Below are 225,088 nucleotides of genomic sequence, written 5' to 3' on the forward strand. Positions count from 1 at the left end.
CCGCCGCGGCCCTGGCCCGGCTGCTGCCCCGTCACCACACCCAGGTCGCCTTCCGCACGATCCCGCGGCGGGGCGGCCACGACGTCTTCCGGGTGTCCGGGGCGAGCGGCCGCATCACCGTCGAGGGCACCACCGCGGCCGTCCAGCTCGCCGGCTTCCACCGCTACCTGCGGCAGGTCGCCCGCGCCCACATCTCCTGGAACGGCGAGCAGACCGCCCTGCCCGGCCGCCTCCCCGCGGTCGGCGCACCGATCGGCGGCACGTCCAACGCCGTCCACCGCTTCGCCCTCAACGACACCAACGACGGCTACACCGGCCCGTACCACGACTGGGACTACTGGGAACGCGAGATCGACGTCCTGGCCCTGCACGGCTTCAACGAAGTGCTGGTCTACGCGGGCGCCGACGCCGTCTACCACCGCACCTTCCTCCAGCACGGCTACACCGACGCCGAGGTCCGCCGGTGGATTCCCGGCCCCGCCCACCAGCCGTGGTGGCTGATGCAGAACATGGCCTCCTTCGGCGGGCCCGTCTCCCGCGAGCTCCTCGAGCGCCGCACCGACCTCGCGAAGAAGATCGTGCGGCGGCTGCGCGAGCTCGGCATGACGCCCGTCCTGCCCGGCTACTACGGCACCGTGCCGCCCGGCTTCGCCGAGCGCAACAAGGGCGCCCGTATCGTCCCGCAGGGCGACTGGGGCGGCTTCCCACGCCCCGACTGGCTCGACCCCCGCACCCCCCACTTCGCCGCCGTCGCCCGCACCTTCTACCGCACGCAGCAGGAGCTGTACGGCGCCACGTCCCTGTACAAGATGGACCTGCTGCACGAGGGCGGCAGCCCCGGCGACGTACCGGTCGGCGACGCCGCCCGGGCCGTGGAGAAGGCGCTGCGCGCGGCGCACCCGGGCGCGATCTGGGCCATTCTCGGCTGGCAGCAGAACCCCCGGCGGGAGATCGTCGACGCCGTCGACCGCTCCAAGATGCTCATCCTCGACGGCCTGTCCGACCGCAAGGCGGCCGTCACCGACCGCGAGGCCGACTGGGGCGGCACGCCCTACACCTTCGGCACCATCTGGAACTTCGGCGGCCACACCGCGCTGGGCGCCAACGCCCCCGACTGGGCCGAGCTCTACCACCGCTGGCGGACGAAGCCCCACAGCGCCCTGCGGGGCATCGCCGCCATGCCCGAGGCCGCCGACAACAACCCCGCCGCCCTGGCCCTCTTCTCCGACCTGGCCTGGACGGACGGGCCCGTGGACCTCAAGGCCTGGTTCGAACGGTGGCCCGTCAGCCGCTACGGCGCACCCGACGCGGGCGCCGCCCGCGCCTGGGACGTCCTGCGCCGCACCGCCTACGGCACCACCCGCGCCGACGGCTGGAGCGAGCAGGCCGACGGCCTCTTCGGCGCCCGCCCGGACCTCGCCGTGAACCGGGGCGCCGCCTGGTCGCCCCGCGGACTGCGCTACGACGCCGCCGAGTTCGACAAGGCCCTGTCCGCGCTGCTGTCCGTCGCCCCGGCGCTGCGCGGCAGCTCCGCCTACCGCTACGACCTCCTCGACGTCACCCGCCAGTGCGTGGCCAACCGCAGCCGGCTGCTGCTGCCCCGCATCAAGAGGGCCTACGACGCCGGGGACCGCACCCGCTTCGGCGAGCTCACGCGGCAGTGGCTGGAGTGGACCGACCTGCTCGAGCAGATCGTCGCCACGGACGAACGCCACCTGCTGGGCCGCTGGATCGCCACCGCCCGCGCCTGGGGCTCCTCGGACACCGAACGCGACCGGCTGCAGGACGACGCCCTGTCCCTGCTGACGGTCTGGGGCCCCCGCGCCTCGGCCGACGCCGGCAAGCTCCACGACTACGCCAACCGCGAGTGGTCCGGCCTGGTCGGCGGCCTCTACCGGCTGCGCTGGAAGACCTACTTCGCCGAACTCGACGCGGCCCTGGAAGAGGGCCGGAAGCCCCGGCCGGTCGACTGGTACACCCTGGAGGACCGCTGGACCCGCCAGCCCCCGGCCGCCCGCACCCGCCCGACGGGCGACATCGTCCGCGTGGCGAGAACGGTGGCGTCACTGCTGTGAAAAAACACCGGCGCCGGACGGGCTGCGATGCATGCGCAGCCCGTCCGGCGCCGGAAGTTCAGCGGCCTGGTCTACCGCTTCTTGGCCGAGGCCGGCTTCGAGACGCTGCCCTCACCGCCGCCGAGCTTCCACTCCTTGTGGAAGATGTCGAGCGGGATGCGCCGCTCGAACAGCGGCGTACCGAAGATCTTCAGCTGCGCCTGCAGCGCACCCGTCAGATCCACGCCGCCGTACGCCGCCCATTTCCCGGAAGCGGACGCCGAGCCGTCGGTCGCGGCCGTGGCCGTGCCCTCGCCCTCGGCCCGCAGGTACGGCGAGAGGTTGGCGCTCACACCGACCGCACCGTACAGACCCACGGACGCCTCCGCGCCCAGCGCGGCCTTGACCTTGCCCGAGGCGGTCGCAGTGGCGCGCACCGGGCTGGCGTTCATCTCGGCCTTGCTGACGGAGCTCCAGCCCTTGCCCCAGGTGTAGGCGCCGCCGACCTTGAAGTCGCCCTTCATGTCCTGCTTGACGTCGACGCTGAGCTTGCCCTCGGCGTCGACCTGCAGGTAGCAGGTGAGGTCGAGGTTGACGACGACCGGCACCGGGCCGACCTGGATGACCGGGTCGGCGTGCAGCTTGGCAAACGGCAGCCGGTACGGCTTGTCCGCCGTGGTGGCCTCCGCCTGGCCCTTCAGCTCCCACGCGGAGGTCAGCTGGCCGGACAGCGCCAGCGCCGCCGTGCCGGGGCCGCGGCCCGAGCCGAAGCCCTTGCCGTCGTAGGAGAAGTCGACCTCGGGCGCCAGCTGGACGAAGCCCCGGGCGGAGGCCTCGGCCTGGACCGGGGAGCCCTTGGGGGTGGGAATGGAGGCCCCGACGTCGAGCCGCAGGTTGCCCAGCGGCACCTTGGCGCCCTGCGGGCCCACCTGGACACCCCCGGGCTTGGCCCAGGAGACCTTCACGCCCTGGACGAGCGGGTCCACCGTGATCGCGGACGGGTCGACGGCCACCTTGCCCTTGGCCTCGGAGTCCCCGAGCAGTGCGTCGAGGGTGGCCGGGGCGGTGTTGACCTCGGTGCCCTGCTCGGACTTGCCGAGCACCTGGGTGACCTTGGCCAGGACGCCATGGGGAGCGCCGGGCGCGGGCGCGCTGGCGATGACGTCGCCGACGGCCACGTTCGTCTGCCGGTCGGCGGGGGCCGACGGCGATCCGGACGGCCGGGGAGCGACCCCCTTCGGCTTCTTGGCGGGCGTGGCAGTGGATATGACGGCCCGTCCGCTGCGCTGGTCGAACGAGGCGACCTTCAGGGACGACTTGGCCGCCTTGGGGCCCGTGCCCTTGGCAGGGGAGGCCACGGCGCTCGGGGCCGCCCCTCCGGCCGGGGCGGCCGCCACGGCGAGCTGGGGCGAGGCCCCGTTGGGGGCGGTGGCGGCGACGGGCGCGGCGTCCTCACCCTTGCCGGCGGCCGACGGGCTCGCGCCCGAGCAGCCGGTGACGGCGAGCAGGGACGCGGCAGTTAGAGCAGGGAGAACGGCATACCTGGTGGCATTGCGCAAAGTTGATCCTCGGGAGCGTGAGGTGGGGGCGCCCCAGGGGGAGTTGACACCCTGGGGACGCATCACACGGCAACGGGAAGAGCGTTGATCGCCCCTCGCGGGATTACCGGAGGTAGGCGATCGGCATGATCGTGTCATGGCCCCACATATGCGCAGAACCGTTTCACCGGCTCGGGAATCATGATCTGGATCACAAAATGATCACTGGTCCGCACCAAGACGGCCGACCGCCCCGCCGGCACGGATGCCGACGGGGCGGGGACGGGCGGCGCGGCGGGGTCACCGCTTGCGGACGTACTTCCTGACCAGCACCCCGTTGTCGAAGGAGCGGACGGACTCCAGCGTGAAGTCGGTGACCGCGAAGTGGGAGCCGAACATCGGCATGCCCGAGCCGTACACCTGCGGATACGTCTTGATCACCAGCTCGTCGACCTCGTCGATCAGCTGGCCCGCGAGCTGCGAGCCACCGCAGAGCCAGATGCCGAGCTCGCTGTCCTCCGCCTTCAGCTCGCGGATCGCGCCGACCAGGTCGTCGGCGATGAGCGTGACGTTCGCGTCGGGCGACTCCTCCAGGCTCCGGGTCGCGACGTACTCGCGCAGATGCCCGTACGGGCTGGCGATGTTGGCGTCCAGGGCGAGCTGGTAGCTGCCCCGCCCCTGGATCACCGTGTCGAACTCCCGGCTGTCCAGGTCCTCCAGGCCGAGCATCTTCCGGCCCTCGGCGGAGATGGTCTCCGGGTACTCCGTCTTCAGGAACTCCAGGAACTCCAGGAACTCCTCGTTCACGAACTGGTACATGGACGACGCGTCACCACTCGGGTCGCCGATGAAGCCGTCGATCGAGCAGGCGACGAAGTAGGTGAGCTTGCGCAAGGTGGTCCTCGTTTCCCTTGGGTGGCATTGGCGGTCACCCCCTGCCGGGGGCGCAACCACTTCACGCATAGTGCTCTGCTTGTAGTGGTTATGCAAGACCATCACCCAAAGTGAGAGACGAGGTTCCGGATGGACGGAGGGGGAAGAAAGGAGGCGCCGACCTCGGCGACCTGAGGGGGCTTCAGCTCGAAGGGACGCCCCGACCCCGGAAAACACGAAGATCCCGCCCGATCTGATGATCGGACGGGATCTCGTCAACCATCCCTGAGCTGACTCAAGAACAGTTGTTGCGGTCGGGTGTTCACGAGTGGGTCTGACCTGCCGCGTTCCGAGCTCCTGTAGATCGTTTCCCAGGTGGCGAGTGATCGTTCCCCAGAGGTGCGGGAAGTGGCCGGGAGGCCGCCCCTCAGGGGGCAGGGCAGGCACAGGCAGGTCGGTTGGAACAGTTGTTGTGTCGGCTTCCGGAGGAGGCCGACACAACAACTGTTGTCACTCAGAGCAGGGAAGGGCTGTAGGCCGTCAGGGGCAGGAGATCGGTTTCCCGATCCACAGGCTGATGATGCGGACTGCGGCGCAGACCACAGGCTTCCAGCGATTGAAGATCTCCTGTGCGGAGGCTGGGCTGTGGGCGTTCACGACCTCGATGCGTGCGATCCGCTGGGCAAGCCTTGGATCGATGTCCAGGTGAGTGCTCTTCCAGCGGCTGCTCTGGCCGAACCAGATCGCTTCGACACTGGTGTTGACAGGCGGAGTGAGTGCGATGGCACGGCCACATGCATCGAAGCCGACCGAGAAGCTGCTGGCAGTAAAGCCTTTGGCTAGGAACAGGGAGCGCGCGTGGGTAGTGGTGTCGACCTGTCCGGTGTCTCGGTTGACGATCACCCAAGTCTCCATGCGGAGTCCGGCAACCGGGTCGTTGGCGAGGTGGCCATCCACAGTGCCGGTCATGGCCGGCAGCGTGGTGGAGCAGTTGGCGGGCCGCGGGTCGGCATGGGAGACGGACGTGGCGAGGCCGAAACCGAGTAGAGCGGCCGCGAGCGTCAGGGTTCTGGCGATGGGCAGGAAGAGGCGGTTCACACGCACTCCTGGAATGACGTGAGCGGATACGGACAGTTTTTGGCCCGGCCGGGGTCATTGCCGCTCCAGTCGTGATCGATCGCGAGCTAAGCGCGGCGGGAGCCATGGTCGTGTGCTGGGGTTGCCTCACGCCACATTCTCCGACGTACTCACTGGATAACTCGGAGAAAGGGCACCGCAGCCCGCCGCCCGACAAGATGGGTGCATATATGGGTAAACCGGGACGCCCCAGGAAAGATCCGGCAGGGAAGAACGCGAAGGTCGACGAGCTCGCTTCCTTGTTGTGCCGGTGGGTGAACGAAGCAGGGCTTACGAATGAGACGCTTCGTGCCAGAATCACTGGATTTGAGTGGCAAAGCAAGGAAGACCCTAACCGCCAGGTCCCCAGCTGCAGCACCATCTCGGATCGGCTCTGCGGGAAAGGGCTGGACAGGGACTGGGACTTTGTCGCGGCCGTGATCGACGCGACCAGCCCGCCAGAAGAGCAGGGAAGCCGGGTAAAGAAAGCCCGTGCACTGTGGGACGCCGGCCGAGGTGATCCTCACATCGGGTTCTGCAGGGCCGACAACTCGGTGCGCGCCCTGCAGAAGACGAGCGCGACACTCATCGACACGGTCGGCGGCCTGCATCAGGCGATCGAGGACCTGGCCCAGAAGCACGAGAAGCTGGCGTCGGACTTCGCGAGCCTAAGTGCGGCCCAGAGGTGCCGGGCAGCCGCAGCACAGGTGTTGGCAAGTACCACCTGCACGACGGCGGTCTTGGTCCCGATGACTGCCGTGCTGGCCGGGACATGCAGTCGGTTGCGGCGTGAGTACGACATGTTGTGCCGCCTGAGTGCACCCCCCGTAAATGTGTCGGAGGCGCGGGGCAAGCTGCAGGAAGCACTGGATCTTCTTGCCATGGCCAAAGACGAGCGGCTGACTGCGGATCGGCAGGGTGAGACCTCCCTGGATCAGATCGAAAACTCTGACAGGGTTGAGAGCGAGGTCCTCGACGATGTGGAACGCATCGGCCACCTGGGCCCAGCAGTGCGGATGATCGCAAAGGCATCAGCCCAGGCAGGGAACGCTGTTCTGCCTACTGAGGTGTGGCGGCTGACGCAGGACAATCAGAGTCTGCTAGCCGATGCCGCTTGCGCCCTTGCGCGCGTACACGAAGTGCACCAAGCCAATGAGGAGCTCGGTCAGGAGTACCGCACTCTATGGGATTCACCGGGCGAGGCGGACGGTCCAGCTGCAGATAATGAGCCGCTCGTGGAGTCCCAGCCGAAACAGAGGTGGGGGATGAAAACTGCGGCGGTAATCACTGCCGTTATCGGTCTAACAATTGTCTCGTACCGGACGGGACGCAATTGTCGACAGTGCGAGAATGATCGGGCAGTCCCTTGCACCCCTTGTCACGCCACAGGTGAAGCCAGGGTTGCGCTGCCATGCTGGGGCTGCGCTGGGCGAGGTTCTCCTGACAGCCGGAGTAGATGCCCGTCATGCAAGGGAACTGGTTCAGTGGCTGTGCAAGCCACCTGCCAAGCATGCGCTGGCGCCGGCGCAGTGAAATGCCCCGCTTGCGCTGCCTCACCCAACTGAGCCATTTCGGCGTTCATCAGCGAGCCGTGACCTGGGGGCACCAAGTTCGGAATCAGACTGGGAGAGGTTCATCAATGGAGTGAATGCACACCGAGCGCGACTGACTACTGAGGTTCCCGCTTCGGAGTGATGGCCCTTCGATGGCGGGAGTACGCGGTGAGGTGAGGAATTCAAATGGGGCCGACCTCCGACCTCCTGACCTCGGAGGGCCTGGACGCCGGGAACGAGTCGAACTGGAGCGAGAGATGAACGCGGGGAACGCTCGGTAGGCAGCCCATATGAGGTTATGAATTCCTATCGCATCAGAAGGCTTCCAGCGGTACACCCCCTGTCGCTGGGCACCTTCCCCCGACTGCCCCGAACGCCGTCGGCGCACGAGCCCCCGCCACTCATGCGAGCTCCCAGAGGACCGAGCTTGACAGGCTTAGAGTGGCGGACGGTTTGTGTATGTCGAGCCGGGTGGCACGTACGCAGATGGGTTCCCTTCACGAATGAAGTAGCCGCTGCGCTCAATCGAAGGCTTCCGATCAATGAAGTCTTCCGCTTGCTTTCGGGTAGGGAACCATTGGATCGGCGTGCTGGGCGCGTTCTCTGAGAAGACTATGTACGGAATAGGACTTTCCTCCTATCAATTACTGCGACTTCAGCCCGTCCACGCAGTGCGGGTAGCTCATTGGCCGGCCGAGCGCCAGGGGGTCTGTGATCCCCCAGGGCCACTTGCAGCCGCTGCAGCTCCGCCAGAAGGTGCATCCGGATCGGGCTCAGGGGGTACGGGGTTCGGGTGGAAGAACCCTTCCCACCAAGCTGGATCGACTGCTGGAAGGCCCTGTCTCAACCGGTCTTCCCGTTGCCTCGCTCTTGCACGTGCCCGTCTGGCAAGGCTTCTCCAAGCGACTTCCACCCCGCAGGCTATCCCCCCAGTGGAGATTGCGAGAATTCGAGGAATCGTGAAATGCGCATCCGCAGGAATGACAACAAAGGTCATCCCCAGCAGAACCATAAATACGCCATTGTCATACGCAACAACCGCGCGCCCGATCCACAGATCGAAACCCTTGGCGTGCGTCCGCTGCTCCGCCCGCAATCGTGGCCAGTCCGCCTCTTCGGGAGGGTTTTCGGGCCACCAGTCCCAGATCTGCTTAGCCGTCGTCAGGTACATGCGTGCCCATAGAGTGGCATGGACCGTCAGCAGGAAGAGGACGGCAGCGAAGAGGAACATAAAGCTGGCCCAGTCGTGCCAGGGAGAAACGGCTGGCTTCAAGGATAGCGTCGCCACGGTAGCGGTAAGGGAGAAGCCTGCAAGGAAGGGGGCTGCGACGCAGCCCATCATGCTCCGGGCTTCGGGGAGACCAAAGCGTACCGGCAACTCCCACCGACGGCTCCGACGCTCACGCCAGGCAAGCATTTCTTGATCGGCCATCTACTCCACCCCCAAATGAAGGCGGATACTTTTAGCTAAAGACCATCCATAAAGATTATCGGCTATCAGATGACAGCTTGCCACTCGGACTGGCCATCCACTGTCCATGAGCTTGGCAGTCCGGGTGCGCGCTTCCACCTTCGGGCACGCCGACAGAGTGTTCTGTTCCCCCTGGGGGCCTTCCCGCTGACTGGAGACACGGCGAGCGCCAGGTCCGATAGGGGGCAGGCTAGCGCGCGTTCACGAGGCGATCTGATCTGCGGCGCATCGGGCGTCTGAGGACGCTTCCCGTCTAGAGAGAGCCAGTGGCTGAACAAGGCGTCGTTCCAGAAACCGAAGGGCTCGTTGACCGCATGCACGCCCAGCGCGACCCGGTAGCCGATCAGCATTGCTTCGAGGTGGTGCAGGGAGCCACCTGGGCAGCCGCACAGCCTCAGACGTACTTGCTCCAGGAAGTCGCACACATCGATGCACTGCTCCCAGTGCTGGGGATTGCTCTGGGGCCCGTGTATGTGTGACATCCAGCCGGGCTACAGGGTGAGCGGTATCTGTCGGCTTGTGGTGAACATCGAGCTCAAGGCAGAAGTGAGTTGTCGTTTGGGAGCACCAGTGATCACCTTCTGTGATCTTCTGCCTGGCTCCCCTAGAGTGCGGGCGGGGTTCTGGCGGTTTTGAGGCTGGATCCCGTCTACATGATGCGGATACAGGGCCAAGGGCGGGCGATGACGTCGCTGTTCGATCGGCTGGACAATGAAGAGGCCATCGTCCGAGGGGAGTTGGCGGTTCTGCGTGAGAAGGTCGCGCAGGGCGAGGAGCGTCTGGCACATCTGGCGATCACCCGCGCCACTCTCGTCTCGCTGGGAGCCACGGGTACTGAGAGCAGTGCTGGTCAGCCGTTCTCCGGCGCGTCAGGCGGCCCCGCCGGCGCCGAGGTCGGGCCGGGCGCCGATGGGCCGGTGGACGATGAAACGCCCGGCCCTGCGGAGGAGCCTTCGGAGCCGGTGCTGGAGGAACTGCCACTGGAGGTGGCTCGTGAGCGGATTCTGGCTCTGCTCGCGCAGACGGGCCGGGCGGTGAAGCTGCAGGATCTGGTGCCCGCGATCGGTGAGAGCCGCTTGGAGACGACGCGCTCGCGGCTGAAGACCATGGTGAAGAAGGGCCTGATCGTCGAAGGCCCTGTGGCCTGGTTCGCGCTCAAGCCGACCGCTGCGGCAAACGAGGCTGCGGAGGAGGCCGGGGTGACCTGATGAGGTGTCCGCCGGGTGCGGCCTCGGCCCGCTGCGGCGGATGAAGGCTGGCACCGCCGAGATGTGAGCTCGGCGGTGCCGGTTGCTTGAGTCCCTACCAAGGTGGCTCTCGCGTGTCCTGACACTAGTGGAGATCATCCCGGTGTTGGGGGCGGAGCCGCGAAATCGTCATGCCCGGTCGCAGTCGTGCGATTCCGGGTGCGAATTGAGGCTCATTGTTTGCTTCGTCGAACACGAACGGGCCCGTCCGGCCACAGCCGGACGCCGGTGAAGTGGGTCAGCCGGGCGATGGTCGCGACGTCCGGCCAGGACCTCCCGGCCAGCAGGTCGGCGATGGCCTGCCGGTTGACCCCGGAGCCCGCCGCCGTCGCGCGCAGGCTCAGCCCCCGCTCCTGCATCGCTCGCACAAGGCGGCGGGCGATCTGTCGGACGGCCTCGGCCCCGGCATCCGGGCTGGGCGCCTCGGGCCAGGCTTCCGGATCGCCGGTCATCTCCCGCGGGGGGCGTGCGCGGGCGTGTCCGCCGACCATGCGCGCACCGTCCTCTCTGTCGAAGTGGATCAATCTCCGGACGGCTGCTTGTCCAGCCGCTATTCGTGGACCGTGATCCTTGATCCCGACACGTCCTCGAAGATCGCCCGTTACCGGCCGCGTGAGGCACCGCCTCTCTGGGAGGAGGTCGCGCCGCTGGTGAGATCGGTGGTGGCCGCCACCGTGAGCGCAGTTCCTTACGACGTGGAACGGCTGCTGCACGTCATGGCCTCTCTGGCTATCTGGGCCACAGAGGCCGGGTACTCCAGGGAACCGGACGCCTGGCTGCGGAACGAGGTCATCGACACCTACGTGCTCTCGCGCGCTGCAGCCCTTGAGCCGTCGTCGGTGAGGACCTACCGGACCTGGCTCCTGAGGGTCCGTGACGCGCTGGCATGGAGTGAACGCGGGGAGGCCGCCCCCGCCCGCCTGCACGCCGACCCCAGCCCTCACTCTCCCTACAGCCAGGCCGAATTGGCAGGATTGAAGCACTGGGCGGTGCATCTTCGTGGACAGCAGCGCTCGGATGCTCTGGTCCTGCTGGGACTCGGGGCAGGCTGTGGTCTGCAACCGAAAGAAGTCGCCTCCAGCCTCGGCTGCCATTTGCGCCGCCGCGGCGACAAGGACGGTCCCTTGGTGCACACCGGGGTCCTGCGCGAGCATCCGCTGGCCGTTCACGCCGGCTGGGAGGCGGTCGTGGAGGAACTGGCCTGTCAGGCCGGCAGCGGGTACCTGTTCCGGCCCCGCCGCACGACCGAGTACGCCAAGAACCTCATCGGCTCCTGGTCGCTCATACACCGTCCCCCGGACGGCCTGCCGAAGGTCTCTGTCGGGCGCCTGCGGGCGACGTGGATCGTGCGGCTGATGGCCACCGGGCTGGGCCATGACCTGATCGCCAAGGCCGCAGGGCTGGCCTCGGCGGCGTCTTTGGCCCGCTACCAGCATCATGTGCCGCCCCTTGATGACGACACTGCGGCCCGGCTTCTGCGAGGCCCCAGGCCGTGACCATCCCCCGCTCCTGGCGGGACAGCAAGAAGATCAGGCAATGCCGGCCCCGTCCGGTCACCGACGCACCTTTCGAGATACCCGATTCCAAGGTCGGCCAGCTCGATGCGCTCCTGCACGACAGTGAAGTGTTCGGCCTCATCGATGCCGAGCTGGCCGGCCGCCCAGGGCCGGACGGGCTGCCGGTGCGGACGGTGCTGGTCGGTCTGATGCTGTCGCTGCACTACCACTCCAGCGCCACCCTGGCCGACGCCTGCCGGGTCCTGCTCGACGAGCTCCGCCCCACCGCGCGGAGCTGGCTCGGCGTCGAGGGAGAACGGCACAACCCGCACTTCCGGATCGCGTTCTCCCGCCGCCTCTACCGCGCCTTCGACCGGCTGACCAGCGCCCTCGACCCGCACCGGTGCGACAGACGCCGCCGTCTGCCCACCGAGGAAGCCGCCGAGCACGCTGCGGCCTGGGAGGACGAGGACGCAGAACATCTCCGGCGCCGAAGGCTGCTGCAGGAGATCAGCGACCGCCTGGTCCTGGTCACCGTCCGCCTCGCCCACAAGCGCGGACTGTTCAAGGGCTGGAAAGGTGACATCGGCGTCGACACCACACCAGTTCCCGCCTGGCACCACGAGCCGAAGCCCCACAAGGGCCTGGCCTCCGTTGAGATCACGGCCGGATGGCACTACTGCGGGGGCGCCACCGAGGGCATCTTCGGACACAGCGCGACCCTGCTCGTTGCCGGCGGCCGCCGCCATCCAGCAGGCCACCCACGCGAGGGCGAGCGGGTCAGCAGGCACCCTCAACTTGCGCTTGGTTTCGTCCTCGACACCCCCGGCAAGCGCATCGGCCCCAACGCCATCCACGCCCTGAAGACCCTGGTGCCGCTCGGGCTGCCGACCGGGGTGCTGGCTGCCGACCGCGCCTACACCGACCAGACCACCGACCACTTCGCCCGGCCCGCCCGCCACATGGGCTACCAGCTCGTCCTCGACTACAAACAGGTCCACCGCGGCGTCCAGGGCACCCATCTCGGCGCGCTCCTCGTCGACGGCGTCCTCACCTGCCCCGCCATGCCCACCGCCTTCGCGCACGCGACAACCGGCCTGGACGACAAAGCGGTACGCGAGATGGACGACCAGCTCGCCCGGCTCATCGCCAGCCGCAGACCGTTCTTCCTCAAACTCAAGCAATCCGCCGACGCACACGGCACCGTCCGGCTGCAATGCCCTGCTGCCGGCCCCTCGCCCTCGGTCACCTGCGCGCGTTTCAACCAGACCCGCCGCACTCCCGCCGCGCGCCCGACGGCCGTGGACCTCACCAATCTGCGAGCCACCACCGCCCACACCGCGGCCAAAGCCATCGTCCCCATCGACCCGGCCGAACGTCTGCGGCCCCTGCCGCAGAGCGAGCTCCCGAGGATCTGCCAGAAGCCGACCATCACCGTCCGCCCCGGCGACCTGGGCCAGCGAGACAAATTCCGGCAGGACTTCCCCTACCTCGGCCCTGCCTGGCACGACACCTACAAGCCCATCCGGGCCAACAACGAGGGCCTCAACGGGCGAGCCAAGAGCCACCGCATCGACATCGCGGACCCCAAGAAGCGCCTCGCACACGGACGCGTCGCCCAGACGATCCTCGTCGCGCTGATGATCTGCACCCTCAACCTGCAGATCCTCCACGACTGGCATTTGGCCACAGGAACCCAGCCCCACCCCGAAGAGGGAAGTCACAGCCCCTACCGCGACCGGCCTGCGCCGGCCTCGCCGGACAACAGAGGCATTCCCCCACCCTGACGAAGGCCGCAACACCGGGTTCCTGAAGAGCAACCAGCACACCCACCGCCGACTGTTTGCCCAGCGGCGCCCTCGGCATGGCCTCCGCACCCGGAACCACCCCCGAACCCGCCATACAGCCAGCCGAGCAGCCACCCCCAGGGCCGCCGAGTTCGGAAACCACCTCGAACAGACCCCAGAAACACGAAGATCCCGTCCGATCAGAATGATCGGACGGGATCTCGTCAACTCTTCCTGAGCTAACTCAAGAACAGTCGTGCGGTGGACCTGAGGGGATTCGAACCCCTGACCCCCTCGATGCGAACGAGGTGCGCTACCGGACTGCGCCACAGGCCCTTGCAACGAGTGAAACTCTAGCATCCCCATCGGAGTGCTCGGAAATCCGCTCCCCCCGCCCAGCCGCTGGTCGGCGCGGTGCGGGCGGGGCGCCCCGGCCGGGGCGGGTCACTCGTTGGCGGCGCGGGGGCGGTCGTCGTCGGCGTACTGGTCGAACAGCGGGGTGCGGCCCCGCTCGCGGGGGCGGCGGCGGTAGCGGCCCGCGCGGCGTTCCTCGGGGGCGCCCCGGCCGTGGTCGGCGGTGGGCTCGGCGGTGCTCGAGCGGGCGGAGCTCCAGGCGTCCGGGCCGCCCAGGTCGACGCCGGCACCGGCGCGGGGGGCGACCGGCGCCGAGACGTACGTCGGCAGCGGTACGGGCACGGGCTCCCAGCCCTCCCCCGCACCGCGGTCGCGCTGCTGGTCGACCCACTCGGCGTGGTCCGTCTGCTCGACCAGGGCGCGGCGGCCCGCGCTGTGCGGGGAGGCGTCGGCGGGGCCGGGGCCCTGGCGGTGGATCACGGTGTCAGCGGCGGCGTCCGTCTCCGGGGCCGCCGCGTGAGGGCGGGGCCGGCCCTCGCGCAGCCGCTGCGCCGCCAGCTCGGCGCGGCGCTGGTCCATGGTGAAGGCGAACCGGCGCCGCTCCTGGATCCGCAGATAGCAGATGTAGGCGCTCAGGAGCGCCGCCGGGACGGCGGGCGCCCACAGGAACGCCAGGCCGCCGACGCCCGCGACGATCGCGCCGACGGTGAAGCCGAGGAAGAGCAGCACGGTGGTCCGGCGCCTGCGGGCGAGGACCTTGGAGCGGCGGGCGCGCTCGGCGGCCGTCTGCGCGGAGACCTGCCCGGAGGCGGAGGCGGGGCCGGCTGCCGCCGGACCCTGCGCCGCCCCGGAGGCGGGCGCGCCGAAGGACCGGGCGTCGACCGTTTCGGTCGCGACGTCCGGCTCGGGCGCGCGGGGCTCCGGCTCCGGCTCCGCGGGTTCCGCGGAGGCCGGCGCCTCGGCGGGGGCGCGCCCCTCGAGTTCCTTGGCGTAACGGCGCTCCATGCCCGCCCGTCCGGACAGCAACCGGATGGCCGTGCTGAAGCGTTCCGTCGGACGGGCTTCATTGAGCTCGTCCTGCCTACGGAGCCACATCGGCACCAAGTAGGCGGCCCAGGCCCCGACGATGACTGCGTAGATCAGGCCGCTGCTGCTCACCCGTCCAACGGTAGAGGGGTACGCGCGGCGGATTCCGCCAATTGGCGCGGTGTGTCGCACGATCCGGCTGATATCTCGAACTTTTTTTGTGATTACTGAGACCGGAAGTCAACGAATACCGTCAATTGACAGTCAAATTCGAACGTTTATTTTATTTCTGCGGGGCCGCCCGCACCGGCCCCCGTTCCATCGACCGGACGGGACCGCCGCCAGCGGGTCAGCAGCCCCTCGGGAACCTCCTCGGCGGTCAGCGCGTAGACCAGGTGGTCCCGCCACGCGCCGTCGATGTGCAGATAGCGCGGGCGCAGCCCCTCCTCGCGGAAACCGAGCTTTTCCACCACCCGGCGGCTGGGCAGGTTCTCGGGCCGGATGCAGACCTCGATGCGGTGCAGCCCCACGGTGCGGAAGCAGTGGTCCACCACCAGCGCGACGGCCGTCGGCATCACGCCCCGGCCCGCGACCGCCTCGTCCACCCAATAGCCGACGTGGGCCGAGCACATGGAGCCCCAGGTGATCCCGGCGACGGTCAGCTGGCCCACCAGCTGGCCCCGGTACTCGATCACGAACGGCAGCATCCGCCCGGCGTGCGCCTCGGCCCGCAGGTGGCGGACCATCTGCCGGTAGGTGGGGCGCTGGGCGGGCGGGACGCCGGGCGGGGGCGGGGGGACGGTCGCCTCCCAGGGGCGCAGCCAGTCGCGGTTGCGCCGGTTGACCTCGCGCCAGGCGCGCTGGTCGCGCAGCCTTATGGGGCGCAGGGCGATGTCGCCGTCCGCCAGCTCGACGGGCCAGATGTTCATGCGGGGCTTCGCGGGTGGTCGCCGCCGTGCAGCTGGTCCACGGCGTGGACGAGCAGCCGCTCCAGGACGGCCAGGCCGTCGCGTACCCCACCCGTGGAGCCGGGGAGGTTGACGATCAGCGTCCGGCCGGCCACTCCGGCCAGCCCTCGGGAGAGCGCCGCTGTGGGCACCTTGGCCATGCCCTCGGCGCGGATGGCCTCGGGGATGCCGGGGATGTCGTGGTCGAGGACGCGGCGGGTGGCGTCGGGGGTGCGGTCGGTGGGCGAGATGCCGGTGCCGCCGGTGGTGACGATGACGTCGTAGCCGGCCGCGACCGCCTCCCGCAGGGCGGCCTCCACGGGGTCGCCGTCGGGGACGACGCGCGGGCCGTCCACGGCGAAGCCCATGCGGCCCAGGCCCTCGGCGAGGAGGGGGCCGCCCTTGTCCTCGTAGACCCCGGCGGCGGCCCGGTTGGAGGCCGTCACCACGAGGGCGCGGTAGGCGGTGTCCGGGCGGGGGCTCACGCGGCGCCGCCGGCGGCCGCGGGGCGTACGTAGTCGCCGGACTTGCCGCCGGTCTTCTCCTCCACCCGGATGTCGGTGATGACGGCGCTCTTGTCGACGGCCTTGACCATGTCGACCACCGTCAGAGCGGCGACGGCGACGGCCGTCATGGCCTCCATCTCCACGCCCGTACGGTCCGTGGTGCGCACGGTGGCCAGGATCTCGACGGCGTCGTCGGCGACGGCGAGGTCGACCGTGACCCCGGACAGGGCGAGGGGGTGGCAGAGCGGGATCAGCTCGGGGGTGCGCTTGGCGCCCATGATCCCGGCGATGCGGGCGGTGGCGAGAGCGTCGCCCTTGGGGACGCCCTCGCCACGCAGGAGCTCCACGACGCGCGGCGCGACGAGCACCCGGCCGCTGGCCCGGGCGGTGCGGGCGGTGATCTCCTTGGCCGAGACGTCGACCATGCGGGCCGCGCCCGCGTCGTCGAGGTGGGTGAGATGCTCCTGCGCGCTGCTCATCGTTCTCCCGGTCCGGGCCCCTGTGGTGCTTGTGGGCAGCCACCGTACCCGGCGGGGCGGCCGGTCAGTCGAGAAGCACCACGTCCAGTTCGGTGCCCGGTGGGACGGAGGTGACGTCCTCGGGGACGACGATCAGGGCGTTGGCGTCGGCGAGTGCCTTGACCAGGTGTGATCCCGCGCCGCCGACCGTGGCGACGGCCCCGTCCGCGTAGTGGCCGCGCAGGTACTGGCGCCGGCCCTCGGGCGAGGATTCGACGCCCTCCGTGCACACCGCCCGCACGGTCCGGCGGTCGGCGAAGGGCTCGAGCCCCATCAGGGCGCGCAGGGCGGGCCGTACGAAGAGCTCGAAGGAGACGTAAGAGCTGACGGGGTTGCCCGGCAGGGCGAAGAGGGGTGTGCGGTCGGGGCCGATGCGGCCGAAGCCCTGGGGCTTGCCGGGCTGCATGGCCAGCCGGCGGAAAGCCACGCTGCCCTCCTCGCCGGTCAGCCCGGAGAGGGCCTCCTTGACCACGTCGTACGCCCCGACGCTGACGCCGCCGCTGGTGACGACCGCGTCGGCGCGGATGAGCTGGTCCTCGAGGGTGGCGCGCAGCGTGTGGGGGTCGTCCTCGACGGCGCCGACGCGGTAGGCGATGGCTCCGGCGTCGTGGGCGCAGGCGGTGAGCATGAAGCTGTTGGAGTCGTGGATCTGCCCGGAGGCGAGCTGCTCGCCGGGCGGGACGAGCTCGCTGCCGGTCGACAGGATCACCACGCGGGCTCGCGGGCGGACCTTCACGGTGGCGCGGCCGATGGCGGCCAGCAGGCCGATCCGGGCCGGGCTGAGGACCGTGCCGGCCTTCAGGGCGATCTCGCCGGCGCCGACGTCGCTGCCGCGGGCGCGGATGTGGGCGCGGGGGGCGGCGGGGCGGTGGACGCGGACCTCGCCGCCGGCGCCGTTCGCGCCGGGCCCGGCGGCCATGGCGGTGACGGGGCCGCCGCCCGTGCCGCCGTCGGTCCACTCGACGGGGACGACGGCCTCGGCGCCGGGCGGCACCGGGGCGCCGGTCATGATGCGGACGGCCTCGCCCGGGCCGACGGCGGTCCGCTCGCCGCTGCCCGCCGCGATGTCGCCGACCACGGTGAGCACCGCCGGGAACTGCTCGCTGGCGCCCTCGACGTCGGCGGCCCGGACGGCGTAGCCGTCCATGGAGCTGTTGTCGAAGGGGGGCAGGGCGGCGGGGACGGTGATGTCCTCCACCAGCACACAGCCCTGGGCGTCCAGGAGTTGCAGCTCGATCGGCTCCAGCGGGCGGATCTTCCCGAGGATGTCGTCGAGGTGCTCGTCCACCGACCAGAGGCGGTCCCCCCTGGCGGCCTTGTCGGCGGTCCTGCTCAAAGCGCTACATCTCCTCGGTGACGTAACTTCGAAGCCAGGCCCGGAAGTCGGGGCCCAGGTCTTCACGTTCGCATGCCAGTCTGACAATGGCACGCAGATAGTCACCGCGGTCACCGGTGTCATAGCGGCGGCCCTTGAAGACCACGCCGTGCACGGGCCCGCCGAGGCCCGGCTCGGCGGCCAGCGCCTGGAGGGCGTCGGTGAGCTGGATCTCGCCGCCGCGGCCGGGCTCGGTCTCGCGCAGCACGTCGAAGATCGCCGGGTCGAGGACGTACCGGCCGATCACGGCGTAGTTGCTGGGCGCCTCGTCGGGGTCGGGCTTCTCGACCAGGCCGGTGACCTCGACGACGCCGTCGGTGTCGGTGGGCTTGACCGCCGCGCAGCCGTAGAGGCCGATCTGGGCGTGCTCGACCTCCATGAGCGCGATCACGCTGCCGCCGTGCTTGCGCTGGATCTCGACCATGTGGGAGAGCAGCGGGTCACGGGCGTCGATGAGGTCGTCGCCGAGCAGCACCGCGAAGGGTTCGTCGCCGACGTGCGGGGCCGCGCACAGCACCGCGTGGCCCAGGCCCCGGGGGTCGCCCTGGCGGACGTAGTGCATGGTGGCCAGGTCGCTGGACTCCTGGACCTTGGCGAGCCGGGAGTCGTCGCCCTTGCGGCGCAGGGCCTCCTCGAGCTCGTAATTGCGGTCGAAGTGATCCTCCAGCGGACGCTTGTTCCGTCCGGTGATCATGAGGACGTCCGACAGCCCCGCGTGGGCGGCCTCCTCGACCACGTACTGGATCGCCGGCTTGTCGACGACCGGCAGCATCTCCTTGGGCGTGGCCTTGGTGGCGGGGAGAAAACGCGTTCCGAGCCCGGCGGCTGGGATGACAGCCTTGCTGATCCGAGGGCGGGATTGAGTCATGGGCCGAACACTATCCGTTGAGATTGAGCGGAAGATGTGACTCCGCCGAGTATGACCCGAGACAAGGAGTTTGTACGAACAATGATCGAGTCCGCCGGAACACCCGCCCCCGTCGACCGTAGCAAAGCCGCCTTGCGGCGGTCCCTCCTGGCGGTGAGGTCGGGGTTGACCAAGGATGACATCCAGGCGGCGGAGGCCGCGCTGGGGCGGCGGGCGCTGGAGCTGCCGGAGCTCGCGGGGGCGGGGACGGTGGCCGCGTACGTCTCGGTCGGCGGCGAGCCGGGCACGCGCGCGCTGCTGGACGCGCTGCGCGCGCGGGGCGTGCGGGTCCTGCTGCCGGTCCTGCTCCCCGACAACGACCTCGACTGGGGGCTCTACCGCGGCGCGGACCACCTCGTGCGCGCCGCCAAGGGGCTGCTGGAGCCCGACGGCGAGCGGCTGGGCCCCGACGCCGTGACGCGGGCGGACGCCGTCCTGCTGCCGGGGCTGGCCGTGGACGGGCGCGGGCTGCGGCTGGGGCGCGGCGGCGGCTCGTACGACCGGGTGCTGGCCCGACTGGACCGGGCGGGGGCCGACCCCGCGCGCGTGGTGCTCCTCTACGACGACGAGGTGGTCGCGCGGGTCCCGGAGGAACCGCACGACCACCCCGTGCACGCGGTGGTCACCCCTGGCGGGGTGCGCCGCTTCCGGCCGTGAGACGGCCGGCTACGGCTTGAGCGTCAGCGTCGCGTCCGCCGCCTTCTTGACCGCGTCCGCGCTGTAGGCCCAGGGGAGCAGCTCGCCCTTGGCCCACTTGTCGGTCTGGTCGTAGTAGTGGGCGTTGTAGGCGTGGCCCGAGGCGCCGGTGAGGTTGATCCAGCGGGACTTGTCGAGGTCGCCGAGGTTGACGACCATCCGCATGGACGGCACCCAGATCACGTCGTAGCCGCCCGCGGCGTTCCAGCCGGCGGCGTTGACTGCCGCCTCGCCGCCGGCGAGGTTCCAGGGCCCGCGGTTGAGCATCCACTTGACGATGGACGGGCCCTCCTTGCCGAGGGTCTGGTTCTTCAGCGTCAGCTGGTGCAGACGGCCCCAGCTCCACTGCGTGACGTCCTTGCCGAGCTTGGAGGTCAGCTCCCAGCGGGCGTCCTTCATCGCGCGGGCCAGCAGCTCGTCGCGGTTACGGGTGCGCTCGTCGGGGTTCGCGCGGGTGCCGTTGGTCCTCCACCACGCGTTGTCGGGCTTGTCGAGGATGTTGCGGACGACCTCGAACCAGCGGTCGCCGCCGTCGGGCTGGGCGTTGTCGGGCTCGCGCTCGCCGCACTCCACGACCAGGCGGGTGCTGCCGTCCAGGTCCTCCTGGGGGCGGGGGCCCTCGGCCGGGCGCACCCGCAGGCACTGGTCCTTGGCCCGCAGCTCCTTGGGGAGCTTGTTGCCGAAGGCCAGCTTGAGGGTGTTGCGCCAGACCGCGTTGAAGTACGCGGCGGCCGCCGAGTCGGCCTCCTGGTTGTAGTCCCAGTCCTTCAGCAGCTTCTGCGCCTCGCGGACGTACTTCGTCTCGCGCTCGTTGGCGCCCTTGAGGTCGATCTTGAGCAGGTAGGGCGTGAGCAGCTTGGCGATCTCGCTGCTGTTGTCCAGCTGCATCTTCTGCATGTCGTCGGTCGAGATCTTCCCGCCGTCCTTGATCTTCGACTCGATGAGGTCGTTGATCCGCTGGCTGCGGGCGCCGTAGCCCCAGTCCTGCGTCAGGAGGTAGGGGTACTTCTTGTCGGCGACGGCCTGGTTGGCGGTGACGATGTAGCCGCGCTTGGGGTTGTAGTCGTACGGCAGCGCGGACTGCGGCACCCAGCCGGTCCACTGGTAGGCCGGGTCCCAGCCGGGGGCCGGGTAGCGGCCGTCGACGACGGGGGCCTCGGTCTTGCCGTCCGCCTTGGCCGCCTCGTCCCGGGCGTCGATCTTGCCGTCGCCGTTGAGGTCGGCCTTCGGGGTGTTGCCGGTGCCGGTCTGGCCGGTGTTCGCGCCGGTCTGGCCGGCCGGCTCCTCGCCCTTGCCGGCCTTGCCGCGGACCGGGATGCGGCCGGGGGCCTGGTAGCCGATGTTGCCCTTGGTGTCGGCGTAGATCAGGTTCTGCGAGGGGACCTCGAAGTCGGCCGCGGCCTTGCGGAAGGAGGTGAAGTCGTTCGCCTGGTTCAGCGCGAAGAGGCCGTCCATGGTCTTGCCGGCGTCCAGCGCCGTCCAGCGCAGCGCGACCGCGTAGCCCTCGCCGCGGTCGGGCGCCGGGTCCTTCACGGGCGCCTTCTCGCCGACCTTGACGAGCTCGTCGTTGCGGTCGGAGACGATCGGGCCGTTGTTGGTCTCGCGGACGGTGATCTCACGGCTCTTCTCGCCCGCGACCTTGATGGTCTCCTTGCGGGTGGTGAAGGCCTGCTGCTTGCCGTCGTAGAGGTAGGAGTCGGCGGTGACCTTCTCCAGGTACAGGTCGGAGACGTCGGCGCCCAGGTTGGTCATGCCCCAGGCGATGTCCTGGTTGTGGCCGATGACCACGCCCGGCATGCCGGAGAAGGTGTAGCCGGCCACGTCGTACGGGCACTGCGCGCTGGTCTTGTTGCAGTGCAGGCCCATCTGGTACCAGAGCGAGGGCATCTGCGGCGCGAGGTGCGGGTCGTTGGCCAGCAGCGGCTTGCCGGTGGTCGTGTACTGACCGGAGACGACCCAGGAGTTGGATCCGATGCCGTTGCCGCTGGGGCCGAGCAGTGCCGGGACCTTCTCCAGGGTGCTCGACAGCGAGGCCAGGCTGGAGCGCAGGCCCCCGGCGGCGCCCGCGCCGCCCGTCGCCGCGCCCGCGGCGGTGCCCGGCTGGGCGGCGCCCGCGGCGGCGCCCTTGGGGTCGTAGGTCTTGCCGGTGGGGTCGACGGAGCCGCCCTCGACGATCGGCTTGTTCCGGTCGTACGGGTACGCCGGGTACAGCTCCTCGATCTGCTGCGGGCTCAGGCGGGAGGCGGAGAGCGAACGGTCGATCTCGTCCTGCAGATTGCCGCGCAGGTCCCAGGCCATGGCCTTGAGCCAGGCGACGGAGTCGACCGGGCTCCAGGGCTCGGGCGCGTAGTCGTTCTCGAACTCCAGGGCCGCGTACTCGACGGACAGCTTCTTGCCCTTGCGGTCCTTCAGGTAGGCGTTGACTCCGTCGGAGTAGGCCTGCAGGTACTTCTTGGTGGCCGGCGACAGCTTGGAGTCGTACTCCTGCTGTGCGACCTTGCGCCAGCCCATGGTCCGCAGGAACGCGTCGGTCTCCACCTGGCCGGAACCGAACATCTCGGAGAGCCGTCCGGACGTCAGGTGCCTGCGGACGTCCATCTCCCAGAACCGGTCCTGCGCCTGCACGAAGCCCTGGGCGCGGAAGAGGTCCTCGGCACTGTCCGCGTACACCTGCGGAATGCCGTTCTTGTCGCGCGCGACCTTCACCTCTCCGGAGAGACCCTTGAGCTGCAGAGTGCCTTCCGTCTCCGGGAAGGAGGCGCGAACGGTGCTGACGCTCCAGTACGAGCCGTAGGCGACGCCCGCCACGAGCAGCAGCACGAGGGTGATCACGAGCAGGCGGGCGCGTCGCCCCTTCTTCTTCTTGGCGGGGCCGGTCTTGTTGGCGGGCATCGCTGTCCTTAGAGGGGCAGTGTGGTCCTGGAATGCTGGAAGCAACCATAGGCGCAGGGCGGACAGCGCCCGGACTCGGTGCCGATCAGAGCCACCGGCGCGACGATGCGGCGTCAAGAACCCGTAAAATATTAGATGAGGAAATTAACTTCCCGTCAGCTGAACGCTTGTTCGAATCGCCGAACCACCGTCAAAGATCAGGAGGAACGTTTCGGTCATACCGTGAAGACACCGACGCACGACGCCCGTGGAAGACCTCGTGAAGGGACCGGCCCCTGACTGTCCACCACCTCAACGAACTCCTGCTGATCTGCTCGCTCGTTCTGCTCGTCGCGGTGGCGGCGGTACGGGTCTCCTCGCGCAGCGGGCTCCCCAGCCTGCTCATCTATCTGGGCATCGGCGTCGCCATCGGCCAGGACGGCATCGGCGTCTCCTTCAATGACGTCGGTCTCACCCAGGTCATCGGTTACGCCGCACTGGTCGTCATCCTCGCCGAGGGCGGTCTCGGCACGAAGTGGCACGAGATCAAGCCGGCCCTGCCGGCCGCCGCCGTGCTCTCCACCTTCGGTGTCGCCGTCAGCGTGGGCGTCACCGCGGCCGCCGCGCACTATCTGGCCGGCGTCGAGTGGCGCCACGCCCTGATCATCGGCGCCGTGGTGTCCTCCACGGACGCGGCCGCCGTCTTCTCCGTGCTGCGCAACGTTCCGCTGCCCAGCCGGCTCACCGGTGTCCTGGAGGCCGAGTCCGGCTTCAACGACGCCCCCGTCGTCATCCTCGTCGTCGCCTTCTCGGCCGCGGGCCCCGTCGACGACTGGTACACGCTCCTGGGCAGGATCGCGCTGGAGCTGGCCATCGGTGCGGCCGCCGGCCTCGCGATCGGCTGGCTGGGCGCCTACGGGCTGCGGCACGTGGCCCTGCCCGCCTCCGGCCTCTACCCGATCGCCGTGATGGCCATCGCCGTCACCGCCTACGCGGCCGGCGCGCTGGCCCACGGCTCCGGCTTCCTGGCCGTCTACCTCGCCTCGCTGATCCTCGGCAACGCCAAGCTGCCGCACTGGCCGGCCACCCGCGGCTTCGCGGAGGGGCTGGGCTGGATCGCGCAGATCGGCATGTTCGTCCTGCTCGGCCTGCTGGTCACCCCGCACGAGCTGGGCGACGACATCATGCCGGCGCTGGTGGTGGGGCTGGTGCTCACCATGGTCGCCCGGCCGGTGTCGGTGTTCCTGAGCCTGGCGCCCTTCCGGACGTCCTGGCAGGAGAAGACGCTGCTGTCCTGGGCCGGGCTGCGCGGCGCGGTGCCCATCGTGCTCGCCACCATCCCCATGGTGGCCGGTGTCTCCGACAGCCGCCGGATCTTCAACGTCGTCTTCATCCTGGTGATCGTCTACACCCTGGTGCAGGGCCCGACCCTGCCGTGGCTGGCCCGGCACCTGCGGCTGGGCGACAACGAACCGGAGGACCTGGGCATCGAGTCGGCCCCCCTGGAGCGGCTGCGCGGGCACCTGCTGTCCGTCGCGATCCCCGAGGGCTCGAAGATGCACGGCGTGGAGGTCTCGGAGCTGCGGCTGCCCGCGGGGGCCGGCGTCACCCTGGTCGTCCGGGACGGCTCCAGCTTCGTGCCGGGGCCCACGACCGTCCTGCGCCACGGCGACGAGCTGCTGGTGGTCGCCACCGATCCGGTGCGCGACGCCGCCGAGCGGCGGCTGCGCGCGGTGGGCGAGGGCGGCAAGCTCGCGGGCTGGCTGGGCACGGCCACCCTGGCGGCCGAAGGTCCCGCGGATGCTTCCGCAAAGCGGAAGGCAAAGAGGGGTCTGGTAAAGAGGAAGTAGGTTAAGTAAGCTATTCGCTCATGTAGCGAGGATTTCCGCTACGTAGCGTTCGTTTACGAACTCTTCCGAACAAACCGAACCAACTCTGCCTGATGCAGGGCTGGCGCGACCGCACGGCGGCCGCGGTCGCGCGACACAAGGCGGCCGGATAGGCATCTACCACGGTCCTGCGCGAGAGGACAGCTCTCGGCGCGCACCGTGCGGCGACCCCGTTCGGGGCGTGCTACCAGGCGGCGGAAAGGCCCGGCCGTGGCATCCACGGTCAACGACACCGCCGGGGCACGCCCCGGGTACGGCAGCCTGCTGCGCACGCGCGGCGCGCTGTCGTTCCTGCTCCCCGGCTTCCTGGCCCGGCAGCCCTTCGCGATGCTGACCATCGGCATCCTGCTGCTGGTCAACCACACCACCGGCTCGTACGGCACCGCCGGCACCGTCTCCGCGACGGCGGGCGTGGCCATGGCCCTGTTCGCCCCGCAGAGCGGCAAGCTCGCGGACCGCTTCGGACAGGCCGCGGTGCTGATCCCCGGCGTCATCGTGCACGCCGCCGCGATCTCGCTGCTGACGGTGCTCGCACTGTCGGACGCGCCCCTGTGGGCGCTGCTCGCGGCGGCCGTGCCGGCCGGTGCGTCGACCCCGCAGATCGGGCCGATGGTGCGGGCGCGGTGGGCGGCGAAGCTGGACGGCTCGCCGCTCATGTCGACGGCGGCGGCCTTCGAGTCGGTCACCGACGAGTTCACCTTCGTGATCGGCCCGGTGCTGGCCACGGCGCTGTGCACGGGCGTCCACCCGGCCGCCGGTCTGGTCGCGGAGGCCGTGCTGACCCTGGCCGGCGGTCTGCTGTTCGCCGCGCAGCGGCGCACGCAGCCGCAGCCGAGCGGCGCGGCGGCCGACGCCGCCGAGGCCGGCAAGCGCGTCTCCGCGCTGTCCGTGCCGGGCGTGCGGGTGCTGGCGATCGTCATGCTGGGCATCGGCACCGTCTTCGGCGGCATGCAGGTGTCGATGACCGCCTTCACCAAGGAAATGGGCGACCCGGGCCTGAACGGTCTGATGTACGGCGCCTTCGCGGCCGGAAACATGATCGCGGGCATCGCCTGCGGCGTCATCGCCTGGAAGACGAGCCCGCAGCGCCGTCTGCTGCTGGCCTACCCGCTGCTGGTGCTGGCCACGACCCCGCTGTGGGCCGCGCACCACATGGTCCTGCTGGGCGCCCTCGGCATGCTGGTGGGTCTGTGCATCGCCCCCTCGCTGATCACCGGCTACACGCTGGTGGAGAAGCTGGTCCCGGCGGGCGCCCGCACCGAGGCGTTCACCTGGCTCACCGGCGCGGTCGGCCTGGGCCAGGCGGCCGGCGCCACCGTGGGCGGCCGGCTGATCGACGCCCACAGCGCGAGCACCGGTTTCCTGGTGCCGCTGGGCGGTACGGCCCTGGCCCTGGTGGTCCTGCTGGCGCTGCGCAAGGCGCTCACCCCGAAGGGCGAGTCGGTCGTCGCGGCACGTGGGGTCGGTCACCGTGAGCCGGTTTCAGTGGACTGACGGACCGGAATACTGCACTATTGAGCGTCGTTAGCACTCAACGAGTGAGAGTGCCAGGAGGAGCAAGTGCCGACTTACCAGTACCAGTGCACCGAGTGCGGCGAGGGCCTCGAGGCGGTGCAGAAGTTCACTGATGACGCCCTGACCGTATGCCCGCAGTGCGACGGACGCCTCAAGAAGGTGTTCTCTGCGGTCGGCATCGTCTTCAAGGGCTCCGGCTTCTACCGGAACGACAGCCGCGGCTCGTCGTCCAGCAGCAGCCCGGCGGCGAAGTCGACGACTTCCACGTCGTCCACCGCGAGCAGCTCGAGCAGCTCCTCCACGTCCACGAGCTCCACGAGCACGTCGTCGTCGAGCACGAGCAGCAGCTCGGCCGCCTGACGCACCGCGTACGCACCGAAGCCCGCCGCCTCCCCGTGAGGCGGCGGGCTTCGTCGTTTTGTGCCCTCCGCACGGCGCGGAGCGGCGGTTAGGGTGACCGCATGGCCGACACGATCAGCGCAGCAACGCCCGCGGAAACGGCGGGAACGGCGGAGATAGGCGTCATCGGCGGGTCGGGGTTCTACTCCTTCCTCGACGATGTGACCGAGATCTCCGTGAAGACTCCCTACGGTGCGCCGAGCGACTCGCTCTTCCTCGGCGAACTGGCCGGCCGCAAGGTCGCCTTCCTGCCGCGCCACGGCCGCGACCACCGGCTGCCGCCGCACCGCATCAACTACCGGGCCAACCTCTGGGCGCTGCGCTCGGTCGGCGTGCGGCAGGTGCTGGGCCCGTGCGCGGTGGGCGGCCTGCGGGAGGAGTACGGGCCGGGGACGCTGCTCGTACCGGACCAGCTGGTGGACCGTACGAAGTCCCGCACGCAGACCTTCTTCGACGGTGAGCCCCTGGCGGACGGCACCGTGCCGAAGGTCGTGCACATGACCTTCGCCGACCCCTACTGCCCCGCCGGGCGCGCGGTGGCGGTGGCGGCGGCGCGCGGGCGCGGCTGGGAGCCGGTGGACGGCGGCACGATGGTCGTCATCGAGGGGCCCCGCTTCTCGACCCGGGCCGAGTCGCGGTGGCACGCGGCGCAGGGCTGGTCGGTGGTCGGCATGACCGGGCACCCCGAGGCCGTGCTGGCCCGTGAGCTGGGCCTCTGCTACACCTCGATGTCGCTGGTCACGGACCTCGACGCGGGCGCCGAGACGGGCGAGGGCGTCTCGCACGAGGACGTGCTGAGGGTCTTCGGGGAGAACGTGGACCGGCTGCGCGAGGTGCTCTTCGACGCCGTGGGCGCACTGCCGAAGACGGCGGACCGGTCCTGTCTGTGCACGCGTGCCCACGACGGCTGGGACCTGGGGATCACGCTGCCGTAGCGGGCGCGTCACCCGGGCGGGCGGCGGGGTTTTCCACAAGCCGTGGGTCGTCCACAGGGCTCAGCGGGTCGGGGCGGAAGCGGGGATCGTGAGGGGCGTCCGGTTCGGGGTTCCTCACGACAGGCGGTGGTTCCGGTGCCCTTTTCTTCCATGTCCCCCTCCCCTTCGGCAGCTCGCCCGCCCTCCTGGGCTCCCCCTGGGCGCCGAGTGCCGATGTTCGCGCCGGTGCGGGTGGGGCGGCGCGGGCACTACGGTCGAAGGCGGCGGGAGATCGTCGCGGCCGGGGTGATCGCGGTCGCCGGCGTGGTGGCGCTGTGCTCGTCCGTGCCGGCCCACTGGCGCGTGGGCTGATCGTGTTGCGCGAGTGGACAGAGCGGCTGTTTTCTCTCGTATCTTATGGAATCGACCATTCCGTCACAGGTGCGCACAGAGAGAGGCTGTTCGGTGAGCGAGAAGAAGACAGGGGTCCTTGGAGGCTTCAAGGCATTCCTGATGCGGGGCAACGTGGTAGACCTCGCGGTCGCCGTCGTCATCGGGGCGGCGTTCACCAACATCGTGAACTCTGTGGTCAAGGGTGTCATCAACCCCGTGGTCGGCGCCTTCGGCACGAAGGACCTCGACCACTACGCGGCCTGCCTCAAGGGCCCGTGCGCCCGCGCCGCGACGGGCGAGGTCACCAAGGGCGTCTACATCCAGTGGGGCGCGGTGCTCAGCGCCACGCTGACCTTCGTGATCACGGCGGCGGTCGTGTACTTCCTGATGCTGCTGCCCATGAAGCGCTGGCAGGACCGCCAGGCCGCCAAGGCCCCGGCGGAGAGCAAGCCCGCCGAGCCGACCGAGATCGAGCTGCTGGCCCAGATCCGGGACACCCTGATCGAGCAGCGCCGCGGCCCCGGCTCGGACTCCGTGCCGGCGCCGCGCTAGCGCGCCTCAGAGGTGGTGGGGCGGCTTCTCGTCCAGGAACCGGGCCAGGTCGGCGGCGCTGCTCTCGCCGTCGCTCCGGCCCGGGCGGTCGCCCCAGCCGCGGTCCGTGTCGTCAGAGGACTGCTGCGACAGCGGATCGTCGAAGATCAGTGCGGCGGCCGGGGTGGGCCGGGGCGCGCGGGGTTCGGGGGCGGTGGTCATGCCTCCAGGGTACGGGCGCCCCGGGCCCCTCGGCCCTCACCTCAGTCCCCGTAGAGCTCCCGGTACGAGGGGAAGACGCCACCGGGGCCGTCGACGCCCTCCGCGGCCAGCAGCGCCTTGACCACCGCGCGGGTCAGCACGTCCGCGCCGGCGGCCAGGATCTCGTTGACGGCCCCCGCCGCGAAGTCGGCGCTGCCGGGGAGGTGGTCCTCCTCGGGCAGCGGGTGCTCGCCCGTGGCCAGCGCGAAGACGGTGTCGCCGTCGGTCAGCAGGTGGACGGGCCGCACGGCGCGGGCCAGGCCGTCGTGGGCGGTGCCGGCGAGCTTCTGCGCCTGGGCGCGGGTGAGGGCGGCGTCGGTGGCGACGACGGCGATGGTGGTGTTCAGCGGGGGCCGCACGGATCCGGCCCAGCGCTCGGCCGACTCCCGGCGGGCGGCGTCCAGGGCCTGCCGGGCGGCGTGGTGGCGCTCCGGCTCCGGGTAGGCGACCCGGCCGCCCTCGTACAGGCGCCCGTAGAGCACGCCCGTCGCCGGGTCGGCCACGGCGCCGGCCGCGTTGACGGCGGCGAGGGCGGCGACGGTCACGCCCGAGGGCAGGACGGCGCTGGCGGTGCCGATGCCTCCCTTGAGGCCGCCGGCCACCGCTCCCGTGCCGGCGCCGACGTTGCCCTGGTCCACGGGGGCGCCGGAGGGGGTACGGGCCGCTGCCTCGGCCGCCTCCCGGCCGAGCGCGGCGTCCGGGCGGGCCCGCCAGTCGCCGCCGCGGCCCAGGTCGAACAGCGCGGCGGCCGGCACGACGGGCACCACCTGGGCGGGGTCCGGTCCCACCCGGAAGCCGCGGCCCGCGTCCTCCAGCCAGGCCATCACCCCGGACGCGGCGTCCAGCCCGTAGGCGCTGCCGCCGGTGAGCACGATCGCCTCGACGCGCTGCACGAGATTGCGCGGGTCCAGGGCGTCCGTCTCCCGCGTCCCGGGGCCGCCGCCCCGTACGTCCACGGCCGCGACCGCCCCGCCCGGCTCGGTGAGCACCACGGTGGTCCCGGTCAGCGCCCCTCCCCCGGTCCGCTGCGCGTGCCCCACCCGCAGTCCGGCCACGTCCGTCAGCGCATCCATCGGCTTACGAGCATCAGTCATCCGTCATGCGTATCACGCACCGCCGCCCGCCTGTTGAGACCTTTCGGACGGCTCGCTGCCGCCCGTGTCGTCCTGGTCGTCCGTGCCGCTCTCCGGGCGCCTCGCCGCGAGCGTGACTCCCAGGGCCACGGTCAGCGCTCCGACCAGCCCGGCCAGCAGCACCGCAGCGGCACCGCCCGCGCAGGTGCAGGCCAGGACGGCCAGGGCCGCGAGCGGAAGGACCAACTGCTGGGCGGGGCCGCGCTTGTGGTGGCGGGAGTGGATGAGCCATACGGAGAACATGAACAGCGCGGCGGGGACGGTGACGCAGGCCGCCGCGGCGACGTCGGAGATGTGGGCCTTGCCGATGACCTGCTCGACCGCCACCTCGATGCCCGCGCCGATGGCGGCCGCCGAGCCGAAGACCGGATAGTGGCCGTAACCCCACAGGAACGCCTGACGGTTGGAGGCGAGGTGGAGATGGATGGGCACGGCGAAGTAGATCCAGTAGGCGGCGAAGATGAGCAGCAGCCCGCCCGCGGCGATCGGCAGCAGGGCGTCCAGCGCCTCCTGCTCGTCGACCGCCGACTGCACGGCCACCGTGGCGGCCGCGACCGTCTCACCGAGCACGATGATGGTGAACAGGCCGTAGCGCTCGGCGATGTGGTGCGGGTGCCAGGCGGTGGGCCGGCCCCGCTCGGCGAGCGCGGGCACGGCCATCTCCACGAGCGCCATCACGAGGAAGACCCACGGCTTGGCGTGATCGGGCAGCAGGAGCACGCCCAGCCAGCCGACCTGGCAGAGGGAGACGCCGATGGCGTACCGCAGCGCGGTTCCGCGTTCCGCGCCGGTGGAGGCGCGTGCGGCGCGCAGCCACTGGGAGACCAGCGCCAGCCGCATCACCAGATAGCCGAACCAGACCAGGGAGAAGTCGCTGTCGTTGAACGCCCGGGGGATACCCGCCGCCAGGATCAGCACCCCGGCGATCTGCACCAGCGTCACCACGCGGTACAGCGCGTCGTCGGTGTCGTAGGCGGAGGAGAACCACGTGAAGTTGACCCAGGCCCACCAGATGGCGAAGAACATCATCAGATAGCCGGGGATGCCGTGGCCCGGGTGTCCCTCGGCCAGCGAGTGCACCAGCTGCCGGCCCGCCTGCGCCACCGCGACCACGAAACACAGGTCGAAGAAGAGCTCCAGCGGTGTCGCGGTGCGGTGCTCCTCGTCGCGGCCGCGCTCGGTCATCCGGCGCAGCAGGCCGGAGGGCGGCCGGGCGGGCGGCGAGTCCTCGCTCATAGGGCGATTGTCACCGCTGCCCCCGCACGCCGCGCGTTGTGCGCCGGAAGGCCGTGCCGTACAAAGCCGTCGGCCCCCGCCCGGGGTGCGGGCGGGGGCCGACGGGAGGGCCGTGCGGACCGGGGTGCGTCAGTGCGCGGCCAGGGGCTCCTTGGCCGGCTCCGCGGGCTCGCCCTCGGCGGCCGGGGCGGGGGCGGCGGACTTGCGCGGCAGGACGAACATCAGCGCCAGCACCACGGCGAGCACTCCGGCGACCCACCACATGCCGTGGCGGAACGCCTCCCCGAAGGCCTGTCCGGCGCGGCCCTGGGCGACCGCGCGCTCGTCCAGCGCGTTGAAGAAGGCGACCGACACCAGGCCGAGGCCCACGGCGTTGCCGAGCTGCTGCGTGGTGTTTATCAGCCCGGACGCGGAACCGGAGTGCTCCTGGGGCACCTTGGCGATGACCGTCTCGGTCAGCGGCGCGACGATCAGGCCCATGCCGAGGCCCATGACGATCAGCGGCAGCGCCATCTGCCAGGGCTGGATGTCCGTGCCGAAGTGGTGGGACTCCCAGATGTAGAGCATGACGCCGGCCATCATCGCCACCGCGCCCGCCTGCAGCACCTTGCGCCCGAAGCGCGGTACGAGCTTCTGCACGGAGATGCCGGCGGCCACCGACACGCCGATGGAGAACGGGATGCCGGTCAGGCCGGCGCGCAGCGGGCTCCAGCCCAGCCCGATCTGCATGTACAGGGTCCAGATCAGGAAGAAGATGCCGCAGGCGATGCCGAAGGCGAGCTCCACGCCGATGCCGGCGGCGAAGCTCTTGACCTTGAACAGCGACAGCTCGACCAGCGGCGACCCGTCCTTGCAGGTCTTGTGGCGCTCGTAGAGGACGAAGGCGGCGAAGACGAGCACGCTGCCGGCCATGCAGAGGTTGCCCCACAGCGGCCAGCCGTGCTCGCGGCCCTGGGTCAGCGGGTAGAGCAGCATCAGCACGCCGCCGGTCGCCAGCACGACGCCCACCAGGTCCAGCTTCAGGGCCTGGGGCGCCTTGGACTCGGAGATGAAGGTGCGGCCGAGGATCAGGCCCGCGATGCCGACCGGCAGGTTGACCAGGAAGATGGGCCGCCACTCCAGCCCGAAGAGGTTCCACTGCGTGAGCAGGGCGCCCAGGATCGGCCCCGAGACGGCCCCGAGGCCCACGATCGCGCCGAACATGCCGAAGACCTTGCCGCGCTCGTGCGCGGGGAAGGTGGCGTGGACGATGGCCAGCACCTGCGGCACCATCAGGGCCGCGGTCGCGCCCTGCAGGACGCGGGCGGCGACGAGCAGCTGCGGGTCGCCGGCGATACCGCAGAGCATCGAGGCGAGCGTGAAGCCGCCCATGCCCAGCAGGAAGACCCGTCTGCGCCCGTATATGTCACCGAGCCGCCCACCCGTGATCAGTCCGGCCGCGAACGCGAGCGCATAGCCCTCGGTGATCCACTGCAGGATGCTGAAGGAGGCGCCGATGTCCTGCTGGATGCTCGGCATGGCGATGTTGACGATGGTGACGTCGACGAGGTCCATGAACGACGCGGTCATCACCACGGCGAGCGCCAGCCAGCGGCGGCGGTCGGCGGCGCCCTCAAGGGGCGGATCGGTGGTCGCTGTGGTGGTCACAGGGGTACTGCCTTCCTGATGGTTCGCCGGGGTCGTCCCAAAAGCTAACCCGCGTATAGGTCAGTACGTGTCCTAGATCGCTGGCAACCTGGACGGCATGACCGACACCCCGGCACGGCTGCTGAATCTGCTGTCGCTCCTCCAGACACCTCGCGAATGGCCCGGCAGCGAGCTCGCCGAGCGGCTCGGTGTCAGTCCGCGCACGATCCGGCGGGACATCGAGCGGCTCCGCGACCTCGGCTACCCCGTACAGGCAACGATGGGAGCGGACGGTGGGTACCGGCTGGCGGCCGGAGCCGCCCTGCCCCCGCTCGTGCTGGACGACGAGGAGGCGGTCGCCATCGCGGTCGGCCTGCGGGCGGGCGCGGGCCACGCCGTGGAGGGCATCGAGGAGGCGTCCGTGCGGGCCCTGGCCAAGCTGGAGCAGGTGCTCCCGTCCCGGCTGCGGCACCGCGTCTCCGCGCTGCAGGCGGCGATGGTGCCCCTGACCGGCGGGGACGGCGCGACCGTCGACCCCCACACCCTGACCGCCATGGCCTCGGCCGCCACCGGCAACGAACGGCTGCGCTTCGCCTACCGCAAGGGCGACGGCACGTCGATGAAGCGCCTGGTGGAGCCGCACCGGCTGATCAGCACCGGGCGCCGCTGGTACCTGGTCGCCTACGACATCGACCGCGACGACTGGCGCACCTTCCGGGTCGACCGGGTGAGCGAGCCGTTCGCCACGGGCGCGCGCTTCACCCCGCGCGAGCTGCCGGTGGCGGACGCGTCGGAGTTCCTGAAGCGGTCCATGGCCCGGCTCCAGCCCACGTACCGCGTCGTGGCGACGTTCCGGGCTCCGGTGGAGTTCGTGGCGGCCCGGCTGCCGCAGTGGCTGGGCACGCCGGTACGGACCGATGACGACACCTGCCGGCTGGACGTCACCACGTCCGACTCGCTGGAGTGGGTGGCCTTCCGGCTCGCTCTCGTGGACTGCGAGTTCGAGGCGCACGAACCCCGGGAGCTGGTCGAGCATCTGGGTGAGCTGGGCGCCCGCATCAGCCGCGCCGCCGGCCCGACCGCCGTGGCCTGACCCGCCGGGGCCCGCCCCACCGGGAAGGCAGGAGAAGAAAAAGGGCCCCGGCGCAAGGGGGGGAGTGCGCCGGGGCCCGCTCTAGGGGGTTATGACTAGGTTATGCCCAATTACGCCGCCGCGTCGAAACCAGTGTCATGGGCCATCTTCTTCAGCTCCAGCAGCGCGTGCTTCTCGATCTGCCGGATGCGCTCGCGCGTGAGGCCGTGCTGCTTGCCGACCTCGGTGAGCGTCCGCTCGCGGCCGTCCTCGATGCCGTAGCGCGCCTTGATGATCGAAGCGGTGCGGTGGTCGAGGCGCCCGATGAGCCCCTCCAGCTCCTCGCTGCGCAGCAGTGCGATGACCGACTGCTCCGGTGAGACGGCGGAGGTGTCCTCCAGCAGGTCGCCGAACTGGGTCTCGCCCTCGTCGTCCACGTGCATGTTCAGGCTCACCGGGTCGCGGGCCCAGTCGAGCACGTCACCGACGCGCTCGGGCGTGGTGCCCAGCTCGGCGGCGATCTCCGCGTGCTCGGGCTCGCGGCCGTTCTCGCGGTTGAACTCGCGCTGCACCCGGCGGATGCGGCCCAGCTCCTCCACCAGGTGGACGGGGAGCCGGATCGTCCGGGACTGGTCGGCGATCGAGCGGGTGATGGCCTGGCGGATCCACCACGTGGCGTACGTGGAGAACTTGAATCCCTTGGTGTAGTCGAACTTCTCCACCGCGCGCACCAGGCCGGCGTTGCCCTCCTGGATCAGGTCCAGGAGCGGCAGGCCGCTGCGCGGGTAGCGGCGGGCGACGGCGACGACCAGGCGCAGGTTGGACTTGATGAAGACGTCCTTGGCCCGGGCGCCCTCGGCGGCCAGCGCCTCGAGCTCCTCGCGGGAGGCCTCGCCGGCCTTGGCGCCGCCGTCCTCGAGGCCGTCGAGTATCTGCTGGGCGTACACGCCCGCCTCGATGGTCTGCGACAGCTCGACCTCCTTGGCGGCGTCGAGCAGGGGCGTACGCGCGATCTCGTCGAGGTACATGCCGACCAGGTCGCGATCGGCGATCTCCCCGCCTGTGGCGCGAACACTGCTTGCCTCGTCAGCGCCCTTGGTGGTGGTCTGACGACGGGCGACGGCACGGGTTGCCATGCGTGCTCCCTTGCGATGAGACGGTCGCGGGACGGACCGGACACCCGGGCGGGCGCCCCATCCGAAGTAAAGAACGGCCGGAATCCGGACAGAATTCCCCTGATGCGTCTTCTTTTTTGTGATCATGCAGTACCCTGTCCGGCCACAGAGGGGGGTCGCATGCCGTCGCAGCCAGGGGAAGTGCAGGTCAGGCCGGGTACCCAAGCCGACCTCGGGGCCCTCACGGAGCTCTACAACCACTACGTCCGTGAGACGGCCATCACATTCGACGTCACCCCGTTCACCCCGCAGGAGCGCCGGCGGTGGCTGCTCTCCTACTCCGAAGACGGCCCGTACCGGCTTCTGGTTGCCACGGAAGGCCCGGAAAGCCGGATTCTGGGATACGCGACCAGCAGTCCCTTTCACGCCAAGGCCGCCTACAGCACCTCCGTCGAGGTCAGCGTGTACTGCGCGCCCGGGGCGGCGGGGCGGGGCATCGGCACGCTGCTGTACGAGGCGCTCTTCGAGGCGCTGGCCGCCGAGGACGTCCACCGCGCGTACGCGGGCGTGACCGAGCCGAACCCGGCCTCGGACCGGCTGCACCGGCGCTTCGGCTTCTCGGTCGTGGGGACGTACCGCGAGGTGGGGCGGAAGTTCGGGCGGTACTGGGACGTGACGCACTACGAGCGGACGCTCGGCGGGGCCTGAACCGGGCCACCCGGTCAGGTGATCGAGTTGCCCGGGGTGTGGGGCGGGTGTGCCCTGGTGGGGCGGGGGTGAGTGAGAGGAGCCCTCATGTCCACGCACTCGATCATGCCCGGGCGGCACCACGCCCACGAGGGCCCCGGCCCCGTCCCCCGTACGGGTCACGTCCACTACGGCGAGCGCACCGAGCGCTGGACGTGGGCCGTCCCCGTCGTCGGCGGCGTCGTCTTCGGCCTCTACACCGTCTTCCTGGCCCACGACAACGGCTTCTCCGAGCTCTCCGGCTGGCTGCTGGGGCTGGTGGCCGCCCTGGTCACCATGGGCCTGGGCCTCGCGCTGATCCGCGGGCGCGACAGGATGATCACGGAGGTGCGGGCGGCCGCGTTCGGCGCGCTCTTCGGCGCGAGCATCGGCTTCCTGCGCAGCCTGACGGAGGTCTCGGTGCTGCGCTCGGCCGGGATGGGGCTCGTCTTCGGCCTGTGCATGGGCCTGGTGGCGTACTACGTCTTCTACGAGCACGAGCACTGACGGGCATGCACCGGTCCCGATCCGCCCCCGACCGGTCGCATACCGGCCGGGAACGTCGCGGACCGGTCGTAGGACCATGGACGGTTCCGCATGCGCGCCCACCCGCCTAGCGTGAACTGCATGGCACCTACAGGCACTTGTACGGCAGGCCGCACGGTCCAGGAGACCCCGGAGCCCTATCCGAACTGCACCGAGCGCTTCGCCAGACCGCCCCAGAAGCCGTCGATGACGGAACGCTGGCCGCCCAACTCCCCCTCGGCGGCGCCCAGGGCGACGAAGAGCGGCGCGAAGTGCTCGGTGCGCGGATGAGCCAGCCGTGCCGCCGGGGCCTTGTTCCCGAAGTCCAGCAGCGCGTCGACGTCCTGCCGCCCGAGCGCCTCGCGCCCCCAGGCGTCGAACTCGGCCGACCAGGCGGGCGGGGCGGTGCCCGCGTGCCGCAGCGCGGCCAGGTTGTGGGTGAAGAAGCCGCTGCCGACGATCAGCACGCCCTCGTCGCGCAGCGGGGCGAGCCTGCGCCCGACCTCCAGCAGCCGCCGCGGGTCGAGCGTGGGCAGCGACATCTGCAGCACGGGTATGTCCGCGTCGGGGTACATCTCCACGAGGGGGACGTACGCGCCGTGGTCGAGCCCCCGCTCGGGCAGATCCTGGACGGGCATGCCGGCGCCGCGCAGCGTCTTGCGCACCCGTTCGGCGAGGGCGGGGGCGCCCGGAGCCGCGTACCGCACGCGGTAGTAGCGCTCCGGGAAGCCCCAGAAGTCGTACACGAGCGGCACGGCCTCGGTGGCGCCCAGGGCGAGCGGGGCCTCCTCCCAGTGGGCGGAGACCATCAGGATCGCGGAGGGGCGGGGCAGGTCCGCGGCCCAGGCGGCGAGCTGGCCGGGCCACAGCGGATCGTCCGCGAGGGGCGGCGCGCCGTGCGAGAGGTAGAGGGCGGGCATGCGCCCGCCGGCCTGGGCGCCGGTGACCTGCATCGGGAAGCCTCCTCGGGGTGCTGGTGGGGGTCCTGCGAGCGTTGCTTGAACTCTCAAGCTCTAAGCTCGACCCCGACCTTAACTCCACCTTATTGAAACTTCAAGCATCAGCCTGCGGAAGCACGAGAACCGGCGAGTGGAACAGTGGATGTCATGACGAACCGACCCGCGGAGAGCGCGGCAGCCGCGGAGGCCCCGGGGGCCGAGGCCGGACCCCGCTGGCTCACCGAAGCAGAGCAGGACACCTGGCGGGCGTACATGCACGCCTACACGCTCCTGGAGGACCACCTCGACCGGCAGCTGCAACGCGACGCCGGCATGCCGCACATCTACTACGGGCTGCTGGTCCAGCTCTCCGAGGCACCGCGCCGCCGGATGCGCATGACCGAGCTCGCCCAGCACGCCAAGATCACCCGCTCCCGGCTCTCGCACGCCATCGCCCGGCTGGAGAAGAACGGCTGGGTGCGGCGCGAGGAGTGCCCCTCCGACAAGCGGGGGCAGCTGGCCGTCCTCACGGACGAGGGCTTCGAGATGCTGCGCAGGTCCGCGCCGGGCCATGTGACGGCCGTCCGCGCGGCGGTCTTCGACCGCCTCACGCCGGAGCAGGCGGCCCAGTTCGGCGAGGCCTGCCGCATCATCGCGACGGGCCTGCAGCCGGCCGGCGCGGACCTGCCCTGGCTGCGCTGAGCGGGAGTACGCGCGTGGGCCCCCGCCGGTGACGGCGGGGGCCCACAAGGATCACGGGTGGCGCGGCGAGGGCCTCAGTGGGCCATCACCGGGACGAGGTCCTCGACGTTCTCGCCGTCGCCGGAGGCGGCGGCCGGGCCGCCCTGGTGACCGGCGTTGACGAAGACGACCGCGATCAGCGCGGCCAGCGCCAGGATGCCGACCGCCCACCACACCGCGGTGGAGTAGCCGTGCACCATCGACTGGAAGGTGAGCACCTTCTGGTTCGCGCCGGGCTCCATGTGGGACTTGAAGTAGTCCGTGGTGGCGCTGGCGGCGATGGTGTTGAGCAGCGCGGTGCCGATGGCGCCGCCGACCTGCTGCGAGGTGTTGACCATCGCCGAGGCGACACCGGCGTCACGGGCCTGGACGCCGTAGGTGGACAGGCTCATGGCCGGCATGAAGGCCGTACCCATGCCGAGGCCCATCAGCAGCAGACCGGGCAGCACCACGAAGGTGTACGAGGTGTCCAGGTCGATCTGGGTGAGCAGCACCATGCCGACGGCGGCCAGCAGGAAGCCCGGGCCCATCAGCCAGCGCGCCGGGACGCGGGTCATCAGCCGGGTGCCGATCTGCGTGGAACCGGCGATCATCGTGGCGATCATCGGCAGGAACGCGAGACCGGTCTTGACCGGCGAGTAGCCGCGGACGACCTGCAGGTAGAAGGTCAGGAAGAGGAACAGGCCGAACATCGCGATGGCGGCCAGGCCCAGGGAGACGTAGACGCCGCCGCGGTTGCGGTCGGTGAGCACGCGCAGCGGCAGCAGCGGGGCCTTGACCTTCTTCTCGACGACCACGAACGCGAACAGCAGCACGGCCGAGGCGACGAACAGGCCGATGGTGGCACCGGACGTCCAGCCGTCGGACTCGGCGCGGGTGAAGCCGTAGACCAGCGAGACCAGGCCGAGGGTGGCCAGGATGACGCCGGGGACGTCCAGCTTCGAGGGGTTGCGGCTGCCGGCCGGCTCGTGGATCACGGCGATCGCGCCGATCGCGGCGACGACGGCGAAGGGGATGTTCACGAAGAACGTCCAGCGCCAGTTGAGGTACTCGGTGAACAGGCCGCCGAGGATGAGGCCGACGCCGCCACCGGCACCGGCGATGGCACCGAAGATGCCGAACGCCTTGGCGCGCTCCTTGGCCTCGGTGAACAGCACGGCGAGCAGCGAGAGCGCGGCCGGCGCGAGCAGCGCGCCGAAGACGCCCTGCAGGGCGCGGGCGCCCAGCAGCATGCCGGTGTTGACCGCGGCGCCGCCGAGGGCGGAGGCGGCCGCGAAGCCGATCAGGCCGACGACGAACGCACGCTTGCGGCCCCACAGGTCGGAGACGCGGCCGCCGAAGAGCAGCAGGCCACCGAAGGCGAGGGCGTAGGCCGTGATGACCCACTGCCGGTTGCCGTCCGAGATGCCGAGGTCGGTCTGGGCCGAGGGCAGCGCGATGTTCACGATGGTCGCGTCGAGCACGACCATGAGCTGGGCCAGGGCGATGAATATGAGCGCTTTCCAGCGCCTGGGGTCGGGTTGCGTGGTCAGATCGGGCATGCGTGGCCTACCTAGCGAAGTGCGGTGTGTACTACCGGTGGGACAAGTCGTGGGCGGAGGACGGGAACTTGCGGCGCAGGTCCTCCAGCGTGGCGGGCGATCCGGGGAGTTGGGACCGGGCGGGCGTCATCAGGCCGTCCAGGAACAGCTGGAGGTGCCGGTGCACGAACTGGTCGAAGTCCATGCAGCCGGTGTCCGGCAGCGGCCTGGTGAGCTGGGTGATGGCCACCATCAGGTCACCGATGGCGATGTCGGAGCGCAGTTGCCCGGAATCACGGGCGGCGGCCATCAACGCCTCGATCGCGCTTTCCAGCCGGTCGCGTGCCTCGACATGGTCGGGGTGGTCCTTGTCGACGCCCTCGGCGAGCAGGGGGCAGAGCGCCCCGATCCGCTCGTCCGCCGCGGCGTGGACAAAGCGCCTCAGCGCCAGGAAAGCATCGTGCTCCTCGGCTCGTGCGCTCTCGGCCCGGTCCGCGATGCGGGCCATGACGGAGAGGGTGACGTGATGGATCAGCTCGCGGCGGTCCGCGAAGTGCCGGTACAGCGTGGCATTTCCGACCCCGGCGCGTCGAGCGATTTCATCGAGCGAGGATTCGGCCCCGTGTTCGACCAGCGCCTCACGGGCGGCCGCGATGATCCGTTCGCGGTTGCGCAGGGCGTCGGCGCGGAGGCGGGGCTGCGGCGCGTCTGGCACGGCCGGCGCTCCTTTCCGTGAGACAAGTGATAAACGGGGATCCGCTCCCCGTTTGACAGGAACGCTCAGTTAAACGGGGAGAACCTCCCCGGATATTTCGCCACTCGCTGTGAGCCGGCTCACACCGCCGGACGTGGGAGTCGACGCCTCCATCTGCCGCAGTCCAGGACGCGCACCGGTGCCGGCCGGGAACAGGGTGAACACGATGCGCGGCCCGGGGCAGGCGGCCGCCCGCCCTGGAGGTGACCGGCATGAAACCCCTGGCCATCGCGGCCGTGGCGGCCACGGCACTCGCCCTCACCTCGCCCGCGCCGCCCTCGCGGGCCGGGGAGGCGGAGCCCGTCCGCGCCGCCAAGGCGCCCCCCGGACTCTCCCTCGCCGGCCGGGCCCCCTCCGGCCCCTGCGCCCTGCGCACCCTGACCCCGGGCGTCTCGGAGGGCGCGCGCACCCCGCGCGGCTACGCCCGCTCCAGCGGCACGGTGCGGGCCGTCACCCTCTTCATCGACTTCCCCGACGCCCCGGCCCGCATCTCCACCCGGCAGCGGTACGCCGAGTTCTTCCCCGCCGTCCCGAACTACTACCGCGCGAGCTCCTACGGGCGCCTGGACTACCGCTCCACGCCGGTGCACGGCTGGATCCGCATGGCGCGCCCGTACCGCTCGTACGGCATCCGGCGCGGCTCCTCCTTCGACCCGCGCAGCGACGCCGGCTACCACGCCATCACCAGGGAGATCCTCGACGCCGCCGACCACATGGTCGACTTCCGCCGCTTCGACCTCATCAACGTCCTGGCCACCCCCAACGCGGGCCCGCCGGCGACCCAGGACGTCCGCTCGGTCACCTTCGCCGGCGCGTCCACGGGCCTGGACACCGACGACGGCGTCCCCGTGAAGAACGTGTCCTTCATCTGGAGCCGGCAGACCGGCGACAGCCCCTACCGCGTCCTCAGCCACGAGAACGCCCACAGCTTCGGCCTGCCCGACCTCTACTACACGGGCCGCGGCCGTGCGGTGAAGACCCCCGTGGGCCACTGGGACCCGATGGACGAGGACTGGGGCCCCTCCAACGACTTCCTCGCCTGGCACAAGTGGAAGCTGGGCTGGCTGGCCCCCTCCCAGGTCCGCTGTCTGCCGGGCCTGGGCGTGCGCACCTTCACCCTGACCCCCACCTCGGTCGCGGGCGGCGTGAAGCTGGTCGTCGTCCCGCTCTCCCCCACCCGCGCCATCACCCTCGAGGCCCGTGCCCCGGGCCGCCTCGACCACGCCGTCTGCCGCCCCGGCGTCCTGGTCTCCTCCGTCGCCGCCGACCTCCCCTCCGGCTCCGCCCCCATCCGCGCCTCCGACGCCACCCCCGCCAGCGCCGGCTGCTACACCAAGGACCCCAACGTCACCGCCGCCCTCACCGACGCCCCCTACCGCACCGGCCAGCGCTGCACCGCCGCCGGCGTCACCATCGACGTCCTGGGCCGCACCCCGGCCGGCGCCTGGCGCGTCACCGTGACCCGCCGCCCTGCCCCCGCGGGCAGGGCACCCGCTACACTGACGGCTGCCCCGCCTCCGTAGCTCAGGGGATAGAGCACCGCTCTCCTAAAGCGGGTGTCGGCAGTTCGAATCTGCCCGGGGGCACCGCCGAAGAGCCCCTCCGCGAAGCCCGCGGAGGGGCTCTTCCGCATGGGGGGACATTTGCGATGCGGTGATCGTTTTGTCGTACGGGCGACTAAAGTCGGCAGGGCACCGAACGTCGTCGGGGGAGGAACGCAGCCATGAGTCGCCGCTCCAGTGGGCTGATGGGGATCTGGGCCGAGGCGCAGCGGCAGCAGCAGCGTCAGCACGAGACCCGGCAGCGGGCGGCGGCGGCCGAGCAGCGCGAGCTGGAGCGGCAACAGCGGGCGTACGAGCGGGACTTGGCCCGGCAGGACCGGGAGCGTCAGCGCGCGTACCGGCAGGCCCGCGAGGCCGAGGCGCGGCAGCGGACCGATGAACTCCAGGCGCGCGTCGAGGCGCTGGAGGGGCTGCTGGCGGCCGGCTGCCGGGCGCCCGCGTTCAGCGCGGGCGCGCTGGCGCGCTCCGAGCGGCTGGAGCCGTTCGCTCCGGGGCATCTGGGGCAGCCCGTGGCCATGCCGGATCCCTATGACTTCCGCTACCGCGGCAACCGGCCGCAGTTCGAGAGCGACTGGCACGCGGCGCAGGCCGCCGAGGCGCAGCGGCTGCGGCAGTTGGCCGCCTACCGGCAGCAGTACGACCAGTGGGCCGCGGCCACGCTCGCGCAGACGCGGGAGTACAACGCCGGCATCACGGAGATGGTGGCGGCGCTGCGGGAGGCGGACCCGGAGGCGGTGGTGGAGTACTTCTCCGCCGCCCTGTACGCCTCCGGCGCCTGGCCCGACGACTTCCCGCACCAGATATCGGCCGCGTACGACCCGGCGCCCCGGCAGCTGGTGCTGAACTGGGAGCTGCCGGGCTTCGGCATCGTCCCGGAGACGAAGTCGGTGCGGTACATGGTCAACGCCGACGAGCACAAGGAGATCGCCCGGCCGGTCACCCAGCGGCGGGCCGTCTACCGCGACGTGCTGGCGCAGTGCGTGCTGCTGGCGCTGCGCGAGCTGTTCGCGGCGGACGAGTTCGGAACGCTGGAGTCCGTGGTCCTCAACGGCTTCACCGACGACCACGATCCGGCGACGGGACGGCCCGCCCGGATCGTCCTGGCCTCCGCCACCGTCTCCCGCGCCGTCTTCGCGACTCTGCACCTGGAGCAGGTCAGCGCCGTGGAGTGCCTCACCGAGGGGCTCGGCGGGCTGCTGTCCGCCCGCCCGGACCAGCTGGCCGCCGTGCGGCCGGGACGGCAGCCCGACGACGTGGGCCGGGGGGTCGTCTCGCACGGCGGGGGCGACGACCCGGACCTCTTCGAGATGGACCCGGTGGCCTTCGAGGCGCTGGTCGCCGAGCTGTTCCGGGCCCGCGGGATGCAGGCGGTGATGACGCAGCGCTCCAACGACGGCGGCGTGGACGTCGAGACCCTGGACCCGGACCCGATCAGCGGCGGCCGGATCATCGTGCAGGTCAAGCGGTACCGCAAGACGGTGCCGCCGACGGCCGTGCGCGATCTGTACGGGACGGTGCAGGGCGCCGGGGCCAACAAGGGCGTCCTGGTGACGACTTCGGGGTTCGGGCCGGGTTCGTACGCCTTCGCCAACGGCAAGCCGCTGACGCTGGTGTCCGGCGAGGAGCTGGTGGAGCTGCTGGCGCGGCACGGGCTGCGGGGGCGGCTCGGCGGAGGCGCCCGTACGGCTCCCGCCGCCCGGCAGGAGCCCGGGCCGGCCGGTGATCACAACGTGCTGGGCATGTCCTGGGCCGGCGGCGTCGCGCTGGACGTGTGCGCGCTCGTCTGCGAGGGCTCGCGCGTCCTCAGCGACGATCACTTCGTCTTCTACAACAACCGGCAGACCCCGGACGGAGCCGTGCGCTCCGTCGACCCCTCCCCCGCCGACAAGGCCGCCCTCCACGTCGCCTTCGAGGCGCTGCCCTCCCCCGCCGACCGGCTCGTGCTCGTCGCGGCCATAGACCCGGCGGTCGATCCGGACGCCGATCTCTCGGGGTTCACCGGCGCCCGCATCCGGCTCGCGGACGCCTCGGGCGCCGAGCTCGGGCAGCTGGAGGTCTCCGACGGGCGGCCGGGCGAGACCGCGCTGGTGCTGGGGTCGTTCCGCCGGAGGGCCGGCGGCGACTGGGACTTCGTGATCGGCGGCAAGGGCTACGCGGGCGGCCTGGAGGCGCTGGTGCGGGAGTACGGGATCGACGTGGCCTGACCCACCGGGCGCCGCGGCGCCCGGTACCGGTGGCCTTTCTTGATCCACCCGGCTTTGTCGGTGGCGGCTCGTAGACTTCTGAAATGGCCGACCCCACACAGCCCCCAGCAGAGATCGGCAGCGATGCCCTGCGCTGCCTGCGCCGCGTCTTCGGGTACGACGCGTTCCGCGGCGAGCAGGAAGAGATCATCGAGCATGTCGTGGCCGGCGGTGACGCGCTCGTCCTGATGCCCACCGGTGGCGGCAAGTCGCTGTGCTACCAGATTCCGGCGCTGGTCCGGCCGGGCGTCGGGATCGTGGTGTCGCCGCTGATCGCGCTCATGCAGGACCAGGTCGACGCGCTGCGCGCGCTCGGGGTGCGGGCCGGCTTCCTGAACTCCACGCAGGACGTGGACGAACGCCGCATGGTGGAGGCCGAGTTCCTCGCGGGCGAGCTGGACCTGCTCTACCTGGCGCCGGAGCGGCTGCGCGTGGAGGCCACGCTGCGGCTGCTCGACCGGGGCAAGATCTCCCTCTTCGCCATCGACGAGGCGCACTGCGTGGCCCAGTGGGGGCACGACTTCCGCCCGGACTACCTGGCGCTGTCCGCGCTGCACGAGCGCTGGCCGGACGTGCCGCGCATCGCGCTGACCGCGACAGCCACCGACGCGACGCGCACCGAGATCGCGGCCCGGCTGAACCTGCGCGAGGCCCGGCACTTCGTCGCCAGCTTCGACCGCCCCAACATCCAGTACCGCATCGCGCCGAAGAACGAGGCGAAGAAGCAGCTGCTGGAGCTGGTGCGCACCGAGCACGCGGGCGACGCGGGCGTCGTCTACTGCCTGTCGCGCAGGGGCGTGGAGGAGACCGCCGCGTTCCTGGCGCAGAACGGCGTCGAGGCGCTTCCGTACCACGCGGGCCTCGACGCCCGCACGCGCGCCGCCAACCAGGCCCGCTTCCTGCGCGAGGACGGCGTCGTCATGGTCGCCACGATCGCCTTCGGCATGGGCATCGACAAGCCGGACGTGCGCTTCGTGGCCCACCTGGACCTGCCGAAGTCCGTCGAGGGCTACTACCAGGAGACCGGCCGCGCGGGGCGTGACGGGCTGCCGTCGACGGCCTGGCTGGCGTACGGCCTGCAGGACGTGGTCCAGCAGCGCAAGATGATCGACGGCTCGGAGGGCGACGAGGCGCACCGCCGCCGGCTCGCCACCCACCTCGACGCGATGCTGGCCCTGTGCGAGACGGTGGAGTGCCGCCGGGGACAGCTGCTCGCCTACTTCGGGCAGCGGCAGCAGGACGCCTCGTGCGGCAACTGCGACACGTGCCTGACGCCGCCCGTCACCTGGGACGGCACGATCGCCGCGCAGAAGTTCCTGTCCACGGTGTTCCGGCTGGCCCGGGAGCGGCGGCAGAAGTTCGGCGCGGGCCAGATCATCGACATCCTGCTGGGCAAGAAGACCGCGAAGGTCATCCAGCACGACCACGACGGCCTCTCCGTCTTCGGCATCGGCACGGAGCTGAGCGTCGCGGAATGGCGGGGCGTGGTGCGGCAGTTGCTGGCGCAGGGGCTGCTGGCGGTGGAGGGCGAGTACGGCACGCTGGTGCTCACCGATGCCAGCGCCGAGGTGCTGGGCTCGCGGCGCCAGGTGCCGCTGCGGCGCGAGCCGGAGAAGCCGGCCCGTGCCGCGCGGGCGGCCAAGTCGGCCGGTGCGGGTACGGGCAAGCGCGCGGCCCCCGCCGATCTGTCCCCGGCCGCGGCGGCGGTCTTCGAGGAGCTGCGCGCCTGGCGGGCGGCGACCGCGAAGGAGCAGGGCGTGCCCGCGTACGTCATCTTCCACGACGCGACGCTGCGCGAGATCGCCACGGCCCTGCCGGGCTCGCTCGACCAGCTGTCCTCGGTCAGCGGTGTCGGCGAGAGCAAGCTGGCCAAGTACGGGCAGCCCATCCTCGACGTGCTGGCGAAGCTGCCCGCTCCCCGGCAGGAGGAGCAGCCCGCGCCGGCCGATGCGCCCGTCCCTCCCGCGGCGGCATCCGTTCCGGCGCCCAGGGCGGCGGCGCCCGCCGCCCGGCAGCCCGCCGCCCGCCCCGCCGCGGCGCCCCGCGCCGGGGACGAGGCACCGTGGCCCGAGGAGGAGCCCTCCTGGGACGAGGAGCCGCCCTGGGAGGAGCACTGAAAGCAGGGCCGGGGGCCTAGCCGCGCATCAGCTGCGGCGTCTGCCGTACGGACGTCAGGTGCGCGTAGACCACGACGTTGCCGAGGTAGGCGTCCTCCTCCTGGGAGAAGCCGCCGCCACAGGTGATCAGCCGTAGCTCGGCCCGCCCGGTGGCGCCGTAGACCTTCGCGGAGGGGAAGCGGTCGCGGTCGTAGACCTCGATGGCGTCGATCGTGAAGACGGCGGTGCGGCCGTCCGCGCGGGCCATCTCCACGGTGTCGCCCTTCTTCAGGGCGCCGAGGTTGTAGAAGACCGCGGGCCCGTTCTCCGTGTCGACGTGCCCGGCCACGACGGCGGTGCCGGCGGCGCCGGGAGCGGGGCCGCCCGCGTACCAGCCGGCGAGGTTCTTCTCCGCGTCCGGCGGGGTGGCCAGACTGTGGTCCGGCAGCAGCCCCAGGGGCGTCAGCGGCGCGTCGACGCGGATGGCGGGGATGCTCACGCGCGTGGGCACGGCCGACGGCAGGGGCGGAACGGACCGTTCGCGCCGTGGCGGGGCCAGCAGGGGCTCGCCGGGCGTGGGGAAGGCCTCGGCCTTGGAGGGCTGCGGGGGCGGCGCCTGGTCCTTCGCGCCGTGCTCGATGAGCCAGCTGGCCGCCAGCACCGCGACCGCGAGGACTGCGGCGAGCACGCTCTTGCGGCGCGATTCGCGCGCCTGCCGCGCCATGTGCGCCGGACCCGCCGGGTGCGTCCACCGCGCCGGGGCGGCGCCCCCCAGGTAGGCGCTGCGCAGCCGGACGCCCGCGGGCTGCGGCCCGCCCGGCCTCCGCCACCGCTCGGGCCCCCGGCCGTCCCCGGCCCCCGGGCGCAGTGCGCGCGTCCGGGGACCGAGGGGCGGACCGGCCGGCACGGGGACGGCCCTCGGTCAGACCCGGTTGCTGCCGCCGCCGCGGCGGCGCAGGAACACGGTGCCGGCGACCGCGACGGTGGCCAGGACGGCCGCGCCGGCCACGATCTCGATCGTGCCCGAGCTCGCGCTCGTACCGCCGACGCCCGTCTTCACGCCGCCCATGGGGGGCGAGGCCGGGGTGCTCGGCATGACGGAGGCCGGGGCGGACGCCGGGGCGGAGGACGCGCTGGTGGAGACGGTGAGGTCGCCGGTGGCCTCCTTGCCGTTGTCGCACTTGGCGCCGATGCCGTAGGTGCCGGGCTTGGCCGAGTCGGGCACCTTGAACTGGCCGACGACGACCTCGGCGCCCGTGCCGGGCCGCAGCTCGAACGACGACGGGCCGCCCACGGCGCTGGCGTCACCCGTGCCGCGGCCGTCGGCTCCGCAGGCGCTGGTGCTCACCGTGACCGTGGCGCCCGGCCGGACGGTACTCGGGCTGATCTCCAGCTTCCCGAAGGAGTCGGCGAGCGCGGGGACGTACGGCAGCCCCAGCGCGGCTATGGTCAGGGCGGCCCCGGTGAGCACTCGTGCTGTACGCATGCTTCCTCCGTGAGCGCGGACGCGGCACGCCGATGTGCCGCAGCAGGAGTCGGAATTCCGCGCTCCTCTCCTGCCGAGCGAAACCGCGTTCCGCGGGCTCCGCACCCCGACGGCCCTGGGCCACCGACGCCCGCCACGGCCTGGCAGAGGGCCGAACGAGCAGGTCATCCGGGGTGGGGCGAGATCATCCGGACGGACCCGCCGGAAGACGGCGAACGGGTGACCGGGAGGCTACTCCCGGTCACCCGTTCGACCACGGCCTCGGCGTCTAGCGCGCCAGGTCGTCCGGACAGCCCGTGCCGCGCGGCAGCTTGTACGGGGCCGCGATCCGGTACGTACCGGCGTGCGGGGCGCGCAGCAGCGTCCAGTCGTCCTCCGGCGCGCCGTCCTTCGGAGGCTGGACCTGCTTGGTCAGGCATCCGTTGACGTTGACGGGGGGCTCCCCGCCGGGCCCGGCCTTCGGCGGCTGTACGGCCTTGCCGGACTTGTCGATCAGGCCCAGCCACGGCGAGTAGGGGATGCGGATCAGCACCGGGCCCGCCTGGTTCACGGTGATCGTCAGCTCGCCGGCGTCCGCGCGCTCCACGATCGCCGGGGGCTCGGCCAGCGGGGTGGGGTCCTTGACCTCGTACAGCCGCCAGTTGGCGTCCGACCAGATCTCCCGCAGGTACGGCAGGCCCTGGCCGACCAGCTTGGCCTCCTCGACGGCGGCGTTGTCCGGCTCACCGGTGGGCAGCACCACGTGGTGCACCGCCCAGCGGCTGAGCCAGGCGCGGTAGCTGGCCGGGGTGAGCATGCCCTCCTCGTAGAAGAGCGGGTTGCGCTTGAGGTCCGCCTGCCGGTTCCAGCCGCGCGCGAGGTTGACGTACGGGGCCAGGGCGGACGCCTCGCGGTGGCTGCGCGCGGGGACGACCTCGACCCGGCCGCGCGCGGCGTCGACCTTCTGCAGCCGGTCCACCAGGGGCGCCAGCGCACGGGCCCAGGAGGCGGCCGGGGTGGTGTGCACGATGTCGCTGATGGAGTTGGCCATCTGCCAGACCGTGCAGGTCAGCACGGCGAGCACGGTCGCGGTCCAGACCCGGCCGCGCCTCAGCAGCTCGGCGCGGGGCGGCACCTGCACCTCGGTCAGCGCGGCGACCAGCACCACACCGCCGAAGATCATGCCGAGCCGGGAGATGTTCGTACCGATCTGCGAGGGGATCAGCCAGACCAGCAGCACCCCCAGCACGTAGAGGGCGGACCCGATCCGCACCGTGCGCCAGGAGGAGGGCGTCATCGTCATCCCGAAGACGCCCGCGAGGAGGGGCAGGATGGCGGACGCGAAGGCCATCGGCTGCTGCCCGGAGAACGGAAACAGCCACGCCGACAGCGCCACGACCAGCACCGGGGTCACCCCCAGCGCGTACGCCGCCGGGCGCCGCTTGCCCAGCCACAGCGCCGCGGCCACGACGCCCACGTACAGGCCCGCCACCGGGCTCGACGCCGTCGCCAGCGCCGCCATGAGCCCCGCCAGCGCGGCCCGCGCCCAGCGGTAGCGGCCGTCCGAGCGCCAGCGCACCGGCCACGCGAAGATCGTGGCCACCGCCGCCAGCCCGAACATCATGCCGAGCCCGAACGTCACCCGCCCCGAGATGGCGTTGCAGGTGAGCGCGAACGCGCCGTACAGGGCCGGCCACAGCGGCCGCCGCACGGCGCGGCTGCGCACCAGCAGCAGGGCGATCAGCCCGGCCGACAGCGTGCCCGCGATCATCATCGTGGTGCGCACGCCGAGCAGGGCCATCAGATACGGGGAGATCACGCTGTACGAGACGGGGTGCATCCCGCCGTACCAGGCGAGGTTGTAGGCCGACGCCGGGTGCTGGAGCGCGAACTCCGCCCAGGCGTCCTGAGCGGCCAGGTCGCCGCCGCTGTTCGCGAACAGGCACACCCACACCACGTGCAGCACGGCCGCGGCGAACAGGGTGACCGGCACGGTCCCGCTGAGCGCCTGGAGCCGACCACCGCCACGGTGTCCCGGCACGACCGCCCAGGAGGGCCGCCGCCACGCGGGCTTCACGGCACCGGTCGCCGCGGAGACGGCGGATGCGCCGGCCGGCCCGGACGCATGCGAGGGGACGGAGGCATCCGGTGTACCGGCGGCGTCGCCCTCACTACCGGGTTCTCCCGGCTTTCCGGCCCGCGCCGGCCCCACGGTGGTCACTGCGGCTCTCCCCGTCCCTGGTCTTTCCCCCTCATTTTCACGCATGCTCGGGCTGAGCCGAGCAAACCCCGCGACGCTAACACGCCGCCCACGCGCCGCCGCGGCCGCGAAGCGGCTCCCGGCCCGTACCCACTCGTACGGGCCGGGAGCCGTCGACGACGGCCGGCCGACGGCCGTGGATCAGCCCAGGCGGCCCAGCTTCGCGCCGAACGAGGGCTCCGCGAGAGCCGTCTTCAGCGCCACGGGCACCTTGACCGCGTCCACGCCGGTGCCCACGGTCAGCTCGCCGACCTCGGTGCCGGCCTTCGCCGTGTGCGGGATCTTGTGGCCGCCTGCCGAGAGCGTGAACTTGGTGGCGAAGCCCGCCCAGCCGACCGCCTTGACGTCCTTGGTCGCGACGACCGGCGTCTTCCCGCCCAGGCCGTCGTCGACGGAGCCGACGACGTCGCCCTTCTTCACCACGAGGGCCGAGACGAGGGCCTCCTGGATGGCACGGGTCTGCTTGTAGCTGTTGTCCAGCACCATCTTCAGGCTGTTCTCGGCGTTGATGTCCGGGCCGCCCTTGAAGTGCTGGTCCATGGTCGCGCCGACGATCAGCCGCTCCTTGCCGTCGATCGTCCGCTTCGCCGCCCACATCAGCGAACCGCCGGCCGGACCGCTGGAGCCGGTCTTCACGCCCAGGACGCCGGTGCCCTTGGTCAGCAGCTTGTCGTTGTTGTTGTAGATCGGCTCGGCGAGGCCGGGGATCTTGGCGTTGGGCTTGCCGACGATCTCGCGCAGCACGTCGTTCTTGATGACGACCTCGGCCAGCTTCACCTGGTCACTGGCGGTGCTCTTGGTCGTCTCCTTCAGACCGCTGGGGTCGGTGTACGTGGTGTTCGTCATGCCGAGGTCCTTGGCGACCGCGTTCATCTTCCTGACGAACTCGTCCTCGGACTTGGCGTCCCAGCGCGCCAGCTGGCGGGCGATGTTGTTGCCGGAGGGGATGAGCAGCATCTGCAGCATGTCGTACTGCGAGAAGGTCTGACCCTCGGTCACGGACAGCCGCGACTCGTCCTTCGACTGCGACTCCTTCGCCGCCTGCGCGTCGATGACGAGGTCCGCGCCCTTTTCCCCCTTCTTGAGGGGGTGGTCCTTGAGGATCACGTAGGCGGTCATCACCTTGGCGACGCTCGCCGTGGGCACGGGCTTCTGCGCGCCGGACGTCCCCACGTCCCCCGCGCCCAGCACCTTGGCCGCGGACTGGCCCTCGGCGGGCCAGGCGAAGTTCGGCTGGCCGCCCTCGAAGGTGAACGCCTTCTTCGCGCCGAGCGCCAGCTTCGGGTCGGGCAGCGGCCGGAAGGACTGGACGACCACGAAGATGATCCCGAGCAGCAGGACGAGCGGCGTCCAGATCTTCACGCGGCGCATCGCCGTGCGCACCGGGGTCTCCGGCGGCGGCGGGGTGTTCGTCAGCTGCGCGAGCAGGTCGAGCGGGGCCGCGGGACGCCCGGCCTCCGCGGCCGGGGCCGCGCCCGCCGGCCGGCCGGGGAAGGGCGTCTGCTTGGTGCGCTCCGCCTCGGCCGGGGCCGCGGGCGCCTTGGGCGGCGTGACCGAGACCGGAATGCCGGGCTTGGCGGGAGCGGCGGCCGGCTTGTCGCCCGGCTTGGCGGGGGCGGCCTTGGCCGGGGCGTCGTCCTTCAGCGGGACGAACTGGCTCTTGCGCTCCTGGCCCGCGCCCGCCTTCGGCGCGGGGGCCGGGGCCGGGGCCTTGAGCAGCTCGGTCGGCTGGTCACCGGCGTCGGCCTTGGGCTCGGGCTTGGCGCCGGCCTTGGGCTCGGGCTTGGCGCCGGCCTTGGGCTCGGCCTTGGCTTCCTTGGGCCGTACGGCGCCGAAGACGGCGGTCGGCTGGTCGCCGCCGGCCTTGGGCTCGGGCTTCGACTCGGCCTTGGGCTGGTCCTTCGACTCGCCCTTGGGCTCGTCCTTGGACTTGTCCTCGGACTTGTCCTTGGGACGTACGGTCCCGAAGGCGGCCGTCGGCCGGTCGCCGGCGGACTTCGCGGCGCCGGAATCCTTGGCGCCGGTCTCATCGGCGGCGTCGTCCGCCTTGGGGCGCATCGTCTTGAACACGGCCGTCGGCTGGTCGGCGGCGGGCTTCTCGGCCGCAGCGGGCTTCCGGTCCGTCTCGTCGGGCTTCCGGGCGGAGGTGTCGCCGGAGGCATCCGCGTCGTCGGCCTTGGGGCGCACGGTCTTGAACACGGCCGTCGCCTGGTCGGCGGCGGGCTTCTCGGGCTCGTCGTCGGTCTGACCGGCCGTCTGATCGGTGGCCTCACCGGCCGGCTGACCCGGCGTCCGGGCAGCGGGCTTCTTGCCGCCCGCGTCGGCGGCCTTCGCGTCCGCAACCTTCGGCTCGTCGTCGGTCGAGGGCGCCTCGTCCGCGTCCCCGTCCTCGTCGGCGCTCGCCACCCAGGCCGCCACGGCCGCCTTCAGCCGAGCGTCGCCCTTGACCGCGCCGGCGCCGTTGACGGGCTTGGCCTTTACATCCGCATCGGCATCGGCATCGGCATCCGAGTCGGCGGCAGGGCTGTCGCCCTCGCCGTCACCGTCGGCGGCGGCCTTCGCCGCCGGCTCGGCCTTCGCCTCGCCGTCCCTCGGACGTACGGTCCGGAAGACGGCCGTCGCCCGGTCGCCCTCGCGACCCGCGGCCGCCTCGGCGCCGTCCTCGGACTCCGGGGCGGACGGGGACGTCGTCACCGTCGCCTCGGCCGGCGCCGCCGGTTTCCGGATGACCCCAAGTCGCGGGTCGCGTTCACTGCCAGTCGTGCCGGTCGTCTCCCCCGACGACTTCAGCTGCTCCGACTTGTCGGGGGACTCGCCCGCCACCGATGCCTCCTCGAATTACCGCGCCATACGCCGAGGCGGGGCGACAAGCCGCCCCGCTGCCCGATTCTCTCAACGTCTTACCAGTGTCCTCTGCCGCCGCCGCGCCGGGGCACGACCGGACGGCCGGAGGGCATTGTGTGCCTTCACCCACGTGCAAGACGAGACGACATACCTACCGGTTCCCACCCGAAGCCACCACGCACTCTCGACAGACCAATGTGAGAGGGGTCACCCTGTCACTCATCCACGCGGGGAGGCATGGATGGGCAGGAGCCGCAGAACAATTCCGGAGGAGCTTCTGCTGCTCGCCCTGGACCCGGCCACGGGTACCACGGCGCAGCCGCAGTCGCTCGACCTCGGTCTTGCCGGAGCACAGCTAGTGGAGCTGGCTCTGGCCGGACGGATAGCCCCAGACGGGGATCGTATCGCCGTGGTGCACCCACGGCCCACAGGAGATCCGACCCTGGACTCCGCGCTCGAACTGCTGCGTCGCCGCGGCAGCCCGGTGCGCGCCGTCCACTGGATCGGCGGGCCCCGGCTGGGGCTGCGCCAGACGTATCTCACGCACCTGGAGCGGTGCGGCATGGTGCATGCCGTGGCGGGCCAGATGTGCGGGGTGCTGCCGACGACGCGCTACCAGGCGACGGAGACCGCCATCAGCCGGGAGATCAGAGCCCGGCTGGACAGCGCGATCCGCACCGGCGTGCCGCCGGACCCGCGGACCGCGGCGCTCGCCGCCCTGGCGCACGCCGTCGGGCTGGGAAAGCACCTGTACCCGGGTAATGAGGGGCGCTCTTCGCGGTCCCGGCTCCGGGACTTGATCAGGCACGACCCGATGGGCGGGCTCGTGGCGCACGCGGTGATGGACGTGCAGAACGGCGTCGGCGCACAGCCGCGCCGGGCACCGGCCACGGCCGGCTCCGCGGGCGGCGGCAGCGGTGGCGGACCTGGACGCAGGACGGCGGCACGGCCTCCGGCCGAGGCGGCCGCGGTCGCCGCGGCGCAGCCGACGGCGCACCACAGCGGCGTGATGGCCCGCGCGGGCGCTTCGTGAAACGGTTCGGCACGCAAGGCGCCGACCACGCCCGTTAGCCGCGGACGGCTCCCCGGAAGCACGTAGGACGCCGGGAGCATCCGCACCCTCGAGCACCACTCGCATCACCTTCCGCTCCACAGACCGCACCGCAGTCCCCATGAACCGGTTCGGGAGCCGCAGCAGCGCGCGGGGTGGTGGGCCGGCCCGTCCCGGACGGCGGTACGGCCCACCGCCCCGCGCGTGCGTGTGCGCGGGCGCCCGCCGCGATGCGTCCCGCGCGCGGACGTACGTACAAGGGCTACGCCAGTCGTGCCCAAGTGCCGGGCGCCGGAAGCCGACTTGGTGTAAGCATTTTCCAGCGCCGCCCCGGCCAGTGGTGGCAGGCTGCGGAGCAGGAGAGAAGCAGCATGACGGAGCCGGAGGTGCGTCCCGTGGCGTCCAGTGTCAACCCCACCGTAAGGCGGCGCCGATTGGGGCAGGAGCTGCGCAAGCTCCGTGAACTCAAGGGCATGACCGCCGAGGAGGTAGCCGAGCGGCTACTGGTCTCGCAATCGAAGATCAGCCGCTTGGAGAACGGCCGCCGCAGCATCAGCCAACGTGATGTCCGTGACCTGTGCGGGGTGTACGGCGTCGAGGACCATCGCATCGTCGATTCGCTGATGCAGATGGCCAAGGAGTCACGACAACAAGGCTGGTGGCATGCCTTCGGCGACATCCCCTACAGCGTCTACATCGGCCTGGAGACCGATGCCGCGTCCCTGCGCGTGTACGAGGCCTCGCTCGTGCCCGGGCTGCTGCAGACGCCGAACTACGCCAGCGCCGTGACGGAGGGGTCGTGGCCGGAGGCCACGGCGGCGGACGTGGAGCGGCGCGTCCAGGTGCGCATGCGGCGCCAGGAGCGGATCACGGACCCGGAGAACCCACTGCGTCTGTGGGCGGTCATCGACGAGTCCGCGCTGCGCAGGATCGTGGGCAACAACGCCATCATGCGCGAGCAGATGGAGCACTTGGTGGAGTTCAGCCTGCAGCCGCACATCACCGTTCAGGTGCTGCCCTATGCCGTGGGCGCGCATCCGGGCATGTACGGAAAGTTCTCCATCCTCGAATTCCACGACCCGCAGGACGCGAGCACGGTCTATCTGGAGGGAATCACCAGCGACCTCTATCTGGAGAAGCCGAACGACGTCCAGGCGTACAGCGTGATGTACGAGCATTTGCGGATGCAGGCGCTCAACGCGGAGGACTCGCGGCGGTTCGTCCTTCAGGTGGCCGAGGACTGGGCGAAGGCGGCCGAAGGGGACTGACGTACCGGACGCCGGTGCTGTGGGGGCGGAAAAGTACACCCCTCCCACCCTGCGGGGAAGGGGTAATCGGAATACGCCATCCGGTCGAGTGAATGGCCAATTCATCAGCTGATGTTGGCGCGTAACGTCGATCGCACCTCGAGGAACCGACGTTCAGTACTCACATGCATCGGAGAAATCATGGCGATTCAGCAGGGTAAGACCACGTGGCGGAAGTCCTCCTACTCGCTGGCCAACGGCGACTGCGTGGAGGTCGCCTCCCCGGCCCAGCAGTCCATCGCGGTCCGTGACTCGAAGGACGTCCGGCGCCCGGCCCTCGCCTTCACCCCGCAGTCGTGGTCCGCGTTCGTGGCGATCGTCGACAACGGCACCCACGCCGTCTGACCTCTGGACTGACCGCGGATCGCCCGGCAATGGCGATAGCAGCGCCGCCGCATCGATACTCCCGCACAGAGCCCTCTCGCCTGGTACGCCGTCCCGGCCGAGAGGGCTCGGTCATGTCCGAAGCCGGTTCGGGGTGTCAACGCACCCCGTCGGCCGTGGATAGCCCGTTCGGTCGACCTATGCGCGCGGGTAGCGCGCCAGCCAGGCGGCCGACCGGTCGCCCGGGCCGTGCGTGAGCTCCATCGCGAAGTCGTCGGCGAGTTCGAGGATCGTCGCCCGGCCCTCCAGTTCGGCCAGCCACCCCGGCGGCAGCACGGTCTCGCCGTGCACCGCGCCGAGGAGGTTGCCGCAGATGGACCCGGTGGAGTCGGAGTCGCCGCCGTGATTGACCGCGAGCAGCAGGCCGTGGCGTACGTCCTGGGCGACGAGCGCGCAGTACAGGCCCATCGACAGGGCCTCCTCGGCCACCCAGCCCTCGCCCAGCGACTGGACGCGCTCGGCCGTCGGCACACCCTGGCGCACGGCGACCAGGGCCTTCCGCAGCCCCTCGCTGGTCTCCTCGTGGCCGGGGCGGACCGCCAGCATGCCCAGGGTCCGGTGGACGGAGACCTCGAGCGCCTCACCGCGCACGACGCCGTGCACGATGGCCGCGAAGGCGCCCGCCGCGAGATGGCCGGAGGGGTGGCCGTGGGTCTGGGCTGCGCACTCGGCGGCCAGCTGGAAGACGGCCTCGGCGTCCCAGTCCGCCAGCAGCCCGAAGGGCGCGGAGCGCATGACCGCGCCGCAGCCCTTGGAGCCGGGGTTCTTGGGGTCCTGCATGGTGCCCATCCGGTCGTCCGCGAGCCCGCCGAGGCAGGCGTTGCCGGGCGCCCGGCGGGCATAGAGCCACTCCTCGCGGGCGAGCCAGCCGGCGTCCCGGACGCGCTCGTCGGGCCCCCAGCCGCGCTGGGTGGCGGCCCAGCGCAGATGGGCGCGGTGCACATCGGCCTGCGGCTGCCAGGCGCCGGTGTCGCGGCGCACGTGCGCCCGTATCAGGCCCTCGGCCGTGAAGAGCGTCATCTGGGTGTCGTCGGTGACGGCACCGCGCCGCCCGTAGGCCGGGACGTAGTCGGTGACGCCCCGGGGCCCGTGGGCGGCGCGGATCGCGTCGAGGGAGTCGAACTCGATTCCCGCGCCGAGGGCGTCCCCGATGGCCCCGCCGAGCAGGCAGCCGCGCACGCGGCTGCGGAAGTCCTGCTGTTGGGCGCGGCCCCGGAGGACGGACCCCGTGCCTCCCGTTCCGGCGGTCGTGGTCACGTCGTCCGGCCTCCCGGCATCAAAGTGGGTGCGGCCCGGGGCCTTCGCCCCGCGTCCGCGGTCGGCACAGCACTGTAATCGGCTACCGCCGGTCGGGCACCGGGCCGTCGGCGGGCCGTTCGGTCAGTCAGACTTCTTCGCCGGCCGCACCGTGTTCATGATCTTGTCGATCTGCTCGGTGGACAGCGCGTCCGGCACGCCCTGGTCGGCGTAGATGACCCAGCCGTGGAAGGTGCCGTCGGGCAACTTCTGGGCGATGCTCTTCACGATCGCGGTGGGCGGCACGCAGGGGCTCGGGCGGTTGTTGACCGTCACCTTGGCGGTGGCGGTCCAGCCGTCGATGCCGTTCTTGTTCCAGGCCTTCTCGTCCGTGATCTCGATCTTGGGCTTGTTGCTCTTGCCGCCGTAGGCCATGAAGCCCCAGTTGCCCGCCCAGTTGCGGGCGTTCTCCTTGAGGTCGCCGTCCTTGCCGCCGCCGGTGGTGCCGACCGTGGCCAGCTGGCCCGAGCCCGCCTCGCCGATCGAGTCGGGGTTGGCCTTCGAGGAGCAGCCGCCCTCACGGAAGTTGGCCGTGCCCGTCATCACGACGACCGGCTTGCCGTCCTCGGTGTACGAGACGGCCGTGGTGTTCGGGAAGACCCGCCACTTGTCGTCCTTGCCCGGCACGTCGTACTGGAAGGCGTGCTCCTCGCGCACCTGCGTCTGCCAGCCGGCGACCATCGGCTGCGCGGCGCCGGGGCTCGCCTGGCCGCTGCCCTGCGGGGCCGGCTGGTCGGGCTTCTGGTCCTGGCCGGGGGCGGCCGGGGCCTGGGAGGCGCCCTTGGCGTCGTCGGCCTTCTTGTCGTCGTCACCGCCCTTGAGGAAGAACACGGCGCCACCGCCGATGACGGCCAGCGCCACGACGCCGCCGATGACGGCGAGGAGCGTGGTGTTCTTCTTCGGCTGCTGCGGGGCCGGTGCGGGGGCCGGGGCCATGCCGTACTGCGGCGCCATGCCGGGCGGGTTCATGCCGGGCGGGGTCGCCCCCGGCGGCGGCACCATGCCGGGCGCGGGCACGGACGGCGGTACGGGGCCGGCCACGGGGCCCGGCGCGGGCGGCGGGGGCGGCGGCATGCCGGGGCCGGGCGCGCCCGGAGCGGGCACCGCCGGCTGGGAGAGAACGGTGGGCTGGGCGTGCCCGGGTGCGGGTGCGGGCGGCGGCGAGGGCACCGCCGGCTGCGAGACGACGGTGGGCTGCGCATGGCCGGAACCGTCCGGGCCCCATGTGGGCGCCGGCCCGAAGCCGCCCTGCGGGGGCGTCGGAGGGTTCTGCGGCTGCTCGGGCTGCTGAGGCTGGTGAGGGTTCTGGGGCCAAGACATGCGGGACACCCTATGCGCCGTCCGTCGCCGCCGGATCGGGGGCAGGCGACAGATCGGCAACACTTGTGCGATAAGCGGTCAGTCGTTCTCCAGCACCGGCAGAAGGTCCGGCAGATGGCCGTCCGAGGCCATCGCCGCCTCCTGCCGCTCCCGCGGCACCTCACCGTACGTCGTCGTCCTCGGCCGTGCGGGCCGGCCCGCCGACTCCGCTATGGCGATCAGGTCCTGGACCGAGCGGTACGAACCGTAGGAGGAGCCCGCCATGCGGGAGATGGTCTCCTCCATCAGCGTGCCGCCCAGGTCGTTCGCGCCCGAGCGCAGCATCTCCGCCGCGCCCTGCGCGCCCAGCTTGACCCAGCTGGTCTGGATGTTGGGGATGTAGGGGTGGAGCAGCAGCCGGGCCATGGCGGTGACCGCGCAGTTGTCCCGCATCGTCGGGCCGGGGCGCGCGATGCCCGCGAGGTAGACGGGTGCGTTGGTGTGGATGAAGGGCAGGGTGACGAACTCCGTGAATCCCTCGACCCCATGGGCCAGGGCCGACTTCTGGACCTCCACCAGCTGCCGGAAGTGGCCCAGCCAGTGCCGGGGCTGGTCCACGTGGCCGTACATCATCGTGGAGGACGAGCGGATGCCGAGCTCGTGGGCGGCCTTGACGACCTCGATCCACGTCGCCGTGGGCAACTTGCCCTTGGTGAGGACCCAGCGGACCTCGTCGTCCAGGATCTCGGCGGCCGTCCCCGGGATGGAGTCCAGCCCGGCCTCCTTGGCGGCGGCCAGCCACTCGCGGATGCTCATGCCGGTGCGGGTGGCGCCGTTGACGACCTCCATCGGCGAGAAGGCGTGCACGTGCATGCCCGGCACGCGCTCCTTCACCGCGCGGGCGATGTCGAAGTAGGCCGTGCCCGGCAGGTCGGGGTGGATGCCGCCCTGCATGCACACCTCCACCGCGCCGACGTCCCACGCCTGCGCGGCGCGGTCGGCGACCTGGGAGAGGGAGAGGGTGTAGGCGTCGGCGTCCGTGCGCCGCTGCGCGAAGGCGCAGAAGCGGCAGCCGGTGTAGCAGACGTTGGTGAAGTTGATGTTCCGCGTGACGATGTAGGTGACGTCGTCGCCCACCACGTCGCGCCGCAGGTCGTCGGCGATGCGGCACAGGGCGTCCAGCGCGGGCCCGTCGGCGTGCAGGAGGGCGAGGGCCTGGGCGTCGGTGAGAGCGGTGGGGTCCTCGGCGGCCTGCTTCAGCGCCTGGCGCACGTCGGCGTCGATGCGCTCGGGGACCATGCCGGGGGCGGCCGCCTCGCGCAGCGCCTCCCAGTCGCCGTAGACCTCGTCGAAGTCCTCGCGCCGGTCGCCGGTGCGGCCCTCGGTGTCGATGGTGCGGTGCAGTTCGGTGCGGCCCGAGGGGACGAACACCTCCTCGGGCTCCTGCCAGGGGTGGCCCTCGACCACGGCGTCCTCGCGGGCCAGACCCGTCTCCGGGTCGGCCAGCGCCCGCACGTGCGGCAGCAGGCGGGGGTCCAGCCAGGGCTCGCCGCGCTGGATGAATTCCGGGTAGACGCACAGGCGTTCCCGCAGGCTGAAGCCGGCCGCGGCGGACCGCTCGGCCAGCTCCTCGATCTGCGGCCAGGGGCGCTCGGGGTTGACGTGGTCGGGGGTGATCGGGGAGACCCCGCCCCAGTCGTCGATGCCGGCGCCGATGAGCCGCGCGTACTCGTCGTCGACGAGGTTGGGCGGGGCCTGGAGACAGGCGGAGGGGCCCATGATGTGCCGGGCGACGGCGACGGTGGCGACCAGCTCGTCGAGCTCGGCGTCCGGCATGCCGCGCATCGCCGTGTCCGGCTTGGCGCGGAAGTTCTGCATGATCAGCTCTTGGATGCCGTGGTAGGCCCGGGAGACGCGGCGCAGGGCGAACAGCGACTCGGCGCGCTCCTCGTACGTCTCACCGATGCCGAGCAGCAGCCCGCTGGTCAGCGGTACGGAGCTGCGGCCCGCGTCCTCCAGGTGCCGCAGCCGGACCGCGGGCTCCTTGTCGGGCGAGCCGTAGTGCGGGCCTCCGGGCTCGCTCCACAGCCGCTCCGCCGTGGTCTCCAGCATCAGGCCCATGGACGGGGACACCGGCTTGAGGCGCTGGAAGTCGGTCCAGGTCATGATGCCGGGGTTGAGGTGGGGCAGCAGCCCGGTCTCCTCCAGGATGCGGATGGAGATGGCCCGTACGTACGCGATGGTGTCGTCGTACCCCTCGGCCTCCAGCCACTCGCGGGCCTCGGGCCAGCGCTCCTCGGGCTTGTCGCCGAGCGTGATCAGGGCTTCCTTGCAGCCCAGTTCGGCGCCGCGGCGGGCGATGTCGAGGACCTCGTCGGGGGACATGAACATCCCGTGGCCGGCGCGGCGCAGCTTGCCGGGGACGGTGGCGAAGGTGCAGTAGTGGCACTTGTCGCGGCACAGGCGGGTGAGCGGGATGAAGACGCTCTTCGAGTACGTGATGACGCCGGGGCGGCCCGCCGCCTCCAGGCCGGCGTCGCGCACCCGGGCCGCCGAGGCGCACAGGTCCGTCAGGTCGTCACCGCGGGCCTGGAGCAGCACGGTGGCCTCGGCGACGTCCAACGCGACGCCGTCACGGGCCCGCTTGAGCGCGCGCCGCATGGCGTTGGCGGTCGGTGCAGCCTGCTCGGGTCGCTGTGCGCTCGAAGTCATTGTCCGAGCATACGAGCGCGGACTGACACCGCCACGTACTGGAAGCACCGGTTCGATGTGCCTCTCATCACGTCATACGGAGGCACCCTCCGGACCTCTTTCCGGCGGCGGCCTAGAGGAACTCGGCGTGCGCGTCCAGGGCTCGCAGCACCTCGGCCTCGGGTGCGGACGGCAGCCCCACCACGACCTCCTCGATGCCCAGCTCGGCGTAGTGCGCGAGCTTGCCCGCCGAGGGGTGCACGGCGTACGGCACGACGTCCGGCTCTCCCGGACGCCCCGCCTCCGTCCACACCCGGCGCAGCTCGGGCAGTGTCTCCCGCAGTCCGCTGCCACCCACCGGAATCCAGCCATCCGCGTACTCCGCGACGTGCGCGAAGAGCTTGGGCCCGGCCGCCCCGCCGATCAGCGTGCGCGGCCCCACCAGCGGCTCCGCCCCCTTGCGCTCCCTCGGCGGGTGCACGGGCTTGGGATGCGCCCAGCTGGCGCTGACGTCGCCGAACTCACCCTCGTACGCCGTCGGTTCCCCGGCCCACAGGGCGCGCATCAAGGACATCCGGTCCCGCACCAGTTCGCGGCGCGTGTGCCAGTCGACGCCGTGGTCGGCGGCCTCCTCCACGTTCCAGCCGTACCCGATGCCGAAGGTGAACCGGCCGCCGCTGAGGAAGTCGAGCGTGGCCGCCTGCTTGGCCAGCACGATCGGGTCGTTCTGGGCGACCAGCACGACGCCCGTTCCGACCACGATGCGGTGCGTGACCGCGGCGGCCTGCGCGAGCGCGACAAGCGGGTCGAGGGCCCGCCCGTACTCGGGTGGCAGCGGGTCGCCCGTGGGCGCCGGCGTCTCGCGGCTGACCGGGATGTGGGTGTGCTGGGGCAGGAAGAGCCCGGCGAAACCGCGCTGCTCCAGCTCGCGGGCGAGCCGGACCGGGCTGATCGTCTCATCGGTGAGGAAGATCGTGGTGGCGATGCGCATGCGGGGGCACCTCCGTCGTCGCGTGGGACCAAAGGTATGCCCTGAAGTTCCACTTTGGCCCCCACGACAACCGGCCGACACACGACAGATGGACAGAACGGCGACCGCACACGTTCCGCTGCCCGCCACCCGGGCGTACAACGGTGTCTCCAGCGGCACGGGCGAGGGGGCGACGATGCACCGGCGCGACGTACTGAGACTGACGGCTATCGCCGCGGCGACGGGTGTGCTTACGTTGGAAGGCGTGAGCTTCGCCCGTGCCGGCGGCCCGGAGGGGGCCGACGGCGAAGAGACCCGCAAGGTCACCGGCCGGCTGCCGGCCGGCGCTCCGGACTACGTCCACCTCCCCGTGGAAGTACCGCGCGGCGTCCGCGAGATCGCCGTCTCCTACACCTACGACCGGCCCGCCGTCCCGCCGGGCACCCAGGGCAACGCCTGCGACATCGGCATCTTCGACGAGCGCGGCACCGAGCCGGGCGGCTCCGGCTTCCGGGGCTGGTCGGGCGGTGCGCGCTCGGAGTTCGCCATCAGCGCCGAGCGGGCCACGCCCGGCTATCTCGCCGGCCCCGTCCGGCCCGGCACCTGGCACGTCATCCTCGGCCCGTACACCGTGGCACCGCAGGGCATGGCCTACGAGGTCACGGTCACCCTGCGGTACGGGCGCCAGGGGGCGACCCCGGCGCCCGCGTACCCCCCGCAGCGCGCCAAGGGGCGGGGCCGGGCCTGGTACCGGGGCGACAACCACCTGCACAGCGTCCACTCCGACGGCAGACGCACCCCCGCGGAGATCGCCGCCGCGGCACGGGCGGCCGGCCTGGACTGGATCACGACGACAGAGCACAACACCACCTCCTCGCACGGTGCGTGGCAGGGCCTGTGGGGTGACGATCTGCTGATCCTCACCGGCGAGGAGGTCACCACCCGCAACGGTCACGTCCTGGCCCTCGGCACGGACCCCGGCGTCTTCGTCGACTGGCGCTACCGCGCCCGGGACGACGCCTTCGGACGTTTCGCGCGCAGAATCCGGCAAACAGGCGGACTGGTCGTCCCGGCCCATCCGTACGGCACCTGTGTCGGCTGCAACTGGAAGTACGGCTTCGCCGAGGCGGACGCGGTGGAGGTCTGGAACGGCCCGTACACCGCCGACGACGAGATGGCCGTCGCCGCATGGGACGCCATGCTGGTGGCGTCGGTGCGTGAGGGCCACCGCTGGCTGCCCGCCATGGGCAACAGCGACGCCCACCGCGAACCCCAGGTCGTGGGCCTCCCCCAGACGGTCGTCCAGGCCGACGCCCTCTCCCGCGACGCCCTCCTGTCCGGCATCCGGGCCGGCCGCAGCTGGATCGCCGAGTCCTCGGCGATCGGCCTCTCGTTCACGGCCACGACCGGGCGGGGCGAGCACGCGGGCATCGGCGAACGCCTGCGCACCGGCCACGACACGGAGGTCACGGTGCGCCTGGCGGTGACGGGCGCCCCGGACTGCTCGGCGACCTTCGTCACGGACCAGGGGCGGCTGTTCACCACCCCGCTGCCGCCGGACGGCCGCGTGGAATGGCGCACGACGGCCGCCCGTTCGGCGTACGTACGGGCGGAGGTCCGGCACCCGCCCGCCGCCGGCTCCCCGGCCGAGCTGCCGGGGGCGATGGCGGCGATGACGAACCCGGTGTTCCTGGGGGCCTAGGGCCAGGGGCCCGTCGGGCGGGCCGAGCCGGACAGATTGTGCGTGGCTGGCCGGCGGCTACCGCACGTGCACGGAATCCCGGTGCTCGCCCAGCCGGTCGTTCGCCCTTCTCATGCCGGCCCAGTCGTGGCGCCGCTCCGACGCGTGCCGCTGGGCGGTGAGCCCGAGGCACACGGGGCAGGTCTCGGCGGGGCCGAGGACGAGGGCGCCGAACCCTGACACGCCTGCGGTGGCTACGGGCGCGGGTGCCCCTCCTTTCGGTTGCAGCTCCTTCTGGTGCCGCAGGAGGTCTTCGGCGGTGCGACCGAGACCTCTGGCGAAGCTGATCGCCGAGACGTACCCGTTGCCGGGCCCGCCCCGGAGGCGGTGCCGGGCCTCGCGGACCGCCGCGAGGGCGGCGGTGCGAATGGGGTCCCCCATGGGCCACCGGGCGGCGGCCGCCTCCACGTCGAACGCGGTCGCGTTGACGAAGGCGCACAGCCGGGTGGTGAGCGCCCGCACCCGTCCGGGGGCGGGGAGCCAGCGTTCTTTGGCGGTGGTCTCGTGGATGACCGCCTCGATCGACGCGGAGGGCGGTGCCTGCGGGGGCTTGAGGGTGAGACCTCCGCCGGTGTTTCCGGTGTAAGGGCAGGGAGGCATGGCGGCTCCTTGGAGAGCGACGTGGGGGTTCGCTGACTGAACCCACGTTCCCGCAGCGGAAACTTCGGCCGCAAGCCATCCGAAAAATCGAGGGAAATTGGAATATGCCAAAACCTCGACAAGGCGTCCTCGCACGCCCACACGAGCTGCAAGACTGCCAACTAGGTCACCGTCAACGGCAACAGGGGCCCACGGTGCACCAACAGGGCCGTACCCACTGGGTACTGGCGCGCGGCAACGGGTACAGCACAGAAGGGGTCAGGCGTGGCAGCACGACGCGGTCCGACGTTTCGCCGGAGGGAGCTGGGTAAAGAGCTCCGTCGCCTGCGGGAGAGGAGGGGGATCACCACGAAAGCAGCGGCTGAAGCCATCGAAAGTTCGGAATCGAAACTCAACAGAGTCGAATCCGGTCACAACCAGCTTCCGCGCGTCCGCGATCTGGACGACCTGCTCGCCCTTTACGGCATCACGGACCCGACGGAACGCGAGCAGCTGCTGATGCTGCACCGGGACTCACTCAGCGCCGACTGGTACAGGCCGTACCAGAACTTCATGCCTTCGGGCCAACTGTTGTACGTGGGCCTTGAGTCGGACGCGTCGGCAATGCGGGCCTGGCATTCGCAGGTCGTCTTCGGGCTCTTGCAGACGGAGAACTACGCCCGTGCGCTGTACACGACAGCGAAACCGGTCGACGAAAGAACGACCGAGTACGTTGACGAGAATGTGGCCCTCCGCATGAAGCGCAAGGCGATCATCCACACCGACGACCCGGTCGAGCTCCGCGTGATCCTCGATGAGGCAGCGCTCCGTCGCGTGGTCGGCAGCCCAGACGTCATGCGTGAGCAGTACGAGGCAATCGAGAAGGCAGCCGCCTTGGACCACGTGACCGTGCAGATCCTCCCGCTGAGTCTCGCCACTTATCGCGCCTTCGAGAACTTCGTCATCCTGGATTTCGAAGCGGGCCTCGAGCCGGTCGTGATGCAGGAGAGCCCAGCTGTGATGACGGTGTCCGACAAGCCACGCGAGGTCTGGAAACACGCCCGGAAGTTCGACGCCATGCGGGAAGGCGCTCTGGCCCCGGCCAAGACGCCTGAATTCCTGCACCGACTAGCAAGAGAGATCGATGAAAACTAGCGCCTGCACAACCGCCCTGGAAGTGGCCGACGAGAGCCGCTGGTTCAAGTCCTCCTACAGCACAGACAACGGGGGCGGCGGCTGCGTCTCGATCGCCGCCCTACCCGGAGGGGTCGGCATCCGCGACTCGAAGCACAAGAACGGCCCCGCCCTCGTCACACCAGCGTCGGCTTGGGCCTCGTTCATCGCCGAGGTCCAGGCCGGCCGACTCGGCTGACCCACGGCCCCCTCCGCACCCCGGAGGGGGCCGTCACCGTCCACGACCAAACGTCAGCGCTGGACCTCCGCCACCCACGCCGTGAGCCCGGCCACGAACCCGGCACGTTCGCCCGGCGACAACCCGTCCAGCGCGCGCAGCAACGGCTCGCCGCGGGCGGCGACGAAGACCTCGAGCAGCGGTCGGTACGCGTCGGCGATCGAAACCAGGATCCGGCGCCGGTTCGCCGGATCCTCGGCCCGCACCACGATCCCGGCCCTACTCAGGGCACCGACCAGTTCGCTGGCGGTCGGCAGGGAAACGTGCAGCCGCCGGGCGATCTCCCCAACCGTCAGCGGTGGCCCGGCAAGCAGCTGCGGCAGCACCGCACCGTGGCGCGGCGTCAGGCCGTGGGCGTCCATCGCGTCGCGCAGGGGGGCCGGCATGAGGTCCCGTACCACCGCCCCGCGGAAGAACGGCTCCAGCAGCGGCACGAGGCCGACGACCCCGAGCTCGTCAGGGGTCGGCTTCCGGGGCGGCGCCTTCCCGGGCTCGTCGATGTGCGGCATACTGCGCAGTGTAGATGGTTTGGATATCCAAACTGTTGGGACATCCGAAAGGTGGTCTCCTCATGCCGTCGGTCAGCTACAGCGATGCGGTCAACGACGCTCTGGAACGGATGGACGATCTCGGGTACGAACGCGGGCAGGGCGTCGACCTCGCCAACCACGGGCCCATGGCCGCCGAGGCGCTCGCGCTCCTCGGGCAGGAGGACGAGGTCGCGCGGTGGGTGGGGCGGTACCGGAGGGCGATGGAGCACCACGAGCCGCCGGCCGCGCGCTTCGCGCTGGACGCCGCGGACGAGTCGTCCTGGCGGCCCGCGCTGGGGTCGATCGGGCGGGCCGTGGACTGGGAGCGGCTGTTCGTGCGCGAACTGGAAGAGGCGCACTGGCGGGACGTTCTGGCGCGCTGGTGGCCGCGGCTGCTGCCGGGCCTGTTCGCCGGCCTGACGCACGGCCTCATCCGTACCGCCCACGCGGTGCGCGGCCTGTACGCGGCCGGGGAGAAGCCGACGCCGCTCCAGCTGAACGAGCTGGCCCGGGGCCTGGCCTACTGGGCCGCCCGCTACACGGAGCTGCCCGGCACGCCGGCGCTGCGCGGCAGCCACGAGCTGCCGAAAGCAGTGGCAACGCTGCCCCGTACGGCTCCGGACGGCCCGATGGGGCCGGACACCGTGCGTCGGCGCCTTGAGGCACTGGGCGAAACCCCGGTGTACGGCGAAGCGTTGGGGTGGCTCGCCCCCCAGCAGGCGCCGCGGCTGCTGAGCGAGATGACGCTGCAGTTCGCCGACGTCTATCTCGGCCACCCGGAGGTCTACCCGGTGCCGCTGGTCCACGGCGTCACCGCGCCCGCCGCCGTACGCATCGTGCTGCCGCACCTGCCGCAGGCGCTGCACGAGCCGACGCTGGCCCGGATCTGGCAGGTGCAGACGGCGTTCCTGCTGGCCTTCACCGTCGACCGGCGAGGCGAGGGCACGACGGCCTGGCGGTCGGAGGTGCCGGACCTGCCGCCCGTGGACGAACTCGGCGCACGGGCCGCCGAACACGGCGACGAGCACGTCATCAAGTTCACCGAGGCGTGCCTGCGCGAGTACGCCCTGCGGCCCGACCCCCGCTACCCCGCCGCCGCGTTCGCCGCGCAGCGACGCATCGTCCCTCTGGACGCCGGCGGGGGCGTGGGGGGCGTCGGCGCCGTAGCCGCCCCCCGTCGCCCCTAGTCCTCGGCCACCAGCACCGGCGTCGACCGCGTCAGCACCTCGCCCCGGAAGAACGCCGGGCTGCGGCGCCGCATCAGCTCCATGAGCACCGCGCCCGCGACCAGCAGGCCCACGCCGATGACGAAGACCGAGCCGACCCCGAACACCGCGCTGCCGCTGCCGTACTCCGGGTCCCACATGTCGTAGAGGGTCTTGCAGAAGACGGCCGCCAGCAGCAGGCCGCCTATCAGCGGGAAGACGCCCTTGAAACATGCGTCGCGCAGGGACGTACGCAGCTCGCCGCGGAAGAACCACGCGCACGCGAACGCCGTGATCGAGTAGTAGAAGCAGATCATCAGGCCGAGCGCGTAGACCGTGTCGATGAGCACGTTCTCGCTGAGGAAGCTCATCACGGCGTAGAAGACGCCGGTGGCCGCTCCGGCCGCGATCGTCGCCCGGCCGGGGGACTTGAAGCGCGGGTGGATGCGGGCGAACGACGGTGGCAGGGCCTGGTACGCGCTCATCGCCAGGACCGTGCGCGCCACCGGCAGGAAGGTGGTCTGCAGGCTCGCGGCGGCCGAGGCGAGCACCGCCACGAACAGCAGGACGCCCAGGGCCGTGCCCATGACGGGGTCGGCGAGAGCGGCGAAGACGTTGCCGGAGGTGTCTGGGTTGCCCAGGCCGGTGCCCTTGTCGCCGACGCCGGAGTACATCTGCGCGGCGACGGCGGTCAGCAGGTAGGAGCCGACGAGCACGACCATGGCGAGGAGGGCGGCGCGGCCGGGGGTCTTCGCGCTGCCCTCGGTCTCCTCGTTGACGGTCAGACAGGCGTCCCAGCCCCAGTACATGAAGATCGACAGGCTCAGCCCGGCGGTGAAGGCGCTGAAGGACTCCACGCCGAAGGGGTTCAGCCAGGTCCAGGAGAAGCCGATGGAACCGGACAGCTCGCCGGAGCGGGCCTTGCCGATGGCCATCGCGACGAACACCGCCAGCACGGCCAGCTGCAGGCCGACGAGCGCGTACTGCACGCCCTTGGTCGCGGTCATGCCGCGGTAGCTGACGGCGGTGGCGACGGCGATGAAGGCCAGGCAGGTCCCGACGTGGGCGAGCCGGTTGTCGTCGAGGGCCGCCACCGCGTCGCTGCCGGTGATCTCGCCCAGCAATAGGTAGAAGAAGGAGGTCGCCACGCCCGCGAGATTGGACAGCACGATGATGGTGGCGATGACGAGGCCCCAGCCGCACATCCAGCCGATCCGGGGCCCGAAGGCCCGTACGGTCCAGGTGAAGGACGTGCCGCAGTCGGGCAGCGCGCTGTTCAGCTCGCGGTAGGCGAAGGCGACCAGCAGCATCGGGAGGAAGCCCGCGAGGAAGACGGCGGGCATCTGCACCCCGACCTGGCCGACGGTCGGGCCGAGGGTGGAGGTCAGGCAATAGACGGGCGCGACGGTGGAGATCCCGATGACGGCGCTGCCCAGCAGGCCGACGGAATTGCCGCTGAGGCCCTTGGCGCGCACTTCTCCGCCGTCGCCGCCCGCGACGCTCATTACCGTGTCTCCGGCCTGTGGCCGCGGCTGTACCTGAACCATGGCGAGGACGTTAAGCGCTGCTGTTTCCGCATCCGGAGGTTCAGCCTCCGAGCACCCCACCTTGAACATGCCCACCGATGCCACCAGTTGACCTTGCAAAGAAAGCCACCCAAGGGGTTACGACCGGTAACACCAAGGAGTAATCGACCCTGCCGCCCCTGCGGCATCCGCAGGGGCATCCCTTTTGTCCCGGTTCAAAAATTTCCCGTCGCCACCGTCTCCGTGTCCCGGCCCGACCTGAGCACCCGGCCCGGCACCGCCCCGGTGACCACGTCGTGCCGGACCGTCTCCACGCCGTTCACGCGCACGCTCACCACCCCCACCGCCCGGGAATCCAGCCGCGCCCCGTCCCCCGGCAGGTCGTGCACCAAGGTCGCCGGAGCCGCCTCGATCCGCTCCGGGTCGAAGAGCACCAGGTCCGCGCACCAGCCCTCGGCGATGCGCCCCCTGCCGCGCAGTCCGAACAGCCGCGCCGGTTCGTCGCTCAGCATCCGCACCGCCCGCTCCAGCGGCACCAGCTTGCGGCCCCGCAGGCAGTCGCCGATGAAGCGCGTCGTGTACGGCGCCCCGCACATCCGGTCCAGGTGGGCGCCGGCGTCCGAGCCGCCGAGCAGGATGTCCTCGTGGTCCCAGGCGCGGCGGCGCAGCTCCCAGCTGGCGGGGTCGTTGTCCGTGGGCATCGGCCACAGGACCGTGCGCAGCTCGTCGGCGGCGCAGATGTCGACGAGCGTGGCGAAGGGATCGGTGCCGCGCTCGGCGGCGATGTCGTTCACGACGCGGCCGGTGAGGCCGTCGTTCTCCTTGGCGTAGGTGTCGCCGATGACGTACCGGCCGAAGTCGGTGAGCCGGCGGAAGCCGGCGGCCGCCGGGCTCGCGGCGCCGCGCAGCAGGGCCGCCCGGACGGCCGGCTCGCGCAGCCGGCCGATGCGCTCGGGCACCGGCAGGGAGAGGACCTCGCCCCAGCCGGGGAGGAGGTTCAGGGCGCAGAAGGTGCCCAGCGACATGTTCATGGGCGTGAGGATCGGCATGGTCAGCGCGACGATGCGGCCGCCCGCCGCGCGGGCGCGCTCGCTCGCGGCCAGCTGGTGCGGGACCCGCTCCGGGGCGGCGGATTCGATGGTCAGGACGTTCCAGTTCAGCGGGCGCCCGGCGGCGGCCGTCAGCTCCACCAGGAGGTCGGCCTCCTCCTGGGTGAAGCGGTCCAGGCAGCCGGCCACGATGGCCTCGAGCTGGGTGCCCTCGTGCTCGCCGACCGCGCGCGCGAGGGCGAGGAGTTCGCCGGGGAGGGCGTGGCGGGAGGGGACGGGGTTGCCGTCCCCGTCGGAGTGGGTGGTGGAGCGGGTGGTGGACAGCCCCCAGGCGCCGGCGTCCATGGCTTCGTGGAGCAGGGTGAGCATCTGCCGCAGCCGGCCGTCGTCGGGAGTGCCGCCGACGGCGTCCGGCCCCATCGCGTACCGCCGCAGGGCGCAGTGCCCCACCATGAATCCGGCGTTGACGGCGATGCGGCCGTCCAGCGCGTCGAGGTAGTCGCCGAAGGACGACCAGGTCCAGGGCGCGCCTTCCTCCAGGGCGGTCAGCGACATGCCCTCGACCTTGCTCATCATCCGGCGCGTGTAGTCGGCGTCGGCCGGCCGCGCGGGGTTCAGCGGGGCGAGGGTGAAGCCGCAGTTGCCGCCGACGACGGTGGTGACGCCGTGGCTCATCGAGGGGGCGGCGTAGGGGTCCCAGAAGAGCTGGGCGTCGTAATGGGTGTGCGGGTCGACGAAGCCGGGGGCGAGGACGAGCCCGGCGCCGTCCTCCTCGGTGCGGGCCCGCTCCCCCAGCCGGCCGCCCGCCTTGACCGTGGCCCTGCCGCGGTCGATCAGGGCGATCCGCCCGTCCCGTATGCCGACGTCGGCGACGTAGGAGGGTGCTCCGGTGCCGTCGACGACGGTGGCGCGGCGGATGAGATGGTCCAGCACGGTCGCTTCCTCTCACTCGACGTTCCGGCGGTACGGGCCTGGGGACGTGCGGCGAGCGGGGCCGGGGCGGCGGCCCGGGAGGCGCCGCCCCGGTGTGCGGGGGCGCCGGCTCAGGCCCTGGCGGCGGCCTGGCGGTAGCGCGTGGTGCGGTGGACCGGGTCCGTGTCTATCTTCGGGATGACGTGCTCGCCGATCAGCCGGATCGTCCTCAGGGTGTCCTCGCGGGGCATGCCGATCGGCAGCCCGAAGGAGAGCTGGTCGGCGCCCGCCTGCTCCCAGCGCTTGCACTGCCGGAAAACCTCGTCCGGGTCGCCGCAGATCATCAGTTCCTCGGCGATGAGCAGCTCGATGATCTCCTCGGTGTACTCGGGCAGCAGCTCCGGCCACTCCGGGATGCCGTCGGGGCGCGGGAAGGTGTCGTGGTAGCGGAAGAGCAGCGACTGCAGGTAGTTCAGCCCGCCGTTCACGGCGACCTCGACGGCCTTCTGGTGCGTCTCCGCGCAGATGGCGGTGGAGGTGACCATCACGTTGTCGTTGACGAAGTCGCCGACGGCCCGCGCCTGCCTGACGGCCGTCTTGTACGAGTCGACGACCCACTCCATGTCGGCGACCTTCTGCACGCTGAAGCCGAGGACGCCCAGCCCCTTGCGGGCCGCCATCGCGTACGAGGAGGGCGACCCGGCCGCGTACCACATGGCGGGGTGGGAGGGGCCGTACGGCTTGGGCAGGACGGTGCGCGGGGGCAGCGACCAGTGCTTGCCCGTGAAGCCCGGGTACTCGCCCTGCCGCCACATCCTGGGGAACTCGGCGATCGTCTCTTCCCAGATCTCCTTGGTGGCGTCCATGTCGGTGACGCCCGGCAGGAAGCCGAGGATCTCGTGGCTGCCCGCGCCCCTTCCGGTGCCGAACTCGAAGCGGCCGCCGGAGAGGTGGTCGAGCATGGCGGCCTTCTCGGCGACCTTGACGGGGTGGTTGACCTGGGGCAGTGGGTTGAAGATGCCGGAGCCGAGGTGGATGCGCTCGGTGGCGTGGGCGAGGTAGCCGAGGAAGACGTCGTTGGCGGACAGGTGCGAGTACTCGTCCAGGAAGTGGTGCTCGGAGGCCCAGGCGTACTTGAAGCCCGACCGGTCGGCCTGGATGACGTATTCGGTCTCCTCCATCAGCGCGTGGTGTTCGGCCTCGGGGTCGGTGCGCGAGCGACTCGCCGGCACATAGCCCTGCACGAAGATCCCGAATTCCACGGAGGTCACCGCCCGTCTTCGAGTTTTTCTGACGATGCGTCAGATGATGAGGCGACTCTGGCACCGGCCCCCGGGGCCGTCAAGGGTCCCGAAGGGCCGTCAAGGGTCCCGAAGGGCCGTCACGTGCGCACCTGGCCCACCGCGAGCCAGCCGCCGTCCACGACGACCGGCTGTCCGGTGATGTAGGAGGAGTCGTCGCAGGACAGGAACAGCGCCACCCGCGCCATCTCCTCCGGCCGTCCGACCCTGCCCAGGGGCACGAGCGTGCCGAAGTAGGCGTCCATCTCCTCCCGGGACGCCCGCCCGCCGGGGTTGATCATGGCGGTGTCCACGCCGCCGGGGCACAGGGCGTTGACCCGGATGCCCTGCCCGGCCAGTTCCAGCGCCGCCACCCGGGTCATCGCCACGATCGCGCCCTTGGTCGCCGCGTACGCGGCGCACAGGGGCAGGCCCGACAGGGCGACGTACGAGGCGGTGTTGACGATCGTGCCGCCGCCGGCCGCCGCCAGCTCGGGCGCCGCCGCGCGCATGCCCAGGAAGGCGCCGGTCTGGTTGACCCGCACCACCTCTTCGTACTGGGCCAGCGAGGTGTTCACGAGGTCGCTGCGGGGCGCGATCCCGGCATTGTTGACGAGCCCGTCGAGTTTGCCGAAGACCCTCTTGGTGAAGGCGACAGCCTCGTCCCAGCCGTCTTCCTCGCCCACGTCCAGAGGGAAGTAGCGCGCCGTGGCCTCCCCGAGCTCCTTGGCGAGAGCCTCCCCCTCATCGTCCAGCACGTCGGTCAGGACGACCTTCGCGCCCTCGGCGGCGAAGAGCCGCGCCTCCTGTTCGCCCTGTCCGCGGGCCGCACCCGTGATGAGCACGACCCGGCCGTCCAGCTTGCCCATGCCCCTCCTCCTCGCCTGCCGATCTCTCCCGTGCGTTTCCTACGCGCCCAGCCCCGGCGCCACGTCGGCGGCGAACGCGGCCATCTGGTCGAGCAGCTCGTCCACTCCCCGGCAGCGGAAGCGCACCTGTATCTGGTCCACTCCCATGTCCCGGTACGCGCGCAGCGAAGCGGCGAGCGCGTCCGGATCGCCGGTCAGCGTGCGGGGGCCCGTGTCCCAGGAGGGTGTGCCGACGTACAGCGCCTCGGTGATGGCGCCGACCGCGAACGGGCCGTGGCGCCCGGCCTCCTCGCGCAGCTGTCTGAGGTCCGCGATCCGCCGCGGCAGCCTCTCGCGCGCGTCACCCTGCGACAGCCAGCCGTCCCCGCGCAGCGCCGCCCGGCGCAGCGCTGCGGGCGAGGAGCCGCCTACCCACAGGGGCGGGCGGGGCGTACGGACGGGACGCGGCGCCTGGCCCAGGTCGCGGAAGGCGAACCGCTCCCCCTGGAACGCGGGGAACTCCTCCGGCCCGAGGGCCGCCTTCAGGGCGTCGACCGTCTCGTCCAGGATCGCCCCGCGCCGCCCGAAGTCCACGCCCAGCGCCTCGAACTCCTCCCGTACGTGCCCAGCGCCGACGCCCAGGACGAGCCGTCCGCCCGCGAGCCGGTCCACCGTCGCGTACTGCTTCGCCGTGAGCAGCGGGTGGCGCAGCGCGGCCACGGCCACATGGCTGAGCAGCAGGACGCGTTCGGTGACGGCCGCGAGGTGGGCGAGCGTGGCCACCGGGTCGTACCAGACGGTGCCCATCGCGGCCGCCAGCCGGCCCGGGACGGCCACGTGGTCGCAGGTGGCGACGTAGGCGAAGCCGAGCCGGTCGGCGGCCCGGGCCGTCCGGCGCAGCTCGGCGGGGCCGGCCGCGGCCTCCCAGGGCTCGGCGTAGAGGGTGCTCTGCGACTGGACGGGCAACTGGAGCCCGTAGGACAGCCGCCCCTCCGGCAGGACCCTCAGACCCTGCGGCGGCGCGCTCTCACGCACCGGGCCAGAGCCCTTCCGGAGTCAGGCCGAGCAGCTCGATGGCGTTGCCGCGCACGACGCGCTCGACGGTCGCCGGCTCCAGATGGGCCATCTGCTCCTCGGCGACCTGCCGGGATCTCGGCCAGGTGGAGTCGGAGTGCGGGTAGTCGGTCTCGTACAGGACGTTGCCCGCGCCGATCGCGTCGAGGTTGCGCAGGCCGGTGGCGTCGTCGAAGAAGCAGCCGTGGACGTGCCGGGCGAAGAGCTCGGAGGGCGGGGTGCGCACCTTGTCCGCGATGCCGCCCCAGCCGCGGTTCTCCTCCCACACCACGTCCGCCCGCTCCAGGACGTACGGGATCCAGCCGATCTGTCCCTCCGCGTACATGATGCGCAGCCCGGGGAAGCGGTCGAACTTGCCCGACATCAGCCAGTCGGCCAGGGAGAAGCAGCAGTTGGCGAAGGTGAGCACGGAGCCGACGGCGGGCGGCGCGTCGGCGGAGGTCGACGGCATCCGGGACGAGGAGCCGATGTGCATGGCGATCACGGTCCCGGTCTCCTCGCAGGCGGCCAGGAAGGGGTCCCAGTCGTCGCTGTGGACCGACGGCAGGCCCAGGTGCGGCGGTATCTCGGAGAAGCACACCGCCCGTACGCCCCGCGCCGCGTTGCGCCGCACCTCGTCGGCGGCCAGGCGGGCGTCCCACAGCGGGACGATGACGAGCGGGATCAGCCGGCCCCGCGCGCTGGGCCCGCACCATTCCTCGACCATCCAGTCGTTGTAGGCGCGCACGCACAGCAGGGCCAGTTCGCGGTCGGCGGCCTCGGTGAAGGTCTGGCCGCAGAAGCGCGGGAACGTGGGGAAGCAGAGCGCGGACTGGACGTGGTTGAGGTCCATGTCGGCCAATCGCTCGGGAACGCTGTACGAACCCGGCCGCATCCGTTCGTAGGTGATTCCTTCGAGCCGGATCTCGTCCCTGGAGCATCCGACGGCGGTATCAAGCCGCGTGAGAGGGCGGAACAAATCCTCATAGACCCACCAGTCCGCCACCGGACCGTCGTCCCCGGGGGCGCCCATGACGGGCGCGAAGCGTCCGCCGGCGAACGTCATGTCCTTCACGGGAGCCCTGACGATCCGCGGTCCGACATCGTGGAATTTCGCCGGAAGCCGGTTCCGCCAGACGTCGGAGGGCTCGACCGTATGGTCGTCCACCGAGATTATCTTGGGGAAGCTCACCATGGCCGACACGGTAGCGCCGATCTGACGAGTCGTCAGCAAACTGGTCGAGCGGCCCCCGAAAGGCCCTTGCAAGAGGCCGGACCCCTGCTGACGCAGAGGCCCTGAACAAGGCAGACTGGCCGGTGCGACCGAGCAGGACAGGCAGGGGGTCACGATGGCCGGCGACACAGGGCACGGGCAGCAGCTGCGCTTCACCGTGCTCGGCCCCGTCCGCGCCTGGCGCGGAGACGAACCGCTCCACACCGGATCGCCCCAGCAGCGGGCACTGCTCGCCGCCCTGCTGCTGCGCGGCGGACGCACCGCCACCGCGCCCGAACTGGTCGACGCCCTCTGGGGCGAGGAACCCCCGCACGCGGCGCTGGCCGCGCTGCGCACCTACGCCAGCCGGCTGCGCAAGGCCTTCGGCCCCGACGCCGACGCCCTGGTCAGCGAGTCGGGCGGCTATGCGATACGGGTCGGGCTCGACGGACTCGACATCGACACCGCCGAGCGGCTGGCCGCCGAGGCCGACAAGGCCCGCGGCGCGGGCGACCGCGGCCGCGCCCGCGACCTGACCAACCAGGCGCTGGGCCTGTGGGACGGCGAGCCGCTGGCGGGCCTGTCCGGTCCGTACGCCGACACCCAGCGCGCCCGCCTGGAGGAGTGGCGCCTGAGCCTGCTGGAGACCCGTCTCGACCTCGACCTCGAGGTCGGCTGCCACGCCGAGGCCGTCTCCGAGCTCACCGCGCTGACCGCCGCCCACCCGCTGCGCGAGCGGCTGCGCGAGCTGCTGATGCTCGCCCTGTACCGCAGCGGCCGCCAGGCCGAGGCCCTGGCCGTCTACGCCGATACGCGCCGGCTGCTCGCCGAGGAGCTGGGGGTGGACCCCTGCCCCGAGCTCTCCGAGCTCCAGCAGCGCATCCTCAACGCCGACACCGACCTCAACGTCCACTTCTCCGCCGACCGCCCCACCGCCGGGCCCACCTTCATCCGGCCCGCCCAGCTCCCGGCGACGGTCTCCGACTTCACCGGCCGGACCGCCTTCGTGGACGAGCTCAGCGACCAGCTCGCCACGTCCGAGGGCCGCGTCATGGCGGTCTCCGCCGTCGCCGGCATCGGCGGCGTCGGCAAAACCACCCTTGCCGTGCACGTCGCCCACGCCGCCCGGCACCACTTCCCCGACGGCCAGCTCTACGTCGATCTGCAGGGCACCGGGCCCGTGGTCGCCGAGCCCGAGGCCGTCCTGGGCTCCTTCCTGCGCGCCCTGGGCATACCGGACTCCGGCATCCCGGACGGGGTGGAGGAGCGCGCCGCCCTCTTCCGCTCCACGCTCGACGGCCGCCGCGTCCTGGCCCTGCTGGACAACGCCCGCGACGCCGCCCAGGTCCGCCCCCTGCTGCCCGGCAACGAAGGCTGCGCCGCCCTCGTCACCAGCCGCTCCCGCATGGTCGACCTCGCCGGCGCGCACCTGGTCGACCTGGACGTGATGAGCCCGGAAGAGGCGCTCGTCCTGTTCACCCGCATCGTCGGCACCGAGCGGGTCGGCGCCGAGCGCGACGCCGCCATGGACGTCGTCGCCGCCTGCGGCTTCCTGCCGCTCGCCATCCGCATCGCCGCCTCCCGGCTGGCCGCCCGGCGCACCTGGACCGTCTCCGTCCTGGCCCGCAAGCTCGGCGACGAACGCCGCCGTCTGGACGAGCTGCGCGCCGGCGACCTCGCCGTGAAGGCCACCTTCGAGCTCGGCTACGGCCAGCTGGAGCCCGGCCAGGCCCGCGCCTTCCGCCTCCTGGGCCTGGCCGACGGCCCCGACATCTCGCTGGCCGCCGCGGCCGCCGTCCTCGAGCTGGACCTGGACGCCACCGAGGAGCTGCTGGAGTCCCTGGTCGACACCTCGCTCCTGGAGTCCGCCGCACCGGGCCGGTACCGCTATCACGACCTCGTACGCCTCTACGCGCGTTCCTGCGCCGAGCGCGACGAGCAGCCGCCCGCCGAGCGGACGGCCGCGATGTCGCGCCTGCTCGACTTCTACCTCGCCACGGCCGCGGGCGTGTACGTCCTCGAACGCCCCGGCGACCAGCTCCTGGCCCACCTGACGCCCACCACCCACCCGGGCCTGACCTTCACCGACCGCAGCGCGGCCGGCGACTGGCTGTTCGCGGAGGCCGGCTGCCTGCTGGCGTGCGTGCGCCAGCACTCCGGCGCCGCGGGCGAGACGCTGCGCCGCGCCGTGGACCTGCTGCTCGCGGCGAAGGACCTGGCCGAGTCGGGCGCCGACTCCCGGCAGTACGAGCAGGCCGCCACCGCCCTGCTGCACGCCACCCAGGCCGCCGGGGACACCCGCGCCGAGGGGCGTGCGCGAACGGTCCTCACGCACGTGCACAGCCTTGCCGGCCGCTTCGCCCAGGCCGACGAGCAGGCGCGGCACGCGGTGCTGCTGGGGCGGGCCTGCGAGGACCCGATCCCCTGCTGCTACGCCGCCAACAACCGCGGCATCATCTCCATCTACCAGCACCGCCACGAGGACGCGGAGGCCTACATCGGCCAGGCGCTCGCCGCCTTCCGCGCCGACGGCAACCGCCCGGGCGAGGCCAGCGCGCTGAGCAACCTCTCCCGCACACACCTGGCCACCGGACGGGTCCAGTCGGCGGTGCACCTCGCCGAGCAGGCGATCGACCTCTACCGCGAGTCCAACGTCTCCTGGCGGCTCGCCAACGCCCTGTACGCCTACGCGGTGGCCCTCACCCACGCCGGGCGCCACGAGGAGGCCATGGCGCGGCTCATGGAGGCCCTGCCGGTCTTCCGGGACAACAGGCAGCGGCTGTGGGAGGGCATGACGCTCTTCCGCATGGCCGAGCTGTACCTCGCCACGCGCAAGCCCGCCAAGGCCGCGGCCGCCGCCGAGCAGGCGCTGGCACAGCTGCGGGGCATCGGCGGCGAATGGCGCCGGGCCAACATCCTGACGGTCCTGGGCCGTTCCCTGGACGCCTTCGGGCAGTCGGGGCGCGCCCATGCCTGCTGGACCGAGGCGCTGGCCATCTTCGAGCAGCTGGGCTCGTCCGAGGCGGCCGAGGTGCGCGGGCTGCTGGCGCCGGTGGCGGCCGCGTAGCGTCCCGCGAATCCGCGGCGGCGGCTTCCCGTGGAACCCGCGTGAAGGTCCGTACAGTGGTCCGCACGGGCACGCCGCGCCCGCACGCGGAGCCCGTGAAACCGCGGCCCGTTCCCGTGCGAAGGCCCGTAAAAACCCTTTCACGTGCCCGTTCATCGATCGTTTATCGCGATCCTTCACTCTTAGGGATGTCGATCCGTCGCGTCGGGGGGCAGGCGGGTCGTGGGTGAGGCCTCACCTCTAGGGTGAACAGCCCTAATGTGCCCGTCCGGCGGTCCTCGGGGGAGTCGCCGGGCGGGTTCTGCAGTCCCCACTAGCCCGAACGACTCGCACTGCATCGGAGTTGAACACCATGAGCGATGACAAGCTCACGTCGCCCGTAGTGGCCACGCCACAGGACGACCACGCCACCGGCACTCCGCTCACCGCGGCACAGTCCGCGGCCGCCGCCGGCGAAGCGCCGCTCACGCCGCAGGACGACCACGCGACGGGCGCCCCGGCGTTCGCCCTGAAGGACGACCACGCCACCGGCACTCCGGCGTTCGTCATGAAGGACGACCACGCCACCGGCGCACCGGCGTTCGTCATGAAGGACGACCACGCCACGACGGAGAAGCCGTTCTGATCGATCCGGTCTGAGTGTCGGGGAGCTTCCGCCAGACATCGGCCGGAAGCTCCCGGACCCACCGGATCCCCGGGGGCCATGGGGGAACGGGGGAACGGCCCCAGCGGGAAAGCCGACGGGTAGTGCTACGGGGGTAGCAACGGGGGCCCGTCGGGAAACGGGGGACACGGTCCAACGGGGGAGCACGAACTGCCCGGGGGGACGGACACGGTCCAACGGGGGTGCCCGCAACGGGGGATCGACAGGGGCCGGCGACGACGGCGCGGAGGGGGAGCCGTCGACGCCGGCCCTTGCGGCTGCCCGGAAGTTTTCGGCCAAAACCCCGTACGCCCGCCCCATCAACCGGTACTTTCACTGACAAAGCACCACGACCAACCCATGCACCATCCCCCCGAGCAGAGGAGCCGCAATGAACCAGACGATGACGCACCGCACCAAGGGCCGGGGCGCCAAGGCCCTCGCCGTACTCGGCGTCGCGGCGGCCGCGGCCATCCTCGGCGCGCTCCCCGCGGCGGCCGACGACCACTCGACCTCCGTACCGTCCCTGCAGGCGCCCACGTCGGCCGTGGAGATATTCGACGACCACTCCACGGACATGGACCGGCTGAACGGCGGCGCCGACGACCACATCACGGGCGCCACCGCGCTGCAGCGCCTGCGCTGACCGGCGGCCGTACGGCGGAGGCGTGCCGCACGGCACCCCCGCCCGCGAGGCCGCGGCCCCGCCGGGAGCGGCGGGTCGCGGCCTCGCACCGGGCCCTACCGGGAGGTCCGCCCCCGCAGCAGCGTCTTGCGCACCTTGCCCGAGGCGTTGCGCGGCAGTTCCCGGACGAACTCCACCTCGCGCGGCACCTTGTAGTTGGCCATCTCCCGGCGGGCCCAGGCGATCAGCTCCTTTGCCGTCACCCCGGCCTCCCCTGCCGCCCCCGCGCTCCGCACCGCGAACGCCTTGCCGACCTCGCCGAGCCGGGCGTCCGGCACGCCCACGACGGCGACCTCCGCGATACCGGGATGCCGCAGCAGGACCTGCTCTATCTCGGCGGGGTAGGCGTTGAAACCCCCCACGATGAACATGTCCGTGACGCGGTCGGTGATGCGCAGATTTCCCCCGGCGTCCAGGACGCCGATGTCGCCCGTGCGCAGCCACCCGTCGGCATCCAGCACCTGTGCCGTGGCCCGCGGGTCCTCGAAGTAGCCGGACATCACCTGAAAGCCGCGCACCAGGATCTCTCCGGGCTCGCCGGGCGGCAGCGCGGCCCCGCCGGGGTCGGCCACCTTGACCTCGGTGTCCGGCAGGGCCCGGCCCGAGGTGCCCGCGACCGTCTCCGCCGCATCGCCCCGCCGGCACATCGTGACCACCCCCGTGGCCTCGCTCATGCCGTACGCGGTCAGCACGGTGGGGATGCCCAGCTCGCCCCGCAGCCGGTCGATCAGCCGCCGGTCCACCACCGCGGCCCCCGTCACGACCACCCGCAGCGACGAGAGGTCGTGCGCCGCCCGGGCCGGGTGGTCCAGCAGGGACTGCAGGAGCGTGGGCGGACCGGGCAGGACGGAGATGCGCTCGCCGGCGATCGTGAGCAGCGCGGCCCGGGGGTCGAAGACGGACTGCGGCACCATCGTCGCGCCCCGCATCAGGCACGCGATGATCCCCGCCTTGTAGCCGAAGGTGTGGAAGAACGGGTTCACGATCAGATAGCGGTCTCCTTCCCGCAGCCCGGCCAGCTCGCTCCAGACGCCGAACGCGCGCAGCGTCTGGGCGTGTGTGATCACGGCCCCCTTGGGCTCGCCCGTGGTGCCCGAGGTGAAGAGGATGTCCGAGGCCGCCCCCGGCCCGACGGCGTCGGCGCGGGCCCGTACGGTCCGCGCGGGCACGGCGTCCCCGACGCCGAGGAACTCCTTCCACGTACGGAAGTCGGCGGGCGCGTCGTCCGCCAGGACGACCACGTCGCGCAGGTGCGGCAGTCCGGGCAGCGGTCCGGCTTCCCCGGCCGCTGCCGCGCCCCCCGTGGGTGGCCGCACCGCGGCGCTGCGCAGAGCGGCCACGTAGGAGGTGCCGAGGAAGGTGCCGGTGACGAAGAGCAGCCGGGCCCGCGTGCGCTCCAGCACCCGGACCGCCTCGGCGCCCTTGAAGCGGGTGTTGACCGGCACGAGCACGGCTCCTGCCGTGACGGCGCCCAGGGCGCAGACGATCCAGTCCGCGGTGTTCGGGGCCCAGACGGCGACCCGGTCACCGGCCTCGACGCCGGTGGCGAGGCACGCGGCGGCGGCCCGCTCGACCCGCTCGCCGAGCTGCCGGTAGGTGATCCGGACCCGGCCGTCGACCACGGCCTCGCGGTCCGCGTGCCGCTCGGCGGCCGCACGGGCGAGGCCCGGCAGGGAGCCGAACTCCAGATCACCGCGCATGGCACGCCCTCCCCCACCCGCGGCCGGCGCCGCATCGCGCCCACTAGCTGACGTAGCGTCAGATTAGCGATAGCCTTCCGCGCTGTCAGCACCGACAGCACGGAGGTGGCGATGACGGCAACGCTCAAGGACACCACTGCGATCGTCGGCATCGGTCAGACCCCCTTCGCCCGCCAACTCCCCGAATCCGAGAAAACCCTGGCCTGCCGCGCCGTCCTGGCCGCCCTGGACGACGCGGGCCTTTCCCCCTCCCAAGTGGACGCGTTCGCCTCCTACACCATGGAGACCACCGACGAGGTGGAGATCGCCAAGGCCATCGGCGCGGGCGACGTGACCTTCTTCTCCCGGGTCGGCTACGGCGGAGGCGGCTCCTGCGCGACCGTCGCTCACCTCGCCGCCGCGCTCACCACCGGCCAGGCGACCGTCGGCGTCGCCTGGCGCTCGCGCAAGCGCGGCTCGGGCCCGCGCCCCTGGCGCGACACCCACACGCAGCTGCCCATCCCCGGCCAGTGGACCCGCCCCTACGGGTTACTGCGTCCGGCCGACGAGATAGCCCTGCTCGCACGGCGCTATATGCGCGAGTACGGCGCGAGCCGCGACCACTTCTTCAACGTCGCCCGGGCCTGCCGCAACCGCGCCAACCAGAACCCCGCCGCGATGATGTACGAGCGCCCGCTGACCCGCGAGACGTATATGGCCTCGCGCTGGATCAGCGAGCCGCTCTGCCTCTTCGACAACTGCCTGGAGACCGACGGCGCGCTGGCGTGCGTCCTCGTCGCGGCCGAACGCGCCGCCGACTGCCGACGCCGCCCGGTCTATGTGCACTCCGCGGCCCAGGGGCTGCCGTCCCAGCACCACGGCATGGTCAACTACTGGACGGACGACCCGCTGTCCGGCCCCTCCTGGACCGCCGCCCGGCAGCTGTGGAAGAGGGCCGACTTCGGCCCCGACGACGTCGACGTCGCGCAGATCTACGACGCCTTCACGCCGCTCATCCCGCTGTCCCTCGAGGGCTATGGCTTCTGCGGACGCGGCGAGGGCGCGGCCTTTTCCGAGGGTGGCGCGCTCGAACTCGGCGGCCGGCTCCCGATCAACACGGCCGGCGGCGGACTCAGCGAGGCTTACGTCCATGGCTTCAACCTCATCAACGAGGGGGTCAGACAACTGCGCGGCACCTCCACGGCGCAGGTGCCCGGCGCCTCGACCTGCCTGGTCACGGCGGGCGAGGGCGTCCCCACGTCGGCACTGCTGCTGAGGAGTTGACCGCTCATGTCCCCCATGATGAGGGGCACCACTGACAATGGCCTCCTGCTGCCCGTCGCGGACGAGGACGGGCAGCCCTTCTGGGACTTCGCCGCCCGCGGTGAGCTGCGCGTTCAGGCCTGCGCGGACTGCCACCGGCTCCGCTTCCCGCCCCGGCCCTGCTGCCCGCACTGCCAGTCCTTCGCCGACGAGTGGCGCCGGATGTCCGGGCGCGGCCGCATCTGGTCGTACGTCGTGCCCCACCCGCCCCTGCTGCCCGGCTACGCCGAACAGGCCCCGTACAACGTCATCGTCGTCGAGCTCACGGACGCCCCCGGCATCCGCCTCGTCGGCAATCTCGTGGCCCACGCCGACGCCGCGCTCGACTCCGTCGACCCGGCCGCACTGCGGATCGGCGCTTCCGTCGAGGTCGCGTTCACCGAGATCGCGCCGGGTGTCACCGTGCCCCGCTGGCTCCTGGAGCGCCCATGACCCTGCACACGGAGCGACGCCCGGACGGCGTCGCGCTCGTCACCCTGAACCGGCCCGAGCGGCACAACGCCATCGACCTGGCCACCGCACGGCAACTGCAGTACGCCTGGCGGGACTTCCGCAGCGACGACACCGTACGGGCCGTCGTGCTCACCGGCGCCGGGGACCGCGCCTTCTGCACCGGCATCGACCGCTCCGCAGACGTCCCGCAGCCGCGCTCCCCGTACTCCGTGGACGACCCGCTGCGCACGGTCGGGCCGAAGGCCGCCGATCTGTGGAAGCCCGTCGTGGCAGCGGTCGGGGGCATGGCGTGCGGTGGGGCGTTCTATCTGCTGGGCGAGGCCGAGTTCATCGTCGCCTCCGAGAACGCCGCCTTCTTCGACCCGCACACCTCCTATGGCATGGTCAGCGCGTACGAGTCCGTGCTCATGGCGCAGCGCATGCCGTCGGGCGAGGCGGCGCGGATGGCCCTGATGGGCACCGCGGAACGCCTCTCGGCGCGCCGGGCCCACGAGATCGGCCTGGTCTGCGAGCTGACGCCGCCCGGCGGGGCCACGGCCGCCGCCCTGCGCGCGGCCGCCGTCATCGCCTCCTACCCCACGGAAGCGGTCCAGGGCACGGTCCGCGCCCTGTGGGCGGCCAAGGAGGCCGCCCGCGCGCACGCCCTGGCCCTGGCGCCGCACCTGGTCTCGCTGGGGAACCTGCCCCCCGCCGACCAGGCGGCGCTCTTCGCCGCCCGCGACCGCTCCCCCGACCCCCGGCTGCGCTGACCGCCGGCCAGGGCCGGGGGCAGGAGGCGTGTGACGGCCGGACGTCAGCGCCGCGAGTGCCCCGTGCCCTTGGCCGCGTCCAGGGCGTAGACGCACCGGTCCTTGCTGCAGGCGTAGACCACACCGGCCACGGCCACGGGCGAGCCCGTGATCTCGCCACCGGTGGCGAGCTTCCAGCGGAGCTGCCCGCCCGCCGCGTCCACCGTGTAGAGGCAATGGTCCGCGGAGCCGAAGTGGACCCGGCCGTCGGCGACGACGGGGGCGCCGACGATGTCGCCGCCCGCCGCGAAGCGCCACTTGGGCGTGCCGGTGACCGCGTCCAGCGTGTAGAGCGCCCCGCCGCTGCCCAGATGCACGGCGCCCGACGAGACGAGCACGGGCTCGGTCGACTGGCGGGCCTCCGTCGCGATGCGCCAGCGGTCGCGGCCGGTGGTCGCGTCCAGGGCGTACACCGTGCCCAGGTAGTCGGCGATGTAGACGCCGCCGCCCGTCACCGCGGGCCCGGGGGCGAACGCGGGCGGGCTCAGGAAGACCGCCGGCGCCTCGAACCGCCAGCGCACGTCGCCGCGCGCCACGTCGATGGCGAGCACCCGCGTCCCGGCCGCGACGTAGACCATCCCGTCCGGCGCGGACAGCAGCCGTACCGGCACTCCTCCGCAGGACGCCGCGTCGCCGACCGGGTAGGACCAGCGCTCCACGCCCGTACGGGCCTCGAGCGCGCGCAGCCGGGCGTCGGCCCAGACGTAGACCGTGCCGTCATGGACGGCCGGACCGCAGTCGGGGGTCTCGAAGTCGGTCTGGGCGCCGGTCATCTCCCACAGCAGTTCGCCGTTGGCGGCCTCCCACGCCTGGACGCCGCCGCCGCGCGTACCCGTGACGATCGTTCCCCGGTCGGCCTTGAGCGAGTAGACCCAGCCGTCCGTGGCCAGGCGCCACCGCTCGGCGCCGTCGGCGGCGTCGAGCGCGTACAGCGTGGGGCCGTCGGAGGCGTGTATGCGGCCGTCGGCGACGGCCATCGCCCAGGCCACGTCCCGGGTCTTGAACTGCCGCCGCCCGCTCGCCACGTCGAGCGCGTGCACCTCGAAGGACGTGACGTACAGCAGGTCCTCGGAGACGACGGGCGTGCCCCAGACGTCGTTGGACATGCGGAACCGCCACGGCCGCCAGCGGCCCGGGTCGCTGTGGGCTCCCGTGCCGCCGTCGGGCGCCGGCGCCGGAGCGGGCGCCTGCCCGGGCACCACGGCCGCCGAGGCCCCGGCCGGGGGCCGTACCCAGCCGGTGGTGGGGCCGGCTCCGGTCTGGGCGTGCGGCTCCCGCGCGTCGGCGACCCGCGGCCCGGGCCCGATCGGCACCTGCGACCCGGCCAGCCGTACGGTGCCCTCGGGCGCGGCGGCGGGAGCCCCGGCGTGCCGCCCCTGGGCAGCGGCGGCGCCCGCGGGCCGTACGCCGTGCGGGCCGCTCAGGCCGCCCCGCGGATCGGGCGCCACGACGCCGGAGCGCCCGGCGCCCGAGCCCACGTGGCCGTCGCCCCAGCCGGTGCCGCTGCGGGCCCCCGAGGGCGGTTCGTAGCCCGCCGCCGGCTCCGGGGCGGGCGGCTGGACGGGACGGGGCGGAGGGGCCGAACGACCGCGCCCGCCGCCCCGGGGGCCCCCGGCCGCGGCCGGGGGACGGTGTCCGGCGCGGCGCTGTTCGATCAGGGTGACCGCGTTGTCGGGCAGCCACGCCGAGGCCGTACCGCTGTCGTCGCCCCCGCCGGAGGCGAACAGGTGCGGTGCCAGCTGCGACTGCAGGTCGGCCGGGCTCGGCCGGTTCTCCGCCGCCATCTGCATGCAGGAGTCGATCAGGGGCCGCAGCTCGTCGGGCAGGCCGCTCAGATCGGGGCCCTCCCGCAGCAGCATGAAGACGGTCTCGACCGGATTCGCGCCGTGGAAGGGCGCGTGCCCGGTCGCGGCGAAGACCAGCGTGGAGCCGAGGGAGAAGATGTCGCTGGCCCCGGTCACACTGCGGGAGTCGCGCGCCTGTTCGGGTGACATGTAGGCGGGCGTGCCGACCGCGACGTTGGTCATGGTCAGCCGGGTGTTGGAGACGCCGGAGGCGATGCCGAAGTCGATGACCCGGGGGCCGTCCTCCACCACGAGCACGTTGGACGGCTTCAGGTCGCGGTGGACGAGCCCCGCGCCGTGGATGGACTGCAGCGCCTCCGCGATGCCCGCGGCCAGCCAGCGCACGGCCTGGGCCGGCAGCGGCCCGCACTCGTTCACGATCTCCTCGAGCGAGGGCGCGGGAACGTAGGCGGTGGCGAGCCACGGCACGGCGGCCCTCGGGTCGGCGTCCACGACCGCGGCCGTGTAGAAGCCGCTGACCGCCCGGGCCGCTTCCACCTCACGGGTGAACCGGACCCGGAAGAGCTGGTCTTCCGCGAGCTCCGTGCGCACCGTCTTGATCGCGACCCGTCGGCCGGACGCCGAGCGGGCGAGATAGACCAGCCCCATGCCGCCCGCACCGAGCCGGCCGAGCACCTCGAACGGGCCGATCCGTCTCGGGTCGTGCTGCGTAAGCTGCTCCACCACTGACCTGCCACCTCCCCGTGGGGGCTTGAAGGGTTTCAGCCCCGTGCAGCGCGTCACCGCGAATTATCCCGGGGTACGCACCCTGATTCTTCCTGGCGAAGCCCGCGGTTGCGAACCCGGGGGCGCTTCGCCGTGTCTCCGCCAAATAGGTGCATATCCCGCTATACGCGGACTCACCCGCCTCACGCCCTCCTCCTACCCCCTCCCGCCCCCGCCCGGCCGGCTACGCCTGCACCGGCTGCGAGACATCGATGACGGCGAAGTCGGCGCCCTGGTCGTCGGCGAGCACCGCGAAGCGCCCGTACGGGGTGTCCTGGGGCTCCCAGCGGAGCCGGCCGTGCAGCCGCAGCGTCGCCTGCACGACGGCGTCGCAGTCGTCGACCACGAAATAGGCCAGGAAGTGGGCGGGCATCTCCCGGGGGAACCGGTCGTCCATGACGGCCCGGCCCGCGACCGCGTGCTCGGGCGTGGCCGGCGTCCCGGCGGGCGTCCAGATGGCGAACTCGATACCCGCTTCCTCGCTCAGGTCATGGACGTTGAGCCCGAAGACCTCCGCGTAGAACGGGTCGATCGCCGCGGCGTCCCACGTGTACACCTCGGCCCAGCCGTAAGCGCCCGGCTCGCCCCGCTTCTCGAACCCCTTGTGGGTGCCCGCCTCCCATACGCCGAAGACGGCGCCTCCGGGGTCGGCCGCCATCAGCATCGTGCCGAACGGCCCGATGGCCATCGGGCCCATGACGATCTGCCCGTGCGCGGCCCGGATGCGGTCGGCCGTGGCCGCCGCGTCCGGCGAGGCGAAGTAGACGGACCAGGCCGTCGGCATCCGGCCGTCCGGCTTGGGCGCCAGCGCGGCGACGTTCTTCCCCTCGTGGAACGCATGGGTGTAGTGCCCGTACTCCCCTCCGCTGTCCTCGAACGTCCAGCCGAGGATCTCGCCGTAGAAGCGCTTGCCCGCCGCGACGTCCGGCAGCATGACGTCCACCCAGCACGGGGCGCCTTCCGGGAACGTGTCCGTGGCTGTGCTCATGGTCCGCCCTCCTTCCGCGGGTCGGGCACGGCGCCCTGTCCGCTCGGAGTGTTCTCGCTGCCACGGTAGAGGCGGAACGCGGATCCCGCGCGGCCTGTGGATAACCGCCGGGCGGCCTCGCGGACGACCCCCCGGACGCCTCGGCAGGACCGCCGTCCACAGCTCGTTGATAGGACAATTCACCGGTACGGGCCAATCCGCTCCTACCGTCTACGAACCCCTTCACACCCCCTCTGACCTGCGCTTACACCCCATCGAACACCCCCGCCCCCATTTGCATGCGGCCGAATCGCGCTCCGATCACCCCTCGGTAAGCTGACGGCATGACAGGACAAGTACGCACCGTCGACGGCCGCGTGGCCGGTCGACGCGGTCAGGCGACGCGGCAGAAGCTGCTCGACTGCCTCAGCGAAATGCTCAGCTCATCCCCGTACCGCGATGTCAAGGTCATCGATGTCGCCCGCAGGGCCGGCACCTCCCCCGCGACCTTCTACCAGTACTTCCCCGACGTCGAGGGCGCCGTCCTCGAGATCGCCGAGGAGATGGCGAAGGAGGGCGCGAGCCTGACCGACCTGGTCGCCGGGCGCTCCTGGGTCGGCAAGTCCGGCGCACAGGCGGCCGAAGAACTGGTCGACGGCTTCCTCGGGTTCTGGCGCAAGCACGACGCGATCCTGCGCGTCGTCGACCTGGGAGCGGCCGAGGGCGACAAGCGGTTCTACAAGATCCGCATGAAGATCCTCAACGCCGTCACCAACTCCCTGACGGAGTCGGTCAAGGAACTGCAGTCCAAGGGCAAGGTGGACAAGGACGTCAGCCCGGCCGCGGTGGCCGGTTCGCTCGTCGCGATGCTCGCGGCCGTGGCCTCGCACCAGAAGGGCTTCCAGAGCTGGGGCGTCAAGCAGGCCGAGCTCAAGCCCAACCTCGCGCTGCTCGTGCATCTGGGCATCACCGGCAAGAAGCCGACGAGGTAACCCACAGCGCGACCGCGCACCACATCGCACCACTCGCACGTCCTGTCATCGCAGCGGCGGGCCGCTCGGGCTCGGCCCCGGGCGGCCCGCCGCGGCGCACCGCGACGCGTCCGCCGGCCCTACCGCCTCTCGAGCCGGAACAGCCGGATCTCACGCTCCACACGCGCCTGATAGCGCGCGTACGGCGGCCAGAAGGTGAGCACCGCCGCCCATGTCTCCTCCCGCTCGGCTCCGCGCAACAGCCGCGCCCGTACGGGGATGTCCCGCCCCTTCCAGCTGATCTCCGCATCCGGGTGCGCCATCAGGTTCGCCGTCCAGGCGGGGTGTCCGGGGCGTCCGAAGTTGCTGCCGATCAGGGTCCAGGCGTTGCCGGTGCGGTCGTCCGGCATGCAGGCGAGCGGTGTCCGCCGCGGCAGGCCGCTCTTGGCTCCCGTCGAGGTCAGCAGCACCGAGGGGAGCATGTACCCGCTCAGCAGCACCTTGCCGTGCGTCATCCGGTGAATCGCCCGGTCGGCCGCGGGCACGAAGTGCGGTGCGATCCGCGCGAACGTACGGGTCGAGGAGACGGAACGCACCAGGCGTTCGACGGCTGCCATCACAGCACCACCGCTTCCCGGGCCCCGGTGGCCTCAAACAGCCCGGACACGCCTGCCGACCGCTCCCGGAGCCGGTGTACGGGCCCGAACAGCAGCTCGTCCGACGCCGCCCGTTTGAAGTACCTCTGCACATCGTGTTCCCACGTCACTCCGATGCCTCCATGCAGTTGGATCGCCTCCCCGGCGACCGTCCGGGCCGTTTCCAGGGCCTGTGCGAGCGCGAGCCCTCCCACGGCGGCCCGAGCGGACCATGCCGCGTAGTACGCCGCCGAACGGGCCGCCTGCACGGACACGTACAGGTCCGCCAGGCGGTGCTTGACGGCCTGGAAGGAGCCGATCGGCCTGTCGAACTGTTCCCGCACGCGCGCGTACTCGACGGTTTGCTCCAGCACCCGTTCCGCCGCACCCACCGCTTCGGCCGCGAGAACGGCGGCCACCCGGCCGCCGAGCGCGGCCATCGCGGCCCGTACGTCGGCCTCCGGCGACCCGAGCGGTTCCGCCTCGGTGTTGCGCAGCTCGACGCGCGCCTGGGGCCGTGTCTCGTCCAGTGCGGTCAGCCGCGTACGGGTCACCCCGCGCGACGTCTCCGGGTGCAGGGCGAACACCATGGTGCGGCCGCGCGCGTAGCCGCCGGTGTGCGCGGCGACCAGCAGCAGACCGGCACTGTGCCCGTCGAGCACCTGCCCGGCCTCTCCGTAGAGCCGCCAGCCGTCGCTCGTCCGGCGGGCCTGCACACCACCGGCCCGGCCACCACCGGACCAGTGGGCGCTGTCGGGGCCGGTCAGGGCGAACGCCTCCGGCAGCGTGCCGTCCGGCACCACGAACGTTCCGGTGAGCCGGCCCGAGGCAAGGCGGGGCAGCAGCCTCGCACGCTGCTGCGGCGTGCCCAGGGCGGCGACGAGGGGCACGGCCACCGCCGCGGTGGCCGTCAGGGGCGACGGGAGCAGCGCCCGCCCTGCCTCCTCGGCGGCCAGGGCCAGCTCGATGAGACCGCAGCCGACCCCGCCGTACCGCCGCTCCACCGCCAGGCCCGGCAGCCCCAGCTGATCGGCGAGGCGGAGCCACAGTCTCCCGTCGTAACCGGCGGGGGTCAGTACGGCCGCCCTGCTCTCGCCTGGACCGGCCTCCTTGAGCAGGACTTCGCGCAGGGTGCGCCGGATCTCCCCCTGCTCCACGCTGAACGCGGCGTCCATCGACAGCCTCTCCCTCAGCATTACTGACGGTCCGTCATATTAGGTTCAGGGGATCGGGTTTCCCAGAGGCGAGCGCAAGTTGGGCACGGCCGGTGCCGCATTGATCTGATGTACCGTCAGCTCTATGACTCCAGGCAAGCGCAAGGTCGCTGTCGTCGGTGTCGCCCTCTCCGACTGCGGCCGGCTCGACACGGTCACGCCGTACGCCCTGCACGCACTGGCCGCCCGCCGCGCCGTCGCCGACTCGGGGCTCGACAGATCCCTGGTGGACGGCTTCGCCTCGGCCGGGCTCGGCACGCTCGCCCCCATAGACGTCGCGGAGTACCTGGGGCTGCGGCCCACCTGGGTGGACTCGACGTCCGTCGGCGGCTCGACCTGGGAGGTGATGGCCGCCCACGCGGCCGACGCCATCGCGGCGGGCCACGCCAACGCCGTCCTTCTCGCATACGGCTCCACCGCCCGCGCCGACATCAAGGCCGGCCGCCGCACCGCCGGCCTGCCCTTCGGCGCCCGCGGCCCGGCCCAGTTCGAGGCCCCGTACGGGCACACCCTCATCGCCAAGTACGCGATGGCGGCCCGGCGCCACATGCACCAGTACGGCACCACGCTTGAACAGTTGGCCGACATCGCCGTTCAAACCCGCGCCAACGCCGCCCACAATCCCTACGCCATGTACCGCACCCCCCTCACGGTCGACGAGGTGCTCGGCGGCCCGGTGATCGCCGACCCGTTCACCCGGCTCCAGTGCTGCATACGCTCCGACGGTGGCTGCGCCGTGCTGCTGGCCGCCGAGGAGTACGTCCCGGACACGGCCAAGCCGCCGGTGTGGATCGCCGGCACCGGTACCGCCGTCTCGCACACCACGATGTCCGAGTGGGAGGACTTCACCACCACCCCGGCGACCGTCTCCGGGCGCCTGGCCTTCGGGCGCGCCGGAGTCACGCCGCAGGAGATCGAGGTGGCGCAGCTGTACGACGCGTTCACCTATATGACCCTGGTGACGCTGGAGGACCTCGGCTTCTGCGCCAAGGGCGAGGGCGGCGCCTTCGCCGCCCGGGGCAGACTGACCATCGGAGGCGATCTGCCCGTCAATACGGACGGTGGCGGCCTCTCCGCCTGCCACCCCGGGATGCGGGGCCTGTTCCTCCTCGTCGAGGCCGTGCGTCAGCTCCGCGGCGAGGCGGAGGAGGGCCGCCAGGTCCGCACGGCAGGCGGACGGCCGCCCCGGCTGGCCGTCGCCTCGGGCACGGGAGGCTGGTTCTGCTCGTCGGGAACGGTGATCCTGGCCCGCGACTGACACGTGCGGGCCCGCGCCGACAAGCGGCTATCCGGCTTCCGCCACCGGCCGGAAGACCGGCACCGCAGGCAGGACACCCTCAGGGTCACCGCGGTAGGCGACCCGCAACCGCATGCCGATCCGCAGCTCGCTCCCGGAACAGTCGATCACCTCGGTCATCATGCGCGGCCCCTCCTCAAGGTCGACCACCGCCGCGACGTAGGGGGCGCGGGCACCGAAGGGCGGGAGGTCGTTCACATGGACGACGGACCAGGTGTAGAGCGTGGCGCGGCCGCTCGCCTCCTCCCAGACGACGTCCTCGCCCCAGCAGCGCGGACAGAACTCCCGCGGATAGTGATGCGCCTTCCCGCACCCGTCGGCACGGCACCGGCGTATGAGCAGCCTCCCCTGGGTCGCGGCGTCCCAGTAGGGCCGCGTGAAGTCGTCGACCTCCGGAACGTCGAAACGCGACACCCCTCGCATCGATCCCACCTCCCGACAGCGGCGTGGTTCCGGCGCACAACCATTCCTGACGGCTTGTCAGATCGGTAATCTGACTCCACGTCAGCTTATCGGCCATTGAGCAGGAGTGGGCGAGAACGATGCTCGGATCGACTCACGGCACCCTCACCACCACCTCCCGTCCGGCCCGCGTAGTGGCCTGTGGCCGACGACCAGGCCCCATGGTCCACGGCACGGCCTCTCCCGCCGGCGACGACCTGGACGTCAGCGGGCGCCCCCTGCGCTCCGACGTCCCCGACCTGGACCGCTTCTTCCGCCCCGAGACCGTGGCCGTCATCGGCGCCTCGGAGACCGAGGGCCGGCCCAACACCCGGATCACCCGGCAGCTCATCGCCTGGGCCGAGCGCGTCGGCGCCCGCGTCCATCCCGTGCACCCCACCCGTGCCACCGTTTTCGGTCTCCCCTGTCATGCGTCGGCCCGCGACGTGCCGGGGCGGATCGACGTCGCCGTCGTCCTCGTCGGCGACCCGGTCCCGGTCGTCGAGGAGCTGGCCCACTGCGACGTGGCGTTCGCCGTCGTCTTCGCTTCCGGCTTCGCCGAGACGGGCAGCGAGGGGGCCGCCGCACAGGCCCGGCTCGCCGCCGCCCTCCAGGGCACCGGCACCCGTCTGCTCGGGCCCAACACCAACCTCAACGCCTTCGAGCCCGTCCGCGACGACCTCAACGGGCCGGCCATCGCGCTGATCACCCAGTCAGGCCACCAGGGCCGGCCGGTCTTCAGCCTGCAGGAGCTGGGCATCCGGCTCTCGCACTGGGCCCCCACCGGCAACGAGGCGGATCTGGAGTGCGCCGACTTCATCTCCTACTTCGCCACCCGGCCCGAGGTCGGGGCCATCGCCGCCTATGTGGAAGGGCTCAAGGACGGCCGCGCCTTCCTGCTCGCCGCCGACCGGGCCGCCCGCCACCACGTGCCGGTCGTCGCCGTCAAGGTGGGCAGGACCGAGGTCGGGGCCCGCACCGCCGCGACCCACACCGGCAAGCTGACCGGCGCCGACGACGTGGTGGACGCCGCCATGCGGCAGTTCGGCGTGATCCGCGTGAACGGCCTGGACGAGCTCCAGGACACCTCCGCCCTGCTCGCCCGCGCCCGCCCGCCCCGGGCCGAGGGCATCGCCGTGTATTCGATCTCCGGCGGCACGGGGGCGCACTTCGCGGATCTCGCCACGGCGGCCGGGCTCGATCTCCCCGTCCTGCCGGCCGCCAAACAGGCCGAACTCCACCAGTGGATTCCCGACTATCTGAGCACCGCCAACCCCATCGACAACGGCGGTCACCCTGTGGGCGACTGGCGCGGCCGCAAGATCATCGATGCCGTCCTGGCCGACCCCTCCGTCGGCATCCTCGTCTGCCCGATCACCGGCCCCTTTCCCCCGCTGAGCGACAAGCTCGCCCAGGACCTGGTGGACGCGGCGGAGAAGACGGACAAGCTGGTCTGCGTGGTCTGGGGCTCCCCGGTCGGCACCGAGGACGCCTATCGCAGCACCCTCCTCGGCTCTTCCCGCGTGGCCACCTTCCGCACCTTCGCCAACTGCGTCACCGCCATCCGCGCCTACCTCGGCCACCACCGCTTCATCGCCGGCTACCGCTCTCCCTTCGACGAGGCGCCCCGCGCCCTGTCCCCCTCGGCCCGCAAGGCCCAGGCATTGCTGCGCCCAGGTGAGCAGCTCAGCGAGCATGCGGCGAAGCAGCTCCTGCGCGCGTACGGCATACGCGTGCCCCGCGAACACCTGGTGACCAGTGCCGCCGCGGCCGTGCGCGCGGCCGCCCAGATCGGCTACCCGGTCGTCATGAAGGCCTCGGGCCCCCACCTGGCCCACAAGTCGGAACTGGGCCTGGTCAAGATCGGGCTGACCTCCGCCAGCCAGGTCCGCGACGCCTATCGCGAGCTCACCGACATCGCCCGTTACGAAGGGCTCCCCCTGGACGGCATCCTCGTCTGCCAGCGGGTCGGGCGCGGTGTGGAGATGGCCGTCGGCATCACCCACGACCCTCTCTTCGGTCCCACGGTGACGGTGGGCCTGGGCGGCGTTCTCGTGGAGGTCCTGGACGACACGTCCGCGCGCGTACCGCCGTTCGGCGAGGACCACGCGCGGGCGATGCTCGGCGAACTGCGCGGGCGGGCCCTGCTCGACGGGGTCCGGGGGGCTCCCCCGGCCGACGTGGACGCCCTCGTCGAGACCGTCCTGCGCGTCCAGCGCATGGCTCTGGAACTGGGCGACGACCTCGTCGAGGTGGATCTCAACCCGCTGGTGGTCCTCGAGCGCGGCCAAGGGGCCGTGGCGCTCGACGCGCTGGCCTTCTGCCGCTGACGCGGCAGCCGTGCCCCGACCCCTCCCCCGGCCGGCCGACCGCGCGCGAGGCGCCCGTAGGAAAAGGAGCTCCCCCATGAATCTCTCCCCCCGTGAGACATCCCCCGAGCCCGCTGGGCACGGCGAACCGGACGGCTCCGTCGTGCCCGGCGGCTCCGATGACTCATTGGTACGGCACGCCACTGACAACGGCGTCGTCCTGATCACCCTCAACCGGCCCCAGGCGCTCAACGCCATCACCCCTGACCTGCGCGAACGTCTTGTTTCGGAATTCATCGGGATCTCCGCCGACCCGGCCGTGCGGGCCGTGGTCCTCACCGGCGCGGGCAGGGGATTCTGCTCGGGCGCCGACCTGCGGGCGGCCCCCGCGGCGGCCGCCGCCGCGCGCGTTCCGGGCGATGTGGCCCGTACGATCCGCGTCGGCGCGCAGCGGCTGATCAGCGCGGTGCTGGACTGCGAGAAGCCCGTGATCGCCGCCGTGAACGGCGCCGCGGCGGGGCTCGGCGCGCATCTCGCACTGGCCTGCGACCTGGTCCTGGCCGCCGAATCCGCGCGGTTCATCGAGGTGTTCGCCCGCCGCGGTCTGGTGCCCGACGGCGGCGGCGCGTATCTGCTGGCCCGGCTGGCCGGGCCGCAGCGGGCGAAGGAGCTGATGTTCTTCGGCGACGCGCTCTCGGCGACCGAGGCGGAACGGTTCGGCCTGGTCAATCGCGTGGTGGCGGACGCGGAGCTGAGCGGGACGGCACGGGCGTGGGCCGAGCGGCTGGCGGCGGGGCCCACGCGCGCGCTCGCCCTCACGAAACAGCTGGTCAACGCCTCGCTCGAGGCCGATCGGGCGGCCGCCTTCGCCGCCGAGGCGGCCGCGCAAGAGATCAACGCGATGACGGCGGACGCGGCCGAGGGCGTGCTCGCCTTCGTCGAGCGCCGGAGCCCCGCCTTCCGGGGGCGGTGACGGCTTCGGCGCCGGCGGTGTACGTGCGAACCCTTCCGATCTGACGGTGCATCAGATTCAATGGGGTTCATGATGGGACACGCCGGGATGGCGGCCATCGCCGTGCGCCGCCTGCGCTCGACGGGCGCGCCGGCCACCGCTCCGCCTTTCGACCCACACCCTCGCCCGCGACTGCGCGCCGTCAGGGCGGACGAGCGGCCGCCGCCCGCTCCGGAGGAGTTCCGGAACGTACTCGGCCACTTCGCCAGCGGGGTCACCGTCATCACCGCTCCGGGCATGGAAGGACAGCCGCCCGCGGGCTTCGCCTGCCAGTCCTTCTCCTCGCTGTCCCTCGACCCGCCGCTGGTCGTCTTCATGGTGGCCCGTACGTCCACCACCTGGCCGCGCATCGCCCGTGCGGGAGTGTTCTGCGCCAACATCCTCGGCTCCGGGCAAGGGCCGCTCTGCCGGGGTTTCGCGGTCAGAAGCTCGCAAACAGCCGACAAGTTCACCGACGTGCCCTACGAAGGGGCTCCGGTGACCGGTTCGCCGAGGATCGCAAACGTACCGGCCTGGGTCGACTGCACCATCCACGCGGTCCACACGGCCGGAGACCATCTCATCGTCGTCGGACGTGTGGAGGCGCTCGGAGTGGACGACAGCGCGGCGGGCGCCGGGCCGTTGCTCTTCCACCGGGGGGCCTTCGGAACGTTCGACGGGTTCGGCCCGTACGGCGACTGAGGGGCGAGCTCTGAGGGCGGTCTCACCGCTTGTGCTTGACCACCTTGGTCAAGGTGTAGCGCTTGCCGGAGCCGGGCTTGCCGATCTCGTGGTAGATCCGCGGTTCCTTCTCCGTACCGATGACATTCCAGTCCCGGGAGAGCTCGCAGACGCTGATCCGCAAGGAGACGCCCTGCACCCGCCCGTCCTCCTTGACCGCCTTCCACGTGCCGGAGCCGTCGCAGTCCTTGGGCTTGTCCTTGCCGGTGCCGTCCCAGATGAAGTTGTCGAGCCCGTCGGCGACCGCGTTGCCGTCGGTGGCGAGCCGGACGGTGCCCCCGCGGCCGTCGGTCCAGGTGCCGGCGAGGTCCGACTTGGTCAGCCGCGGCGGCTCGTACACCTTCACCAGACCGGTGGCGTACGCGCCGCCGCCCAGTGTCGCGACGGCCAGCCAGGCGATCGCCCCGACGCGCGCCACTCTCCGGGCCACGCTCCCCCGGCGGGCCTCGCGGACCCGGCGCGCCGCCGCCTGACCCGCCAGGGTGGCGGGCAGCAGGCCGACCGTGAGGAACACCCACCACAGCAGGTAGCTGAGAGCGGGCGCGAAAGAGAGGCTGCCCAGCGCCGCCACGGCGCCGAAGACGACCACCGCCCCCGCCGCGACCACCGGAACGGCGGCGAGGACCCACAGCCGGCTCTCGCCGCGCCACCTGGCCGCAGCGGCCCGGCGGGCCAGCGTCAGGCCCGGCATCACGGCGGCAGCGGTCACGAAACCACTGACCAGAACCGTCAGGAGAAGGACACCGCATACGAGCGCGGCGATCAGGAGGGGGCTGCTGGGGATGCCTTCGTGCTCGCGCGAGAGCAGGACGAGCACGCCGGCCGTGCCGGCGATGAAGACCTCCGCACAGAGCGTGGCCATCGACGCGCAGAACGCGGCGCCGAAGCCGTCGCCGTTCGTCGGCCGCTTCAGCGCCGTGGCGGACCTCTCGGGTACGGCGTCGGTCGCCTCGTCCGGTATTGCGTGCGGCTCAGCCTTCTGTGTCATTTGCGCCCCTCTCTCCAAGAATGAGTTCCCCGGAGGCCGAGAGGTTCCGTCGTGAGAGGCCCAAGACCGCACTCACCCCACCGGTCCACCGAATCCATCGGCAACGAGGTCCGGACATGCCGCCACGCCAACCCCACACTCAGGCAGCGGCCGGCGCAAGACCTACGGCAGGGATCACATAAGGGGCGGACCGGGTCACCGATCGAACGAAAGGACGCCGCGAGCCACCGTACGGTTGTTCACGTCGCTCGCCGCGCGCTCGAAATCCTCGACCGGATAGACCTTGGTGACCAACTCGTCGAGCAGGAGCCGTCCTTCGCGGTAGAGCCGCGCGTAGAGCGGGATGTCGCGCTGCGGACGGGAGGAGCCGTAGCGGCAGCCGAGTATCGACTTGTCGAGGTAGAGGGACGAGACGAGGAAGGACGCCTCCGCGTCGGCGGGCGGGACGCCGAGCAGCACCGCCTGACCGTGCCGGTCGAGGAGATCGACCGCCGTCCGGATGAGGCGGGTGTCGCCGACGCACTCGAAGGCGTGGTCGACGCCCGTCGGCAGGATCTCCCGCACGGCGGCGCGGATGTCGGGGACGACGGAGGCGTCGACGAAGTGGGTCGCGCCGAAGTGCCGCGCTGTCGCGCCCTTCGCCGGATTGGCGTCCACGGCGACCACGGTGGAAGCGCCGGCGAGCCGGGCCCCCTGCAGGACGTTGAGCCCGATGCCTCCCGCGCCGATGACGAGGACGGATTCGCCATGGCCCACCCGGGCACGGTTGAGGACGGCGCCGACGCCGGTCAGGACGCCGCAGCCGATGAGTGCCGCCGAGACCAGCGGAACGTCGTCGGGGATCTTCACCGCCTGGACGGCCTTGACGACCGTGCGCTCCGCGAAGGCGGAGTTGGAGGCGAAGTGGAAGAGTTTCTCCCCACGGCGGGAGAAGGGCCGGCCCGGCCTGCCGATCGACTGGCGGCACATGGTCGGCCGGCCGCGGTCGCAGTCCGCGCAGACTCCACAGGCCGCCAGAGTGGACAGTGCGACATGATCTCCGGGAGTGAGGTGGGTGACGCCTGAGCCGATCGCCTCGACAATCCCGGCGCCCTCGTGGCCGAGGACCACGGGGACGGGGTAGGGGATGGTGCCGTAGATGACCGACAGGTCGCTGTGGCACAGTCCCGCGGCGACGACGGCGACGAGCACCTCGCCGGGGCCGGGAGCGCGGACGTCCAGGTCGTCGACGACCTGCGGCCGCTTCCCGTCGAAGATGACGCCTCTCATGATGTGGTCCTCTCCGGCAGCGGGGATGGGGCGGTCAGGACGGCCACACGACCGACTGGAGCTCGCTGTACGCCTCCAGGGCGAAGGAACCTCCGTCGCGGCCGACCCCGCTGTCCTTGAAACCGCCGAAGGGCGTCTCGGGGTGGCGCTGGGCGGTGTTGATGCCGACGTTCCCGCTGCGCAGGCGCGCTGCGAGCGCCCAGGCCCGCGCGGTATCGGCGCTGAAGACGTAGTCGTAGAGGCCGTAGGACGTGCTGTTGGCGATACGGACCGCCTCGTCCTCGTCGTCGAAGGCCATGGCGGCCACCACGGGGCCGAAGAGCTCCTCACCGGCGACGGTCATGCCGGGCGCGACATCGGCGATGAGGGTGGGAGCGACGTAGAACCCGGTCCGGGTGCGGGGGCGGGCACCGCCGACGACGATGCGGGCCCCTTCCTCGCGGGCTCCGGCGATGTACGCCTCGACGCGGTCGCGCTGCGCGGCGGAGATCAACGGGCCGACGATCGTGGAGTTATCCACAGGGTCCCCGACTGTCAGTGACTCCGCGTACTGTTTGAGACCGGCGACGACCCGCTCGTACAGCGATCGGTGGACGAGCACCCGGGTCGGCGCCGTGCAGATCTGCCCGCTGTGGAACGACCAGACCGATCCAACAGCTGTGATCGCCGACTTGAGCACCGCGTCGTCGGCGTCCCCCAGGACGATGGCCGCGCCCTTGCCGCCCAGCTCCATCAGGGTGCGCTTCATCGACCTCCCCGCGGCTTCGGCGATCTTCTTTCCCACGGCGGTGGAGCCGGTGAAGCTGATCATGTCGACGGCCGGGTGCGCCACGAGCGCCTCGCCGGTCGCCGGTCCCGAGCCGGTGACCACGTTGAACACCCCGTCCGGGAGGCCGGCTTCCCGGAACAGCGGGCCCAGCTCCAGGCAGCACAGGGGGTCCTGGGGCGCCGGTTTGGCGACGACCGCGTTGCCCATGGCCAGGGCGGGGGCCACCTTGCCCGCGAGATTGACGATCGGGAAGTTGTAGGAGGTGATGCAGCACACGACGCCCACGGGGCGACGGACCGCGGCGGCCCCGATCAGGCCGCCGGGCGCGAGCGGGCCGGAGGCGACGGCCCGCGGCGCGAGGGGAATGACCTGCGGCTCCATCGCACCGCGCGCGTAGCGCCGGAAGCGGTCGGCCGCCGGGAGCACCTGCAGGGACGAGGCGACGCGCAGGGTCGCGCCCGTCTCGGCCTGGAGGAGGGGGACGAGGTCTCCCTTGCGTTCGGTGAGCAGATCGGCGATCCGGTCCAGCACGGCCGCGCGTTCGCGCGGATCGGTACGGGACCAGCCGCCCTGTGCGGCCTGTGCGGCGGTCACGGCGTCGGCGACTTCGGCGGGAGTCGACTCCGGGGCCTCCCCGACGACCTCTTCGGTCGCCGGATTGACAATTGGATAGTGCCCCTTTTCCGGCGCGCGCCAGGCGCCGGCGATCCAGTGCCCATACGCCGTCATGGTCGTGGCTCCTTCGGCAGGCCGAGGACGCGCTCGGCGATGATGTTGCGCTGGATCTCGTCCGAGCCGCCGTAGATCGTGTCGGCCCGGCTGAAGAGGAACAGGCGTTGCAGGGCGTCCAGTCGGTACGGCCTGTCGGCGCGCCAGTCGTCCGGTCCCAGGGCGGCGGACGCGCCCCGCACCTGCATCGCCAGTTCGCCGAGCCGTCGGTGCCAGCCGCCCCACAGCAGCTTGGCGACGCTGGGCACCCCGGGGTCGTCGGCCGCTCCCAGGGTCCGCAGGGCGTTCCAGCGCATGGTCTGCAGGTCGGCCCATTGCCGTACGAGCCGGTCCCGTACCGCCGTCTCCGCTGCGGCTCCGCCCTCCACGGCGAGACGGATCACGCGGGCCAGCTCGGCGGCGAAGCCGATCTGCTGGGCCAGGGTGGACACCCCGCGCTCCCGCGCCAGAAGTCCCATGGCCACCCGCCAGCCGTTGCCCTCGCCGCCGACGAGGTGCTCGGCCCGGGCCTCGGCGCCGTCGAAGAACACCTGGTTGAAGTCGGCGGCCCCGGACATCTGCCGGATGGGACGGACCTCGATCCGGCCGGGCTGGTCCATCGGCACAAGGAGAAAGGAGAGTCCGTGGTGGCGCCGGGACCCCTCGGTGGAGCGGGCCAGCACGAAGCACCAGTCGGCCTCATGGGCGAGGGAAGTCCAGATCTTCTGTCCGCTGATGCGGTACGTGCGGCCGCCGTCGGCACGAACGGCCGCGGTGCGCACGGCTGCCAGGTCGGATCCCGCTCCGGGTTCGCTGTAGCCCTGGCACCAGAGCTCCTCGCCCCGGGCGATGGCGGGGAGGAAGCGGGCGCACTGGGCGTCGTCGCCGTGGGCGAGGAGGGTGGGGCCCAGGAGGTTCTCGCCGAAGTGGCCGAGGCGGGCGGGCGCCTGGGCGCGGGCGTATTCCTCGGCCCAGACGACCTGCCCGGTCAGGGTGGTGGTGCGGTTGCCGTAAGTGCCGCGGGCGGGGTTCCAGCCGAGGCCGATCCAGCCGGCGTCGCCAAGCTCGCGTTCCCAGGCGCGGCCGGCGGCACGGGCCGGCTCACCGGCGGTGTGCTCGGCCAGCCAGGCCCGCGCCTCCTGGCGGAACGCCTCGTCCTCCGGTCCGAATGCGAAGTCCATGCCCTCTCCCGTCGGCGCTCGGTGCGTTACGCGTTGGGGCGTTGTCCGGCGGCGGCCGCGTCGGCCATCGCCTGGAGCCGGTCCAGCATCGGCATCGGGTCGGTGCCCACCGTTCCCGGGAGGATGTCGGCGATCCGCTCGGGGGTCCAGGGCCCTTCCGCGTAGGCGGCACGCAGTTCGCGCGGCTGCGCCCAGACCGCGATCTTGGGGCCGGCGACCGTGTAGACCTGTCCGGTGATCCGCTCTTCGCGGGCGCGCTCGCTGAGCAGGTAGACCACCAGCGCGGCCACGTCTTCCGGCTCGCCGATCTCCTTGAGCTCCATCGGCACGTTGGCGGACATGCGGGTACGGGCCACGGGCGCGACGCAGTTGGCGGTGACGCCGTACTGGTGCAGGCCCAGTGCGGCACTGCGGACGAGGGAGATGACACCTCCCTTGGCGGAGGCGTAGTTGGCCTGCGCCACGCTGCCCTGGTGGTTTCCGCTGGTGAAGCCGATGAGGGTGCCGCTCCGCTGCCGGCGCATGACGGCGGAGGCGGCGCGGAAGACGGTGAAGGTGCCCTTCAGATGGGTGGCGATGACCGGGTCCCACTCCTCTTCGGTCATGTTGAAGAGCATGCGTTCGCGGAGGATTCCGGCGACGCAGACGACGCCGTCCAGGCGCCCGTACCGCGCCAGTGCCGTATCCACGATCCGCTGGCCGCCGGCCATGGTCGACACGTCGTCCGCGAGGGCGGTCGCCTCGCCGCCCGCGGCTTCGATCTCCTTGGCGACGACGGTCGCGACCTCACTGGTGGGCTTGTCTCCCGCGAGGGACACGCCGTGATCGTTCACGACGACCTTGGCGCCCTCGGCGGCGGCGGCCAGGGCGACGGCTCTGCCGATGCCGCGCCCCGCACCGGTGACGGCGACCACCTTGCCGGCCAAGAAGTTCCCCACGGTGTGCCCCTTCCCGCAGTTTCTGACGGCCCGTTAGATTTTTGGGCAGCGAGGGCGCGAGCACAAGACCTGTAGGCAAGCAAAGGCGAACGACGAAAGATCGCGATCCGGGAGGATTCCATGCCGTTGCCGGGCGAGTTCCACGAGCTGGCCAAGCGAGTCAACAACTGGGGGCGCTGGGGGGCGGACGACGAGATCGGCACCCTCAACCTCATCACCGACACGGTCGTCCGCACGGCGGCCGCGACCGTCACCAGCGGACGACGCGTCCCACTGGCCCTTCCGCTGCGGCAGGACGGAGTGCAGACGGGGGTGATACCCGGCAGGGTCAATCCACTGCACACCATGGTCGCGATCAATGTGGAGCTGTTCGGGCCCGGGACGGTTGCCACCAGCGATGACACCGTGACCATGGGCCTCCAGGCGGGCACCCACTGGGACGGACTCTGCCACGTCTCGCACGGCGGGAAGCTCTACAACGGACGCCCCGCGGACTCGGTCACCGCACACGGGCGCGCCGCCTTCAGCGGCGTCGAGAAGGCGGGGCACATCGCCTCACGCGGAGTGCTGCTCGACGTAGCGCGCGCCAGGGGCGTGGACCGGCTCCAGGACGGCCATGCCGTCACGCCCGAGGATCTCGAGGCAGCAGAGGAACTGGCCGGGGTCACGGTCGGGTCCGGCGACATCGTGCTCGTGCGAACTGGCCAGATCCAGCGGTATCTGACGGGTGACAAACAGGCGTACGCCTACCCTTCGCCCGGCCTGTCGATCCGCACTCCCGAGTGGTTCCACGCCCGCGATGTCGCGGCCGTCGCCAACGACACCCTGACCTTCGAGATCTTCCCGCCGGAGATCGAGGACCTCTGGCTGCCCGTGCACGCGCTGGACCTCGTCGAAATGGGCATGCCGCAAGGCCAGAACTGGAACCTGGAAGTGCTCTCGGAAGCCTGCGCGGAGGAGCGACGCTACGTGTTCTTGCTGGTGGCCATGCCCGAGCCGTTCGTCGGCGGGGTCGGGACACCGGTCTCGCCCGTGGCGATTTTCTGAAGGGAGGCCACCGCGCGTCACACCCCTCCGACAGGCGGGCGCTTGGACCCCGTTCAACGGTTCGGGCGGGCGGCGGCGTACAGATGCGCACCCCGAGCACGGCACCGTACGCCGCCACCCAGCTCCGGCGCCTGAGCCCTGCTGTCGCGCCGGGCCGCGACCCGCACTCGCCAAGGCAGCCCTGGGCACATGGGCCTCTCGACGTCCCCTCGCAACGAATCGCTGCATCCAAGGGTGATCACGTGAACACTTCACGTCAACACCTGGTCTGGACTTTGTCGACTAAGCCCGATTTGTCGCGGCGTGTTGTGGCTCAAAAGTGCCGCTCCAGAGGGGAGCCCCGCGATCGACCTCGCACCAGATGCGCTTGCCGGCGCCCTCCCGGTGCCACCCCCAGCGGTCGGCCAGGCCGTCCACGAGCTCCAGACCCCTACCGCCGGTGTCGTCACCCTCGGCGCACCGCCGCCGCGGCGGGCGGGCGCTGATGTCGGCGACCTCGACCCGGACGGTGTCGATGCGCGGCCCCGCGGCCGCGCCGACGGTGGCACCCGCGCCGGGGAAGAGCATGCGCAGGACGGCCGGACAGCCGGTGTGGACGACGGCGTTGGTGACCAACTCCGAGATCAGCAGGACCAGCGTCTCGGCGAGGGGCTCATCGGCCCCTATGCCCGATCCGGCGAGCCGCGACCGCGCCCACCTGCGAGCCCGCCCCACCTCCGCGGGGTCGGCCCGAACCTCCATCTGCATCTGAAGCACCTGCACCGCTCACACCATCCGAACCGGCGGACACAACGCCTCGCGTCTCAGGGGGATCACGGAACGTGAGCCCCGTCCGAGACAGCATGGTTGACGTACAGTTACCCCAACAAGCGCTTCAGGCATATTCCGGCGCAAAGGAGTATGCGTGCTGCATACTGTGCGACGCGCGCTGTTGGGACTCGAACAGCAGGGTCTTTCGAACCCCGCACGGACATGAGCGAAGGGCATTCCCGCGCCCGGCACGATCGCTTCCGCGACGCCGGTTTTGCTGAGCCCCTGAACCACTCGCATCCCACGGAGAGTACCCGAGGCTCGGCCCGACTCCACACTGTGACGAGTAACGCGAAGAACACAACTCGATATCGACGCAGCGTGATCAGTTATCGGCCGTAAGGCGTATATTTCACCCGCGCCGATTACGCAGCGCCATTCGGGTGATTCGCGATTTCCATCGAGCAATTTTCCGGACGGACGAGGAGCGCGGCCGCCAGCTCCTCCTCGGCCTCCGCCCTCTGCTGCCACTGTTCGACCCTCAGCCATGCCCGCTTCAGGTGGGGATGAACGTCACCGTCCCATGTGAATCCCATACCTCCATGCAGTTGCAAACAGTCACGGGCATTACGGACGGCAGCCTCATCAGCGAGCAGTTTGGCCTCGGATATGTCACGGAGCGTCATGAGAAAGGACGCGGCGTACACGCTAGTGCGTGCGAGTTCCGTACGGACGAGCATTTGTGCACACAGGTGCTGCACCGCTTGGAAAGCCCCGATAGGGCGGCCGAACTGGGTACGGCTTTTCGCATAGGAGACCGCCATTTCCAGGGTGCGGGCGGCACTGCCGAGTTGCTGGGCGGCGGTCAGCAGCATGGCCACCTGGCGCAGGCCGGCGGAGCAGCCGGCTCCGGCGACCGGCTCCGTCTCCTGGGGAGCGGGCAGCCGCTGTACGAGATGCAGCGGCGTCGTCGGGTCGACCGACCGTATGCTCCGCGCCGCGAACCGGCGCGGGCCCCTGCCACCGCTCGTCTCCAGCACCCGGGGCGCGGGGCCGTCGAGAAGCAGCACGGCGTCGGCCGCAGCGAGGTGTTCGACCATGCCGGGCCGGTCCAGCGCCGTCACCACGGCCGCGCCTTCGGCGGCGCCGGGCACGAGGCCGGCCGCCAGATGCGTGCCGACCAGCGGGCCGGTCAGCTGGGCGCGCCCCGCCTCCTCGAAGACGAGCACCGCCTCCGCCGGCCCGAGACCGACGCCGCCGGCCTCCTCGGGCAGCCTCAAGGCGAAGAGACCGGCATGGCCCAACTCCCGCCAGAGCGCGCGGTCGACGCCGGTTCCCGGCTCCTCGGCATCCACCGCCGCGCGATGCCTCTCCCGCGGAAAGCATGCCGCGAGGAGTTCCCGCATTCCTTCCCGCAGGGCGCGTTGATCGTCGCTGAGCCGGAAATCCATGGTCCCTTTCACCGCCCCCGGGGCAGGCCGAGGATGCGCTCGGCGATGATGTTGTGCTGGATCTGGGAGGTGCCCGCGGCGATGGTGTACGCGAGGGACGACAGGCGCTCGGCGGTCCACTCGTGATCGGCGTCCAGGCCCAGAGGGCCGAGGATCTCGGCGGCGGCGGCGTACAGCTCCTGCCGTGCCTGGGAATAGCGCAATTTGAAGACCGACCCGCCGACGCCCGGCACCCCGTCGCCTCCCGAGCGGAGTGAGGCCTCGGCTTCGCTCGCATTCCACTGGACGAGGCGCCACAGGGCCCCGAACACGGCGTTCAGGTGCCCGAGGCGGCGGCGCAGGACGGCGTCGTCCCACCGGCCGTTCTCCCGTGCGGCCCGGGCCAGCCGGGCCAGGGTGCGGCGGCAGGCGGCGACCTCTCCGGCGAACGCGGTGCCGCGCTCGTAGGAGAGGGTGACCATGGTGACGCGCCAGCCGTCGTTCTCGGCGCCCACACGGTTGCCGACCGGCACCAGCACGCCGTCGAGGAACACCTCGGCGAACTCCGTGGATCCCGCGAGGGTCCGCAGGGGGCGGACGCTCACTCCGGGCGCGTCCATCGGCATGGCCAGCCAGGAGATCCCGCGGTGGCCGGGGGCCGAGGGGTCGGTACGCACGAGCAGCTCGCACCAGTCGGCGACCTCGGCGTGCGACGTCCAGATCTTGCTGCCGGTGACGACGTACACGTCGCCGTCACGGACCGCGCGGGTGCGCAAGGAAGCGAGGTCGGAGCCCGCCTCGGGTTCGGAGAAGCCCTGGCACCACACCTCCTCGCCGCGCAGGATCGGCGGCAGCCAGCGGGCGCGCTGGGCGGCCGTGCCCTCCGCCGCGATGGTGGGGCCGGCGTGCAGCAGGCCGACGAAGTTGGCGCCCACGTACGGCGCGCCCGCCAGCTCGGTCTCCTCCAGGAAGATCAGGTGCTGGGTGGGCGTGGCGCCCCGCCCGCCGGCATCGGCGGGCCAGTGCAGGCCGGCGTATCCGGCGTCGTACAGCGCCCGTTGCCAGGCGCAGTCGTAGGCGCGGCGGGCGGGCCAGTTAGTCGCGGCCGGCTTGTCGGGCAGGCGGGGCAGCGTCTCGTGCAGCCATGAGCGCAACCGGTGCCGGAAGTCGTCCTCTTCCGCGGTGTTGCTGAGGTCCATGGGGTCACGCGGCCGGGTCGTCGAGGTCCAGGCCGAGCATCCGGATGGCGTTGCCGCGCATGAGCTTGTAGGTGGTCTCGTCGTCCAGGCCCCGCACATGCTCGAGGGCGACGCGCTTGGTGTGGGGGAAGGTGGAGTCCACGTGCGGGTAGTCGGTCTCGAAGGTGGCGTTGTCGCGGCCCACCGCATCGAGTGAGGCGATGCCGTGTTTGTCGCGGAAGAAGCAACAGAAGATCTGCCGGTAGTAGTAGGTGGAGGGAGGTTCGGGGATGACATCGCGCACGCCGCCCCAGGCACGGTGCTCCCGCCAGACGTCGTCCGCGCGTTCCAGGGCGTAGGGGATCCAGCCCATCTGCCCCTCGCTGTAGGCGAGGGTGAGGCGGGGGAAGCGTACGAGGACGCCGCTGAAGAGGAAGTCCGACATCGAGGCCATGGCGTTGTTGAAGGACAGGGTCGCCTGGACGGCGGGTGGGGCGTCGGGAGAGGCGGCGGGCATCTGCGAGGAGGAGCCGATGTGCATGTTGACGACCGTCCGCGTGTCCTGGCAGACGGCGAAGAGGGGGTCCCAGTAGCCGGTGTGGATGCTGGGGAGGCCCAGGTGGGTGGGCAGCTCGCTGAAGGTCATGGCCCGTACCCCGCGCGCGGCGTTGCGTTCGATCTCCGCGACGGCGAGGTCGATGTCCCAGAGCGGGATGATGCACAGCGGGATCAGCCTGCCGCCGCTGTCGCCGCACCACTCCTCGACCATCCAGTCGTTGTAGGCCCGCACACAGGCGAGGGCGACCTCCTTGTCGTGCGCCTCCGCGAAGGTCTGTCCGCAGAACCGGGGGAACGTCGGGAAGCACAGGGAGGCCTCGACGTGATTGAGGTCCATGTCCTTCAGGCGCGCGGCCGGGTCCCAGCAGCCGCGGCGCATCTCGGCCCGGGTGATGCCCTCCAGGGTCATGTCGTCCCGGTGGAAGCCGACCGCCGCGATGTTGCGCTTGTACGGGAACCGCAGGTCCTCGTAGATCCACCAGTCGGCGGGCGGGCCGTCCGGGTCCATGGTGATGCGGTACTTCCCTCCGACGTACTCCAGCTCGCCGATGCCGGCGGTCAGCGGGCGGGGGCCGCGGTCGCGGTACTTGGCGGGCAGCCAGGTCTCGAAGAGGTGGGCGGGCTCGATCACGTGGTCGTCGACACTGACGATGCGCGGCAGGTCCATGGGGCTCCCTCGCTATTCTGACGACCCGTCAGTTCATTGAGGAGGCTAGCCCCGACCCCCTGGACCGACAAGCGCGCCGGGCCTACGCTCCCGCAGCACGTGACACGTCGTCAGCTTGCAGGGGGACCGCCATGCAGCCCGCCACTCGCTCCGGGGAACTGTCCCGCTCGCGCACCCTGTGGGAGCTCCTCGAACGCCGGGCGGCCCTCACACCGGACTCCCCCGCGCTCATCCAGGCCGACGAACCCGCCGGGCCGGGCGGCGCCGACCGCCGGGTGACCTTCGCCGAGCTGCACGGACGGGCCGAGCGGGTGGCCGCCTGGCTGCACACCCTCGGCGTCCGGCCCGGCAGCCGGGTCGCCTGGCAGCTGCCCACCCGCATCGAGACCGTCGTCCTGACCCTCGCCCTGGCCCGCCTGGGGGCCGTCCAGACGCCCCTGATCCCCCACTACCGCGACCGCGAAGTCGGCCACGTGCTGCGGGCCACCGAGGCCGGGTTCTTCGCCGTACCGGGCGTCTGGCGGGGATTCGACCACACCGCCATGGCCCATCGCCTCGCCCGGGCCCTGCCCCACCCGCCCCTGGTGTTCCCGGCGTACGACGCCCTTCCGGAGGGGGATCCCGCCGGACTTCCGCCCGCACCGGCCGACGGCACGGCCGTGCGCTGGGTCTACTGGACGTCCGGCACGACGTCCGACCCCAAGGGCGCCCTGCACACCGACCGCAGCCTCATCGCCGCCGGTGCGTGCCTGGCCGAGGCGCTCGGGCTGACGCCCGGCGACGTCGGCTCCATGGCCTTCCCGTACGCGCACGTGGCCGGGCCCGACTACACCGTGATGGCCCTGCTGTGCGGCTTCCCGGCGGTGCTCCTGGAGCACTTCACGCTGCCGGGTTCGCTCGGGGCCTACCGACGGCACGGCGTGACCGTCGCGGGCGGGTCCACCGCCTTCTACGCCATGTTCCTCGCCGAGCAGCGCAAGGACCCCGCCCGCAGGCTCCTGCCGGCGCTCCGGCTCATGGCGGGCGGCGGAGCGCCCAGGCCGCCGGAGCTCCACTACGAGGTCGTCCGGGAACTGGGGTGCCGGCTCACCCACGGCTACGGCATGACCGAGGCGCCAATGATCACCATGGGGTCTCCGGAGGATCCGGAGGAGAAGCTGGCCGGCACCGAGGGCAGACCTGCGGCGGGCATGGAGATACGCGTCGTGGGTGCGGACGGCCGGCCCGTCCCGGCCGGCACGGACGGGGAGATACGGCTGCGCGGCGAAGCGGTGTGCCGGGGCTACCTCGACCCGGCCCAGACCGCCGAGGCGTTCGACACGGACGGCTTCCTCATCACCGGCGACCTCGGCCACCTCACCGAGGACGGCTATCTGGTGCTCACCGGGCGCATGAAGGACGTCATCATCCGCAAGGGAGAGAACATCTCCGCGCAGGAGATCGAACAGCTCCTCTACGGGCACCCCGGCGTCGAGGACGCGGCCGTCATCGGCCTCCCCGACGCCGCCCGCGGGGAGCGGGTGTGCGCGGTGGTCCAGCAGCCCACCGGAGCCGTGGCACTGACCCTTGACGCCGTGACGGCCCATCTGCGGAACGCGGGGCTGGCCGTGCACAAACTGCCCGAGCAGCTGGAGCTGGTCGACGCGCTGCCGCGCAATGACACGCTCCGCAAGGTACTGAAGTACAAGCTGCGCGAACGCTTCTCCGACTGATCAGCCGGCTCAGCCGTGCGTCCGGTAGGTGGCCGTGGCCTGCTCGAAGAAGCGGTCCACCGAGCGCTGTTCGTTCATCGGACCGCGCACCTGGATGAGGTGGTAGCGACCGCCGAGGATCATCGCCGCGTTGCGGACATACAGCTGGCGGCCGCTGCTGTCCTTCCAGTGGAACGTGCCCTCCGCCGTCGCCGTACCGCCGACGTCGGTCCGGCGCAGGCCGGAGGCGCCCGACCAGGAGGAGGTGCGGTACGAGGCCAGTTCGGGCTCCTTGTCCTGCTGGTAGGCCATCGGGTCGCTGCCGAACTCCGCGGTCTTGTCGCGGCCCGGGACCACGATCAGTTCGTAGTCTCCGCCGACGTAGACGACCTGGCCGCGGTCGTTCTCGCCGCGGCGCTGCCAGTCCTCGGCGACGGCGACAGTGAAACCCTTGGCGTCCTTGCGGGAGACGAACCCCTTCGCGTCGCCCTTGCCGTCCCCCTTGGCATCGCCGCGCTCCTCGACCCGGTCGGTCTGCGCGCCGGTGGCGGCGGTCTGGCCCACCCTGCCGTTGGAGCCCGGGTTGTTGGGTGCCGCGCTCAGCGCCCCCGCGGAGCCCGTACGGTCCGACGGCGTCCGGCCGGCGCTCTCCTCCGCGCCCGGCATGAACAGCAGGGCGTACAGCACGGCCCCGATCAGGGCGAGCAGGATCAGGCCGAGGAGCAGTCGGCCCAGGCGCTGCGGGGCGGGCGCCGTGGCGACGCGCTGCTCCTGCAGGTGTCCCGTGCTGTGGAAGCCGGTCTGCTCATGGGCCTGGGACGCCCGGCCGCGTTCCCTGACCGGCTTCTTGTGCCGCCCATGGCCGACTGCCGCCGCCGGTTCGGCGAACGAGGCGGAGGAGGCGGAGGCCCGGGCGCGCCGGCGGCGGACCAGTTCGCCGCGCCGGCGGATGACGGGCAGCCGACGCGGGTCGGCAGGGGTGGGGGCCCCGATCGAGGGCACGGTGACCGTACGGCTGCCGATGTCCGGCTCCGGCGCGGAACGGATCAGTGAGCGCAGCCAGCCGCGGAGCTCCTCGAATTCCGGGCGCTCGATCGGGTCCTTGCGCATCAGCGATTCGACGACGGGCCGCAGCGCGCCGCATTCCTCGGCGTAGGCGGGCGGTTCGGCGCAGACGACCTGGACCAGCTCGGCCGTGCTGTCCTCCGGGTAGGGGGCATGCCCCTGCACCACGCGGAAGAGCAGCGCACCCAGCGCCCACAGGTCGGCCGCGGGTCCCACGGGGGGTGCGAGCTGCCAGTTCTCCTGCACGGGCCAGGCCTGCTCGGGGGCCCAGCGCTCGGTGACGGCGCCCACCACGACCATGCGGGCCTGCCGGGCGCGTTCGGCGGCGACAGCGCTGCCGGGGCCGCCCGTCTGCGCCCAGCCGCCCGAGGGGCCGCCGGCCGCGGGCGCCGTGCCGGCGTCGGCCTTCCGCTCGCCCTGGGCGGGGGGAGCGCTCTGCGGTGCGGCAGCGCCCTGGCCCGCCGCACGGCCCGGGGCGGCGCCGGTCATCAGGGCGTCCGCGCTCCACGGCGGAGTGGAGCCGGGCGCCGGTGCGGTGCCGCTGGCGGCGCTGCCGCCGCCCCAGGTGGACGCCCCTGCCGGGGGGCGGGGTTTGGCGTCGGCCGCCACGCGCGCGGCGGCGGCACGGGCGGCCGCGTGGTAGGCGGCGATCGCCCCGGACCGCACCGCTCGCGGGTTCCGCGTTCCGCTCTGCTCGGTCGCGCCGGCGGTGTCCGGGCGTACGAACCCGCCCGCAGGGCCCTGGTCGCGGTACGCGGGACCGCCCTGTGCCGGCACGCCGGCCGCCCGCGCCGCAGGGCCGCCGGCGGCACCGGCGGCGCCGCCCGCAGCCCGCGGCCCGGGAACATGCCCCGCACCCGAAGCCCCAGGAGCTCCCGAAGCCCCAGCGCCTCCCGAAGCCCCCGGAGCCGCGGGCACCGGGTCGTATCCGCACAGCGCCTCCTCCGCCGCACCGGCGGCCAGGCCCGTGAGGATGGCGCGGCCGTCGTCGCAGATGAGGACCGTGCGGGCGGTGATGTTGCGGTGGGTCCAGCCCTGGGAGTGGAGGGCGCGCAGGGCGGTGAGGACGTCCGCGGCCACCTCGGCGGCACGGTGGGGGGAGAGGGTGCGCTCGGCGAGGAGCGCGGCGAGCGGGCGGGCGGAGACGAGTTCGCTGACGATCCAGAGGCTGCCCGCCTCGGCGAAGACGTGGAAGACCTGGTCGAGCCGGGGGTGGTCGGGCACCTGCGCGGCGGCGGTCGCGGCCACCAGCGCACGCCGCACGGCCGGGTCGCCGGCGCCCTGGCCCGTACGCCCCGCGCCACCGCCCATGGCTCTGCCACCCGCGGCTGCCCCGCCCGCCGCCTCGTCGCCCAGGACTTCGGCGTCCACGACCTCAGGCAGCGGAATCTGACGGACCAGGACCTCCTGGCCGCTGTACGTGTCGAAGGCCCGGGTCTCCACGAGCTCGAAGGCGTCCGACGGGGGCAACGGCAGGCGGTAACGGTCGGCGAGCACCCGGCCCGCGTAGTCGTCCACGACGCCTCCCCAATCGTGCGATCCGACCCATCGTGCGATGCAGCACCATTGCCCCGAACAACCATCAAAGCCGGTCGTTCGACTGCTTATTGCGGTTGCTTACCGTCCACGACGACTCACGATACGTGCCGAACCCGCCCCTTCGGGCGCGTACGGCTCAGTACGTCCCCAGCACGCCGCCCGTTATGCACCTGAAGTGGAGCGCGGGCCGGTCCGGCGCGCGCCGTTCGCGTCAGTGTGCGCGGGGAAAGCCGTCCGGGGCGTCGAAGACGGACGTGCTCACGACCTCGGCCTTCTTGTGCGAAGGGGACGAACCGCTCTTGCCGTCCTTGTCGTCGCCGCCCAGGGACAGGGCGAGCACGGTGCCGATGACGGCCAGGACGACAACGACCGCCGCGATGAGCAGCACGCGGCGCGGCACGACGTCCGTGAGGGACGCCCGGCCGTAGGTGCCGGTCCGCGAACCGACGCGGCCCCGGGCGTTGGCGGCGACACTGCCCACCCGCAGCTTCACCTGCTGCGCGGAGACGTCCGACTGAGCGGTGGCCGACCCCGCGGTGTCGTCCCGCAGGGGCCTGAAGGCACCCGGCGTCCGCTGCGTGGCCGCACGGCCGTCGCCCGGACGCGAGCCCCTGGCCGAAGCCGCCGAAGCGGAGGAGCGCGAGGAGGACGAGGACGCCGGGGAGGAGGCGGCGTCCGAGGACGACGACCGGCCGCCATAGCCGTAGCCGCCCCTCTTCGCCTTGGACGAAGAGGATGAAGAGGACGAAGAAGACGGGGAAGAGGCGGCCGACGGCGCCGGGCGGGTCGGCTTCTCGGGTATCGACGGGATGGCGAGCGCCTGGGTCGCGTCCAGGTCCGGGGTGGGCGCGGGCGGCTGGGGCAGCCGCTCGTCCGGGGCGTTGACGGCATTCGTCAGCAGGGCCCGCGCACCGGCCTCGTCGAGCCGCTTCTGCGGGTCCTTGGCGAGCAGCCCGTACATGACGCCCTCCAGCGGACCGGCGTTCCGCGGCGGCCCGAGGGGCTCGGTCATGACGGCCGTGAGGGTCGCTATGGCCGACCCCTTGTCGTACGGAGGGGCGCCCTCGACGGCGGCGTAGAGCAGGCCGCCCAGGGACCACAGGTCCGCAGGGGGGCCGGGCTTCTGGCCCCGTGCCCGCTCGGGGGATATGTACGAGGGGGCGCCGACGAGCATGCCCGTCGAGGTGACCGACGGGTCGCCCTCGACCTGGGCGATGCCGAAGTCGGTCAGGACGACGCGGCCGTCGTCCGCGATGAGCACGTTGGACGGCTTCACGTCGCGGTGCAGGATGCCCTCGCGGTGGGCGGCGCTCAGGACGTCGAGGACGGCCACGCCGACCTCGGCGGCTCTGCGCCACTTCAGCGGCCCGTCCTCGCGGATGACGTCGGCCAGCGAGCGGCCCTCGATGAGCTCCATGACGATCCACGGACGGTCGTCCTCGTGCACGACGTCGTAGACCGTGACCGCACCGGCGCTGCGGATGCGGGCGATGGCCTTCGCCTCACGCAGCGTCCGCGTGATCAGGCGGCGCTTCTCGTCCTCGTCGATGTTGGCCGGGAAGCGCAGCTCCTTCACCGCGACCACACGGCCCAGCGTCTCGTCCGTCGCCCGGTGGACCGTGCCCATGCCACCGCGCCCGAGGACATCCCCGAGGCGGTAGCGCCCGGCGAGGAGGCGCCCTGTCGTGCCCTGCGTCTGCTCCGCCTCCGACATGCGTCCCCTCATGGCAATCAGCTCTGCGACCAACCGACCCTGGCAGAGCGACCATTGTCTCTCATCCGCAGACCAGCGGAAGGCCAGGGTCCGAGAGGCCATGGATGATGGGCGCATGCCGACGTGCGCCGCCTTCCCGCGCCTCACCGCGACCATAGCCGCGCTGAGCTGCGCCGTAGCGGCGTCGGTGACCTCGGGATGCGGCGGCGTCGCCACCCGCTCCCCTCTACAGGACCTGGTTTCGCAACGGACGGTTCCCGGTGCCGCCGAGCTGTCACAAGATGCTCATGGGGTGGTCCGGTTCGCCGCGACGGGCGTGTCGGACCTGCGGACCGGGCGCGGCATCGGGCTCACGGATCGTTTCCGGGCCGGGAGTGTCACCAAGACGGTCATCGCCACGGTCGCCCTCCAGCTGGCGGCCGAACACCGGCTGAACGTGGACGATCCGGTCACCGAGCACCTGCCGCCGGGCACCGCGGCCACCCTGGCACGGGCCCGGTACGGCCGTTCCGTCACGGTCCGCCAACTCCTCACCCACACCAGCGGCCTGTTCTCCTACACCGACGACGGGGCCTTCCGCCGCGACTTCTTCGGCCGGGGCTTCGCCGCCCACCGCTTCGTGTCCCACTCCCCGGAGGCGCTGGTACGGACCGCCCTCGCGCACCCGCCGTACGCGCCACCCGGGGCGCGCTACCGCTACTCCAACACCGACTACCTCCTGCTCGGCATGGTCATCCGTCAGGTCACGGGCCGCTCCTACGCCGTCGAGGCCCTCCGCCGCGTCATCGCCCCGTTGCACCTGTCCGGCACCAGCTTCCCCGGCACCCGCACCACGCTGCCCTCCCCGCACGGCCGGGCCTACAGCGCGTCAGGGCCGGGCCCCGCCGGCGACGTCACCGAGCTCAACCCGTCCGCCGCCGGCGCGGCCGGCGAGATGGTCTCCACCCTCCCCGACCTCAACCGCTTCTTCCAGGCCCTGCTCTCGGGAGCGCTGCTGCCCCCGTCCCAGCTGCGCGCCATGCTGGACACCCGGGCCACCGGAGGCCGCTACGGCATGGGCGTGTTCCCCGTACGGCTGCCCTGCCGCCGCACGGTGTGGGGCCACAACGGCGAGATCAACGGCTCGTACGTCCAGACGCTCGCCACCGCCGACGGCCGGCACCTGGTCAGCTACCGCGTCAACAGCGACTCCCGCCTCCCGCCGCGGACGGAAGCCAGACTCCTGCGGGAGGAGTTCTGCGACTGACCCGGCGATACCGACGCGGCGATCCGGCCGTCGTACCAGTCCCGTCGTACCGGTCGTCGTCCCGGTCAGATCGGCTGGATCTCCGGCGCCCCCAGCCGCGCCGCGTCCGCTGTCAGGTCGTCGGGCTGCCGCTGGGACTCGCGCTCCGCCTCCACGCGCTTCTCGTAGTGCTCGACCTCCTTGTCGACCTGCGCCGGGTCCCAGCCCAGTACGGGCGCGATCAGCCCCGCGACCTCACGGGCGCTGCGCGTGCCCCGGTCGAAGGTCTCGATCGAGATCCGGGTGCGCCGCGTGAGCACGTCGTCCAGATGGCGCGCGCCCTCGTGCGAGGCGGCGTAGACGACCTCCGCCCGCAGATAGTCCTCCGCGCCGGCCAGCGGCTCACCCATCGCCGGATCGGCGGTGACGTAGGAGAGCACCTCGTCCACCAGCGAGCCGTACCGGTTGAGCAGGTGTTCGACACGCGCCACGTGCAGTCCCGTGCGCAGGGCGATCTGCGCCCGCCCGTTCCACAGCGCGCGGTAGCCCTCCGCGCCCACCAGCGGCACGTCCTCCGTCACGCACTCGGCCACCCGCTGGGAGAGGCCGTGCACCGCCTCGTCCACCGCGTCCTTCGCCATCACCCGGTACGTGGTGTACTTGCCGCCCGCCACGACCACCAGCCCCGGCACCGGGTGCGCCACGGTGTGCTCGCGGGAGAGCTTGCTGGTGGCGTCCGACTCGCCGGCCAGCAGCGGGCGCAGCCCGGCGTACACGCCCTGGACGTCGTCGCGGGTGAGCGGCACCGCGAGCACGGAGTTGACGTGCTCCAGCAGATAGTCGATGTCCGCGCTGGACGCGGCCGGGTGGGCCTTGTCCAGGTCCCAGTCCGTGTCCGTGGTGCCGATGATCCAGTGCCTGCCCCAGGGGATCACGAAGAGCACGCTCTTCTCGGTGCGCAGGATCAGCCCCGTCGTGGAGTGGATGCGGTCCTTCGGCACGACCAGATGGATGCCCTTCGAGGCCCGTACGTGGAACTGGCCGCGCTCGGCGATGAGCTGCTGGGTGTCGTCCGTCCACACCCCCGTGGCGTTGACGACCTGCCGGGCCCGGACCTCGAACTCACCGTCCTGTTCGAGGTCGCGCACCCGGGCGCCGACCACGCGCTCGCCCTCGCGCAGGAAGCCCACGACGCGGGCCCGGTTGGCGACGTCCGCGCCGTAGGCGGCGGCGGTGCGCACGAGGGTGGTGACGTAGCGGGCGTCGTCCATCTGGGCGTCGTAGTACTGCAGGGCGCCGATCAGCGCGTCCTTGCGCAGGCAGGGCGCGACGCGCAGCGCCTTCTTGCGGGTGAGGTGACGGTGCGTGGGCAGGCCGCGGCCGTGGCCGGAGGAGACGGACATGGCGTCGTAGAGGGCCACGCCGGAGCCGGCGTAGAGGCGCTCCCAGCCTCTGTGCTGCAGCGGATAGAGGAAGGGCACCGGCTTCACCAGGTGCGGGGCGAGCCGTTCCAGCAGCAGCCCGCGCTCCTTGAGGGCCTCGCGTACCAGGGCGAAGTCGAGCATCTCCAGATAGCGCAGCCCGCCGTGGATGAGCTTGCTGGAGCGGCTGGACGTGCCGGCCGCCCAGTCCCGCGCCTCGACGAGCCCGGTCGCCAGGCCGCGCGTGGCCGCGTCCAGCGCGGTGCCCGCGCCGACCACTCCGCCGCCGACCACCAGGATGTCCAGTTCCCGCTCCGCCATCCGGGCGAGCGCCGCTCCGCGCTCGGCCGGCCCGAGTGTCGCTGTCCTCACCACTGCCTCCCGCCTGGCCGCTCTCGCCGCCGTTGCCGGTGAACCACTGCCGCCGGTGTGCCGCCGGTCCCGCCCCGCCCGGCCGTGCCCGCACCGCACCGGCGTCGCGCCCTACGCCGTACCGGTGCCGCGCCGGGCGGGCACCCGTTCCCCTTCGATGCTGCCCCAGATCCGCCGCTTCGGCCGCGCCGGAGCCCACCGGGGCCCCGCCGGAAGGCAGGCCACGCCGAGGCAATACCGGATAACAGTCATATATCCGCCTAACCTGATGTAACGGCCGATCCCCGCCGGAATCCCCTCCGGGAAGGACCGCATCCCGTCATGCCCGCAGATCTCGCCGTCATCGGCCTCGGCCACCTCGGGCTCCCCCTCGCCCAGGCCGCCACCACCGCCGCCATCCCCACCGTCGGCTACGACCCCGACCCGCGCACCATCGCCGACCTGCGCGCCGGACGGCTGCCCTCCGAGGGCGCCGACGGCTGCCTCACCGCCGCCGGGATCCGCCGCATGCTCTCCGCCGGCTTCCGCGCCACGACCGAGGACGCCGAGCTCGGCCGGGTCCGTACGGCCGTGATCTGCGCCCCCACCCGGCTGGGCGAGGACCGGGCCCTGGACCTGAGTGCCATCGCCGAGGCGGCCCGCACCCTCGCGCCCCGGCTCCGCCCGCACACCACGGTGCTGCTGGAGTCCACCGTCTACCCCGGCACCACCGAGGACTTCCTGCGCCCCCTCCTCGAATCGGGCTCCGGACTGCGCGCCGGCCAGGACTTCCACCTCGCCTACTCCCCCAGCCGCTTCGACCCCGGCAACCGCCAGTACGCCTACGCGAACACCCCGAAGGTCATCGGCGGCCTCACCCCCGCCTGCACCGAGGCCGCAGCCGCGTTCTACGGGCGTGTCTGCGAACGGGTCGTCCGCGCCCGGGGCCCGCGCGAGGCGGAGGCGGTCAAGGTCCTGGAGACCAACTACCGGCACGTCAACATCGCGCTCGCCAACGAGATGGCGGTCTTCTGCCACGACATCGGCGTCGACCTCTGGGACGTCGTGCGCTGTGCCGAGACCAAGCCGTTCGGCTTCCAGGCCTTCCGCCCGGGACCGGGCGTGGGCGGCCACGGGGTGCCCATCGACCCCAACTACCTCTCCTACAAGGGCCGCAGCCTCGGCTATCCGCTGCGCATGGTGGAACTGGCGCAGGAGGTCAACGGACGGATGCCGCGCTACGTCATCCAGCGCTGCGCCGCGCTCCTCAACGAACACGGCAAGTCGGCACGCGGCGCCCGCGTGCTGCTGCTGGGCGTCAGCTACAAGCCCGACGTGGGCGACCAGGAGGGCTCACCCGCCCGCGAGATCGCCTCCCGGCTGATGGAGATGGGCGCCCAGCTCACGTACCACGACCCCTACGTCCCCCAGTGGCGCGTCCTGGGCCACCCCGTGCCCCGCGCCGACTGCCCCCACGAGGCCGCGGCCGCCGCGGATCTGACGGTGCTTCTCCAGCAGCACCGCAAATACGACCTGCAGGGGCTCTCGGTCAAGGCCCAGCTGCTGCTGGACACCCGCGGCGCGAGCCCGGCGGGAGCGGCGCACCGTCTCTAGCGCACCGCTTCCCGCACCCACCCCACGGCCCCTAGAGCCGCCCGGTCGACAGCAGCCGCGGCTGCGCGTCCAGCACGGTGCGCAAGGAGGCGAAGTTCTCCACGCAGCGCCCGGTGCCGACGGCCACACAGTCCAGCGGGTCGTCCGCGATGAGCACCGGAATGTCGAGCTCCGAGCTCAGCCGTACGTCCAGCCCGCGCAGCAGCGCGCCGCCGCCGGTCAGCACGATGCCGCGGTCCATGATGTCGCCCGACAGCTCCGGCGGGGTCTCGTCCAGGGTCTGCCGCACGGCCATGACGATCGCGTCCACCGGCTCCGACAGCGCGTGCCGGATCTCGTCGGCCGTCAGCTCCAGCGTCTTGGGCAGACCGCTGACCTGGTCCCGGCCGCGGATGGTGCAGCGGTCGCCGGGCCGCAGCCCCTGGGTCTCCTCCGGATCGCCGTCCGCCTCGTCCTGCTCGGCCACCCGGCGGGCGAGGGCCGCGAGCCCCGCCTCCGACCAGTAGCCCCCAGGCGAGGCGGAGCCGATGCTCATCTTGATCTCCTCGGCGGTGCGCTCACCGATCGCGAGGGCGTACTTCTTCTTGATGTACGACATGATCGCCGCGTCCATCGCGTCGCCCGCCGTACGCACCGAGCGGGCGGTGACGATGCCGCCCAGCGAGATCACCGCGACCTCGGTGGTGCCGCCGCCGATGTCGACGACCATGCAGCCGGTGGGCTCGCTGACCGGCAGGCCCGCGCCGATCGCCGCCGCCATGGGCTCCTCGACCAGGTGCACCTGCCGGGCACCGGCGGAGGAGGCGGCCTCGATGACGGCCCGTCGCTCGACGCCCGTGATGCCGGACGGCACGCACACCACGACGCGCGGCCGGGAGAAGAGACGGTTGCCCATCACCTTCTTGATGAAGTGCCGCAGCATCCGCTCGGCTATCTCGAAGTCGGCTATGACGCCATCGCGCAAGGGGCGGATGGCGACGATGGTCGAGGGGGTGCGCCCAATGGTCTCCTTGGCCTCGAAGCCGACCGACAGCACGCTGCCGTCCTCGGCGTTGACGGCGACGACCGAAGGCTCGTTGAGCACCACTCCCTTCCCCCGTACGTACACCAGCGTGTTCGCGGTGCCGAGGTCGATACCCATGTCCCTGCCGCTGAACGACTTGCTTTGCGCCATAAGTCGCCAGTATTCCCTACGATCGAATGTTTATACGGCGCTAACAGGGCTGACAGAACCCACAGGCACATGCGAAAGGCCCGGACCGCCGTGGCGGTCCGGGCCTTCGAGCCGACGAGGGTCAGCGGTTGTCGTGCTGCGACGGCGCGACCGTCACCTCGACCCGCTGGAACTCCTTCAGGTCGCTGTAGCCCGTGGTGGCCATCGCACGGCGCAGGGCGCCGAACATGTTCATCGAGCCGTCCGGGGTGTGCGAAGGACCGGTGAGGATCTCCTCGGTGGAGCCGACCGTGCCCAGGTTCATGCGCTTGCCGCGCGGCACGTCCTCGTGGACGGCCTCCATGCCCCAGTGGAAGCCACGGCCCGGCGCGTCGGTGGCGCGGGCGAGCGGGGAGCCCATCATCACGGCGTCGGCACCGCAGGCGATGGCCTTCGGCAGGTCGCCGGACCAGCCCACGCCGCCGTCGGCGATGACGTGGACGTAGCGGCCGCCGGACTCGTCCATGTAGTCGCGGCGGGCGGCGGCGACGTCGGCGACGGCGGTGGCCATCGGGACCTGGATGCCCAGGACGTTACGGGTGGTGTGCGCGGCGCCGCCGCCGAAGCCGACGAGGACACCCGCGGCACCCGTGCGCATCAGGTGCAGGGCGGCCGTGTAGGTGGCGCAGCCGCCGACGATGACCGGCACGTCGAGCTCGTAGATGAACTGCTTGAGGTTCAGCGGCTCGGCGGCGCCCGAGACGTGCTCGGCGGAGACGGTCGTGCCGCGGATCACGAAGATGTCCACGCCGGCGTCGACGACGGCCTTGGAGAACTGCGCGGTGCGCTGCGGGGAGAGCGCGGCGGCGGTCACGACACCGGAGTCGCGGACCTCCTTGATGCGCTGCCCGATCAGCTCTTCCTTGATCGGCTCGGCGTAGACCTCCTGCAGACGCTTGGTCGCGGCGGTCTCGTCCAGCTCGGCGATCTCGGCGAGCAGCGGCTCCGGGTCCTCGTAGCGGGTCCACAGGCCCTCGAGGTTGAGCACGCCGAGGCCGCCCAGCTCGCCGATGCGGATGGCGGTCTCGGGCGAGACGACCGAGTCCATCGGGGCGGCCAGGAACGGCAGCTCGAAGCGGTAGGCGTCGATCTGCCAGGCGATCGAGACCTCCTTCGGGTCGCGGGTACGGCGACTCGGGACGACGGCGATGTCGTCGAAGGCGTACGCCCGGCGGCCGCGCTTGCCGCGCCCGATCTCGATCTCAGTCACGTGTGTGGCCTTTCACTTTCCTTGGCGCTCCGTCTGCCGCATCCAGTATCCCCGACGCGGCGGAGCCCGCGGCCTTTCGGTCGCGGGCTCGGGTGGCGCTGTGCGAAGCTCCGACTACTACCGGCGGGAGTAGTTCGGCGCTTCGACCGTCATCTGAATGTCGTGCGGGTGGCTCTCCTTGAGGCCCGCCGACGTGATCCGCACGAAGCGGCCCTTGTCCTTGAGCTCCTGGACGTCCGCCGAGCCGACGTAGCCCATGGAGGCCCGCAGACCGCCGATGAGCTGGTGGGCGACCGAGGCCAGCGGGCCGCGGTAGGGCACCTGGCCCTCGATGCCCTCGGGCACGAGCTTGTCCTCGGAGAGGACGTTGTCCTGGAAGTAGCGGTCCTTGGAGAAGGAGCGGGCCTGTCCGCGCGACTGCATCGCGCCGAGCGAGCCCATGCCGCGGTACGACTTGAACTGCTTGCCGTTGATGAAGACCATCTCGCCCGGCGACTCCTCGCAGCCCGCGAGCAGCGAGCCGAGCATCACCGTGTCGGCACCGGCGGCGATCGCCTTGGCGATGTCGCCGGAGTACTGCAGACCGCCGTCGCCGATCAGCGGCACGCCGGCGGCGTGGCAGGCCTGGGCGGCCTCGTAGATCGCGGTGACCTGCGGGACGCCGATGCCGGCGACGACGCGGGTGGTGCAGATCGAGCCGGGGCCGACGCCGACCTTGACGCCGTCCACGCCGGCGTCGATCAGGGCCTGGGCGCCCTCGCGGGTGGCGACGTTGCCGCCGACGACGTCGACGCTGATGTTGGACTTGATCTTGGCGATCATGTCGAGGATGCCGCGGCTGTGGCCATGGGCGCTGTCCACGACGAGGAAGTCGGCACCGGCCTCGACCAGCGCCTGGGCCCGCTCGAAGGCCTCGCCGCCGACGCCGACCGCGGCACCGACGACCAGGCGGCCCTCGGAGTCCTTGGCGGCGTTCGGGTACTTCTCGGCCTTGACGAAGTCCTTGACCGTGATGAGGCCCTTGAGGACGCCGGCGTCGTCCACCAGCGGCAGCTTCTCGATCTTGTGGCGGCGCAGCAGCTCGATGGCGTCCTCGCCGGAGATGCCGACCTTGCCCGTCACCAGCGGCATCGGGGTCATGATCTCGCGCACCTGGCGGCTGCGGTCCAGCTCGAAGGCCATGTCACGGTTGGTGACGATGCCGAGCAGCTTGCCCGCGGGGTCGGTGACCGGCACACCGCTGATGCGGAACTTGGCGCACAGGGCGTCGGCCTCGGCCAGCGTGGCGTCCGGGCGGACCGTGATCGGGTCCGAGACCATGCCGGACTCGGAGCGCTTGACCAGGTCGACCTGGTTGGCCTGGTCCTCGATGGACAGGTTGCGGTGCAGCACGCCCGCGCCACCCTGGCGGGCCATGGCGATGGCCATGCGCGCCTCGGTGACCTTGTCCATGGCGGCGGACAGCAGCGGGATGTTGACCCGTACGTTCCGCGAAACGCGGGAGGAGGTGTCCACGGCGTTCGGCAGGACCTCGGAGGCGCCCGGCAGCAGCAGGACGTCGTCGTATGTCAGACCGAGCATCGCGAATTTCCCGGGCATTCCGTCGACGTTGTCAGTCATGACACCTTCCCAAATGGTCTTGCACCGGCGAGGACTCCCATGCTAACGGCCCTCACGGGTGTCCCATTCCACGAGCACTGAGGCTCGCGTCACTTGGAGGTTCGTATGAATACGTCCGAGGATCGCCGCCCGGTCCGCCCCGCGCCGCCCGCTCACTGCTCCGCGAGGGCACGGAGCCGGCTGAGCGCACGGTGCTGGGCGACGCGCACGGCGCCCGGCGACATGCCGAGCATCTGCCCCGTCTCCTCGGCCGTCAGCCCCACGGCGACCCGCAGCAGAACCAGCTCGCGCTGGTTCTCCGGAAGGTTGGCGAGCAGCTTCTTGGCCCACTCCGCGTCGCTGCTGAGCAGCGCCCGCTCCTCCGGTCCGAGGGAGTCGTCCGGCTGCTCGGGCATCTCGTCGGAGGGCACGGCCGTGCTGCCCGGGTGCCGCATGGCGGCCCGCTGGAGATCGGCGACCTTGTGCGCGGCGATGGCCACGACGAAGGCCTCGAAGGGGCGCCCGGTGTCGCGGTAGCGCGGCAGGGCGCACAGCACCGCGAGACAGACCTCCTGCGCGAGGTCGTCCACGAAGTGCCGGGCGTCGCCCGGCAGCCGCGACAGGCGCGTGCGGCAGTAGCGCAGCGCGAGCGGGTGCACCAGGGCGAGCAGGTCGTGGGTGGCCTGCCGGTCACCCTCCACCGCGCGGGCGACGAGCGCGCCAATAGCTGTGGTGTCGTCGTCGCGCATCGGTCCATGGTGCCTTGACGCCGGATTGTCCGTGGCACCGCATCCGTAGTTGTGCACCGAAGCGTTATGAGCGGGTGCGCCGGCGGTCATCTCCCGCACCTTCCCATCACGCCTGCCCGAGCCGTCCCCGAGGAACTCCATACTCCAAGGATGCGGCAGCGCGCGGGAAACGTGCAGCGGGCCGGGAAACGGCGGCTCCCGGGCGGGCGGCCACAGCGGCCCGCCCCGCCCGCTCCCCGGCGGGCGGGGTACGTCAGTCCCCCGCGTCGACGCACGGCAACAACCGTCCGGAACTGCCCGCCGCCGCCCTAACGGACCAGGCCCCAGCGGAACCCGAGCGCCACCGCGTGCGCCCGGTCCGAGGCGCCCAGCTTCTTGAAGAGCCGGCGGGCGTGGGTCTTGACCGTGTCCTCCGAGAGGAACAGCTCACGGCCGATCTCGGCGTTGGAGCGGCCGTGGCTCATGCCCTCGAGCACCTGGATCTCGCGCGCGGTGAGCGTGGGCGCCGCGCCCATCTCCGCCGAGCGCAGCCGCCGCGGGGCGAGCCGCCAGGTCGGGTCGGCGAGCGCCTGGGTCACGGTGGCGCGCAGCTCGGCCCGCGAGGCGTCCTTGTGGAGATAGCCGCGCGCCCCGGCGGCGACCGCGAGCGCGACACCGTCGAGGTCCTCGGCCACCGTGAGCATGATGATGCGGGCGCCGGGGTCCGCGGAGAGCAGCCGGCGGACCGTCTCCACGCCGCCCAGTCCGGGCATGCGTACGTCCATCAGAATGAGGTCCGAACGATCGGCGCCCCAGCGGCGGAGGACTTCCTCGCCGTTGGCCGCCGTGGTCACGCGCTCGACGCCGGGCACGGTCGCCACCGCGCGACGGAGCGCTTCTCGGGCAAGCGGGGAGTCGTCGCAGACGAGGACGGATGTCATGGCCGCCCTCCGCAGCTGATGCGCGTCACCTTGAGCCTCCAGAGGCTGGTACTGATCGTCACCTGTGCGATTGACGACGCCCGGGCACCTGCCACCCGCCCGACTGCTTCATGCGTCAACCGCCTCCGCACTCTCAACGACGGTCACCCGAAAGAGTTACGGGCTCGGTCGGCCGTGTTCGGCACTCTACGTGAGGGCGCGGACACGGAGCAGGGCGCACAGGGGGCGCCCTGCCCACCAGCCAAGCTATGCCCCATTTGCCCAGTCGGGCCTGTTTTTCTTCCCATTTGCTGGTGTCTGTGGCTAGATTCGCAATGAGTCATATTTTCATCTGCTCACACGACAGATGCATGGCAGAGGTATGGACGGGTACTGCAACGGATCACTCCGGATCGGATCGATCCGGAGCGCTCCGGCAGATTGCTTCGACAGGTCACATCGACACATCGCTTCGACAGATCGCCTCGAGGGGATAAGCAATGGCAGATTTCTCCCGCCTTCCCGGTCCCAACGCCGACCTGTGGGACTGGCAGCTCCTGGCGGCGTGCCGAGGGGTCGACAGTTCGCTGTTCTTCCATCCCGAGGGCGAGCGGGGCGCGGCCCGCAGCGCCCGTGAGACCTCCGCGAAGGAGGTGTGCATGCGTTGCCCGGTGCGCGCCGAGTGCGCCGCGCACGCGCTGGCGGTACGGGAGCCCTACGGCGTGTGGGGCGGCCTGACCGAGGACGAGCGCGAGGAGCTCATGGGGCGCGCGCGGCATCGGTCCATCACGGCGAGCAGCGCGGGCGCCGGCGCGATGACCGCCTGAACGCCCGGGGCGCACCACGGGAGTGGCGAAACGTTTCAGCTGAGCGGGGCCCGCTCAGCCGGCGGCGCTCAGCGGCGCCCCGCCTCCACCAGCCGGTCCAGCATGGCCGCGACCGCCGGGACCCGGGCCAGATCCGGCAGCGTGAGGGCCACGATCTCGCGCTGCACGACCGGCTCGACGGGCACCGTACGCGCGCCCTTCGGACGCACCGACTCCAGCGCCAGCTCGGGCATCACGGCCACCCCGAGCCCGGCCCCGACCAGCCCGAAGACGGCCGGGTAGTCGTCCGTGGCGAAGTCGATGCGCGGGGTGAAGCCCGCGCTCTCGCAGACCTCCACCAGGTGCCGCCTGCAGCGCGGACAGCCCGCGATCCAGGGCTCGCGCTCCAGCTCGGCGATCCCGATCCGCTCCGCGCCGGCGAGCCGGTGCCCCTCGGGCACCACGCCGATGAGGCGGTCGGTCAGCAGCGGTCGTACGACGAGGTCGTCCCACTCGGCGCCCGCGGCGGGGTCGGCGCCGCGCACATCGGGGTAGCGGAAGGCCAGCGCGATCTCGCAGTCGCCCGCGCGGAGCATCTCCACCGAGCGCGGCGGCTCCGCCTCGACAAGGGAGACGCGGGTGCCCGGGTGCGCGGCCCGCATCTCGGCGAGCGCGGAGGGCACCAGGGTGGAGCTGCCGCTGGGGAAGGACACCAGCCGCACCCGCCCGGCCCGCAGGCCCGCGATCGCCGCGATCTCCTCCTCGGCGGCGGTCAGGCCGGCCAGGATGCCCGTCGCGTGCCGTACGAGGGCCTCGCCCGCCTCGGTCAGGCGCATCTCACGGCCCGTACGGATCAGCAGGGGGGTGCCCGTCGACTGCTCCAGTGCCTTCATCTGCTGGCTGACGGCGGGCTGGGTGCAGCCCAGGTCGCGCGCCGCGGCCGAGAACGAACCGGTGGCGGCCACCGCACGCAGCACCCTCAGATGACGAGCCTCGATCATAGAACCGAGCATAAGCCCAGCTTGGGGCGGATGATAAATATTGGCTGGCTCCTTTGAGCCACGCCCACTTACTCTTGGTGCCCATGTACCTGATCTCCGTGAATGTGGGCCGACCCCGTACCGCCGACGACCGTCCCGGCTTCTCCGGCGTCTTCGCGGAGGGCCTGGCGAGCGGCATCGACAAGCGCCCGGTGGAGGGGCCCGTCGAGGTGGCGGCCCCGGGCCCGAAGGGCACGGCGGGCAGCGGCCTCGCCGGGGACGCGGTGGTCTCCCTGCGTCACCACGGCGGGGACGACCAGGCGGTGTACGCGTTCGCCCGCGAGGACCTCGACGGCTGGGAACGGGAGCTGGGCCGCCGGCTGCCCGACGGCGCGTTCGGGGAGAACCTCACCACGAGCGGCATCGACGTCAACGGCGCGCGCATCGGCGAGCGTTGGCGCATAGGTACGGATCTGCTGCTGGAGGTCACCGCGCCCCGCATCCCCTGCCGTACGTTCGCCGACTGGCTGGGCGAGAGCGGCTGGATACGCCGGTTCACCCAGGAGGCGGCGCCCGGTGCGTACCTGCGCGTCATCGAGCCCGGGCGGATCCGCGCGGGAGATGCCGTCACCGTCGTCCACCGCCCGGCCCACGACGTGAGCGTCTCCCAGGTCTTCCGCGCCCTGACGACCGAACGGGCCCTGCTGCCCGGCGTGCTGGCCGCCGGGGACGCGCTGCACCCGGAGACGCGGGCGAAGGCCCTCGCGTACAGGGAGCGTCAGGAAGCGTCCGAGGGGCGCCCGCAGGGGCGACGAGAGGCCGGGGGCGGCAGCCAGGACGGGGTGCGGAGCACTAACGTTCCTGTATGACGACTGCACTGATCACGGGAGCCACGGCCGGCATCGGCGCGGCCTTCGCACGGCGGCTGGCGGCCGATGGGCACAATCTGGTCATCGTGGCCCGCGACGAGAAGCGGCTGAGCGAGCAGGCGACCGAACTCCACGACCGCCACCGGGTGGAGGTGGAGGTGCTCCGCGCGGACCTCTCCGAGGAGAGCGGCATCGCCACGGTCGAGGCCCGGCTCTCGGACCGCAAGAACCCGGTGGACCTGCTGGTCAACAACGCGGGCTTCGGCAACAAGGGCCGTTACCTCGAGGTTCCGATGGCCGACGAGCTGATGATGCTGAAGGTGCACTGCGAGGCGGTGCTGCGGCTGACCTCGGCCGCGACGGCGAGCATGCGCGAGCGCAGGCGCGGCGGGGTGGTCAACGTCGCGTCGGTGGCGGCGTTCGTCCCCCGTGGGACGTACGGGGCGAGCAAGGCGTGGGTGGTGCAGTTCACCCAGGGTGCCGCGCGGGACCTGGCGGGGAGCGGGGTGCGGCTGATGGCGCTGTGCCCCGGCTTCGTACGGACGGAGTTCCACCAGCGGGCCGGCATGGGCGTGGACAACGTGCCCGGCTGGATGTGGCTGGACGCGGACAAGCTGGTGGAGGCCGCCCTGAAGGACCTGGCGCGCGGCAAGTCGCTGTCGATCCCGGATCCCCGGTACAAGGCGCTGACGGGCCTGATGAAGCTGGCCCCGCGCCGGGCGGTCTCGCGCGCGAGCGCGACGACGGGCCGCCGGTACGGGCCGAACTGAGCCTTGGCCGACGCCGTAGCGCACCTCTCGGGTGGGCTGATTCAGGACTAGCCTGGACATATCACCCGGGAGGCGCCATGACATTCGTACAAGTGATCGACTGCAAGACGCGCCGGTACGACGACATGAACCGGCTCATGGACGACTGGGTCGCCGCCACCGAAGGCAAGCGCACCGCCACCCACTCGATCGTCGGCCGCGACCACACGGACGACGAGCACTATGTGGAGATCATCGAGTTCCCCTCCTACGCCAAGGCGATGGAGAACTCGAACCTCCCGGAGACCAACAGGATCTTCGAGGAGATGGTCGCGCTCTGCGACGGGATGCCGTCCTTCACCGACCTGGACGTGGTCCGCGACGAGCAGCTGAACAAGGCGACGGTCCGCCGCTTCTACGAAGAGGTGGCGGTGGGCGGCGATCTGGACCTCGTCGACGAGCTCTTCACCGCCGACTACCGCGATCACGACGTCGCCAAGGCGGAGGAGACCACGGTCGGTTCCGACGTCATCAAGCAGGACGTCACCGGCTGGCGCGCCGCCTTCGACTTCACGTTCACCCTCGAGAGCGTCCTGGCCGAGGGCGACCAGGTCTGCGTCCTGTGGACCTGGCGGGGCGTCCATCAGGGCGACTTCATGGGCCTGCAGCCGACGGGCCAGGAGGTCTCGATGAAGGGCACGACGGTCTGGCGCTTCGAGGACGGGAAGATCTGCGAGGGCTGGTGGAACGAGGACCTGCTGGGGCTGCTGCGCCAGCTGGGCGCGGTGGACGCGTAGCGGAATCCGCGGCGGGTCCGTCCGTGGCCGGAGCCCTGAACGGCCGCGGCCCGGCCTCCCCTCGCGGGGAGACCGGGCCGGGTCGTCGTACGGGGTGCGTCAGTGCGCGTGGCCGTGACCGTGGCCGTGACCGGCCTCGGCGGACTCCTCTTCCTTCTTCTCGACGACCAGGGTCTCGGTCGTGAGCAGCAGGGAGGCGATGGACGCGGCGTTCTCCAGGGCGGAGCGGGTGACCTTGACCGGGTCGATGACGCCGGCCTTCACCAGGTCGCCGTACTCGCCGGTCGCGGCGTTGAAGCCCTGGCCCTTGTCGAGCTCGGCGACCTTCGAGGTGATGACGTAGCCCTCGAGGCCCGCGTTCTCGGCGATCCAGCGCAGCGGCTCGACGACGGCGCGGCGGACGACCGCGACACCGGTGGCCTCGTCGCCGGACTTGCCCAGGCCGCCCTCCAGCACCTTGGCGGCGTGGACGAGAGCGGAGCCACCACCGGAGACGATGCCCTCCTCGACCGCGGCGCGGGTCGCGGAGATGGCGTCCTCCAGACGGTGCTTCTTCTCCTTGAGCTCGACCTCGGTGGCCGCACCCACGCGGATGACGCAGACGCCACCGGCGAGCTTGGCGAGGCGCTCCTGGAGCTTCTCGCGGTCCCAGTCCGAGTCCGTGGTCTCGATCTCGGCCTTGATCTGGGCGACGCGGCCCTGGACGTCCTCGGAGTTGCCGCCACCGTCGACGATGGTGGTGTCGTCCTTGGTGATCGTCACGCGGCGGGCGGAGCCCAGCACGTCCAGACCGGCCTGGTCGAGCTTGAGGCCGACCTCCTCGGCGATGACGGTGGCACCGGTGAGGGTGGCCATGTCGCCGAGCATCGCCTTGCGGCGGTCGCCGAAGCCGGGGGCCTTGACGGCCACGGCGTTGAACGTGCCGCGGATCTTGTTGACGACGAGGGTGGAGAGCGCCTCGCCCTCGACGTCCTCGGCGATGATCAGCAGCGGCTTGGAGCCACCGCCCTGGATGATCTTCTCCAGCAGGGGCAGCAGGTCCTGGATCGAGGAGATCTTGCCCTGGTGGATCAGGATGTACGGGTCGTCGAGGACGGCCTCCATACGCTCCTGGTCGGTGACCATGTACGGCGAGAGGTAACCCTTGTCGAAGGCCATGCCCTCGGTGAAGTCGAGCTCCAGGCCGAAGGTGTTGGACTCCTCGACGGTGATGACACCGTCCTTGCCGACCTTGTCCATCGCCTCGGCGATGAGCTCGCCGACCTGCTTGTCCTGCGCGGAGAGCGCGGCGACGGCGGCGATGTCGGCCTTGTCGGCGATCGGGCGGGCGGTCGCCAGCAGATCGTCGGAGATGGCCTTGACCGCGGCGTCGATGCCCTTCTTCAGGGAGGCCGGGGAGGCACCGGCGGCGACGTTGCGCAGACCCTCGCGGACCAGCGCCTGGGCCAGCACGGTCGCGGTGGTGGTGCCGTCACCCGCGATGTCGTTGGTCTTGGTCGCCACCTCCTTGACGAGCTGGGCGCCGAGGTTCTCGTACGCGTCGTCGAGCTCGACCTCGCGCGCGATGGTCACACCGTCGTTGGTGATGGTGGGGGCGCCGAACTTCTTGTCGATGACGACGTTGCGGCCCTTGGGACCGATCGTCACCTTCACGGTGTCGGCGAGCTTGTTGACGCCGCGCTCAAGGGCGCGACGGGCGTCCTCGTCGAACTTCAGGGTCTTGGCCATGGGTTACGTATCCTTCGCCGTATCTCTCAAACGAACTGCGCCCCGGGCGCCCGGCTAGCAGGCACGGGAACCAGGGGCGCAGATCAAAAGCTTCGAAAGCTCGAAAGCCTCGGGCTCGAAAGCCTGGGGTGAATTACTTCTCGACGATCGCGAGGACGTCGCGAGCCGAGAGGACGAGGTACTCCTCGCCGTTGTACTTCACCTCGGTGCCGCCGTACTTGCTGTAGAGCACGACGTCACCGACCTGCACGTCGAGCTCGACGCGCTTGCCGTCCTCGAAACGGCCCGGGCCCACGGCCAGGACGACGCCCTCCTGGGGCTTCTCCTTGGCGGTGTCCGGGATGACCAGGCCGGAGGCCGTGGTCTGCTCGGCGTCGAGCGGCTGGACCACGATGCGGTCCTCGAGCGGCTTGATGGCAACCTTGGAGCTGGCGGTCGTCACGATCCGACCTCCCCCTTCGGAGATCTCACGGGGTTAACTGTCTGAGGTGGCGACCTGGTAGATCCGTCGTCGCGGGTGCCGGATCTGCCCGTCGCTGTGTTTGGCACTCACCGGTGGAGAGTGCCAACGGAGCCGAGACTATGACGCGGTTAGCACTCGGTCAAGCGGAGTGCCAATTCATCGCGCGGCGCACCGTGCCTACCCCCGCCGGGTCAGAGGTAGTCCTCGAGTCGCGCGACCGTGTACCCCTGGGCCTGGATGCTGCGCAGCATGTTGGTGACCATCCTGGTCATCGAGGTGCCCTTGAGCTCCTGCGGCCCGCGGAAGTGGGCGAGGACGATGTCGCCGGGGCGCAGCTTGTCGCTCTGGGCGTAGCGCATGTCGTTGATCTGCATCGTCACCTCCCACAGCACGAGGGCCCGCACCCCGCAGGACCCCGCCGCGGCGAGGGTGGCGTCGTTGTAGTTGCCGTAGGGCGGCCGGAAGAGCGCGGGCCGGCTGCCGAAACGCTTCTCCAGGGCGTCCTGCTGTCCGCATATCTCGCGCCGCTGGGCGTCGGCGGACAAGGTGCGCAGATTGGGGTGGGTCAGGGTGTGGTTGTCGACGCCGTTGCCGAGGGCGCGCAGCCGGTCGAAGTAGCCGTAGCCGCTGCCCGCGCGGGAGATGCTGTCCGTCAGGAACATCGTGAACGGCAGCTTCAGCTCCTCGGCCATCTTCAGGAACTGGGGGTCCTTCTCGGCCCCGTCGTCGATGGTCACGAAGACGACCTTGTCCTGGGTCGGTATCCGCCGTACGACCTTGGGCGGCGCGCCTGTCCCGGCGTCCTGGAGCAGCTTCGCGGCGGGGGGCGCGGGCGGTGCGGCGAGCGGCTTGTCCAGTCCCCAGCGGCGGTACGCGTCGTCGGGCGCGGCGGAGGCGGCGGGCGCCGCCGTGCCGGACCGGCCGGGCTTCTGCGAGGACTTCGGGGCGTCGGAGGACGAGCCGGAGCACCCGGCGAGAACACCGGTCAGCAGCACGGCGGCGGAGGCGAGGGCGGCGGCGCGGAGGCGGCCGGAAACAGACGGGCTCACGCGGACGATTGTTGTGCATGCGTTCGATGAGCGCGCGGGCGCGGGGTGCGCCCCGTACGGGCCTCAGGGCGCGGGCAGCGCCGCCACCGCCGCGGCCCACGGATACGACTCCACGCTGTCCCCCCGCGCGGGGTCGTAGCCGTCCTTTCCCAGCAGGACGGTCACGCCCGCCGCGCGCAGGAACGCCACGCTCCGGGGGAAGGCGGGGTGCGCGGCCTGCGCGGCGCCCAGGTGCGGCAGGGCGACCTGGGGCAGCCCGAGGCCGATCGCCTCGGTGATCAGGCCGAGCGCCAGGGTGTCGGAGATGCCGGCGGCCCATTTGCCGATCGTGTTGAAGGTGGCGGGCGCGACCAGGATCGCGTCCGGCGGGGGCAGCACGTCGGGCTCCCCGGGCAGCTTGTACTCGTGCCGTACAGGGTGGCCCGTCAGCGCGGCCAGGGCGGGGACGTCCGCTTCCAGCCAGCGGTGGGCGTACGGGGTAAGGATCAGGCACACGTCCCACCCGGCGGCCTGGGCGGCACGGACTCCGTCGGCGGCCCGGACGGCCGGCGCGGCGGCGCAGCAGACCAGATACAGGGTGCGCTTCGCGGTCGTCGTCACCAGGGCAGTCCACCGCGTGGGGCACCGGCCCGCAAGAGAGAATGAGACACGTGCCCGCACCGATCACCCCCCTCGACGCCTTCGCCGCCCTCCTCACCGACGAGGGCCGCGCCCTCCTCGACGGGCTGCGCGACTACGACCCCTCCCAGGAGCTCGCCACGGCGACCCGGCTGCGCCGCGAGCACCCCGCGGAGCTGGTCTCGGCGGCGCTCGGGCAGGCGCGGCTGCGCCAGCGCGCCGTGGCGAAGTTCGGCGCGGAGGACGCCTACCGCATGTTCTTCACGCCGAACGGCGTGGAGCAGGCCACGCGCGCCGCTGTCGCACTCCACCGCGCCCGGCGCTTCGAGGCGCTCGGCGTACGCAGCCTCGCCGACCTCTGCTGCGGCAACGGCGGCGACGCCATCGCGCTGGCCCGGGCCGGCATCTCGGTACTGGCCGTCGACCGCGACCCGCTGACCTGCGAGGTCGCCCGTGCCAACGCCGAGGCGCTGGGCCTGGCCGACCTCATCGAGGTGCGCTGCGCCGATGTCGCGGACGTCGACACTTCCCCGTACGACGCCGTCTTCGTCGACCCGGCCCGGCGCGGCGGCCGGGGCCGCATCTTCGACCCGGAGGCGTACTCGCCGCCGCTGTCCTGGGCGATCGAGGCGGCCCGCTCGGCCCCCCGCGCCGCCCTCAAGATCGCCCCGGGCGTGCCCCACGAGGCGGTCCCCGAGGACGCCGAGGCGGAGTGGATCTCGGACGGGGGCGACGTGAAGGAGGCCGTGCTGTGGTTCGGCACGGAAGCGGGCACCCGGCGGGCGACGCTGCTGCCGGGCGGTGCGTCACTGGTGGGGCGGGGCCTGCCGGACCCGGCGGTGCGGCCCGTGGGGCGCTATCTGTACGAGCCGGACGGCGCGGTGATCCGGGCGCACCTGGTGGCGGAGGTCGCCGAGGAGCTCGACGGCGGGCTGATCGACGAGACGATCGCGTATGTGACGAGCGACGAGCTGCGGGATTCCGCTTACGCGGCGGCGTACGAGATCACTGACGTGCTGCCGTTCAATCTGAAGCGGCTGAAGGCGATCGTGCGCGAACGCCGGATCGGCGTGGCCGTCATCAAGAAGCGCGGCTCGGCCGTCGAGCCGGAGGAACTGCGCAGGAAGCTCAAGCTCGACGGTCCGAACTCCTGCGTCATCGTGCTGACGCGGGTCGCGGGCGCGCCGACGATGCTGCTGGGGCAGCCGGTGGCGAAGGGCTAGGGCTCAGTCATGACGGTGATCAGCAAATCCCGCGGTGTGGTCATGGAACGCTCCCGGTTGCCTATTGGGCGAACTTCTTGAGTTTCTCCGTCTCCAGGGTGAACCCGACCGGGGCAGGGAGCTCGACCAGCGTGCCGTACGGACGTGTCGTCAGGCTGCGGTAGGTGCCGTCCTTGGGCTCGGAGTGAACGGTGACCGTGCAGTTTTCGCGGTCGATGAGGAGGTAGACGGGGATGTCCGCTGCCGCGTAGCCGTCGCGCTTCTCAACGCGGACGCGGCGGTTCGTGTCGGTGTCGCGCGTAGTGACCTCCACGACCATGAGGACACCGTCGGGGTCGGACCACTCGCCGTGGCCGCGGAAGAGCCCCTCGGGGGCCAGAACTCCATCGGGAACGGCGCGGCCCGCCCGGCTGTTCTCGACCTTCAGACCTCTCCCCGGGTACAGGTGCGTGCCGGGGAGGAGCTTCCAGACGGTGTCCTGCAGACACGCGACGCTTTCGGCGCGATTCCCGTCCTGCGGCGGCCTGACCTCGATCCGTCCGTTGATGAACTCCAGACGCACGGTCTCGGGCGCCGCAAGGGCCAGTTCTTCAAACTCGTCGATGAGGAGCAAGGGGCAGTCGGCAGTCATGCGTGATTCCTTTCCGGTTCGCGGTTGATGGCCCGGAGGATGGCGGCCTTTGCGTGGACCTCCTCCGGGGTGAGGGCCGCTGGGGTGTCCGGGAGGGGTTCGCCCCGGCAGTCGCGGCAGAGGCCGCCGGGGAGGGCTTCAGGGCGGCCGGGGGTGGCACAGACTGTGCATTCGACGAGCCGGAGGGTTGCGCTTGCTTCCGGCCGCCGCTGTTCCGGCGGCAGCTTGTCGACAAGGCGACGGCGGGCCAGGGCCGCGGCGCGATGCACCACGGTTGGCAGGCCGGCCGTCAGCTCCCGTACGACATGGGCCTCCCCTGCGCCCCGTTCCAGCCATGCCGCCGCCAGCGGTTCCAGGTCGACGCAATCGGCGTGCGACAGCGTCATGCGGGGGTCCGTGCGGCCCACGGTGGCCAGCACCGCGTACGCGCGTGAACGGCGCGCGGGCGCCGCCGCCTGTTCGGGGACCTCGCCCGTGAGGACGGACGTCCACCAGGCGTCGTCCCGCGCGGTGCGCGAGAAGTACGTGCGCGTCACCCAGTGATAGGCCCCGTCGTCACCCTTGAGGTGCTCCTTCACCCGGCGCAGGTGACCGGCCTCCGACAGCCGTCGCAGGGCGGTACGGCAAGCGGCCTGACCGTAGGCGGGGAGCTGGGCTGCCAGCGATTTCGCGTCCATGGCCGCGCCTTCGGGCAGGCGGTCGATGAACGCGGCGATCTGTGCCTCGCGAGGCGGGAGGTGCGCGAAGTCCGTACCGGTACGCCGGGCTTGGCCCGGTGCGCTCTTCTTGCCGTAGCCGGGCTTGGCCATCGGGAAGGCGTGCGGGGTGCGCGCGGCGGCGCTAGGGTTGGCGTCAGCCATGAGATCGACTGCTTTCGATCTTGGTGGTGAGACCCCGGCCTGGTGCGCTAACACCGACCGGGGTCGTTTGTTGTTCCGGACGCTAGAGGATCGCGACGTTGCGTCGCAACCGGATCACACAAAGTGAACTGCGCGTGGTATACGCGCCATTGGGGTGGGTGGGTGGGTTGAGCCCACCGCCCATTCCTTACAAAGAGGGCTCGGAGCCCGGAGCTCAAGCCCCGGCCCCGCCGAGCGCCGCGACGAATGTCGCCCAGGAGGGCGCTGGGAAGGCCAGTTCCGGCCCGGGTATTCGCTTCGAGTCCCGGACCCGTACTTCCCGGGGCCCGGAGCTCACCTCGATGCAAGCGTTTCCTTCTGACGTGCTGTAGCTGGACTTGAACCACATTGGCCTGACGCTCACAACTCCTCCGAGAGTTCTCGGATGAAACGTGCGGACTCCGCCGGATTGAGGGCCACCCGGCCGTTCACGGCGTGCTTCTGCGCATACACACTGACCCTGGCTGGATCGCCGTAGAGCGCACCTGTAGCGTGCGCCTCCTCATAGGCGATCCGGTCGTGCCCCGGCAGTTCCAGCACCATGATGGCTCGGTCGAGCCCTTCCCTGTACCTGTCGAGCGGCATCACCTGAGTGGTGACGTTCCGCTGCTGCCCCACCTCCAAGATGTGCAGCAGTTGCCGCTTCTGTGCCTCCTTCTCGACGACCGGATACCGCAGAGGAAGTTCACCGATCACAAAGGAGAACGCCACAGTCTGCTTGTTGAGCAGCATCTGCCGATCCAGTCGGACCGCGACCCTCTCCTCGACCGTCGCATCGTCCACCGGCGGCCACGCCGAGTTGAACAGCGCCCGCATGGTTTCCTCCGTCTGCAACAGCCCCGGAATGAACATGGGCTCGCAGGAGCTGTAGACGATCGCCTCCTTCTCGTACCGGAAGAAGTCCTGCACCACCGACCTCGGCCCCTCCGGCTTCAGATACGGGTGCGCCGCCTCCAGCAACCCACCCGCCCCGCACATCTGGTCCGCGATCTGCAGCACCCGCAAATTCGCCCGCCGCCGCCCCTGTTCCATCGACTTGATGGCCTCGTAGCCGTACCCGGCCTCCTTGGCCAACTCCTCCCGCGAGACACCAGCCCGCTCCCGCCACCGCTTCAGCTGATCCCCGCAGTACCGCCACCCGATCGGCGGCTGAGAGTCCACTTCTCCCATGGGCCACCCCTTCCCATCGCTACTACTCAAAGTAGCCACCTGGGAACATTCAGGTGCCGCACATCACACACAGAGCCCACGCCCCGAACGGGTGAACCATCGCGTGATCGCACTTATCCGTACCGCCAGTCCGCCGACGATGCCGGTGGGGCACCCAGCCCAGGCGTAGCCTGGCATGAGCGACAAGGGAGGACAGCGATGGCCGCCGATCCCATCACCGAGCCGGTGAACAAGCCGCACGAGCAGGACCCCATCGATCTACTGATCGCGATCGAGGAGGCGTCAGAGGCGCCGATTCGACCCGAGTACTTCGAGGGGATGGTGGTTGTGCCACCGCAGCCTGACTTCGAGCACGGTGACGTAATCTTCGACCTCGCGTTCCAGCTGCGCTCCGCCGGACTCCGGCTGGCCGGCATGGGAATGGGGTTCCGCACCGGTGTGGACACGAACGGCAAGGACGAGACCCGCTCCCTCGCCATCCCCGACTTCTACGTGCTGCGCCGTAAGCCCACGGAACTGGACGAGGCCTACCGCAAGGTTCACAAGGGCTGGTACCCGATGGACCTGCTCGCCCTCGTCGGGGAGGTGACGTCCAGCAATCACGAGACGGACACCGGACCCAAGTACCGCAGTTACGCCGCTGCGGGGGTCCCGGTCTATGTGCTCGTCAATCGTGAGGAGAACCGGGTGTACGTCCACACGAACCCGGTCGCCGACCAGGACGAGCCCAGGAAGAGCTTCTACCGCACGACGTCGACCGCCACGCCGGGCGAGAAGCTGCCCCTTCCCGATCCCTATCCCCCGCTGGACACCTCGGCGCTGCTCGGCTGACCTGCTGCGCCCCGATGTGCCGCGACCGCCCGCCCGGCATATCGTTCAGATATGTCCGGTCGCGGCAGGCAGCCGGACGCAGCCGGTCTTCTGGATGAGGCCCTGGTCAGGGCCGTGCACCGCACAGGCGCCTCGGGCGGCAGCGTCTATCTGCTGGACCAGGAGGAGCAGACGCTGGTCACGGCGGTGATGTGCGGTGGGCCGGCCGAGGTCACCGAGCCGTGGTGGCGTCTGGCGGTCAACCGCCAGAGCCCGGCGCCGCAGGCCGTGCGCGAGGACCGGCTGGTGTGGGTGGGCTCGCAGGAGGACATGGCGCGCAAGTATCCGCGCGGCGCGGCAACCTTTCCCCATCGGACGACGATGGCGTGCGTTCCGCTCAGGGGCGTACGCCACTGCTGGGGGGCCCTCTCGCTGTCGTGGCACGTCGGCCGGTCGCCTCAGGTCACCCGGCGGGAACGCGGCCAGATCCTCTTCAGCGCCCGGCGCATCGCCCGCGTTCTGGACGAGGCCGGCCACCGTCCGGAGATCCCGGACCGTCCCCGTGTCGTCCCCGTGCACCTGGCCGCCGCGGAGCCGGTGCAGCCCGCCCTCGCGGCGGCCGACCTGGTCGAGCGGCTGCCGGAGGGGGTCCTGGCCATGGACCTCACGGGGCGCGTGACCTTCGTCAGCAACACGGCCGTCGACCTGCTGGGCTCCACGCACGAGCAGTTGCTGGGCCGGGCGCTGTGGGAGGTGGTGCCGTGGCTGGGTACCGATGCGTGCGTGGAGACGTACCGCGCCGCCTGGTTCAGCGGTGAGCCGGTGGCCTGCACCGCCGAGCGCCCCCCGGGCCGGTGGCTCGACCTCCGCCTCTACCCGGACGGCAGCGGCGTCAGCGTTCTCATCACCCCCAGCCGGAACACCGGCGCCCAGCAGCGCCGTCCCGTCGGGGCGGCGGTGGAATCCGCCGCCGCCGCGGGCCGGATCCACCAGCTGATGCACCTCGCGGCGGCGCTGACGGAGACCGTGAGCGTGCAGGACGTCGTCGACCTGATCGAGGAGCTGGTCCTGCCCACCTTCGACGCCGACGGCCTGATCATGGCAACGGCCGAAGCCGGCCGGCTGGTGGCCATCGGCTCCCTGGGCTACGACCCGGAGGTGCTCGACCGGCTGGAGGGGCTGCCGGTGGACGCCGACATCACCCCTGTCGGGCACGCCCTGGCCACCGGCGCCCCGTCCTTCTTCGCCAACCGCGCCGAACTGTCCCGCGGCTACCCCGATACTCCGCAGCTCAGCGACAAGCAGGCGTGGGCGTTCCTGCCGCTGATCACCTCGGGTCGCCCCATCGGCTGCTGCGTGCTCGCCTACAGCCGGCCGCACGACTTCTCCGTCGACGAACGCGCCACCCTCACCCCCCTGGCGAGCCTCATCGCCCAGGCCCTGGACCGGGCCCGGCTCTACGACGCCAAGCACAACCTCGCCCATGCCCTGCAAAAGCGCCTGCTGCCCCACACCCTGCCCACCGTGGCCGGGCTGAACGTCGCCGCCCGCTACCTGCCGACCAGCCACGGCCTCGACATCGGCGGCGACTTCTACGACCTCGTCCGTCTGACGGACACCACGGTCGCCGCCGTCATCGGCGACGTGCAGGGCCACGACGTGACCGCCGCCGCGCTGATGGGGCAGGTCCGTACGGCGATCCACTCCCACGCCAGGTCCGGTGCCGGGGCGAGCCCCGACACAGTCCTCGACCGGACGAACCGCGACCTCACGGACTTGGACCCCGGCCGGTTCATCACCTGCCTCTACGCCCACCTCGACCTCGCCAGCCGGCAGATCACGCTCTCCAGTGCCGGGCACCCGCCCCCGCTCCTGCACCGGCCGGGACACCTCGCCGCCACCGTGGACGTCGACCCCGGGCCCCCGCTGGGCATCGGCTTCGACGCCCCCTACGCCGTAACCACCCTGTCCGTGCCGGCCGGGGCCGTCCTCGCCCTCTACACCGACGGGCTCGTGGAGACTCCCGGCACCGACATCGACGAGACCACCGCGGACATCGCTCGCGCCCTCGCCGACGCGAGCGGTCTCCCCCTGCACCACGTCATCGACAGCCTGGTCCAGCGCGCATGCCCCACCGGCCAGCACGCCGACGACATCGCGCTGCTGCTCCTGCAGCCGACGGCAGCCGACGGCTGACCGGCTGACCGGCTACGAGTAGAGGTTGTCCTTGCTCAGCTCGTGGAAGTGGTCGTGGTCATGGGAGTGGCCGTGCCCGTGGTCATGGTCGTGGTCATGGCCCGGCACATGCGTCTCCGTCACCGGAAGCGAGGAGTCCGCCGACAGGTCCCACGACGAGGCCGCGCGGCCGCGGGCCACCATCTCGGCGCCCAGCGCCGCCACCATCGCGCCGTTGTCCGTGCACAGCTTCGGGCGCGGCACGCGCAGCGTGATGCCCGCGTCCTCGCAGCGGCGCTCGGCCATGGCCCGCAGGCGGGTGTTGGCCGCGACCCCGCCGCCGATCATGAGGTGATCGACGCCGTGGTCCTTGCACGCGCGGACGGCCTTGCGGGTCAGCACGTCCACCACCGCCTCCTGGAAGGAGGCGGCCACGTCCGCCACCGGGACGTTCTCGCCGGCCGCGCGCCTGGCCTCGATCCAGCGGGCCACGGCCGTCTTCAGGCCGGAGAAGGAGAAGTCGTACACCGGGTCGCGGGGGCCGGTCAGGCCGCGCGGGAAGCGGATGGCCTCCGGGTCGCCCTCGCGGGCGTAGCGGTCGATGACCGGGCCGCCGGGGAAGCCGAGCTGGAGCACGCGGGCGATCTTGTCGAAGGCCTCGCCGGCCGCGTCGTCGATGGTGGAGCCGAGCGGGCGGACGTCCGCGGTGATGTCGGGGGCCAACAGCAGCGAGGAGTGGCCGCCGCTGACCAGCAGGGCCATCGTGGGCTCCGGCAGGGCGCCGTGCTCCAGCTGGTCGACGCAGATGTGCGAGGCCAGGTGGTTGACGCCGTAGAGCGGCTTGCCCAGGGCGTAGGCGTAGGCCTTGGCCGCCGAGACGCCGACGAGCAGGGCGCCCGCCAGGCCGGGGCCGGCCGTGACCGCGATGCCGTCGAGGTCCTTCGCGCTCACCCCGGCCTCCTTCAGGGCGCGCTGGATCGTCGGGACCATGGCCTCCAGGTGCGCCCGGCTGGCGACCTCGGGGACCACGCCGCCGAAGCGGGCGTGCTCGTCGACGCTGGAGGCGACCGCGTCGGCGAGGAGCGTGTGGCCGCGGACGATGCCGACGCCCGTCTCGTCGCACGAGGTTTCGATGCCGAGGACGAGGGGTTCGTCAGCCTTGCGAGCCATGGGTCATTCCTTGCACTGCGGAGGTCGGATCGGTCAGGCGCATCACGAGCGCGTCGACGTTGCCGGGCTGGTAGTAGCCGCGGCGGACGCCTACGGGCTCGAAGCCGAAGCGCTCGTACAGGCGCTGGGCGCGGGTGTTGTCGACGCGCACCTCGAGCAGCACCTCGTGGCACTCGAAGGCGGTCGCGGTCGTCAGCAGTTCGGACAGCAGGCGGGCGCCCAGGCCCGTGCTCCAGTGGTCCCGGTCCACGGCGATGGTCTGGACGTCGCCGGTGCCGTCGATGGCCGCGAGCCCGGCGTAGCCGATGATGCGCGGCGCTCCGCCGGCGGCCGGCAGGTCCTCCGCCACCACGTAGCGCCGGTTGGCGTTGGCGCCCCGGGCGTGGGCCAGCTCGGACCAGAAGAGCCCCTTGGACCACGCGTCGTGCGGGAAGAGCTCGCGCTCCAGCTCCAGCACCGGTGCGATGTCCCACCAGCGCATCTCGCGGATGCGCACGGTCGCGGTCGACTCGCTCACTGCGGTGTGACCACCTTGTAGTTGGCCGGCACCTGTGCGTCCGGGCGGCGCAGGTACAGCGGCTGGCCCGGCAGGAACTCCCCGCCGGTGCGCAGCTTCTCGGCGGCCAGGGCCGCCAGCGCGCCCGCCGACTGGTGCTGCGGCAGATCGGCCCGTACGTCCGTGAAGGCGTCCGGGTAGAGGACGGCGCCCGCCCCGACGGCCGTGAGGCCGGCGACGTGCCCGGCGAGCTCGGCCGGGCGGTCCACGGCGGGTTCGGTGAGGCGGGTGCGGGCGTCGGCGTACCGCGCCCAGTAGACCTCCTTGCGGCGGGCGTCCGTCGCCACGACGAACTCGCCCTCCAGGCCCGCCTGCCCGGCCGCGTAGGCGATGCCGTCGAGCGTGCACAGGCTGTGGACGGGGACGTCCAGCGCGGCGGCGAAGGTGGCGGCCGTGACGATGCCGACGCGCAGGCCGGTGTAGGGGCCGGGGCCGACGCCCACGACGATGCCGGTCACGGCGTCCAGTTTGCGGCCCGCCTCGCCGAGCACCCGGTCCACGGCGGGCAGCAGGAGCTCGCCGTGCCGGCGGGCGTCCACCTGACTCGACTCGGCGACGACGGACTCGCCGTCGTAGAGGGCGACGGTGACAGCGGGGGTGGCGGTATCCAGAGCGAGCAGCAGCACACGACAAGCCTACGGCGCGTCGTGGGGCGTCCGGTGCGCGGATCGGCCGCCGCCGGGGGCGCGGCGGGGTCACGGGCCGGGTGCTACGGTCAGCCGCAAAGCCGTACGAGCCCTCCGCGCCGTATGAGTGGTGCCTGTGACCGGCGAGAACCCGGCGGGTACCGCCGGGAGCGGAACGAGGCCGTACGCCGGAACGACGTCGTACGCGGGACAAGCCGTACGGCAGGACGAAAGGGTGCGCAGCGTGGCACGCAGCAGCTCGGGGGTCATCGTGGCCGCGCTCACCGCGGCGGCACTGGCCGGAGTCGGCTTCCTGGCCGTCCAGGCGGAGGCCGCGCCCGACCGCCCCGCGAGCGCGCACGCGGCGGGCAAGGACTCCTCCGGCAAGACGAAGGACCAGGGCCAGGACGCCTCGGACAAGGGCAAGGCGGACGCCGGCCAGGACCAGGCCGCCGCGAACCCCGTCCCGGCGAACTCGGGCTCGGGCCTGCGGGTCGTCTACGCGCTCGCGCAGAAGCGGGTGTGGCTGGTCGGCTCGGACGACAAGGCCACCCGGACCTTCGAGGTGGCGCCCAGCGCCGTGAACCCGCCGCCGGGGACGTACGCGGTGACCTCGCGGGACGCGAACGTGACCGGTTCCGACGGGATCCCGATCGAGCACGTGGTGCGCTTCCACCGGAACACGGCGGGCGTCGTCTTCGGCTTCAGCGCGGCCGTCGACGGCTCCTCGCCGAAGCCGGCGCCGGGGGCGAAGACCGGCGGCATCCGCGAGACCCCGGCGGACGGCCAGGCGATGTGGGAGTTCGCGGTGAACCACACGAAGGTCGTCGTCGTTCCGTAGCCCGTCGGCTCGTCGCTCGTCGTCGTTCCGTGACGCCGCCCTGCCCGCGACCGTGCCGCGTCACCCGTCCGGGTTAACGCCGGGACGCGTCAGCTCAGGCCGCTTCCCGCTGGTGGCTCCGCTCCCCGGTCTCCGGGCCACCTTCCGGCGCCGCGGCGGCGGGGCCCGGCGCCGCGGGCGCCTTGGGCGGTGTGGAGACGGCGTCGGCCGCGGCGCAGGCCGCGAGGAGGTCGCGCATCGACGGGGACCGCTCCTCGGAGCGGTTCGCCACGGGGGCAGCGGGCTCTCGGGCCGACATGAATGCCTCCTGGGGCAGCTCGGACCATACGGAGAAGTTAGGCAGCCCTAACCGACTCTCCGCTCTCCATGTGACCACGCCCGGAGCCGCGCGCGCAACATCTTGCCGACGGCTTGTCGGAATACACGGCTCGCCGGAATACACAGCGGGCCGGCCGGGCCCCGACGCCCGGCCGTCCCCGCGCGGCTCAGCCCAGTGCGGTGAGGTCGACGTCCGCCCAGCGCTGGCCCACGCCCGTCACCGTGACGCTGCGGACGTCGTCGGCGTCGTCGGCCGGGGCGTCCAGACCGACGGCCCGCTCGATGACGACCCGCAGCCGGTCGTCCGACAGCTCCTCGACCTTGCCGTCGCCCCACTCCACGACGATCACGGACTCCGGCAGCGAGACGTCGAGGTCCAGGTCCTCCATCTCGTCCAGCCCGCCGGAGAGGCGGTAGGCGTCGACGTGGACCAGGGCCGGGCCGTCGCCCAGCGGCGGGTGCACCCGGGCGATGACGAAGGTCGGGGAGGTCACGGCGCCACGGACGCCGAGGCCCTCGCCCAGCCCCCGGGTCATCGTCGTCTTGCCGGCGCCCAGCTCGCCCGAGAGCAGGACCAGGTCGCCGGGGCGCAGCAGCCCGGCCAGCCTGCGGCCCAACTCGCGCATGTCCTCGGCGGACTTGACGGTGAGCTGCGCGGCCGGGGCCGCCGGGGTGGCGGAGGTGTCGTGCGGGACGTTCATATCCGCCGATGGTACGGGGCCACGGGGCCCGGACGGCGGTGCGGGGCTCAGCCGCCCGGTTGCGCTCCGGCCGCACGCCCCTGCCGGACCCCGGCCGCGCCGGCCGCCGCCAGCAGGGCGGCCAGGTGCGTGCCGACCGTCGCCGGCTGCTCCAGCATCACCATGTGGCCCGCGCCGGGGACGACGACCAGCTCGGCGTCCGGCAGGGCCGCCGCGATGACCTCGCTGTGCCCGCTCGGCGTGACCATGTCCTTCTCGCCCGCGAGGACCAGCACGGGAAGATGGTCGAAGGCGGCCAGCGCCGCCACCTTGTCGTGCTCGTCGAACGCCGGGTAGAAGGCGGCGACCACGTCCACCGGCGTCGCCTCCAGCAGCCGCTCGGCGAACCGGGCGACGGCCGGGTCGACGTCCTTCGACCCGAACGAATAGCGCCGGATGATCCCCGCGAAGAGGTCCGCGGTCGCCCGCCGCCCCTTCTCCACGAGCTCGGTCTGCGCCGCCATCAGCTTGAACGCACCCGGCAGGATCGCCCGGCGCACCACGTTCATCCCGGCGGCCGGGAGCCCGTAGGTGACCTCGGAGAGCTTGCCCGAGGACGTGCCCACGAAGGCCGCGCCGACGACGCGCCCGGCGATCAGCTCCGGGTACTGGGCGGCCAGGGCCATGGTCGTCATGCCGCCCATCGAGTGCCCCACCAGCACCAGCGGCCCCTCGGGGGCGGCGGCGTCTATGACGGCCTTCAGATCGCGGCCCAGGAGGTCGATGCTGACCGCCTCCGAGCCGCTCTTCGCCCGCCCGGAGCGGCCGTGGCTGCGCTGGTCCCAGAAGACGGTGCGCACGGTGCCGCGCAGGGCGGCGCGCTGGAAGTGCCAGGAGTCCTGGCTGAGGCAGTAGCCGTGGCTGAAGACGACGGTGACGGCGGGCGCGGGCCGCCGCCCGGGGAGCCGGGAGCGGCCGCCCTCGGGCCGCTCGACCTCGTCCACTTCGTAGTAGAGCTCGGTGCCGTCCTCGGCGACCGCGACGCCGGGCGTGCCGCGCAGCGTCCCGTACGGGCCGGAGGCGTCCAGGGCGAGGCGGGCCTTGCGGCGCATGCCGCGCCCGACCGTCAGCCGCTCCACGGCCACCCCGACCGCGGCTCCGGCGGCGACGATCCCCACGGCGGCGCCCGCCACGCCGGCCACGCCCGCTCCGCGCCGCCAGGCGCTCGCCGCGGCCGTGGCTCCGGCGACCGCCGTGGCTCCCGCGACGGTGGTCGCACCCGCGGACGTCGTGGTCCCGGCTGCCGCCGCGGCCACGGTGGCTGCCGTGGCCGCCGTGGCCCTCGCTCCCGTACTGTCGCCGCCCTCGCTCATCTCACGCCCCCGTGTCGTCGCTCTCGGTGTCCTCTTCCCTGATCTCTCCGAGATAGACGCGGGGCACGCGTGCGGAGATGCGGGTGACGACTTCGTAGGCGATGGTTCCGGTCGCCCGCGCCCAGTCCTCCGCGGTCGGTTCGCCCCGGTCGCCCGGGCCGAAGAGCACCGCTTCGTCGCCGACCTCGGCGGTGTCCCCGCCCAGGTCCACCACGAACTGGTCCATGGCGACGCGGCCCGCCACCGTGCGCCACTTGCCGCCGACCAGCACGGGGCCGGTGCCGGAGCCGGCGCGCGGGATGCCGTCCGCGTAGCCGACGGGCACCAGCGCGAGGGTGGTCTCGCCGGGGGTCGTGTAGAGATGGCCGTAAGAGACCCCATGGCCGCCCGGCACGCGCTTGACCGAGGCCAGCGACGCGGACAGCGTCATGACCGGCCGGAGGCCGAAGTCCTCGGGGGTGCCGACCTCGGGGCTGGGCGATATGCCGTACATCGCGACGCCCGTGCGCACCAGGTCGAAGTGGGTCCCGGGCAGGGTGAGGGTGGCCGGGGAGTTGGCGATGTGCCGGACCTCCGGGGTCAGGCCCTGGCGCTCGGCGTAGGAGACCGCGTCCTCGAAGACCTCGATCTGGGCCCGGATGGACGGGTGGCCCGGTTCGTCGGCGCAGGCGAAGTGCGACCACACGCCCGTGACCTTGATCAGGCCGGCCCGCTCGGCGTCGCGGGCGGCCGAGACCAGCTTCTCCCAGTCGCCGGGCTGGCAGCCGTTGCGGCCGAGGCCTGTGTCGATCTTCAGCTGGACGCGGGCCGGGCGGCCGGCGGCCCGTACGGCCCCGGTCAGCTCCTCCAGCGCCCACAGGCCGCTGACGGAGACGTCGATGTCGGCCTCGACGGCCTCGCGCCACGGGTCGCCGGGCGTCCACAGCCAGCACATCAGCCGGCCCGTGTCGCCTGCCGCGCGCAGCGCCAGCGCCTCTTGCGGAGTGGCCGTACCGACCCACTCCGCTCCGGCCTGCCGGGCCGCTTTCGCGCAGGGCACCGCCCCGTGCCCGTACGCGTTGGCCTTCACTACGGCCATCAGCTGCGCCCGGGGGGCGCGGGCCCGCAGAGCACGTACGTTGGCCCGCAGGGCGGCCAGGTCGACCACGGCTCGGGCGCGCATCGGTGTCTCACTCATCCCCGCCAGTGTCTCAGGCCGCGGGGGTCCTGGGCTCGTGTGGGGCCGTGGGGCGGGGCCGGGCTGGGGACGGGCCCTTCTGGGGCTGCATTATTTACGTCCCCTTGCCCGGCAATGCCATGGGCGCTCCCTCATTGGGCCGCAAATAACGCTTTACGCCCCTGCCAGGGCCCGTCCCCAGCCCGGCCCCTCCGGTCCGACTTCGGCTGCCGGAGGTCTCCAGTGCGGGTGTCGATGCTGTGGTTGTTGGGGGAGGCTGGGGGCCATGAGGACTGGGTACAGCGTTTCCACCGTCCGGGCCGCCGAGCGGGCGCTCATGGACGTCTTGCCCGAGGGTGCGCTGATGCAGCGCGCCGCTGCCGGGCTGGCCGCGGCCTGCGCGGACCTGCTGGGGCGCGTTTACGGCGCGCGCGTGGTGCTGCTCGTCGGCAGCGGCGACAACGGGGGCGACGCGCTGTACGCCGGCGCCCGCCTCGCCCGGCGCGGCGCCGGGGTGACCGCCGTCCTGCTGGCGCCCGGGCGCGCCCACGCCGGCGGGCTGTCCGCCCTGCGCGGTGCCGGCGGGCGCGTCGTCGACGCCCCGGACGGGGAGCACGCGGTGCGGCGGGCCCATCTCGTGGTCGACGGCATCGTCGGCATCGGCGGCAAGGGCGGGCTGCGGCCCGGAGCGGAGGAGCTGGTCCGGGCCGTCGCCGGGGCCGGGGTGCCGGTCGTCGCCGTCGACCTGCCCAGCGGGGTCGACGCCGACTCCGGCGAGGTGCGGGGCGCGGCGGTGCGCGCCGATGCGACGGTCACCTTCGGCGCGTACAAGCCCGGGCTGCTCATCGACCCCGCGCGCGAGCACGCCGGGGCGCTGCGCCTGGTCGACATCGGGCTGGGGCCCCGGCTGCCGGACGAGCCCGACGTGGAGGCCCTCCAGCACGTGGACGTGGCCGCCGTGCTGCCCCGCCCGGGCACCGAGAGCGACAAGTACCGCCGGGGCGTCGTGGGCGTCGTCGCCGGTTCGGCCCGCTATCCGGGCGCGGCGGTGCTCGCTGTGGCGGGCGCCCTGAGCGGGGGCGCGGGCGCGGTGCGGTACGCCGGGCCGGCGGCGGAGGCGGTGATCGCCCGCTTCCCGGAGACCCTGGTCTCCTCCGGGCCGCCCTCGAAGGCGGGCCGGGTGCAGTCCTGGGTGGTCGGCCCGGGCCTGGGCGACGGAGCGGAGGCGCGGCGGGCGCTGGAGGACGTCCTGGCCTCCGACGTGCCGGTGCTCGTCGACGCGGACGGCCTGCGGCTGCTCGATGCGCAGGCGGTGCGCGCCCGGAGGGCCCCCACGCTCCTGACTCCGCACGCGGGTGAGGCCGCCGCCCTGCTGGGCCGGACGCGCGAGGAGGTCGAGTCGGCCCGTCTGGCGGCCGTACGGGACCTGGCCGGGCGGTTCGGGGTCACGGCCCTGCTGAAGGGCTCGACGACGCTGGTGGCGTGCGGCGGCCGTGCGGTGCGGATCAACCCGACGGGCACGTCGTGGCTGGCCACGGCCGGCAGCGGCGACGTGCTGTCGGGGCTCACCGGTTCCCTGCTGGCGGCGGGCCTCACGGCGCGGGACGCGGCCTCCGCGGGGGCCTATCTGCACGGCCTGGCGGCCCGGCGGCTGGGGGCCGCGCCGATCACCGCCCTGGGCGTCGCCGACGAAATCCGGGGGGTATGGCAGGACGTCTGCGAAGGGTGACTCAGTCCCCTTCTTTCCGCTCTCCCCTCAGCCATACCTCCGGCCTGCCGCCCAGCCGCTCCAGGGCCCTCTCGTGGGCGCTGCTCTTGGCCACGAACGCCAGCCCGTCCTCGTACGCGAGCTTGCCGATCACCGCGTCCGCGTAGTGCTCGGTGTCGAAGCGGTCCCACGCCCACGCCAGCTGGGCCCGCACCTGGCGCGAGGGATGCGTGGCGTACCGGGCCAGCAAGGGGATGGCCCGGTCGTCGGCCACGGCCGTGGCGGCCACGACGACGGCGTGGGCCACCTCGTCCGTCAGCCCCTCGGGGCCGGGGAGCAGGTCCAGCACGATCTGGCCCGCCCCGGCCAGCGCCTTGGCCGACTCCGTGTCCCGCGGGGGCACCAGCTCCGCCGCCGCCTTCTCGACCCGTGTGCGCACCTCCGGGTCGACCTCGGTCGCCTGCTCCAGGCAGGCCGCCGCCAGCAGGTGCAGCCGGTGGCGGTTGCCGTCCTCGCGCTCGCCGCGCTCCAGCAGCATCCGCAGCAGTTCGGCGCGCGCCCGCGGCGGCGCGTGGCCCACCGCCATGCGCAGCACGTCCTCCCACTGGTCGTCGTGGGCGTGGTTGACCAGCAGGTCGAAGTCCCAGTCGTCGACCGCCGCCTGGGCGCCCAGGTAGTCCTGGAACGTGCGGTGGATGAAGTCCAGCGTCCCGCTCGTCGGCTGCCGCAGCAGTCCGCTGCGCACCACGAGGTGGCGCAGGATCTGCTCGGCGGTACCCCTGGCGGCCACGGCCGGCATGGCGGGCAGGGCCCGGTCGAGGATCTCCACGGCCTTGTGCCACTCGATCTCGGAGCGGCCGTTGCGGATCAGCCAGTAGGCGATCTTCTGTAAGAGGGCCGTCTGGGCCTGTTCGAGCTCCGGGCCCTCCAGGCCGACCACGATCTCGCGCTCGCGGTCGCGCCGGATCAGCAGCAGCTCCAGCGCCGCGCGGTAGAGCTCCATGCGGCCGTGCGGCAGATAGCCGCGCCGGGAGCGGTTCAGCGCGCAGATCAGGGCGCACATCAGGGGATTGGTGGCCAGCCGGCCGAGGTCGCGCTTGGCGACGACGGCCGCGCTCAGGGACTCGCTGAAGGCCCGTAGTCGCTCGCTGTCCGCCCGGCCGGCGGCCGTGTGCCAGCGGTCGATGAAGGACAGGACGTCGCCGCGGCTCATGGGGAGGAGTTCGAGTTCGGTGAAGCCGGCGTCGGCGAGCCAGCCCTCGCGGACGGCGGAGGGGCGGGTGGTGATGACGTAGCGGGCGTCGGGGTAGGCGGCCAGCAGGTCCTTGACCCACGTCAGGGTGCGCCGGCGGTCGGCCTCGGGGACCTCGTCGACGCCGTCGATCAGCAGCAGCGCCGTGCCCTCGTTGAGCCGGCCCGTCACCCATCCGCGGGCGGCGGGCACCCCGGCCAGCGGTCCGGCGGCCGCGGCGAGGAACTCCTCCGGCTGGGGGAGCTCGCCCCGGCGGATGAGGGTCCGCAGCGGCAGGGTCAGCGGCATGCAGCCGCTCAAGTGGCCCAGCTCCGGGGGCAGGTCGCCGCGGGCGGTCATCGTGGCCAGCCACTGCAGCAGCGTGGTCTTGCCCGAGCCGGCGGCGCCCCGCAGCAGCACCCGCCGGTGTCCGGCCAGGGCCTCCTCGGCCCGGCGGGCCGAGGGTCCCTGGCGGGTGGCGTCCGCGAAGCCCCCGGCGGCGCGGGCCGCGCCGGTCAGCTCGAGGCTGAGGTAGGCGGCGTCGAGCGGCCACGTCTCGCCCTCGCCGTCGGAGAGGGTCAGGCCGATGATGGTCAGCTCGCCGGACTTCTCGACGATGTAGTCGCGCAACCGGCGTTCGAAGGCCTCGATCTCGAGCTGCCGCGGCGAGGCCAGCGAACGCGACTCGGGCTTGTGCCCGGCCATCAGGCATTCGCTGAGGAAGCTGAACTCCGACCACAGGGTCGCCGACGGGGTCACGGTCAGCCGGCCGTGCCGCCAGCCGCCCGGGTCCGCGCAGACCACCCCGGCGAGCAGCCCGTCCACGAACACGGCGGCCCCGGACATCCCGGCCCACGGCGAGCCCCCACCGAGGGCCGGTTCGGGGGCGACGGACCCGCAGTCGAGCACGTGCCGACCGCTGAGGAGGTTGCTGCCCGGCTTGAGGGTGCCGGCGACCTGCTCGGTGTCGAGCTCGCCGTCCGCGTCCCGCTGGGCGTGCGGATAGCCGACGGCCTGGGCGTTCGGCCACACCCGCAGGTCGTAGGCGCGCCCCCACACGACCGGCTCGAACGCCTCGGCCGTCCCGGCGGTGACCACGTCGCGCTCGGCGACGAGCAGCGCGGCGTCGCAGCGCCGGTTGTCGTCCCGCGCCCACACCACCTTGCAGCGGACCCTGCCGGTGCCGCCCGGCACGATCACCGAGGGGGCGTCGCAGTCCCCCACCACATGGGCGGCGGTCAGCACCACGTTCGGCGCCAGCAGATAGCCGCTCCCCTGGCGCCGTCCGAACACCGCCGCAATGCGTTCCCTCGCCGGGTGCACAGACCTCTCCCTCGTCGCCTCCAAGGGAACTTGACGATACGCCAGCGAAGTGGCGAGGTCAGGGGGTTCCGACATTGGAGTCTCCCGTCGCTGGAGAGCCAACGTCACTGCCCGCGAGGAGGCGAGGGAGGCGTTCTCACGCCCCTACGCCCGCGGCCCGCAGCCGGCGGTACGCCTCGTCCCAGGTCGGCTCCATGGTCTCGGAGGTCTTCGTGCCGACGGCCCGGTCCTTGAAGCCGCTGGAGGTGGAGACGCACACCACGGGCCCGTCGAAGGCGTCGGTCTGCCCGCCCGGGCGGGCGCGCAGACCCGCGAGGCCCGCCGCGCCGGACAGCTCGGCCCAGATGCCCTGCCGGGCCAGCTCCGCCTGGGCCCCGCGCATCTCCTCGTCGCTCACGAGCAGGGCCCGGCCGCCGCTCTCCCGGACGGCCAGCACGCCGCGGTAGCCGCCGACCGCGCAGCTGATCGCGTACGCGTCGGTCGGTCCGACGGCCACCCGGGCCGCCGGCAGCCCCCCGTTCACGGCGGTGGCGAGCGGCCCGCCGGCCGCGGGCTCGCAGCCGAACATCCGCGGGACGCGGTCGGTGAGTCCCAGCCGCCGCAGCTCGGCGAAGCCCTTCCAGATGCCGAAGAGGCACTCGCCGTAGCCGGAGGGCACGAACACGGCGGCCGGCACGCCGAGTTCGGTGAAGATCTCGTACGCGATGGTCTTGTAGCCCTCCGGCCCGAAGGCGTGGCCGGTGTGGGTGACGGCGAGGTTGCTGACGGGGTGCAGGCCGATGCGGTCGACGAGCTGGCGCATCAGCGGCCAGCGGGCCTCCTCCGGCACGGGCAGCACGACCGCTCCGTAGGCGTTGAGGAACGCGTCCACGGCCGCGGGCATGCCGGCCGAGGCGAGGACGACGCAGTTCAGCCCGGCCCGGGCGGCGAAGGCCGCGGCGGACGCCCCGTGGTTGCCGGAGGACGCCACCACGATGCCGGGCGCCCCCATCCTGACGGCGGCGCTGACCGTGCAGCGGTTGAGCCGGTCCTTGTGGCTCCAGGTGGGGTTGCGGGACTCGTCCTTCACATAGACCCCGCCGCCGAGGTCCACCAGCGGGGTGTGGCCCTCCCCCAGGCCCGGCGCGGTCAGCGGCGGCAGCAGCGGCGCCCAGCGCTCCAGCCCGGCGCTCCGGTTCCCGGCCGAGGGGGCGAACAGGTCGGGGCTCACCCGGTCGTAGGCGTAGTCCACCTCGACCGGGTACGCCAGCTCGTCCGTCGCGGTGCGCGGACATCCCCGCACGAGCGGCGGCCACAGCGGATAGCCGATGGACGGGTCACCCAATGATCGCTGGCCGATGGCCAGGGAGTCTCCTGCCGTCATGATCGGGAGTTTAGGCGCGACGGTCGCACAAATAGCGAACGACCCCGATTCCCGGGGCCGTTCACCCTCCGGTCGCGCTACTTCTCCGCGATCACCACCGCCGACGCCACGCCCGCGTCGTGGCTCAGCGAGATGTGCCAGGAGTTCACGCCCAGCGCCTCGGCACGCGCCGCCACCGTCCCGGTGACCACGAGCCGCGGCTGGCCGCTGCCCTCCGTGACGACCTCGGCGTCCGTCCACAGCAGCCCGGGGGGCGCCCCCAGCGCCTTGGCCAGGGCCTCCTTGGCGGCGAAGCGGGCGGCGAGGGAGGCGATGCCGCGCCGCTCCCCGCTGGGCAGATGGAGCTCGCGCTCCACGAACAGCCGCTCCGCCATGCCCGGCGTGCGGCGCAGCGCGGCGTCGAAGCGGTCGATCTCCGCGACGTCGATCCCGACTCCTACGATCATTCGACCGTCACCGACTTCGCCAGGTTGCGCGGCTGGTCGACCTCGTTGCCGCGGGCCGTGGCGAGCTCGCACGCGAAGACCTGCAGCGGCACGGTGGCGACCAGGGGCTGGAGCAGCACCGGGGTGGGCGGGATCTCGATGAGGTGGTCCGCGTAGGGCCGTACGGCCTCGTCGCCCCGTTCGGCGATGACGATCGTGCGGGCTCCTCGCGCCCGGATCTCCTGGATGTTGGAGACGATCTTGTCGTGCAGGACCGAGCGGCCACGCGGCGAGGGGACGACCACGACGACGGGCAGGTCCTCCTCGACGAGGGCGATCGGGCCGTGCTTGAGCTCGCCGGCCGCGAAGCCCTCGGCGTGCATGTAGGCCAGTTCCTTGAGCTTCAGGGCGCCCTCCAGGGCCACCGGGTAGCCGACGTGCCGGCCGAGGAAGAGGACGGTGTTCTTGTCGGCGAGGGAGCGGGCGAGCTCCCGGACGGGCTCCATGGTCTCGAGCACCTCCTCCACCTCGCCGGCGATCTCCGACAGCTGGCGCACGACGCCGCTGACCTCGTCGCCCCACTTGGTGCCCCGCACCTGGCCCAGGTAGAGCGCCACCAGGTAGCAGGCCACGAGCTGGGTCAGGAAGGCCTTGGTGGAGGCGACCGCGACCTCGGGTCCGGCGTGGGTGTAGAGCACGGCGTCCGATTCGCGCGGGATCGTCGAGCCGTTGGTGTTGCAGATGGCCAGCACCTTCGCGCCCTGCTCGCGGGCGTGCCGCAGGGCCATGAGGGTGTCCATCGTCTCGCCGGACTGGCTGATGGCGATGACGAGGGTGCGCTGGTCGAGGATCGGGTCGCGGTAGCGGAACTCGCTGGCCAGCTCGGTCTCGCAGGGGATGCGGGTCCAGTGCTCGATGGCGTACTTGGCGATCATCCCGGCGTGGAAGGCGGTGCCGCACGCCACGATGACGACCTTGTCGACCTCGCGCAGCACGGACGCGGGGATCCGCACCTCGTCCAGGGTCAGCGAGCCCGCGCCGTCGATGCGGCCCAGCAGCGTGTCGGCGACCGCCTTGGGCTGCTCGGCGATCTCCTTGAGCATGAAGTAGTCGTAGCCGCCCTTCTCGGCGGCCGAGGCGTCCCAGTCGACGTGGTACGCGCGCACGTCGCCGTCGGCCGGTGCGCCGTCGAAGCCGGTCACGGTGACGCCGTCGCGCCGCAGCTCCACGACCTGGTCCTGGCCGAGCTCGATGGCGTCCCTGGTGTGGGCGATGAACGCGGCGACGTCCGAGGCGAGGAAGTACTCCCCGTCGCCGACGCCCACCACGAGCGGGGAGTTGCGGCGGGCGCCGACGACGACGTCGGGCTCGTCCGCGTGGACGGCCACGAGCGTGAAGGCGCCCTCCAGGCGGCGGCAGACCTGCCGCATGGACTCGGCGAGGTCGCCGCAGGAGGAGAAGGACTCCGACAGCAGGTGGGCGACGACCTCCGTGTCGGTCTCCGAGCCCAGGACGTGGCCGCGGTCGGCGAGCTCGGCCCGCAGCTCGGCGAAGTTCTCGATGATGCCGTTGTGGACGACGGCGACGCGGCCGGGGTTGTCCAGGTGGGGGTGGGCGTTGGCGTCGGTGGGACCGCCGTGGGTGGCCCAGCGGGTGTGGCCGATGCCGGTGGGGCCGGACGGCAGCGGGCGGTCGGCCAGCTCCTTCTCCAGGTTGGCGAGCTTGCCCGCCTTCTTCGCGGCGGCGAGCCCGCCGTCGGCCAGGACCGCCACTCCGGCCGAGTCATAGCCGCGGTACTCCAGCCGCCGCAGCCCTGCCAATACGACGTCGAGGGCGCACTGCCCTCCCACATAGCCAACGATTCCGCACATGGGGTGCAGCGTACGGCCCCGGGGTCAACGCCCGCGCTCGATCCGGTCGATGGCCTCCTGGACCAGCTCCAGGTACTCGACCTCCTCGCAGCGCGGTTTGCTGCCGAGAACGTAGCGGTCGAGGCAGTCGTCGAGGTCCTGCCCCAGGTCCTCGTCGGGCAGCTCGGCGGCGAGGTCGCCGCAGACCTGCCCGGCGAAGTCGACGCGGGCGGCGCGGGAGGCCCGGCAGGCCGCGGGCGGGCCGCCACGGCGTACGAGGCGGCGTACGCGCCGTTTGGCGAGTCGGAGCACCAGAAGGAAGACGAACATGGATCAGGCCCCTCGCGTCGTGCGGACCGGGGGCAGGAACGTAGTACTGACTCGTGAGTAGGTACAGACCCCGGGAGAGAACTTCACCCACTGGGACCTCCCGGCTCCCTTGCGTCACTGCCCAAACGGCACCCCGAAGTCATCCCCCGGTCCCGCACGCGCGCACAATGGGCCCGTGCCGACCACCATGGAGCAGCCGCAGCAGCGTCGCCGCGCAGACTCGTCCCCGTTCGTGGACCTCACTCGCGCGGAGTGGAGCCCGCTGCGCGAGAACACCCCCCTGCCGCTGACCGCCGAGGAGGTCGAGCGGCTGCGCGGGCTCGGCGACGTCATCGACCTCGACGAGGTCCGCGACATCTATCTGCCGCTGTCCCGGCTGCTCAACCTCTACGTGGGCGCGACCGGCAGCCTGCGCGGCACGCTGAACACCTTCCTCGGGGAGAAGCTCGGCGAGAAGGGCGCCCAGCGCGGCACGCCCTTCGTCATAGGGGTCGCCGGCAGCGTCGCGGTCGGCAAGTCCACCACGGCCCGCCTGCTGCAGGCCCTGCTGGCCCGCTGGCCCGAGCACCCGCGCGTCGAGCTGGTCACCACGGACGGCTTCCTGCTGCCCAACGCCGAGCTGCAGCGGCGCGGCCTGATGTCGCGGAAGGGTTTCCCCGAGTCGTACGACCGGCGGGCCCTCACCCGCTTCGTCGCGGATGTGAAGGCCGGCAAGGACGAGGTCTCCGCGCCCGTCTACTCCCACCTCATCTACGACATCGTGCCCGGCGAGCGGCTGACCGTGCACCGCCCGGACATCCTGATCATCGAGGGCCTCAACGTCCTGCAGCCCGCCCTCCCGGGCAAGGACGGCCGAACCCGCGTCGGGCTCGTCGACTTCTTCGACTTCAGTGTCTATGTCGACGCGCGCGCCGAGGACATCGAGCGCTGGTACTACGACCGGTTCAAGAAGCTGCGCGCCACGGCCTTCCACGACCCCGACTCCTACTTCCGCCAGTACACCCAGGTCTCGGAGGAGGAGGCGCTGGACTACGCCCGCCGCAACTGGCGCACGATCAACCTGCCGAACCTCCTGGAGAACGTGGCGCCCACGCGGGGCCGCTCGAACCTGATCCTGCGCAAGGGCCCCGACCACAAGGTGCAGCGGCTCTCGCTGCGCAAGCTCTGAGGGGCGGGACGCACAAAACGCCGGACGGGCTGCGAATGCGGCCCGTCCGGCGTTTGAGGACAGGGGTCCGGGGCGGAGCCCCGGAAGAGGCGACTAGCCCAGCGCCGACTTCACGACGTCCGCCAGACGCTGCGCCACCGCGCGCGCCTGCTCGATGTCGGCGGCCTCCACCATGACCCGCACCAGCGGCTCGGTGCCGGACGAGCGCAGCAGCACCCGGCCCGTGGAGCCCAGCTCGGCCTCGGCGGCGTTGACGGCCGCGGCGAGCTCCGTGGAGGAGCCCACGCGGGACTTGTCGACGTCCCGGACGTTGATGAGGACCTGCGGCAGGCGCTCCATGACGGCGGCCAGGTCGGCCAGCGAGCGGCCCGTGGCGGCGACGCGCGCGGCCAGCATCAGGCCGGTCAGGGTGCCGTCGCCGGTCGTGGCGTGGTCCAGGACGATGACGTGGCCGGACTGCTCGCCGCCCAGGGCGAAGCCGTTGGCCTTCATCTCCTCCAGGACGTAGCGGTCGCCGACCGCGGTCTGGACGAGCTGGACGCCCTCGCGCTCCATCGCCAGCTTGAAGCCCAGGTTGGACATCACGGTGGCGACGACGGTGTTCTTGCGCAGCGAGTCCGCCTCGCGCATGGCGAGCGCCAGCACGGCGAGGATCTGGTCGCCGTCGATCTCATTGCCCTTGGCGTCCACGGCTAGGCAGCGGTCGGCGTCGCCGTCGTGGGCGACGCCCAGGTCGGCGCCGTGCTCGACGACGGCGGTGCGCAGCTTGTCCAGGTGGGTGGAGCCGCACTCGTGGTTGATGTTGAGGCCGTCGGGCTCGGTGCCGATGGTGACGACCTCGGCGCCGGCGCGGGCGAAGGCCTCGGGGGAGACGCGGGCCGCGGCGCCGTGGGCGCCGTCGATGACGACCTTGAGGCCGTCGAGGCGGTTGGGCAGGACGCCGATCAGGTGGGCGACGTAGTTGTCGAAGCCCTGGTCGTAGTCGCGGACCCGGCCGACGCCGGCGCCGGTGGGCCGGTCCCAGGGCTCGCCGGAGGCGTGGGCGCGGTAGGTCTGCTCGATGCGGTCCTCGAGCTCGTCGGCGAGCTTGTGGCCGCCGCGGGCGAAGAACTTGATGCCGTTGTCGGGCATGGCGTTGTGGCTGGCGGAGAGCATCACGCCGAGGTCCGCGCCGAGGACGCCCGTCAGGTAGGCGACGGCCGGCGTCGGCAGCACGCCGACCCGCAGGACGTCCACACCCGCGCTGGCCAGGCCGGCCACCACGGCGGCCTCCAGGAACTCACCGGACGCACGCGGGTCGCGGCCCACCACGGCCACGGGGCGATGGCCCTCGAACGTACCCGCCTCGGCGAGCACATGCGCCGCGGCGACCGACAGGCCGAGCGCGAGCTCCGCCGTCAGATCCGCGTTGGCGACGCCGCGCACACCGTCCGTACCGAAGAGTCGTCCCACAGGTGTCCTCCGAAAAAGCGGGGTGGGGCCGCCAGGCGCGGGCCCCGAACATTCGTACCAAGTCCTGACCGGTAATGGCCGAACGCCCCGGCGGCACGGATCGTGCCGCCGGGGCGTTCGGGCAGTGCAGCGAAGCCGCGTGATTAGCGCTTGCTGTACTGCGGAGCCTTGCGGGCCTTCTTCAGACCGGCCTTCTTGCGCTCGACCGCACGGTCGTCGCGGCTCAGGAAGCCGGCCTTCTTCAGCGGGCCGCGGTTGTTGTCCACGTCCGCCTCGTTCAGCGCGCGGGCCACACCGAGGCGCAGGGCGCCGGCCTGGCCGGAAACGCCGCCACCCGAGATGCGGGCGATGACGTCGTAGCGGTCGTCGAGCTCGAGCACCTTGAAGGGCTCGTTGACTTCCTGCTGGTGCACCTTGTTGGGGAAGTAGTCCTCAAGGGTGCGACCGTTGATCTTCCACTTGCCGGAGCCCGGAACGATCCGGACGCGGGCAATGGCGTTCTTGCGACGGCCCAGGCCGGCGGCCGGCTGCGGGTCGCCAAAGCGGGACGCGAGGGACTCGGAGGTGTACTCCGACTCAACAACCTCGGTCTCGGTGGTGTACTCCTCGACGCCCTCGTCGAGCGGCATCTCGGCGGTGGTCTCAGCCACGATTCTCCTCAGACTTTCTGGTTCGGCGGTGGCCGGGACTTAGCCCTGCTTGACCTGGGTGATCTCGAACGGCACCGGCTGCTGGGCGGCGTGCGGGTGCTGGTCGCCCGAGTAGACCTTCAGCTTCGAGAGCATCTGACGGCCGAGGGAGTTCTTGGGCAGCATGCCCTTGATCGCCTTCTCGACGGCCTTCTCGGGGTTCTTGTCGAGCAGCTCGTCGTAACGGACGGAGCGCAGACCACCCGGGAAGCCAGAGTGGCGGTACGCCATCTTCTGGGTCTTCTTGTTGCCGGACAGGTGCACCTTGTCGGCGTTGATGATGACGACGAAGTCACCCATGTCCATGTGCGGGGCGTACACGGGCTTGTGCTTGCCGCGCAGCAGGGAGGCAGCCTGAGAGGCCAGACGGCCCAGGACGACGTCCTGCGCGTCGATGATGTGCCACTGGCGCGTGACATCGCCGGGCTTGGGGCTGTACGTACGCACGGTCGTAGCCTTCGCTTCTTCAGTGAGTGGGTCCTGACACGGTCCACACGGGACGATCACACAGCCCTGGCCGCACAACGGGGACGCAACCCGCGTGCCGACCGCTGGCAATCAGCCCGGTGGACAAGCGTAAGGGCCCCTCGCGTGAGAACGACCAAGCCAATACGCATAACGAACTCGTAGAGTACCGGGCGCCCGCCTGCCGGGTCAAAACATGGTCCCACCGGCCGCCGCGGCCTAGCGCTGACGGGCTACCCGCGCCTCGTCCCACACCGGCTCCGGAACCTCCCGGACCCGCCCGTCCGCACCGAAGACCACAAATCGGTCGAACGCGCGAGCGAACCACCGGTCGTGCGTCACCGCCAGCACCGTCCCCTCGTACGCCTCCAGCCCCTCCTGAAGGGCCTCCGCGCTCTCCAGGTCCAGGTTGTCGGTCGGCTCGTCCAGCAGCAGCGCCGTGGTACCGGCCAGCTCCAGCAGCAGGATCTGGAAGCGTGCCTGCTGGCCGCCCGAGAGCTTCTCGAAGGGCTGGTCGCCCTGCCTCTCCAGTTCGTAGCGGCGCAGCACGGACATCGCACCGCCGCGGTCCTTGGCGTGCTCGGTCCACAGGATGTCCACCAGCGTGCGGCCCAGCAGCTCCGGGTGGGCGTGGGTCTGGGCGAAGTGGCCGGGCACGACGCGCGCGCCCAGCTTCCAGGCGCCGCTGTGGGAGATGTCCTCCCCCGCCAGCAGCCGCAGGAAGTGCGACTTGCCCGAGCCGTTGCTGCCCAGCACCGCGACCCGCTCGCCGTAGAAGACCTCCAGGTCGAACGGCTTCATCAGGCCCGTGAGCTCCAGCCCCTCGCAGGTCAGCGCCCGCACCCCGGTCCGGCCGCCGCGCAGCCGCATCCGGATGTCCTGCTCGCGCGGCGGCTCCGGCGGCGGGCCGGCCTCCTCGAACTTCTTCAGCCGGGTCTGGGCCGCGGCGTAGCGGGAGGCCATCTCATGGCTGACCGCGGCGGCCTGCCGGAGGTTGATCACCAGCTTCTTCAGCTGGGCGTGCTTCTCGTCCCAGCGCCGGCGCAGCTCCTCGAAGCGGGCGAAGCGCTCCTTGCGGGCCTCGTGGTACGTGCCGAAGCCGCCGCCGTGCACCCATACGTCACTGCCGGCGGGGCCGGGCTCGACGCTGATGATCTTCTCGGCGGAGCGGGCCAGCAGCTCGCGGTCGTGGGAGACGAAGAGCACGGTCTTCTTCGTCTCGCGCAGCTTCTCCTCCAGCCAGCGCTTGCCGGGGACGTCCAGATAGTTGTCCGGCTCGTCCAGCAGCAGCACCTCGTCCGTGCCGCGCAGCAGCGACTCCAGGACCAGGCGCTTCTGCTCGCCGCCGGAGAGGGTGCGCACCTGGCGCCACTGGGCCTGCTCGTAGGGGACGCCGAGCGCGGCCATGGTGCACATGTCCCACACGGTCTCGGCCTCGTAGCCCCGGGCCTCGGCCCAGTCGGACAAGGCCTGGGCGTAGGCCATCTGCGCGGCCTCGTCGTCCACGGTCATGATCGCGTGCTCGGCCGCGTCGACGGCCGCGGCCGCCTGGCGGATGCGCTGCTGGGCGACCGTGAGCAGCAGGTCGCGCACCGTACGGTCGTCCCGTACGGACCCCACGAACTGCGGCATCACGCCGAGGCCGCCCGTCACCGTGACGGAGCCGCCGTGCGGCTGCAGCTCCCCCGCGATCAGCCGCAGCAGCGTGGTCTTGCCCGCGCCGTTGGCCCCGACCAGGGCGACCGCCGCCCCCTCCCCCACCCGGAAGGACACATCGCCGAGCAGTGCCCTCCCGTCCGGGAGGAAGTACTCCAGATGTGCCGCTTCTACGTGTCCCATGCGGTGAATTCTCACCGCTCCCGGGGCATGGACCCAACCGGTTTACGATGCACGCCATGAGCTTTGGGCAGGGAGGGCCGCACGGGGCCCCGGGGGATCAGCCGTCCACGCCGCCGTGGGGCCCGCCGCCGCCCCAGGCGCCACACACATCTCAGCCGCCGCAGGCGCCCCACGCGCCTCAGCTGCCTCCGCAGCTGCCTCCGGGCGCGGGCCCGGCAGGGCCCTGGCAGCAGCAGATACCCGGAATACCCGGCCAGGGCGCCACCCCGGACTGGGGACGGCTCGCCGCGGACGCCGAAGCCCGCGGCCGGCGCCGCAAGTGGCTGCTGATCGGCGGCGGGGTGCTGGCGACCGGCGCGGTCGCCGCGATCGTCGCCACAGCCGTCATGACCTCGGGCAAGGGCGACAAGCCCCTGCCCGCCGCGGAGAAGCTGCCCAGCGCCTCGGCCGGCGCCCCCGAGCCGAGCTTCTCCCAGGTGGCCCCGCCCAACCCGCGCGAGTTCATCTCCAGCGAGGAGAAGGACAAGGCGCCCCTGTCCACCAAGACGCTCTTCCCGCACTCCAAGCCGGTGCTGGACAAGCGCACCTACAAGCGGGTCGCCACCGACACCACCGACGACTGCGCCTCCGCCACCCAGGGCGGCCTCGGCCAGGTCCTCGCCGACAACGGCTGCAAGAAGCTGATGCGCTCCACGTACGAGCGCGACGGCGTCGCCGTCACCGTCGGTGTCGCCGTCTTCGCCGACAAGGCCGCCGCCGACAAGGCGAAGGCGCAGGCCACCGGAAACGTCACCGCCCTGTCCGGCGACGACGGTCCCGCCTTCTGCCGCGCCACCGCCTGCCGGCTGACCGCGAACGCCGAGGGTCGCTACGCCTACTTCACCGTGGCCGGCTACACCAACGGCAACGCCGTCCCCGCCGACGACACCAAGGCGCTGCAGGCCGGCCGGGACGTCGCGGGCTACACCTTCCGCCGCATCATGTACCGCGCCAACGCCCAGGCCACGGCCGCCGCCTCCCCCAAGCCCTCCGGCAAGGCCTCCGCCAAGCCCTCGGCCAAGCCGTCCACCTCCGCGTCCCCCAAGGACTGACGGGACCGGGCCCACCGGGCGGGGGCCCGCACCCCGCCCGGCGGGGCAGGCTGCCGCCCGGCGGCCGATCGCCGCGACCGCCACCCCGGCCGTCATGCCACCGGGCACACGGGCCGGCGCCGCCGCCCCGCCCGGACTACTCCGTACTCTCCGCGCCCTCGCCGTCGCCCGCCTCGCCGTCCTCGGCACCCTCGGCACCCTCGGCACCCTCGGGCGGGCCCGCCTGCGGGGGCGGCGCGGTCGGCGGCCGCTCCGCCCGCTGGAGCCGCTCCACCTTCGCGACCTGCGCCGCCACCAGCCGCTCCGGGACCTCCACGGCCCCCGGGTCGGACAGGTGCGTCGCGAAGAACATCGACAGGGCCGACCCGGTCCGTACGACCGTGACCAGGCTCGGCGCCCTCTCCGCCGCGTTCACCAGGCGGTACGCCATCGCCTCGTCGCCCAGCCCCGGCGCCGGCAGCGTACGCACCTCCTCGAACCGCTGCGGCTGGCCCTCGCCGGTCTTCATCCGGAAACCGCCCGCACAGTCGCGCGCCGCCGCCCGCAGCGCCCGCAGCGTGCTCCGCGCACCGTCGCCCTCGTACGCCGAGACCCGGATCGTGCCCAGCAGCCCCTGGAAGCCCTTCTCCGTCGTGGCGGCGAAGGTCTCGACCACCGAACCCACAGGCGCGGGCTGCGGCTGCGAACCCAGCGCCGTCACCAGGGGCCGGCAGGCCTCGCTGTCGGTGCTGGGCAGCCCGTGCCCGGCGGTCGCCGGCGAGCCCCTCTCCACCACGAAACCGGGCACCTCTCTCGCCCCCAGCTCCACATGCCTCAGCTGATCGGGGCCGACCGCCCGCACCACCCGGTTCTCGTCCTTGCCCTCCCCCTCCCCGCCCTCTCCGCCGCCGGCACCACCGAACCCGCAGCCGGCCACCGCCCCCAGCACCGCGATCGCCGAGAACACCGCCACCGCCACCTTCGCCCTCACGCTTCCCGCCTCCCAGCGCCCACCGAGCGGTACCTCCACACCTTCTTGCGACGTGACCCAAGCCACAATGTAGGCTGCGCAGGCAACTGAAATCCCTCCCAACGGTCTCAACCGGCGGTTCGGATCACACAGAACCGACGGGCCGATCAGCAAGGGAAGACCCGGACACCACCCAGGCCAGGGGGAAGGACGGACGCGACGCCCCCGGCGCGTCGCGCACACACCGCCATGAAGATCTCTTTCCTTTTGCAGAACGCCTACGGCATCGGCGGCACCATCCGCTCCACGTTCAACGTCGCGAGCGCCCTCGCCGCCCGGCACGACGTGGAGATCGTGTCCACCATCAGAAGCGGCGAGAAGCCCCGGCTCCCCCTGCACCGCAAGGTCAAGCTGGTCAACCTCATCGACCAACGCGCCGAGAAGGGCGCCGACCGCGACCACCCGCTGCTCACCCAGGACAGCCAGTACGTGCCGCCCGTGGAGGCGAAGGGCGCCCACTTCAGCGCGCTCACCGACCAGCGGGTCGCCGAACACCTCGCGCGGACCGACGCCGACGTCGTCGTCGCCACCCGCCCCGGCCTGGTGATGTACCTCGCCGAGTTCGGCCAGGACCGCTACCTGCGCATCGGCCAGGAACACCGGATCTACGGCACCCACGAGCCGACCATCCGCGCCTACCAGGACGCGTCCATCCCCCACCTCGACGCGCACACCACGGTCTCCGAAGCGGACGCGAACACCCACCGGGAACGCTTCCCCGACGTCAAGACCACCATCGTCTGCCTGCCCAACGGCTGCCCCCCGTCCGAGGTCGAGCCCTCCGACGGCAGCGCCAAACTCGTCGTCGCCGCGGGCCGGCTCATCCCCGTCAAGCGCTACGACCTGCTGGTCAAGGCCTGGGAGACCGTCGCCGCCACCCGCCCCGACTGGAAGCTGCGCATCTACGGCCGCGGCCCCGAACTGGCCAAGCTGCGCACCCAGATCGACACCCTCGGCCTCAACGAGGCCGTCACGCTCATGGGCGCCCACTCCCCCATCGAAACCGAGTGGGCCAAGGGCTCCATCGCCGCCGTGACCTCCCGCGAGGAGTCCTTCGGCATGACGATCGTCGAGGCCATGGGCTGCGGCGTCCCCGTCGTCGCCACCGACTGCCCGCACGGCCCCGGCGAGATCATCACCGACGGCGAGGACGGCCTGCTCGTCCCCGTCGGCGACAGCGACGCCATCGCCAAGGGCCTGCTCAAGCTCATCGAGGACGACGAGCTGCGCCGCACCATGGGCGCCGCCGCCCGCGTCTCCGCACAGCGCTACGCCCCCGAGCGCATCGCCGACGCCTACCTCGAACTCATCGACAGCCTCGGCGGCCCCCGCACCACCACCGAAAAGCCCGCGCCCGCCGCGGCACCCGCACCGCGGCCCCTCCCCCTGGCCAAGCGGCTGCGCCGCACGGTCGGCAGGATCGTCCGGCCGCTGCGCCGCCGCGTGGCCAAGCCGGCCGAGCCGCCGGTGAAGAAGGTCCTCAAGGACATCGTCGTCCGCAAGCCGCTGCGGCCGGTCGCCTCCTGCCGCGTCGACGCCCACGGCGACATCCTCGTCTCCGTCGAGCGCAAGGGCATCAGCGGCGACAAGCTCTCCCTGACCGTCACCCGCCGCAAGGAGGGCAAGCCCGTCGAGGTCCCGCTGCACGCCCCCGCCGACGGGAAGGGCCCGTACACGGCGGTGCTCAAGCGCGCCGAACTGCGCCTGGGCGAAGGCCGTTGGGACCTGCACGTCGTACGGGCCGAGGACAAGGCCCGCCGCCGCGTGGTGTCGCACCTCGCCGAGGGCCGCGGGCTGGTGGACCTGGAGCCGCTGCCGGGCGCCCCGTTCACCTGGTGGGTGCCCTACCCCACCGTCGACGGCTACCTCGCCCTGCGCGCCTGGCACCGCGACGCCCACGCCGAGGCCCGCTCCCTGCGGGCGGCCGGGGACGCGTTCACCGTCGAAGGCACCCTGCACGGGGCGGAGTTCACCGCCGACGGCGAACCGGTCGTCCTCGGCACCCCGCGCGGCGAGGGCGCGTCCGAGGTGACCGTGGACGTCGAGGTCGTGGACGCCACGACCTTCCGCTTCACCGTCCCGTACGAGCGCCTGCGCGCGGCCCGCACCGGCGACGAGGCCACGACGTGGGACCTGGCCCTGCGAACTGCCGCGGACGCGAAGCCGATCCGCGTCGGCCGGCTCGTCGGCGACATCGTCGACCGCAACAAGACCGACCTCTACCCGACGGTCGCGGACGTCCGCCCGTACTTCACGGTGAACAGCGACCTGGCGGTCAACTTGGCGGCAGCACCCAGCTCCTGACGCGGAAAAACGCCGGGGCGGGCTGGATCTCCCAGCCCGCCCCGGCGTTTCTCAGCAGCAACCCGCGCCGGGCAGCGTCCTCTTGTTCCGCGCCGCGAGATTCCGCGCGGCCAGCTCGGAGTCCGCCGGATAGCCGACCTCCTCGAGCGTCAGCCCGTGCGGCCGCACCACGTGCACCGCCGAATCACGGACACCCGCACGCAGCACCTTGCCCGGCCAGTCCACCGGCCGGTGCCCGTCGCCGACGAACAGCATCGCGCCCACCAGCGAGCGCACCATGTTGTGGCAGAAGGCGTCCGCCCGCACGGTGGCCGTGATGACGCCGGACGCGTCCCGCTCCCAGCTCAGCTGCTGCAGCGTACGGATCGTCGTCGCACCCTCGCGCTTCTTGCAGTACGCGGCGAAGTCGTGCTCACCGACCAGCTCCCGCGCGGCCGCGTTCATCGCGTCGACGTCCAACGGCCAGTCGTGCCACAGGACATGACCGCGCAACAGCGGGTCCACGCCCCCGACGTGGTCGACGACGCGATAGGCGTACCGCCGCCAGATCGCCGAGAAGCGCGCGTTGAAGCCGGCCGGCGCCTCTGCCACGCGCCACACGCGGACGTCGTGCGACAACCGCCCGGCCAAACGGCGCAGCAGTTTGTCCTCGTGCTCGGCCCAAACCTCCACCGGAAGATCGACATGGGCGACCTGGCCACGCGCGTGCACCCCGGCGTCCGTACGGCCGGCGACCGTCAGCTCGTACGTCTCCTGGGACCGCGTGACGGTCCGGATCGCGCTCTCGATCTCGCCCTGGACCGTGCGCTGCCCCTCACGCTGCTTGGCCCAGCCGGAGAAGTCCTTGCCGTCGTACGACAGGTCCAGCCGCACCCGGACGAAACCGGGCGCCACCTCGTCACTCACCGAGTGTTCCTCTCAGAAATGCGGGACGGGCCCGCCCCCGGAAGGGGCGGGCCCGTCACTGACACGCATCAGCGTTGTCAGGCGTCCTTCGACTCCTCGGCCGGAGCCTCGGCAGCGGCCTCGGACTCCTTGACCGCACGCTTGGTGGCGGCCTCGGCCTCGGCGACGGTCGCCTTCTTGGCGATCTCGCCCTCGACCAGCTCGATCACGGCCATGGGCGCGTTGTCGCCACGGCGGTTACCGATCTTGGTGATGCGGGTGTAGCCACCCGGACGCTCGGCGAAGCGCGGAGCGATCTCGGTGAAGAGCACGTGGACGATGCCCTTGTCCGTGATCGTCTGCAGCACCTGGCGACGGTTGTGGATGTCGCCCTTCTTCGCCTTGGTGATCAGACGCTCGGCGACCGGACGCAGGCGGCGGGCCTTGGCCTCGGTCGTGGTGATGCGGCCGTGCTCGAAGAGCGACTTGGCGAGGTTCGCCAGCATCAGCTTCTCGTGCGCGGCACCGCCGCCCAGACGGGCACCCTTGGTGGGACGCGGCATGGTGTTTCTCCTAGGTGTCTGCCCCGGCCGTATCAGGTACCGGAGTCAGTATCCGAGCAGGCGGTCGCCTGTCGGAGACCCGCGCCCCCGAAGGGGCGCGGGGAACTGCGCGATCAACCGAAGCGGACCCGCAGCCAAGATCGAGCCGTCGGGCCCGAGCTCTTAGTACTGCTCGGTCTCGACGAACCCGGCGTCCGCGTCGTCGTCGGCGCCAAAGGCGTCGGCGGCAGCGGTCGGGTCGAATCCGGGCGGGCTGTCCTTGAGGGCCAGGCCCATGCCGGCCAGCTTCGCCTTGACCTCGTCGATCGACTTCGCACCGAAGTTGCGGATGTCGAGCAGGTCGGCCTCGGAGCGGGCGACGAGCTCACCCACGGAGTGGATGCCCTCGCGCTTGAGGCAGTTGTAGGACCGAACGGTGAGCTCGAGCTCCTCGATCGGCAGCGCCAGGTCGGCGGCCAGGGCGGCGTCCGTGGGGGACGGGCCCATGTCGATGCCCTCGGCGTCGATGTTGAGCTCGCGGGCCAGACCGAACAGCTCGACCAGGGTCTTACCGGCGGACGCCATGGCGTCGCGCGGGCGCATGGCCTGCTTGGTCTCGACGTCGACGATCAGCTTGTCGAAGTCGGTGCGCTGCTCGACTCGGGTCGCCTCGACCTTGTAGGTGACCTTGAGAACCGGCGAGTAGATGGAGTCGACCGGGATACGGCCGATCTCCTGGCCCACCTGCTTGTTCTGGACGGCGGAGACGTAGCCGCGACCGCGCTCGACGGTCAGCTCCATCTCCAGCTTGCCCTTGGCGTTCAGGGTCGCCAGGACCAGGTCGGGGTTGTGCACCTCGACACCGGCCGGCGGGGCGATGTCGGCGGCGGTGACCAGACCCGGACCCTGCTTGCGCAGGTACATCACGACCGGCTCGTCGTGCTCCGAGGAGACGACCAGCTGCTTGATGTTCAGGATGAGGTCGGTGACGTCCTCCTTGACGCCCGGCACGGTGGTGAACTCGTGCAGGACACCGTCGATGCGGATGGACGTGACCGCCGCACCCGGGATCGAGGAGAGGAGCGTACGACGCAGGGAGTTGCCGAGGGTGTAGCCGAAGCCCGGCTCGAGCGGCTCGATCACGAACCGCGAGCGGAACTCGTCGACGACCTCTTCGGTCAGCGAGGGGCGCTGAGCGATCAGCATGCGATGAATCCTTCAGTCATGGACACCCACTATTTGATGTCCTGAGGTACTACAAGGGTACGGGCGGCACGGCTCCGGGGAGCCGTACCGCCCACACTCTCAAGGCAGCAACCGTGCGAACGGCGCAGCGTCAGACGCGGCGGCGCTTCGGCGGACGGCAGCCGTTGTGCGGGGTGGGGGTGACGTCCTGGATGGAGCCAACCTCGAGGCCGGTCGCCTGCAGCGAACGGATGGCGGTCTCACGACCGGAACCCGGACCCTTGACGAAGACGTCGACCTTGCGCATGCCGTGCTCCTGCGCGCGACGGGCAGCCGACTCGGCGGCCATCTGCGCGGCGAAGGGGGTGGACTTGCGCGAGCCCTTGAAGCCGACGTGGCCGGCGGAGGCCCAGGAGATCACGTTGCCCGTGGGGTCGGTGATCGAAACGATGGTGTTGTTGAACGTGCTCTTGATGTGCGCGTGGCCGTGAGCGACGTTCTTCTTTTCCTTGCGACGCACCTTCTTGGCTGCGCCCTGACGACCCTTGGGGGGCATGTCTTACTCCTGTGGAGTGGAGGTGATCGGTCCTACAGCGAAGACCGCTGGTGAGCGTCCGCTGAGGACTACTTCTTGCCCGGCTTCTTCTTGCCGGCGATGGCGCGACGCGGGCCCTTGCGGGTACGAGCGTTCGTGCTGGTGCGCTGACCGTGGACGGGCAGGCCACGACGGTGACGCAGACCCTGGTAGCAGCCGATCTCAACCTTGCGGCGGATGTCGGCCTGGATCTCGCGACGGAGGTCACCCTCGGTCTTGAGGTTGGCGTCCACGTACTCGCGGATCTTGACCAGGTCCTCTTCGGGAAGGTCACGAACGCGGGTGTTCGGGTTCACACCGGTGGCGGCGAGAGTCGCCTGCGACTGGGTGCGGCCGATACCGAAGACGTAGGTGAGTGCAACCTCCACGCGCTTGTCGCGCGGGATGTCAACACCGGAAACGCGTGCCATTCAATGGCTCCAGATGTTCTCGGGGGTCTGACACAGAGCCGTTCCCGGCCGCCGTACTAGGTACGTTCCGGGTCCCCGGCCCCCGCCGGAGGTGTCGCCAGCCTGAGCTGGACGGGCTCTGCGTATGTACGTATTGCTATGCGTCGCGCGAAGAAACTGCGGAGTGCAGGTTCTGCGTCAGCCCTGGCGCTGCTTGTGGCGCAGGTTGTCGCAGATGACCATGACCCGGCCGTGGCGGCGGATCACCTTGCACTTGTCGCAGATCTTCTTGACGCTCGGCTTGACCTTCATGGGTGTGAGGTTCTCCGGGTCAGTGCCTCCACCCCACGTGCGTGGGGCGTCGACAAGATCTACTTGTAGCGGTAGACGATCCGGCCACGCGTCAGGTCGTAGGGAGACAGCTCCACGACGACCCGGTCATCGGGAAGGATGCGGATGTAGTGCATGCGCATCTTGCCGCTGATGTGCGCGAGGACCTTGTGACCGTTCTGGAGCTCTACCTTGAACATTGCGTTCGGCAGAGACTCGATCACGGTGCCCTCGATCTCGATGGCACCTTGCTTCTTGGCCACGCTTCGCCTTTCGAATCGGCTACCTTGATCGACTCCCCCATATGCACGCAGGCATGCGGATACACGAGAGCCGACGCATCAGTCTACGTCAGGGCAACCGGAAAGCCTAATCCAGGGTGCTTGCCCTGCCGAGAAGATCCTTACGCCGCGCTCAGGCCAGCGGATCCGGCGCCGCCGTGACGCCGTACTCCGCCAGCTTCGCGCGGCCTCCGTCGACCGCGGTGAGGACGAGCGGGCCCTGCTCCGTCAGGGCGACGGAGTGCTCCCAGTGGGTGGACCAGCTCTTGTCGTCCGTGAGGACCGTCCAGTCGTCCTCGAGGACATGCGTCCGCGCGGTGCCCAGGCTCACCATGGGCTCGATCGCGATGCAGAAGCCCGGGACCAGCTTCGGGCCCTTGCCGCGCTTGCGCGAGACGTAGTTCAGCAGGTGGGGGTCCATGTGCATCTCGGAGCCGATGCCGTGGCCGCCGTAGTCCTCGATGATCCCGTACTTGCCGCTCGCCGGGCGGGGCTGGCGGCGGATGTAGCCCTCGATGGCCTTGGAGATGTCCACCAGGCGGTTGCCGTTGCGCACGGCAGCGATGCCGGCCCACATGGACTCCTCGGTCACCCGGGAGAGCTCGATCAGCTCCGGAGCGTGACCGGTGCCCACGAAGGCCGTGAAGGCCGCGTCGCCGTGCCAGCCGTCCACGATGGCGCCGGCGTCGATGGAGATGATGTCGCCGTCCTTCAGGACGGTCCTGGTGTCCGGGATGCCGTGGACGACGACCTCGTTCACCGAGGTGCAGATCGTGGCGGGGAAACCGCCGTACCCGAGGAAGTTCGACTTGGCCCCGTGCTCGGCCAGCACCTTGCGGGCGACCTCGTCCAGGTCCTTGGTCGTGGCGCCCGGCACCGCGGCTTCCCGGGTGGCCGCGTGGATGGCGGCGACGACAAGCCCCGCCTCGCGCATCTTCGCGATCTGCTCCGGGGTCTTGATCTCGACCATTGCGGCTGACGCCTTTCTGAACCGACGGCTGGACCTGCCCGCGGCTCGGCCGCGGCTGCGGCGGCCTGCGGGCCCCATACACAATACGGCCGCGACGCCCGTGAGGGCATCGCGGCCGTATCCGACCCGTTACGGGTCTCAGCTGGCGGTGTCGCGCTCCAGCGCGGCCATGGCCCGCTGGGTGACCTCGGCGACCTTGCCGAGGGCGGAGATCGTCACCACGAGGCCCTGGGCCTTGTAGTAGTCGATGATCGGCTCGGTCTCGCTGTGGTAGACCTCGAGCCGCTTGCGGACGGTCTCCTCGCTGTCGTCCTCACGCTGGTACAGCTCGCCGCCGCAGATGTCACAGACACCCTCGGCCTTCGGCTGGTTGTAGATCGCGTGGAAGACGTGGCTGCTGTCGTTGCGGCAGATGCGGCGACCCGCGATCCGCTTGACGACCTCGTCCTCGGGGACCTCGAGGTCCAGGACCGCGTCCAGCTTCAGCTCGTCGGCCTTGAGGATCTCGTCCAGCGCCTCGGCCTGGGCCAGGTTGCGCGGGAAGCCGTCGAGCAGGAAGCCGTCGGCGGCGTCCGGCTGCCGCATGCGGTCCCGGGCCATCCCGATGGTGACCTCGTCGGGCACCAGCTGGCCGGCGCGCATGTACTCCTGGGCCTTCTGGCCGAGCGGCGTGCCCTGGCTGATGTTCGCCCGGAAAAGGTCACCCGTCGAGATGTGCGGGATCCCGAGGTTCTTGGCGAGGTACGCGGCCTGCGTACCCTTGCCGGCGCCGGGAGGGCCGACGAGGACGATTCGCATCAGCGGAGGAACCCTTCGTAGTTGCGCTGCTGAAGCTGGCTCTCGATCTGCTTCACAGTCTCCAGACCGACACCCACGATGATCAGGATGCTGGTTCCACCGAACGGGAAGTTCTGGTTCGCGTTGAGTGTGACCAGTGCCACGGTGGGCACCAGGGCGATCAGGCCCAGGTAGAGCGAGCCGGGCCACGTGATGCGGTTCAGCACGTAGCTCAGGTACTCCGCGGTGGGACGACCGGCGCGGATGCCCGGAATGAACCCACCATACTTCTTCATGTTGTCGGCAACTTCTTCGGGGTTGAAGGAGATGGCGACGTAGAAGAAGGCGAAGAAAACGATCAGCAGGAAGTACGTGACCATGTAGATCGGGTGGTCGCCCTTGACCAGGTTGGCCTGGACCCAGTTGGCCCAGTCCGCCTTGGAGCCGGTGAACTGCACGAGCAGCGCCGGGATGTAGAGCAGCGACGAGGCGAAGATGACCGGGATCACACCGGCCTGGTTCACCTTCAGCGGGATGTACGTGGACGTGCCGCCGTAGGAACGACGGCCGATCATGCGCTTCGCGTACTGCACGGGGATGCGGCGCTGGGCCTGCTCCACGAAGACGACCAGCGCGACCATGGCCAGACCACAGAGGATCACCAGGCCGAACTCCAGCCAGCCACCCATCAGCTTGCCCTGCATCTTGATCGCCCACAGGGCGCTCGGGAAGCCGGCGGCGATGGAGGTGAACATCAGGATCGACATGCCGTTGCCGATGCCGCGGTCGGTGATGAGCTCACCGAGCCACATGATCAGCGCGGTACCCGCGGTCATGGTGATGACCATGACGACCGTGGTGAAGATCGACTGGTTGGGAACGATCTGGTTTCCGACCGTGCAGTTCCCGAAGAGCGCACCGCTGCGCGCGGTGGCCACGAGACCGGTGCCCTGGAGCACCGCGAGGGCTACGGTCAGATAGCGCGTGTACTGCGTGATCTTGGTCTGTCCGGACTGGCCCTCCTTCTTGAGGGCCTCAAGTCGCGGAATGACGACGGTGAGCAGCTGAAGGATGATGCTCGCCGTGATGTACGGCATGATCCCCAGCGCGAAGATCGTGATCTGAAGCAGCGCACCACCGCTGAACATGTTCACGAGGCCGAAAAGGCCCATCCCGCTCTTGGCCTGGTCCATGCACGTCTGGACGTTCTGATAGTCGACGCCCGGCACGGGCACATGTGCGCCGAGCCGGAAGAGGACCATGATGCCCAGCGTGAACAGCAGCTTCTTGCGCAGGTCGGGCGTTTTGAACGCCCGGGCGAACGCGGTGAGCACGGTGCCTCCTGCGCCTCCCACGTGGCTGCGTGAGAGGTGACGGTCTTGAAGGTCGACAGAACCTTACGAGTTACGTATCAGTCAAAATCCGCACGGACACAGGCCGGGCGGAGGTTAACAGTGCACGCCACCTTACCGGCGACCGTGCCCCCCTTGGAACGACCAACCGGGGATGCCCCTTTTGGGACATCCCCGGTTGTCAGATCAACGAACTCAGATGAGCTCGGTGACGGTGCCGCCGGCGGCGGCAATCTTCTCCTGGGCGGAGGAGGAGACGGCGTCGACCGTCACCTGCAGCGCCACGGAGATCTCGCCCTGGCCAAGGACCTTGACGAGCTCGTTCTTGCGAACCGCACCCTTGGCGACCAGGTCGGCCACCGTAACCTCGCCACCCTGCGGGTAGAGCGCGGCCAGCTTGTCCAGGTTCACGACCTGGAACTGCTTGTGGGCGGGGTTCTTGAAGCCCTTCAGCTTCGGGAGACGCATGTGGAGGGGCATCTGCCCACCCTCGAAGCGCTCCGGAACCTGGTAACGGGCCTTCGTGCCCTTGGTACCACGACCTGCGGTCTTACCCTTGGACGCCTCACCACGACCCACACGGGTCTTGGCGGTCTTGGCGCCCGGGGCAGGACGGAGGTTGTGGACCTTCAGCGGGTTGTTCTCCGCCATGTCAGTCGACCTCCTCAACCGTCACGAGGTGGCGGACGGTCTGCACCATGCCGCGGATCTCGGGACGGTCCTCCTTGACAACCGTGTCGTTCATGCGCTTGAGACCAAGCGAACGCAGGGTGTCGCGGTGGTTCTGCTTGCTGCCGATGTAGGACTTAACCTGCGTGACCTTGAGGCGAGCCATTACGCACCCGCCCCTGCACGCGCCCGCAGCAGAGCGGCGGGAGCAACGTCCTCCAGCGGCAGGCCACGACGGGCGGCGATCTCCTCGGGACGCTGCAGTCCCTTGAGGGCCTCCACCGTGGCGTGCACGATGTTGATCGGGTTCGACGAACCGAGCGACTTCGACAGGATGTCGTGGATGCCGGCGCACTCGAGCACCGCTCGCACCGGGCCACCGGCGATAACACCGGTACCGGGGGAAGCAGGCTTGAGCATGACGACGCCAGCCGCCTTCTCGCCCTGGATGGGGTGAGGGACGGTGCCCTGGATACGGGGGACCTTGAAGAAGTTCTTCTTGGCCTCTTCCACGCCCTTGGCGATGGCAGCCGGAACTTCCTTGGCCTTGCCGTAACCGACACCGACCGTGCCGTCACCGTCGCCCACCACGACCAGCGCGGTGAAGCTGAAGCGGCGACCACCCTTGACAACCTTGGCGACGCGGTTGATCGCGACTACGCGCTCAACGTACGCGGTCTTCTCGGCGGCAGCGCCACCGTCGCGACCCTTCCGGTCCCGCCGCTCGCCGCCACCGGCACCGCTTCCGCGGCGCTGGGGTCCAGCCATTGGATTTACCTCTCTCTGTTACGTCCGCTAGCTCCGGAACCGGGGCTTAGAACTTCAGCCCGGCTTCGCGGGCGGCGTCCGCCAGAGCGGCAATGCGCCCGGCGTACTGGTTGCCACCGCGGTCGAACACGACGGCCTCGACGCCGGCGGCCTTGGCACGCTCGGCGACCAGGGCGCCCACCTTCGTGGCCTGGGCGCTCTTGTCGCCCTCGCCACCGCGGATCGACGCGTCCAGGTGGGACGCCGACGCCAGGGTGTGACCCTTGAGGTCGTCGATCACCTGGGCGGTGATGCCACGGTTGGAGCGCGTCACGACCAGGCGCGGACGCTCGGCCGTACCCGACATGTTCTTGCGGATGCGGATGTGGCGGCGGGCCTTGGCGGCGCGCTTGTACGCGTCACCCTTGGCGATCTTCACACCGTATGCCATGGCTTACTTACCAGCCTTTCCGACCTTGCGGCGGATGACCTCACCCGCATACTTCACGCCCTTGGCCTTGTAGGGGTCGGGCTTGCGAAGCTTGCGGATGTTGGCGGCAACCTCGCCGACCTTCTGCTTGTCGATGCCCTCGACACTGAGCTTGGTGGGCGACTCGACCTTGAAGGTGATGCCCTCGGGGGCCTCGATCAGGATCGGGTGGCTGTAGCCCAGGGCGAACTCCAGGTTGGAGCCCTTCGCCTGGACGCGGTAACCGACACCGCTGATCTCAAGAGCCTTGCTGTAGCCCTGGGTCACGCCGGTGATCATGTTCGCCACCAGCGTGCGGGACAGGCCGTGCAGGGCCTTGTTCTGACGCTCGTCGTTGGGACGGGTGACGTTCAGAACGCCGTCCTCGCCCTTGGCGATCGCGATGGGCGCAGCGATCTCGTGGGTCAGGGAACCCTTGGGGCCCTTCACCACGACCGTGCGGCCATCGATGGTGACGTCCACACCAGCGGGAACCTGGATGGGCAGCTTGCCAATACGCGACATTAGCTATTCCTCCGTTCCCGATTACCAGACGTAGGCGAGGACTTCCCCACCCACGCCCTTCTTGCTGGCCTGCTGGCCGGTCAGGAGACCGTGGGACGTGGAGATGATCGCCACGCCCAGGCCGCCGAGGACCTTCGGCAGGTTGGTGGACTTTGCGTAGACCCGGAGGCCCGGCTTCGAGATCCGCTTGATGCCCGCGATGGAGCGCTCACGGTTCGGGCCGAACTTGAGGTCGACGACGAGCTTCTTGCCGACCTCGGCGTCCTCGACCTTCCAGCCGGCGATGTAGCCCTCCTGCTGCAGGATCTCGGCGATGTGCGCCTTGATCTTGCTGTGGGGCATCGCCACGGAGTCGTGGTAAGCCGAGTTCGCGTTCCGCAGACGGGTCAGCATGTCTGCGATCGGATCGGTCATGGTCATGTTTGGCCTTCGGCCTCTCTCGCCGTGGTTTCCTATCTGCGCCATCCCTCTCCCCGAACTGAGTCGGAGCGGGTGCGGCGCGGGGACCTACGGCGTAGTAAGACGGTCATGGGCGGCGGGCGCCCAACCCTTCAACTCTACGCGAGTGAAGGACTGGGCCCCACCGTCCTTGATGCTTACCGAGAGCCCTGGTCAACCCAAGTGGGTTGTTACCAGGAGCTCTTGGTCACGCCCGGCAGCTCGCCACGGTGAGCCATCTCACGAAGGCACACGCGGCAGAGGCCGAACTTGCGGTACACGGAGTGCGGACGGCCGCAGCGGTTGCAACGGGTGTACGCACGGACCGCGAACTTGGGCTTGCGCGCGGCCTTCGCGATCAGAGACTTCTTCGCCATCTCGGTCACGCCTCCTTGAAGGGGAAGCCGAGGTGACGGAGGAGGGCGCGGCCCTCGTCGTCGTTGGTCGCCGTGGTGACCACGGTGATGTCCATACCCCGGACACGGTCGATCTTGTCCTGGTCGATCTCGTGGAACATGACCTGCTCCGTGAGACCGAAGGTGTAGTTGCCCCGACCGTCGAACTGCTTCGGGGACAGACCACGGAAGTCGCGGATGCGCGGGAGCGCGAGCGACAGGGTGCGGTCCAGGAACTCCCACATGCGGTCACCACGGAGGGTGACGTGGGCGCCGATCGGCTGGCCCTCACGCAGCTTGAACTGCGCGATGGACTTGCGAGCCTTGGTGACGGCGGGCTTCTGGCCGGTGATCGTGGTGAGGTCGCGGATGGCGCCCTCGATCAGCTTGGAGTCGCGGGCGGCGTCGCCCACACCCATGTTGACCACGATCTTGGTCAGGCCGGGAACCTGCATGATGTTCTCGAAGGAGAACTCCTCACGCAGCTTGCCGACGATCTCTTCGCGGTAGCGCAGCTTGAGACGCGGCGCGTTGGTGGTGGCAGTCATCAGATGTCCTCACCGGTGCGCTTGGCAACGCGGATCTTGTTGCCGTTGTCGTCGAAGCGGTAACCGACGCGGGTGACGACCTTCTTGCCGTCCTTCTCCACGACGAGCTGAACGTTGCTCACGTGGATGGGGGCCTCGGTGGTCACGATGCCGCCGGTCTGCGAGCCGCGAGCGGTCTGGCCGGCCTTGGTGTGCTTCTTGACCCGGTTGACACCCTCGACGAGGACGCGGTTCTCGCTGGGCATGGCCACGATGACCTTGCCCTGCTTGCCCTTGTCCTTACCGGTGATGACCTGGACCAGGTCGCCCTTCTTGATCTTCATCGGTTACAGCACCTCCGGCGCGAGCGAGACGATCTTCATGAACTTCTTCTCGCGCAGCTCTCGGCCCACGGGGCCGAAAATACGGGTGCCGCGGGGGTCACCGTCGTTCTTGAGAACGACAGCGGCGTTCTCGTCGAAGCGGATGTACGAGCCATCCGGACGGCGGCGCTCCTTGACGGTGCGAACGATGACGGCCTTGATGACGTCACCCTTCTTCACGTTGCCACCGGGGATCGCGTCCTTGACGGTGGCGACGATGACGTCACCGATGCCCGCGTAGCGGCGACCGGAGCCACCGAGAACACGGATGCAAAGGATCTCCTTGGCACCAGTGTTGTCGGCGACCCGAAGTCGCGACTCCTGCTGGATCACGTCTATCTCCTGATCGTCTGCCGGTTCCCGGCGGGGGCCTCAACGGGTTGAGGCCCCACGCCGAGCCTGGCGGAACTTATCCGAGGGAGAACCCCTCAGAAATTACTTGGCCTTCTCGAGGATCTCGACGATGCGCCAGCGCTTGCTCGCCGACAGCGGACGCGTCTCCATGATGAGGACGCGGTCGCCGACGCCGGCAGCGTTCTGCTCGTCGTGCGCCTTGAGCTTGTTCGTACGGCGGATGACCTTGCCGTACAGCGCGTGCTTGACGCGGTCCTCGACGGCGACGACGACGGTCTTGTCCATCTTGTCGCTGACGACGAGACCCTCACGGGTCTTGCGGAAGCCGCGCTCGTTCGTCTCAGTCACATTCTTCTCGCTCATCAGGCGCTCTCCACCGTCTCGATGCCCAGCTCACGCTCGCGCATCAGGGTGTAGATCCGGGCGATGTCCTTACGGACGGACTTGAGCCGACCGTGGTTCTCGAGCTGCCCGGTCGCCGCCTGGAAGCGGAGGTTGAACAGCTCTTCCTTGGCCTCACGGAGCTTCGCGACGAGGTCCTCGTCGTTCAGCTCACGCAGCTCGGTCGCCTTGATACCAGCGGCCATCACGACTCACCTGCCTCGCGCCGAACAATGCGGCACTTCATCGGAAGCTTGTGGGCGGCGCGGGTGAGCGCCTCCTTAGCGACCTTTTCGTTCGGGAAGGACAGCTCGAACATCACCCGACCGGGCTTGACGTTCGCGATCCACCACTCCGGAGAACCCTTACCGGAACCCATGCGGGTTTCGGCCGGCTTCTTCGTCAGCGGACGGTCCGGGTAGATGTTGATCCACACCTTGCCGCCACGCTTGATGTGACGGGTCATGGCGATACGAGCGGACTCGATCTGCCGGTTCGTCACGTAGGCCGGGGTCAGGGCCTGGATGCCGTACTCACCGAAGGCGAGCTCAGTGCCACCCTTGGCCATGCCGTTCCGCTTGGGGTGGTGCTGCTTGCGGTGCTTGACCCTGCGAGGGATCAGCATGTCGGTCAGGCCTCCGTTCCGGTGGACTCAGCCGGAGCAGCGGTGGCCTCGGCCTTGGGGGCCTCGGCAGCCTGCTGCGGCTTGCGGCCGCGGCCGCCACGCTCGCCACCACGGCCACCACGGGCCGGGCGGTCGCCGGCGCCACGGGACGGGCGGTTGCCCGCACGCGCAGCGGCGTTCTCGGCGCGGACCTCGGCGATGTTCTTGACGTCGCCCTTGTAGATCCAGACCTTCACGCCGATGCGGCCGAAGGTGGTCTTGGCCTCGAAGAAGCCGTAGTCGACGTTCGCACGGAGCGTGTGCAGGGGCACACGGCCCTCGCGGTAGAACTCCGAGCGGGACATCTCGGCGCCGCCGAGACGGCCACCGCACTGGATCTTGATGCCCTTGGCGCCGGCCTTCATCGTCGACTGCATGCTCTTACGCATGGCGCGACGGAAGGAGACGCGGGAGGACAGCTGCTCGGCGACGGCCTGGGCCACCAGCTGAGCGTCGACCTCGGGGTTCTTGACCTCGAGGATGTTCAGCTGGACCTGCTTGCCGGTCAGCTTCTCCAGCTCGCCACGGATGCGGTCGGCCTCGGCGCCACGGCGACCGATGACGATGCCCGGGCGGGCGGTGTGGATGTCAACGCGGACGCGGTCGCGGGTGCGCTCGATCTCAACCTTCGAGATACCGGCGCGCTCCATGCCCTTCGTCATCATGCGACGAATGGCAACGTCTTCCTTGACGTAGTCCTTGTACAGCTTGTCGGCGTACCAACGCGACTTGAAGTCGGTGGTGATGCCGAGCCGGAACCCGTGCGGGTTAACCTTCTGGCCCATTACCGGGTTCCTTCCTTGCTGCTGACGACCACGGTGATGTGGCTGGTCCGCTTGCGGATCCGGTAGGCACGGCCCTGGGCACGCGGACGGAACCGCTTCAGGGTCGGGCCCTCGTCCACGAACGCCTCGCTGATGTACAGCGACGAAGCGTCCGTGTGGTCGTAGTTGTGCGCGGCGTTGGCAATGGCGCTGTCAAGCACCTTGCCCACCGGCACGCTCGCGGCCTGCGGGGCGAAACGCAGGACCGCCTGAGCCTCCGTGGCATCCATGCCACGGATGAGGTCCACCACGCGGCGGGCCTTCATGGGCGTGACGCGGATGTACCGCGCCTGGGCCCTGGCTTCCATGGTTGTCCCTTCGGTGTCAGTCATAGTCGTTCACACCCCGCCTTTAGCGGCGCTTCGACTTGCGGTCGTCCTTGACGTGGCCGCGGAAGGTGCGGGTCGGCGAGAACTCGCCGAGCTTGTGGCCGACCATCGACTCGGTGACGAACACCGGGACGTGCGTCTTGCCGTTGTGCACCGCGAGCGTGTGGCCGAGCATGGCCGGCACGATCATGGAGCGACGGGACCAGGTCTTGATGACGTTCTTGGTACCAGCCTCGTTCTGAGCGTCCACCTTCTTGATGAGGTGTCCGTCGACGAAGGGTCCCTTCTTGAGACTACGCGGCATCTAAACCCGCTCCTAGCGCTTCTTGTTCGTCTTGCGGCGGCGGACGATGTACTTGTTGCTCGCCTTCTTGGGAGAACGAGTACGACCCTCCTTCTGACCCCACGGGGAGACCGGGTGGCGACCACCGGAGGTCTTGCCCTCACCACCACCGTGCGGGTGGTCAACCGGGTTCATCGCGACACCGCGGACGGTCGGGCGAACGCCCTTCCAGCGCATACGGCCGGCCTTGCCCCAGTTGATGTTCGACTGCTCGGCGTTGCCGACCTCGCCAACGGTGGCGCGGCAGCGGACGTCGACCAGGCGGACCTCGCCGGACGGCATGCGCAGGTGGGCGTAAGCGCCCTCCTTCGCCAGCAGCTGCACGGACGAACCGGCGGAGCGGGCGAACTTGGCGCCACCACCGGGACGGAGCTCGATCGCGTGGATCGTGGTACCGACCGGGATGTTGCGCAGCGGGAGGTTGTTGCCCGGCTTGATGTCGGCCGTGGGGCCGTTCTCAACCCGGTCACCCTGGCTGAGCTTCGCCGGGGCGATGATGTAGCGCTTCTCGCCGTCTGCGTAGTGCAGGAGCGCGATGCGCGCGGTGCGGTTCGGGTCGTACTCGATGTGAGCGACCTTGGCCGGCACGCCGTCCTTGTCGTGACGACGGAAGTCGATCACGCGGTAGGCGCGCTTGTGGCCGCCACCCTGGTGGCGGACGGTCACGCGACCGGTGTTGTTACGGCCACCCTTGCTGTGCAGCGGGCGGACCAGCGACTTCTCCGGCGTGGACCGCGTGATCTCGACGAAGTCGGCGACGCTGGAGCCACGACGGCCCGGGGTCGTCGGCTTGTACTTGCGGATACCCATTTCTCAGTCCTCGTCCGATTCCGGACGACTCGGACTCCTGGTTAGGAGACCGGGCCGCCGAAGATGTCGATACGGTCGCCCTCGGCGAGGGTCACGATGGCGCGCTTGGTGTTGGCGCGCTTGCCGAAACCGGTGCGGGTGCGCTTGCGCTTGCCCTGACGGTTGATCGTGTTGACCCCGGTGACCTTGACCGAGAAGACCGCCTCGACGGCCTGCTTGATCTGGGTCTTGTTGGCGCGCGGGTCGACGATGAACGTGTACTTGTTCTCGTCCAGCAGCGCGTAGCTCTTCTCCGAGACAACCGGCTTGACCAGGAGGTCACGCGGGTCCGAGAAGGTCTTGCTGGTGACGACGGCCTCAGTCATCAGGCCTCGCTCCCTTCGGTCTCAACGGCCTTGGGGCCAGACACGAAGGACTCGAAGGCGGCCTGGGTGAAGACCACGTCGTCGGAGACGAGCACGTCGTACGTGTTCAGCTGGCCCGGCTCCAGGATGTGAACCTGGGGCAGGTTGCGGGCGGACAGCCACGCGGCCTCGTCGGACCGGTCGGCGACCAGGAGCAGGTTCTTGCGCTCCGAGATCTTGCCGAGCAGGGTCTTGGCGGCCTTGGTGGACACCGCGCCGTCGACCACGCCGGTGACGACGTGGATACGGCTGTGGCGGGCCCGGTCGGAGAGGGCGCCACGCAGGGCGGCGGCCTTCATCTTCTTCGGGGTCCGCTGCGAGTAGTCACGCGGCACGGGACCGTGCACGACGCCACCACCGGCGAACTGCGGCGCGCGGGTCGAACCCTGACGGGCGCGACCGGTGCCCTTCTGGCGGTAAGGCTTCTTGCCACCGCCGCGGACCTCGCCACGGGTCTTCGTCTTGTGCGTGCCCTGTCGGGCAGCGGCCAGCTGGGCGACGACGACCTGGTGGATCAGCGGAACGCTGACCTTCGCGTCGAAGATCTCCGAGGGGAGCTCGACGGTCCCGGCCTTGTCGCCTGCCGGCGAAAGGATGTCAATGGTGCTCATCGTTACCTCAGGCCCCCTTGGCCGCGGTACGGACCAGGACGAGGCCGCCGTTCGGACCAGGAACCGCACCCTTGATCAGGAGCAGGCCCTTCTCCGCGTCAACGGCGTGGACGGTCAGGTTCTGGGTGGTGACCCGCTCGTTGCCCATGCGGCCCGCCATGCGGAGGCCCTTGAACACACGGCCCGGGGTGGCGCAGCCACCGATGGAACCGGGGGAGCGGTGCTTGCGCTGGGTGCCGTGCCCGGCGCCGAGGCCACGGAAGTTGTGACGCTTCATGACACCGGCGAAGCCCTTGCCCTTGCTCTTGCCGGTGACGTCAACCTTGACGCCCGACTCGAACACGGCAGCGGTGATCTCCTGGCCGAGCGTGTACTCGCTGGCGTCAGCGGTACGCAGCTCCACCAGGTGGCGGCGCGGGGTGACGTCGGCCTTGGCGAAGTGACCCTTGAGGGGCTTGTTCACCTTGCGCGGGTCGATCTCGCCGAAGGCGATCTGGACCGACTCGTAGCCGTCGATGTCGTTGGTGCGGACCTGGGTGACGACGCAGGGCCCGGCCTTGACGACGGTCACCGGGACAACCCGGTTGTTCTCGTCCCAGACCTGGGTCATGCCGAGCTTCTCGCCCAGGACGCCCTTAATGTTCTTAGCCATCTCGCGCGTCACCTCAGAGCTTGATCTCGATGTCGACGCCAGCCGGCAGGTCGAGACGCATAAGCGAGTCAACCGTCTTCGGCGTGGGGTCGAGGATGTCGATGAGGCGCTTGTGCGTGCGCATCTCGAAGTGCTCGCGCGAGTCCTTGTACTTGTGCGGCGACTTGATGACGCAGTACACGTTCTTCTCAGTGGGCAGCGGCACCGGGCCCGCGACCGACGCACCAGTGCGCGTCACCGTCTCGACGATCTTCTTCGCCGAGGAGTCGATGACCTCGTGGTCGTAGGCCTTGAGCCGGATGCGGATCTTCTGTCCCGCCATGGCTACTCAGTAGTCCTGTCTCTCGTAACGCTCTGGGACTCGGCAAGCTGTGCGGCCCGAAACCGGGCAACACGGTCTTTCTCCACTCCACCTCCGACCCACGCGGTCGGGCGTGTCGCGCCCCTTCCAGCAAAATTTCCCAAAGGAAATTCCCTGCTCAAGGGGGTTGTGGGGGAAAGACACCCACCGAGCGCCTGGCTGGGGCCCCGCTGACACTTCCCGGAAGATTCCCGTACTTCCGCCCCTTACGAGGGGCGACGAGTACTGCGGGACTCGCTTCCAGTCCTCCCGGCGGGAGGCGCGCAGCATCGGCACTCAACCGAGCAACCTGAACAGTGTGCCACACCGCCCCGAAGGGACGCCAATCGCAGCCGAAGACCGTACCCCGAGCGGCTCACTTGTCAAACCACCCCGCCGACATACGGGACACTATGGTCGCGAACGGCCTGGCGTCACGGCCGGATCACTCCCCAGCATGCTTTGTCAGGGCTAGGGCAACCCCCGAGGAGCCCCAGCCGTCCCTTATCACGCTGGGGCAGCCGGGGACTGCGCGCTGCACGACGGGAGGAGTCGCTTAGTTGAACATCTCACAGCGCAGGGGCGTATCGCGCCGGGCGGTACTCGCCGGCATCGCCGCCACCACGGCGGTCACCGCCACCGGATGCGGCGGCGGCTCGGACCAGGTCACATCATCCCCCGAGGCCATAAGCCCCGTCGACCCCGGCGTCGCGCAGTCCTTCACCACCGCCGCGGAACCCCTGCTGCTGCAGATCATGGCGCACCCCGACGACGACCTGTTCTTCATGAACCCCGACGCCCAGCACCTGGTCTCCGCGGGCGTCCCCGTCGTCTCCGTGTACGTCACCGCCGGTGAGGCCGTGGGGCAGAACTGGATCCCGGGCATGCCCCCGCCCCGCCCCGACAAGGCGGCCTACTCCTCCGCCCGCCACCAGGGCCTGCGCCAGGCCTACGCCGAGATGATCGGCCTCGACAAGTTCACCCCATGGAAGAAGTCCGTCATGGACCTTCCGGGTGGAGTCCGGGCCGAGACCAACGAGCTCGCCAACGGCCGACGCCGGGCCCGGCTGGTCTTCCTCAACATCGCCATGCTCTCCACGGCGGGCAACACCCGGCTGCCCCAGCTGTGGGACCGCCCCTACGCGATGATGCAGAGCCTGGTCGCGGCGGACTCGCCCTGCACCACCGTCAGCACCTACCGGCACAAGACCGTGGTCGACGTGCTGGCCACGATCATGGCGAGGTTCCGGCCGACCGTGGTGCACACCATGGACCCGGACCCCGACTACCAGGTCCACGACGCCACCCACCCCAAGGACAACGACTACGGGGCGTGCTCGGACCACCGCGACCACACCCCCACCGCGCTGTTCACCTGGAAGGCGCTCGCCCAGTGGGTCACGGACGCCACCCGGCGCGAGGGGCACCCGCCACGCTTCACCGTGAACTCCTTCCGCGGCTACTACAACCAGCGCTGGCCGCACAATCTCCCCGCCCAGGTCGTGGGGGACAAGCACCGCCTCGTCACCGCCTACGGCGGCGACCCGTCCTGGCAGTGCGGCAACGCCACGGGCTGCGGCGACTACGGCCAGGGCGGCGAGCGCCCCCTGAATAACCGCAAGGGCTGGATCCGCTCCACCCACTACCGCTACCCCGGCGCCCTGCCCGTCGCCGACAGCGACCGCGCGGGCCGTCTGGAGGCCTACGGCGTGCTGGGCCTGCAGGCCGTGCGCTGGCAGGAGACGTCCGCCGGCAGCGGCCGCTGGGGCCCGCCGCAGAACCTGGGTGGCGGCCCCCTGGCGCCGTCCCTGGCGGCCGTCAGGGACGCCAAGGGGCGCCGGCTGCTGTTCGCCCTGCGCTTCTCCGAGCTGGAGGGCCAGGGCCGCGCCAACAGCCGCGAGATCGTCGTCCTGGAGCAGCGCGCCCCCGGCGGTCCCTTCAAGGGCTGGGCGGGCCTGGGCAACCCCGAGCGCAGGACCGAGCGGGGCCGCCGCGTGGGCATGCCCGCCGCCGTCGCCACCCCCGACGGCCGGGTCCACCTCTTCGTCCGCAACGCCGGCAAGGGCCTCTCCAGCCGGGTGCGGGAGGCCGACGGCACTTGGGGGAAGTGGCAGAGCCTGCACGGCCAGGAGATCCAGGAGGGCCTCACCGTCGCCCTGGACAAGCAGAGCCGCGTCCACGTCTTCGGCGCCGGCCGCGACACCGTGCACCACTGGAGCCAGGAGGCGCCCGGCCGGCCGGTGCGCCACATGCCGCTCAAGGGCCTGCCGGGCCCCGGCGGCGACCAGGTGGGGGCCGCGCTGGGCCAGGACGGGGCGCTGACGGTCGTCTACCGCACCCCGGCCACCGCCGAGCCGGCCGCCTTCCGGCTGGGACAGGACGCCGTCGAGCAGAGCGCGGGCGCGGGGCTGCGGGGCTTCTCCGGCTACGGGGCGCTCGCCGCGGCCACGCTGCCCCGGCGCGGCGGCAGGGACTCCCTGATGGTGCTGGGCCGGGGCATGACCGGCGGGATACAGCTCGTCGACGCCGAGTCCGGCGACTCCCCCGTCCGTCCGCCCCGCGACATCCCGGCCGTGGGCACCTCGACGCTGGTCACGGACGCGAGCCACCGGCTGTGCGCCGTGGGCCTGGGCCCGGACGCCGCGCCGTGGGTCTGGCGACCGGCTCCCGGCTCGGGGGCCTGAGCCCTATCCTCCGGGTGGGGCCGGAACGCTCTCTTCCCCGGCCCGTCCCACGTTCAAGCCACGCCACCGAGGGCAGGGGCAGACCGTGCGCATTCACTTCACCGGCGTCGACCTGGGCCGCATCCGCCTGACCGCGGAGCCGGACGTGCTGTGGGAGACGCTGCTGGCCGCCCACATGGTCCAGACGGGGCAGGCGCCCCTGGTCTTCGGCGAGTGGCGCAACCGGGTCCGCGGCCAGCTGACGGACCCCATGCGGCGGCTGCTGACCCTGGCGCCGCCGCGGGGCTACTCCCCCGACTTCCTCACCCCGCCCGAGGCGGTCGAGGGGCTGCGGACCGGGCTCGACGCGATGCTCTCGCTGCCCCGCCGGCAGCTGCGCCGGGACCTGGAGCTGCTGGCGCCGGACCGGCGGGAGATGAACTTCGTCCGCGCCCTCGCCGGCGGGGAGGCGGCGCCGCTGCAGGCCCTCGGCGACGGCATCACCGCCTTCCACGACCTGGCCGTCCGGCCCTACCTCGGCAAGATGCGGGAGCACATCTCCGCCGACCGGGCCACCCGCTCCCAGTCCATGCTGACGAGCGGCGGCGAGCATCTCCTGGCCACCTTGCATCCGGCCGTGCGCTGGAACCCACCCGTCCTGGAAGTGGCGATCCCATCGAACGAGGACGTCTATCTGGAGGGGCGCGGGCTACGGCTCGTGCCCTCCTTCTTTTGCTGGCGCGCCCCCACCGTGCTCCGGGATCCGGAGCTTCCGCCGGTGCTCGTGTATCCGATCGTCCACGACCCCGCCTGGCTGCTGGACGTCCACGGCCCGAAGGCCGGGCGCGGCGAGCCCCCGCTGGCCGCGCTGCTCGGCCGCACCCGGGCCGAGGTGCTGGAGGCGACCGCCCGCGGCTGCACCACCAGCGAGCTGGCCCGCCGGGTGCGCATCGCCATGGCCACGGCCAGCCACCACGCCACGGTCCTGCGCGACGCCGGGCTGATCACCACGCACCGCGCCAACGGCAGGGCGTACCACACCCTCAGCTTCCTGGGCCGGGAGCTGCTCAACGGCCGGCGGCTGATCGCTCCGGACGGCGCCCGGTGAGCCCCAGCCGCGCCAGCAGGACGTCCTCGGCGGGCAGCGCCAGCACCTGCACGTCCCGGCCGCCCAGCGTGCGCAGCACGGTCTCGAAGCCCTCGCGGGGCGAGAGCGAGCGGAAGCCCTGCCGCAGGGCCCGCGCCCTGACCTCCGCCCCGGTGGCGGCGCCCACGGTGCCCCACCAGCCCCAGTCGACGACCCGTACGGGGAACGGCAGCCGCTGGTCGAGGGCGTGCGCGTACGCGTCCTGGAACGCCGAGCCGGCCGCGTAGCCGGCCAGGCCCGCGTCGCCCAGGAAGGACTGGACGGAGGAGAAGAACAGCAGGAAGTCCAGCTCCTCGCCGCCCAGGACCTCGGCCAGTGCGACGCTGACGCGGCTCTTGGCGGCGAGGCTCTCGCGCAGCGCCTCCTCGTCGAGGCCGCGCACCAGGCCCGGGGTGTGGGCGAGCGCCGAGTGGATCACGCCGTGCAGGGGCCCGAAGTGCTCGCGGACGGTCCGCAGGCCCGCCCGTAGGCCCGCCGTTTCGGCGGCGTCGGCCCGTACGTACAGCAGCCGGGTGCCGTCGGGATCGGCCTCGCGGATGCGGCGGTCGCGCTCGGGGTCCAGGGCGGAGCGGCCGAGCAGGGCCACCCGGGCGCCGTGGTCGCGGGCCAGGAAGCGGGCCGTCTCCAGCCCGATGCCGCCGGCGCCCCCGACGATCGCGTACGTGCCGCCGTCGCGGATCCGGCCGGGCACGGCGGCGGGCAGGGTGAGCGGGTGCAGCGTCCTGACGTGGCGGACGCCGTCGCGGTGGGCGGCGTCGAGGCCCCGCTCGGCCGGTTCGGCGGCGATCAGCGCGGCCAGGCGCGCCATGCCGGTGCTGCCGGGGCCGGGGAGACGGCCGCCGAGGCCGAGGTCGAGAACGGGGGCGTGCCAGCGCCGGTGCTCGCTCTCCAGCACCCGGGCGAGGCCGGTGAGGGAGGCGGCGTGCGGATTGAGGACGCGGCTCCCGGCGACGGGCCAGGTGTCGTTGGTGACGATCCGCAGGTCGAGCTCGCGCGTGGCGGCCGCGGGTATGAGCAGGTCCCTGGCGCAACGGAAGAGCGCCCGGACCCCCCTCTCCTCGGCCCGGTCCAGGGCGGCCGTGCCGTCGGCCGTGCCGGTGCGCAGGCCGCCGAGGAAGTAGACGGTGCGCGGCGCGGATGCCGGCCGCGGGGCGCGGGTGCCCGCCTCGTGCAGGTGGACCTCGGCGCCGGCGTGGTGGGCGGCGAGCGCCTCGGCCAGGGGCCGGCCGTCGGGGGCGTGGACGATCAGCACCGGCCCGTCCGGGTCCTGCGGCGGTGGGGGCGGCGGCGGGGCGGGCCGCCATGCGCCGGTGTACGTGAACTCGCCGGTCGGCATCCGACCCTCCCCCTGCGGTGGATATGGCCCGCCGCACGCCGGGCACCAGGGCCTACCGTAAGTTCCGTATGACGCACCACCAATAGCCGCCCGCGAGTCTGGGATTCGATGCAACAGCCGATTTCGCACCGCCCCGGCCGACGGCTCCTCGCCGTCAGCGATCTGCACACCGGCATGGCCGACAACGTCCCCATCGCCGAGTCCCTGCGCCCCGTGACCGACGAGGACTGGCTGATCGTGGCCGGCGACGTCGCCGAGCGCTTCGAGGACGTCGAGCGCACCCTGGCCCTGCTGGCCGGCCGCTTCGCCAAGGTCGTGTGGGTGCCGGGCAACCACGAGCTGTGGACGCCGAAGACGGACCCGGTCGATCTGCGGGGCGAGGCCCGTTACGAGCGGCTGGTGAAGCTCTGCCGCGACCTGGGCGTGGTGACGCCGGAGGACCCCTGGCCGGTGTGGGAGGGCGAGGGCGGTCCGGTCGCCGTCGCGCCGCTGTTCACGCTGTACGACTACACCTTCCGCACGCCGACGGCGACCACGAAGGAGGAGTCGCTCGCCCAGGCCCACGAGGCCGGCGTGGTGTGCACGGACGAGTTCCTGCTGCACCCGGAGCCCTACGACGGCGCGGACGACTGGTGCCGTGCCCGCGTCGCGGCGACCGAGGCCCGGCTGGCCGCGCACGACCCGGCCGTACCGCTGGTGCTGGTCAACCACTGGCCGCTGGTGCGCGAGCCCACGGACGTCATGACGTACCCGGAGTTCGCCCAGTGGTGCGGAACCGTGCTGACCAGGGACTGGCACACGCGGTTCAACACCGCGGCGGTGGTCTACGGCCATCTGCACATCCCGCGCACGACCTGGTACGACGGGGTCCGCTTCGAGGAGGTCTCCATCGGCTATCCGAGGGAGTGGCGGCGCCGGGGCCATCCGAAGGGGCTGCTGCGGCAGATCCTGCCGTACGAGGCGTAGGAAGCGCCGGGGAAAAAGCGAGAAGGCCCGCACATCCGAAGATGTGCGGGCCTTCTCAGGTCTTGAGGACCCTCAAGCAAGCGGAAGCTTACTTGTTGATCTTGGTGACCTGGCCGGCGCCGACGGTGCGGCCACCCTCACGGATGGTGAAGCGCAGGCCCTCCTCCATCGCGACGGGCTGGATGAGGTTGACGGTCATCTCGGCGTTGTCGCCGGGCATGACCATCTCCGTGCCCTCCTTGAGGGTCACAACACCGGTCACGTCAGTCGTACGGAAGTAGAACTGCGGACGGTAGTTGTTGAAGAACGGGGTGTGGCGGCCGCCCTCGTCCTTGGAGAGGATGTACGCCGTGGCCTCGAACTCGGTGTGCGGGGTGACCGAACCCGGCTTGATGATGCACTGGCCGCGCTCGACGTCCTCGCGCTTGATGCCACGGAGGAGCAGACCGACGTTCTCACCGGCCTGGCCCTCGTCGAGCAGCTTGCGGAACATCTCGATACCGGTGACCGTGGTGGTGGTCTTCTCGGTCTTGATGCCGATGATGTCGACGGTCTCGTTGACCTTGAGGATACCGCGCTCGATACGACCGGTGACGACGGTGCCACGACCGGTGATCGTGAAGACGTCCTCGATCGGCATCAGGAACGGCTTGTCGACGTCACGCTCGGGCTGCGGGATGTGGTTGTCGACGGCGGTCATGAGCTCCATGACCGACTTGCCCCACTCGGCGTCGCCCTCGAGCGCCTTGAGCGCCGAGACCTTGACGACCGGAGCGTCGTCGCCCGGGAACTCGTACTCGTTGAGGAGCTCACGGACCTCGAGCTCGACGAGCTCCAGGATCTCCTCGTCGTCCACCATGTCGGCCTTGTTCAGGGCGACAACGATGTACGGAACGCCGGACTGGCGGGCCAGGAGCACGTGCTCCTTGGTCTGCGGCATCGGACCGTCGGTCGCGGCGACCACGAGGATCGCGCCGTCCATCTGGGCGGCACCGGTGATCATGTTCTTGATGTAGTCCGCGTGACCCGGGCAGTCAACGTGGGCGTAGTGACGCGACTCGGTCTGGTACTCGACGTGCGCGATCGAGATGGTGATACCGCGCTGACGCTCCTCCGGGGCCTTGTCGATCTCGTCGAAAGGCGTGAAGGGGTTCAGGTCCGGGTACGCGTCGTGCAGCACCTTGGTGATCGCCGCGGTAAGAGTGGTCTTACCGTGGTCGACGTGACCGATGGTGCCGATGTTGACGTGCGGCTTAGTCCGCTCGAACTTCGCCTTCGCCACTGGGGTCCTCCTGGGAGTGGTTCTGTACGCCTAGATTCGGTCGGCGCCAGGGATCTTTGCTGGGGTGCCGTCCGCCGGGGCATCCGATGCATTCCTCACGGTTTGCAAGGGAATGCCCCGACAGTCGGTGTCAAGCCTAAGGCGTGAGCCTCGTCTGTGGAGACGAGAGCCCAGTTACTCGCCCTTGGCCTTCGCGATGATCTCCTCGGCGACGTTCCGCGGAACCTCGGCGTAGGAGTCGAACTGCATCGAGTAGCTTGCGCGACCCGAGGTCTTGCTGCGGAGGTCTCCGACGTAGCCGAACATCTCCGACAGCGGAACCAGGCCCTTGACGAGCTTGGCGCCGTGACGGTCCTCCATGGCCTGGATCTGGCCACGGCGGGAGTTGATGTCGCCGATCACGTCGCCCATGTAGTCCTCAGGGGTGGTGACCTCGACGGACATCATCGGCTCGAGCAGAGCCGGCGACGCCTTGCGGGCACCTTCCTTGAACGCCATGGAACCGGCGATCTTGAACGCGAGCTCCGAGGAGTCGACGTCGTGGTAGGCACCGTCGAGCAGCGTCACCTTGACGCCGGTCAGCGGGTAGCCGGCCAGAACACCGAACTCCATGGCCTCCTGGCAACCCGCGTCCACGGACGGGATGTACTCCCGCGGGATACGGCCACCGGTGACCTTGTTCTCGAACTCGTAGCCGTCGCCCTCGAGGGGCTCGATCGCGATCTGCACCTTGGCGAACTGGCCGGAACCACCAGTCTGCTTCTTGTGCGTGTAGTCGATCCGCTCGACGGCCTTGCGGATCGTCTCGCGGTACGCGACCTGCGGCTTACCGACGTTGGCCTCGACCTTGAACTCACGGCGCATACGGTCGACCAGCACGTCGAGGTGCAGCTCGCCCATACCCGCGATGATGGTCTGGCCCGTCTCCTCGTCCGTGTGGACCTGGAAGGACGGGTCCTCCTCGGCGAGGCGCTGGATGGCGACACCCAGCTTCTCCTGGTCGCCCTTGGACTTGGGCTCAATGGCGACCTGGATGACCGGAGCCGGGAAGTCCATCGACTCGAGGATCACCGGGTCCGACGCGGAGCAGAGGGTCTCACCGGTGGTGGTCTGCTTCAGACCCATGACGGCGACGATGTCACCGGCACCCACCGACTCGATCTCCTCACGCTTGTTCGCGTGCATCCGGTAGATCTTGCCGATGCGCTCCTTCTTGCCCTTCACGGAGTTCTGCACCTGGGTGCCGGCCTCCATGCGGCCCGAGTAAACCCGGACGAAGGTGAGCTTGCCGAGGTGCGGGTCGCTCATGATCTTGAAGGCAAGACCGGCGAACGGCTCGTCGTCGGAAGGCTTGCGCTTCACGACCTCGTCGGCGTTGTTGACCGCGTGGCCCTCAACGGCCTCGATGTCCAGCGGCGACGGCAGGTAGCGCACGACCGCGTCGAGCAGGGGCTGAACGCCCTTGTTCTTGAACGCGGTGCCACAGAACACCGGGGTGACGGTGACGGAGTCGGCGCCGCCCTTGGAGGCCAGCGTGATGCGGCGGATGGCCGCCATCAGCTGCTCCTGCGTGGGCTCCTGGCCCTCGAGGAACAGCTCCATCATCTGGTCGTCGTGCTCGGCAACGCCCTCGAGGAGCTTGCCGCGCCACTCCTCGGCAGCCTCGGTGTGGGTGTCCGGGATGTCGACGACGTCGTACATCTCGCCCTTGGCGGCCTCGGCGGACCAGACCAGCGCCTTCATCTGGACGAGGTCGACCACGCCCTTGAAGTCGGCCTCGGTGCCGATCGGAAGCTGCATGACCAGCGGAACCGCACCGAGGCGGTCGACGATCATGTCGACGCAGCGGTGGAACTCGGCACCGGTGCGGTCGAGCTTGTTGACGAAGCAGATGCGCGGCACGCCGTAACGGTCGGCCTGACGCCACACCGTCTCGGACTGCGGCTCGACACCGGCGACGCCGTCGAACACCGTCACGGCACCGTCGAGCACGCGCAGCGAACGCTCCACCTCGACGGTGAAGTCGACGTGGCCCGGGGTGTCGATGATGTTGATGGTGTGGTCGACGCCCTCAAGCGGCCAGTGGCAGGTCGTCGCGGCAGACGTGATCGTGATGCCGCGCTCCTGCTCCTGCTCCATCCAGTCCATCGTGGCAGCGCCGTCGTGGACTTCACCGATCTTGTACGAAACACCGGTGTAGAACAGGATCCGCTCGGTGGTGGTCGTCTTGCCCGCGTCGATGTGGGCCATGATCCCGATGTTGCGGACCTTGGCCAGGTCAAGCGAAGTGGTGGCCATATGGCTCAGTCTTCTCTCGGTTCTCGATGGGGGTAGCGACTACCAGCGGTAGTGCGCGAAGGCCTTGTTGGACTCGGCCATCTTGTGCGTGTCCTCACGCTTCTTGACCGAGGCGCCGAGACCGTTCGAGGCGTCCAGCAGCTCGTTCATGAGGCGCTCGGTCATGGTCTTCTCGCGACGGGCGCGGGAGTAACCGACCAGCCAGCGCAGCGCCAGGGTGGAGGCGCGGCCCGGACGGACCTCGACCGGCACCTGGTAGGTGGCGCCACCGACGCGGCGGGACTTGACCTCGAGAGCCGGCTTCACGTTCTCGAGAGCGCGCTTGAGGGTGATGACCGGGTCGTTACCGGTCTTCTCGCGCAGACCCTCCATGGCGCCGTACACGATGCGCTCGGCGGTGGAGCGCTTGCCGTGCAGGAGGATCTTGTTGATGAGCGACGTCACCAGAGGGGAGCCGTAAACCGGGTCGATGATGACCGGGCGCTTCGGGGCGGGGCCCTTACGAGGCATTCTTACTTCTCCTTCTTGGCGCCGTAGCGGCTGCGAGCCTGCTTACGGTTCTTGACGCCCTGCGTGTCGAGGGAGCCGCGGATGATCTTGTAGCGAACACCCGGCAGGTCCTTCACACGGCCGCCGCGCACGAGCACGATGGAGTGCTCCTGCAGGTTGTGGCCCTCACCCGGAATGTAAGCGGTGACCTCGATGCCGGAGGTCAGACGCACACGCGCGACCTTACGGAGCGCCGAGTTCGGCTTCTTCGGGGTGGTCGTGAAAACACGCGTGCAGACGCCGCGGCGCTGGGGCGAACCCTCGAGTGCGGGCGTCTTGTTCTTCTCGACCTTGTCCTGCCGGCCCTTCCGGACCAGCTGCTGGATCGTAGGCACCGTTTCTCCGGTTTCTGTGTGCCGATCACGATAAAACTAACCTGGGAGCTACCACCGACCCACGCGGTCGGGTGTGTCGAAGGCTGCAGACCCCCGCCGATGGCGGATTGGTGCAGATTTCAGTGTCTCCGGAGCGGCCGAAACCGCCCGGTTCCGGGCCTCCCGCGCGGTCTGAAGGCACGCGCAAGAGCCCAGGGACACCCCAGGCACAAGGTCAGAGCGTACCTACCGCATGGGCTGCGGTCAAAACAAATGCACACGCGGAGGACACCCCGATGTGCTGGATATGTCGCAGATCAGAGCGGCCTCGCGGGGCCCGCCACAGGGCCGGCCGCCGGGCCTAGCGCCCGGCGGATACACCCCGATGGGTGCTGCGCGGGTCCTCCGGCCGGGCCCCGCTGACGGCCATGATCATTTCAGTCATCTCGACGAACTGCCGGCGGTGGCTGTCGGGAATGCCCAGCAGTTCGGCCGCTTCGGCCGGGGTCGTCCGGCCGGGGCCGCGGTCCGCCGCGCGCGCCGCGCCCGGCAGCGGCAGGTCGTCCGCCGTCACCTTGCCGGACTCGATCAGCATGTCCCGCAGCGACACGCCGAGCACGCGCGCCAGGGCGCGCATGGTCTCCAGGTCGGGCAGGCTCTGCCGCTGCAGCAGCCGCGTCACCGCCGCCCGGTGGACCCCGGCGTCCTCCGCCAGTCGCGACCTGCCTCCGCCGCGCGGACTGTCGATGTCGTACCCGCGCTCGCGCATCAGAGTCTCGACCCAGCCCGCGAACCGCTCCATCTCCGAGCCTTTTTCGCCCATAGCACTGCTCCCTCCGCCGCAGAAACCCTACCGTCCGTTCGCGCACGCAATGACCAGAATGCTGTGCGGGGGCGCAACTTGCCACCCCACGCGGCCAAACTCACTCCTTACGACCGATTGACTAGGGCTTTTTCTTGTGACAGGTGATGCGCGCGGAGGCTTTTGTTGCGCTCTCGCACGCAAGCTGGCTAGTGTTCATTGCGCTGCCGCAACAACCGGTCCCTCCCGGCCGGGCGGTCGCACGCCACGCTCCGGGGCCTCCGCAACCCCGTACCGCCCATTCGCCCGCGCCCCAGCCCCGTGCCCGAGAGGGACCCCGATCCGCCCATGCCCGCATCCGCGCTCCGCGCACCCGTCTCCGCCTACCCGCACCCCACCGACGCCCGCCGCTCCGCCGACTGGCGCACCCGCGCCGCCTGCATCGGCCTGCCGGACGAGGCCGTCTTCGCCCGCCGCCCCAAGGCCGCGCTGCCCGCCCTGCGGGCCTGCGCCGTCTGCACCGTGAGCCGCTCCTGCCTGGAGACCGTCGCACCGCGCGAGAGCTGGTTCGACGGGGTGTGCGCGGGCCGGCTGTGGCGCAACGGCAGGGAGGCCCGGCTGCCCGAGGCGCCGGCCGACCCGCAGCAGGCCCCCGACACCCTTTTGGAGCAGCCATGACCACCGCGAACCGCCCCGACCGCGCAGCCGTGTGGCTGGGCATCCTGCTCCGCCAGTTCCCGGAACTGGGCCGCGAGCTCGCCCCCAGCCGCACCGCCCGCCCCGCCATGAACACCGGCCGCGCCCCCCGGACCGCGCCCTCCGCGCCCATCCGCCTCTTCATCTCCGACACCATCCGCGACCTCACCGACGGCGTGGTGGAGCTGGAGGAGGCCGTCTGCGACAAGCTGCGGCTGCCGCGCCCGCCGCGCGGCACGGTGGAGCAGCGCCTGACCCGGCTGATCGCGGGGCTGGACCGCATCGGCGACGACCCGGTCCTGGCCGAGCACGTACGCGCCGAGGCCCGCCGCATGGCCCGCCGCTGCTCGCTCGCCCTGGGCGACGCCGAGACGCCGGTGCGCGTGCGCGGCCGCTGTCCGCACTGCGACTCCGTCTCCCTGCGCGTCTTCCCGCATCGCGAGACCGTGCTGTGCGTGAACCCCGGCTGCCGCTGCGCGGACCCCGCCTGCGCCTGCCACTCGGACGCCCGGCACCGCCACGCGTGGGCCCGCCCGCAGTGGCGCGGGCTCGCGGAGGCGACGGAGGGGGACCTGGCGGAGATGGCCGCGGCCCAGGACGAGGGCGCCTACGACGAGCGCGGCGAGACCACCTGTGAGAGCGTGAACCGAAGGATGTCCCGATGACTCTGGTGACGACGGCACTGGCCGCCCAGGAGACGGCCGTGGTCCCCGACACCGTCCGCAAGTGGGTCCAGCTGGGCCATCTGACGCCGGCGGGCCGGCGCGGCCGGGCGCACCTCTTCCGCCTGGAGGACGTCTTCGCCGCCGAGCGCGCCACGCGCCGGGCGCACGAGCTGCGCCGCGACGACGCCTGACCCCTTCTGTACAGACCCCTATATAAAGATGTGCCCCGTGGCCGGTCCGGCCACGGGGCACCTGTGCGTGTGCGGTCAGACGTCGACACCGCTGGACGGCATGCGGTAGACCTGCGCGCCCATCGTGCTCTTGCGCTTCTCCCCCATGGCGTCGACCGCCTCCTGCCAGCCACTGACGAACCCGCCGATCTCGGCGTCGGCGACGACCTTGGTGGCTATCTTCCCCACGACGGCCGTCAGGGCCCGGGCGACCTCGTCGCTGAAGGCTCCGGAGAGCCCGGACTCGGCGGCGACCTCCACGGTGGCGGCCACGACATCGGTGAGCCGCTCGCTGTGCCCGCTCACCGCGCGGCTCCTTTACGCATCATGAACCGCTCACCCATGCCGCCCCCCGGTGCTCTTCGCCGACTCGTTTACCCCTCCGCACCATCTCCGGCGCATCTGTCGTGAGATACCCGGGAGTGTGCGTGATCGCCCATTAATCTATCCCGTGGTCCTGACACCTAGTCGCCTCAGGGGGCGGTGGACGGACACCCTCTGATTGCGGGCTCGAAACTTCTAGTTGCGCGCTCGCACGATCTCGTTCACAATAGATGCAGCGGCGGAGCTGTGCCCACAACAAGGGCGCGGTGTCCGCCGCTTGGCGTTGAGCGACCGCAACCGATGCGCCACATGACGACGGCCCCCCGCCCCTCCGGGCGGGGGGCCGTTCGCGTGGCCCCGACCTTCCCTCGGCGCTCACCGTCGGTTTCCCATCCACCCACCCTTTTCGGAAGGGGGCATTTATCGATATGGCCAATACCGCTAAGTCCATGCTTGACGAGGCCGCCAAGCACATCGGCTACAAAGAGGGCTCGAACAACGACAACAAGTTCGGCCGTTGGTACGGCCTGAACAACGAGCCGTGGTGCGCAATTTTCATTTCGTACTGCGCCGCGATGTCGGACAACACCGACATCATCCCGAAGTTCGCCTGGTGCCCGGACGGCGTGAGCTACTACCAGGCCCGCGACCGCTGGAACCACACCCCGTCGGTCGGCGCGATCGTGTTCTACGGCACGTCGGGCCAGGACCACGTCGAGATAGTCGAGTCGTTCACCGACACCCACATCACCACCATCGGCGGAAACACCAACGACGACGGTTCGTCCAATGGCGACGGCGTCTACCGCCGGGTAATCAACCGCAGCTCCACCCGTATTTACGGATACGGCCACCCCAACTACAAGGAAGATGACGACATGCCGAAGCGCGTGAGCCTCGCCCGCAAGACCGACCTGACCATCAAGCGCAACACCCCCACCCAGATCTCGTTCGAGGACGAGTACTCCGACGGCGGCGACCAGCACCCCGACAAGGGCGGCGCCGCCTTCATCACCGGCCACTCCGACTACATCGCCCTCGCCGCGGCCACGCTGACCGGCGTCGCCCCGGGCATCGTCATCCAGACCCGCTTCCTCGAGATCAACGGCAAGGGCGAGACGGTCAAGGAAGGCCCCATCGAGGAGCACGCCGCGACCACCGGCAACACCTACATCAACCAGACCCGCGCCGGCGCCGTCTGCGACCCGGGCAACCGCGTCGTGTGGACCGTCGAAATCATCAACGGCGACACCGACGGCAAGCTCACCTACGCCGAGGTCCAGGCCAACTACTGGCCGCGATAAGCCCGCGGGGCTCCCTCGATAACTGAATAACGCGCATAGCCAGGGGGCGCCCCCGCATGTCCCGACATGCGGGGGCGCCCCCTTCTCGCATTTGCCACCCGGAAGGACACGACATGGTCACCCTCAACGACCTCCTGCCGTACAAACTCACCTACGCCCAGAAGGATTGGCCCTTCTCGGCCGAGAACAAGGGGCACGCCCAGACCATCCTCGAAGAGGCGGTGAAGATCGGCGTCGGTTTCCGCGGCGCGGTCATCGGCATAGCCACCGCCATCCAGGAATCCGGCCTGCGCAACATCGATTACGGGGACCGGGACAGCCTCGGCCTCTTCCAGCAGCGCCCCTCCCAGGGCTGGGGCACGCGCGAGCAGATCCTCAACCCGCACTACGCGGCCTGGAAGTTCTTCTCCGTGATGAAGGCGGACTGCCCGGGCAGGTTCGGCTCCGACTACCTCACGTCGACGCAGCTCTACCAGGTCGCCCAGGAGGTCCAGCGCAGCGGATTCCCGACGGCCTACGCCCAGCACGAGGAGACCGCGGCCAAGATCGTCGTCGAGCTCGTCAACAAGCTCGGCCTCGACGACGACCCGCCGAAGCGCGTGAGCCTCGCCCGCAAGACCGACCTGACCATCAAGCGCAACACCCCCACCCAGATCTCGTTCGAGGACGAGTACTCCGACGGCGGCGACCAGCACCCCGACAAGGGCGGCGCCGCCTTCATCACCGGCCACTCCGACTACATCGCCCTCGCCGCGGCCACGCTGACCGGCGTCGCCCCGGGCATCGTCATCCAGACCCGCTTCCTCGAGATCAACGGCAAGGGCGAGACGGTCAAGGAAGGCCCCATCGAGGAGCACGCCGCGACCACCGGCAACACCTACATCAACCAGACCCGCGCCGGCGCCGTCTGCGACCCGGGCAACCGCGTCGTGTGGACCGTCGAAATCATCAACGGCGACACCGACGGCAAGCTCACCTACGCCGAGGTCCAGGCCAACTACTGGCCCCGGTAAGGAGTCCGTGTGAACGCGGCCCTGCTCTCGTTCCCGGACGTGGAACGGCTCATCGTCGACAACCTCAAGTACCGGCCGGAGCTGACGGGGGTGGTCGTCGACAACCGTCCGCCGAGCGGCTTCGACGGCACCCAGAAGGTGGTGCTGGTCTCCCGGACCGGTGGCGCCTGGGTCGACGACCTGCACCTCGATACGCCCCTGGTCGAGTTGGAGGTCTACGGCCCGGACAAGACGGCGGCCCATTCCGTCTCGCTCGCCGTGCGCGCGGCACTGCTGCAGCTGCGCGGCACCGCCTACGGCACGGCCCTCGTCACCGACGTCGTCGAGACCGAGGCGGTGCGCTGGCTGCCGGACTACAACCGGCCCGCCGCGAACCGCTACCTCACCACGGTCCGCCTCTCGCTCCGCCCGGCGTGAACGGGCGGCCCTCCCGCGCCCGCTCCGCACCCCTTCTTCGCAGGCCCTGCCGGAGCCCGGCGGGGCCTTCGCCCTACCCCTGATCAAGGAGAACCCCCATGCCCGGAATGAACCCGAGCGAGATCCGCGTCGCCGGCACCGGCCGCATCCTCATCGCCAAGGTCGGCACCGACGCCCCCGCCGACACCGCCACCGAGTGGGGCGCCGCCTGGCACGACCTGGGCTACACCAGCACCGACGGCGTGAAGTTCGGCCGCAAGGGCAAGACCGCCAACATCGACACCTGGCAGTCCCTGACGCCGGCCCGCACGATCTACACCGAGCGCGAGCTGACGCTGAAGTTCGGCATGCTGCAGCTCAACGAGGACACGCTGCCGTTCTTCTTCGGCGGCGGCGAGGTCGTCGAGACGGCCCCGAACTCGGGCCTGTTCAAGTACGAGATCCAGAGCGACCAGGGCGAGGACGAGCGCGCGCTGGGCGTCGAGTTCAGCGACGGCGCCGAGATCCGCTACCGCTTCGTCGTCCCGCGCGGCCTGGTCACGGTCAGCGACGACGTGGACCTGAACCGCAAGGGTGCGGTGAAGCTGGGCGTGACCTTCACGGCGATGGCCCCGAAGCCGGGCGCTCCGCTGGCGACGTGGCTGATGAAGGACAAGGCGTTCGCGCCGGGCGCGGCCAAGTAGGCCCCGCCCTCCCCTCCGACCACCTGAATGGCGGCGCCGCCCCGCTTCCCGCCCCGCCCGGGGCGGCGCCGCACCCTTCCCTTCACTTCTTCCGCAAGGAGCAACAGCATGCCCGCATTCGACGTCAACGCGGCCCGCGCCCAGCGCCTGGAGGCCCACGGCGCCTCCTGGTCCTTCCAACTGGACGGCGACACCTTCGAACTCCCCACCGAGATCGGTCACCGCACGGCTCGCGCGCTGCGGGGGCTGGACGACAGCGACGTGGACGGTCTGCTGGGGCTGCTGCTGGGCGAGGAGCAGTTCGCGCGCCTGGTCGAGCACGACCTGACGATGCAGGACATCGCCGCGATCCTGGAGGCGTACGGCCAGGAGACCGGGCTCGGCCTGGGGGAAGACTGAGCCTCGACGCGTTCGTCGAAGAACACGCCGAGGCTCTGGAGGCCGATCTGCTGCGGCACTTCGGCGTCGACCTGCTGGACTGGCACCGGGGGTCGCTGTCCTCGCGACGGCTCGCGGTGCTGGTGAAACACATGCCGCGGGACAGCGCGGTCAATCGCGACCTGCACGGCGAGGCCGTGGAATGGGACGCGTCCACGCATCTGCTGGCGGCACTGGTCGACCACGCGGCCGTCGCCAACTGGATGACGGCGACGATCAACGGCGGCGAGGACGCGGAGCCGCTGGACTACCCGGAGCCGGTCATCAGGCCGAACCCGACGGCCACCGGGCCGGAAACCGACGGGGCCGAACCCGACGGCGGACAGGACGACCGTGAACGTCCGACGCCGGACCAGCTTGCACGCTTCTTCGCATGACCAGGTCGCGAATCGACCTGCGAACGGTTCAGAAGAGGTTGTAGAGGATCACATAGATCCACAGCACCTGAGGGACGAGGAAGATCCCCTCGATGACGAGCATCGCCCGGGTCGTGAAGCGCTGCCCGGGTTCGCCGTCGAGCCATTCCGCCACTCGCGCCCTCGACGGCCTGTCGGGATCGTAGACGATTTCCACCTCGCTCCCGGGCTCGATGGGCATCGAATAGTTGGGAATCGTGCGGTGGATATATTTCCGGCCGTCACATGCGGCGTATTTTATCGTCGATATCGACGCATTTTCGTCCCACGAAATCCTGACACACTCCCCCGGCACCCGGATTCCCACTCGCCTCAATCTCTTCCCACGGCGACGGGGAACGACAACGAATGCCACGAAAAATGGAACGGGACTGAAAAGCCCCACTCCGATGATCGCGATGACTAACACCACGGACCCCCACCCGCTCGTCACACACAGAAGACCAAGATCAGCATACATCGCAGAAATCCCCAGGAACAGCCCACCGCTGCGATCCGGCTTGCATAAAAAGGATCAAGATGTGCGCAGCTAAAGACCCGACTCTCCCCTCGCCGGGGGATGCCGTCCCGGGGTGGCTCAACGACCTCGGGCGGCTTTATTTCTCCAAGGAAGACGGAGACCAGGTAAAGGCGAAGGTCAACGGCCTCAGCATCGGCGTGGACCATCTGAAACTCGCCATGGGCCTGGCGGCCGTCGGCGCCACCGCCGTGAAGCTCGATTTCACCGGCCTCAAGGTGGACGAGAAGGGAATCGTCCTCTTCGGTAAACAGAAAGTGACCTGGCCGCACGCCCGGGATGACAAGGCGAAGGCCGACACGGCCGAGAAGCTGCTGAACAAGAGGCTCGGAAAATATGAATCCGAGGTCGTCGAACTCAGACGCCTGGTGAGGGCCAAGGAGAACTCGGCCGGCGACTCCAGTTATCTCACGAAGCAGATCAAAAAACGAATTGAACGACTGGAGAGACTCCAGGGCAAGGCCGATAAGGCACAGCAGACCCTTAAAACAGTAAACGCCACGGACGAGTCGAAGAAGGCAGGCCACAAGAAACTCCGCGACGACGAGAACGGGGAGCTCAAGAGGATGTCGCAGACCATTTCGCGCGTCCGGGGCGAAGTCAATGGATTGTCGCAGGCCGCTTCGCGCCTCAGCGGAGAACTGGCAGGAGGTTCTTAACCATGTCGCTAGCCCAAGCCCTCGGTCGCGCCGGCGGCTCCGCCCGTACCTTCCGAACCAACATCGACGCCGCCGGCAGAGCCGCCGGCACGCTCGGCCGTCAGGCCGGGACCGCCAACACCAGCGTCGGCAGGATCAAGAGCTCCGCCCAGCAGTCCGCCCGCGAGCTCAAGGGCATGAAGACCGCTGCCGACCAGGCGGCCCGGTCCGTGGCGAAGGCCGGCAAGGAGGCCGGCAAGGGCGGCACGTCCATGGGGAAGTTCCAGGGCGGGCTGAAGAAGGCCGACGGCGGGTTCAAGGGGCTCAACAAGTCCATGAAGGGCAACGTCATCGGGATGTTGCTCGAGCTCTTCGCGCCGCTCATCGAGAAGGTCGTCACCATGGCGTCCAAGTCGAAGGCCATGCAGAAGGTCATGAAGGTCGCCTTCGACGTCATCGGCAAGGTCGTCGACACCGTCATGAAGGCCATCGGCCCGCTGATGAAGACCACGGGCAAGATCATTTCCAAGGTGTGGGACGGCATCAAGGCCGCCATCCTGCCGATCGCCCTGTGGATCGGCTCCGCGATCCCCGGTGCGTTCAACACCGTCAAGGACGCCCTGTCCAGCGCCTGGAGCGGTCTGTCGTCCTTCGCCGGAGGCGTGTTCGACGGCATCCTCTCGGCCGTCAAGTCCCCGCTCAACGCCGTCATCAGCCTGATCAACTCGGCGATCGGTGCCCTGAACGGCATCAAGGTCTCCATCCCCGGCTGGGTCCCCCTCGTCGGCGGCAAGACCTTCGGCGTCAGCATCCCGCGCATCCCGATGCTCGCGGAGGGCGGCATCGTCGCCCCCCGCAGCGGCGGCGTGCCGGCGATCGTCGCCGAGGCGGGCCAGCACGAGGCGGTCATGCCGCTGTCGAAGCTCGACCGGCTGCTGACCCGCACCGCGGTCGAGGCGCGGCTCCAAGCGGCCGGCGCCGGCGGCACCGGCGGCGCGGCCGCCGGGTTCCACATCGAGAACTACTACGCCACCCCGTCCTCCACCCCGCGGGACACCGCCCGGGCGCTGATGTTCCTCGCGAAGGCCCGCGGCTAGGCCCACCGACCAGAAGGAGGAACTCCGCATGGCCGCCGCCGCAGCAACACTCCCCGGAATCCCGAGAAACCCGCTCGCCGACTCCGCCGTCGCGTTCCGCACCTTCGGCTCGGCGCTCGGTCAGGCGGCCCGCTCCGTCCGTTCCGTCCAGACCGGGGCCAGGAACGCCGCCCGGGCCGCCGACCGCATCAGGACGTCCGCCGGCCGGGCCGGCAAGGAGGCCAAGCGGTTCGGTACGAACGCCGGGGCCGCCGGACGCGCCGCCCTGGCCGTCGGCAAGCAGGCCGGCACCGCCCACACCGGACTGCTCAGGACGAAGACCGGCGCCCAGCAGTCCGCGCGGCTGCTGAAGAACGTCAACCGCCAGGCCGCCGCCTCCGGCACGCCCCTCACCCGCACCGGCAAGTCCGCTGGAATCCTCGGCAAGTTCACCGCGATCCTCGGCGGCAAACTCAAACTCGCCAGCGGCATCATGACGGTCGTCAACCTCGTGATGAAGACGAACCCCTTCGTCCTCGTCATCTCCCTCCTCACCCCGTTCGCCACCGAGCTCATCGACTTCGCCCTGGAGTCGGAGCTCGGCCGGCAGGTCATGGAGACGGTCTTCGGCCTCGTCGAGACGTACGTCACCACCGCCCTGACCGTCATCGTCCCGGTGGTCACCGGTTACCTCGCCGCGGTCAAGGGCGTCTGGAAGGGCGTCGAGAGCGTCATCAAGCCGGTGGTCACCTGGGTCACCAAGGACGTCCCCGGCGGCTTCCGCAAGGTCGACTCCGCCATGGAGAAGGCGCTCCACGGCATGGGCGACTTCCTCAAGACCGGATTCCAGATGGTCACCGGCGTCGTCAAGGGCCCCCTCAACGGGCTCATCGCCTTCGCCAACTGGGTCATCGACGGCCTCAACAGCCTCAGCTTCAGCATCCTCGGCAAGCACTTCGGGGTCGATCTCGCGAAGATCCCGATGCTCGCCGAAGGAGGCGTCGTCAGCCCCCGCGACGGCGGCGTCCCCGTGATCCTCGCCGAGGCCGGCGAGGCCGAGGCGGTCCTGCCCATGCCGCAGCTCGACCGGTTGCTGGCCCGTACGGCCGAGGCCGCCCGGCGCACCGCCCCCGCGCCGGCGGCGGCCCGCATCGGCACCTACCGCGAGCCCGAGGGCCGCGGTGCCCACGCCATCGCCTCGGACCTGCTCTTCCTCGCCGGAGCCCACGCACGGACGGCGGGGAGTCCGGCGCACTGACAAGCCGGTCCGGCGCACAGCCGCGCAGGCGGACACATACACACGGAGGTGAGGCCCACCCATGCCCACTGCGATACAACCCGACCCCGCGACCGCTCCCCCCGGCTCACAGATCACCCAGGACGGGCAGATCGAGTGGGCCGGGCTCCTCATGGGTCCCGGTACGCCCTACCAGATCGACGCCAAGGGCCTGACCGGCTGGGACGACCTGCCGGAGCTGGACTCGGCGGACGTGCCCAAGCCCGACCGGCACGGCTCCTGGCCCGGCGCCCACTGGGCCAGGCCGCGGACGGTCTCGGCGACCGTCTGGCTGCTGCCCGACCGCCCCGACCAGGCCCGGGCCGTCGCCCAGGCGTTCCGCGCCGCCACGGCCCTGCACAGCGGCGAGCAGTGGCTCGCCGTGCGCCTGCACGGCGAGACCCTCGCCTGCCGGGCGCGCGTCGACCGCCGCGTCGTCCCTACGGACCGCATGTACCTCACCCACGGCATCGCGTCCGTCTCCCTCCAGTGGCTGTCCACCGACCCCCGCCGTCTCGGCGTCGTCGAACAGCAGGGCCGAACGCCCCTCCCCGCCTCCGAGCCCGGCCTGCTGTGGGAACCGGACGGCGGCCTGGCATGGCCCCTGGAGTGGGGCGCCGCCGGCAGCACCGGAGTGATCACGGCGGTGAACGCGGGCGACGCCCCCGTCAGCCCCGTGATCGAGTTCCGCGGCCCGGTCGGTCTCCCGTCCCTCACCCGGCTCGGCGACGGACGGCAGCTGGAGTACGACATCCAGCTCGCCGAGGCCGACGTGCTGACCGTCGACACCACGGACGGAACGGTCCTGCTCAACGGCACCGCGTCCCGGCTCTACACCGCCACCTCCCGCTCCACTCCCGAGCAGCTGTTCGAGCTGGAGCCGGGCGACACCTCGCTGGCCTTCCGCGCCGGCCCCGACTCGACCGATCCGCGCGCCTCGGTGACCGTCCGCTGGCGCGACGCCCACTGGTGATCCACCGACCCGCCGCCTTTCCCCACCACCTTCCTCGGAGGACGAGATGAACAACGTCCGCAGCGCTTGGCTGCTCAACCGCACCGACGCCGGCGGGGGCCAGTCCCGCGTCGACACCCGGCTCTCCCCGCTCGGCACCATGGCCCCGGAGGGCGTGCTCGCCACCCGGGACGGCGTGATCCCCGGCGCCCAGGGCGGCCTGCGCGCCCTGGACGGCCTGTACGTCTCCGGCGACCAGGGCATGACGGGCAAGGTCACCCCGGGCCGCGCCGTCGTGCAGGGCACCGAGCCGGCCGGTTCCTACCCGGTCGTGGTCACCGACTACGTCCCCCTCACCTTCGCCGACGGCGATCCGAACAATCCCCGCGTGGACCTGGTCGTGCTGCGCGTCTACGACGCCCAGCAGGACACCTCCAACCGCACCGAGGCTGCCGTCGAGATCGTCCAGGGCGTGCCGGGCGCCAATCCCGCCGCGCCCGCGACGCCCCGCGCGGCCATCGCCCTGGCCGAGGTCACCGTCCCCGCCGGAGCCTCGGCCGGCAAGGGCGGCATCAACTGGGACGGCGTCCGCGACCGGCGCCGGGCCACCGTCGCCGTCGGCGGCATCATCCCGCGCGGCTGGGGCCAGAACTTCCCCGGCGGCTACGTCGGGCAGTACCGCGACACCGGCACGGGCCTGGAGCGCTGGAACGGCACCCAGTGGAAGCCGTACCCGGAGCCCCGGCCGGGCTGGCGGGACTACACGCCGGAGTGGGGCGCCGAGAACGGCCCGAAGCCGTCCGTCGGGAACGGCTCGCTCACCGGCAGGTACCTGCACGACGGGGCGATCGTGCACTTCACCGCGACGCTCAGGATCGGCTCGACCACGAACTGGGGAGGCACCGGCAAGAACGGCAACTGGTGGCTCTCCCTGCCGGTCCGGCCGACCGGCCCCAGCATCCCGGGCGACCTCAAGTTCCGTCTCGCCTCCGGCTACTACCACGGCAGCTGCTACGTGGAGGCCAACCGGCACGCCAACGGCACCGCCGGCCGCTGGTCCGCCAACAAGGCAAGCGGCCAGCCCGACGGCGGCTGGGTCGACGGCGACTGGCCGGAGATCGTCGTCGCCGACAACTGGTTCACCGTGACCGGCTTCTACGAGGCGAGCGCATGACGGCGGCCCCCCGGCCCGCCTACCGCGCCCTGTTCTGCGATCTGCGCACCGATCAGGTCGTCGACGCCCTGCCGCTGACCGGCGTCGAGTTCGACGACTACATCGGCAAGACCGGATCGCTGCGCGCCACGGTGCCCCTGCCGGACCCGGCCCTCACCCAGCGGGCCCGGGCCGCGCTCCAGCCCGGCCGCACCGCGGTCTGGCTGGAGCGCGGCGGCGAGATCTGGTGGGGCGGCATCCTCTGGACCTGCACGCCCTCCGGCGACGAGCAGGGGCGGATGACGGCCGAGATCCAGGCCGGGACCTTCGACTCGTACCTCGACCACCGGATCCTGTCGAGCGGCTTCGAGAGCAAGGACGTCGACCAGTTCGACATCGTCCGCGGCCTCTTCGACCACATCCAGGCACAGCCCGGCGGCGACCTCGGCATCGAGTACGGGACCGAGGTCTCGGGCGTCCGGCGGACCCAGAACTACGCCTACACGGACGTCGCCCGGGTCCGCGAGATCCTCGACGGCCTCGCCGCCCAGCGGGACGGCTTCGAGTGGCGGGTCCACTGCTACCGCGACCCCGTCAGCGCGCGGCGCGTCAAACGCCTCCAGCTCGGCCACCCGAGGATCCGCGTCGGCTCCCAGGACATCGTCCTGGACCGGCCCGGTCCCCTGCTGTCGTACAGCCTGCCGAGCGACGCGACCTTGCAGTCCAACGTGTGGGTGGCCCGCGGCGATTCGGCCAACCGCAACCAGGTCGCGGACTCCGTGCCGACGATGTCGGAGCGGAAGGTCTCGATCGAGGACCTGAGCGCCGGCTGGCCACGGCTCGAAGGCACCTCCGACCACAGCTCGATCAGCGACCGGGCCACGCTCAACAGCCTGGCCGACGCCGAACTCGCCCGCTCCCGGCGCCCGCAGCTCATCCCCGAAGCCACCGTCCGGATCGACGGCCGGATGTCGCCCGCGCTCATCGGCGCCACGGTCCGGCTGCGCATCACCGACCTGTGGCACCCGGAAGGACTCGACGCCCGCTACCGGGTCGTCGGCATGACCGTGTCGCCGCCCGAGCGCGCGAAAGCCGAGACCGCCAAGCTCTACCTGGAAGGACTGTGATGGCCGCCATCCCCCTCGACATCCTCGACCGCATCCGCGACCTGGAACGACAGGTCCGCGCACTGATGGGCAGCGCCAACACCCGCCCCAAGATGGACGAGATCCAGGGCGGCCGGGTCGTCATCGGCGACGGCGGCTCGCTGACCGTGCGCACACCCGAGGGCAAGGACCTCGCCTACATCGGGCGGGTGCTGCCGGACCGGGAGGGCGGCCCGTACCAGCAGGGCTTCGTCGTCCGGCGCGACGACGGCACCGTCGCGCTCTCCGTCTGGACCGGCGACCCCAAGGAGCTGCCCGTCCAGCCCATCCGGATGTGGGACGCCAAGGGCAACGTCATCTTCGCCGAGGACGCCAAGAACTTCGGCCTGGCCAAGCCGTACATCCCCTATCCGCTGCCCACTCCCGAGAACATCAGCAGGTGGGAATCCACCGGTTCCACCAGCTGGACGACCCTGTACAACGGCAACGCCATCGTCCAGCACCCGAGGCTCTACTGCCTGATCGCCGCCACCACGGGCGGCGAGGTGCGCCTGCTGGTCAACGACCGGCAGATCGGCCCGACGGCGAAGAACGGCCCGCTCGAATTCAACGAGTACATCGGCGCGGACTACGACAGCCACGTCACGTTCAAGATCCAGGCCCGCGCGTCCGGCGCCAACAGCACCGTGTGGGTCTCTCCCCGCGCCCTGTACGGCGGCCCCTCCTAGAACCCACGGACACGTACCCCCCGAGCGAAGAAAGGCACGTTCGTGCTCCCCAGTGCCATACCCACCGTCACCGTGACGGCCCGCTACCTGTCCACCGACGGGCACGCGCTCGCGGGCAGCGTCACCTTCGAACCGCCCCCGCTGCTCACCCACAGCGAGAGCGACGTCATGCTCGGCGGCCCCATCACCGTCTCCCCGGACGCCGACGGGCGGATCAGCGTCACGCTGCCCGCCACCGACACGCCGGGCATGAACCCCACGAACTGGGCCTACACCGTCACGGAGAAGCTGTCGGGCCTGCCCGCCCGCGCCCCGTACAAGATCCTGCTGCCGGCCGCGCGACCGAAGGTGGACCTGGCCGACACCGCCCCCAGTGACCCCGGCACCCCCGACTACGTCCCGGTCGCCGGTCTCCCCGGCCCGCCCGGGCCGGCGGGCCCCGCCGGCGCCCCGGGGCCGGTGCGCTCCGTCAACGGCCGCACCGAGGCCGAGATCCGGCTCGCCGCCAAGGACGTGGGCGCCGTGCCGGTCACCGGGGGCACGGTGACCGGCACGTTCACCGTCCGCGGCGACGGCAACGGCGCCGCCCTGGACGTCCAGGACACCACGGGCGCCAGCCGCGTCCGGGTCGACTCCACCGGCGGCCTCGTGGCCACCGCCGACGCCCGCTTCACCGGGAACGTGCAGATCGGCGCCACCGCCGTCGACAGCGCGGGCGGCCAGGCCGTGCTCGGCATGAAGAACGTCACCGCCGTGCCCACGGGCAAGCCCGTCGACGGCATCGTGCTGTACGCCAACGGCGGCCTCCTGGCCTACCGCAAGCCCGACGGCACCACGGTCACGCTCGACGAGCGCGCCGCGGGCGTACGGTCCGTCAACGGCTACAGCGGCGTCGTGAACCTCACCGCCGCCGACGTCCGCGCGGAGCCCGCCGGCCGGTCGGTCCTGCTCTCGGGCGCGCAGACCGTCGAGGGCGCGAAGACCTTCACCACCGCGCCGTCCGCCACGGTCGACCCGACCGCCCCGGAGCACCTCGTCCGCAAGTCCTACGTCGACGCCGCGGCACGCTCCGGCGACTGGGCACCGTCCGACCTGGGCTTCCTCGCCTGGACGTTCGACCCCGGGCTGGGCGACGGCAAGAGCCCGATCAACTCGGGGGCGCCCGGCGACATCCCGGCGAGCGGGCGCATCTACTACGGCGCGGTGATCCTCCGCTCGCAGGCCACCGTCAAGGAGATCTGCGTCCAGACGCTCGGCTACTCCGGTGCGTCGGGCGGGATCGGGCCGGGATCGTTCGCGGGCCTCTACGACGCCGCCGGCAAGCGCGTCGGGCAGAGCGCCGACCTCAGCATGGTCTACCCCGAGGCGCACGACATCGGCGGCATGACCTCGTTCCTGCCGCTGAGCGCACCGGCGACGCTCCAGCCCGGCATCTACGTCGTCGCGCTGCTGCTCAACTACTCCAACTCCTCGAACGCGCCCCGGATCATGACCGGCAACGGCGGCTACGACGTCCCGGGCCGGTTCGGCCGCCCGGGAACCGTCCCCCGCACGGTCATGTCGCCCACGAAGGCCAACACGGCACTACCCGCCGACGTCGACTGGGCCGGCGCCACGATCGCGCTCAGCACCCGCTACTGGTTCGCCCTGGCCTGAGCCCGGCGCACCCGCGCGACGCCCGTCCCGCCCCCACCACCCGCGCCCCGGGCCGACCAGGCCCGGGGCCCTCGCATGTCTGGAGCGACTGCCATGGCTACTCCCCTGACCGCAGACCAGTTCGTCGCCGCCCTCGAGGCCGAGGGCGTCACCGTCGTCGAGACCGGTGACTGGCGCGAGCACAACCGCAACCACAAGGGCGCCTGGGGCCCCGTCAACGGCGTGATCATCCACCACACCGTGACCTCCGGCACCGCCTCGTCCGTCGAGCTCTGCTACGACGGCTACGAGGAGCTCCCCGGCCCGCTCTGCCACGGCGTGATCGCCAAGGACGGCACCGTCCACCTCGTCGGCAACGGCCGCGCCAACCACGCCGGCAGCGGCGACGGCTCCGTGCTCGCCGCCGTCGTCGACGAGAGCGCCCCGCCCCGCCCGACGTCCGACGACACCGACGGCAACGCCCATTTCTACGGCTTCGAGTGCGTCAACCTCGGCGACGGCGACGACCCCTGGCCCGCCGCCCAGCTGGAGGCCATCGAGCGCGTCTCGGCCGCCCTGTGCCGGGCGCACGGCTGGAGCTCCGCGTCCGTCATCGGTCACAAGGAGTGGACGGCCACCAAGATCGACCCGGTCGGCTTCGAGATGGCCGACCTGCGCTCCGCCATCGCCTCCCGCCTCGGTGCGGCCCCGCAGGAGCCGGCCGCACAGGAGCCGGCCACGCCGCAGACCGGGGCGACGTACACCGTCCAGGCCGGCGACACCCTCTTCGCCGTCGCCGAGTCCCACGGCACGACCGCCGCCGAGCTCCTCTCCCTCAACGACCTCGCCGACCCCGACCTCCTCCACCCGGGCCAGGAGCTGAACGTCCCGGCCGCCGGCAACGGCTGCGAGCCCTTCCCCGGCGCCGGCTTCTTCCGCCGCGAGCCCCGCTCCCCCCTCGTCGCCGCCATGGGCCGCCGCCTCGTCGCGGAGGGCTGCTCCGCCTACGCCCAGGGGCCCGGCGACCAGTGGACCGACGCGGACCGGGCCTCCTACGCCCTGTGGCAGCGCAAGCTCGGCTTCGGCGGCTCCGACGCCGACGGCTGGCCCGGCCGCACCTCCTGGGACGCCCTGCGGGTCCCCCGCGTCTCATGAAGCACCGTCGTCCCACGCCCGAAAGGAACCCCGCCTTGTCCGAGGCCACCCGACGGACCCTGCGCACCCTCCTGCAGACCGCCGTCGCGCTCGCCGTCGTGCTCCCGGCGATCGTCGACGCGGCCGGCATCCCGGCGACCCTCCCCTGGGTCGCCGGGGCCCTGGCCGCGGCCGGCGCGCTCACCCGCGTCATGGCCGTGCCCGCCGTGCAGATCCTGCTCCCCACCTGGCTGCGCACCGGGCAGCCGGGCGGATGCCCCCCGCAGCCGCCCGCCACCGACCGGGGCCGCGCATGAGGGAATCCGACGCCTCCGCCCGCACCGCCCCCGCCACCGTCGCCCTGGAGCTGGAACGGCTGCGCGGCACCATGGAGGCCGGCTTCGCCCGGGTCGACGGATCGCTGGCGCTGCTCGTCCAGCGCAGCGACCAGACCGACAAGCAGCTGGCCGACCACGAGGCCCGCCTGGACGCCCTGGAACGCAACCGCTGGCCCCTGGCGAGCGTGGCCGCGCTGACCGCGCTGGCCGGGGTGGTGGTGGCGGCCCTCCAGCTCGCCTCCCGCTAGAAACGCCGCAGGGCGGCCACCCCGGATGGGGTGACCGCCCTGACGAGCGTTGCGTTGCGACTACTGGTTGTACGGACCGTAGTCGTAGTCCTCCAGCGGAACCGCCTGGCCGGAGCCGGTGCCGAAGGGCGAGTAGTCGATGTCGTCGTAACCGACGGCCGAGTACATCGCGGCCTTCGCCTCCTCGGTGGGCTCCACCCGGATGTTGCGGTAGCGGGACAGACCCGTACCGGCCGGGATGAGCTTACCGATGATGACGTTCTCCTTGAGGCCGATCAGGGAGTCCGACTTGGCGTTGATCGCCGCGTCGGTCAGAACCCGGGTCGTCTCCTGGAAGGACGCCGCCGACAGCCAGGACTCGGTCGCGAGCGAGGCCTTGGTGATACCCATCAGCTGCGGACGGCCGGAGGCGGGGTGACCGCCCTCGGTGACCACACGACGGTTCTCGGACTCGAAGCGCGAGCGCTCCACGAGCTCGCCCGGCAGCAGCTCCGCGTCGCCGGACTCGATGATCGTCACGCGGCGCAGCATCTGCCGGATGATGATCTCGATGTGCTTGTCGTGGATCGACACACCCTGCGAGTTGTAGACCTTCTGGACTTCGCCGACCAGGTGGACCTGGACCGCGCGCTGGCCGAGGATGCGCAGCACGTCGTGCGGGTTGGTGGCACCCACGGTGAGCTTCTGGCCCACCTCGACGTGCTCGCCCTCGCTGACCAGCAGACGGGCACGCTTCGAGATCGGGAACGCCGTCTCGTCGCTGCCGTCGTCCGGAGTGACGACGATCTTCTTGGTCTTCTCGGTCTCCTCGATGCGGACGCGGCCGGCCGCCTCCGAGATCGGGGCGACACCCTTGGGCGTACGGGCTTCGAAGAGCTCGACGACACGGGGCAGACCCTGGGTGATGTCGTCACCGGCCACACCACCGGTGTGGAAGGTACGCATCGTCAGCTGGGTACCGGGCTCACCGATGGACTGGGCGGCGATGATGCCGACCGCCTCACCGATGTCCACCAGCTTGCCGGTCGCCAGCGAGCGGCCGTAGCAGAAGGCACAGGTGCCGACCGCGGACTCACAGGTGAGGACCGAACGGGTCTTGACCGTCTCGACGCCGTGGGCGACGAGCTGCTCGATGAGCACGTCACCGAGGTCGACGTTGGCAGGCGCGATGACCTTGCCGTCGACGACGACGTCCTCGGCGAGCATACGGGCGTAGACGCTGGTCTCGACGTCGTCCGTCTTGCGCAGGACACCGTCGGCGCCCTTGGTCGCGATCGCCAGCTTGAGGCCACGGTCGGTGCCGCAGTCCTCCTCGCGGATGATCACGTCCTGCGAGACGTCCACGAGACGACGGGTCAGGTAACCCGAGTCGGCGGTACGGAGCGCGGTGTCCGCGAGACCCTTACGGGCACCGTGGGTGGAGATGAAGTACTCCAGCACGGAGAGACCCTCACGGAACGACGCCTTAATGGGTCGCGGAATGGTCTCGTTCTTCGCGTTCGACACCAGACCACGCATACCGGCGATCTGCCTCATCTGCATCATGTTTCCTCGGGCACCCGAGTCAACCATCATGAAGATGGGGTTCGTCTTGGGGAAGTTCGCGTTCATCGCCTCGGCGACCTCGTTGGTCGCCTTGGTCCAGATCGCGATGAGCTCCTGCGTGCGCTCGTCCTTGGTGATCAGACCGCGCTCGTACTGCTTCTGGACCTTCTCGTCCTGCGCCTCGTAGCCCTTGACGATCTCCTTCTTCGCCTCGGGAACGACGACGTCGGAGATGGCCACGGTGACGCCGGAACGGGTCGCCCAGTGGAAGCCGGCCGCCTTCAGGTTGTCGAGCGTCGCCGCCACGATGACCTTGGGGTAGCGCTCGGCCAGGTCGTTGACGATCTCGGAGAGCTGCTTCTTGCCCACCGAGTAGTCGACGAACGGGTAGTCCTCGGGCAGCAGCTCGTTGAAGAGCGCGCGGCCCAGGGTGGTGCGCAGGCGGAACGAGTCACCCTGCTGCCACTCCGGCTCGCCCTCTTCGCGGACCGGCGGGGTCCAGCCACGCGGCGGGACGGTGCCGATCGGGAAGCGGATGTCGACCTTCGCCTGGAGCGAGAGCTCGCGGGCGTCGAACGCCATGATCGCCTCGGCGACCGAGCCGAAGGACCGGCCCTCACCGATGACCTTGCGCTCTTCCTCGTCGGTGGTGAGGAAGAACAGACCGAGCACCATGTCCTGGGTCGGCATGGTGACCGGACGGCCGTCGGCCGGCTTGAGGATGTTGTTCGAGGACAGCATCAGGATGCGGGCCTCGGCCTGCGCCTCCGCGGAGAGCGGCAGGTGGACGGCCATCTGGTCACCGTCGAAGTCCGCGTTGAACGCGGTGCAGACGAGCGGGTGGATCTGGATGGCCTTGCCCTCGACCAGCTGCGGCTCGAAGGCCTGGATGCCGAGGCGGTGCAGCGTGGGCGCACGGTTCAGCAGCACCGGGTGCTCGGCGATGACCTCTTCGAGGACGTCGTACACGACGGTGCGGCCACGCTCGACCATGCGCTTGGCCGACTTGATGTTCTGCGCGTGGTTCAGGTCGACCAGGCGCTTCATCACGAACGGCTTGAAGAGCTCCAGCGCCATGGCCTTGGGCAGACCGCACTGGTGCAGCTTCAGCTGCGGACCGACGACGATGACGGAACGCGCGGAGTAGTCCACACGCTTACCGAGCAGGTTCTGACGGAATCGACCCTGCTTGCCCTTGAGCATGTCGCTCAGGGACTTCAGCGGGCGGTTACCGGGACCGGTGACCGGGCGACCACGGCGGCCGTTGTCGAACAGCGCGTCGACGGCCTCCTGCAGCATCCGCTTCTCGTTGTTCACGATGATCTCGGGGGCACCGAGGTCAAGGAGACGCTTGAGGCGGTTGTTGCGGTTGATCACACGGCGGTACAGGTCGTTCAGGTCGGAGGTCGCGAAGCGGCCACCGTCCAGCTGCACCATCGGACGCAGGTCCGGCGGGATCACGGGGATGCAGTCCAGCACCATGCCGCTGGGGCTGTTGCGGGTCTGCAGGAAGGCGGAGACGACCTTGAGGCGCTTGAGCGCACGGGTCTTCTTCTGGCCCTTGCCGGTCCGGATGATCTCGCGGAGGCGCTCGGCCTCCTCGTCGAGGTCGAAGGACTCCAGGCGCTTCTGCAGCGCGGCGGCGCCCATCGCACCCATGAAGTACGTGCCGAAGCGGTCACGCAGCTCGCGGTAGAGCAGCTCGTCGCCCTCGAGGTCCTGGACCTTGAGGTTCTTGAAGCGGCTCCACACCTCGTCGAGGCGGTCGATCTCGCGCTGCGCACGGTCGCGCAGCTGCTTCATCTCACGCTCGGCGCCCTCGCGCACCTTGCGGCGCACGTCGGCCTTGGCACCCTCGGCCTCGAGCTCGGCCAGGTCGGACTCGAGCTTCTTGGCGCGGGCCTCGAGGTCGGCGTCACGGCGCTGCTCGATCTGCTGGCGCTCGACGGAGACGTGGGCCTCCAGCGAGGGCAGGTCGCGCGTGCGGCGCTCCTCGTCCACCCACGTGATCATGTAGGCGGCGAAGTAGATGACCTTCTCGAGGTCCTTCGGGGCGAGGTCGAGCAGGTAGCCCAGACGCGACGGGACGCCCTTGAAGTACCAGATGTGGGTGACGGGAGCGGCAAGCTCGATGTGGCCCATCCGCTCACGGCGCACCTTGGCGCGTGTGACCTCGACGCCACAGCGCTCACAGATGATGCCCTTGAAGCGGACACGCTTGTACTTACCGCAGTAGCACTCCCAGTCCCTGGTAGGACCGAAGATCTTCTCGCAGAAGAGTCCGTCCTTTTCGGGCTTGAGGGTGCGGTAGTTGATGGTCTCCGGCTTCTTGACCTCGCCGTGGGACCAGGTTCGGATGTCGTCCGCGGTCGCCAGGCCGATCCGCAGCTCGTCGAAGAAGTTGACGTCGAGCACTTGTCGTCAATCCCTCTTTCAGGGTTCGTGCCCTCTCGCGCTAGCGAGGTATGGGCTCTACATCAGTGGTCTGGGGGTCCGGGGACGGCCGGGGCCTCGTGCGAGGCCCCGACCAGACCCGTCAGACCTCTTCGACGCTGCTCGGCTCGCGCCGGGACAGGTCGATACCGAGCTCCTCCGCCGCGCGGAAGACGTCCTCGTCGGTGTCCCGCATCTCGATGGACATGCCGTCCGAGGACAGCACCTCCACGTTGAGGCAGAGGGACTGCATCTCCTTGATGAGCACCTTGAAGGACTCGGGGATGCCGGGCTCGGGGATGTTCTCGCCCTTGACGATCGCCTCGTAGACCTTCACTCGGCCGGTGACGTCGTCGGACTTGATGGTCAGCAGCTCCTGGAGGGCGTAGGCGGCGCCGTATGCCTCGAGCGCCCACACCTCCATCTCACCGAAGCGCTGACCACCGAACTGAGCCTTACCACCCAGCGGCTGCTGGGTGATCATGGAGTACGGACCGGTCGACCGAGCGTGCAGCTTGTCGTCGACCAGGTGGTGCAGCTTGAGGATGTACATGTACCCGACCGAGATCGGGTCCGGGAACGGCTCGCCGGAGCGGCCGTCGAACATCCGGGCCTTACCGGAGGGGAGCACCAGGCGCTCGCCGTCGCGGTTGGGGATCGTGGACTCGAAGAGACCGGCGATCTCGTCCTCGCGGGCGCCGTCGAAGACCGGGGTCGCGACGTTGGTGCCGGCGGCGACGTCGTCGGCGCCGATCGCCTGCAGGCGCTTCATCCAGTCCTCGTCGCCCTCGACCTTCCAGCCGCGGCTGGCGAGCCAGCCGAGGTGGATCTCGAGGACCTGTCCCGGGTTCATTCGGGACGGGACACCGAGCGGGTTGAGGATGATGTCGACCGGGGTGCCGTCCTCGAGGAACGGCATGTCCTCGACCGGCAGGATCTTGGAGATGACACCCTTGTTGCCGTGACGGCCGGCGAGCTTGTCACCGTCGGTGATCTTGCGCTTCTGCGCGACGTAGACGCGGACCAGCTGGTTCACGCCCGGCGGCAGCTCGTCGCCCTCTTCGCGGTCGAAGACGCGGACGCCGATGACCTTGCCGATCTCACCGTGCGGGACCTTCAGCGACGTGTCACGGACCTCACGGGCCTTCTCACCGAAGATCGCGCGGAGCAGGCGCTCCTCCGGCGTCAGCTCGGTCTCACCCTTGGGCGTGACCTTGCCGACCAGGATGTCGCCGGCGACGACCTCGGCACCGATGCGGATGATGCCGCGCTCGTCGAGGTCGGCGAGGACCTCCTCGGAGACGTTCGGGATGTCCCGGGTGATCTCCTCGGGGCCCAGCTTGGTGTCACGGGCGTCGACCTCGTGCTCCTCGATGTGGATCGAGGAGAGGACGTCGTCCTGCACGAGGCGCTGCGACAGGATGATCGCGTCCTCGTAGTTGTGACCCTCCCACGGCATGAACGCCACGAGCAGGTTCTTGCCGAGCGCCATCTCGCCCTCGTCCGTGGACGGACCGTCGGCGAGCACCTGGCCGGTGATCACGCGGGCGCCCTCGTCCACGACGACCTTCTGGTTGAAGGACGTGCCCTGGTTCGAGCGGGAGAACTTGGCGACGCGGTAGGTGTTGTACGTGCCGTCGTCGTTGGCCACCGTCACGTAGTCGGCGGAGACCTCCTGGACGACACCGTCCTTCTCGGCCTTGATGACGTCGCCGGCGTCGACCGCGCAGCGGTACTCCATGCCGGTGCCGACCAGCGGGGCCTCCGCCTTGATCAGCGGAACGGCCTGGCGCATCATGTTCGATCCCATGAGCGCGCGGTTGGCGTCGTCGTGCTCGAGGAAGGGGATCATGGCGGTCGCGACCGACACCATCTGGCGCGGGGAGACGTCCATGTAGTCGACGTCGTCGCCGGCGATGTAGTCGATCTCGCCACCACGGCGGCGGACCAGGACGCGGGCCTCGGCGTAGCGCATGTCCTCGGTGAGGGGCGCGTTCGCCTGGGCGATGACGAAGCGGTCTTCCTCGTCGGCCGTCAGGTAGTCGACCTCGTCGGTGACGACGCCGTCGACGACCTTGCGGTACGGGGTCTCCACGAAGCCGAACGCGTTGACGCGGCCGTAGGAGGCGAGCGAGCCGATCAGACCGATGTTCGGGCCTTCGGGCGTCTCGATCGGGCACATGCGGCCGTAGTGCGACGGGTGAACGTCTCGGACCTCGAAGCCGGCCCGCTCACGGGAGAGACCACCCGGGCCCAGCGCCGAGAGACGACGCTTGTGGGTCAGACCCGACAGCGGGTTGGTCTGGTCCATGAACTGCGACAGCTGGCTGGTGCCGAAGAACTCCTTGATGGAGGCGACGACCGGCCGGATGTTGATCAGGGTCTGCGGCGTGATCGCCTCGACGTCCTGGGTGGTCATCCGCTCGCGGACGACGCGCTCCATACGAGCCAGACCCGTGCGGACCTGGTTCTGGATGAGCTCGCCGACGTTGCGCAGACGACGGTTGCCGAAGTGGTCGATGTCGTCGGTCTCGACGACGATCGAGGTGCCGTTCTCGCCGAGCGTCTCGAGCTCGCCGGCGTGCAGCTTCACCAGGTACTTGATCGTCGCGATGACATCGTCGACGGTCAGCACACCGGCGTCGAGCGGGGCGTCGGCGCCCAGCTTCTTGTTGACCTTGTAGCGGCCGACCTTGGCGAGGTCGTAGCGCTTGGGGTTGAAGTAGAGGTTCTCGAGCAGCGTCTGCGCGGCCTCACGGGTCGGCGGCTCGCCCGGACGCAGCTTGCGGTAGATGTCGAGCAGCGCGTCGTCCTGGCCCTGGGTGTGGTCCTTCTCCAGGGTGGCGCGCATCGACTCGTACTCGCCGAACTCCTCGAGGATCTGCTCGGTGGTCCAGCCGAGAGCCTTCAGGAGGACGGTGACGGACTGCTTGCGCTTGCGGTCGATGCGGACACCGACCATGTCGCGCTTGTCGACCTCCATCTCCAGCCAGGCACCCCGGGACGGGATGATCTTGGCCGTGAAGATGTCCTTGTCGGACGTCTTGTCGATGGAGGAGTCGAAGTAGACACCGGGGGAACGGACCAGCTGCGAGACGACGACACGCTCGGTGCCGTTGATGCAGAAGGTGCCCTTGGGCGTCATGAGCGGGAAGTCGCCCATGAAGACCGTCTGGGACTTGATCTCACCGGTCTCGTTGTTCGTGAACTCGGCGGTGACGAAGAGCGGAGCCGCGTACGTGAAGTCGCGCTCCTTGCACTCGTCGATCGAGTTCTTCGGGGGCTCGAAACGGTGGTCGCGGAAAGTCAGCGACATCGACCCGCTGAAGTCCTCGATCGGGGAGATCTCCTCGAAGATCTCCTCCAGACCGGACTTGGTGGGGACGTCCTGACCAGACTCCAGCGCAGCCTCGACGCGAGCCTTCCAGGCGGCATTGCCGAGCAGCCAGTCGAAGCTCTCGGTCTGCAGCGCAAGGAGGTTCGGAACCTCGAGGGGCTCCTTGATCTTCGCAAAAGAGATGCGCAGCGGGGCGGTGCTGGCGCCGTTGTTCGTATTGGCGGTCGAGGCGTTGCGCGAGGCGGCCAAGAGGGGGTCCTTCCGAGGGCTCGGACTCACTACGCGCGTACCGGTCCCACTCGTCGCGTACGAGAGAAATCCCAGCTCAGGGGGTTTCCATCAGCTGTGCTCGAGAGTGGGCATGCCCCTGGTGACGGGCAGGGAGCAGCTAACAGGCAGCGCAAAGGGTCAGTGTAGCCACTTGGCCCACTGATGTCCAGAGCGGATTTCCGGAGACCGGTGCGATACCAATCTCTCCCTCCGGGATCCTGTTGTTCCTCATCGCCTGGCGCCCGCCCGACGCAAGCCATGCGCCGGAAGCGCATGACGATACTTCCCTCTCCGCCGTCGATCCATGCCTCGGCCTGAGGATCGAAGTGCGACGCGTCCGGGACGCGTCCTGAGAATCGCGCGCGGCGTGCCGTTCGTCAAGGCCCCTCGGCCCCCGGCAGCCTCCGTAGCGGGGGCTTCGACGGGTTCGTCGGAGATCTGGGCCGCCCCGGGGCAACGAAGATCACCATACTCGCCCCCGGGGGCGGGTGTGCGCATCCGTTCCGGGAACGCCCAAGGGCGACCACCCGTGTGGGTGATCGCCCTTGAGTTTGCGACGTACGTCAGGACGCACGTCCCAGAGGAGTCAGTCGACTCCGTGAGGTCACTTGACCTCGACGGAGGCGCCGGCGCCCTTGAGGGCCTCGGCGGCCTTCTCCGCGGCGTCCTTGGCGACCTTCTCGAGGACCGGCTTCGGGGTGCCGTCGACGAGGTCCTTGGCCTCCTTCAGACCCAGGGAGGTCAGCTCGCGCACGACCTTGATGACCTGGATCTTCTTGTCGCCGGCGCCGGTGAGGATGACGTCGAACTCGTCCTGCTCCTCGACGGCCTCGGCGGCGGCAGCGGCGCCACCGGCGGCGGCAACGGCGACCGGGGCAGCGGCGGTGACGTCGAACTTCTCCTCGAACGCCTTCACGAACGCGGCGAGGTCGATGAGGGTCATGTCCTCGAACTGCGCGAGCAGCTCGTCCTGGGTGAGCTTCGCCATGATGGCGGTCCTTCCACTAATTCGGCAGGTGCCGGATGTACATTTCGGCGGGCGTACGTAGGGCCCGCTGCGACCGTGACGGGCGCGAGTGATTCAGGCGTGAGCCTGGATTACTCGGCAGCCTCGGCCTCGACGGGAGCCGGCGTACCGGCACCGCCCTGCTCGACCTTGTCGCGAAGCGCGTCCACGGTGCGGACCAGCTTCGAGGGCAGGGCCTGGAAGAGCGCGGCAGCCTGGGACTGCTTGCCCTTCATGGCACCCGCCAGCTTGGCGAGCAGAACCTCGCGGGACTCGAGGTCCGCAAGCTTCTTGATCTCGTCGGCGGACAGCGCCTTGCCGTCAAGGACACCGCCCTTGATGACGAGAGAGGGGTTTTCCTTGGCGAAGTCACGGAGACCCTTCGCCGCCGTGACCGGGTCACCGGTCACGAAGGCAACAGCGGTCGAGCCAACGAGGTGCTCGTCCAGCTGGATCCCGGCCTCGTTGGCCGCAATCTTGGTCAGCGTGTTCTTCACCACGGCGTAGTGAGCGTTGTCACCGAGCGACCGGCGCAGCTCCTTGAGCTGCGCGACGGTGAGCCCGGTGTACGAGGTCACAACAGCGGCGTTGGAGCTACGGAACTTGTCCGCGATCTCCTCGACAGCTGCGACCTTGTCGGGCCTCGCCATGAGCCTCGGCCTCCTTCCGGGTGATTCGGACCGCATAGGCGCGAGAAGGGACCTGGGCAAAACGAAACGCCCCGGCGCAGGCGCTCGGGGCGTGACTCGACCGTGCGGACGTAATTTTCTTACGCCTCGACGGGAGTGCAACCACAATCACCTGCGCAGGTCGCCCGCAGCTAGCGGATCCTTCGGCCACCACACCTCCGGGAGGAGGTACAGCAACGACCAGCGGTCTTTGGCTTCTGAAGGAGATTACGCGATACGTGCACAAGGATGCAAATCGAGCCGGGCCCCGCACCTTCGGAAAGGTGCGGGGCCCGGCCCACGAGGTGCGTTGCGCCCCCAGCTACCGCTGGAGGTGCCCCCGGCTACGAGACGGTCCTCAGACGGTCTCGTCCTCCACGAGGAGGTTGCGGGTGCGGTTGGGGTCCAGCGCGATGCCGGGGCCCATCGTGGTGGTCAGGGTCGCCTTCTTGACGTAGCGGCCCTTCGCGGCGGACGGCTTCAGACGGAGGATCTCCTCCAGCGCCGCGGCGTAGTTCTCGACCAGCTTGGCCTCATCGAACGACACCTTGCCGATGATGAAGTGCAGGTTCGAGTGCTTGTCGACGCGGAACTCGATCTTGCCGCCCTTGATGTCCGTGACAGCCTTCGCCACGTCCGGGGTGACGGTGCCGGTCTTCGGGTTCGGCATCAGGCCACGGGGACCGAGCACGCGGCCGAGGCGGCCGACCTTGCCCATGAGGTCCGGGGTGGCGACGACGGCGTCGAAGTCCAGACGGCCCTTCGCAACCTCGTCGATCAGTTCGTCGGAGCCGACGATGTCGGCGCCGGCGGCACGCGCGGCCTCGGCACGGTCGCCGGTCGCGAAGACCAGGACCCGGGCGGTCTTACCGGTGCCGTGCGGAAGGTTCACGGTGCCGCGGACCATCTGGTCGGCCTTGCGCGGGTCGACGCCCAGACGCATGGCAACCTCGACGGTCGCGTCGAACTTCACGGACGAGGTGTCCTTGGCGAGACGGACGGCCTCGAGGGGAGCGTACAGACGCTCCTTCTCGACCTTGGCGTCCGCAGCGCGGAGAGTCTTGCTGCGCTTCACTTCTGCTCCTGAAAGGGTTGAGCGTGGAGTCGTGGTCCGGACCAGCGCCGGTCCTGCCACTGGGGTGTCGATCATGCGGCTGACGCCGCGTGGTCAAACGGGGCTGGTCAGCCCTCGACCGTGACGCCCATGGAACGGGCTGTGCCGGCGATGATCTTCGCGGCGGCGTCCAGGTCGTTGGCGTTCAGGTCGGGCATCTTGACCGTGGCGATCTCACGGACCTGCGCCTCGGTGATCTTGGCGACCTTGGTCTTGTGGGGCTCGCCGGAGCCCTTGTCCACGCCCGCGGCCTTGAGGATCAGCTTGGCGGCCGGCGGGGTCTTCGTGACGAAGGTGAACGAACGGTCTTCGTAGACCGTGATCTCCACCGGCACGACCATGCCACGCTGCGACTCGGTCGCGGCGTTGTAGGCCTTGCAGAACTCCATGATGTTGACGCCGTGCTGGCCCAGCGCGGGGCCGACCGGCGGAGCCGGGTTCGCGGCACCGGCGCTGATCTGGAGCTTGATAAGCCCCGTGACCTTCTTCTTCTTGGGAGGCATTGCTCTCTCCGGGTCCTAGTGAGAGTTTTTTTGCCCACGCACACTGCGCGCAGGCATACCGCACCACGATAACGGGTAACGTGGCCGGGCCAAAAACCGAGAGGTCAGACCGGCTGTCTGCGCCGGTCTGACCTGTTCGGAAGCGTTTGCCAGAGAAGTGTTAGTTCTTCTGGATCTGGTCGAAGCTGAGCTCGACCGGGGTCTCGCGGCCGAAGATCTCGACGAGGCCCTTGACCTTCTTCGAGTCGGCGTTGATCTCGTTGATCGTGGCCTGCAGCGTCGCGAAGGGACCGTCCGTGACGGTGACCGAGTCGCCGACCTCGAAGTCCAGCACCTGGACCTCGACCTTGCGGCTGGGGGCCGGACGGCCCTCGGCCTCGGCGGCCTCCTTGGCGGCCTTCGCCTCGGCCTCGGGGGCGAGCATCTTGACGATCTCGTCCAGGGTCAGCGGGTACGGGTCGTAGGCGTTGCCCACGAAGCCGGTGACGCCCGGGGTGTTGCGGACGACGCCCCAGGACTCGTTCGTCAGGTCCATGCGCACCAGCACGTAGCCGGGGAGCTTGTTCTGGCGGACGGTGCGGCGGTCGCCGTTCTTGATCTGGACGACCTCTTCCTGCGGCACCTCGGCCTGGAAGATGTAGTCCTCGACGTTCAGCGAGACGGCGCGCTGCTCGAGGTTGGTCTTCACGCGGTTCTCGTAACCGGCGTAGGTGTGGATGACGTACCACTCGCCGGGCAGGCCGCGGAGCTCGTCGCGGAGCGCGGCGACCGGGTCGACCGGAGCGGCCTCTTCGGCGGCTTCCTCGGCCTCGGTCTCCTCGGCCTCCGCCGCCTCGGCAGCTTCGACGTCGTCGCCGGACTCGACGCGCAGCGCGGCCTCCTCGGCCGGCTCGCCCGCGGCGGCCTCTTCGGCGTCGAGCTCGTCGGCGCCGTCGGCGTTCTCGACGATCTCCTGCGCGGTGTCGTCGCCCTCGACCTCGGCCGAGACAGCCTCGTCAACGTTGGCCTCAGCCGCCGCGACGGGCTCGGCGGCGTCGTTCAGGTTCGGGTCAGACACGTGGCTGCTTCTTCCTGGCTTCAAGGGGTGGAACGAGCGAAGAGGCGGCTCTCCGGAAAGGCCGCCTTACGCGCGGGACCGGGCTCAGCCGAAGACGTACTTGACGGCCTGCTCGAACCCATAGTCAATCACGGTCACCAGACCAATGACGATGACAACAAAGACGATCACCACAGTGGTGTACGTCGACAGCTGGCTCTTGGTGGGCCAGACGACCTTGCGGAGCTCGGCGACTACCTGACGGTAAAAGAGCGCGAGGCGACCCAGGGGGCCCTTCTTCCCGCGCTTTCCACCACGGCGGCCCTTCTTCGTGGCCACCTCGTCCTCGGGACGACCGCTCTCAGGCGTCGCGGTGGAGCCAAGGGCTTCCGTCACTACGTCCTCACCTGAATCCGGGTCGTGGCCGTGCCGCGCCCGGTTGAGCCGCACGGCGGTGCATTTCAGTACGTACGCACGCACGCACCCAGTGTGATGCGTGTAGCAGGGCCGAAGGGACTTGAACCCCCAACCGCTGGTTTTGGAGACCAGTGCTCTACCAATTGAGCTACGACCCTTTGTGGTTCCCCCAACGTACCGCATCCATCCGGATGCACGGTGTGCACGCACGGAGCGGATTCGCCGGTGAGGGGCCAACGACGGTTGAGTGTACGTGGTCCGAAGCGTGTCGTCGAACAGCTGTGGACCTTGCGTTCCCCGAAGGCACCCCGGACCGGGACGGACCGGGCACCCAAGCCGCCCGGAAGGGCGGTCGGAACGGGGTGGGCGACGGGCCCCGGAAGGGCCGGTAATCCCCCCGCCATTGAGGCCGTGGAGCGTGCCCCGACCGGTGTGCGAAACCAATGTGCCCGGCCGCCGGAAGGTCTGCGACGATGCCTTTATGACCGCTGCGACTCCTTCCGCCCAGTCCCCCACCGAACGCCGGGTGTCGGCGCGAATCGGATCGATCTCCGAGTCCGCCACCCTCGCCGTCGACGCCAAGGCCAAGGCCCTCAAGGCCGCGGGCAAGCCCGTCATCGGCTTCGGCGCCGGCGAGCCCGACTTCCCCACCCCCGGCTACATCGTCGAGGCCGCGGTGGAGGCCTGCCGCAACCCCAAGTACCACCGCTACACCCAGGCGGGCGGCCTGCCCGAGCTCAAGGCCGCGATCGTCGAGAAGACGCTGCGCGACTCCGGCTATGAGATCGACGCCTCCCAGGTCCTGGTCACCAACGGCGGCAAGCAGGCCATCTACGAGGCATTCGCCGCGATCCTCGACCCGGGCGACGAGGTCATCGTCCCGGCCCCGTACTGGACCACCTACCCCGAGTCGATCCGGCTCGCGGGCGGCGTCCCGGTCGACGTCGTCGCCGACGAGACCACCGGCTACCGGGTCTCGGTCGAGCAGCTCGAGGCCGCGCGCACCGAGCGCACCAAGGTGGTCCTGTTCGTCTCGCCGTCCAACCCCACCGGCGCGGTGTACACCCGTGACCAGGTCGAGGAGATCGGCCGCTGGGCCGCCGAGCACGGCCTGTGGGTGCTCACCGACGAGATCTACGAGCACCTCGTCTACGGCGACGCGGAGTTCTCCTCCCTGCCGGTGGTCGTCCCCGAGCTGCGCGACAAGTGCATCGTGGTCAACGGCGTCGCCAAGACCTACGCCATGACGGGCTGGCGGGTGGGCTGGGTCATCGGCCCGAAGGACGTCGTCAAGGCCGCGACCAACCTCCAGTCGCACGCCACGTCCAACGTGAGCAACGTCGCCCAGGTCGCGGCGCTGGCCGCCGTCTCCGGCGACCTGACGGCCGTCGAGGAGATGAAGGTCGCCTTCGACCGCCGCCGCCGCACGATCGTCCGGATGCTCAACGAGATCGACGGCGTCGTCTGTCCCGAGCCCGAGGGCGCGTTCTACGCCTACCCGTCGGTCAAGGGCCTGCTCGGCAAGGAGATCCGCGGCAAGCGCCCGCAGAGCTCCGTCGAGCTGGCCGCGCTGATCCTGGACGAGGTCGAGGTCGCGGTCGTCCCCGGCGAGGCCTTCGGCACCCCGGGCTACGTGCGTCTGTCCTACGCACTGGGCGACGAGGACCTCGTCGAGGGCGTCTCGCGCATGCAGAAGCTGCTGGCGGAGGCCCGCGACTGACGCGAGCGGCACCACTGTCCGTGTGATGCGGGCCCCGGCGACGCGCCGGGGCCCGCATTGGTTTTCGGTACGGCGCCCGTTCAGGGAAAGCCCCTTCCGGATGTCCGGTCCGTACGGCAAGATCCCAGGATGGAGAGTGTTCGCGACGTCCGACTGCTGCCGAAGGCCCATCTGCACCTGCACTTCACCGGGTCCATGCGCCCCTCGACCCTGCTGGAGCTCGCCGACAAGTACGGCGTGCACCTGCCCGAGGCGCTGAGCGGCGGGGAGCCGCCACAGCTCCGGGCGACGGACGAGCGGGGCTGGTTCCGCTTCCAGCGGCTCTACGACATCGCGCGTTCGTGCCTGCGGTCCGAGGAGGACATCCGGCGGCTGGTGCGGGAGGCCGCGGAGGAGGACGTCCGGGACGGCTCCGGATGGCTGGAGATCCAGGTCGACCCCACCTCGTACGCGCCCCGCCTGGGCGGGCTGATCCCGGCGCTGGAGATCATCCTCGACGCGGTGGAGGACGCGTCGAAGGAGACCGGGCTGGGGATACGGGTGCTCGTCGCCGCCAACCGCATGAAGCACCCCCTGGACGCGCGTACGCTCGCGCGCCTCGCCGTCCGGTATGCCGACCGGGGCGTCGTCGGCTTCGGCCTCTCCAACGACGAGCGGCGCGGGCTCGCCCGCGACTTCGACCGCGCCTTCGAGATCGCCCGGGAGGGCGGTCTGCTGGCCGCGCCGCACGGCGGTGAGCTCTCGGGCCCCGGCAGCGTCCGGGACTGCCTGGACGACCTCTACGCGGCCCGCGTCGGCCACGGGGTGCGCGCGGCCGAGGACCCGCGCCTGCTGGCGAAGCTCGCCGCCCGCGGCGTCACGTGCGAGGTCTGCCCCTCCTCGAACGTCGCCCTGGGCGTCTACGAGAAGCCGGGCGACGTGCCGCTGCGGACCCTGTGGGACGCCGGCGTGCCGATAGCGCTGGGCGCGGACGACCCCCTGCTCTTCGGCTCCCGCCTGGCGGCCCAGTACGAGCTGGCCCGCGAGCACCACGCCTTCACGGACGAGGAGCTGGCGGAGCTGGCGCGGCAGTCGGTACGGGCGTCGGCTGCGCCGACGGACGTACGGGACCGGTTGCTGGCGGGCATCGACCGATGGGTTGTGGGCGGTCGTTCCGCTGGGGCGGAACGGGTGGGCACAACCCACCCGCAGCCCGACGCCGGCAGCAACCGGGCTACAGGCTGACGCCCACGGTCACCGGTTCGTTCACGAGGGTGACCCCGAAGGCCTCGTGGACCCCGTCCCGGACCTCACGGGCCAGGGCCAGGAGATCTTCCGTGGTGGCCTCACCCCGGTTCGTCAGCGCCAGCGTGTGCTTCGTGGAGATCCGTGCTCTCCCGGCCCCGTACCCCTTCGTGAAGCCGGCCCGGTCGATCAGCCACGCCGCCGAGGTCTTGATCATCCCGTCGCCCGCCGGGAACGCCGGCGGTGCGACGTCCGGGCCGAGCCGCTCGGCCACGCGGTCCAGGAACGCGGCGTGCTCGGCGGCGGTGAGGATCGGGTTGGTGAAGAACGAACCCGCGGACCACGTGTCGTGGTCCTCCGCGTCGAGGACCATGCCCTTGCCGGCCCGCAGCCTGAGCACCGTCTCCCGGGCGACGGCGGCCGGGACGCGGTCGCCGGCCTCGACGCCGAGGGCGCGGGCGGTCTCGGGGTACTTCAGGGGCGCGGAGAGGCCTCCGGCGTCCTCCAGCTCGAAGCGGACGCGCAGGACGACGTAGCGGGTGGGGTCCTCCTTGAAGCGGCTGTGGCGGTAGGAGAACGCGCACTCCGCGTTGGGGATCGTCACCGTGTCGCCGGTGCGGCGGTCGTACGCGACCACCTCGGTGATCGTGGAGGCCACTTCCTGGCCGTACGCGCCGACGTTCTGGATGGGCGTCGCGCCGGCGGAGCCGGGGATGCCGGCCATGCACTCGATGCCGGCCAGGCCGGCCGCGACGGTGCGGGCCACGGCGTCGGACCAGTTCTCGCCGGCGGCGAGCTCCAGGCGGGTGCCGTCGAGGGCGAAGCCGGTGGTGGCGATGCGCAGGGCGGTGCCCTCGAAGCCCTTGTCGGAGATGACGAGGTTGCTGCCGCCGCCGATGATCAGCAGCGGGGTGCCGGTCTCGTCGGCCTCGCGGACCGCGTCGATCACCTCGGCGTCGGTGACGGCCGTGATGAGGCGGGTCGCCGGGCCGCCGAGGCGGAAGGTGGTCAGGGGGGCCAGGGGGGCGTCGTGTCGTTCCTGCACGGGCACCAGGGTACGGGGGCGTGGGCGGGACGTCGGTCGTGGTGGCGGTCCGGGCCGTCGTGGTGCCGGGCGCCGGCGGCTCCGGGGGTCATTCCGGAATCGGATATTTACGGGCGGGGAGCCGTCTCCCGCACGGGAACCCCGCACGCCGCCCACAAATATCCGGCAGCATTCCGGAACGACCCCCTCCGCCGCCGGCGCCCTCCCGTCCGTTCCTCAGACCCTGGCCGGGGTGCGGGCCGGTTCTTCCTGTTGCGGTTGCTTCCTCCTGGTGGGGAGCAGGGCTGCCGCTAGGGCCACTGCCGCCGCCCCCGTCCACAGGGCCGGGCGTATGCC

209 protein-coding genes, 3 tRNA genes and 1 pseudogene (2 of these 213 running past the window's edge) are annotated in these 225,088 nt (G+C 71.0%); 78 read left to right on the forward strand and 135 right to left on the reverse strand.

The genetic code is table 11. The features are described from left to right. Window positions 1–2,075, forward strand: the 3' portion of a protein-coding gene (locus ACIGXW_RS26040) for an alpha-N-acetylglucosaminidase (protein ID WP_399575228.1). 115 nt of this gene lie to the left of the window's left edge; the window shows 2,075 of its 2,190 coding nt (coding positions 116–2,190); its start codon lies beyond the left edge, outside the window; the stop codon is at window positions 2,073–2,075. Between the two features lie 71 nt (window positions 2,076–2,146). Here the strand turns inward: ACIGXW_RS26040 and ACIGXW_RS26045 are convergent, their stop codons facing one another. From ACIGXW_RS26045 to ACIGXW_RS26055, 3 genes are all read right to left on the reverse strand, one after another. Continuing rightward, window positions 2,147–3,613, reverse strand: a complete 1,467-nt coding sequence (locus tag ACIGXW_RS26045; protein WP_399575229.1) for a hypothetical protein — start codon at window positions 3,611–3,613, stop codon at window positions 2,147–2,149. A gap of 279 nt (window positions 3,614–3,892) precedes the next feature. Then, window positions 3,893–4,486, reverse strand: coding sequence for a dihydrofolate reductase family protein (locus tag ACIGXW_RS26050; protein ID WP_399575230.1), 594 nt, complete (start codon window positions 4,484–4,486; stop codon window positions 3,893–3,895). A 519-nt stretch (window positions 4,487–5,005) separates the two neighbouring features. After that, the gene (locus ACIGXW_RS26055) at window positions 5,006–5,563 is read right to left on the reverse strand and encodes a hypothetical protein (protein ID WP_399575231.1); all 558 of its coding nucleotides are present in this window, start codon (window positions 5,561–5,563) and stop codon (window positions 5,006–5,008) included. Window positions 5,564–9,288: 3,725 nt separating this feature from the next. Here ACIGXW_RS26055 and ACIGXW_RS26060 point away from each other — a divergent pair. After that, window positions 9,289–9,813 (forward strand): hypothetical protein, encoded by a 525-nt coding sequence (locus ACIGXW_RS26060; protein WP_399575232.1) that lies wholly within the window; start codon window positions 9,289–9,291, stop codon window positions 9,811–9,813. A 212-nt stretch (window positions 9,814–10,025) separates the two neighbouring features. Here the strand turns inward: ACIGXW_RS26060 and ACIGXW_RS26065 are convergent, their stop codons facing one another. Continuing rightward, window positions 10,026–10,343, reverse strand: a complete 318-nt coding sequence (locus ACIGXW_RS26065) for a helix-turn-helix domain-containing protein (protein ID WP_399575233.1) — start codon at window positions 10,341–10,343, stop codon at window positions 10,026–10,028. Here ACIGXW_RS26065 and ACIGXW_RS26070 point away from each other — a divergent pair. Both ACIGXW_RS26070 and ACIGXW_RS26075 read left to right on the forward strand, forming a co-directional pair. Continuing rightward, on the forward strand, window positions 10,329–11,348 hold the full coding sequence (locus ACIGXW_RS26070; protein ID WP_399575234.1) for a hypothetical protein: 1,020 nt from the start codon (window positions 10,329–10,331) through the stop codon (window positions 11,346–11,348). The two genes, ACIGXW_RS26065 and ACIGXW_RS26070, sit on opposite strands and share 15 nt — an antisense overlap. Further along, window positions 11,345–13,135: a hypothetical protein gene (locus ACIGXW_RS26075; RefSeq protein ID WP_399575235.1), complete on the forward strand. Its 1,791-nt coding sequence runs from the start codon at window positions 11,345–11,347 to the stop codon at window positions 13,133–13,135. Before ACIGXW_RS26070 ends, ACIGXW_RS26075 begins: the two co-directional genes overlap by 4 nt. A gap of 262 nt (window positions 13,136–13,397) precedes the next feature. Here ACIGXW_RS26075 and ACIGXW_RS26080 read toward each other — a convergent pair. The 7 genes from ACIGXW_RS26080 to galU all read right to left on the reverse strand — a co-directional run bounded on the left by ACIGXW_RS26080 (window position 13,398) and on the right by galU (window position 18,729). Then, a tRNA-Ala gene (locus ACIGXW_RS26080) sits at window positions 13,398–13,471 on the reverse strand. Window positions 13,472–13,579: 108 nt separating this feature from the next. Then, window positions 13,580–14,647, reverse strand: a complete 1,068-nt coding sequence (gene glpR, locus ACIGXW_RS26085) for a gephyrin-like molybdotransferase receptor GlpR (RefSeq protein WP_399575236.1) — start codon at window positions 14,645–14,647, stop codon at window positions 13,580–13,582. A gap of 146 nt (window positions 14,648–14,793) precedes the next feature. Next, complete coding sequence (locus tag ACIGXW_RS26090; protein WP_071965256.1) at window positions 14,794–15,444, reverse strand: GNAT family N-acetyltransferase; 651 nt, start codon at window positions 15,442–15,444, stop codon at window positions 14,794–14,796. After that, the gene (locus ACIGXW_RS26095) at window positions 15,441–15,947 is read right to left on the reverse strand and encodes a molybdenum cofactor biosynthesis protein B (RefSeq protein ID WP_399575237.1); all 507 of its coding nucleotides are present in this window, start codon (window positions 15,945–15,947) and stop codon (window positions 15,441–15,443) included. The genes ACIGXW_RS26090 and ACIGXW_RS26095 overlap by 4 nt, the downstream gene beginning before the upstream one ends. Then, window positions 15,944–16,447 (reverse strand): cyclic pyranopterin monophosphate synthase MoaC, encoded by a 504-nt coding sequence (gene moaC / locus ACIGXW_RS26100; RefSeq protein ID WP_399575238.1) that lies wholly within the window; start codon window positions 16,445–16,447, stop codon window positions 15,944–15,946. Before moaC ends, ACIGXW_RS26095 begins: the two co-directional genes overlap by 4 nt. Before the next feature lie 64 nt (window positions 16,448–16,511). Continuing rightward, window positions 16,512–17,822 carry a gephyrin-like molybdotransferase Glp gene (gene glp, locus ACIGXW_RS26105; RefSeq protein ID WP_399575239.1) on the reverse strand — a complete coding sequence of 437 codons (1,311 nt, stop codon included), beginning with the start codon at window positions 17,820–17,822 and terminating at the stop codon, window positions 16,512–16,514. Between the two features lie 4 nt (window positions 17,823–17,826). After that, window positions 17,827–18,729 carry a UTP--glucose-1-phosphate uridylyltransferase GalU gene (gene galU / locus ACIGXW_RS26110; RefSeq protein WP_360908985.1) on the reverse strand — a complete coding sequence of 301 codons (903 nt, stop codon included), beginning with the start codon at window positions 18,727–18,729 and terminating at the stop codon, window positions 17,827–17,829. Between the two features lie 81 nt (window positions 18,730–18,810). Between galU and ACIGXW_RS26115 the strand changes: the two genes are divergently transcribed. Beyond that, window positions 18,811–19,425, forward strand: coding sequence for a 5-formyltetrahydrofolate cyclo-ligase (locus ACIGXW_RS26115; protein ID WP_071965252.1), 615 nt, complete (start codon window positions 18,811–18,813; stop codon window positions 19,423–19,425). Window positions 19,426–19,434: 9 nt separating this feature from the next. Here ACIGXW_RS26115 and ACIGXW_RS26120 read toward each other — a convergent pair whose 3' ends face one another. Further along, complete coding sequence (locus ACIGXW_RS26120) at window positions 19,435–22,356, reverse strand: penicillin acylase family protein (RefSeq protein ID WP_399575240.1); 2,922 nt, start codon at window positions 22,354–22,356, stop codon at window positions 19,435–19,437. A gap of 275 nt (window positions 22,357–22,631) precedes the next feature. Between ACIGXW_RS26120 and ACIGXW_RS26125 the strand changes: the two genes are divergently transcribed. From ACIGXW_RS26125 to mscL, 6 genes are all read left to right on the forward strand, one after another. Continuing rightward, a complete protein-coding gene (locus ACIGXW_RS26125) occupies window positions 22,632–24,185 on the forward strand; it encodes a potassium/proton antiporter (RefSeq protein WP_399575427.1) in 1,554 nt (517 codons plus the stop codon). Between the two features lie 249 nt (window positions 24,186–24,434). Then, a complete protein-coding gene (locus ACIGXW_RS26130; RefSeq protein ID WP_071961678.1) occupies window positions 24,435–25,718 on the forward strand; it encodes an MFS transporter in 1,284 nt (427 codons plus the stop codon). A gap of 66 nt (window positions 25,719–25,784) precedes the next feature. Then, window positions 25,785–26,099, forward strand: a complete 315-nt coding sequence (locus tag ACIGXW_RS26135) for an FmdB family zinc ribbon protein (RefSeq protein WP_399575241.1) — start codon at window positions 25,785–25,787, stop codon at window positions 26,097–26,099. 101 nt (window positions 26,100–26,200) lie between these two features. Then, complete coding sequence (locus tag ACIGXW_RS26140) at window positions 26,201–27,073, forward strand: S-methyl-5'-thioadenosine phosphorylase (RefSeq protein ID WP_399575242.1); 873 nt, start codon at window positions 26,201–26,203, stop codon at window positions 27,071–27,073. A 213-nt stretch (window positions 27,074–27,286) separates the two neighbouring features. Then, window positions 27,287–27,424 (forward strand): hypothetical protein, encoded by a 138-nt coding sequence (locus ACIGXW_RS26145; RefSeq protein ID WP_177337429.1) that lies wholly within the window; start codon window positions 27,287–27,289, stop codon window positions 27,422–27,424. 93 nt (window positions 27,425–27,517) lie between these two features. Beyond that, window positions 27,518–27,997 (forward strand): large conductance mechanosensitive channel protein MscL, encoded by a 480-nt coding sequence (gene mscL / locus ACIGXW_RS26150; RefSeq protein ID WP_071961681.1) that lies wholly within the window; start codon window positions 27,518–27,520, stop codon window positions 27,995–27,997. A 6-nt stretch (window positions 27,998–28,003) separates the two neighbouring features. Here the strand turns inward: mscL and ACIGXW_RS26155 are convergent, their stop codons facing one another. The 4 genes from ACIGXW_RS26155 to ACIGXW_RS26170 all read right to left on the reverse strand — a co-directional run bounded on the left by ACIGXW_RS26155 (window position 28,004) and on the right by ACIGXW_RS26170 (window position 32,253). Then, window positions 28,004–28,198: a hypothetical protein gene (locus ACIGXW_RS26155; RefSeq protein WP_399575243.1), complete on the reverse strand. Its 195-nt coding sequence runs from the start codon at window positions 28,196–28,198 to the stop codon at window positions 28,004–28,006. 41 nt (window positions 28,199–28,239) lie between these two features. Beyond that, window positions 28,240–29,331: a P1 family peptidase gene (locus ACIGXW_RS26160; protein ID WP_399575244.1), complete on the reverse strand. Its 1,092-nt coding sequence runs from the start codon at window positions 29,329–29,331 to the stop codon at window positions 28,240–28,242. Between the two features lie 12 nt (window positions 29,332–29,343). Beyond that, entirely contained in the window at window positions 29,344–30,606 is a 1,263-nt protein-coding gene (locus ACIGXW_RS26165; protein ID WP_399575245.1) for a low temperature requirement protein A, read from the reverse strand. A 129-nt stretch (window positions 30,607–30,735) separates the two neighbouring features. Next, window positions 30,736–32,253: an MFS transporter gene (locus tag ACIGXW_RS26170; protein WP_399575246.1), complete on the reverse strand. Its 1,518-nt coding sequence runs from the start codon at window positions 32,251–32,253 to the stop codon at window positions 30,736–30,738. A 97-nt stretch (window positions 32,254–32,350) separates the two neighbouring features. Here ACIGXW_RS26170 and ACIGXW_RS26175 point away from each other — a divergent pair, with 97 nt between their 5' ends. Beyond that, window positions 32,351–33,325: a helix-turn-helix transcriptional regulator gene (locus ACIGXW_RS26175; RefSeq protein ID WP_399575247.1), complete on the forward strand. Its 975-nt coding sequence runs from the start codon at window positions 32,351–32,353 to the stop codon at window positions 33,323–33,325. Between the two features lie 110 nt (window positions 33,326–33,435). Here ACIGXW_RS26175 and ACIGXW_RS26180 read toward each other — a convergent pair whose 3' ends face one another. Next, on the reverse strand, window positions 33,436–34,440 hold the full coding sequence (locus tag ACIGXW_RS26180; protein ID WP_071965025.1) for a sigma-70 family RNA polymerase sigma factor: 1,005 nt from the start codon (window positions 34,438–34,440) through the stop codon (window positions 33,436–33,438). A gap of 159 nt (window positions 34,441–34,599) precedes the next feature. Here ACIGXW_RS26180 and ACIGXW_RS26185 point away from each other — a divergent pair, with 159 nt between their 5' ends. Together ACIGXW_RS26185 and ACIGXW_RS26190 are read left to right on the forward strand one after the other, a co-directional pair. Continuing rightward, complete coding sequence (locus tag ACIGXW_RS26185; RefSeq protein ID WP_399575248.1) at window positions 34,600–35,127, forward strand: GNAT family N-acetyltransferase; 528 nt, start codon at window positions 34,600–34,602, stop codon at window positions 35,125–35,127. A gap of 87 nt (window positions 35,128–35,214) precedes the next feature. After that, complete coding sequence (locus tag ACIGXW_RS26190) at window positions 35,215–35,652, forward strand: hypothetical protein (RefSeq protein ID WP_399575249.1); 438 nt, start codon at window positions 35,215–35,217, stop codon at window positions 35,650–35,652. A gap of 176 nt (window positions 35,653–35,828) precedes the next feature. On the opposite strand, the gene ACIGXW_RS26195 is transcribed toward ACIGXW_RS26190, so the two are convergent. Further along, window positions 35,829–36,623: a dioxygenase gene (locus ACIGXW_RS26195; RefSeq protein WP_399575250.1), complete on the reverse strand. Its 795-nt coding sequence runs from the start codon at window positions 36,621–36,623 to the stop codon at window positions 35,829–35,831. A 153-nt stretch (window positions 36,624–36,776) separates the two neighbouring features. Here ACIGXW_RS26195 and ACIGXW_RS26200 point away from each other — a divergent pair, with 153 nt between their 5' ends. After that, window positions 36,777–37,310 (forward strand): MarR family transcriptional regulator, encoded by a 534-nt coding sequence (locus tag ACIGXW_RS26200; protein ID WP_071965029.1) that lies wholly within the window; start codon window positions 36,777–36,779, stop codon window positions 37,308–37,310. A 74-nt stretch (window positions 37,311–37,384) separates the two neighbouring features. On the opposite strand, the gene ACIGXW_RS26205 is transcribed toward ACIGXW_RS26200, so the two are convergent. Both ACIGXW_RS26205 and ACIGXW_RS26210 read right to left on the reverse strand, forming a co-directional pair. Beyond that, window positions 37,385–38,890, reverse strand: a complete 1,506-nt coding sequence (locus tag ACIGXW_RS26205; RefSeq protein WP_399575251.1) for an MFS transporter — start codon at window positions 38,888–38,890, stop codon at window positions 37,385–37,387. A gap of 31 nt (window positions 38,891–38,921) precedes the next feature. Next, a complete protein-coding gene (locus ACIGXW_RS26210) occupies window positions 38,922–39,584 on the reverse strand; it encodes a TetR/AcrR family transcriptional regulator (protein ID WP_399575252.1) in 663 nt (220 codons plus the stop codon). 251 nt (window positions 39,585–39,835) lie between these two features. Here ACIGXW_RS26210 and ACIGXW_RS26215 point away from each other — a divergent pair, with 251 nt between their 5' ends. The 4 genes from ACIGXW_RS26215 (at window position 39,836) to recQ (ending at window position 45,545) form a co-directional block, all read left to right on the forward strand. After that, window positions 39,836–41,146 (forward strand): M6 family metalloprotease domain-containing protein, encoded by a 1,311-nt coding sequence (locus ACIGXW_RS26215; protein ID WP_399575253.1) that lies wholly within the window; start codon window positions 39,836–39,838, stop codon window positions 41,144–41,146. Beyond that, window positions 41,137–41,209, forward strand: a tRNA-Arg gene (locus ACIGXW_RS26220). The genes ACIGXW_RS26215 and ACIGXW_RS26220 overlap by 10 nt, the downstream gene beginning before the upstream one ends. Window positions 41,210–41,346: 137 nt before the next feature. Continuing rightward, window positions 41,347–43,389 (forward strand): restriction endonuclease, encoded by a 2,043-nt coding sequence (locus tag ACIGXW_RS26225; protein ID WP_399575254.1) that lies wholly within the window; start codon window positions 41,347–41,349, stop codon window positions 43,387–43,389. Between the two features lie 83 nt (window positions 43,390–43,472). Then, window positions 43,473–45,545: a DNA helicase RecQ gene (gene recQ / locus ACIGXW_RS26230; protein WP_399575255.1), complete on the forward strand. Its 2,073-nt coding sequence runs from the start codon at window positions 43,473–43,475 to the stop codon at window positions 45,543–45,545. 16 nt (window positions 45,546–45,561) lie between these two features. On the opposite strand, the gene ACIGXW_RS26235 is transcribed toward recQ, so the two are convergent. The 4 genes from ACIGXW_RS26235 to ACIGXW_RS26250 all read right to left on the reverse strand — a co-directional run bounded on the left by ACIGXW_RS26235 (window position 45,562) and on the right by ACIGXW_RS26250 (window position 52,072). Beyond that, the gene (locus ACIGXW_RS26235) at window positions 45,562–46,248 is read right to left on the reverse strand and encodes a class F sortase (protein ID WP_399575428.1); all 687 of its coding nucleotides are present in this window, start codon (window positions 46,246–46,248) and stop codon (window positions 45,562–45,564) included. A gap of 198 nt (window positions 46,249–46,446) precedes the next feature. Further along, complete coding sequence (locus ACIGXW_RS26240; protein ID WP_071965036.1) at window positions 46,447–47,010, reverse strand: hypothetical protein; 564 nt, start codon at window positions 47,008–47,010, stop codon at window positions 46,447–46,449. Window positions 47,011–47,278: 268 nt separating this feature from the next. After that, complete coding sequence (locus ACIGXW_RS26245) at window positions 47,279–49,255, reverse strand: MFS transporter (RefSeq protein WP_399575256.1); 1,977 nt, start codon at window positions 49,253–49,255, stop codon at window positions 47,279–47,281. Between the two features lie 135 nt (window positions 49,256–49,390). Further along, a complete protein-coding gene (locus ACIGXW_RS26250) occupies window positions 49,391–52,072 on the reverse strand; it encodes a D-alanyl-D-alanine carboxypeptidase (protein WP_399575257.1) in 2,682 nt (893 codons plus the stop codon). Between the two features lie 262 nt (window positions 52,073–52,334). Between ACIGXW_RS26250 and ACIGXW_RS26255 the strand changes: the two genes are divergently transcribed. From ACIGXW_RS26255 to ACIGXW_RS26265, 3 genes are all read left to right on the forward strand, one after another. After that, window positions 52,335–53,126 (forward strand): GPP34 family phosphoprotein, encoded by a 792-nt coding sequence (locus ACIGXW_RS26255; protein ID WP_399575258.1) that lies wholly within the window; start codon window positions 52,335–52,337, stop codon window positions 53,124–53,126. A gap of 413 nt (window positions 53,127–53,539) precedes the next feature. After that, on the forward strand, window positions 53,540–54,412 hold the full coding sequence (locus ACIGXW_RS26260) for a helix-turn-helix transcriptional regulator (RefSeq protein ID WP_360909037.1): 873 nt from the start codon (window positions 53,540–53,542) through the stop codon (window positions 54,410–54,412). A 180-nt stretch (window positions 54,413–54,592) separates the two neighbouring features. Next, window positions 54,593–54,796, forward strand: coding sequence for a DUF397 domain-containing protein (locus ACIGXW_RS26265; RefSeq protein WP_071965032.1), 204 nt, complete (start codon window positions 54,593–54,595; stop codon window positions 54,794–54,796). A 177-nt stretch (window positions 54,797–54,973) separates the two neighbouring features. Here the strand turns inward: ACIGXW_RS26265 and ACIGXW_RS26270 are convergent, their stop codons facing one another. The 4 genes from ACIGXW_RS26270 to ACIGXW_RS26285 form a co-directional block, all read right to left on the reverse strand. Beyond that, the gene (locus ACIGXW_RS26270; protein ID WP_399575259.1) at window positions 54,974–56,092 is read right to left on the reverse strand and encodes an ADP-ribosylglycohydrolase family protein; all 1,119 of its coding nucleotides are present in this window, start codon (window positions 56,090–56,092) and stop codon (window positions 54,974–54,976) included. Between the two features lie 123 nt (window positions 56,093–56,215). Beyond that, window positions 56,216–57,451: a hypothetical protein gene (locus ACIGXW_RS26275; RefSeq protein WP_399575260.1), complete on the reverse strand. Its 1,236-nt coding sequence runs from the start codon at window positions 57,449–57,451 to the stop codon at window positions 56,216–56,218. Window positions 57,452–57,529: 78 nt separating this feature from the next. Then, the gene (locus tag ACIGXW_RS26280; RefSeq protein ID WP_399575261.1) at window positions 57,530–60,142 is read right to left on the reverse strand and encodes a bifunctional FO biosynthesis protein CofGH; all 2,613 of its coding nucleotides are present in this window, start codon (window positions 60,140–60,142) and stop codon (window positions 57,530–57,532) included. A 112-nt stretch (window positions 60,143–60,254) separates the two neighbouring features. Continuing rightward, window positions 60,255–61,112 carry a TIGR03619 family F420-dependent LLM class oxidoreductase gene (locus ACIGXW_RS26285; protein WP_399575262.1) on the reverse strand — a complete coding sequence of 286 codons (858 nt, stop codon included), beginning with the start codon at window positions 61,110–61,112 and terminating at the stop codon, window positions 60,255–60,257. 175 nt (window positions 61,113–61,287) lie between these two features. Between ACIGXW_RS26285 and ACIGXW_RS26290 the strand changes: the two genes are divergently transcribed. Continuing rightward, a complete protein-coding gene (locus tag ACIGXW_RS26290; protein ID WP_399575429.1) occupies window positions 61,288–62,793 on the forward strand; it encodes a CehA/McbA family metallohydrolase in 1,506 nt (501 codons plus the stop codon). Window positions 62,794–62,850: 57 nt separating this feature from the next. Here the strand turns inward: ACIGXW_RS26290 and ACIGXW_RS26295 are convergent, their stop codons facing one another. Then, window positions 62,851–63,432 carry a DUF6415 family natural product biosynthesis protein gene (locus ACIGXW_RS26295; protein WP_399575263.1) on the reverse strand — a complete coding sequence of 194 codons (582 nt, stop codon included), beginning with the start codon at window positions 63,430–63,432 and terminating at the stop codon, window positions 62,851–62,853. Window positions 63,433–63,696: 264 nt separating this feature from the next. Here ACIGXW_RS26295 and ACIGXW_RS26300 point away from each other — a divergent pair, with 264 nt between their 5' ends. Beyond that, a complete protein-coding gene (locus ACIGXW_RS26300) occupies window positions 63,697–64,566 on the forward strand; it encodes a helix-turn-helix domain-containing protein (protein WP_399575264.1) in 870 nt (289 codons plus the stop codon). Continuing rightward, window positions 64,556–64,783, forward strand: a complete 228-nt coding sequence (locus tag ACIGXW_RS26305; protein WP_399575265.1) for a DUF397 domain-containing protein — start codon at window positions 64,556–64,558, stop codon at window positions 64,781–64,783. The genes ACIGXW_RS26300 and ACIGXW_RS26305 overlap by 11 nt, the downstream gene beginning before the upstream one ends. Before the next feature lie 53 nt (window positions 64,784–64,836). Here the strand turns inward: ACIGXW_RS26305 and ACIGXW_RS26310 are convergent, their stop codons facing one another. Beyond that, window positions 64,837–65,331, reverse strand: a complete 495-nt coding sequence (locus ACIGXW_RS26310; RefSeq protein ID WP_399575266.1) for a MarR family winged helix-turn-helix transcriptional regulator — start codon at window positions 65,329–65,331, stop codon at window positions 64,837–64,839. A 62-nt stretch (window positions 65,332–65,393) separates the two neighbouring features. Here ACIGXW_RS26310 and ACIGXW_RS26315 point away from each other — a divergent pair, with 62 nt between their 5' ends. After that, window positions 65,394–66,539, forward strand: a complete 1,146-nt coding sequence (locus ACIGXW_RS26315; protein WP_399575267.1) for a hypothetical protein — start codon at window positions 65,394–65,396, stop codon at window positions 66,537–66,539. Here the strand turns inward: ACIGXW_RS26315 and ACIGXW_RS26320 are convergent. The 6 genes from ACIGXW_RS26320 to ACIGXW_RS26345 all read right to left on the reverse strand — a co-directional run bounded on the left by ACIGXW_RS26320 (window position 66,536) and on the right by ACIGXW_RS26345 (window position 74,420). Further along, a complete protein-coding gene (locus ACIGXW_RS26320) occupies window positions 66,536–68,104 on the reverse strand; it encodes an APC family permease (RefSeq protein ID WP_399575268.1) in 1,569 nt (522 codons plus the stop codon). The two genes, ACIGXW_RS26315 and ACIGXW_RS26320, sit on opposite strands and share 4 nt — an antisense overlap. A 194-nt stretch (window positions 68,105–68,298) precedes the next feature. Further along, entirely contained in the window at window positions 68,299–70,065 is a 1,767-nt protein-coding gene (locus ACIGXW_RS26325) for an amidohydrolase family protein (protein ID WP_399575269.1), read from the reverse strand. A 110-nt stretch (window positions 70,066–70,175) separates the two neighbouring features. Next, window positions 70,176–71,306 carry an LLM class flavin-dependent oxidoreductase gene (locus ACIGXW_RS26330; protein WP_399575430.1) on the reverse strand — a complete coding sequence of 377 codons (1,131 nt, stop codon included), beginning with the start codon at window positions 71,304–71,306 and terminating at the stop codon, window positions 70,176–70,178. A gap of 119 nt (window positions 71,307–71,425) precedes the next feature. Continuing rightward, entirely contained in the window at window positions 71,426–72,193 is a 768-nt protein-coding gene (locus ACIGXW_RS26335; RefSeq protein WP_399575270.1) for an SDR family NAD(P)-dependent oxidoreductase, read from the reverse strand. Between the two features lie 39 nt (window positions 72,194–72,232). Next, window positions 72,233–73,180, reverse strand: a complete 948-nt coding sequence (locus tag ACIGXW_RS26340) for a TIGR03619 family F420-dependent LLM class oxidoreductase (protein ID WP_399575431.1) — start codon at window positions 73,178–73,180, stop codon at window positions 72,233–72,235. 19 nt (window positions 73,181–73,199) lie between these two features. Then, entirely contained in the window at window positions 73,200–74,420 is a 1,221-nt protein-coding gene (locus ACIGXW_RS26345) for an amidohydrolase family protein (protein WP_399575271.1), read from the reverse strand. A 154-nt stretch (window positions 74,421–74,574) separates the two neighbouring features. On the opposite strand from ACIGXW_RS26345, the gene ACIGXW_RS26350 reads away from it, so the two are divergent. The 3 genes from ACIGXW_RS26350 (at window position 74,575) to ACIGXW_RS26360 (ending at window position 78,794) form a co-directional block, all read left to right on the forward strand. Continuing rightward, entirely contained in the window at window positions 74,575–77,505 is a 2,931-nt protein-coding gene (locus ACIGXW_RS26350) for a BTAD domain-containing putative transcriptional regulator (RefSeq protein ID WP_399575272.1), read from the forward strand. Window positions 77,506–77,857: 352 nt separating this feature from the next. After that, a complete protein-coding gene (locus ACIGXW_RS26355; RefSeq protein WP_399575273.1) occupies window positions 77,858–78,130 on the forward strand; it encodes a hypothetical protein in 273 nt (90 codons plus the stop codon). Window positions 78,131–78,539: 409 nt separating this feature from the next. Beyond that, window positions 78,540–78,794, forward strand: coding sequence for a hypothetical protein (locus ACIGXW_RS26360; protein WP_399575274.1), 255 nt, complete (start codon window positions 78,540–78,542; stop codon window positions 78,792–78,794). A 95-nt stretch (window positions 78,795–78,889) separates the two neighbouring features. Here the strand turns inward: ACIGXW_RS26360 and ACIGXW_RS26365 are convergent, their stop codons facing one another. Further along, window positions 78,890–80,533: a FadD3 family acyl-CoA ligase gene (locus tag ACIGXW_RS26365; RefSeq protein ID WP_399575275.1), complete on the reverse strand. Its 1,644-nt coding sequence runs from the start codon at window positions 80,531–80,533 to the stop codon at window positions 78,890–78,892. Between the two features lie 111 nt (window positions 80,534–80,644). On the opposite strand from ACIGXW_RS26365, the gene ACIGXW_RS26370 reads away from it, so the two are divergent. Genes ACIGXW_RS26370 through ACIGXW_RS26380 form a run of 3 tightly spaced genes read left to right on the forward strand, consistent with a single transcriptional unit; the run spans window position 80,645 to window position 83,037 of the window. Beyond that, window positions 80,645–81,796, forward strand: a complete 1,152-nt coding sequence (locus ACIGXW_RS26370; protein WP_399575276.1) for a lipid-transfer protein — start codon at window positions 80,645–80,647, stop codon at window positions 81,794–81,796. A 6-nt stretch (window positions 81,797–81,802) separates the two neighbouring features. Beyond that, window positions 81,803–82,267 carry a Zn-ribbon domain-containing OB-fold protein gene (locus ACIGXW_RS26375; RefSeq protein WP_399575277.1) on the forward strand — a complete coding sequence of 155 codons (465 nt, stop codon included), beginning with the start codon at window positions 81,803–81,805 and terminating at the stop codon, window positions 82,265–82,267. Beyond that, window positions 82,264–83,037 carry an enoyl-CoA hydratase/isomerase family protein gene (locus ACIGXW_RS26380; protein WP_399575278.1) on the forward strand — a complete coding sequence of 258 codons (774 nt, stop codon included), beginning with the start codon at window positions 82,264–82,266 and terminating at the stop codon, window positions 83,035–83,037. The genes ACIGXW_RS26375 and ACIGXW_RS26380 overlap by 4 nt, the downstream gene beginning before the upstream one ends. Before the next feature lie 44 nt (window positions 83,038–83,081). On the opposite strand, the gene ACIGXW_RS26385 is transcribed toward ACIGXW_RS26380, so the two are convergent. After that, entirely contained in the window at window positions 83,082–85,607 is a 2,526-nt protein-coding gene (locus ACIGXW_RS26385) for a PQQ-binding-like beta-propeller repeat protein (protein WP_399575279.1), read from the reverse strand. A gap of 223 nt (window positions 85,608–85,830) precedes the next feature. Beyond that, the gene (locus tag ACIGXW_RS26390) at window positions 85,831–86,634 is read right to left on the reverse strand and encodes a VOC family protein (protein WP_071962539.1); all 804 of its coding nucleotides are present in this window, start codon (window positions 86,632–86,634) and stop codon (window positions 85,831–85,833) included. 323 nt (window positions 86,635–86,957) lie between these two features. On the opposite strand from ACIGXW_RS26390, the gene ACIGXW_RS26395 reads away from it, so the two are divergent. Further along, complete coding sequence (locus ACIGXW_RS26395) at window positions 86,958–87,605, forward strand: TetR/AcrR family transcriptional regulator (protein WP_071962540.1); 648 nt, start codon at window positions 86,958–86,960, stop codon at window positions 87,603–87,605. Between the two features lie 119 nt (window positions 87,606–87,724). Here the strand turns inward: ACIGXW_RS26395 and ACIGXW_RS26400 are convergent, their stop codons facing one another. Together ACIGXW_RS26400 and ACIGXW_RS26405 are read right to left on the reverse strand one after the other, a co-directional pair. Then, window positions 87,725–88,201, reverse strand: coding sequence for a nitroreductase family deazaflavin-dependent oxidoreductase (locus ACIGXW_RS26400; protein ID WP_071962551.1), 477 nt, complete (start codon window positions 88,199–88,201; stop codon window positions 87,725–87,727). Beyond that, a complete protein-coding gene (locus tag ACIGXW_RS26405; RefSeq protein WP_399575280.1) occupies window positions 88,201–89,394 on the reverse strand; it encodes an acyl-CoA dehydrogenase family protein in 1,194 nt (397 codons plus the stop codon). The genes ACIGXW_RS26400 and ACIGXW_RS26405 overlap by 1 nt, the downstream gene beginning before the upstream one ends. A 124-nt stretch (window positions 89,395–89,518) precedes the next feature. Here ACIGXW_RS26405 and ACIGXW_RS26410 point away from each other — a divergent pair, with 124 nt between their 5' ends. Then, the gene (locus tag ACIGXW_RS26410) at window positions 89,519–90,691 is read left to right on the forward strand and encodes a thiolase C-terminal domain-containing protein (RefSeq protein WP_399575281.1); all 1,173 of its coding nucleotides are present in this window, start codon (window positions 89,519–89,521) and stop codon (window positions 90,689–90,691) included. Window positions 90,692–90,718: 27 nt separating this feature from the next. On the opposite strand, the gene ACIGXW_RS26415 is transcribed toward ACIGXW_RS26410, so the two are convergent. Beyond that, complete coding sequence (locus ACIGXW_RS26415) at window positions 90,719–91,153, reverse strand: Zn-ribbon domain-containing OB-fold protein (protein WP_071962543.1); 435 nt, start codon at window positions 91,151–91,153, stop codon at window positions 90,719–90,721. 119 nt (window positions 91,154–91,272) lie between these two features. On the opposite strand from ACIGXW_RS26415, the gene ACIGXW_RS26420 reads away from it, so the two are divergent. From ACIGXW_RS26420 to ACIGXW_RS26430, 3 genes are all read left to right on the forward strand, one after another. Then, complete coding sequence (locus tag ACIGXW_RS26420) at window positions 91,273–93,501, forward strand: acetate--CoA ligase family protein (protein ID WP_399575282.1); 2,229 nt, start codon at window positions 91,273–91,275, stop codon at window positions 93,499–93,501. 76 nt (window positions 93,502–93,577) lie between these two features. Further along, window positions 93,578–94,453, forward strand: coding sequence for an enoyl-CoA hydratase/isomerase family protein (locus tag ACIGXW_RS26425; protein ID WP_399575283.1), 876 nt, complete (start codon window positions 93,578–93,580; stop codon window positions 94,451–94,453). Between the two features lie 60 nt (window positions 94,454–94,513). Beyond that, complete coding sequence (locus tag ACIGXW_RS26430) at window positions 94,514–95,173, forward strand: flavin reductase family protein (protein ID WP_399575284.1); 660 nt, start codon at window positions 94,514–94,516, stop codon at window positions 95,171–95,173. A gap of 22 nt (window positions 95,174–95,195) precedes the next feature. On the opposite strand, the gene ACIGXW_RS26435 is transcribed toward ACIGXW_RS26430, so the two are convergent. From ACIGXW_RS26435 to ACIGXW_RS26455, 5 genes are all read right to left on the reverse strand, one after another. Beyond that, entirely contained in the window at window positions 95,196–96,200 is a 1,005-nt protein-coding gene (locus ACIGXW_RS26435; protein WP_399575285.1) for a hypothetical protein, read from the reverse strand. A gap of 195 nt (window positions 96,201–96,395) precedes the next feature. Further along, a complete protein-coding gene (locus ACIGXW_RS26440) occupies window positions 96,396–97,469 on the reverse strand; it encodes a Zn-dependent alcohol dehydrogenase (RefSeq protein WP_399575286.1) in 1,074 nt (357 codons plus the stop codon). 34 nt (window positions 97,470–97,503) lie between these two features. Then, window positions 97,504–98,967 carry an aldehyde dehydrogenase family protein gene (locus tag ACIGXW_RS26445; protein WP_399575287.1) on the reverse strand — a complete coding sequence of 488 codons (1,464 nt, stop codon included), beginning with the start codon at window positions 98,965–98,967 and terminating at the stop codon, window positions 97,504–97,506. Further along, on the reverse strand, window positions 98,964–100,127 hold the full coding sequence (locus ACIGXW_RS26450; RefSeq protein WP_399575288.1) for an acyl-CoA dehydrogenase family protein: 1,164 nt from the start codon (window positions 100,125–100,127) through the stop codon (window positions 98,964–98,966). The genes ACIGXW_RS26445 and ACIGXW_RS26450 overlap by 4 nt, the downstream gene beginning before the upstream one ends. Before the next feature lie 26 nt (window positions 100,128–100,153). Beyond that, complete coding sequence (locus tag ACIGXW_RS26455; RefSeq protein WP_399575289.1) at window positions 100,154–101,065, reverse strand: SDR family NAD(P)-dependent oxidoreductase; 912 nt, start codon at window positions 101,063–101,065, stop codon at window positions 100,154–100,156. A gap of 120 nt (window positions 101,066–101,185) precedes the next feature. On the opposite strand from ACIGXW_RS26455, the gene ACIGXW_RS26460 reads away from it, so the two are divergent. Next, complete coding sequence (locus ACIGXW_RS26460) at window positions 101,186–102,112, forward strand: cyclase family protein (RefSeq protein ID WP_399575290.1); 927 nt, start codon at window positions 101,186–101,188, stop codon at window positions 102,110–102,112. A 282-nt stretch (window positions 102,113–102,394) separates the two neighbouring features. On the opposite strand, the gene ACIGXW_RS26465 is transcribed toward ACIGXW_RS26460, so the two are convergent. From ACIGXW_RS26465 to ACIGXW_RS26480, 4 genes are all read right to left on the reverse strand, one after another. Continuing rightward, window positions 102,395–102,874: an ATP-binding protein gene (locus tag ACIGXW_RS26465; RefSeq protein WP_399575291.1), complete on the reverse strand. Its 480-nt coding sequence runs from the start codon at window positions 102,872–102,874 to the stop codon at window positions 102,395–102,397. Between the two features lie 413 nt (window positions 102,875–103,287). Beyond that, window positions 103,288–104,313, reverse strand: a complete 1,026-nt coding sequence (locus ACIGXW_RS26470; protein WP_399575292.1) for an acyl-CoA dehydrogenase family protein — start codon at window positions 104,311–104,313, stop codon at window positions 103,288–103,290. Between the two features lie 8 nt (window positions 104,314–104,321). Continuing rightward, window positions 104,322–105,491, reverse strand: a complete 1,170-nt coding sequence (locus ACIGXW_RS26475; RefSeq protein ID WP_399575293.1) for an acyl-CoA dehydrogenase family protein — start codon at window positions 105,489–105,491, stop codon at window positions 104,322–104,324. Between the two features lie 4 nt (window positions 105,492–105,495). Next, a complete protein-coding gene (locus tag ACIGXW_RS26480; protein ID WP_071964492.1) occupies window positions 105,496–106,695 on the reverse strand; it encodes an amidohydrolase family protein in 1,200 nt (399 codons plus the stop codon). A 131-nt stretch (window positions 106,696–106,826) separates the two neighbouring features. On the opposite strand from ACIGXW_RS26480, the gene ACIGXW_RS26485 reads away from it, so the two are divergent. Then, entirely contained in the window at window positions 106,827–108,407 is a 1,581-nt protein-coding gene (locus ACIGXW_RS26485; RefSeq protein WP_399575294.1) for a class I adenylate-forming enzyme family protein, read from the forward strand. Window positions 108,408–108,416: 9 nt separating this feature from the next. Here ACIGXW_RS26485 and ACIGXW_RS26490 read toward each other — a convergent pair whose 3' ends face one another. Both ACIGXW_RS26490 and ACIGXW_RS26495 read right to left on the reverse strand, forming a co-directional pair. Beyond that, window positions 108,417–110,969 (reverse strand): protein kinase, encoded by a 2,553-nt coding sequence (locus ACIGXW_RS26490; RefSeq protein WP_399575295.1) that lies wholly within the window; start codon window positions 110,967–110,969, stop codon window positions 108,417–108,419. Between the two features lie 328 nt (window positions 110,970–111,297). Further along, window positions 111,298–112,704: pseudogene (locus tag ACIGXW_RS26495) on the reverse strand (serine/threonine-protein kinase); the annotation flags it as partial. A gap of 115 nt (window positions 112,705–112,819) precedes the next feature. On the opposite strand from ACIGXW_RS26495, the gene ACIGXW_RS26500 reads away from it, so the two are divergent. Continuing rightward, complete coding sequence (locus ACIGXW_RS26500) at window positions 112,820–113,950, forward strand: serine hydrolase domain-containing protein (protein WP_399575296.1); 1,131 nt, start codon at window positions 112,820–112,822, stop codon at window positions 113,948–113,950. Between the two features lie 65 nt (window positions 113,951–114,015). Here ACIGXW_RS26500 and ACIGXW_RS26505 read toward each other — a convergent pair whose 3' ends face one another. Then, window positions 114,016–115,722 (reverse strand): glycerol-3-phosphate dehydrogenase/oxidase, encoded by a 1,707-nt coding sequence (locus ACIGXW_RS26505; RefSeq protein WP_071964498.1) that lies wholly within the window; start codon window positions 115,720–115,722, stop codon window positions 114,016–114,018. Window positions 115,723–116,043: 321 nt separating this feature from the next. Here ACIGXW_RS26505 and ACIGXW_RS26510 point away from each other — a divergent pair, with 321 nt between their 5' ends. Next, window positions 116,044–117,315, forward strand: coding sequence for a nucleotide sugar dehydrogenase (locus ACIGXW_RS26510; protein WP_399575297.1), 1,272 nt, complete (start codon window positions 116,044–116,046; stop codon window positions 117,313–117,315). Between the two features lie 31 nt (window positions 117,316–117,346). Here the strand turns inward: ACIGXW_RS26510 and ACIGXW_RS26515 are convergent, their stop codons facing one another. The 5 genes from ACIGXW_RS26515 to ACIGXW_RS26535 form a co-directional block, all read right to left on the reverse strand. Then, a complete protein-coding gene (locus tag ACIGXW_RS26515; protein ID WP_071964500.1) occupies window positions 117,347–118,489 on the reverse strand; it encodes a rod shape-determining protein in 1,143 nt (380 codons plus the stop codon). A gap of 121 nt (window positions 118,490–118,610) precedes the next feature. Next, entirely contained in the window at window positions 118,611–119,738 is a 1,128-nt protein-coding gene (locus ACIGXW_RS26520; RefSeq protein ID WP_071964501.1) for a GuaB3 family IMP dehydrogenase-related protein, read from the reverse strand. A gap of 117 nt (window positions 119,739–119,855) precedes the next feature. Beyond that, window positions 119,856–121,358, reverse strand: a complete 1,503-nt coding sequence (gene guaB / locus ACIGXW_RS26525) for an IMP dehydrogenase (RefSeq protein WP_399575298.1) — start codon at window positions 121,356–121,358, stop codon at window positions 119,856–119,858. A 152-nt stretch (window positions 121,359–121,510) separates the two neighbouring features. After that, the gene (locus tag ACIGXW_RS26530; RefSeq protein ID WP_206279852.1) at window positions 121,511–122,086 is read right to left on the reverse strand and encodes a sigma-70 family RNA polymerase sigma factor; all 576 of its coding nucleotides are present in this window, start codon (window positions 122,084–122,086) and stop codon (window positions 121,511–121,513) included. Window positions 122,087–122,394: 308 nt separating this feature from the next. Beyond that, the gene (locus ACIGXW_RS26535; RefSeq protein WP_003948568.1) at window positions 122,395–123,006 is read right to left on the reverse strand and encodes a response regulator transcription factor; all 612 of its coding nucleotides are present in this window, start codon (window positions 123,004–123,006) and stop codon (window positions 122,395–122,397) included. A gap of 479 nt (window positions 123,007–123,485) precedes the next feature. Between ACIGXW_RS26535 and ACIGXW_RS26540 the strand changes: the two genes are divergently transcribed. Next, on the forward strand, window positions 123,486–123,812 hold the full coding sequence (locus tag ACIGXW_RS26540; RefSeq protein WP_071964502.1) for a WhiB family transcriptional regulator: 327 nt from the start codon (window positions 123,486–123,488) through the stop codon (window positions 123,810–123,812). Window positions 123,813–123,880: 68 nt separating this feature from the next. Here the strand turns inward: ACIGXW_RS26540 and ACIGXW_RS26545 are convergent, their stop codons facing one another. Then, window positions 123,881–124,792 carry a LysR family transcriptional regulator gene (locus ACIGXW_RS26545; RefSeq protein ID WP_360909141.1) on the reverse strand — a complete coding sequence of 304 codons (912 nt, stop codon included), beginning with the start codon at window positions 124,790–124,792 and terminating at the stop codon, window positions 123,881–123,883. 83 nt (window positions 124,793–124,875) lie between these two features. Between ACIGXW_RS26545 and ACIGXW_RS26550 the strand changes: the two genes are divergently transcribed. From ACIGXW_RS26550 to ACIGXW_RS26560, 3 genes are all read left to right on the forward strand, one after another. Continuing rightward, window positions 124,876–125,640 (forward strand): MOSC domain-containing protein, encoded by a 765-nt coding sequence (locus ACIGXW_RS26550; protein ID WP_399575299.1) that lies wholly within the window; start codon window positions 124,876–124,878, stop codon window positions 125,638–125,640. Beyond that, window positions 125,637–126,410, forward strand: a complete 774-nt coding sequence (locus ACIGXW_RS26555; RefSeq protein ID WP_071964510.1) for an SDR family oxidoreductase — start codon at window positions 125,637–125,639, stop codon at window positions 126,408–126,410. The genes ACIGXW_RS26550 and ACIGXW_RS26555 overlap by 4 nt, the downstream gene beginning before the upstream one ends. A gap of 77 nt (window positions 126,411–126,487) precedes the next feature. After that, on the forward strand, window positions 126,488–127,186 hold the full coding sequence (locus ACIGXW_RS26560; protein ID WP_071964503.1) for an ester cyclase: 699 nt from the start codon (window positions 126,488–126,490) through the stop codon (window positions 127,184–127,186). A gap of 99 nt (window positions 127,187–127,285) precedes the next feature. Here ACIGXW_RS26560 and groL read toward each other — a convergent pair whose 3' ends face one another. The 4 genes from groL to ACIGXW_RS26580 all read right to left on the reverse strand — a co-directional run bounded on the left by groL (window position 127,286) and on the right by ACIGXW_RS26580 (window position 131,026). Further along, on the reverse strand, window positions 127,286–128,914 hold the full coding sequence (gene groL, locus ACIGXW_RS26565; RefSeq protein ID WP_071964504.1) for a chaperonin GroEL: 1,629 nt from the start codon (window positions 128,912–128,914) through the stop codon (window positions 127,286–127,288). A 133-nt stretch (window positions 128,915–129,047) separates the two neighbouring features. Then, window positions 129,048–129,356: a co-chaperone GroES gene (gene groES / locus ACIGXW_RS26570; protein ID WP_071964505.1), complete on the reverse strand. Its 309-nt coding sequence runs from the start codon at window positions 129,354–129,356 to the stop codon at window positions 129,048–129,050. Between the two features lie 212 nt (window positions 129,357–129,568). Next, window positions 129,569–130,426, reverse strand: a complete 858-nt coding sequence (locus ACIGXW_RS26575) for a polysaccharide deacetylase family protein (RefSeq protein ID WP_399575300.1) — start codon at window positions 130,424–130,426, stop codon at window positions 129,569–129,571. 63 nt (window positions 130,427–130,489) lie between these two features. Next, window positions 130,490–131,026, reverse strand: a complete 537-nt coding sequence (locus ACIGXW_RS26580) for a flavoprotein (RefSeq protein ID WP_071964507.1) — start codon at window positions 131,024–131,026, stop codon at window positions 130,490–130,492. Between the two features lie 50 nt (window positions 131,027–131,076). Between ACIGXW_RS26580 and ACIGXW_RS26585 the strand changes: the two genes are divergently transcribed. Beyond that, entirely contained in the window at window positions 131,077–132,267 is a 1,191-nt protein-coding gene (locus ACIGXW_RS26585) for a methyltransferase domain-containing protein (RefSeq protein WP_399575301.1), read from the forward strand. A 61-nt stretch (window positions 132,268–132,328) separates the two neighbouring features. Here the strand turns inward: ACIGXW_RS26585 and ACIGXW_RS26590 are convergent, their stop codons facing one another. The 4 genes from ACIGXW_RS26590 to ACIGXW_RS26605 all read right to left on the reverse strand — a co-directional run bounded on the left by ACIGXW_RS26590 (window position 132,329) and on the right by ACIGXW_RS26605 (window position 134,967). Continuing rightward, a complete protein-coding gene (locus ACIGXW_RS26590; RefSeq protein ID WP_399575302.1) occupies window positions 132,329–132,898 on the reverse strand; it encodes a Uma2 family endonuclease in 570 nt (189 codons plus the stop codon). Further along, window positions 132,895–133,758 (reverse strand): hypothetical protein, encoded by an 864-nt coding sequence (locus ACIGXW_RS26595; RefSeq protein WP_399575303.1) that lies wholly within the window; start codon window positions 133,756–133,758, stop codon window positions 132,895–132,897. The genes ACIGXW_RS26590 and ACIGXW_RS26595 overlap by 4 nt, the downstream gene beginning before the upstream one ends. Window positions 133,759–133,972: 214 nt before the next feature. Continuing rightward, on the reverse strand, window positions 133,973–134,146 hold the full coding sequence (locus tag ACIGXW_RS26600; RefSeq protein ID WP_399575432.1) for a DUF397 domain-containing protein: 174 nt from the start codon (window positions 134,144–134,146) through the stop codon (window positions 133,973–133,975). 11 nt (window positions 134,147–134,157) lie between these two features. Next, window positions 134,158–134,967, reverse strand: coding sequence for a helix-turn-helix domain-containing protein (locus ACIGXW_RS26605; RefSeq protein WP_399575304.1), 810 nt, complete (start codon window positions 134,965–134,967; stop codon window positions 134,158–134,160). A 198-nt stretch (window positions 134,968–135,165) separates the two neighbouring features. Between ACIGXW_RS26605 and ACIGXW_RS26610 the strand changes: the two genes are divergently transcribed. Then, entirely contained in the window at window positions 135,166–135,798 is a 633-nt protein-coding gene (locus tag ACIGXW_RS26610; protein WP_399575305.1) for a Uma2 family endonuclease, read from the forward strand. Between the two features lie 51 nt (window positions 135,799–135,849). Then, on the forward strand, window positions 135,850–137,973 hold the full coding sequence (locus ACIGXW_RS26615) for a SpoIIE family protein phosphatase (protein WP_399575306.1): 2,124 nt from the start codon (window positions 135,850–135,852) through the stop codon (window positions 137,971–137,973). A gap of 12 nt (window positions 137,974–137,985) precedes the next feature. Here the strand turns inward: ACIGXW_RS26615 and tsaD are convergent, their stop codons facing one another. The 3 genes from tsaD to tsaB are packed head-to-tail and all read right to left on the reverse strand — an operon-like array spanning window position 137,986 to window position 140,304. After that, entirely contained in the window at window positions 137,986–139,122 is a 1,137-nt protein-coding gene (gene tsaD / locus ACIGXW_RS26620) for a tRNA (adenosine(37)-N6)-threonylcarbamoyltransferase complex transferase subunit TsaD (RefSeq protein ID WP_399575307.1), read from the reverse strand. Further along, a complete protein-coding gene (rimI, locus tag ACIGXW_RS26625) occupies window positions 139,106–139,603 on the reverse strand; it encodes a ribosomal protein S18-alanine N-acetyltransferase (protein ID WP_079274108.1) in 498 nt (165 codons plus the stop codon). The genes tsaD and rimI overlap by 17 nt, the downstream gene beginning before the upstream one ends. Window positions 139,604–139,635: 32 nt before the next feature. Continuing rightward, the gene (gene tsaB / locus ACIGXW_RS26630; protein ID WP_071964512.1) at window positions 139,636–140,304 is read right to left on the reverse strand and encodes a tRNA (adenosine(37)-N6)-threonylcarbamoyltransferase complex dimerization subunit type 1 TsaB; all 669 of its coding nucleotides are present in this window, start codon (window positions 140,302–140,304) and stop codon (window positions 139,636–139,638) included. Window positions 140,305–140,548: 244 nt separating this feature from the next. On the opposite strand from tsaB, the gene ACIGXW_RS26635 reads away from it, so the two are divergent. Beyond that, window positions 140,549–141,145, forward strand: coding sequence for a hypothetical protein (locus tag ACIGXW_RS26635; protein WP_399575308.1), 597 nt, complete (start codon window positions 140,549–140,551; stop codon window positions 141,143–141,145). A gap of 94 nt (window positions 141,146–141,239) precedes the next feature. Here the strand turns inward: ACIGXW_RS26635 and ACIGXW_RS26640 are convergent, their stop codons facing one another. The 4 genes from ACIGXW_RS26640 to alr form a co-directional block, all read right to left on the reverse strand. Continuing rightward, window positions 141,240–141,443, reverse strand: coding sequence for a hypothetical protein (locus tag ACIGXW_RS26640; protein WP_399575309.1), 204 nt, complete (start codon window positions 141,441–141,443; stop codon window positions 141,240–141,242). Between the two features lie 187 nt (window positions 141,444–141,630). Then, entirely contained in the window at window positions 141,631–142,164 is a 534-nt protein-coding gene (tsaE, locus tag ACIGXW_RS26645) for a tRNA (adenosine(37)-N6)-threonylcarbamoyltransferase complex ATPase subunit type 1 TsaE (RefSeq protein ID WP_399575310.1), read from the reverse strand. 47 nt (window positions 142,165–142,211) lie between these two features. Continuing rightward, a complete protein-coding gene (locus ACIGXW_RS26650; protein ID WP_399575311.1) occupies window positions 142,212–143,516 on the reverse strand; it encodes an alpha/beta fold hydrolase in 1,305 nt (434 codons plus the stop codon). Between the two features lies 1 nt (window position 143,517). Continuing rightward, window positions 143,518–144,693, reverse strand: coding sequence for an alanine racemase (gene alr / locus ACIGXW_RS26655; protein WP_360909168.1), 1,176 nt, complete (start codon window positions 144,691–144,693; stop codon window positions 143,518–143,520). Between the two features lie 265 nt (window positions 144,694–144,958). On the opposite strand from alr, the gene ACIGXW_RS26660 reads away from it, so the two are divergent. Then, on the forward strand, window positions 144,959–146,401 hold the full coding sequence (locus ACIGXW_RS26660) for an NAD(P)H-hydrate dehydratase (RefSeq protein WP_399575312.1): 1,443 nt from the start codon (window positions 144,959–144,961) through the stop codon (window positions 146,399–146,401). Window position 146,402: 1 nt separating this feature from the next. Here the strand turns inward: ACIGXW_RS26660 and ACIGXW_RS26665 are convergent, their stop codons facing one another. From ACIGXW_RS26665 to ACIGXW_RS26685, 5 genes are all read right to left on the reverse strand, one after another. Next, window positions 146,403–148,904 carry an NACHT domain-containing protein gene (locus ACIGXW_RS26665; protein ID WP_399575313.1) on the reverse strand — a complete coding sequence of 834 codons (2,502 nt, stop codon included), beginning with the start codon at window positions 148,902–148,904 and terminating at the stop codon, window positions 146,403–146,405. A gap of 166 nt (window positions 148,905–149,070) precedes the next feature. Then, window positions 149,071–150,297: a pyridoxal-phosphate dependent enzyme gene (locus ACIGXW_RS26670; RefSeq protein ID WP_399575314.1), complete on the reverse strand. Its 1,227-nt coding sequence runs from the start codon at window positions 150,295–150,297 to the stop codon at window positions 149,071–149,073. Window positions 150,298–150,374: 77 nt separating this feature from the next. Next, window positions 150,375–150,743, reverse strand: a complete 369-nt coding sequence (locus ACIGXW_RS26675; protein WP_071964518.1) for a holo-ACP synthase — start codon at window positions 150,741–150,743, stop codon at window positions 150,375–150,377. Further along, complete coding sequence (gene glmS / locus ACIGXW_RS26680; protein ID WP_399575315.1) at window positions 150,740–152,593, reverse strand: glutamine--fructose-6-phosphate transaminase (isomerizing); 1,854 nt, start codon at window positions 152,591–152,593, stop codon at window positions 150,740–150,742. The genes ACIGXW_RS26675 and glmS overlap by 4 nt, the downstream gene beginning before the upstream one ends. 24 nt (window positions 152,594–152,617) lie before the next feature. Continuing rightward, entirely contained in the window at window positions 152,618–152,902 is a 285-nt protein-coding gene (locus tag ACIGXW_RS26685) for a hypothetical protein (RefSeq protein ID WP_071964524.1), read from the reverse strand. A 187-nt stretch (window positions 152,903–153,089) separates the two neighbouring features. Between ACIGXW_RS26685 and coaA the strand changes: the two genes are divergently transcribed. Then, window positions 153,090–154,070, forward strand: coding sequence for a type I pantothenate kinase (gene coaA, locus ACIGXW_RS26690; RefSeq protein ID WP_399575433.1), 981 nt, complete (start codon window positions 153,090–153,092; stop codon window positions 154,068–154,070). Between the two features lie 93 nt (window positions 154,071–154,163). Here the strand turns inward: coaA and glmM are convergent, their stop codons facing one another. The 4 genes from glmM to ACIGXW_RS26710 all read right to left on the reverse strand — a co-directional run bounded on the left by glmM (window position 154,164) and on the right by ACIGXW_RS26710 (window position 158,515). Then, window positions 154,164–155,522, reverse strand: coding sequence for a phosphoglucosamine mutase (gene glmM / locus ACIGXW_RS26695; protein WP_399575316.1), 1,359 nt, complete (start codon window positions 155,520–155,522; stop codon window positions 154,164–154,166). A gap of 143 nt (window positions 155,523–155,665) precedes the next feature. Beyond that, window positions 155,666–156,172 carry a 30S ribosomal protein S9 gene (gene rpsI / locus ACIGXW_RS26700; RefSeq protein WP_071964526.1) on the reverse strand — a complete coding sequence of 169 codons (507 nt, stop codon included), beginning with the start codon at window positions 156,170–156,172 and terminating at the stop codon, window positions 155,666–155,668. 39 nt (window positions 156,173–156,211) lie between these two features. After that, window positions 156,212–156,658, reverse strand: a complete 447-nt coding sequence (gene rplM, locus ACIGXW_RS26705) for a 50S ribosomal protein L13 (RefSeq protein ID WP_071964527.1) — start codon at window positions 156,656–156,658, stop codon at window positions 156,212–156,214. A gap of 237 nt (window positions 156,659–156,895) precedes the next feature. Next, the gene (locus tag ACIGXW_RS26710) at window positions 156,896–158,515 is read right to left on the reverse strand and encodes an ABC-F family ATP-binding cassette domain-containing protein (RefSeq protein WP_399575317.1); all 1,620 of its coding nucleotides are present in this window, start codon (window positions 158,513–158,515) and stop codon (window positions 156,896–156,898) included. 56 nt (window positions 158,516–158,571) lie between these two features. On the opposite strand from ACIGXW_RS26710, the gene ACIGXW_RS26715 reads away from it, so the two are divergent. Beyond that, window positions 158,572–159,606, forward strand: coding sequence for a hypothetical protein (locus ACIGXW_RS26715; protein ID WP_399575318.1), 1,035 nt, complete (start codon window positions 158,572–158,574; stop codon window positions 159,604–159,606). A gap of 136 nt (window positions 159,607–159,742) precedes the next feature. Here ACIGXW_RS26715 and ACIGXW_RS26720 read toward each other — a convergent pair whose 3' ends face one another. Beyond that, on the reverse strand, window positions 159,743–160,576 hold the full coding sequence (locus ACIGXW_RS26720; protein WP_399575319.1) for a hypothetical protein: 834 nt from the start codon (window positions 160,574–160,576) through the stop codon (window positions 159,743–159,745). Between the two features lie 228 nt (window positions 160,577–160,804). Between ACIGXW_RS26720 and ACIGXW_RS26725 the strand changes: the two genes are divergently transcribed. Further along, complete coding sequence (locus ACIGXW_RS26725; RefSeq protein ID WP_399575320.1) at window positions 160,805–162,919, forward strand: glycosyltransferase family 4 protein; 2,115 nt, start codon at window positions 160,805–160,807, stop codon at window positions 162,917–162,919. Window positions 162,920–162,970: 51 nt separating this feature from the next. On the opposite strand, the gene truA is transcribed toward ACIGXW_RS26725, so the two are convergent. From truA to rpsJ, 31 genes are all read right to left on the reverse strand, one after another. After that, a complete protein-coding gene (gene truA / locus ACIGXW_RS26730; protein ID WP_399575321.1) occupies window positions 162,971–163,825 on the reverse strand; it encodes a tRNA pseudouridine(38-40) synthase TruA in 855 nt (284 codons plus the stop codon). Window positions 163,826–163,902: 77 nt separating this feature from the next. Beyond that, the gene (gene rplQ, locus ACIGXW_RS26735) at window positions 163,903–164,367 is read right to left on the reverse strand and encodes a 50S ribosomal protein L17 (protein WP_030368392.1); all 465 of its coding nucleotides are present in this window, start codon (window positions 164,365–164,367) and stop codon (window positions 163,903–163,905) included. Window positions 164,368–164,529: 162 nt separating this feature from the next. Beyond that, window positions 164,530–165,552, reverse strand: a complete 1,023-nt coding sequence (locus tag ACIGXW_RS26740) for a DNA-directed RNA polymerase subunit alpha (protein WP_004946635.1) — start codon at window positions 165,550–165,552, stop codon at window positions 164,530–164,532. A gap of 130 nt (window positions 165,553–165,682) precedes the next feature. After that, window positions 165,683–166,087, reverse strand: coding sequence for a 30S ribosomal protein S11 (gene rpsK, locus ACIGXW_RS26745; protein ID WP_003948617.1), 405 nt, complete (start codon window positions 166,085–166,087; stop codon window positions 165,683–165,685). A 68-nt stretch (window positions 166,088–166,155) separates the two neighbouring features. Beyond that, on the reverse strand, window positions 166,156–166,536 hold the full coding sequence (rpsM, locus tag ACIGXW_RS26750; RefSeq protein WP_030368393.1) for a 30S ribosomal protein S13: 381 nt from the start codon (window positions 166,534–166,536) through the stop codon (window positions 166,156–166,158). A gap of 177 nt (window positions 166,537–166,713) precedes the next feature. Beyond that, window positions 166,714–166,827, reverse strand: coding sequence for a 50S ribosomal protein L36 (gene rpmJ / locus ACIGXW_RS26755; protein WP_003956441.1), 114 nt, complete (start codon window positions 166,825–166,827; stop codon window positions 166,714–166,716). 59 nt (window positions 166,828–166,886) lie between these two features. Further along, window positions 166,887–167,108 carry a translation initiation factor IF-1 gene (gene infA, locus ACIGXW_RS26760; protein WP_003956442.1) on the reverse strand — a complete coding sequence of 74 codons (222 nt, stop codon included), beginning with the start codon at window positions 167,106–167,108 and terminating at the stop codon, window positions 166,887–166,889. A gap of 151 nt (window positions 167,109–167,259) precedes the next feature. After that, entirely contained in the window at window positions 167,260–168,096 is an 837-nt protein-coding gene (gene map / locus ACIGXW_RS26765) for a type I methionyl aminopeptidase (protein WP_399575322.1), read from the reverse strand. Between the two features lie 138 nt (window positions 168,097–168,234). Then, complete coding sequence (locus ACIGXW_RS26770) at window positions 168,235–168,894, reverse strand: adenylate kinase (protein WP_399575323.1); 660 nt, start codon at window positions 168,892–168,894, stop codon at window positions 168,235–168,237. Next, complete coding sequence (gene secY / locus ACIGXW_RS26775) at window positions 168,894–170,207, reverse strand: preprotein translocase subunit SecY (RefSeq protein ID WP_071964535.1); 1,314 nt, start codon at window positions 170,205–170,207, stop codon at window positions 168,894–168,896. Before secY ends, ACIGXW_RS26770 begins: the two co-directional genes overlap by 1 nt. 213 nt (window positions 170,208–170,420) lie before the next feature. Next, window positions 170,421–170,876, reverse strand: coding sequence for a 50S ribosomal protein L15 (gene rplO, locus ACIGXW_RS26780; protein WP_071964536.1), 456 nt, complete (start codon window positions 170,874–170,876; stop codon window positions 170,421–170,423). Between the two features lies 1 nt (window position 170,877). After that, complete coding sequence (gene rpmD, locus ACIGXW_RS26785; RefSeq protein ID WP_071964537.1) at window positions 170,878–171,060, reverse strand: 50S ribosomal protein L30; 183 nt, start codon at window positions 171,058–171,060, stop codon at window positions 170,878–170,880. Next, the gene (gene rpsE / locus ACIGXW_RS26790) at window positions 171,060–171,662 is read right to left on the reverse strand and encodes a 30S ribosomal protein S5 (protein WP_004946659.1); all 603 of its coding nucleotides are present in this window, start codon (window positions 171,660–171,662) and stop codon (window positions 171,060–171,062) included. Before rpsE ends, rpmD begins: the two co-directional genes overlap by 1 nt. 46 nt (window positions 171,663–171,708) lie before the next feature. Further along, on the reverse strand, window positions 171,709–172,092 hold the full coding sequence (gene rplR, locus ACIGXW_RS26795; protein WP_071964538.1) for a 50S ribosomal protein L18: 384 nt from the start codon (window positions 172,090–172,092) through the stop codon (window positions 171,709–171,711). 3 nt (window positions 172,093–172,095) lie between these two features. Beyond that, on the reverse strand, window positions 172,096–172,635 hold the full coding sequence (rplF, locus tag ACIGXW_RS26800) for a 50S ribosomal protein L6 (RefSeq protein WP_071964539.1): 540 nt from the start codon (window positions 172,633–172,635) through the stop codon (window positions 172,096–172,098). Between the two features lie 21 nt (window positions 172,636–172,656). After that, window positions 172,657–173,055 carry a 30S ribosomal protein S8 gene (gene rpsH / locus ACIGXW_RS26805; RefSeq protein WP_071964540.1) on the reverse strand — a complete coding sequence of 133 codons (399 nt, stop codon included), beginning with the start codon at window positions 173,053–173,055 and terminating at the stop codon, window positions 172,657–172,659. A 209-nt stretch (window positions 173,056–173,264) separates the two neighbouring features. After that, window positions 173,265–173,450, reverse strand: a complete 186-nt coding sequence (locus ACIGXW_RS26810) for a type Z 30S ribosomal protein S14 (protein ID WP_071964550.1) — start codon at window positions 173,448–173,450, stop codon at window positions 173,265–173,267. A gap of 5 nt (window positions 173,451–173,455) precedes the next feature. Next, window positions 173,456–174,016, reverse strand: a complete 561-nt coding sequence (gene rplE / locus ACIGXW_RS26815; protein ID WP_071964541.1) for a 50S ribosomal protein L5 — start codon at window positions 174,014–174,016, stop codon at window positions 173,456–173,458. Next, complete coding sequence (gene rplX / locus ACIGXW_RS26820; RefSeq protein WP_071964542.1) at window positions 174,016–174,339, reverse strand: 50S ribosomal protein L24; 324 nt, start codon at window positions 174,337–174,339, stop codon at window positions 174,016–174,018. Before rplX ends, rplE begins: the two co-directional genes overlap by 1 nt. 3 nt (window positions 174,340–174,342) lie before the next feature. Further along, a complete protein-coding gene (gene rplN, locus ACIGXW_RS26825; protein WP_030368406.1) occupies window positions 174,343–174,711 on the reverse strand; it encodes a 50S ribosomal protein L14 in 369 nt (122 codons plus the stop codon). Window positions 174,712–174,813: 102 nt separating this feature from the next. After that, entirely contained in the window at window positions 174,814–175,095 is a 282-nt protein-coding gene (rpsQ, locus tag ACIGXW_RS26830; RefSeq protein WP_030026328.1) for a 30S ribosomal protein S17, read from the reverse strand. Next, window positions 175,095–175,319, reverse strand: coding sequence for a 50S ribosomal protein L29 (gene rpmC / locus ACIGXW_RS26835; protein WP_030368408.1), 225 nt, complete (start codon window positions 175,317–175,319; stop codon window positions 175,095–175,097). The genes rpsQ and rpmC overlap by 1 nt, the downstream gene beginning before the upstream one ends. Then, window positions 175,319–175,738 carry a 50S ribosomal protein L16 gene (rplP, locus tag ACIGXW_RS26840; RefSeq protein WP_030368409.1) on the reverse strand — a complete coding sequence of 140 codons (420 nt, stop codon included), beginning with the start codon at window positions 175,736–175,738 and terminating at the stop codon, window positions 175,319–175,321. The genes rpmC and rplP overlap by 1 nt, the downstream gene beginning before the upstream one ends. A 5-nt stretch (window positions 175,739–175,743) precedes the next feature. Further along, window positions 175,744–176,562, reverse strand: coding sequence for a 30S ribosomal protein S3 (gene rpsC, locus ACIGXW_RS26845; protein WP_071964543.1), 819 nt, complete (start codon window positions 176,560–176,562; stop codon window positions 175,744–175,746). Next, on the reverse strand, window positions 176,562–176,909 hold the full coding sequence (gene rplV, locus ACIGXW_RS26850; protein ID WP_031012097.1) for a 50S ribosomal protein L22: 348 nt from the start codon (window positions 176,907–176,909) through the stop codon (window positions 176,562–176,564). Before rplV ends, rpsC begins: the two co-directional genes overlap by 1 nt. A gap of 43 nt (window positions 176,910–176,952) precedes the next feature. Beyond that, window positions 176,953–177,234 (reverse strand): 30S ribosomal protein S19, encoded by a 282-nt coding sequence (gene rpsS, locus ACIGXW_RS26855; RefSeq protein ID WP_004950443.1) that lies wholly within the window; start codon window positions 177,232–177,234, stop codon window positions 176,953–176,955. 12 nt (window positions 177,235–177,246) lie between these two features. Beyond that, window positions 177,247–178,083, reverse strand: a complete 837-nt coding sequence (gene rplB / locus ACIGXW_RS26860) for a 50S ribosomal protein L2 (RefSeq protein WP_071964544.1) — start codon at window positions 178,081–178,083, stop codon at window positions 177,247–177,249. Window positions 178,084–178,124: 41 nt separating this feature from the next. Further along, complete coding sequence (rplW, locus tag ACIGXW_RS26865; protein WP_004950438.1) at window positions 178,125–178,448, reverse strand: 50S ribosomal protein L23; 324 nt, start codon at window positions 178,446–178,448, stop codon at window positions 178,125–178,127. After that, complete coding sequence (gene rplD / locus ACIGXW_RS26870; protein ID WP_360909200.1) at window positions 178,448–179,098, reverse strand: 50S ribosomal protein L4; 651 nt, start codon at window positions 179,096–179,098, stop codon at window positions 178,448–178,450. The genes rplW and rplD overlap by 1 nt, the downstream gene beginning before the upstream one ends. A 7-nt stretch (window positions 179,099–179,105) precedes the next feature. After that, window positions 179,106–179,750 carry a 50S ribosomal protein L3 gene (gene rplC / locus ACIGXW_RS26875; protein ID WP_360909202.1) on the reverse strand — a complete coding sequence of 215 codons (645 nt, stop codon included), beginning with the start codon at window positions 179,748–179,750 and terminating at the stop codon, window positions 179,106–179,108. Between the two features lie 13 nt (window positions 179,751–179,763). Beyond that, entirely contained in the window at window positions 179,764–180,072 is a 309-nt protein-coding gene (rpsJ, locus tag ACIGXW_RS26880) for a 30S ribosomal protein S10 (protein ID WP_003948644.1), read from the reverse strand. Between the two features lie 578 nt (window positions 180,073–180,650). On the opposite strand from rpsJ, the gene ACIGXW_RS26885 reads away from it, so the two are divergent. Together ACIGXW_RS26885 and ACIGXW_RS26890 are read left to right on the forward strand one after the other, a co-directional pair. Next, window positions 180,651–182,774, forward strand: a complete 2,124-nt coding sequence (locus ACIGXW_RS26885) for a PIG-L family deacetylase (protein WP_399575324.1) — start codon at window positions 180,651–180,653, stop codon at window positions 182,772–182,774. Between the two features lie 85 nt (window positions 182,775–182,859). Then, window positions 182,860–183,861 carry an ArsR/SmtB family transcription factor gene (locus tag ACIGXW_RS26890; protein ID WP_399575325.1) on the forward strand — a complete coding sequence of 334 codons (1,002 nt, stop codon included), beginning with the start codon at window positions 182,860–182,862 and terminating at the stop codon, window positions 183,859–183,861. Here the strand turns inward: ACIGXW_RS26890 and ACIGXW_RS26895 are convergent. Beyond that, window positions 183,821–185,236, reverse strand: a complete 1,416-nt coding sequence (locus ACIGXW_RS26895; RefSeq protein WP_399575326.1) for an SDR family NAD(P)-dependent oxidoreductase — start codon at window positions 185,234–185,236, stop codon at window positions 183,821–183,823. The two genes, ACIGXW_RS26890 and ACIGXW_RS26895, sit on opposite strands and share 41 nt — an antisense overlap. A 108-nt stretch (window positions 185,237–185,344) precedes the next feature. Here ACIGXW_RS26895 and ACIGXW_RS26900 point away from each other — a divergent pair, with 108 nt between their 5' ends. Further along, window positions 185,345–186,202, forward strand: coding sequence for a metallophosphoesterase (locus ACIGXW_RS26900; RefSeq protein WP_360909210.1), 858 nt, complete (start codon window positions 185,345–185,347; stop codon window positions 186,200–186,202). 88 nt (window positions 186,203–186,290) lie between these two features. Here the strand turns inward: ACIGXW_RS26900 and tuf are convergent, their stop codons facing one another. The 5 genes from tuf to ACIGXW_RS26925 form a co-directional block, all read right to left on the reverse strand. Next, window positions 186,291–187,484 carry an elongation factor Tu gene (gene tuf, locus ACIGXW_RS26905; RefSeq protein ID WP_399575327.1) on the reverse strand — a complete coding sequence of 398 codons (1,194 nt, stop codon included), beginning with the start codon at window positions 187,482–187,484 and terminating at the stop codon, window positions 186,291–186,293. Between the two features lie 174 nt (window positions 187,485–187,658). Beyond that, a complete protein-coding gene (gene fusA, locus ACIGXW_RS26910) occupies window positions 187,659–189,782 on the reverse strand; it encodes an elongation factor G (protein WP_071961695.1) in 2,124 nt (707 codons plus the stop codon). A gap of 39 nt (window positions 189,783–189,821) precedes the next feature. Continuing rightward, window positions 189,822–190,292, reverse strand: coding sequence for a 30S ribosomal protein S7 (gene rpsG, locus ACIGXW_RS26915; protein WP_004950419.1), 471 nt, complete (start codon window positions 190,290–190,292; stop codon window positions 189,822–189,824). A 2-nt stretch (window positions 190,293–190,294) separates the two neighbouring features. After that, on the reverse strand, window positions 190,295–190,666 hold the full coding sequence (gene rpsL / locus ACIGXW_RS26920; RefSeq protein ID WP_003948652.1) for a 30S ribosomal protein S12: 372 nt from the start codon (window positions 190,664–190,666) through the stop codon (window positions 190,295–190,297). A 340-nt stretch (window positions 190,667–191,006) separates the two neighbouring features. Beyond that, window positions 191,007–191,468: a helix-turn-helix transcriptional regulator gene (locus ACIGXW_RS26925; protein WP_399575328.1), complete on the reverse strand. Its 462-nt coding sequence runs from the start codon at window positions 191,466–191,468 to the stop codon at window positions 191,007–191,009. Window positions 191,469–191,795: 327 nt separating this feature from the next. On the opposite strand from ACIGXW_RS26925, the gene ACIGXW_RS26930 reads away from it, so the two are divergent. The 3 genes from ACIGXW_RS26930 to ACIGXW_RS26940 are packed head-to-tail and all read left to right on the forward strand — an operon-like array spanning window position 191,796 to window position 192,999. Beyond that, window positions 191,796–192,125, forward strand: coding sequence for a hypothetical protein (locus tag ACIGXW_RS26930; protein WP_399575329.1), 330 nt, complete (start codon window positions 191,796–191,798; stop codon window positions 192,123–192,125). Next, complete coding sequence (locus ACIGXW_RS26935; RefSeq protein ID WP_399575330.1) at window positions 192,122–192,808, forward strand: hypothetical protein; 687 nt, start codon at window positions 192,122–192,124, stop codon at window positions 192,806–192,808. The genes ACIGXW_RS26930 and ACIGXW_RS26935 overlap by 4 nt, the downstream gene beginning before the upstream one ends. Further along, window positions 192,805–192,999, forward strand: a complete 195-nt coding sequence (locus ACIGXW_RS26940) for a hypothetical protein (RefSeq protein ID WP_071961692.1) — start codon at window positions 192,805–192,807, stop codon at window positions 192,997–192,999. The genes ACIGXW_RS26935 and ACIGXW_RS26940 overlap by 4 nt, the downstream gene beginning before the upstream one ends. A gap of 75 nt (window positions 193,000–193,074) precedes the next feature. Here ACIGXW_RS26940 and ACIGXW_RS26945 read toward each other — a convergent pair whose 3' ends face one another. Next, the gene (locus ACIGXW_RS26945; protein WP_399575331.1) at window positions 193,075–193,344 is read right to left on the reverse strand and encodes a hypothetical protein; all 270 of its coding nucleotides are present in this window, start codon (window positions 193,342–193,344) and stop codon (window positions 193,075–193,077) included. 446 nt (window positions 193,345–193,790) lie between these two features. On the opposite strand from ACIGXW_RS26945, the gene ACIGXW_RS26950 reads away from it, so the two are divergent. The 6 genes from ACIGXW_RS26950 to ACIGXW_RS26975 all read left to right on the forward strand — a co-directional run bounded on the left by ACIGXW_RS26950 (window position 193,791) and on the right by ACIGXW_RS26975 (window position 197,594). Continuing rightward, window positions 193,791–194,666, forward strand: coding sequence for a CHAP domain-containing protein (locus tag ACIGXW_RS26950; RefSeq protein WP_399575332.1), 876 nt, complete (start codon window positions 193,791–193,793; stop codon window positions 194,664–194,666). A 113-nt stretch (window positions 194,667–194,779) separates the two neighbouring features. Further along, complete coding sequence (locus ACIGXW_RS26955) at window positions 194,780–195,679, forward strand: hypothetical protein (RefSeq protein ID WP_399575333.1); 900 nt, start codon at window positions 194,780–194,782, stop codon at window positions 195,677–195,679. A gap of 9 nt (window positions 195,680–195,688) precedes the next feature. Then, window positions 195,689–196,096, forward strand: a complete 408-nt coding sequence (locus tag ACIGXW_RS26960; protein WP_399575334.1) for a hypothetical protein — start codon at window positions 195,689–195,691, stop codon at window positions 196,094–196,096. 98 nt (window positions 196,097–196,194) lie between these two features. After that, window positions 196,195–196,779 (forward strand): phage tail protein, encoded by a 585-nt coding sequence (locus ACIGXW_RS26965; RefSeq protein WP_399575335.1) that lies wholly within the window; start codon window positions 196,195–196,197, stop codon window positions 196,777–196,779. Between the two features lie 108 nt (window positions 196,780–196,887). Next, entirely contained in the window at window positions 196,888–197,178 is a 291-nt protein-coding gene (locus tag ACIGXW_RS26970; protein ID WP_399575336.1) for a hypothetical protein, read from the forward strand. Window positions 197,179–197,309: 131 nt separating this feature from the next. Next, complete coding sequence (locus tag ACIGXW_RS26975; RefSeq protein ID WP_399575337.1) at window positions 197,310–197,594, forward strand: hypothetical protein; 285 nt, start codon at window positions 197,310–197,312, stop codon at window positions 197,592–197,594. A 28-nt stretch (window positions 197,595–197,622) separates the two neighbouring features. On the opposite strand, the gene ACIGXW_RS26980 is transcribed toward ACIGXW_RS26975, so the two are convergent. Continuing rightward, the gene (locus tag ACIGXW_RS26980) at window positions 197,623–198,093 is read right to left on the reverse strand and encodes a DUF3592 domain-containing protein (protein ID WP_399575338.1); all 471 of its coding nucleotides are present in this window, start codon (window positions 198,091–198,093) and stop codon (window positions 197,623–197,625) included. Window positions 198,094–198,152: 59 nt separating this feature from the next. Here ACIGXW_RS26980 and ACIGXW_RS26985 point away from each other — a divergent pair, with 59 nt between their 5' ends. The 11 genes from ACIGXW_RS26985 to ACIGXW_RS27035 all read left to right on the forward strand — a co-directional run bounded on the left by ACIGXW_RS26985 (window position 198,153) and on the right by ACIGXW_RS27035 (window position 208,434). Beyond that, window positions 198,153–198,809 (forward strand): hypothetical protein, encoded by a 657-nt coding sequence (locus tag ACIGXW_RS26985; protein ID WP_399575339.1) that lies wholly within the window; start codon window positions 198,153–198,155, stop codon window positions 198,807–198,809. Window positions 198,810–198,811: 2 nt separating this feature from the next. Then, a complete protein-coding gene (locus tag ACIGXW_RS26990; protein WP_399575340.1) occupies window positions 198,812–199,885 on the forward strand; it encodes a phage tail protein in 1,074 nt (357 codons plus the stop codon). Window positions 199,886–199,913: 28 nt separating this feature from the next. Next, the gene (locus ACIGXW_RS26995; protein ID WP_399575341.1) at window positions 199,914–201,122 is read left to right on the forward strand and encodes a hypothetical protein; all 1,209 of its coding nucleotides are present in this window, start codon (window positions 199,914–199,916) and stop codon (window positions 201,120–201,122) included. Window positions 201,123–201,183: 61 nt separating this feature from the next. Next, on the forward strand, window positions 201,184–202,113 hold the full coding sequence (locus ACIGXW_RS27000) for a phage distal tail protein (protein ID WP_399575342.1): 930 nt from the start codon (window positions 201,184–201,186) through the stop codon (window positions 202,111–202,113). Window positions 202,114–202,159: 46 nt separating this feature from the next. After that, complete coding sequence (locus ACIGXW_RS27005) at window positions 202,160–203,266, forward strand: hypothetical protein (RefSeq protein WP_399575343.1); 1,107 nt, start codon at window positions 202,160–202,162, stop codon at window positions 203,264–203,266. Next, on the forward strand, window positions 203,263–204,372 hold the full coding sequence (locus ACIGXW_RS27010; RefSeq protein ID WP_399575344.1) for a hypothetical protein: 1,110 nt from the start codon (window positions 203,263–203,265) through the stop codon (window positions 204,370–204,372). The genes ACIGXW_RS27005 and ACIGXW_RS27010 overlap by 4 nt, the downstream gene beginning before the upstream one ends. Then, the gene (locus ACIGXW_RS27015) at window positions 204,372–205,079 is read left to right on the forward strand and encodes a hypothetical protein (RefSeq protein WP_399575345.1); all 708 of its coding nucleotides are present in this window, start codon (window positions 204,372–204,374) and stop codon (window positions 205,077–205,079) included. The genes ACIGXW_RS27010 and ACIGXW_RS27015 overlap by 1 nt, the downstream gene beginning before the upstream one ends. 42 nt (window positions 205,080–205,121) lie before the next feature. Beyond that, complete coding sequence (locus ACIGXW_RS27020) at window positions 205,122–206,735, forward strand: phage tail protein (protein ID WP_399575346.1); 1,614 nt, start codon at window positions 205,122–205,124, stop codon at window positions 206,733–206,735. A 93-nt stretch (window positions 206,736–206,828) separates the two neighbouring features. Next, window positions 206,829–207,869, forward strand: coding sequence for a peptidoglycan-binding protein (locus ACIGXW_RS27025; protein WP_399575347.1), 1,041 nt, complete (start codon window positions 206,829–206,831; stop codon window positions 207,867–207,869). A gap of 35 nt (window positions 207,870–207,904) precedes the next feature. After that, complete coding sequence (locus tag ACIGXW_RS27030; protein WP_399575348.1) at window positions 207,905–208,165, forward strand: hypothetical protein; 261 nt, start codon at window positions 207,905–207,907, stop codon at window positions 208,163–208,165. Then, the gene (locus ACIGXW_RS27035) at window positions 208,162–208,434 is read left to right on the forward strand and encodes a hypothetical protein (protein WP_399575349.1); all 273 of its coding nucleotides are present in this window, start codon (window positions 208,162–208,164) and stop codon (window positions 208,432–208,434) included. The genes ACIGXW_RS27030 and ACIGXW_RS27035 overlap by 4 nt, the downstream gene beginning before the upstream one ends. Window positions 208,435–208,494: 60 nt before the next feature. Here the strand turns inward: ACIGXW_RS27035 and ACIGXW_RS27040 are convergent, their stop codons facing one another. From ACIGXW_RS27040 to ACIGXW_RS27080, 9 genes are all read right to left on the reverse strand, one after another. Then, the gene (locus ACIGXW_RS27040) at window positions 208,495–212,394 is read right to left on the reverse strand and encodes a DNA-directed RNA polymerase subunit beta' (RefSeq protein ID WP_071961690.1); all 3,900 of its coding nucleotides are present in this window, start codon (window positions 212,392–212,394) and stop codon (window positions 208,495–208,497) included. 121 nt (window positions 212,395–212,515) lie between these two features. Next, window positions 212,516–215,998, reverse strand: a complete 3,483-nt coding sequence (rpoB, locus tag ACIGXW_RS27045) for a DNA-directed RNA polymerase subunit beta (protein ID WP_399575350.1) — start codon at window positions 215,996–215,998, stop codon at window positions 212,516–212,518. Between the two features lie 625 nt (window positions 215,999–216,623). Beyond that, the gene (rplL, locus tag ACIGXW_RS27050) at window positions 216,624–217,007 is read right to left on the reverse strand and encodes a 50S ribosomal protein L7/L12 (protein WP_071961689.1); all 384 of its coding nucleotides are present in this window, start codon (window positions 217,005–217,007) and stop codon (window positions 216,624–216,626) included. Window positions 217,008–217,117: 110 nt separating this feature from the next. After that, window positions 217,118–217,675, reverse strand: coding sequence for a 50S ribosomal protein L10 (gene rplJ, locus ACIGXW_RS27055; protein ID WP_071961688.1), 558 nt, complete (start codon window positions 217,673–217,675; stop codon window positions 217,118–217,120). 376 nt (window positions 217,676–218,051) lie between these two features. Then, window positions 218,052–218,768: a 50S ribosomal protein L1 gene (gene rplA, locus ACIGXW_RS27060; RefSeq protein WP_071961687.1), complete on the reverse strand. Its 717-nt coding sequence runs from the start codon at window positions 218,766–218,768 to the stop codon at window positions 218,052–218,054. 107 nt (window positions 218,769–218,875) lie between these two features. After that, window positions 218,876–219,310, reverse strand: a complete 435-nt coding sequence (gene rplK / locus ACIGXW_RS27065) for a 50S ribosomal protein L11 (protein ID WP_071961686.1) — start codon at window positions 219,308–219,310, stop codon at window positions 218,876–218,878. A gap of 160 nt (window positions 219,311–219,470) precedes the next feature. Further along, window positions 219,471–220,367, reverse strand: a complete 897-nt coding sequence (nusG, locus tag ACIGXW_RS27070) for a transcription termination/antitermination protein NusG (RefSeq protein WP_071961685.1) — start codon at window positions 220,365–220,367, stop codon at window positions 219,471–219,473. Between the two features lie 84 nt (window positions 220,368–220,451). Further along, complete coding sequence (gene secE, locus ACIGXW_RS27075; RefSeq protein ID WP_071961684.1) at window positions 220,452–220,742, reverse strand: preprotein translocase subunit SecE; 291 nt, start codon at window positions 220,740–220,742, stop codon at window positions 220,452–220,454. 106 nt (window positions 220,743–220,848) lie between these two features. Continuing rightward, a tRNA-Trp gene (locus ACIGXW_RS27080) sits at window positions 220,849–220,921 on the reverse strand. A gap of 323 nt (window positions 220,922–221,244) precedes the next feature. Between ACIGXW_RS27080 and ACIGXW_RS27085 the strand changes: the two genes are divergently transcribed. Next, entirely contained in the window at window positions 221,245–222,483 is a 1,239-nt protein-coding gene (locus tag ACIGXW_RS27085; RefSeq protein ID WP_399575351.1) for a pyridoxal phosphate-dependent aminotransferase, read from the forward strand. A 129-nt stretch (window positions 222,484–222,612) separates the two neighbouring features. Beyond that, window positions 222,613–223,707 carry an adenosine deaminase gene (locus ACIGXW_RS27090; protein ID WP_399575352.1) on the forward strand — a complete coding sequence of 365 codons (1,095 nt, stop codon included), beginning with the start codon at window positions 222,613–222,615 and terminating at the stop codon, window positions 223,705–223,707. On the opposite strand, the gene ACIGXW_RS27095 is transcribed toward ACIGXW_RS27090, so the two are convergent. Further along, a complete protein-coding gene (locus tag ACIGXW_RS27095; protein ID WP_399575353.1) occupies window positions 223,697–224,752 on the reverse strand; it encodes a UDP-N-acetylmuramate dehydrogenase in 1,056 nt (351 codons plus the stop codon). The two genes, ACIGXW_RS27090 and ACIGXW_RS27095, sit on opposite strands and share 11 nt — an antisense overlap. A gap of 216 nt (window positions 224,753–224,968) precedes the next feature. Then, window positions 224,969–225,088, reverse strand: partial view of an MFS transporter gene (locus ACIGXW_RS27100; protein ID WP_399575354.1) — the end only. Its footprint extends 1,299 nt past the window's final position; 120 of the gene's 1,419 nt are visible here — the last part of the coding sequence; the start codon falls outside the window, past its right edge; it ends in the stop codon at window positions 224,969–224,971.

The organism is Streptomyces sp. NPDC053079, from assembly GCF_044546695.1.
Taxonomy (GTDB): domain Bacteria; phylum Actinomycetota; class Actinomycetes; order Streptomycetales; family Streptomycetaceae; genus Streptomyces.

Coding starts and splice junctions, on each gene's coding strand:
- ACIGXW_RS26060 (WP_399575232.1), top strand. CDS start 9,289: ATGACGTCGCTGTTCGATCGGCTGGACAATGAAGAGGCCATCGTCCGA.
- ACIGXW_RS26065 (WP_399575233.1), bottom strand. CDS start 10,343: ATGGTCGGCGGACACGCCCGCGCACGCCCCCCGCGGGAGATGACCGGC.
- ACIGXW_RS26090 (WP_071965256.1), bottom strand. CDS start 15,444: ATGAACATCTGGCCCGTCGAGCTGGCGGACGGCGACATCGCCCTGCGC.
- moaC (WP_399575238.1), bottom strand. CDS start 16,447: ATGAGCAGCGCGCAGGAGCATCTCACCCACCTCGACGACGCGGGCGCG.
- galU (WP_360908985.1), bottom strand. CDS start 18,729: ATGACTCAATCCCGCCCTCGGATCAGCAAGGCTGTCATCCCAGCCGCC.
- ACIGXW_RS26115 (WP_071965252.1), top strand. CDS start 18,811: ATGATCGAGTCCGCCGGAACACCCGCCCCCGTCGACCGTAGCAAAGCC.
- ACIGXW_RS26120 (WP_399575240.1), bottom strand. CDS start 22,356: ATGCCCGCCAACAAGACCGGCCCCGCCAAGAAGAAGAAGGGGCGACGC.
- ACIGXW_RS26140 (WP_399575242.1), top strand. CDS start 26,201: ATGGCCGACACGATCAGCGCAGCAACGCCCGCGGAAACGGCGGGAACG.
- ACIGXW_RS26145 (WP_177337429.1), top strand. CDS start 27,287: ATGTTCGCGCCGGTGCGGGTGGGGCGGCGCGGGCACTACGGTCGAAGG.
- ACIGXW_RS26155 (WP_399575243.1), bottom strand. CDS start 28,198: ATGACCACCGCCCCCGAACCCCGCGCGCCCCGGCCCACCCCGGCCGCC.
- ACIGXW_RS26160 (WP_399575244.1), bottom strand. CDS start 29,331: ATGACTGATGCTCGTAAGCCGATGGATGCGCTGACGGACGTGGCCGGA.
- ACIGXW_RS26165 (WP_399575245.1), bottom strand. CDS start 30,606: ATGAGCGAGGACTCGCCGCCCGCCCGGCCGCCCTCCGGCCTGCTGCGC.
- ACIGXW_RS26175 (WP_399575247.1), top strand. CDS start 32,351: ATGACCGACACCCCGGCACGGCTGCTGAATCTGCTGTCGCTCCTCCAG.
- ACIGXW_RS26180 (WP_071965025.1), bottom strand. CDS start 34,440: ATGGCAACCCGTGCCGTCGCCCGTCGTCAGACCACCACCAAGGGCGCT.
- ACIGXW_RS26185 (WP_399575248.1), top strand. CDS start 34,600: ATGCCGTCGCAGCCAGGGGAAGTGCAGGTCAGGCCGGGTACCCAAGCC.
- ACIGXW_RS26190 (WP_399575249.1), top strand. CDS start 35,215: ATGTCCACGCACTCGATCATGCCCGGGCGGCACCACGCCCACGAGGGC.
- ACIGXW_RS26195 (WP_399575250.1), bottom strand. CDS start 36,623: ATGCAGGTCACCGGCGCCCAGGCCGGCGGGCGCATGCCCGCCCTCTAC.
- ACIGXW_RS26200 (WP_071965029.1), top strand. CDS start 36,777: ATGACGAACCGACCCGCGGAGAGCGCGGCAGCCGCGGAGGCCCCGGGG.
- ACIGXW_RS26205 (WP_399575251.1), bottom strand. CDS start 38,890: ATGCCCGATCTGACCACGCAACCCGACCCCAGGCGCTGGAAAGCGCTC.
- ACIGXW_RS26215 (WP_399575253.1), top strand. CDS start 39,836: ATGAAACCCCTGGCCATCGCGGCCGTGGCGGCCACGGCACTCGCCCTC.
- ACIGXW_RS26225 (WP_399575254.1), top strand. CDS start 41,347: ATGAGTCGCCGCTCCAGTGGGCTGATGGGGATCTGGGCCGAGGCGCAG.
- recQ (WP_399575255.1), top strand. CDS start 43,473: ATGGCCGACCCCACACAGCCCCCAGCAGAGATCGGCAGCGATGCCCTG.
- ACIGXW_RS26235 (WP_399575428.1), bottom strand. CDS start 46,248: ATGGCGCGGCAGGCGCGCGAATCGCGCCGCAAGAGCGTGCTCGCCGCA.
- ACIGXW_RS26240 (WP_071965036.1), bottom strand. CDS start 47,010: ATGCGTACAGCACGAGTGCTCACCGGGGCCGCCCTGACCATAGCCGCG.
- ACIGXW_RS26245 (WP_399575256.1), bottom strand. CDS start 49,255: ATGCGTGAAAATGAGGGGGAAAGACCAGGGACGGGGAGAGCCGCAGTG.
- ACIGXW_RS26255 (WP_399575258.1), top strand. CDS start 52,335: ATGGGCAGGAGCCGCAGAACAATTCCGGAGGAGCTTCTGCTGCTCGCC.
- ACIGXW_RS26265 (WP_071965032.1), top strand. CDS start 54,593: ATGGCGATTCAGCAGGGTAAGACCACGTGGCGGAAGTCCTCCTACTCG.
- ACIGXW_RS26275 (WP_399575260.1), bottom strand. CDS start 57,451: ATGTCTTGGCCCCAGAACCCTCACCAGCCTCAGCAGCCCGAGCAGCCG.
- ACIGXW_RS26280 (WP_399575261.1), bottom strand. CDS start 60,142: ATGACTTCGAGCGCACAGCGACCCGAGCAGGCTGCACCGACCGCCAAC.
- ACIGXW_RS26285 (WP_399575262.1), bottom strand. CDS start 61,112: ATGCGCATCGCCACCACGATCTTCCTCACCGATGAGACGATCAGCCCG.
- ACIGXW_RS26290 (WP_399575429.1), top strand. CDS start 61,288: ATGCACCGGCGCGACGTACTGAGACTGACGGCTATCGCCGCGGCGACG.
- ACIGXW_RS26295 (WP_399575263.1), bottom strand. CDS start 63,432: ATGCCTCCCTGCCCTTACACCGGAAACACCGGCGGAGGTCTCACCCTC.
- ACIGXW_RS26305 (WP_399575265.1), top strand. CDS start 64,556: ATGAAAACTAGCGCCTGCACAACCGCCCTGGAAGTGGCCGACGAGAGC.
- ACIGXW_RS26310 (WP_399575266.1), bottom strand. CDS start 65,331: ATGCCGCACATCGACGAGCCCGGGAAGGCGCCGCCCCGGAAGCCGACC.
- ACIGXW_RS26315 (WP_399575267.1), top strand. CDS start 65,394: ATGCCGTCGGTCAGCTACAGCGATGCGGTCAACGACGCTCTGGAACGG.
- ACIGXW_RS26320 (WP_399575268.1), bottom strand. CDS start 68,104: ATGGTTCAGGTACAGCCGCGGCCACAGGCCGGAGACACGGTAATGAGC.
- ACIGXW_RS26335 (WP_399575270.1), bottom strand. CDS start 72,193: ATGGGCAAGCTGGACGGCCGGGTCGTGCTCATCACGGGTGCGGCCCGC.
- ACIGXW_RS26345 (WP_399575271.1), bottom strand. CDS start 74,420: ATGGTGAGCTTCCCCAAGATAATCTCGGTGGACGACCATACGGTCGAG.
- ACIGXW_RS26350 (WP_399575272.1), top strand. CDS start 74,575: ATGGCCGGCGACACAGGGCACGGGCAGCAGCTGCGCTTCACCGTGCTC.
- ACIGXW_RS26355 (WP_399575273.1), top strand. CDS start 77,858: ATGAGCGATGACAAGCTCACGTCGCCCGTAGTGGCCACGCCACAGGAC.
- ACIGXW_RS26360 (WP_399575274.1), top strand. CDS start 78,540: ATGAACCAGACGATGACGCACCGCACCAAGGGCCGGGGCGCCAAGGCC.
- ACIGXW_RS26365 (WP_399575275.1), bottom strand. CDS start 80,533: ATGCGCGGTGATCTGGAGTTCGGCTCCCTGCCGGGCCTCGCCCGTGCG.
- ACIGXW_RS26370 (WP_399575276.1), top strand. CDS start 80,645: ATGACGGCAACGCTCAAGGACACCACTGCGATCGTCGGCATCGGTCAG.
- ACIGXW_RS26375 (WP_399575277.1), top strand. CDS start 81,803: ATGTCCCCCATGATGAGGGGCACCACTGACAATGGCCTCCTGCTGCCC.
- ACIGXW_RS26380 (WP_399575278.1), top strand. CDS start 82,264: ATGACCCTGCACACGGAGCGACGCCCGGACGGCGTCGCGCTCGTCACC.
- ACIGXW_RS26390 (WP_071962539.1), bottom strand. CDS start 86,634: ATGAGCACAGCCACGGACACGTTCCCGGAAGGCGCCCCGTGCTGGGTG.
- ACIGXW_RS26395 (WP_071962540.1), top strand. CDS start 86,958: ATGACAGGACAAGTACGCACCGTCGACGGCCGCGTGGCCGGTCGACGC.
- ACIGXW_RS26400 (WP_071962551.1), bottom strand. CDS start 88,201: ATGGCAGCCGTCGAACGCCTGGTGCGTTCCGTCTCCTCGACCCGTACG.
- ACIGXW_RS26405 (WP_399575280.1), bottom strand. CDS start 89,394: ATGGACGCCGCGTTCAGCGTGGAGCAGGGGGAGATCCGGCGCACCCTG.
- ACIGXW_RS26410 (WP_399575281.1), top strand. CDS start 89,519: ATGACTCCAGGCAAGCGCAAGGTCGCTGTCGTCGGTGTCGCCCTCTCC.
- ACIGXW_RS26415 (WP_071962543.1), bottom strand. CDS start 91,153: ATGCGAGGGGTGTCGCGTTTCGACGTTCCGGAGGTCGACGACTTCACG.
- ACIGXW_RS26420 (WP_399575282.1), top strand. CDS start 91,273: ATGCTCGGATCGACTCACGGCACCCTCACCACCACCTCCCGTCCGGCC.
- ACIGXW_RS26425 (WP_399575283.1), top strand. CDS start 93,578: ATGAATCTCTCCCCCCGTGAGACATCCCCCGAGCCCGCTGGGCACGGC.
- ACIGXW_RS26430 (WP_399575284.1), top strand. CDS start 94,514: ATGGGGTTCATGATGGGACACGCCGGGATGGCGGCCATCGCCGTGCGC.
- ACIGXW_RS26435 (WP_399575285.1), bottom strand. CDS start 96,200: ATGACACAGAAGGCTGAGCCGCACGCAATACCGGACGAGGCGACCGAC.
- ACIGXW_RS26440 (WP_399575286.1), bottom strand. CDS start 97,469: ATGAGAGGCGTCATCTTCGACGGGAAGCGGCCGCAGGTCGTCGACGAC.
- ACIGXW_RS26445 (WP_399575287.1), bottom strand. CDS start 98,967: ATGACGGCGTATGGGCACTGGATCGCCGGCGCCTGGCGCGCGCCGGAA.
- ACIGXW_RS26450 (WP_399575288.1), bottom strand. CDS start 100,127: ATGGACTTCGCATTCGGACCGGAGGACGAGGCGTTCCGCCAGGAGGCG.
- ACIGXW_RS26460 (WP_399575290.1), top strand. CDS start 101,186: ATGCCGTTGCCGGGCGAGTTCCACGAGCTGGCCAAGCGAGTCAACAAC.
- ACIGXW_RS26470 (WP_399575292.1), bottom strand. CDS start 104,313: ATGGATTTCCGGCTCAGCGACGATCAACGCGCCCTGCGGGAAGGAATG.
- ACIGXW_RS26475 (WP_399575293.1), bottom strand. CDS start 105,491: ATGGACCTCAGCAACACCGCGGAAGAGGACGACTTCCGGCACCGGTTG.
- ACIGXW_RS26480 (WP_071964492.1), bottom strand. CDS start 106,695: ATGGACCTGCCGCGCATCGTCAGTGTCGACGACCACGTGATCGAGCCC.
- ACIGXW_RS26485 (WP_399575294.1), top strand. CDS start 106,827: ATGCAGCCCGCCACTCGCTCCGGGGAACTGTCCCGCTCGCGCACCCTG.
- ACIGXW_RS26500 (WP_399575296.1), top strand. CDS start 112,820: ATGCCGACGTGCGCCGCCTTCCCGCGCCTCACCGCGACCATAGCCGCG.
- ACIGXW_RS26510 (WP_399575297.1), top strand. CDS start 116,044: ATGCCCGCAGATCTCGCCGTCATCGGCCTCGGCCACCTCGGGCTCCCC.
- ACIGXW_RS26515 (WP_071964500.1), bottom strand. CDS start 118,489: ATGGCGCAAAGCAAGTCGTTCAGCGGCAGGGACATGGGTATCGACCTC.
- guaB (WP_399575298.1), bottom strand. CDS start 121,358: ATGACTGACAACGTCGACGGAATGCCCGGGAAATTCGCGATGCTCGGT.
- ACIGXW_RS26530 (WP_206279852.1), bottom strand. CDS start 122,086: ATGCGCGACGACGACACCACAGCTATTGGCGCGCTCGTCGCCCGCGCG.
- ACIGXW_RS26535 (WP_003948568.1), bottom strand. CDS start 123,006: ATGACATCCGTCCTCGTCTGCGACGACTCCCCGCTTGCCCGAGAAGCG.
- ACIGXW_RS26540 (WP_071964502.1), top strand. CDS start 123,486: ATGGCAGATTTCTCCCGCCTTCCCGGTCCCAACGCCGACCTGTGGGAC.
- ACIGXW_RS26545 (WP_360909141.1), bottom strand. CDS start 124,792: ATGATCGAGGCTCGTCATCTGAGGGTGCTGCGTGCGGTGGCCGCCACC.
- ACIGXW_RS26550 (WP_399575299.1), top strand. CDS start 124,876: ATGTACCTGATCTCCGTGAATGTGGGCCGACCCCGTACCGCCGACGAC.
- ACIGXW_RS26555 (WP_071964510.1), top strand. CDS start 125,637: ATGACGACTGCACTGATCACGGGAGCCACGGCCGGCATCGGCGCGGCC.
- ACIGXW_RS26560 (WP_071964503.1), top strand. CDS start 126,488: ATGACATTCGTACAAGTGATCGACTGCAAGACGCGCCGGTACGACGAC.
- groL (WP_071964504.1), bottom strand. CDS start 128,914: ATGGCCAAGACCCTGAAGTTCGACGAGGACGCCCGTCGCGCCCTTGAG.
- ACIGXW_RS26590 (WP_399575302.1), bottom strand. CDS start 132,898: ATGACTGCCGACTGCCCCTTGCTCCTCATCGACGAGTTTGAAGAACTG.
- ACIGXW_RS26595 (WP_399575303.1), bottom strand. CDS start 133,758: ATGGCTGACGCCAACCCTAGCGCCGCCGCGCGCACCCCGCACGCCTTC.
- ACIGXW_RS26600 (WP_399575432.1), bottom strand. CDS start 134,146: ATGTGGTTCAAGTCCAGCTACAGCACGTCAGAAGGAAACGCTTGCATC.
- ACIGXW_RS26605 (WP_399575304.1), bottom strand. CDS start 134,967: ATGGGAGAAGTGGACTCTCAGCCGCCGATCGGGTGGCGGTACTGCGGG.
- ACIGXW_RS26610 (WP_399575305.1), top strand. CDS start 135,166: ATGGCCGCCGATCCCATCACCGAGCCGGTGAACAAGCCGCACGAGCAG.
- ACIGXW_RS26615 (WP_399575306.1), top strand. CDS start 135,850: ATGTCCGGTCGCGGCAGGCAGCCGGACGCAGCCGGTCTTCTGGATGAG.
- tsaD (WP_399575307.1), bottom strand. CDS start 139,122: ATGGCTCGCAAGGCTGACGAACCCCTCGTCCTCGGCATCGAAACCTCG.
- rimI (WP_079274108.1), bottom strand. CDS start 139,603: ATGCGCTGGTGGGACATCGCACCGGTGCTGGAGCTGGAGCGCGAGCTC.
- ACIGXW_RS26640 (WP_399575309.1), bottom strand. CDS start 141,443: ATGTCGGCCCGAGAGCCCGCTGCCCCCGTGGCGAACCGCTCCGAGGAG.
- tsaE (WP_399575310.1), bottom strand. CDS start 142,164: ATGAACGTCCCGCACGACACCTCCGCCACCCCGGCGGCCCCGGCCGCG.
- ACIGXW_RS26650 (WP_399575311.1), bottom strand. CDS start 143,516: ATGAGCGAGGGCGGCGACAGTACGGGAGCGAGGGCCACGGCGGCCACG.
- alr (WP_360909168.1), bottom strand. CDS start 144,693: ATGAGTGAGACACCGATGCGCGCCCGAGCCGTGGTCGACCTGGCCGCC.
- ACIGXW_RS26660 (WP_399575312.1), top strand. CDS start 144,959: ATGAGGACTGGGTACAGCGTTTCCACCGTCCGGGCCGCCGAGCGGGCG.
- ACIGXW_RS26670 (WP_399575314.1), bottom strand. CDS start 150,297: ATGACGGCAGGAGACTCCCTGGCCATCGGCCAGCGATCATTGGGTGAC.
- ACIGXW_RS26675 (WP_071964518.1), bottom strand. CDS start 150,743: ATGATCGTAGGAGTCGGGATCGACGTCGCGGAGATCGACCGCTTCGAC.
- glmS (WP_399575315.1), bottom strand. CDS start 152,593: ATGTGCGGAATCGTTGGCTATGTGGGAGGGCAGTGCGCCCTCGACGTC.
- ACIGXW_RS26685 (WP_071964524.1), bottom strand. CDS start 152,902: ATGTTCGTCTTCCTTCTGGTGCTCCGACTCGCCAAACGGCGCGTACGC.
- coaA (WP_399575433.1), top strand. CDS start 153,090: ATGGAGCAGCCGCAGCAGCGTCGCCGCGCAGACTCGTCCCCGTTCGTG.
- ACIGXW_RS26710 (WP_399575317.1), bottom strand. CDS start 158,515: ATGGGACACGTAGAAGCGGCACATCTGGAGTACTTCCTCCCGGACGGG.
- ACIGXW_RS26715 (WP_399575318.1), top strand. CDS start 158,572: ATGAGCTTTGGGCAGGGAGGGCCGCACGGGGCCCCGGGGGATCAGCCG.
- ACIGXW_RS26725 (WP_399575320.1), top strand. CDS start 160,805: ATGAAGATCTCTTTCCTTTTGCAGAACGCCTACGGCATCGGCGGCACC.
- rplQ (WP_030368392.1), bottom strand. CDS start 164,367: ATGCCGCGTCCCACCAAGGGTGCCCGTCTGGGCGGCGGTGCCGCGCAC.
- ACIGXW_RS26740 (WP_004946635.1), bottom strand. CDS start 165,552: ATGCTGATCGCTCAGCGCCCCTCGCTGACCGAAGAGGTCGTCGACGAG.
- rpsK (WP_003948617.1), bottom strand. CDS start 166,087: ATGCCCCCCAAGGGTCGTCAGGGCGCAGCCAAGAAGGTGCGTCGCAAG.
- rpsM (WP_030368393.1), bottom strand. CDS start 166,536: ATGGCACGCGTTTCCGGTGTTGACATCCCGCGCGACAAGCGCGTGGAG.
- rpmJ (WP_003956441.1), bottom strand. CDS start 166,827: ATGAAGGTCAAGCCGAGCGTCAAGAAGATCTGCGACAAGTGCAAGGTG.
- map (WP_399575322.1), bottom strand. CDS start 168,096: ATGGTCGAGATCAAGACCCCGGAGCAGATCGCGAAGATGCGCGAGGCG.
- ACIGXW_RS26770 (WP_399575323.1), bottom strand. CDS start 168,894: ATGCGAATCGTCCTCGTCGGCCCTCCCGGCGCCGGCAAGGGTACGCAG.
- rplO (WP_071964536.1), bottom strand. CDS start 170,876: ATGGCGGAGAACAACCCGCTGAAGGTCCACAACCTCCGTCCTGCCCCG.
- rpmD (WP_071964537.1), bottom strand. CDS start 171,060: ATGGCTCGCCTCAAGGTCACGCAGGTTAAGTCCTACATCGGCAGCAAG.
- rpsE (WP_004946659.1), bottom strand. CDS start 171,662: ATGGCTGGACCCCAGCGCCGCGGAAGCGGTGCCGGTGGCGGCGAGCGG.
- rplR (WP_071964538.1), bottom strand. CDS start 172,092: ATGGCATACGGTGTGAAGATCGCCAAGGGTGACGCGTACAAGCGCGCC.
- rplF (WP_071964539.1), bottom strand. CDS start 172,635: ATGTCGCGTATTGGCAAGCTGCCCATCCAGGTTCCCGCTGGTGTGGAC.
- rpsH (WP_071964540.1), bottom strand. CDS start 173,055: ATGACCATGACCGATCCGATCGCAGACATGCTGACCCGTCTGCGGAAC.
- ACIGXW_RS26810 (WP_071964550.1), bottom strand. CDS start 173,450: ATGGCGAAGAAGTCTCTGATCGCGAAGGCCGCGCGCAAGCCCAAGTTC.
- rplE (WP_071964541.1), bottom strand. CDS start 174,016: ATGACTGCCACCACCAACGCGCCGCGTCTCAAGCTGCGCTACCGCGAA.
- rplX (WP_071964542.1), bottom strand. CDS start 174,339: ATGAAGATCAAGAAGGGCGACCTGGTCCAGGTCATCACCGGTAAGGAC.
- rpsQ (WP_030026328.1), bottom strand. CDS start 175,095: ATGAGCGAGAAGAATGTGACTGAGACGAACGAGCGCGGCTTCCGCAAG.
- rpmC (WP_030368408.1), bottom strand. CDS start 175,319: ATGGCCGCTGGTATCAAGGCGACCGAGCTGCGTGAGCTGAACGACGAG.
- rplP (WP_030368409.1), bottom strand. CDS start 175,738: ATGCTGATCCCTCGCAGGGTCAAGCACCGCAAGCAGCACCACCCCAAG.
- rpsC (WP_071964543.1), bottom strand. CDS start 176,562: ATGGGCCAGAAGGTTAACCCGCACGGGTTCCGGCTCGGCATCACCACC.
- rplV (WP_031012097.1), bottom strand. CDS start 176,909: ATGGAAGCCAGGGCCCAGGCGCGGTACATCCGCGTCACGCCCATGAAG.
- rpsS (WP_004950443.1), bottom strand. CDS start 177,234: ATGCCGCGTAGTCTCAAGAAGGGACCCTTCGTCGACGGACACCTCATC.
- rplB (WP_071964544.1), bottom strand. CDS start 178,083: ATGGGTATCCGCAAGTACAAGCCGACGACCCCGGGCCGTCGTGGCTCC.
- rplW (WP_004950438.1), bottom strand. CDS start 178,448: ATGACTGAGGCCGTCGTCACCAGCAAGACCTTCTCGGACCCGCGTGAC.
- rplD (WP_360909200.1), bottom strand. CDS start 179,098: ATGAGCACCATTGACATCCTTTCGCCGGCAGGCGACAAGGCCGGGACC.
- rplC (WP_360909202.1), bottom strand. CDS start 179,750: ATGGCTAAGAACATTAAGGGCGTCCTGGGCGAGAAGCTCGGCATGACC.
- rpsJ (WP_003948644.1), bottom strand. CDS start 180,072: ATGGCGGGACAGAAGATCCGCATCCGGCTCAAGGCCTACGACCACGAG.
- ACIGXW_RS26895 (WP_399575326.1), bottom strand. CDS start 185,236: ATGCCGACCGGCGAGTTCACGTACACCGGCGCATGGCGGCCCGCCCCG.
- ACIGXW_RS26900 (WP_360909210.1), top strand. CDS start 185,345: ATGCAACAGCCGATTTCGCACCGCCCCGGCCGACGGCTCCTCGCCGTC.
- fusA (WP_071961695.1), bottom strand. CDS start 189,782: ATGGCCACCACTTCGCTTGACCTGGCCAAGGTCCGCAACATCGGGATC.
- rpsG (WP_004950419.1), bottom strand. CDS start 190,292: ATGCCTCGTAAGGGCCCCGCCCCGAAGCGCCCGGTCATCATCGACCCG.
- ACIGXW_RS26925 (WP_399575328.1), bottom strand. CDS start 191,468: ATGGGCGAAAAAGGCTCGGAGATGGAGCGGTTCGCGGGCTGGGTCGAG.
- ACIGXW_RS26930 (WP_399575329.1), top strand. CDS start 191,796: ATGCCCGCATCCGCGCTCCGCGCACCCGTCTCCGCCTACCCGCACCCC.
- ACIGXW_RS26935 (WP_399575330.1), top strand. CDS start 192,122: ATGACCACCGCGAACCGCCCCGACCGCGCAGCCGTGTGGCTGGGCATC.
- ACIGXW_RS26940 (WP_071961692.1), top strand. CDS start 192,805: ATGACTCTGGTGACGACGGCACTGGCCGCCCAGGAGACGGCCGTGGTC.
- ACIGXW_RS26950 (WP_399575332.1), top strand. CDS start 193,791: ATGGCCAATACCGCTAAGTCCATGCTTGACGAGGCCGCCAAGCACATC.
- ACIGXW_RS26955 (WP_399575333.1), top strand. CDS start 194,780: ATGGTCACCCTCAACGACCTCCTGCCGTACAAACTCACCTACGCCCAG.
- ACIGXW_RS26965 (WP_399575335.1), top strand. CDS start 196,195: ATGCCCGGAATGAACCCGAGCGAGATCCGCGTCGCCGGCACCGGCCGC.
- ACIGXW_RS26970 (WP_399575336.1), top strand. CDS start 196,888: ATGCCCGCATTCGACGTCAACGCGGCCCGCGCCCAGCGCCTGGAGGCC.
- ACIGXW_RS26975 (WP_399575337.1), top strand. CDS start 197,310: ATGCCGCGGGACAGCGCGGTCAATCGCGACCTGCACGGCGAGGCCGTG.
- ACIGXW_RS26980 (WP_399575338.1), bottom strand. CDS start 198,093: ATGTATGCTGATCTTGGTCTTCTGTGTGTGACGAGCGGGTGGGGGTCC.
- ACIGXW_RS26985 (WP_399575339.1), top strand. CDS start 198,153: ATGTGCGCAGCTAAAGACCCGACTCTCCCCTCGCCGGGGGATGCCGTC.
- ACIGXW_RS26990 (WP_399575340.1), top strand. CDS start 198,812: ATGTCGCTAGCCCAAGCCCTCGGTCGCGCCGGCGGCTCCGCCCGTACC.
- ACIGXW_RS26995 (WP_399575341.1), top strand. CDS start 199,914: ATGGCCGCCGCCGCAGCAACACTCCCCGGAATCCCGAGAAACCCGCTC.
- ACIGXW_RS27000 (WP_399575342.1), top strand. CDS start 201,184: ATGCCCACTGCGATACAACCCGACCCCGCGACCGCTCCCCCCGGCTCA.
- ACIGXW_RS27005 (WP_399575343.1), top strand. CDS start 202,160: ATGAACAACGTCCGCAGCGCTTGGCTGCTCAACCGCACCGACGCCGGC.
- ACIGXW_RS27010 (WP_399575344.1), top strand. CDS start 203,263: ATGACGGCGGCCCCCCGGCCCGCCTACCGCGCCCTGTTCTGCGATCTG.
- ACIGXW_RS27015 (WP_399575345.1), top strand. CDS start 204,372: ATGGCCGCCATCCCCCTCGACATCCTCGACCGCATCCGCGACCTGGAA.
- ACIGXW_RS27025 (WP_399575347.1), top strand. CDS start 206,829: ATGGCTACTCCCCTGACCGCAGACCAGTTCGTCGCCGCCCTCGAGGCC.
- ACIGXW_RS27035 (WP_399575349.1), top strand. CDS start 208,162: ATGAGGGAATCCGACGCCTCCGCCCGCACCGCCCCCGCCACCGTCGCC.
- rplL (WP_071961689.1), bottom strand. CDS start 217,007: ATGGCGAAGCTCACCCAGGACGAGCTGCTCGCGCAGTTCGAGGACATG.
- rplJ (WP_071961688.1), bottom strand. CDS start 217,675: ATGGCGAGGCCCGACAAGGTCGCAGCTGTCGAGGAGATCGCGGACAAG.
- rplK (WP_071961686.1), bottom strand. CDS start 219,310: ATGCCTCCCAAGAAGAAGAAGGTCACGGGGCTTATCAAGCTCCAGATC.
- ACIGXW_RS27085 (WP_399575351.1), top strand. CDS start 221,245: ATGACCGCTGCGACTCCTTCCGCCCAGTCCCCCACCGAACGCCGGGTG.
- ACIGXW_RS27090 (WP_399575352.1), top strand. CDS start 222,613: ATGGAGAGTGTTCGCGACGTCCGACTGCTGCCGAAGGCCCATCTGCAC.